Annotated in this window: 202 protein-coding genes and 4 pseudogenes (2 of these 206 cut by a window edge); 103 read left to right on the top strand and 103 right to left on the bottom strand. The window is 66.0% G+C overall.

Annotated elements, in window-relative coordinates; genetic code table 11:
• The 3 genes from H681_RS14965 to H681_RS14955 form a co-directional block, all read right to left on the bottom strand.
• On the bottom strand, nucleotides 1-176 hold the beginning of the coding sequence (locus H681_RS14965) for an AMP-binding protein (protein ID WP_015477718.1). Its footprint begins 1291 nt before the window's first position; only the first 176 of its 1467 coding nucleotides appear in the window; it begins with the start codon at nucleotides 174-176; the stop codon falls past the left edge of the window.
• Nucleotides 166-849, bottom strand: coding sequence for a thermostable hemolysin (locus tag H681_RS14960; RefSeq protein ID WP_015477717.1), 684 nt, complete (start codon nucleotides 847-849; stop codon nucleotides 166-168). The genes H681_RS14965 and H681_RS14960 overlap by 11 nt, the downstream gene beginning before the upstream one ends.
• A 78-nt stretch (nucleotides 850-927) precedes the next feature.
• Nucleotides 928-1833: a LysR family transcriptional regulator gene (locus H681_RS14955; protein WP_015477716.1), complete on the bottom strand. Its 906-nt coding sequence runs from the start codon at nucleotides 1831-1833 to the stop codon at nucleotides 928-930.
• A gap of 101 nt (nucleotides 1834-1934) precedes the next feature.
• On the opposite strand from H681_RS14955, the gene H681_RS14950 reads away from it, so the two are divergent.
• From H681_RS14950 to ycaC, 3 genes are all read left to right on the top strand, one after another.
• Nucleotides 1935-2801 (top strand): pirin family protein, encoded by an 867-nt coding sequence (locus H681_RS14950; RefSeq protein ID WP_015477715.1) that lies wholly within the window; start codon nucleotides 1935-1937, stop codon nucleotides 2799-2801.
• Nucleotides 2802-2904: 103 nt separating this feature from the next.
• Nucleotides 2905-3591 carry a hydrolase gene (locus H681_RS14945; protein WP_015477714.1) on the top strand — a complete coding sequence of 229 codons (687 nt, stop codon included), beginning with the start codon at nucleotides 2905-2907 and terminating at the stop codon, nucleotides 3589-3591.
• Between the two features lie 58 nt (nucleotides 3592-3649).
• Complete coding sequence (gene ycaC, locus H681_RS14940; protein ID WP_015477713.1) at nucleotides 3650-4276, top strand: isochorismate family cysteine hydrolase YcaC; 627 nt, start codon at nucleotides 3650-3652, stop codon at nucleotides 4274-4276.
• 119 nt (nucleotides 4277-4395) lie between these two features.
• Here the strand turns inward: ycaC and H681_RS14935 are convergent, their stop codons facing one another.
• Nucleotides 4396-5943 (bottom strand): GGDEF domain-containing protein, encoded by a 1548-nt coding sequence (locus H681_RS14935; RefSeq protein ID WP_015477712.1) that lies wholly within the window; start codon nucleotides 5941-5943, stop codon nucleotides 4396-4398.
• 426 nt (nucleotides 5944-6369) lie between these two features.
• Here H681_RS14935 and H681_RS14930 point away from each other — a divergent pair, with 426 nt between their 5' ends.
• Nucleotides 6370-7008, top strand: coding sequence for a DUF2268 domain-containing putative Zn-dependent protease (locus H681_RS14930; RefSeq protein WP_157883332.1), 639 nt, complete (start codon nucleotides 6370-6372; stop codon nucleotides 7006-7008).
• A gap of 381 nt (nucleotides 7009-7389) precedes the next feature.
• Nucleotides 7390-7785 (top strand): DUF4280 domain-containing protein, encoded by a 396-nt coding sequence (locus tag H681_RS14925; protein WP_015477710.1) that lies wholly within the window; start codon nucleotides 7390-7392, stop codon nucleotides 7783-7785.
• A gap of 36 nt (nucleotides 7786-7821) precedes the next feature.
• On the opposite strand, the gene H681_RS14920 is transcribed toward H681_RS14925, so the two are convergent.
• The 11 genes from H681_RS14920 to tssB form a co-directional block, all read right to left on the bottom strand.
• On the bottom strand, nucleotides 7822-8724 hold the full coding sequence (locus H681_RS14920) for a hypothetical protein (RefSeq protein ID WP_015477709.1): 903 nt from the start codon (nucleotides 8722-8724) through the stop codon (nucleotides 7822-7824).
• A 63-nt stretch (nucleotides 8725-8787) separates the two neighbouring features.
• Complete coding sequence (locus H681_RS14915) at nucleotides 8788-9327, bottom strand: toxin-antitoxin system YwqK family antitoxin (protein ID WP_015477708.1); 540 nt, start codon at nucleotides 9325-9327, stop codon at nucleotides 8788-8790.
• Between the two features lie 10 nt (nucleotides 9328-9337).
• Nucleotides 9338-11344 (bottom strand): type VI secretion system Vgr family protein, encoded by a 2007-nt coding sequence (gene tssI / locus H681_RS14910; RefSeq protein WP_015477707.1) that lies wholly within the window; start codon nucleotides 11342-11344, stop codon nucleotides 9338-9340.
• A gap of 86 nt (nucleotides 11345-11430) precedes the next feature.
• Nucleotides 11431-12066: a hypothetical protein gene (locus H681_RS26440; protein WP_157883331.1), complete on the bottom strand. Its 636-nt coding sequence runs from the start codon at nucleotides 12064-12066 to the stop codon at nucleotides 11431-11433.
• 24 nt (nucleotides 12067-12090) lie between these two features.
• The gene (tssH, locus tag H681_RS14905; RefSeq protein WP_015477706.1) at nucleotides 12091-14640 is read right to left on the bottom strand and encodes a type VI secretion system ATPase TssH; all 2550 of its coding nucleotides are present in this window, start codon (nucleotides 14638-14640) and stop codon (nucleotides 12091-12093) included.
• Nucleotides 14640-15653: a type VI secretion system baseplate subunit TssG gene (tssG, locus tag H681_RS14900; RefSeq protein ID WP_015477705.1), complete on the bottom strand. Its 1014-nt coding sequence runs from the start codon at nucleotides 15651-15653 to the stop codon at nucleotides 14640-14642. The genes tssH and tssG overlap by 1 nt, the downstream gene beginning before the upstream one ends.
• Complete coding sequence (gene tssF, locus H681_RS14895) at nucleotides 15617-17443, bottom strand: type VI secretion system baseplate subunit TssF (RefSeq protein WP_015477704.1); 1827 nt, start codon at nucleotides 17441-17443, stop codon at nucleotides 15617-15619. Before tssF ends, tssG begins: the two co-directional genes overlap by 37 nt.
• Nucleotides 17427-17855: a type VI secretion system baseplate subunit TssE gene (gene tssE / locus H681_RS14890; RefSeq protein WP_015477703.1), complete on the bottom strand. Its 429-nt coding sequence runs from the start codon at nucleotides 17853-17855 to the stop codon at nucleotides 17427-17429. Before tssE ends, tssF begins: the two co-directional genes overlap by 17 nt.
• A 12-nt stretch (nucleotides 17856-17867) precedes the next feature.
• Nucleotides 17868-18365 carry an Hcp family type VI secretion system effector gene (locus tag H681_RS14885; protein ID WP_015477702.1) on the bottom strand — a complete coding sequence of 166 codons (498 nt, stop codon included), beginning with the start codon at nucleotides 18363-18365 and terminating at the stop codon, nucleotides 17868-17870.
• Between the two features lie 73 nt (nucleotides 18366-18438).
• Nucleotides 18439-19926: a type VI secretion system contractile sheath large subunit gene (gene tssC, locus H681_RS14880; RefSeq protein WP_015477701.1), complete on the bottom strand. Its 1488-nt coding sequence runs from the start codon at nucleotides 19924-19926 to the stop codon at nucleotides 18439-18441.
• Nucleotides 19927-19950: 24 nt separating this feature from the next.
• On the bottom strand, nucleotides 19951-20523 hold the full coding sequence (tssB, locus tag H681_RS14875) for a type VI secretion system contractile sheath small subunit (protein WP_015477700.1): 573 nt from the start codon (nucleotides 20521-20523) through the stop codon (nucleotides 19951-19953).
• 227 nt (nucleotides 20524-20750) lie between these two features.
• On the opposite strand from tssB, the gene H681_RS14870 reads away from it, so the two are divergent.
• The 14 genes and pseudogenes from H681_RS14870 to H681_RS26575 all read left to right on the top strand — a co-directional run bounded on the left by H681_RS14870 (nucleotide 20751) and on the right by H681_RS26575 (nucleotide 38292).
• The gene (locus tag H681_RS14870) at nucleotides 20751-21206 is read left to right on the top strand and encodes a type VI secretion protein (RefSeq protein WP_041712046.1); all 456 of its coding nucleotides are present in this window, start codon (nucleotides 20751-20753) and stop codon (nucleotides 21204-21206) included.
• 56 nt (nucleotides 21207-21262) lie between these two features.
• Nucleotides 21263-22591, top strand: coding sequence for a type VI secretion system baseplate subunit TssK (gene tssK, locus H681_RS14865; protein WP_041712044.1), 1329 nt, complete (start codon nucleotides 21263-21265; stop codon nucleotides 22589-22591).
• A gap of 12 nt (nucleotides 22592-22603) precedes the next feature.
• On the top strand, nucleotides 22604-23374 hold the full coding sequence (locus tag H681_RS14860) for a DotU family type IV/VI secretion system protein (RefSeq protein ID WP_015477697.1): 771 nt from the start codon (nucleotides 22604-22606) through the stop codon (nucleotides 23372-23374).
• Nucleotides 23371-27195 (top strand): type VI secretion protein IcmF/TssM N-terminal domain-containing protein, encoded by a 3825-nt coding sequence (locus H681_RS14855; protein ID WP_015477696.1) that lies wholly within the window; start codon nucleotides 23371-23373, stop codon nucleotides 27193-27195. The genes H681_RS14860 and H681_RS14855 overlap by 4 nt, the downstream gene beginning before the upstream one ends.
• Entirely contained in the window at nucleotides 27192-28250 is a 1059-nt protein-coding gene (tssA, locus tag H681_RS14850) for a type VI secretion system protein TssA (RefSeq protein WP_015477695.1), read from the top strand. Before H681_RS14855 ends, tssA begins: the two co-directional genes overlap by 4 nt.
• 221 nt (nucleotides 28251-28471) lie before the next feature.
• Nucleotides 28472-28978, top strand: a complete 507-nt coding sequence (locus H681_RS14845; protein ID WP_015477694.1) for a GNAT family N-acetyltransferase — start codon at nucleotides 28472-28474, stop codon at nucleotides 28976-28978.
• Nucleotides 28979-29066: 88 nt separating this feature from the next.
• A pseudogene (locus tag H681_RS27245) lies at nucleotides 29067-29330 on the top strand (transposase); the annotation flags it as partial.
• Nucleotides 29326-29587: pseudogene (locus H681_RS27240) on the top strand (transposase); the annotation flags it as partial. The pseudogenes H681_RS27245 and H681_RS27240, both read left to right, overlap by 5 nt.
• Nucleotides 29588-30277: 690 nt before the next feature.
• Entirely contained in the window at nucleotides 30278-31522 is a 1245-nt protein-coding gene (locus tag H681_RS14835; RefSeq protein WP_041712040.1) for a TolC family protein, read from the top strand.
• The gene (locus tag H681_RS14830) at nucleotides 31519-32994 is read left to right on the top strand and encodes an efflux RND transporter periplasmic adaptor subunit (RefSeq protein WP_041712038.1); all 1476 of its coding nucleotides are present in this window, start codon (nucleotides 31519-31521) and stop codon (nucleotides 32992-32994) included. Before H681_RS14835 ends, H681_RS14830 begins: the two co-directional genes overlap by 4 nt.
• A complete protein-coding gene (locus H681_RS14825) occupies nucleotides 32991-36143 on the top strand; it encodes an efflux RND transporter permease subunit (RefSeq protein ID WP_015477691.1) in 3153 nt (1050 codons plus the stop codon). The genes H681_RS14830 and H681_RS14825 overlap by 4 nt, the downstream gene beginning before the upstream one ends.
• Complete coding sequence (locus H681_RS14820; RefSeq protein WP_015477690.1) at nucleotides 36140-36487, top strand: copper-binding protein; 348 nt, start codon at nucleotides 36140-36142, stop codon at nucleotides 36485-36487. Before H681_RS14825 ends, H681_RS14820 begins: the two co-directional genes overlap by 4 nt.
• Before the next feature lie 143 nt (nucleotides 36488-36630).
• A complete protein-coding gene (locus H681_RS14815; RefSeq protein ID WP_015477689.1) occupies nucleotides 36631-38001 on the top strand; it encodes an IS1182 family transposase in 1371 nt (456 codons plus the stop codon).
• Nucleotides 38002-38118: 117 nt separating this feature from the next.
• Complete coding sequence (locus H681_RS26575) at nucleotides 38119-38292, top strand: hypothetical protein (RefSeq protein WP_162140832.1); 174 nt, start codon at nucleotides 38119-38121, stop codon at nucleotides 38290-38292.
• Nucleotides 38293-38432: 140 nt separating this feature from the next.
• Here H681_RS26575 and H681_RS14810 read toward each other — a convergent pair whose 3' ends face one another.
• Together H681_RS14810 and H681_RS25925 are read right to left on the bottom strand one after the other, a co-directional pair.
• Entirely contained in the window at nucleotides 38433-39119 is a 687-nt protein-coding gene (locus tag H681_RS14810; RefSeq protein ID WP_041712036.1) for a nitroreductase, read from the bottom strand.
• Between the two features lie 117 nt (nucleotides 39120-39236).
• Nucleotides 39237-39998: an enoyl-CoA hydratase-related protein gene (locus H681_RS25925; protein ID WP_015477687.1), complete on the bottom strand. Its 762-nt coding sequence runs from the start codon at nucleotides 39996-39998 to the stop codon at nucleotides 39237-39239.
• A 190-nt stretch (nucleotides 39999-40188) separates the two neighbouring features.
• On the opposite strand from H681_RS25925, the gene H681_RS25920 reads away from it, so the two are divergent.
• Nucleotides 40189-41085: a LysR family transcriptional regulator gene (locus tag H681_RS25920; protein ID WP_015477686.1), complete on the top strand. Its 897-nt coding sequence runs from the start codon at nucleotides 40189-40191 to the stop codon at nucleotides 41083-41085.
• A 104-nt stretch (nucleotides 41086-41189) separates the two neighbouring features.
• Here H681_RS25920 and H681_RS14805 read toward each other — a convergent pair whose 3' ends face one another.
• The gene (locus tag H681_RS14805) at nucleotides 41190-42269 is read right to left on the bottom strand and encodes an AraC family transcriptional regulator (protein WP_015477685.1); all 1080 of its coding nucleotides are present in this window, start codon (nucleotides 42267-42269) and stop codon (nucleotides 41190-41192) included.
• Between the two features lie 233 nt (nucleotides 42270-42502).
• On the opposite strand from H681_RS14805, the gene H681_RS14800 reads away from it, so the two are divergent.
• The 13 genes and pseudogenes from H681_RS14800 to H681_RS14740 all read left to right on the top strand — a co-directional run bounded on the left by H681_RS14800 (nucleotide 42503) and on the right by H681_RS14740 (nucleotide 60345).
• Entirely contained in the window at nucleotides 42503-43789 is a 1287-nt protein-coding gene (locus H681_RS14800; protein ID WP_041712033.1) for an OmpP1/FadL family transporter, read from the top strand.
• A gap of 140 nt (nucleotides 43790-43929) precedes the next feature.
• Nucleotides 43930-44592, top strand: a complete 663-nt coding sequence (locus tag H681_RS14795; protein WP_015477683.1) for a DUF3313 domain-containing protein — start codon at nucleotides 43930-43932, stop codon at nucleotides 44590-44592.
• Between the two features lie 126 nt (nucleotides 44593-44718).
• A complete protein-coding gene (locus H681_RS14790; protein WP_015477682.1) occupies nucleotides 44719-46128 on the top strand; it encodes a DUF1254 domain-containing protein in 1410 nt (469 codons plus the stop codon).
• Between the two features lie 280 nt (nucleotides 46129-46408).
• On the top strand, nucleotides 46409-46873 hold the full coding sequence (locus H681_RS14785) for a glycine zipper 2TM domain-containing protein (protein WP_015477681.1): 465 nt from the start codon (nucleotides 46409-46411) through the stop codon (nucleotides 46871-46873).
• A 6-nt stretch (nucleotides 46874-46879) separates the two neighbouring features.
• Nucleotides 46880-47161: pseudogene (locus tag H681_RS14780) on the top strand (paraquat-inducible protein A); the annotation flags it as partial.
• The gene (locus H681_RS14775) at nucleotides 47142-48791 is read left to right on the top strand and encodes a PqiB family protein (RefSeq protein WP_041712031.1); all 1650 of its coding nucleotides are present in this window, start codon (nucleotides 47142-47144) and stop codon (nucleotides 48789-48791) included. The pseudogene H681_RS14780 and the gene H681_RS14775, both read left to right, overlap by 20 nt.
• A 29-nt stretch (nucleotides 48792-48820) precedes the next feature.
• Nucleotides 48821-49297 carry a PqiC family protein gene (locus H681_RS14770; protein WP_015477678.1) on the top strand — a complete coding sequence of 159 codons (477 nt, stop codon included), beginning with the start codon at nucleotides 48821-48823 and terminating at the stop codon, nucleotides 49295-49297.
• Between the two features lie 383 nt (nucleotides 49298-49680).
• Nucleotides 49681-52224, top strand: coding sequence for a LuxR C-terminal-related transcriptional regulator (locus H681_RS14765; RefSeq protein ID WP_236620481.1), 2544 nt, complete (start codon nucleotides 49681-49683; stop codon nucleotides 52222-52224).
• Between the two features lie 170 nt (nucleotides 52225-52394).
• Nucleotides 52395-53543, top strand: a complete 1149-nt coding sequence (locus H681_RS14760; RefSeq protein ID WP_041712027.1) for a thiolase C-terminal domain-containing protein — start codon at nucleotides 52395-52397, stop codon at nucleotides 53541-53543.
• A 45-nt stretch (nucleotides 53544-53588) separates the two neighbouring features.
• On the top strand, nucleotides 53589-55391 hold the full coding sequence (locus tag H681_RS14755) for a DUF1302 domain-containing protein (protein WP_015477675.1): 1803 nt from the start codon (nucleotides 53589-53591) through the stop codon (nucleotides 55389-55391).
• 23 nt (nucleotides 55392-55414) lie between these two features.
• Nucleotides 55415-56779, top strand: coding sequence for a DUF1329 domain-containing protein (locus H681_RS14750; RefSeq protein ID WP_015477674.1), 1365 nt, complete (start codon nucleotides 55415-55417; stop codon nucleotides 56777-56779).
• Nucleotides 56780-56841: 62 nt separating this feature from the next.
• A complete protein-coding gene (locus H681_RS14745) occupies nucleotides 56842-57918 on the top strand; it encodes a WD40/YVTN/BNR-like repeat-containing protein (protein ID WP_015477673.1) in 1077 nt (358 codons plus the stop codon).
• A gap of 24 nt (nucleotides 57919-57942) precedes the next feature.
• Nucleotides 57943-60345: an efflux RND transporter permease subunit gene (locus H681_RS14740; RefSeq protein ID WP_015477672.1), complete on the top strand. Its 2403-nt coding sequence runs from the start codon at nucleotides 57943-57945 to the stop codon at nucleotides 60343-60345.
• A 284-nt stretch (nucleotides 60346-60629) separates the two neighbouring features.
• Here the strand turns inward: H681_RS14740 and H681_RS14735 are convergent, their stop codons facing one another.
• The 5 genes from H681_RS14735 to H681_RS14715 form a co-directional block, all read right to left on the bottom strand.
• Nucleotides 60630-61892 (bottom strand): anaerobic sulfatase maturase, encoded by a 1263-nt coding sequence (locus H681_RS14735; RefSeq protein WP_015477671.1) that lies wholly within the window; start codon nucleotides 61890-61892, stop codon nucleotides 60630-60632.
• A gap of 55 nt (nucleotides 61893-61947) precedes the next feature.
• Nucleotides 61948-62781: an SDR family NAD(P)-dependent oxidoreductase gene (locus tag H681_RS14730; RefSeq protein WP_015477670.1), complete on the bottom strand. Its 834-nt coding sequence runs from the start codon at nucleotides 62779-62781 to the stop codon at nucleotides 61948-61950.
• 22 nt (nucleotides 62782-62803) lie between these two features.
• Nucleotides 62804-65167, bottom strand: coding sequence for an arylsulfatase (locus tag H681_RS14725; RefSeq protein ID WP_041712025.1), 2364 nt, complete (start codon nucleotides 65165-65167; stop codon nucleotides 62804-62806).
• Between the two features lie 75 nt (nucleotides 65168-65242).
• Nucleotides 65243-65719, bottom strand: a complete 477-nt coding sequence (locus tag H681_RS14720; RefSeq protein ID WP_015477668.1) for a 2,4'-dihydroxyacetophenone dioxygenase family protein — start codon at nucleotides 65717-65719, stop codon at nucleotides 65243-65245.
• A gap of 206 nt (nucleotides 65720-65925) precedes the next feature.
• Complete coding sequence (locus H681_RS14715) at nucleotides 65926-66774, bottom strand: nitroreductase family protein (RefSeq protein WP_015477667.1); 849 nt, start codon at nucleotides 66772-66774, stop codon at nucleotides 65926-65928.
• A gap of 135 nt (nucleotides 66775-66909) precedes the next feature.
• Here H681_RS14715 and H681_RS14710 point away from each other — a divergent pair, with 135 nt between their 5' ends.
• A complete protein-coding gene (locus tag H681_RS14710) occupies nucleotides 66910-67803 on the top strand; it encodes a LysR family transcriptional regulator (RefSeq protein WP_015477666.1) in 894 nt (297 codons plus the stop codon).
• 225 nt (nucleotides 67804-68028) lie between these two features.
• On the opposite strand, the gene H681_RS14705 is transcribed toward H681_RS14710, so the two are convergent.
• From H681_RS14705 to H681_RS26570, 3 genes are all read right to left on the bottom strand, one after another.
• Nucleotides 68029-69399, bottom strand: coding sequence for an IS1182 family transposase (locus tag H681_RS14705; RefSeq protein ID WP_015477665.1), 1371 nt, complete (start codon nucleotides 69397-69399; stop codon nucleotides 68029-68031).
• A 161-nt stretch (nucleotides 69400-69560) separates the two neighbouring features.
• Nucleotides 69561-69980 (bottom strand): group II truncated hemoglobin, encoded by a 420-nt coding sequence (locus H681_RS14700; protein ID WP_015477664.1) that lies wholly within the window; start codon nucleotides 69978-69980, stop codon nucleotides 69561-69563.
• An 83-nt stretch (nucleotides 69981-70063) separates the two neighbouring features.
• Nucleotides 70064-70318, bottom strand: a complete 255-nt coding sequence (locus tag H681_RS26570; RefSeq protein ID WP_162140823.1) for a hypothetical protein — start codon at nucleotides 70316-70318, stop codon at nucleotides 70064-70066.
• A gap of 585 nt (nucleotides 70319-70903) precedes the next feature.
• Here H681_RS26570 and H681_RS14695 point away from each other — a divergent pair.
• Together H681_RS14695 and H681_RS14690 are read left to right on the top strand one after the other, a co-directional pair.
• The gene (locus H681_RS14695) at nucleotides 70904-71971 is read left to right on the top strand and encodes an MBL fold metallo-hydrolase (protein ID WP_015477663.1); all 1068 of its coding nucleotides are present in this window, start codon (nucleotides 70904-70906) and stop codon (nucleotides 71969-71971) included.
• 247 nt (nucleotides 71972-72218) lie between these two features.
• Complete coding sequence (locus H681_RS14690; protein WP_015477662.1) at nucleotides 72219-73049, top strand: oxidoreductase; 831 nt, start codon at nucleotides 72219-72221, stop codon at nucleotides 73047-73049.
• Between the two features lie 30 nt (nucleotides 73050-73079).
• Here H681_RS14690 and H681_RS14685 read toward each other — a convergent pair whose 3' ends face one another.
• Entirely contained in the window at nucleotides 73080-73976 is an 897-nt protein-coding gene (locus tag H681_RS14685; RefSeq protein WP_015477661.1) for a LysR family transcriptional regulator, read from the bottom strand.
• A gap of 130 nt (nucleotides 73977-74106) precedes the next feature.
• Nucleotides 74107-74968, bottom strand: a pseudogene (locus tag H681_RS14680) (winged helix-turn-helix domain-containing protein); the annotation flags it as partial.
• A gap of 442 nt (nucleotides 74969-75410) precedes the next feature.
• Between H681_RS14680 and dctP the strand changes: the two are divergent.
• The 3 genes from dctP to dctM all read left to right on the top strand — a co-directional run bounded on the left by dctP (nucleotide 75411) and on the right by dctM (nucleotide 78405).
• Entirely contained in the window at nucleotides 75411-76406 is a 996-nt protein-coding gene (dctP, locus tag H681_RS14675; RefSeq protein ID WP_015477658.1) for a C4-dicarboxylate TRAP substrate-binding protein DctP, read from the top strand.
• A gap of 71 nt (nucleotides 76407-76477) precedes the next feature.
• A complete protein-coding gene (locus H681_RS14670) occupies nucleotides 76478-77125 on the top strand; it encodes a TRAP transporter small permease (RefSeq protein WP_015477657.1) in 648 nt (215 codons plus the stop codon).
• Nucleotides 77122-78405, top strand: a complete 1284-nt coding sequence (dctM, locus tag H681_RS14665) for a C4-dicarboxylate TRAP transporter large permease protein DctM (RefSeq protein WP_015477656.1) — start codon at nucleotides 77122-77124, stop codon at nucleotides 78403-78405. The genes H681_RS14670 and dctM overlap by 4 nt, the downstream gene beginning before the upstream one ends.
• Before the next feature lie 49 nt (nucleotides 78406-78454).
• Here the strand turns inward: dctM and H681_RS14660 are convergent, their stop codons facing one another.
• The 8 genes from H681_RS14660 to H681_RS14625 form a co-directional block, all read right to left on the bottom strand.
• The gene (locus tag H681_RS14660) at nucleotides 78455-78868 is read right to left on the bottom strand and encodes a DUF1850 domain-containing protein (RefSeq protein WP_015477655.1); all 414 of its coding nucleotides are present in this window, start codon (nucleotides 78866-78868) and stop codon (nucleotides 78455-78457) included.
• Nucleotides 78865-80892, bottom strand: coding sequence for a TRAP transporter permease (locus H681_RS14655; protein ID WP_015477654.1), 2028 nt, complete (start codon nucleotides 80890-80892; stop codon nucleotides 78865-78867). The genes H681_RS14660 and H681_RS14655 overlap by 4 nt, the downstream gene beginning before the upstream one ends.
• A 51-nt stretch (nucleotides 80893-80943) precedes the next feature.
• Nucleotides 80944-81897, bottom strand: a complete 954-nt coding sequence (locus tag H681_RS14650; protein WP_015477653.1) for a TAXI family TRAP transporter solute-binding subunit — start codon at nucleotides 81895-81897, stop codon at nucleotides 80944-80946.
• A 302-nt stretch (nucleotides 81898-82199) separates the two neighbouring features.
• On the bottom strand, nucleotides 82200-82706 hold the full coding sequence (locus H681_RS14645; RefSeq protein WP_015477652.1) for a hypothetical protein: 507 nt from the start codon (nucleotides 82704-82706) through the stop codon (nucleotides 82200-82202).
• A gap of 159 nt (nucleotides 82707-82865) precedes the next feature.
• Complete coding sequence (locus H681_RS14640; RefSeq protein ID WP_015477651.1) at nucleotides 82866-83555, bottom strand: GNAT family N-acetyltransferase; 690 nt, start codon at nucleotides 83553-83555, stop codon at nucleotides 82866-82868.
• A 230-nt stretch (nucleotides 83556-83785) separates the two neighbouring features.
• The gene (locus H681_RS14635) at nucleotides 83786-84544 is read right to left on the bottom strand and encodes a class I SAM-dependent methyltransferase (RefSeq protein ID WP_041712023.1); all 759 of its coding nucleotides are present in this window, start codon (nucleotides 84542-84544) and stop codon (nucleotides 83786-83788) included.
• Complete coding sequence (locus H681_RS14630) at nucleotides 84537-85028, bottom strand: MarR family winged helix-turn-helix transcriptional regulator (RefSeq protein WP_015477649.1); 492 nt, start codon at nucleotides 85026-85028, stop codon at nucleotides 84537-84539. The genes H681_RS14635 and H681_RS14630 overlap by 8 nt, the downstream gene beginning before the upstream one ends.
• A 183-nt stretch (nucleotides 85029-85211) precedes the next feature.
• Nucleotides 85212-86246, bottom strand: a complete 1035-nt coding sequence (locus H681_RS14625; protein ID WP_041712021.1) for a helix-turn-helix domain-containing protein — start codon at nucleotides 86244-86246, stop codon at nucleotides 85212-85214.
• A 272-nt stretch (nucleotides 86247-86518) separates the two neighbouring features.
• Here H681_RS14625 and H681_RS14620 point away from each other — a divergent pair, with 272 nt between their 5' ends.
• Nucleotides 86519-87445 carry a LysR family transcriptional regulator gene (locus tag H681_RS14620; protein WP_015477647.1) on the top strand — a complete coding sequence of 309 codons (927 nt, stop codon included), beginning with the start codon at nucleotides 86519-86521 and terminating at the stop codon, nucleotides 87443-87445.
• Between the two features lie 70 nt (nucleotides 87446-87515).
• Here H681_RS14620 and H681_RS14615 read toward each other — a convergent pair whose 3' ends face one another.
• The gene (locus H681_RS14615; protein WP_157883330.1) at nucleotides 87516-88448 is read right to left on the bottom strand and encodes a LysR family transcriptional regulator; all 933 of its coding nucleotides are present in this window, start codon (nucleotides 88446-88448) and stop codon (nucleotides 87516-87518) included.
• Between the two features lie 93 nt (nucleotides 88449-88541).
• Here H681_RS14615 and H681_RS14610 point away from each other — a divergent pair, with 93 nt between their 5' ends.
• From H681_RS14610 to H681_RS14590, 5 genes are all read left to right on the top strand, one after another.
• Nucleotides 88542-89384, top strand: a complete 843-nt coding sequence (locus H681_RS14610; protein ID WP_015477645.1) for an AraC family transcriptional regulator ligand-binding domain-containing protein — start codon at nucleotides 88542-88544, stop codon at nucleotides 89382-89384.
• 84 nt (nucleotides 89385-89468) lie between these two features.
• Entirely contained in the window at nucleotides 89469-91298 is a 1830-nt protein-coding gene (locus H681_RS14605) for a DUF1302 domain-containing protein (RefSeq protein ID WP_080636228.1), read from the top strand.
• 11 nt (nucleotides 91299-91309) lie between these two features.
• Nucleotides 91310-92647 (top strand): DUF1329 domain-containing protein, encoded by a 1338-nt coding sequence (locus H681_RS14600; protein WP_015477643.1) that lies wholly within the window; start codon nucleotides 91310-91312, stop codon nucleotides 92645-92647.
• A 259-nt stretch (nucleotides 92648-92906) separates the two neighbouring features.
• On the top strand, nucleotides 92907-94250 hold the full coding sequence (locus H681_RS14595) for a DUF1254 domain-containing protein (protein ID WP_015477642.1): 1344 nt from the start codon (nucleotides 92907-92909) through the stop codon (nucleotides 94248-94250).
• Between the two features lie 3 nt (nucleotides 94251-94253).
• Entirely contained in the window at nucleotides 94254-95660 is a 1407-nt protein-coding gene (locus tag H681_RS14590) for a DUF1254 domain-containing protein (RefSeq protein ID WP_015477641.1), read from the top strand.
• Nucleotides 95661-96010: 350 nt separating this feature from the next.
• Here H681_RS14590 and phnX read toward each other — a convergent pair whose 3' ends face one another.
• From phnX to phnD, 7 genes are all read right to left on the bottom strand, one after another.
• Entirely contained in the window at nucleotides 96011-96838 is an 828-nt protein-coding gene (phnX, locus tag H681_RS14585; RefSeq protein WP_015477640.1) for a phosphonoacetaldehyde hydrolase, read from the bottom strand.
• Nucleotides 96839-96931: 93 nt separating this feature from the next.
• Entirely contained in the window at nucleotides 96932-97792 is an 861-nt protein-coding gene (locus H681_RS14580) for a LysR substrate-binding domain-containing protein (protein ID WP_015477639.1), read from the bottom strand.
• A 56-nt stretch (nucleotides 97793-97848) separates the two neighbouring features.
• Complete coding sequence (locus H681_RS14575; protein WP_015477638.1) at nucleotides 97849-99144, bottom strand: MFS transporter; 1296 nt, start codon at nucleotides 99142-99144, stop codon at nucleotides 97849-97851.
• A gap of 111 nt (nucleotides 99145-99255) precedes the next feature.
• Nucleotides 99256-100344, bottom strand: coding sequence for an iron-containing alcohol dehydrogenase PsrA (gene psrA, locus H681_RS14570; RefSeq protein WP_041712625.1), 1089 nt, complete (start codon nucleotides 100342-100344; stop codon nucleotides 99256-99258).
• A 216-nt stretch (nucleotides 100345-100560) separates the two neighbouring features.
• Nucleotides 100561-101379: a phosphonate ABC transporter, permease protein PhnE gene (gene phnE / locus H681_RS14565; protein ID WP_015477636.1), complete on the bottom strand. Its 819-nt coding sequence runs from the start codon at nucleotides 101377-101379 to the stop codon at nucleotides 100561-100563.
• Complete coding sequence (gene phnC / locus H681_RS14560) at nucleotides 101376-102176, bottom strand: phosphonate ABC transporter ATP-binding protein (protein ID WP_015477635.1); 801 nt, start codon at nucleotides 102174-102176, stop codon at nucleotides 101376-101378. The genes phnE and phnC overlap by 4 nt, the downstream gene beginning before the upstream one ends.
• A complete protein-coding gene (gene phnD, locus H681_RS14555) occupies nucleotides 102173-103045 on the bottom strand; it encodes a phosphonate ABC transporter substrate-binding protein (protein ID WP_015477634.1) in 873 nt (290 codons plus the stop codon). Before phnD ends, phnC begins: the two co-directional genes overlap by 4 nt.
• A 111-nt stretch (nucleotides 103046-103156) precedes the next feature.
• Between phnD and H681_RS14550 the strand changes: the two genes are divergently transcribed.
• The 3 genes from H681_RS14550 to H681_RS14540 all read left to right on the top strand — a co-directional run bounded on the left by H681_RS14550 (nucleotide 103157) and on the right by H681_RS14540 (nucleotide 106196).
• Entirely contained in the window at nucleotides 103157-104014 is an 858-nt protein-coding gene (locus H681_RS14550; protein WP_015477633.1) for a LysR substrate-binding domain-containing protein, read from the top strand.
• 86 nt (nucleotides 104015-104100) lie between these two features.
• Nucleotides 104101-105228 (top strand): MFS transporter, encoded by a 1128-nt coding sequence (locus tag H681_RS14545; protein WP_015477632.1) that lies wholly within the window; start codon nucleotides 104101-104103, stop codon nucleotides 105226-105228.
• Between the two features lie 74 nt (nucleotides 105229-105302).
• Complete coding sequence (locus H681_RS14540) at nucleotides 105303-106196, top strand: sterol desaturase family protein (protein WP_015477631.1); 894 nt, start codon at nucleotides 105303-105305, stop codon at nucleotides 106194-106196.
• A gap of 122 nt (nucleotides 106197-106318) precedes the next feature.
• On the opposite strand, the gene H681_RS14535 is transcribed toward H681_RS14540, so the two are convergent.
• From H681_RS14535 to H681_RS26905, 6 genes are all read right to left on the bottom strand, one after another.
• A complete protein-coding gene (locus H681_RS14535; protein WP_015477630.1) occupies nucleotides 106319-107002 on the bottom strand; it encodes a helix-turn-helix domain-containing protein in 684 nt (227 codons plus the stop codon).
• On the bottom strand, nucleotides 106989-107549 hold the full coding sequence (locus H681_RS14530; protein ID WP_015477629.1) for a GNAT family N-acetyltransferase: 561 nt from the start codon (nucleotides 107547-107549) through the stop codon (nucleotides 106989-106991). The genes H681_RS14535 and H681_RS14530 overlap by 14 nt, the downstream gene beginning before the upstream one ends.
• Before the next feature lie 296 nt (nucleotides 107550-107845).
• Nucleotides 107846-109234: an MFS transporter gene (locus H681_RS14525; protein WP_236620480.1), complete on the bottom strand. Its 1389-nt coding sequence runs from the start codon at nucleotides 109232-109234 to the stop codon at nucleotides 107846-107848.
• 168 nt (nucleotides 109235-109402) lie between these two features.
• Complete coding sequence (locus H681_RS14520; RefSeq protein ID WP_236620544.1) at nucleotides 109403-110203, bottom strand: NAD-dependent epimerase/dehydratase family protein; 801 nt, start codon at nucleotides 110201-110203, stop codon at nucleotides 109403-109405.
• Between the two features lie 270 nt (nucleotides 110204-110473).
• Nucleotides 110474-111352 (bottom strand): LysR substrate-binding domain-containing protein, encoded by an 879-nt coding sequence (locus H681_RS14515; protein ID WP_015477625.1) that lies wholly within the window; start codon nucleotides 111350-111352, stop codon nucleotides 110474-110476.
• 243 nt (nucleotides 111353-111595) lie between these two features.
• Nucleotides 111596-111871 carry a hypothetical protein gene (locus H681_RS26905; RefSeq protein WP_236620568.1) on the bottom strand — a complete coding sequence of 92 codons (276 nt, stop codon included), beginning with the start codon at nucleotides 111869-111871 and terminating at the stop codon, nucleotides 111596-111598.
• Between H681_RS26905 and H681_RS14510 the strand changes: the two genes are divergently transcribed.
• From H681_RS14510 to H681_RS14475, 8 genes are all read left to right on the top strand, one after another.
• Nucleotides 111755-112717: an aromatic ring-hydroxylating oxygenase subunit alpha gene (locus H681_RS14510; RefSeq protein WP_015477624.1), complete on the top strand. Its 963-nt coding sequence runs from the start codon at nucleotides 111755-111757 to the stop codon at nucleotides 112715-112717. The genes H681_RS26905 and H681_RS14510 overlap by 117 nt on opposite strands.
• A gap of 3 nt (nucleotides 112718-112720) precedes the next feature.
• Entirely contained in the window at nucleotides 112721-113125 is a 405-nt protein-coding gene (gene gloA, locus H681_RS14505; protein WP_015477623.1) for a lactoylglutathione lyase, read from the top strand.
• A complete protein-coding gene (locus H681_RS14500; protein WP_015477622.1) occupies nucleotides 113125-113469 on the top strand; it encodes a Rieske (2Fe-2S) protein in 345 nt (114 codons plus the stop codon). Before gloA ends, H681_RS14500 begins: the two co-directional genes overlap by 1 nt.
• Nucleotides 113470-113489: 20 nt before the next feature.
• Nucleotides 113490-114113: a hypothetical protein gene (locus H681_RS14495; RefSeq protein ID WP_015477621.1), complete on the top strand. Its 624-nt coding sequence runs from the start codon at nucleotides 113490-113492 to the stop codon at nucleotides 114111-114113.
• On the top strand, nucleotides 114110-115336 hold the full coding sequence (locus H681_RS14490) for a DUF1116 domain-containing protein (RefSeq protein ID WP_015477620.1): 1227 nt from the start codon (nucleotides 114110-114112) through the stop codon (nucleotides 115334-115336). Before H681_RS14495 ends, H681_RS14490 begins: the two co-directional genes overlap by 4 nt.
• A complete protein-coding gene (locus H681_RS14485; RefSeq protein ID WP_015477619.1) occupies nucleotides 115323-116624 on the top strand; it encodes an amidase in 1302 nt (433 codons plus the stop codon). The genes H681_RS14490 and H681_RS14485 overlap by 14 nt, the downstream gene beginning before the upstream one ends.
• 9 nt (nucleotides 116625-116633) lie before the next feature.
• Nucleotides 116634-117848, top strand: a complete 1215-nt coding sequence (locus H681_RS14480; protein WP_015477618.1) for an NAD(P)/FAD-dependent oxidoreductase — start codon at nucleotides 116634-116636, stop codon at nucleotides 117846-117848.
• A 315-nt stretch (nucleotides 117849-118163) separates the two neighbouring features.
• The gene (locus tag H681_RS14475) at nucleotides 118164-118685 is read left to right on the top strand and encodes a DinB family protein (protein ID WP_015477617.1); all 522 of its coding nucleotides are present in this window, start codon (nucleotides 118164-118166) and stop codon (nucleotides 118683-118685) included.
• Here the strand turns inward: H681_RS14475 and H681_RS14470 are convergent.
• Together H681_RS14470 and H681_RS14465 are read right to left on the bottom strand one after the other, a co-directional pair.
• On the bottom strand, nucleotides 118682-119593 hold the full coding sequence (locus tag H681_RS14470; RefSeq protein WP_015477616.1) for a LysR family transcriptional regulator: 912 nt from the start codon (nucleotides 119591-119593) through the stop codon (nucleotides 118682-118684). The genes H681_RS14475 and H681_RS14470 overlap by 4 nt on opposite strands.
• Before the next feature lie 211 nt (nucleotides 119594-119804).
• On the bottom strand, nucleotides 119805-120611 hold the full coding sequence (locus tag H681_RS14465) for an alpha/beta fold hydrolase (RefSeq protein WP_015477615.1): 807 nt from the start codon (nucleotides 120609-120611) through the stop codon (nucleotides 119805-119807).
• 118 nt (nucleotides 120612-120729) lie between these two features.
• On the opposite strand from H681_RS14465, the gene H681_RS14460 reads away from it, so the two are divergent.
• Both H681_RS14460 and H681_RS14455 read left to right on the top strand, forming a co-directional pair.
• On the top strand, nucleotides 120730-121680 hold the full coding sequence (locus tag H681_RS14460; RefSeq protein ID WP_015477614.1) for a GlxA family transcriptional regulator: 951 nt from the start codon (nucleotides 120730-120732) through the stop codon (nucleotides 121678-121680).
• A gap of 344 nt (nucleotides 121681-122024) precedes the next feature.
• A complete protein-coding gene (locus tag H681_RS14455) occupies nucleotides 122025-122729 on the top strand; it encodes an MgtC/SapB family protein (RefSeq protein WP_015477613.1) in 705 nt (234 codons plus the stop codon).
• A 127-nt stretch (nucleotides 122730-122856) separates the two neighbouring features.
• Here the strand turns inward: H681_RS14455 and ampC are convergent, their stop codons facing one another.
• Entirely contained in the window at nucleotides 122857-124002 is a 1146-nt protein-coding gene (ampC, locus tag H681_RS14450; protein ID WP_015477612.1) for a class C beta-lactamase, read from the bottom strand.
• A gap of 125 nt (nucleotides 124003-124127) precedes the next feature.
• Here ampC and H681_RS14445 point away from each other — a divergent pair, with 125 nt between their 5' ends.
• Both H681_RS14445 and H681_RS14440 read left to right on the top strand, forming a co-directional pair.
• Complete coding sequence (locus H681_RS14445; RefSeq protein ID WP_015477611.1) at nucleotides 124128-125165, top strand: RNA methyltransferase; 1038 nt, start codon at nucleotides 124128-124130, stop codon at nucleotides 125163-125165.
• A gap of 368 nt (nucleotides 125166-125533) precedes the next feature.
• Nucleotides 125534-125878 carry a cupin domain-containing protein gene (locus H681_RS14440; RefSeq protein ID WP_015477610.1) on the top strand — a complete coding sequence of 115 codons (345 nt, stop codon included), beginning with the start codon at nucleotides 125534-125536 and terminating at the stop codon, nucleotides 125876-125878.
• A 50-nt stretch (nucleotides 125879-125928) separates the two neighbouring features.
• Here the strand turns inward: H681_RS14440 and H681_RS14435 are convergent, their stop codons facing one another.
• The 4 genes from H681_RS14435 to H681_RS14420 form a co-directional block, all read right to left on the bottom strand.
• Nucleotides 125929-126621, bottom strand: a complete 693-nt coding sequence (locus H681_RS14435) for an MgtC/SapB family protein (RefSeq protein ID WP_015477609.1) — start codon at nucleotides 126619-126621, stop codon at nucleotides 125929-125931.
• A gap of 241 nt (nucleotides 126622-126862) precedes the next feature.
• Nucleotides 126863-128287, bottom strand: coding sequence for an efflux transporter outer membrane subunit (locus H681_RS14430; RefSeq protein ID WP_015477608.1), 1425 nt, complete (start codon nucleotides 128285-128287; stop codon nucleotides 126863-126865).
• 5 nt (nucleotides 128288-128292) lie between these two features.
• On the bottom strand, nucleotides 128293-131424 hold the full coding sequence (locus tag H681_RS14425) for an efflux RND transporter permease subunit (protein ID WP_015477607.1): 3132 nt from the start codon (nucleotides 131422-131424) through the stop codon (nucleotides 128293-128295).
• 27 nt (nucleotides 131425-131451) lie between these two features.
• Complete coding sequence (locus H681_RS14420) at nucleotides 131452-132600, bottom strand: MexC family multidrug efflux RND transporter periplasmic adaptor subunit (RefSeq protein WP_041712013.1); 1149 nt, start codon at nucleotides 132598-132600, stop codon at nucleotides 131452-131454.
• A 188-nt stretch (nucleotides 132601-132788) separates the two neighbouring features.
• Here H681_RS14420 and H681_RS14415 point away from each other — a divergent pair, with 188 nt between their 5' ends.
• The gene (locus H681_RS14415) at nucleotides 132789-133355 is read left to right on the top strand and encodes a TetR/AcrR family transcriptional regulator (RefSeq protein WP_041712012.1); all 567 of its coding nucleotides are present in this window, start codon (nucleotides 132789-132791) and stop codon (nucleotides 133353-133355) included.
• Between the two features lie 183 nt (nucleotides 133356-133538).
• Nucleotides 133539-134984 (top strand): SulP family inorganic anion transporter, encoded by a 1446-nt coding sequence (locus tag H681_RS14410; RefSeq protein ID WP_015477604.1) that lies wholly within the window; start codon nucleotides 133539-133541, stop codon nucleotides 134982-134984.
• A 1-nt stretch (nucleotide 134985) separates the two neighbouring features.
• Here H681_RS14410 and H681_RS14405 read toward each other — a convergent pair whose 3' ends face one another.
• From H681_RS14405 to H681_RS14385, 4 genes are all read right to left on the bottom strand, one after another.
• A complete protein-coding gene (locus H681_RS14405; RefSeq protein WP_015477603.1) occupies nucleotides 134986-135204 on the bottom strand; it encodes a hypothetical protein in 219 nt (72 codons plus the stop codon).
• Between the two features lie 393 nt (nucleotides 135205-135597).
• The gene (locus tag H681_RS14395; protein ID WP_015477601.1) at nucleotides 135598-136791 is read right to left on the bottom strand and encodes an MFS transporter; all 1194 of its coding nucleotides are present in this window, start codon (nucleotides 136789-136791) and stop codon (nucleotides 135598-135600) included.
• Between the two features lie 106 nt (nucleotides 136792-136897).
• The gene (locus tag H681_RS14390) at nucleotides 136898-137113 is read right to left on the bottom strand and encodes a tautomerase family protein (protein ID WP_015477600.1); all 216 of its coding nucleotides are present in this window, start codon (nucleotides 137111-137113) and stop codon (nucleotides 136898-136900) included.
• A gap of 17 nt (nucleotides 137114-137130) precedes the next feature.
• Nucleotides 137131-137865: an SDR family NAD(P)-dependent oxidoreductase gene (locus H681_RS14385; RefSeq protein ID WP_015477599.1), complete on the bottom strand. Its 735-nt coding sequence runs from the start codon at nucleotides 137863-137865 to the stop codon at nucleotides 137131-137133.
• A 132-nt stretch (nucleotides 137866-137997) separates the two neighbouring features.
• On the opposite strand from H681_RS14385, the gene H681_RS14380 reads away from it, so the two are divergent.
• Nucleotides 137998-138909, top strand: coding sequence for a LysR family transcriptional regulator (locus H681_RS14380; RefSeq protein WP_015477598.1), 912 nt, complete (start codon nucleotides 137998-138000; stop codon nucleotides 138907-138909).
• Nucleotides 138910-138950: 41 nt separating this feature from the next.
• Here the strand turns inward: H681_RS14380 and H681_RS14375 are convergent, their stop codons facing one another.
• From H681_RS14375 to ccoN, 6 genes are all read right to left on the bottom strand, one after another.
• Nucleotides 138951-139391 carry a nuclear transport factor 2 family protein gene (locus H681_RS14375; RefSeq protein WP_015477597.1) on the bottom strand — a complete coding sequence of 147 codons (441 nt, stop codon included), beginning with the start codon at nucleotides 139389-139391 and terminating at the stop codon, nucleotides 138951-138953.
• A gap of 139 nt (nucleotides 139392-139530) precedes the next feature.
• Nucleotides 139531-140034: a GNAT family N-acetyltransferase gene (locus H681_RS14370; RefSeq protein ID WP_015477596.1), complete on the bottom strand. Its 504-nt coding sequence runs from the start codon at nucleotides 140032-140034 to the stop codon at nucleotides 139531-139533.
• Nucleotides 140035-140131: 97 nt separating this feature from the next.
• Complete coding sequence (locus H681_RS14365) at nucleotides 140132-140992, bottom strand: LysR family transcriptional regulator (protein WP_015477595.1); 861 nt, start codon at nucleotides 140990-140992, stop codon at nucleotides 140132-140134.
• A gap of 47 nt (nucleotides 140993-141039) precedes the next feature.
• Entirely contained in the window at nucleotides 141040-142179 is a 1140-nt protein-coding gene (locus H681_RS14360; protein WP_015477594.1) for an HPP family protein, read from the bottom strand.
• 111 nt (nucleotides 142180-142290) lie between these two features.
• Nucleotides 142291-142500, bottom strand: coding sequence for a hypothetical protein (locus H681_RS14355; protein WP_015477593.1), 210 nt, complete (start codon nucleotides 142498-142500; stop codon nucleotides 142291-142293).
• Between the two features lie 11 nt (nucleotides 142501-142511).
• On the bottom strand, nucleotides 142512-143957 hold the full coding sequence (gene ccoN / locus H681_RS14350) for a cytochrome-c oxidase, cbb3-type subunit I (protein ID WP_015477592.1): 1446 nt from the start codon (nucleotides 143955-143957) through the stop codon (nucleotides 142512-142514).
• Nucleotides 143958-144330: 373 nt separating this feature from the next.
• On the opposite strand from ccoN, the gene H681_RS14345 reads away from it, so the two are divergent.
• Together H681_RS14345 and H681_RS14340 are read left to right on the top strand one after the other, a co-directional pair.
• Nucleotides 144331-144723, top strand: coding sequence for a DUF6306 domain-containing protein (locus H681_RS14345; protein ID WP_015477591.1), 393 nt, complete (start codon nucleotides 144331-144333; stop codon nucleotides 144721-144723).
• Between the two features lie 47 nt (nucleotides 144724-144770).
• Complete coding sequence (locus H681_RS14340; RefSeq protein ID WP_015477590.1) at nucleotides 144771-145193, top strand: hypothetical protein; 423 nt, start codon at nucleotides 144771-144773, stop codon at nucleotides 145191-145193.
• Here H681_RS14340 and H681_RS14335 read toward each other — a convergent pair.
• Nucleotides 145185-146093, bottom strand: coding sequence for a LysR substrate-binding domain-containing protein (locus H681_RS14335; protein ID WP_041712006.1), 909 nt, complete (start codon nucleotides 146091-146093; stop codon nucleotides 145185-145187). The genes H681_RS14340 and H681_RS14335 overlap by 9 nt on opposite strands.
• Nucleotides 146094-146221: 128 nt before the next feature.
• On the opposite strand from H681_RS14335, the gene H681_RS14330 reads away from it, so the two are divergent.
• Complete coding sequence (locus H681_RS14330) at nucleotides 146222-147172, top strand: DMT family transporter (protein ID WP_015477588.1); 951 nt, start codon at nucleotides 146222-146224, stop codon at nucleotides 147170-147172.
• Nucleotide 147173: 1 nt separating this feature from the next.
• Here H681_RS14330 and H681_RS14325 read toward each other — a convergent pair whose 3' ends face one another.
• The 7 genes from H681_RS14325 to H681_RS14295 all read right to left on the bottom strand — a co-directional run bounded on the left by H681_RS14325 (nucleotide 147174) and on the right by H681_RS14295 (nucleotide 158446).
• A complete protein-coding gene (locus H681_RS14325) occupies nucleotides 147174-148004 on the bottom strand; it encodes a peptidylprolyl isomerase (protein WP_015477587.1) in 831 nt (276 codons plus the stop codon).
• A 12-nt stretch (nucleotides 148005-148016) separates the two neighbouring features.
• Nucleotides 148017-148700, bottom strand: coding sequence for a respiratory nitrate reductase subunit gamma (gene narI, locus H681_RS14320; RefSeq protein ID WP_015477586.1), 684 nt, complete (start codon nucleotides 148698-148700; stop codon nucleotides 148017-148019).
• A 13-nt stretch (nucleotides 148701-148713) separates the two neighbouring features.
• Nucleotides 148714-149472 carry a nitrate reductase molybdenum cofactor assembly chaperone gene (gene narJ, locus H681_RS14315; protein WP_015477585.1) on the bottom strand — a complete coding sequence of 253 codons (759 nt, stop codon included), beginning with the start codon at nucleotides 149470-149472 and terminating at the stop codon, nucleotides 148714-148716.
• Nucleotides 149465-151021: a nitrate reductase subunit beta gene (gene narH / locus H681_RS14310; RefSeq protein ID WP_015477584.1), complete on the bottom strand. Its 1557-nt coding sequence runs from the start codon at nucleotides 151019-151021 to the stop codon at nucleotides 149465-149467. The genes narJ and narH overlap by 8 nt, the downstream gene beginning before the upstream one ends.
• Nucleotides 151018-154782, bottom strand: a complete 3765-nt coding sequence (locus H681_RS14305; protein ID WP_015477583.1) for a nitrate reductase subunit alpha — start codon at nucleotides 154780-154782, stop codon at nucleotides 151018-151020. The genes narH and H681_RS14305 overlap by 4 nt, the downstream gene beginning before the upstream one ends.
• Before the next feature lie 33 nt (nucleotides 154783-154815).
• Nucleotides 154816-157464, bottom strand: coding sequence for a nitrate/nitrite transporter (locus H681_RS14300; RefSeq protein ID WP_015477582.1), 2649 nt, complete (start codon nucleotides 157462-157464; stop codon nucleotides 154816-154818).
• Nucleotides 157465-157753: 289 nt separating this feature from the next.
• Complete coding sequence (locus H681_RS14295; protein ID WP_015477581.1) at nucleotides 157754-158446, bottom strand: MOSC domain-containing protein; 693 nt, start codon at nucleotides 158444-158446, stop codon at nucleotides 157754-157756.
• Nucleotides 158447-158567: 121 nt separating this feature from the next.
• Here H681_RS14295 and H681_RS14290 point away from each other — a divergent pair, with 121 nt between their 5' ends.
• The gene (locus tag H681_RS14290) at nucleotides 158568-158828 is read left to right on the top strand and encodes a cytoplasmic protein (RefSeq protein ID WP_236620479.1); all 261 of its coding nucleotides are present in this window, start codon (nucleotides 158568-158570) and stop codon (nucleotides 158826-158828) included.
• 194 nt (nucleotides 158829-159022) lie between these two features.
• On the opposite strand, the gene H681_RS14285 is transcribed toward H681_RS14290, so the two are convergent.
• Nucleotides 159023-160006: an aldo/keto reductase gene (locus H681_RS14285; RefSeq protein WP_015477579.1), complete on the bottom strand. Its 984-nt coding sequence runs from the start codon at nucleotides 160004-160006 to the stop codon at nucleotides 159023-159025.
• 243 nt (nucleotides 160007-160249) lie between these two features.
• Here H681_RS14285 and H681_RS14280 point away from each other — a divergent pair, with 243 nt between their 5' ends.
• Genes H681_RS14280 through H681_RS14270 form a run of 3 tightly spaced genes read left to right on the top strand, consistent with a single transcriptional unit; the run spans nucleotide 160250 to nucleotide 162664 of the window.
• On the top strand, nucleotides 160250-160582 hold the full coding sequence (locus H681_RS14280) for a carboxymuconolactone decarboxylase family protein (RefSeq protein ID WP_015477578.1): 333 nt from the start codon (nucleotides 160250-160252) through the stop codon (nucleotides 160580-160582).
• Between the two features lie 10 nt (nucleotides 160583-160592).
• Nucleotides 160593-161600, top strand: a complete 1008-nt coding sequence (locus H681_RS14275; protein ID WP_015477577.1) for an aldo/keto reductase — start codon at nucleotides 160593-160595, stop codon at nucleotides 161598-161600.
• 20 nt (nucleotides 161601-161620) lie between these two features.
• The gene (locus tag H681_RS14270) at nucleotides 161621-162664 is read left to right on the top strand and encodes an NAD(P)-dependent alcohol dehydrogenase (RefSeq protein WP_015477576.1); all 1044 of its coding nucleotides are present in this window, start codon (nucleotides 161621-161623) and stop codon (nucleotides 162662-162664) included.
• Between the two features lie 33 nt (nucleotides 162665-162697).
• Here H681_RS14270 and H681_RS14265 read toward each other — a convergent pair whose 3' ends face one another.
• Nucleotides 162698-163591, bottom strand: coding sequence for a LysR family transcriptional regulator (locus H681_RS14265; RefSeq protein WP_015477575.1), 894 nt, complete (start codon nucleotides 163589-163591; stop codon nucleotides 162698-162700).
• 267 nt (nucleotides 163592-163858) lie between these two features.
• The gene (locus tag H681_RS26430) at nucleotides 163859-164005 is read right to left on the bottom strand and encodes a hypothetical protein (protein WP_157883329.1); all 147 of its coding nucleotides are present in this window, start codon (nucleotides 164003-164005) and stop codon (nucleotides 163859-163861) included.
• A 118-nt stretch (nucleotides 164006-164123) separates the two neighbouring features.
• Between H681_RS26430 and H681_RS14260 the strand changes: the two genes are divergently transcribed.
• Genes H681_RS14260 through H681_RS14250 form a run of 3 tightly spaced genes read left to right on the top strand, consistent with a single transcriptional unit; the run spans nucleotide 164124 to nucleotide 168235 of the window.
• A complete protein-coding gene (locus H681_RS14260; RefSeq protein ID WP_015477574.1) occupies nucleotides 164124-165626 on the top strand; it encodes an OmpA family protein in 1503 nt (500 codons plus the stop codon).
• Between the two features lie 12 nt (nucleotides 165627-165638).
• Nucleotides 165639-167402, top strand: coding sequence for a hypothetical protein (locus H681_RS14255; protein WP_015477573.1), 1764 nt, complete (start codon nucleotides 165639-165641; stop codon nucleotides 167400-167402).
• Entirely contained in the window at nucleotides 167402-168235 is an 834-nt protein-coding gene (locus H681_RS14250) for a hypothetical protein (RefSeq protein ID WP_015477572.1), read from the top strand. Before H681_RS14255 ends, H681_RS14250 begins: the two co-directional genes overlap by 1 nt.
• A gap of 91 nt (nucleotides 168236-168326) precedes the next feature.
• Here the strand turns inward: H681_RS14250 and H681_RS14245 are convergent, their stop codons facing one another.
• The 3 genes from H681_RS14245 to H681_RS14235 form a co-directional block, all read right to left on the bottom strand.
• Nucleotides 168327-169187, bottom strand: a complete 861-nt coding sequence (locus H681_RS14245; protein ID WP_015477571.1) for a hypothetical protein — start codon at nucleotides 169185-169187, stop codon at nucleotides 168327-168329.
• Nucleotides 169188-169556: 369 nt separating this feature from the next.
• Nucleotides 169557-170798 carry an EAL domain-containing response regulator gene (locus H681_RS14240; protein WP_015477570.1) on the bottom strand — a complete coding sequence of 414 codons (1242 nt, stop codon included), beginning with the start codon at nucleotides 170796-170798 and terminating at the stop codon, nucleotides 169557-169559.
• Nucleotides 170799-170987: 189 nt separating this feature from the next.
• Nucleotides 170988-172001 (bottom strand): ABC transporter substrate-binding protein, encoded by a 1014-nt coding sequence (locus H681_RS14235; RefSeq protein ID WP_015477569.1) that lies wholly within the window; start codon nucleotides 171999-172001, stop codon nucleotides 170988-170990.
• A gap of 268 nt (nucleotides 172002-172269) precedes the next feature.
• Here H681_RS14235 and H681_RS14230 point away from each other — a divergent pair, with 268 nt between their 5' ends.
• From H681_RS14230 to H681_RS14210, 5 genes are all read left to right on the top strand, one after another.
• On the top strand, nucleotides 172270-173721 hold the full coding sequence (locus H681_RS14230) for an amino acid permease (protein WP_015477568.1): 1452 nt from the start codon (nucleotides 172270-172272) through the stop codon (nucleotides 173719-173721).
• A 233-nt stretch (nucleotides 173722-173954) separates the two neighbouring features.
• Complete coding sequence (gene otsB, locus H681_RS14225; protein ID WP_015477567.1) at nucleotides 173955-174731, top strand: trehalose-phosphatase; 777 nt, start codon at nucleotides 173955-173957, stop codon at nucleotides 174729-174731.
• Entirely contained in the window at nucleotides 174728-176527 is a 1800-nt protein-coding gene (locus H681_RS14220) for a glycoside hydrolase family 15 protein (protein ID WP_015477566.1), read from the top strand. The genes otsB and H681_RS14220 overlap by 4 nt, the downstream gene beginning before the upstream one ends.
• The gene (gene otsA / locus H681_RS14215; RefSeq protein ID WP_015477565.1) at nucleotides 176509-177921 is read left to right on the top strand and encodes an alpha,alpha-trehalose-phosphate synthase (UDP-forming); all 1413 of its coding nucleotides are present in this window, start codon (nucleotides 176509-176511) and stop codon (nucleotides 177919-177921) included. The genes H681_RS14220 and otsA overlap by 19 nt, the downstream gene beginning before the upstream one ends.
• 537 nt (nucleotides 177922-178458) lie before the next feature.
• Entirely contained in the window at nucleotides 178459-178668 is a 210-nt protein-coding gene (locus H681_RS14210) for a cold-shock protein (RefSeq protein ID WP_015477564.1), read from the top strand.
• Between the two features lie 84 nt (nucleotides 178669-178752).
• Here H681_RS14210 and H681_RS14205 read toward each other — a convergent pair whose 3' ends face one another.
• Together H681_RS14205 and H681_RS14200 are read right to left on the bottom strand one after the other, a co-directional pair.
• Nucleotides 178753-179064, bottom strand: coding sequence for a cupin domain-containing protein (locus H681_RS14205; RefSeq protein WP_015477563.1), 312 nt, complete (start codon nucleotides 179062-179064; stop codon nucleotides 178753-178755).
• Between the two features lie 167 nt (nucleotides 179065-179231).
• A complete protein-coding gene (locus H681_RS14200) occupies nucleotides 179232-180092 on the bottom strand; it encodes a LysR substrate-binding domain-containing protein (RefSeq protein ID WP_015477562.1) in 861 nt (286 codons plus the stop codon).
• A gap of 133 nt (nucleotides 180093-180225) precedes the next feature.
• On the opposite strand from H681_RS14200, the gene H681_RS14195 reads away from it, so the two are divergent.
• The 4 genes from H681_RS14195 to H681_RS14180 are packed head-to-tail and all read left to right on the top strand — an operon-like array spanning nucleotide 180226 to nucleotide 184394.
• Nucleotides 180226-181278, top strand: coding sequence for an agmatine deiminase family protein (locus tag H681_RS14195; RefSeq protein WP_015477561.1), 1053 nt, complete (start codon nucleotides 180226-180228; stop codon nucleotides 181276-181278).
• Nucleotides 181278-182180 (top strand): N-carbamoylputrescine amidase, encoded by a 903-nt coding sequence (aguB, locus tag H681_RS14190; RefSeq protein ID WP_015477560.1) that lies wholly within the window; start codon nucleotides 181278-181280, stop codon nucleotides 182178-182180. Before H681_RS14195 ends, aguB begins: the two co-directional genes overlap by 1 nt.
• Nucleotides 182181-182182: 2 nt before the next feature.
• The gene (locus H681_RS14185) at nucleotides 182183-183280 is read left to right on the top strand and encodes an extracellular solute-binding protein (protein ID WP_015477559.1); all 1098 of its coding nucleotides are present in this window, start codon (nucleotides 182183-182185) and stop codon (nucleotides 183278-183280) included.
• Between the two features lie 10 nt (nucleotides 183281-183290).
• Complete coding sequence (locus H681_RS14180; RefSeq protein ID WP_015477558.1) at nucleotides 183291-184394, top strand: agmatine deiminase family protein; 1104 nt, start codon at nucleotides 183291-183293, stop codon at nucleotides 184392-184394.
• Nucleotides 184395-184580: 186 nt separating this feature from the next.
• Here the strand turns inward: H681_RS14180 and H681_RS14175 are convergent, their stop codons facing one another.
• The gene (locus H681_RS14175; RefSeq protein ID WP_015477557.1) at nucleotides 184581-186104 is read right to left on the bottom strand and encodes a sensor domain-containing diguanylate cyclase; all 1524 of its coding nucleotides are present in this window, start codon (nucleotides 186102-186104) and stop codon (nucleotides 184581-184583) included.
• Between the two features lie 384 nt (nucleotides 186105-186488).
• On the opposite strand from H681_RS14175, the gene H681_RS14170 reads away from it, so the two are divergent.
• Complete coding sequence (locus H681_RS14170; RefSeq protein WP_015477556.1) at nucleotides 186489-187118, top strand: FMN-binding negative transcriptional regulator; 630 nt, start codon at nucleotides 186489-186491, stop codon at nucleotides 187116-187118.
• A gap of 105 nt (nucleotides 187119-187223) precedes the next feature.
• Here the strand turns inward: H681_RS14170 and H681_RS14165 are convergent, their stop codons facing one another.
• From H681_RS14165 to H681_RS14155, 3 genes are all read right to left on the bottom strand, one after another.
• Complete coding sequence (locus H681_RS14165; RefSeq protein WP_015477555.1) at nucleotides 187224-187625, bottom strand: hypothetical protein; 402 nt, start codon at nucleotides 187623-187625, stop codon at nucleotides 187224-187226.
• Nucleotides 187626-187754: 129 nt separating this feature from the next.
• Nucleotides 187755-189758, bottom strand: a complete 2004-nt coding sequence (locus tag H681_RS14160) for a peptidase U32 family protein (protein ID WP_015477554.1) — start codon at nucleotides 189756-189758, stop codon at nucleotides 187755-187757.
• 371 nt (nucleotides 189759-190129) lie between these two features.
• Complete coding sequence (locus tag H681_RS14155) at nucleotides 190130-190888, bottom strand: SDR family NAD(P)-dependent oxidoreductase (protein ID WP_015477553.1); 759 nt, start codon at nucleotides 190886-190888, stop codon at nucleotides 190130-190132.
• 116 nt (nucleotides 190889-191004) lie between these two features.
• Here H681_RS14155 and H681_RS14150 point away from each other — a divergent pair, with 116 nt between their 5' ends.
• Nucleotides 191005-191928, top strand: coding sequence for a LysR substrate-binding domain-containing protein (locus H681_RS14150; protein WP_015477552.1), 924 nt, complete (start codon nucleotides 191005-191007; stop codon nucleotides 191926-191928).
• Here the strand turns inward: H681_RS14150 and H681_RS14145 are convergent.
• Nucleotides 191925-192566 carry an HD domain-containing protein gene (locus tag H681_RS14145; protein ID WP_015477551.1) on the bottom strand — a complete coding sequence of 214 codons (642 nt, stop codon included), beginning with the start codon at nucleotides 192564-192566 and terminating at the stop codon, nucleotides 191925-191927. The genes H681_RS14150 and H681_RS14145 overlap by 4 nt on opposite strands.
• Before the next feature lie 261 nt (nucleotides 192567-192827).
• On the opposite strand from H681_RS14145, the gene H681_RS14140 reads away from it, so the two are divergent.
• The 3 genes from H681_RS14140 to H681_RS14130 all read left to right on the top strand — a co-directional run bounded on the left by H681_RS14140 (nucleotide 192828) and on the right by H681_RS14130 (nucleotide 196831).
• Nucleotides 192828-193328, top strand: coding sequence for a VOC family protein (locus H681_RS14140; protein WP_015477550.1), 501 nt, complete (start codon nucleotides 192828-192830; stop codon nucleotides 193326-193328).
• A 243-nt stretch (nucleotides 193329-193571) separates the two neighbouring features.
• Nucleotides 193572-196427 carry a C1 family peptidase gene (locus H681_RS14135; protein WP_015477549.1) on the top strand — a complete coding sequence of 952 codons (2856 nt, stop codon included), beginning with the start codon at nucleotides 193572-193574 and terminating at the stop codon, nucleotides 196425-196427.
• Nucleotides 196428-196441: 14 nt separating this feature from the next.
• A complete protein-coding gene (locus H681_RS14130; RefSeq protein WP_015477548.1) occupies nucleotides 196442-196831 on the top strand; it encodes a VOC family protein in 390 nt (129 codons plus the stop codon).
• Between the two features lie 69 nt (nucleotides 196832-196900).
• On the opposite strand, the gene H681_RS14125 is transcribed toward H681_RS14130, so the two are convergent.
• The 8 genes from H681_RS14125 to H681_RS14090 all read right to left on the bottom strand — a co-directional run bounded on the left by H681_RS14125 (nucleotide 196901) and on the right by H681_RS14090 (nucleotide 203777).
• Nucleotides 196901-197569 (bottom strand): TIGR04211 family SH3 domain-containing protein, encoded by a 669-nt coding sequence (locus H681_RS14125; RefSeq protein WP_015477547.1) that lies wholly within the window; start codon nucleotides 197567-197569, stop codon nucleotides 196901-196903.
• Between the two features lie 246 nt (nucleotides 197570-197815).
• The gene (locus tag H681_RS14120) at nucleotides 197816-198328 is read right to left on the bottom strand and encodes a thioredoxin family protein (protein ID WP_015477546.1); all 513 of its coding nucleotides are present in this window, start codon (nucleotides 198326-198328) and stop codon (nucleotides 197816-197818) included.
• 74 nt (nucleotides 198329-198402) lie between these two features.
• Nucleotides 198403-199065 (bottom strand): glutathione S-transferase family protein, encoded by a 663-nt coding sequence (locus H681_RS14115; RefSeq protein WP_015477545.1) that lies wholly within the window; start codon nucleotides 199063-199065, stop codon nucleotides 198403-198405.
• A gap of 136 nt (nucleotides 199066-199201) precedes the next feature.
• Nucleotides 199202-199555: a VOC family protein gene (locus tag H681_RS14110; protein WP_015477544.1), complete on the bottom strand. Its 354-nt coding sequence runs from the start codon at nucleotides 199553-199555 to the stop codon at nucleotides 199202-199204.
• 121 nt (nucleotides 199556-199676) lie between these two features.
• Nucleotides 199677-201239 carry an FAD-binding oxidoreductase gene (locus H681_RS14105; RefSeq protein WP_015477543.1) on the bottom strand — a complete coding sequence of 521 codons (1563 nt, stop codon included), beginning with the start codon at nucleotides 201237-201239 and terminating at the stop codon, nucleotides 199677-199679.
• A 13-nt stretch (nucleotides 201240-201252) separates the two neighbouring features.
• The gene (locus H681_RS14100; protein ID WP_015477542.1) at nucleotides 201253-201918 is read right to left on the bottom strand and encodes a hypothetical protein; all 666 of its coding nucleotides are present in this window, start codon (nucleotides 201916-201918) and stop codon (nucleotides 201253-201255) included.
• A 10-nt stretch (nucleotides 201919-201928) separates the two neighbouring features.
• Entirely contained in the window at nucleotides 201929-202264 is a 336-nt protein-coding gene (locus H681_RS14095; protein ID WP_015477541.1) for a c-type cytochrome, read from the bottom strand.
• 37 nt (nucleotides 202265-202301) lie between these two features.
• Nucleotides 202302-203777: an aldehyde dehydrogenase family protein gene (locus tag H681_RS14090; RefSeq protein ID WP_015477540.1), complete on the bottom strand. Its 1476-nt coding sequence runs from the start codon at nucleotides 203775-203777 to the stop codon at nucleotides 202302-202304.
• A 421-nt stretch (nucleotides 203778-204198) separates the two neighbouring features.
• Between H681_RS14090 and H681_RS14085 the strand changes: the two genes are divergently transcribed.
• Nucleotides 204199-206079 carry a sigma-54-dependent Fis family transcriptional regulator gene (locus H681_RS14085; protein ID WP_041712003.1) on the top strand — a complete coding sequence of 627 codons (1881 nt, stop codon included), beginning with the start codon at nucleotides 204199-204201 and terminating at the stop codon, nucleotides 206077-206079.
• A gap of 46 nt (nucleotides 206080-206125) precedes the next feature.
• Here the strand turns inward: H681_RS14085 and H681_RS14080 are convergent, their stop codons facing one another.
• Nucleotides 206126-207022 carry a SphA family protein gene (locus H681_RS14080; protein ID WP_041712001.1) on the bottom strand — a complete coding sequence of 299 codons (897 nt, stop codon included), beginning with the start codon at nucleotides 207020-207022 and terminating at the stop codon, nucleotides 206126-206128.
• 284 nt (nucleotides 207023-207306) lie between these two features.
• On the opposite strand from H681_RS14080, the gene tatA reads away from it, so the two are divergent.
• The gene (gene tatA, locus H681_RS14075; RefSeq protein ID WP_015477537.1) at nucleotides 207307-207522 is read left to right on the top strand and encodes a twin-arginine translocase TatA/TatE family subunit; all 216 of its coding nucleotides are present in this window, start codon (nucleotides 207307-207309) and stop codon (nucleotides 207520-207522) included.
• 353 nt (nucleotides 207523-207875) lie between these two features.
• On the opposite strand, the gene H681_RS14065 is transcribed toward tatA, so the two are convergent.
• Nucleotides 207876-208343 (bottom strand): YbaK/EbsC family protein, encoded by a 468-nt coding sequence (locus tag H681_RS14065; RefSeq protein WP_015477536.1) that lies wholly within the window; start codon nucleotides 208341-208343, stop codon nucleotides 207876-207878.
• Between the two features lie 399 nt (nucleotides 208344-208742).
• Between H681_RS14065 and H681_RS14060 the strand changes: the two genes are divergently transcribed.
• Together H681_RS14060 and H681_RS14055 are read left to right on the top strand one after the other, a co-directional pair.
• Complete coding sequence (locus H681_RS14060; protein WP_015477535.1) at nucleotides 208743-209168, top strand: YciI family protein; 426 nt, start codon at nucleotides 208743-208745, stop codon at nucleotides 209166-209168.
• Between the two features lie 17 nt (nucleotides 209169-209185).
• The gene (locus H681_RS14055) at nucleotides 209186-209602 is read left to right on the top strand and encodes a VOC family protein (protein ID WP_015477534.1); all 417 of its coding nucleotides are present in this window, start codon (nucleotides 209186-209188) and stop codon (nucleotides 209600-209602) included.
• A 138-nt stretch (nucleotides 209603-209740) separates the two neighbouring features.
• Here the strand turns inward: H681_RS14055 and H681_RS14050 are convergent, their stop codons facing one another.
• On the bottom strand, nucleotides 209741-210781 hold the full coding sequence (locus H681_RS14050; RefSeq protein WP_015477533.1) for an AraC family transcriptional regulator: 1041 nt from the start codon (nucleotides 210779-210781) through the stop codon (nucleotides 209741-209743).
• 107 nt (nucleotides 210782-210888) lie between these two features.
• Here H681_RS14050 and H681_RS14045 point away from each other — a divergent pair, with 107 nt between their 5' ends.
• Entirely contained in the window at nucleotides 210889-212637 is a 1749-nt protein-coding gene (locus tag H681_RS14045) for an amidohydrolase (RefSeq protein ID WP_015477532.1), read from the top strand.
• On the top strand, nucleotides 212634-213557 hold the full coding sequence (locus H681_RS14040) for a CobW family GTP-binding protein (RefSeq protein WP_015477531.1): 924 nt from the start codon (nucleotides 212634-212636) through the stop codon (nucleotides 213555-213557). The genes H681_RS14045 and H681_RS14040 overlap by 4 nt, the downstream gene beginning before the upstream one ends.
• A gap of 147 nt (nucleotides 213558-213704) precedes the next feature.
• On the opposite strand, the gene ppnP is transcribed toward H681_RS14040, so the two are convergent.
• Nucleotides 213705-213986 carry a pyrimidine/purine nucleoside phosphorylase gene (gene ppnP / locus H681_RS14035; protein ID WP_015477530.1) on the bottom strand — a complete coding sequence of 94 codons (282 nt, stop codon included), beginning with the start codon at nucleotides 213984-213986 and terminating at the stop codon, nucleotides 213705-213707.
• A gap of 108 nt (nucleotides 213987-214094) precedes the next feature.
• Entirely contained in the window at nucleotides 214095-214646 is a 552-nt protein-coding gene (locus tag H681_RS14030; RefSeq protein WP_015477529.1) for an exonuclease domain-containing protein, read from the bottom strand.
• A gap of 103 nt (nucleotides 214647-214749) precedes the next feature.
• Here H681_RS14030 and H681_RS14025 point away from each other — a divergent pair, with 103 nt between their 5' ends.
• Complete coding sequence (locus H681_RS14025; RefSeq protein ID WP_015477528.1) at nucleotides 214750-215628, top strand: NAD(P)-dependent oxidoreductase; 879 nt, start codon at nucleotides 214750-214752, stop codon at nucleotides 215626-215628.
• A gap of 43 nt (nucleotides 215629-215671) precedes the next feature.
• Here H681_RS14025 and H681_RS14020 read toward each other — a convergent pair whose 3' ends face one another.
• Nucleotides 215672-216013 carry a DMT family protein gene (locus H681_RS14020; RefSeq protein ID WP_015477527.1) on the bottom strand — a complete coding sequence of 114 codons (342 nt, stop codon included), beginning with the start codon at nucleotides 216011-216013 and terminating at the stop codon, nucleotides 215672-215674.
• Nucleotides 216014-216188: 175 nt separating this feature from the next.
• Here H681_RS14020 and H681_RS14015 point away from each other — a divergent pair, with 175 nt between their 5' ends.
• Both H681_RS14015 and H681_RS14010 read left to right on the top strand, forming a co-directional pair.
• Nucleotides 216189-216443, top strand: a complete 255-nt coding sequence (locus tag H681_RS14015; protein WP_015477526.1) for a YkgJ family cysteine cluster protein — start codon at nucleotides 216189-216191, stop codon at nucleotides 216441-216443.
• Between the two features lie 112 nt (nucleotides 216444-216555).
• Nucleotides 216556-217161: an START domain-containing protein gene (locus H681_RS14010; RefSeq protein WP_086009563.1), complete on the top strand. Its 606-nt coding sequence runs from the start codon at nucleotides 216556-216558 to the stop codon at nucleotides 217159-217161.
• 155 nt (nucleotides 217162-217316) lie between these two features.
• On the opposite strand, the gene gltA is transcribed toward H681_RS14010, so the two are convergent.
• Nucleotides 217317-218600 carry a citrate synthase gene (gltA, locus tag H681_RS14005; RefSeq protein WP_015477524.1) on the bottom strand — a complete coding sequence of 428 codons (1284 nt, stop codon included), beginning with the start codon at nucleotides 218598-218600 and terminating at the stop codon, nucleotides 217317-217319.
• A gap of 354 nt (nucleotides 218601-218954) precedes the next feature.
• Here gltA and sdhC point away from each other — a divergent pair, with 354 nt between their 5' ends.
• The 7 genes from sdhC to lpdA all read left to right on the top strand — a co-directional run.
• Nucleotides 218955-219341 carry a succinate dehydrogenase, cytochrome b556 subunit gene (gene sdhC / locus H681_RS14000; RefSeq protein ID WP_162140831.1) on the top strand — a complete coding sequence of 129 codons (387 nt, stop codon included), beginning with the start codon at nucleotides 218955-218957 and terminating at the stop codon, nucleotides 219339-219341.
• Nucleotides 219335-219703, top strand: coding sequence for a succinate dehydrogenase, hydrophobic membrane anchor protein (gene sdhD, locus H681_RS13995; RefSeq protein WP_015477522.1), 369 nt, complete (start codon nucleotides 219335-219337; stop codon nucleotides 219701-219703). Before sdhC ends, sdhD begins: the two co-directional genes overlap by 7 nt.
• Nucleotides 219704-219706: 3 nt before the next feature.
• Nucleotides 219707-221479, top strand: a complete 1773-nt coding sequence (gene sdhA / locus H681_RS13990; RefSeq protein ID WP_015477521.1) for a succinate dehydrogenase flavoprotein subunit — start codon at nucleotides 219707-219709, stop codon at nucleotides 221477-221479.
• 11 nt (nucleotides 221480-221490) lie between these two features.
• Nucleotides 221491-222198: a succinate dehydrogenase iron-sulfur subunit gene (locus H681_RS13985; RefSeq protein ID WP_015477520.1), complete on the top strand. Its 708-nt coding sequence runs from the start codon at nucleotides 221491-221493 to the stop codon at nucleotides 222196-222198.
• 250 nt (nucleotides 222199-222448) lie between these two features.
• Nucleotides 222449-225280, top strand: a complete 2832-nt coding sequence (locus H681_RS13980; protein WP_015477519.1) for a 2-oxoglutarate dehydrogenase E1 component — start codon at nucleotides 222449-222451, stop codon at nucleotides 225278-225280.
• 42 nt (nucleotides 225281-225322) lie between these two features.
• The gene (gene odhB / locus H681_RS13975) at nucleotides 225323-226552 is read left to right on the top strand and encodes a 2-oxoglutarate dehydrogenase complex dihydrolipoyllysine-residue succinyltransferase (RefSeq protein WP_015477518.1); all 1230 of its coding nucleotides are present in this window, start codon (nucleotides 225323-225325) and stop codon (nucleotides 226550-226552) included.
• An 81-nt stretch (nucleotides 226553-226633) separates the two neighbouring features.
• A protein-coding gene (gene lpdA, locus H681_RS13970) for a dihydrolipoyl dehydrogenase (protein ID WP_015477517.1) crosses the window boundary here: on the top strand, nucleotides 226634-227691 show its 5' portion. Its footprint extends 379 nt past the window's final position; 1058 of the gene's 1437 nt are visible here — the first part of the coding sequence; the start codon lies at nucleotides 226634-226636; the stop codon falls past the right edge of the window.

Here is a 227691-nt window from a genome sequence, read left to right as displayed (position 1 = left end):
GCCAGGGCGAGGGCGCCGGCCGGCTGTGCGGCGAGGTGCGCGGTGCGCTGCTCCACGGCTTCCAGCAACTGCGCATAGCTGTAGCGCTGCGTCGCGCCGCGCAGCGCCAGGCGTTCGCCCTGGTCGCGGGCGAGGTGGCGCAGGTGATGCCGGAAGTCTTCCAGTTCAGGCCGCATGCTCGTGTCTCGCGCAGTAGGGCAGCGCCGGGAAGCCCAGGCGCTGGTACGTCCCGCTGTTCTCCAGTTGTTCATGGCCGTAGCGGATGCTGCCGGCGAACACCTGCGGATGCTGTTCGTAGTAGCTGCCCCAGTCGGCCAGGTCGCCGTTCAGGCGCTGCGGGTCCGCCTGCGCCAGTACCGTCGGTTCCAGTCCCAGGCGGTGGAAGCTGTTGATCAGCGTCGCCGCGCCGGTGAAGGCGACCCAGCGCAACCCGCGCGCGGCCAGCAGCCAGGTCACCGCGGCGATGATCAGGCGCGCGCTGCCGGCGTTGCGGGCGGCCAGGTTGCCCACTTCCACCAGCTCGTGGCGTGGCACGTTGTAACCGGCGATGCGCGACACCGGGCCTTCCAGCGGCTCATCCAGGTAGCGTTCGAGGAACAGCGACTCCTGCGCCGCCAGGCGCATGCCGACGACCGCCACCAGCGCGCCGTGGCGGTCGCGCAGGCTGAGCAGTTCGGGCAGGTACTGGTGCACGTCGGCATGGTGGACGCGGTCGAAGCGCTCATGCACGAACGCTTCGACCTCGTGCCGCTGCGGGTCGTCACCGTCGACCAGGCGCAGACTCGCAAGGTGCGTGTCGCGCGGGCCGAAACGGAACGGGAACAGCGACTCCCATTCGGATCGGGTCATGGCTTCCCCCCTCTGGAGCTCATTCATGGGGGAGAGTATTCGCGGCGAATCTGAATGCAGTCTGAAGATGCGCGCGGTCTACGCCATGTCGCTGTGCTCGAACGCGTTCGCGAGGAAGTCCAGCAGCGCCCGCACCGATGGCAGCAGCCCGCGCCGCGAGGGGAACACGGCATGGACTATCCCGGTGCGCGGCGCCCAGTCGGGCAGCAGGTTGACCAGGCCGCCGTCGTTGAGGTCGTCGCTTACCACCACCGCCGGCAGGTGCGCCGCGCCGACGCCGGCCAGCGCGGCCTGGCGCAGCGCCAGCAGGTCGTCGGTGACCAGCCGGGGATGATGGCGCACCTGGGCGCTGGCGCCCTTGGGACCGTCCAGCTGCCAGTGGTATTCGCGTTGCACCGAGCCCCAGTGCAGGGTCGGCAGCGCCGCCACGTCGGCGGGGATCGGCCGCGCCGTCAGCCGCTCGCGCAATGCCGGCGCGCCCACCACGCACTGGCGGCTCTCGCCCAGCACCTTCATGACCAGGTCGCTGCTCTCCAGCGGCGGGAAGCGTACCCGCAGGGCGATGTCGACGCCTTCCTGGATCATGTCCACCTGGCGGTTGGTGGCTTCGACATGCAGCGCCACCAGCGGGTGCTCGACCATGAAGCGCGCCAGCATCGGCCCGACCCAGAAGTTCAGCAGGGCGGTGGGGCAGCTCAGCCGTACCACGCCCTGCGGCTCGGAGCGGTGACGCTCGATCACCTCGGCCGCGCCTTCGGCTTCCACCAGCATCGCCAGGCAGTGGCGGTAGTACTCCTGGCCGATCTCGGTCACCGAGAAGTGCCGGGTGGAACGTTGGATCAGGCGTACGCCCAGGCGCTCTTCCAATGAGGCGATGCGCCGGCTGAGCTTCGACTTGGGCTGGTCCAGGGCGCGCCCGGCGGGTGCGAATCCGCCGTGCTCGACGACCTGGGCGAAGTAATAGAGATCGTTGAGGTCTTCCATTTCAGTGTTCTCCAGATGGAACTCTGAGGTGAATTATCGCTGTCTACCGGCAATATTGTTGCAGTTCTATCGTGTCTCCCATGCACTACAGGAGGCACCCCATGAAACAGATTCTCGGTATCTACAGCGCACCCCGCCCGCATTGGGTCGGCGATGGCTTCCCGGTCCGCTCGCTGTTCTCCTACGACAACCTGGGCGAACACCTTAGCCCCTTCCTGCTGCTGGACCATGCCGGTCCCCATGACTTCACCCCCAGCAGCAGCCCGCGCGGCGTCGGCCAGCACCCGCACCGCGGTTTCGAGACGGTGACCATTGTCTACCAGGGCGAACTGGAGCACCGCGACTCCAGTGGCGGCGGCGGGCGCATCGGCCCCGGCGACGTGCAGTGGATGACGGCCGGTGACGGCATTCTCCACGAGGAGTTCCACTCGCCGGACTTCAGCCGCACGGGCGGCACGCTGCACATGGCGCAGTTGTGGGTGAACCTTCCGGCGAGCGACAAGCGCACCGCGCCGGCCTACCAGACGCTGCTGGCGGCGGACATCCCGCAGATCGAACTGCCCGATGGCGCCGGCACCCTGCGGGTGATCGCCGGGCGCTATGGCAACGCGGCGGGGCCGGCCCATACCTTCAGTCCGCTGGATGTCTGGGACATGCGCCTGAATCCGGGCCGACCGCTGGACCTGCGGGTCACGCCGGGACGCAACACCGCCCTGGTCGTCCTGCGCGGCAGTGTGCGCCTGGGTGGCGCTGAAAGCCTGCGTGAAGGGCAACTGGCGCTGTTCGACCGGCGCGGCGACAGCCTGCTGCTGGAAGCCGACAGCGACGCCCTGGTCCTGCTGCTCAGCGGCGAGGCCCTGAACGAGCCGATCGTCGGCTACGGGCCCTTCGTGATGAACAGCGACAGCGAGATCCGCGAGGCCATCGACGACTTCCGCGAAGGTCGCTTCGGTCAACTGAGTCACTGAGTGTCATATCCCAGACTTGGCGGGCGCCTAGTCTGGGTCATCTTCCGCGCCGCAATGCGCGGGCCACAGCGGGCCGGAAGGGCCCCTTCGAGGAGAAACCAACATGAGCAACTTCTCTCAGATCGCCAATTTCAACGGTCAGCGTCCGGTGATCGATCCCGACGACACCGCCATGCTGCTCATCGACCACCAGAGCGGTCTGTTCCAGACGGTCAAGGACATGCCGATGACCGAGTTGCGCAACAACGCCATCACCCTGGCGAAGATCGCCACCCTGGCGAAGATCCCGGTCATCACCACCGCCTCGGTGCCGCAGGGCCCTAATGGCCCGCTGATCCCGGAGATCCACGAAGCCGCGCCGCACGCCCAGTACGTGGCGCGCAAGGGCGAGATCAACGCCTGGGACAACCCCGAGTTCGTCGCCGCGGTCGAGAAGACCGGCAAGAAGACCCTGGTCATCGCCGGCACCATCACCAGCGTGTGCATGGCATTCCCGGCCATCGCCGCGGTCAATGCCGGTTATCGGGTTTTCGCCGTGATCGACGCGTCCGGCACCTACTCCAAGGCGGCCCAGGAAATCACCCTGGCCCGCGTGGTGCAGGCCGGCGTGGTGCCGATGGACACCGCCGCGGTGGCTTCCGAGATCCAGCGTACCTGGAATCGTCCCGATGCAGCCCAATGGGCCGAAGCCTATAGCCTAATCTTCCCTCACTACCAACTGCTGATCGAAAGCTACGCGAAGGCGCAGCAGGTAGTGACCGAGCACGAAGTGCTGGACTCGCAGCGCTGAGTCCAACCCCTGGCCCGGCGCTTACGCCGGGCTTCCCACCTGTAAACGAGGAGTCGCCATGAGCAAGCCCTACGTCCGTCTCGACAAGTCCCAGGCCGCCGTACTGCTGGTCGATCACCAGGCCGGTCTGCTCTCGCTGGTTCGTGATATCGAACCGGACAAGTTCAAGAACAACGTCCTGGCCCTGGCCGACCTGGCCAAGTACTTCAAGCTCCCGACCGTCCTTACCACCAGCTTCGAAACCGGCCCCAACGGCCCGCTGGTGCCGGAACTCAAGGAAATGTTCCCCGATGCGCCCTATATCGCCCGCCCCGGCAACATCAATGCCTGGGACAACGAAGACTTCGTCAAGGCGGTCAAGGCCACCGGCAAGAAGCAACTGATCATCGCCGGCGTGGTCACCGAAGTGTGCGTGGCCTTCCCGGCGCTCTCGGCACTGGAAGAAGGCTTCGATGTGTTCGTCGTGGCGGACGCTTCGGGCACCTTCAACGAAGTTACCCGCGACGCCGCCTGGCGCCGCATGGAAGCCGCTGGCGCGCAGATGATGACCTGGTTCGGCGTGGCCTGTGAGCTGCACCGCGACTGGCGCAACGACATCGAAGGGCTGGCCGCGCTGTTCTCCAATCACATCCCGGACTACCGCAACCTGATCACCGCCTACAGTACGCTGACCGCGAACAAGTAAGGCGGCCCTTCCGGGCGCCGCACGTGCAAGTGCGGCGCCCGGTTCCGGCGCTCCGGCCGGCTGTGTAGAGCCGGCCGGAGCGCCGGAGCTTATTACCCCGCACTCATGGCGCTTGCGGCTCAGTCGGCGACGACCCGGTTGCGGCCCATCTGCTTGGCGCGATACAGGCGCTCGTCGGCGGTCTTCAGCACGGCATCCGGCTCGCCGTCACCCTGGGCGACGCCAATGGAGAGGGTCAGGTGCCCGATCTGCGGCACCTCGGCGGCTTCGACGGCCCCGCGAATGCGCTCGGCGATGCCGCCCGCGGTTTCCAGCGGGGTGTCCGGCAGCAGCAGGATGAACTCCTCGCCGCCCGATCGACAGGCCAGGTCCTCGCTGCGCGAATACTGCTGGAGGACCGCCGCGACCTGCTTCAGCGCCTCATCCCCCGCGTCGTGGCCGTAGGTGTCGTTGACCCGCTTGAAGTGATCGATATCCAGCGCCAGCACCGAATACTGGCGCTGGGTCTGTTGCAGCAGCGCCAGTGCCGTGTCCAGCGCCCGCCGGTTGGCCAGGCCGGTCAGCGGGTCGCTTTGCGCTTCATGGCTGAGCCGGCCCAGCTTCTGCTGCAGCAGCTGCACGCTGGTCAGCAGCGCCTGGCGTATGGCGGAGGCCTCCGCATACCAGGCATTCACCTGGCGCAACTGCCCGGTAGTCTCCGGGGCCGACAGGTGATTCGCGCTCTTGGCCAGTTCCCGCAGTGGCCGGCTGATCAGCGCCACCCCCAGCCAGATGATCACCAGGCCCACCAGGCTCGCCGGGATGATGTCGAGGAGCATGGCGATCATCAGTTGGTGCAGCGGCGCGAGCGTGCGTTCCCGCGGCTGCTGTGCCACTACCGCCCAGTTGGCGTCGGGCACCGGCGCATAGCCGGCGAGCATCGGGACGCCCCGGTAGTTGATGATCGACGCGGTGCCGCTTTCGCCGCGCAGCGCGGCATCCACCGTGGCGCTCTTGCCCAGCACCTTGCCGAGCCGGGAGTGCTCGGGATGATAGAGCAGGCGCCGGTTGCTGTCGGTGACGAAGGCGTAGGTGCCGTCGTGGTGGAAGTGGCTGCTGATGATGGAGTGCAGCACGCTTGGCTTGAGGATGTACACCGAACCGCCCACCACGCCGAGGAACTCCCCCGAGGGGCCGATGATCGGCTGGGAGATGAATACCACCAGGTTTCCCGCCACCGATATGTAGGCCTGGCTGACCAGCGGCCGGCGCTCCTTCAGCGCCTGCAGGATGCCCACCGAGCGCAGCGTGGTGCCGACGATCTGCAGCGCGTCCGGGTAGGCCTGCAGCACCCGGCCGTCGGCGTCGACGATGGCGATGGAGTTGAAGTACGAGTCCTGCGCCTGCAGTCGCACGGCCTCGGCCCGGATGACAGCCGGGTCGTCCATGTTCCGGGACAGGATCTCGGTGCTGTAGCGCAGATGACGGTGCGCCGACTGGAAGAACTCGCCGATGCCGGAGGCGACTTTCGCGGCGTAGGCATTGTTGGCCTCCAGCGCCGAATGGATCAGCGCCTCGCGTTGCACCCGGTAGGCGACGAGCAGGCTGTTGCACAGCGTGGCCAGGGTCGTCAGCAGCACGAAGACCAGGATCAGGCCGCGCAAGGTGATGGAGCGGCGCCTGATCATGCCGCTCGCCACTCCGGCAGAGCGCTGATGAGTCTGGGGAAATCGGTGACGGGTGTCTCTGTCGCGCTGTTCGCGGGTTGGGTCATGGAAATGCTCGGATCCGGTCGGGTCGGGAGGCGCCGCCATGCGGGGACGCCTTGCAGAGCATAGGCAAGTGTTGGCGGATGGTCATGAGGGATGTTTCAGAGAACGTGGCGAGTGAGGGGGATGTGCTTGTTCATGCTTGCCGGATTTTGGCTCGGAGCGATCATTGAGTCTTCTCAACCTGAAGTCACTAGTCGAGAGCAAGGTCCAAATGTTCTGTGACGGATGCTCGCGAAAAGGGTTTACGCCTCCTGGCTCGGGGGCAAAACTGTCGCTTCGAGAATCATGGAGGAGATGAAAGTGTCCAGGTGGAAAATACACTGGCTTGAGGCGGAAGGGCCTTTGGAAGACATCAAGGGGGATGTCACTGCTGCCGTCGGAATCGCGCAGGAAGTCCTGGGCAGGCACGCAGGACACCAGCCGCTGGACATTCTGGTGCAGCAACGAGCTGGGGAAGTGATTCCGGAAATCGGAGTCCTGGGAGTCGCCCAGCGTAAGTCACTGTTCAGCTTGTCCGTCGACACACTTAATCCGAATTTCGCCAGCTCTCTGGTTGACGGCACATTGAGCCGCCATGTCGCCCATGAGGCCCATCACTGCTATCGAATGGCTGGTCCCGGTTATGGGCGTACCTTGGGAGAGGCGCTGGTCAGCGAGGGGCTTGCCGGCCAATTCGTGAGCAGGACATTCGCCAGCGCCCCGGAACTCTGGGAATGCGCGATATCGCTCACTGAGCTGCTGCGCTACCTTCCGCGCCCAGAAGAACTGCATTCGACCAACTACGATCACGCGTCGTGGTTCTTCGGTACGAGCCCCCAACGGCCTCGATGGCTGGGATACAGCCTTGGTTACCAGATCGTCGCCCACTGGATCGAGAAGGTGTGCCCGTCCGAGCCACATCGATGGATACAGGTATCGGCGAATGAGGTGCTTGAGAGCGGACTGGCTGCGCTCTACCAGATGGATCTTCAAGGAGTCTGAGGTTCCCAGTGGGGATGATTTGGGGGATGGCCTTACCTGGGCAAAGCCTCATCGTTAGTCCGCATATGGCCGGATGTGCGAGCGGCAGTCTTGACCTTATCGGTCACGGGGATTTCTGAACGGTGTGTTGCAGCCTGAACCAGGTGATCGGAGACAGGAAATGGCTTGCCAGCGACTGTCTCTGTCGTCGCGAGCGTGACTCTCGGTGGTGTAGTGTGGGCGTATGTACTACTGGTGGGGGCTGGGGCTGGGGCTGGGGCTGAGTGGCGAAAGCCCCGGCTGATGGGCGTGTGGGCTGCCTGCGCAGCCAGGTGCTGTTCGGAGCGCGTGGCATGGCGTCGGGGCGCGGACATCGGACTTTCGTCGCGTGAGGTGATTTTCATGGGCTGTCCCCAGGTTTGTAGCGGTGCAACCCTGCAGTGCAGCTTCGGCGTGGCGCCGTCGATGCTCAACGTGTTGCCGGTCAACCGTACGTTGTCGAGCGGCATGCCGGCGGCCAATCTGCAGGATCACATTCCCCTGGTGAACATCCTGCCCTTCGGCATGTGCAGCAGTCTCGCCAACCCGACGGTGGCGGCGGCCACGGCGGCGGCACTTGGCGTGCTGACGCCCATGCCCTGCATACCGGCCACGGCGTCGCCCTGGATACCTGGCGGCCCGCCCACGATGCTGCTGGGGGGCATGCCGGCGCTGGACTCGAACGGTACCTTGATGTGCAACTGGGGCGGGGTGATCAAGGTGCTGATGCCGGGGCAGGTGCAGATGCTGATTCCCTGACCTGATCGAGGACATGTGTTGCGATAATCGGCTTGCTTAAAGGCCGTCATCGTCGGGAAGTGGGGTTGCTACGGCCAGGCCGAAGCGCAGGAATTCCCTGATCAGATCCACCGCCGCCAGAAAGTCATCGGCATCGGCGTGGATCTGTGCTCGCTGCAACATGCTCAGCGCGGCAGCCTTTGCTGTCGGGTTGACGGGCATGGAAGCCTCCATGCGGGTCTTGTACTTGAGGTAGCGCACCTTGGCGTATTGCTGCCAGAGCGCAGCGTCCTCCTCCCAAGGAGGCGGTACCTGCTCGAGGTTGCGGTAGAACAGGACCGGTGTCTTCAGTCGTTTCTGCTCACGATAGACCGCACGTAGTTCAGACGTCGTGACCGGAACGGCCGTGCCTCCGCCACGCATCATGTCGTTGCTCTTATAGGCTTCCTTGTGAACGATCTGGCGCATGCGATCGCCTTGCAGACTGTCCAGCACGAAGTGAATCTTCGCCCGCGTACCGAGGGCCTGGGCCAGGTTCAGGACACCGAACTTGCAGGAGCGGCGAATTCTTTGCAGGGCCAGCAGGTCGTAGTCTCGCGCAGTGGGGATGCTGGATTCCTTTGTTCGTTGCTGCGAAGTCAGAGTGGTGGGTTTGGTGGAGGAGGGATGGTCAAAGAATGCATTGACGTAACGGGTGGCGCGCTCTCGTGGCAACGTCCCCGCTATCCCGGCAATGGTCTGCAAGACCCCAGGTCTCTCGTCGAAAGGTAGAAAGGTGGTGTTGTTGTACTGGTCGATCGTGACCCATACATCGTCAAAGACGGCTTTCAGCGCAGCCTTACCGGTGCTGGAGGCATCATAGAGAATCTCTGCTGCATTTTTGTACTTCTTCCGGTCTTCGCGATCGCCGTAGATAACGTCGCCATCGATGAATGAGAAATTGTCGATGAACTTGGGCATACCGACCTCCGGTGTACATTGTGTCGTCCAACGGTGTTGTTACGTACCCGAGGGCTACTGTGCCTATCCTTCGGGCACTCCGCGCTCGAACCACCAGCGCAGCCGCGAGATTGGCTTGCCGTTGTCGTCCAGCGGCCGGCCGTCTTCGGCGAACGCGCGCGGCTGCTCCAGTGGTGCGCCCTTGAGGTAGCGGGTTTCCTGGGCCAACTGGCCATTGCCGTGGAAGCGGCGGAAGGGGCCGTCCTGTACGCCTTCACGGTAAAAGGCCTGTTCGGCGAGAGTGCCGTCGGCCAGGTAGCTGCAGGCTTCGCCATGCATCAGCCCGTCGCGGTAGTTGACCTTGCGCTGTAGCCAGCCTTCGGCGACGAAGAAGCGCGCCTCGCCGTGCAGCCGCCCACGGACATAGGGCAGCTGCGCGCTGATGCGGCCGTTGGGGTGGTAGAGCGTGCCGGTGCCGTGCAGTTCGCCGTCGCGATAGTCGAGGCTGGCCTGGGGGCGGCCGTGCTCGCTGATGCGCAATGGACCTTCCAGTTCGCCGTCCTGCAGGCGGCCCTGCAGGGTGCTGTCGCCGCGCTTGAGGTCCAGGGTTCCGCTGTTGGCCATGTCGTGGTCCTCAGTTGACCTTCACCAGGCCGCCCTTGAGGGTCAGCATGCCGCCGCCGTCCACCGTCTGCTCGGCACTGGCCTTGTTGGTGAGGCTGACGCCGGCGTCGTTGGTCAGGGAGGTGCCGGCCTTGTTGGTCAGGGAGGTGCCCGCCTGGTTGGTGAGTGACGTTCCGGCCTTGCTGGTCAGCGAGGTGCCGGCCTGGGCGGCAAGATCGGCGTCGGTCTTGAGCGTCAGGCTGCCGCCGCTCTGCAGGGTGAGGGTGCCGCTGACCTTGATGGTGAGGTTGCCATCCACCGTCAGCTCGAAGTTGCCGCTGACCTGGTGGCTGTAGTTGCCGCCGGTGCTGTGGGTCTGGTCGGCGCCGACCTTCACCGTGCGGGTGTCCTTCACGTCCAGCGTGTCGCTGCCGGTCTGGATGGTCACGCTGCGCTTGCCCTTTTCCAGGGTGACGGTCTCGTCGCCTTCCTTCACCGTGCGGGTGCGGGCGTTCTGCACCGTGAGCGTCTCGTCGTGGCCGATGGTGGCGGCGCTGTCGTTGAGCACGTTCACCTTCATGTCCTTCTGCGCCTGCAGGAAGACTTCCTCGGCGTCCTTCTTGTCCTCGAAGCGCAGTTCATTGAAGCCGCCGCCACCTTTCGAGGAATTGGTCTTGATACCCGACTGCGTCTGGTTGTCCGGCAGCGCATAGGGCAAGGCGTTGTCGCCGTTGTAGACGCAGCCGGTGACCAGCGGACGGTCCGGGTCGCCGTCGATGAAGGTGACGATCACCTCCTGGCCGATGCGCGGGATGAACTGCATGCCGAAGCCCTTGCCGCTCCACGGCAGCACCACGCGCACCCAGCAGGACGAGGCCTCGTCGTTCTTGCCCTGCAGGTCCCAGGGGAACTGGATCTTGATGCGGCCGTACTGGTCGGTCCAGATTTCCTCGCCGGCCTTGCCCACCACCTTGGCCGTCTGGGCGTGCATGCGCGGCTTGGGCGTGGTGCGGGGAGGGCGGTAGGCAGTGGCCTTGGGGATGGCCTCGAAGCGGTTGCAGTAGTGCTCGTGGTCGGCCTCGTGGGTCACCGAGATGAGCACCCAGTCGATGTTCAGTGATTCGTCGTCATGCCCGGTGAGGGTGAACCAGTGCCCCGGCACCAGCCAGCGGCAGTCGCTCTCGCCGATCAGGCGCTTCTCCTGGCTGCGCAGGCCGTCCACGCGCAGCTTGGTCAGCGCATCGCCGCGGGCCTTGGCGGTGTAGCCGCCGGGGTGCTCGTACTGCGTGCGTGGCCCGGCTTCTGCCTGGGCTTGCGAGTAGAGCGAAGTGGTGGGCGTGGTGAACTCGTAGTCGGTGGCGCTGTAGGTCCCGGCCACCGCCTGCAGGCAGTACTGCGCGGAGCGAATGCCATGCAGTTCGCGCACGCCGATCTCCTGGCCCAGGTGCGGCACCTTCGGCCCGTTGGGGATAGGCGGGAAGGCATCGTTGCTGTCCGCCAGCACCAGGGTGTGCTTGCCCTCTTCGTGGGTGAAGAACCAGAAGATGCCTTCCTCCTCCAGCAGCCGCGAGACGAAGGCGAAATCACTTTCGCCGTACTGCACGCAATACTCGCGGGGCTCGTAGCTGCCCGTCAGCGACAGCTTGAAGTCGGTGAAGCCGTGGGACTTGAAGATCGTGGTGACGATGTCGCTGGTGGCGAGGTTCTGGAAGACACGGTTGTTGCTGGCCAGGGTCAGCCACCAGAGCCAGGGGCGCAGGACCAGTTGATAGCGGTCGGAGGTGGCGTCGGCGGGGAGTTGGTGGATTTCGGCGACCAGGGCGTCGAGGGGGCGTTGGTTGGCATCGTTGTGCAGGGTGGTGGTGAGGTGGCTGGCTATGGCGCCGGGCAGCGCCAGTGGATTGCTGCTGAAGCCAAGCAGGTTCAACTGGGTGAGATCGTTCAGCGCCTCCTGCCCGGTAATACGCTGCGGGTAGAGATCCGCCAGCGCCGGGGCGTTCAGGAAGAAGCTGGTGGTGGTATCGGTGGGACGGGGCATCGAAGTCCTTGGCTAATCATGTCGTTGCTGGATTATCGAGCTCCAGATGTGCGTGTTTTTGCTGAGCCTATCTGCGCGGAACACGCTCAGACCTCTCCCGGAGCAGGTTTTGAAAGTCCCTCGATAGCATTTTCCAGAATTTTTTCCAGTTCGCCCTGGCCGTATGATTCACAGCTTTTTATGCAGCTTTTAACAAGTTTCTGTTCGCGGATTAAATTGTACTGATTAATGACGGCAACTGTCCCGCCAGCAGTGTTGAGGTAATTGGTGAACTTGATGGCTGCCAATGCGGTTGCACAAGCAGCGGGATGCCTGAATTGCAGGGCTGCTCGAGTGAGTGTCCCCAGGTAATTCATGGCCATATATTTGATCGCTACGGCTGAAGCCATTCCGCCTAGTTGATAGACGATTTGGGATTTTATTTCATTATCCATTCGATTTATCGTTGTTTGGCCGAGATATGGAACCTTGGAGACATACCATCCGAACCCGGAGTAAGTCAGGGCGTTTTGGCCTCCGAGGGCATATCCTATACCTGCGCAGAACATGTTTTTGAAGCCGGGATATATGTTTTTATTTATCTCTTGGAGGTGTTGTATGGTTATTATTTTTGGCGCGAGAAATCCATTTTTGAAGCTTGCCCAGTAGTCTGGGGTGAACCAGAAATAACGTTTTACGTTTGAGTTTATGCTTTGAATGGACCAGCCCTTGTTGTCGCACATTTAACGTATCCTTATGCTTTTCAGTTATCCCAGCACCCACTCCGCCAACTTCCCCGTCACCTCCGCCATCAACACATTTTCAATATCCCGCGCCCCCGCCGAACTGCACTTGGCGAGCACCGCCTTGACGATCGCCGGGTCGAAGTCGAATTGCTTGCCGGTAGCCGCCTTGTAGCGCTCGCGCAGCTTCTCCAGCTTCGCGACGACGATCCCTTCCAGCGTCGCTTCCTCCAGCGGCCGGTAGGGCACCACCGTCATGCGCGCCAGGAAGGCGGCGCGGAAGGCTTGCAGCAGCACCTTGCGCAGGCGTTCGTCGAAGGTGGGCGTAGCGGTCTGTTCCGAAGGGGTGTCCAGCAGCAGTTCGGCGCCGACGTTGCTGGTGGCGAGGATCACGGTGTTCTTGAAGTCCACCACCAGGCCGGTGCCGTCCTCCATCACGCCCTTGTCGAAGACGTTGTAGAAGGCTTCCAGCACGTCGGGGTGGGCCTTCTCGATTTCGTCCAGCAGGACCACCGAGTAGGGCCGGCGGCGCACGGCCTCGGTGAGCACGCCGCCGCTGCCGTAGCCGACGTAGCCGGGCGGGGCGCCCTTGAGCTGGCTGACGGTGTGGGCTTCCTGGTACTCGGAAAGGTTGATGCTGATGAGGTTGCGCTCGCCGCCGTAGAGGGCGTCGGCCAGGGCGTAGGCGGTTTCGGTCTTGCCCACGCCGGTGGGGCCGAGCAGGAGGAACACGCCCACCGGCTTGGCCGGGTCGGTGAGGCCGGCGCGGTAGGCCTGGATGCGCTGGGCGATGGTGCCCAGCGCCGCTTCCTGGCCCATCACCCGCTGGCTCATGCGTTGCGCCAGGGTGCGGATGGCGTGGGCCTCGTCGGCGAGCATCTTGCCCACCGGGATGCCGGTCCAGCCGGCGATCACCGCGGCCACGGTCTTCGAGTCGACCTGTTCGGGCACCAGCGGGTCGTCCTCGCGGATGGCGTCGAGGCCGGCTTCCAGGCGCGCCAGTTCGGCGGCCAGATGATCGATGCGGCCGTCGAGTTCCTCGTCGGGCTTGGCGGCGTCGGCGCTTTCGCTCAGGGTCAGTAGTTCGCGGCGCGATTGCAGCAGCTCGCGCACCGCCTCGCGTTCCTCGCCCCAGCGTTTTTCCAGGGCGCGGATGGCGGCGAGGTTGTCCACCGATTCCTGTTCCAGGCTGGTGATGCGCGTGCTGTGGTCCAGGCCGGTGGCCTGTTCGCGACGCAGGCGTTGCAGCTCTTCTTCCACCGCCAGTTCGCGGTGGCGCAGGTTTTCCAGTGCCGGCGGGACATCGTGCTGGGCCAGGGCGACGCGGGCACAGGCGGTGTCCAGCACGCTGATGGCCTTGTCCGGCAACTGGCGGCCGGAGATGTAGCGGTGCGAGAGCTTCACCGCGTCGTGGATGGCCACGTCCAGCACCTGCACGCCGTGGTGCTGTTCGAGCTTGGCGGCCACACCGCGCAGCATGTCGACGGCGGTGGCCTCGTCCGGTTCCTCGACCTGCACCAGCTGGAAGCGCCGGGCCAGCGCCGGGTCCTTCTCGAAGTACTTCTTGTATTCCAGCCAGGTGGTGGCGGCGAGGGTGCGCAGCTCGCCACGGGCCAGGGCCGGCTTGAGCAGGTTGGCGGCATCGCTGCCGCCTTCCGCGCCGCCGGCGCCGATCAGGGTGTGGGCCTCGTCGATGAACAGGATGATCGGCTGCTCGCTGCTGCGCACTGCGTCGATCACGCCTTTCAGGCGCTGCTCGAACTCGCCCTTGACCCCGGCGCCGGCCTGCAGCAGGCCGAGGTCGAGTACGCGCAGAATCACGCCTTGCAGCGGAGGTGGCACTTCCCCGGCGGCGATGCGCAGGGCCAGGCCTTCCACTACGGCGGTCTTGCCGACGCCGGGCGCACCGACGAGGATCGGGTTGTTCTGCCGGCGGCGCAGGAGGATGTCCACGCACTGGCGGATCTCGCCGTCGCGCCCGACGATGGGGTCGATGCGCCCGGCGTGGGCGTCGGCGGTGAGGTCCTGGGTGTATTGGTCGAGCACGCTGTCCTGGGCCGCCGCGTTGGCGGGTTTCGTCTTGTCCGGAGTGCGTGCGCTGGGTGGCTGTTCGCGGGAGCCTTCGGTCCATTCCAGGAGTTTTTCCCGCAGCGTTTCGTGGGGAATGCGCAGCAGCGACGAGGCGCTGTTGAGCAGCAGGGCGCGGCGTTCCTCGCGGTCGAGCAGGGCGAGCAGCAGCAGCCCGGAGCGGATCGTCGGCTGGCCGAGCACGCTGGTCTGCACCACCGCGTCTTCCAGCAGGCCGATGGTTTGCGTGGAGAGTGCCGGGGTGCGCGTGCTGCCGATGCGGAACAGCTCCAGCGCGGTGTTGATCTCGCCCACCAATTGGTCGCGCTCGAGGCCGAAGCGCGGCAGCAGCCGGGCGAGGTCGCCGCCGTCGATGTCCAGCAGTTCCAGCAGCAGGTGCTCGATCTCGACGTAGTGATGGGTGCGTTGCAGGCAGCGCTGCGCGGCGCGCTCCAGGGCGCGGCGGGATTCGGGATTGAGGCGGCCGATCAGGCTGGCGAGGTCCATCAGGGCATCTCCGCGTGGCGCAGGGTCAGGTCGATGGGCTGCACGGCGCCGCCGCTGCGGCGCAGGCCGGTGTTCCAGTTCAGCCGTGGGGCATTGCCGCGACCGAGGGCGAGCGGCCCGCTGGCGCGCACCAGCAGGCGCAGCCGGCAGTCGAGGTCGGGGCCGAAGTACAGCGCGCACAGATGTGCCAGCAATGGATAGGCGGCACCATCGGGGAGGAAGTGCCGGGCGGTGGTTTCGTCCAGCGGGCCGAGGCGCAGGTGGAAGCCGGCGTGCTCGTCCCAGACGCGGGTACCGGCGATGGCGTCGCGGCCCAGCCCGAGGTTGGCGCCGCCGCGCTTCAGCATGCTGCGCCTGGCCGGGGGGATCTCGCGCCAGGCGCCGGCATAGGCTTCGCACTGGGCGGGAATGCCGAACTGTTCGCGGAGTATGACGGCGAAGCCGACCAGTGAGCGGCGATTGCCGGCGAAGTGCGCACTGCGGGCGAGGACGCTGGCGTCGGGTAGCGGGCCGCGCTCGTGCAGGGCCGCAGGCAGCAGGCCGACCAGGGCGCGCAGCGGCTGTCGCAGGGGAGCCTCTGCCGGTGCCTGGAAACCCACGGCCAGCCGGTGCTTGCGCAACACCCGGTAGAGCAGGCTGAGCAGGCGGTGCTGGAACAGGTCGAGGAACTCGCCAGGCGCATGATCCTTCTGCCGTGCGCGCTGCTGCAGCCACTCCTGGTAAGCGTAGGGCAGGGCGCCGTCGGCCCCGCCCAGGCCGAAGATGGAGGTGCTCAGCAGCGGCCGGCCGTCCTCGTCTTCCAGTGCATCGATCTGGCTGGGGGCGAAGACCGGCGTCAGCGGCCCGCGCAGGCGCAGCGCTTCGGCATCCGGACGGCTACCGTGGCCCAGGGGCGTTGCCTGGGGTTGTTCGTGCTCCAGCAGGAGCAGGGCCTGCAGCCACTCGAAACGATGCGGCTCGGCGCGCAGGCGCCGGCTCAGAGAGTGATGGGCTGGCCGGCCTGGGGTTGCCATCGGCAAATCTCCTGGTCCGATTGCACCAGCACCGTGCGCACGAAGCGGTTGGCGTTGGCGTACAGCGAGAAGAACTGTGCGAGCACGGCGCTGAACAGCACCGCGCTGGCGCCGACGAAGGCCTGGCGCTCCAGGTGCACGCGTACTTCCAGGCCGTTGCGCCAGCCGCGCCAGGCGTCGCTGCCGACATGGTCGACCACGCGCTCGCAATCCAGCGCCACCAGTCCCTCGATCTGGCGCGAGGCGAGTTTGTCTTCGCTGAAATCGTGCAGCGCGAGGATTTCCCGCAGGGCGTCAAGGGCCTGCGGACCCTCCACCAGGGATAGGTGGTTGAGCGTCAGTTGCGAGACCAGTTGCCAGCGCGAGGGGCCGTCCAGGGCTGGCTGGGATTGCCGGCTCGGTGCCCGCAGCAAGGTGGCGCGGGCCACCGGGCCGGGCCGTTCGAAGGACAGTTCGGTGCCCGCCGGCAGGTATTCGGCCAGGCTGCGGTTGGTGCACAGCAGTTCGGCGCTGAGGCTGTACTGCGGAGTCTCTTCCAGCGGTTGCAGGCCGGCGTCGACCAGGCTCAGCAACAGGTCGCTGCCGCGCCGGTTGGGTGTCATGCCCTCGACTCGCCGTGCGTGCCAGTAGAGGCCGAATGCGCCGGGGCGGTGCTGGGTGCCGTGGTAGGGCGCGACCTCGACCACGCCCTGCGGGGTGCTGGCGCGCAGCGAGCGGATGCTGTGGATTTCCACCGAGTTCTCGCGGTGGGCGTCGGCGACCAGCCGGTATTCGCTGCGCGTACCGTCCGGCCGCAGCGGCTCGGAGGTGCGCGGGAACAGGTTGATCGCCGGCACGCAGCCCAGCGCCAGGTCGCTGGCCTGCAGGGTCAGGCGGGCGGGGGCGGGGCGATCGAAGAGGATGTAGAGATACAGCTGCTCGCCGCTGGCGCGCAGGCCGTGCAGCGGCACGTCGAAGAAGGCGAACTTGTCGGGGAAGGCGAAGTACTCGGCGAGCAGGCGCAAGCCGGGGTGGACGCGGTCGTCCTCGGGCAGCAGGGCCTGTTCGGCGGCGAAGCCGACCCGTTGCGGCAGGCTGGCAAGGCGTTGCGGTTCGGCGCCCTCGGCCTTGGCGATGAGGCCGCAGGCATGGGCGCCGAGCAGGTCGTAGAGGGCGGCCTTGGCGACGGCGTTGGCGGTCAGGTGGATGCGCAGGCTGTCGATGCCCAGTGCCGCCCAGCCGTCCTTGTCGAGGCAGCGCAGGTCGAGACGCAGGGCGGAGCGGATGCCGGCGACGCCGGTGGCGGCCTGGGCTTCTTCGGCTCCCAGCAGCACGGCCTCGGCGATGCGCAGCGGCCACAGCGTGACTTCGTCGGCGGTGCGCCAGTGCAGGGTCTGGCCGCGCAGCTCGTCGGGCAGTTCGATGCGCTCCTGGCCCGGCACGCTGACGAACAGTGGCGTGCCGCGTGGCAGGCGGTAGCCGGCGCTCAGGTTGCCCTTGGCCGGGTCCGGCTCGAAACGCACCACGGCGCAGGAGGGCAGGGGCCGCAGGGCGAGGGGGTAGAGCTGTTCCAGCAGGGCGTCGCTGAACTGCGCGTAATCGTCGTCCAGGCGCCGTTGCAGGCGCGCGGCGAGCAGCGCGAAGCCTTCCAGCAGGCGCTCGACGTGCGGGTCGCCACACTCGCCGGGGCCCAGTTCCAGGCGTCGCGCCACCTTGGGATAGCGCGCGGCGAATCCAGCGCCGGCGTGGCGCAGCCAGGTCAGTTCGCTCTGGTAGTAATCCAGCAGTTCGGCGTCAATCGAGTCGCTCATGGCGTACTTCCAGTGTTCCGCCAACGGGGATGAGTTCGAACAGCAGCGGTGCGCGGCTGGTGTCCTGGCGCAGGTTGCCGAGCAGGCGCACGCGCAGGCGCTGCGGCTGGAGCGGGTCGGCGTCGACCACCACTTCGCTCAGCCCCAGGCGTGGTTCGAAGCGGGTCACCGCGCGACGGATTTCCCGTGCCAGGTGCAGGCGGTCGGCTTCGCGGCGGGCTTGCAGGGCGGTCCAGTCGGCGATGCCGTAGGCGAGGATACCGACGCCATTGCCGGCCGGGCTGCGGCTGTTGAGCAGGCGCGACAGTTCCTGCGCGACCGAGGCCGCCAATGCGCGGCTGTCGAAGGTCGGGTCCGCCCCTCCGGAGTCGGCGAGGCGGTCCAGCAGCGGAGGCCGACCGATGCTTTGCAAGGTCCGGCGCCCTTAGCTGGCCAGCTTGTTGGCGGCCATGTCCCAGGTCGAGGCGGCGGTGCCTTCCTTGCTGCCGTCGTCCTTCTGCGCGGTGAGCTCCCATTTGATCTTGGTGAAGTTCAGCGACAGGGTTTCCACCGGCTTGCCGCCGGCGCCGCCGCTGACGCTGACGTTGGACAGCACCACGTTGTTCAGGGTGTAGGTGATGAAGGGCATGACCTTGCCGTCGCCTTCGGCGGCGTTGCGCCCGATGGTGAGGATGGCGGTGGGGATGGCTTTGCCGGAGCAGCAGTATTCGTTGAGCGTCGGGGTGGAGGTGTCGACGAACTTGGTCAGGGTGAACTCGCCGATATGCGGCTTGCCGGAGGTGCGCTCGGAGTTGCTGACATCGTTAGTCACCTGCATGGCGACGTTGTGGCTGTAGGACATGATTTCGATCTTGTCTTCGAAGCCGGCCAGCAGGCTGTCGCCCTTGATGTCGTCGCCCAGGTCGAGAAGTATCGCATCCATGTTGGAAAACTCCGCTGCATGAAAGAAGTTGGATCAGGTGAAGGGGGCCGCCCGCGCGGGCGACCCCTCTGGGTCAGGCGGCGACCGGCGGCGGCAGGCTGGCTACCAGGCGGATCGAGGCGGTCAGTTCTTCCAGCTGGAAGTGCGGCCGCAGGAACACCGTGGCGCGGTAGACCCCGGGCTTGCCGGCGACCTCGCTGACGTCCACGCGGGCTTCGCGCAGCGGGTACTGCGCCTTGATCTCCTGCGGGGCGTTGTCGTTGATCAGCACGTAGTCGGCGATCCAGTTGTTGAGGTAGGTCTGCACGTTGTCGCGGGTCATGAAGCTGCCCACCTTGTCGCGCATGATCACCTTCAGGTAGTGGGCGAAGCGCGAGGCCGCCAGCACGTACGGCAGCATCGCCGAGAGCCGCGCGTTGGCGTTGGCCTCGTTGGTGTTGTACTGGCGCGGCTTGTTGGTGGACTGGCCACCGAAGAACACCGCGAGGTCGGTGTTCTTCTTGTGGCACAGGGCGATGAAGCCCAGGTCGTTGAGCTCCTTCTCGCGGCGGTCGGTGATCGCCACCTCGGTCGGGCACTTGAGCGACAGGTCGCCGGCCTGGGTGCGGAAGGTATGTGCCGGCAGGCCTTCGACGGCGCCGCCACCTTCGCTGCCGCGGATCGCCGCGCACCAGCCGTACTTGCTGAAGGCATCGGTGATGCGCTGGGCCAGGACCCAGGCGGCGTTGCCCCAGAGGTATTTGGCGTGGTCGCTGCCGTCCACGTCCTCGATGAAGTTCATGCCTTCCACCGGCAGGGTTTCCGGGCCGTAGGGCAGGCGCACCAGGAAGCGCGGCAGCGCCAGGGAGACGTAGCGCGAATCCTCGCTCTCGCGGAACGAGCGCCACTTGATCAGCTCCAGGCTCTCGAAGACCTTGCTCAGGTCGCGCGGCACCGCCAGTTCGGTGAAGCTGCCCATGTCGAACAGGCGCGGGCTGGCGGCGGCGATGAAGGGCGCATGGGCGGCGGCGGCGACGTTGGAGAGTTTCTCCAGCAGGGCGATGTCCTGCGGGTGACGGCCGAAGGAGTAGTCGCCCAGCAGCAGGCTGAACGGGTGGCCGCCGAAGGTGCCGTATTCCTCTTCGTAGATCTTCTTGAACAGCGCGCTCTGGTCGAACTCGACGGCCTTCTCCAGGTCGTTCTGCAGGTCCTGCTGACTGACGTTGAGCAGGCGCAGTTTCAGCCGCGCGCCGGTCTCGCTGTTCTGCACCAACTGGTGCAGGCCGCGCCAGGAGGATTCGAGTTGCTGCACCTCGGGATGGTGCAGGATCTGGTTGAGCTGGGCGCTGATCAGCTCGTCGATGCGGCCGATGCGCTCGTTGATCATGGCCACGGTGTCCTTGCTGACGCTCATGCCTTCGTCGAGGACCTGGGTGGCGAACTCCGCGAGCATGTCGCGGGCATATTCCTGCTGGCTGTCGTCGTGGGCCATGCGGCCTTCGGCGATGATGTGGTCGAGCAGGTCGAGGGTCTGGGTGCTGCCTTCGGCGCCTTGCGCCGCAGCCGAACTGGGTTTGGCCATTGCTGTGCTCTCCTGGCGGCGGAATCAGGCTTGTGGTTCGGTGGGTGCTTCGCCGTCGTCGTCGGCGGCCTGGGCAGCGTCGTCGGCGGCGCCGGCCTCGGCACTCACCGGGTGGGTCGCGCGGATTTCCTGCAGACCCTCGGTGTTGCTCACCACGTCCTGCAGCAACTGGTCCAGCTCATCGTTGCCGTCGAGCTTGGTGAGCAGGTCGCGCAGGCGCTGGCGGGCCTCGAACAGCCGTCGCAGGGGGACCACTTGGTTGACGATGCTCACCGGGTCGAAGTCGTCGATATGCTTGAAGTTCAGCTCGACGTTGAGCTTGCTGCCGTCGTTGGCCAGGGTGTTATCCACCTGCAGCGCCACGCGCGGGCCGATGGAGGACAGCACGGCATTGAAGTTGTCGCGGTCGATTTCGGTGAAGCGGCGTTCGCTGAGCTTGGGCAGGGGAGTGTCGGGCTTGCCCGAGAGGTCGGAGAGGATGCCGAGCACCAGGGGCAGTTCCTTCTTCTCGATGGCGTTGCCGATTTCGACGTCGTAGGTGATCTGGACCCTGGGTGGGCGCACCCGGTCCAGCTTGTGCTGTGTGCTTTCTGCCATGCTGGCGAACTCCGCTGCGTAGGAGGCGGGCACGCCGCAGCGGTGTCGCTGTCGTCGCGCTCCTTGGCAGGATCACACGCGACAGGAAGGGGCATGCTACTCAGGCCTGTCCTTGGCGATCCCATCTGGGCTCGTTTGTCCACGAGCTACCCCAAGCACGCTAGATCAGGTTGATAAAAACGCAAATGCGAAAATAATCTCTGACAGACATTTCACAAGGATGTTTCATGAAGTCGACGAAAGCCTGTCTCTGTGCTGTGCTCCTGGCAGTCATCAGCGGTTGTTCATTGTTCGGCCCGAAGGTCGATGTCGACCGTCTGACCCTGGATGTCGCGAGCAAGGCCAATGGCGATTCGCCCATCGCCGTGGACTTCGTCGCGGTACAGGATGCGGATCTGCTCAAGCTGCTCTCGGCAATGAGCGCCAAACAGTGGTTCAGCGATCGCGAACAGTATCGCCGCGACTACCAGAAGCAGCTCTCCGTGTGGAGTCTGGAGCTGGTGCCAGGGCAGTTCATGGAGGCCAGGGATTTCCCCCTGGCCGGCAAGCCGGCGGCTGGACTTTTGGTCTTTGCTGGCTATAACACTCCCGGCGCTCATCGCATGCGTCTGGAGCAGCAGCCCAACGTTTGGCTGCGTTTCGACAGCAGGGAAATGCGCCTGCTGAGTGCCGACGAGCACTGAGCCGCCGTCCCCCGGGGCGGGCTCATGACAATCCAGGATGTCGAAGGGGGAGTGGTGTGAGAGTTCTGCCTGACGCAGTTTGTTGGCACGAAGGGATGCAACTGCTTCCCCAGCACTTCCAGTTGCAGGGGTTGCGCGCCGAAGTGTTGTCCGCGCGCCTGGCCCATGCGGCCAATCCCTGGTTCTGGGGGCTCGAACACCTGGAGCTGGACCCTTCCGCACTGAGTGGCGGCGTGGTGCGCATCCTGGCGCTGGAGGCGATCCTTCCCGATGGCTTGCCGGTCAGCCTGGGGCAGGGCGATACGCTGGTCTTCGATGCCACCGCGGCCGTCGCCGGTTCCGTCGATGCCGGCATCACTCTCTACCTGGCTCTCAGTCCGCTGGCTCGTGGCGGCCAGGTGTTGCCGCTGAAGGGGCGCCTGCAGTCTGCCAGCGGGCCGGCGGTGCCGGACCTGGCCAGTGGCGAGAATCCCGAACCCATCGTGGTCTGGCGCCCGGCGCCGCGCCTGGTGACCGAGGCGCAACGCGCCGATTCGGTGTGCCTGCCGCTGTTGCGCATCGGCAAGGATGCCGGCGGTTTCGTCTGCCTGCCTTATGTCGCGCCGACACCGCGGATCGCGCCGGCTTCACCGCTGGGCCAGGCGCTGGTGGGGCTGTGCGCCCGTGCGCGGGAGAAGTGCGTGTTCCTTGCCGGCCGCCTGCGCCAGGCGCAGCAGGCGGAGAACACCGAGGACAGCCAGGAAATCCGCCGCCAGCTGGCTGCGCTCTGGTCACGGCTACCGGAGCTTGAGGCGGCGCTCTACAGCGGCGCGGCGAGCCCGGCGCACCTGCACGGGCTGTTGTGCGGCATGACCGGCAGTTGGAGCGTGCTGGACCCGCTGGGCGGCGTGCCGGCTTTCCCGACCTTCGACTTCAACGAACTGCTGCGTACTTTCACTCCAGTGATCGAGTGGCTGGAAGTGACCCTCGGGCGGGTGCGCGCAGGCTACCGCAGCCTGGCCTTCGAGCGTTCGGGGCATGACTTCGCCCTGGCCCTGCCGGACCTGAGCTCGCCGGTCCAGCGCCTGGTCATCGGCTTGCGCATGCCGCCGGGCTGCGGTGAGGAGCAGGCGCACGAGTGGTTATCGCGCTGCATCGTCGCTTCCGAAGCGAGCCTGGCGATACTGGGCCGGCAACGCATGTCGGGGCTCGAACATCTGCCCATGAGCCGCGCTGAGCAGATCGCCTACAGCGTGGGCGAGGACACCCACCTGTTCGTCGTGCAGGCCGAGGGCGACTGGTTCGATCCTGCACAGCGCCTGTGCCTGCGGGCGTCCGCCCTGGGAACTGGCAACGGCCCCTGGCAGGTGGTGCTGTTCATCGTGGACGGCGCCGGCGGCGCCTGAGGCAAAACGAAAATGCCCGAAGGGAATCAGGCGATCTATCCTCCATCGTTCGGCGAAGCCCCGTTGAGCCACGCGTTCCAGGTCGCCTGGCTGGACTGGCGGCAGCGTTGGGACAGCCTGCGGGACTCGGTCGGCGAGCAGGACGCGCTCATCGAACGGGTTTCCGAGGAGGCCCAGGCGGTCGTGCGCCGCCTGTGGCGCAGCGCCTTCGGCAGTGTCGGCGAGGCCGCCGGCGAGCAGGTCAAGGGCATGGTCTACGCCTTCGTTGCACTGCTCGACGAGAACCTGCTGTTCGATCCCTGGAACGGTCAGGCGGCCTGGCAGGAGCGGCCGCTCGAGTCCCGCCTGTACGGCACGCGCAATGCCGGGGAGCGCGTTCCCCAGGCCATCCACCGGTTGCTGGAAACGCGCGCGCCGGGTACGCGCGATCTCGCCAATGTCTACCTGCAATGCCTGTTGCTGGGGTTCCACGGACGGCTGCGCGGCCCGAAGGGCGAAGCCCTGCATGAGAAGTGGCGGCATGCGCTGTTCGCCCATGCCTGGCAGCGCGACGCCGAAGCACCGGCGCTGCTGGAGACCCTGGCGCGCCCGGCAAGCGCCGCGGCCCTGCGCCTGCCGTTGCGCCGCACCTTGCCCGATGGTTTGCGGCTGACGCTGATGGTGGCGGCCGGCACCCTGCTGCTCATCGTCCTCGGTCACTGGCTGTGGAGCGACGTGCGCGGCGAACTGACGCCGCTGCTGGACCTCGCCTGCTCGGTTACCGCCACGGAGCGGATGGGGTGAGCAGCTGGCTGATACTGGCGCTGTTCCTGCTGCTGGTGGCGGCGCTGGCGGCGGGAGTCTTTCTCTGGATTCGCAGCAAGGGTGGCGAGGCGGTTCGCGCCTTCTACCTGACGGTACGGCAGATGGAGCAGGACCAGGACGTCGCCGATCGCTACGATGTGCCCTGGTTCCTCCTGCTGGGCGATCCCTTGCTGGGCGAACGCCTCGCCGCCGACTGGAGCCTGACTCCGGCCGGCCGGCCGGCGTGGTTCGGTCGTTGGTGGGCCGATCAGGACGGCGCCGTGCTGGCGGTGCCGCAGGCGTTGTTCCTGCCGGAAGAGGGTACGCCCTCGTCGCTGCAACCCTGGCGACGGCTGCTCGGCCTGCTGTTGCGGATGCGTCCGCGCCGCCCCCTGGACGGGGTGATCTGGACCGTGTCGGCGGAGCGCCTGCTGGACCCGGCCAGCCTGGCCCAGGAAAGTGTCCTGCTGCGTCGCCGCTTCAATGACCTGTTGCAACGGCTGGGATTGAGCCTGCCGGTCTACGTGGTGGTGACCGGGCTGGAGGAGCTCGACGGTTTCACCGAGCTGCGTGCCGCACTGCCCGCTGACGTTCGCGAGCGGCCACTGGGCTGGGCTTCGCCCTTGCTGGCGGACGCGGCCTGGCAGGGCGAGCATCTGGAGCGCGGCTTCGACCAGGTGCTGCAAGCGCTGCAGGCGGCGATTCTCGAGGCAGGGGTGCTCAAGGGGCAGTTGAGCGAGGAGTTGTATCGCTTCCCACAGACGCTGGAGAGCTTGCGCGATGGGCTGCGCCAACGCCTGGAGCCGGTCTTCCAGGGCAATGCGCTGGGCGAGGCGCCGCGCCTGCGGGGCCTGTACTTCAGCGGCGCGTTCCGGGTGGTGGCCAGTGACGATGAGTGGGCGCTCTCCGCTCGGGAAGGGGCTCCCGCACAATTGCTGTTCACCCAGCAGCTCTGGCAATCGCGTCTGCTGGCCGAGCGCGGGCTGGCCCAGGCGGTGCCACGGCTGCTGCGCCTGCGCCAGCGTTCGCAGCGCCTGCTGGGCACCGTCGCCGGCGTCGTCGGAGTCTGCTGGCTGCTGGGGATGTTGTGGGTCTGGCACGAGGATTCGCGTGAAGCACAAGCCCTCGGCCAGCGTATCCAGGCCATGCAGCATGGGTCGGGTGAGGGTTCGGCGAGCGCCACGGCGCCGGTCGATGCCGCGCGGCTGCGCCTGCAAGCGTACTGGGCACTGCTGCAGGGGGCGCCGCGCTGGCATTACCGGTCGCTGGTGTACCCGAGCTCCTGGTTCTCCGGTTTCGACAGCCAGATGGACGAACTGCTCAGGGATCTGACCCGGCGCGAGGTGCTGACGCCTCTGCAGCAAACCCAGGCCGCGGACCTGGTTCGGCTGCGCGTCATCCGCAGCAGCGAACGTCGCGCCAACGTGCAGAGCGACAGCCCGGAGCAATGGCCCAACTTCGTCGCCGCGCGCGAGCTGGCCAGCGGCGTTCTGGCGTTCGAGCAGCGCAATCGCTGGTACAACGAACTGCGTACCGGCACCTCGAAGAATCCCCTGGAAAGCCTCGCCAGGCTGGGTGAGCAGACCTATGGCCTGACGCTCGAACCAGGAACGTTGCGCAACGCCCGCTACTTGCAGTCGGTACTCGGGAAGGGCATTCCCGAGGCACCCGCGCCGGTCGACCCCGGCCCCCGGGATGGCCCGCTGGCGCGCAATTTCGACGACCTGATGGGGCTCTGGCTCGACCAGTTCTTCCTCTCCGACAACTTCGTGCGCCCGGCCGGCTTCCTGCGTCTGCACCTGAACGAGCTCAAGGCGCGGCAAGGCAACAGCCTGGAGGAGCTGGAGGAAACCGCCGCGCAGATCGATGCCCTGCGCAACATGGTGGCATTGACCAACGCCGCCTGGAGTCATGGCAATGCCCAGGAGATTGTCCCCGGTTATCGGGCGCTGCTGGACGACGTGCGCCAGTCCTACCTGCTCGGGCCTGCGGCGGAAGCGACGGTGACCAGCCAGGCGAGCAAGCTGCAGCGCACCTTCCACGACCAGTGGATCGCCGCCGCCGGTTCCCGCGATAACCTGCTGCAACTTCAACCCGGCGGAACCCTGGCGCTACAGGAGCATGTGGTGGCGCTGGGCAGCGCCATCGAGTCGCTGATGCGCCAGGATTTCGCCGGTACCGCCCTGCGTCAGCAGGAGCAGGAAATCGATCCGCGCCGCCTCGGCAACCTGGACGCCCACGCCCTGAATGCCGCGCTTGCGTACTACGACAGCTATCGCAAGTACAGCGAACAGGAGCAGGCGCGGATACCGGCCGAGTACCGCGACGCCCTCGCCGGAAGCGCCGCCGCCGCCACGGCCAGCGCCATGTGGAGCAGCCTGAGCCAATCCGTGCCATCGAGCGGGGCTGCTGCGCAAATCACCTTCGACGTCCCGCTGGAGCCGGCGCAGCAGGTGCGCCAGGCACTGGAATCCTTGCAGCGCAACGATCTGGCCAATGCGCTGGATATCCACCTGACCCGTGGCGCGCTGGCCGACGTCGACACCGTACTGAAGTCGATCGACGCATTGCCGTTGTTCCGCGTGCGTTCGGAGCTGTCCGGTTGGGACGGCTCGCGCAATTTCGGCCTGCAGCTCTATCGTTCCACCGACACCCAGGACCTCAAGCGCAGCCTGGCCCAGCAGTTCGAAAGCATGCTCACCCTGAGCGAGGAACATGCGCCCGCGCTGACCTGGCTCAGGGACCGGGGCAACCTCGGCTTCGCCGATCAGGACAAGGTGCGGCGCTTCGCCAACCTCAGCGATGAGCTGAGCAAGTACAAGGCGCAGAACCCGACGAGCTCGCCCATGCTGCTGGATCAGCTGGTCACCCGCGACTTCGTGGAAATGGACGCGGCAAGTTGCGCCAATATCCTGCGTACCTCGGCGCTGGTCCCTGGGCAGGGCGACGTGGCGCGGTTCACCCGTGGTCTTCACAGTCAGGCGCAGCAGCGTTGCCTGGAGTTGCAGCAGAAGGGGGCTGCCGCGGCCTGGTCCGCCATTGCCGACTACTTCAACCAGTACCTGGCCAACCGCTTCCCCTTCGCCTACAGCCTGCAAGCCGAAGATGCGGATCCGGCACGGGTGCAGCACCTGGTGGAACTGCTCGACCAGAACCTCGCGCGGGCCCAGGAGGGCCTGAAACTCAGCCAGTCGGTGGACCGCACGGCGGCGACGGATTTCCTCCAGCGCCTGCAACTGGCCAGGGCCTGGATGGGCCCGCTGTTCCAGCGTGACAAGGGCGGAGCGCGGGGTGTCGATCTCGACGTGCGTTGGCGCACCGACCGCGAAGCCGAGCGTGGCGCCGACCAGGTCATCGCCTGGACGCTCTATGCCGCCGACCGATCGCTGAGCTTCCCCGGCGGCGATGGCCAGCGCCTGCACTGGAATGTCGGCGAGCCGGTGAAGGTGCTGCTGCGCTGGGCCAAGGACAGCCCGCAGCGGCCGGACATCGACCCGCAGCAGGCGAGCATGGCGGTGGCCGACCTGGAAGTGGGCTGGGAGTACAGTGGTCCCTGGGCCCTGATCCGTATGCTGCGCTCGCACCTGATCCTGCAACGCCAGCCCAGCGCCGACTACACCGACTTCCCGTTGGCGCTGCGGGTGCCGATCCGCTCTCCCAACAGCCACGAGCCCGAGGCGCGGATGTTCCTGCGAGTCTCCCTGATGACCCCGGACGCCAAGCAGCCACTCTCGATCCAGCCGCTTCCGGTGCGCGCGCCGCGCACGCCCTTCAGCGGTGTCGGCATTGCGACCTTTGCCGGCACCCAGGAGTTGCCATGATTTCCGACCAGGCGCTACAGGCGCTGTTGCGCCCCTTGCCGGGTGACGCGCCGTGCGGCGAATCGCTGCGCTATGACCCGCGGATGGACCGCTTGCGCGAGCTGCGCCGCGAGGACGATATGCAGCTACCGACCGGCGTCTGGCAGGCCGAGCCCAAGCGTGCCGATTGGGTGGCGCTGGCAGCGCTGGCCGAAGAGCTGCTGGTGGAGCACAGCAAGGACCTGACCATTGCCGCCTACCTGGGCGAGGCCTGGATCATCATGGACGGACCGTCCGGGCTTGCCGCCGCGCTCGGCTTGCTGGCCGATCTCTGCGATGCCTACCCCGAGCAATTGCATCCGCGGGCCGCCGACAGCGATCAGGAGTGGCGCGCTGCACCGGTGGCGTGGCTGGTCCGTCGCTACAACGAACTGCTGCTCACCCGGGTGCCGCTCTGCGCCGACTGGCCGCAGACTACCCTGCATGCCTGGCAGGAGTTGCAACGGCGGCAAGTCCAGAGAGGCGACAACAAGGCTGACAAGGCTGCTGCGGAAAGCGCCCGGCAGGAACAGAAGCGACTGGATGAAGCCGTCCGCAGCGGTGCGGTGGGCGGTTGGTCCGCCACGCTGACGGCGCTGGGGCTGGCCGTCGAACACCTCAAGCGGCTGGACGCCTGGTGCGATCGCCAGCTCGGCGATGCCGCGCCAAGCCTGCACCTGCTCACCGAGTCCATCGATACCTTCGTCAATGTCATTCAGGGATGCAAGATCATGGCACCGCAAGAATTTGCACCCGCCGCGTCATCGGACAACCACGCGGAGCCGGCTTCCATCGCTGCGGTGGCGCCGGCCGCGCTGCCGGCCGGCGGTCCTCCGCAGAGTCGTGAGGAGGCCTACCGGCAGCTCACCGCCATTGCCGAGTACCTGGCGCGCACCGAACCCCATAGCCCTGTGCCGTACATCATTCGCCGTGCCGTGGAGTGGGGCGCCATGCCCTTGAGCGCGCTGATGGACGAACTCGTCCATGCCGACCCCGAGGCTCGTCGGGTCTGGGTCATGCTGGGAGTGTTGCGCTGACGTCGGTTTCGAACGGGACGGGAGCTCCGGGCAACCCTGAGTAGCGAACCCCTTGAGCCGGGGCATGCGCCTGGCGTCAGGAACGCAGGGATCAGCCAGGACGCGAGATGCCGCCTATGGCCTGTAGCTGTTCTGCGCGGACGAATCCGGTGTAGTCGAGATTGAGCAGCAACTGGCATGCTTGCTGGATGGTTACCAGAGCGCACGCGAGGAATCTACCGATGGAGCAGACTTACACCACTTATTACTTGGAAATGACCTCAGCAGACGAGTTGAAGGCAAAGTCACAACCGCATGACCTTCAAATTATCGAATGTGAAGTGCCTCAGGCCGCATTCAACCGGTTTCTCTATGAGCTGGTTGGCACGCCCTGGGAGTGGGGCGATCTCGATGCCTGGAGCGATTCCGATTGGCAGGCACTCGTTGAGCAGGACTGCCACCGTACCTGGGTCGCCTATCACCGTGGTGCGATCGCCGGCTATTACGAGCTGTATCGCCCCGACGGTTGCAACAGCGAAATCCGTTACTTCGGGCTGGCATCTCAGTTTCTAGGGTGCGGCTTCGGCGGAGCACTCTTGAGTCATGCCATTCGATCCGCATGGGAATGGCAGGGTACGGAAAGGGTGTGGGTACATACATGCACATTCGACCATCCTGCTGCGCTTGGAAATTATCAGGCGCGCGGGTTCCGCATTTTCAAACAGGAGGAAACGGAGCTAAGGCGATGATTGCTTCTGGCCGATTTTGTTGAAAAAGTAGCTGCCACCCGATGCCGCCGGCAAAATCGCCCGCTCAGCGGGCGTGGGGGCAGGTAGCATGATGGGACAGTTACCGGGAGGGCAGGCGCGCCTGTTCTGCTCGTTCAATCTGGAAGAGCACGTCCCACCCCAACACCTCCTGCGCAGCATCGACCAGTGCCTGGACCTCAGTGACCTGCGCGCCCACCTGGCGGATTTCTACAGCCCCATCGGGCGCCCCTCGATCGATCCGGAATTGATGGCACGCATGCTGGTCGTCGGCTACCGCTATGGCATCCGTTCCGAGCGTCGATTGTGCGAAGAGGTGCACCTGAACCTCTCGGAAGATCGTCCGCAGCATCCATGAAGCGGCCCGCGACGTAGCGCAGCATCGCCAAGACACCGGAATATCTCGTCTTTCGCTGCGAGCGCAAGAAGGTGGAGATGCTCTTCGCCCACTTCAAACGGATCATGAAACTCGACCGCTTGCGGCTGCGCGGCCTGACAGGCGCGACTGACGAATTCACCTTGGCCGCGACCGTACAGAACCTTCGCCGCATGGCCAAGCTTTTGCCTCAAGGGCCACCGCTCACGGGATAGGTACGCCTGCGGCGAGCAGAAACCCTCGAATTAACCATCACACCTGAGCCCGGACGCTCAGTTAATCGCCGAAAGGCAACTTGAAGTGACTTGCAGCCACTTCGAATGCTGGCGCACCCGGGCGGCTGGCTGCCGCAGAACCGCCTTTTTCAAAAGAATCGGCCAATAGCGGACCTCGGAGATTCAGACTACAGACTGATACGCACCGCTTGGGATTCAGTTGCCGCCTCAGAAAGGTGTGAATACACTGCCCAGCATGATCCGTCGCCTTCGATTGCTCATGGTTTTGCTTCTAAGCCTTACGCTTCCTCTCACTGGGATGGCGGGAATCGCGGCGCCCACTGAACCTTGCCCGATGCAGAGTGTGGGTATGGGCCAAATGGCAGGCATGGATCAGGACTGCTGCCAGGACTTGGGCAATATGACCCAGCATGGCAAGAAGGACTGTAAGAGCGGGCAAGAGTGCAAGACCAGCAGCCTGTTGCAGATTAGCGTTCTGAAGTCGCCTCATCCCGTAGCTACTCCCCCGCGCCCATCGCCATACACCGATGTAGTACTTAGCCAGGCACCTGCAGACCTCTGGCGACCTCCCTGCGTCTGATTCCTCTCTCGACCTGAACCCTGCCCGCAGCTCCAACGGCTGCCGGGTGGCTTGCGCTCACGCGCTGGTTTTCCAGAGGAATCCTCATCGTGACTCACGTCCGACTAAATCCCGGCTGGCTGCTGCTCGCGCTGTTGCCGGGTCTGTCGGCGCAGGCATCGTCTCTGTCACTGGACGACGCCCTGTTGCTGGCTGAACGCAACGCCCCTTCATTACTCGCACAGAGCGAGAAAGTCTCCGCAGCCAAAAGTGCCGCCATTCCCGCCGGGGAGTTGCCCGACCCCAAGCTCAACCTGGGATTGCAGAATGTCCCCATTGAGGGTGATGAGCGCTGGAGCACTCAGCGCGACAACATGTCCATGCAGGTGGTCGGTCTGATGCAGGAGATGCCCAACGGCGACAAGCGCAAAGCGCGCATAGAGTCCGCGCTGGCCGCCGTTGCTCGCGCTGATGCCGAAGCGGAAGTAGAGCGGCTGAAAGTCCGCAGCGCCTCGGCCCAGGCCTGGATCGCGGCCTATACGTTGCAACGCAAGTTGGCGATGTTCGACGACTTCTATCGCGAGAATCGCCTCCTTGATACCACCGTCCGCGCACGTCTGGCCGGGGGTAGCGCAAGCACAGTCGATGCGGTAGCCCCACGTCAGGAGGCAGCCCTGCTCGACGAGCAGAAGGACGATCTGCTGCGCCAATCCGCCCAGGCGCGCGCAGCGCTCAAGCGCTGGATTGGCCAGGACGCGCCGCAAGAACTGAGTGGTGACTTCCCGCATTGGTCCATCGACGCCTCCCACTCGTTGCAGCACCTGCATCAGCACCCGGAGCTCGCTGCCTACGAGCCAATGACCCGAGAAGCTGAAGCCCTGGTGCGCGAGGCCGTAGCGGAGAAGAAGCCGGATTGGAGCTGGGAGGTTGACTATCAGCGGCGAGGCCGCGAATTCGGCGACATGATGACGCTGCAGGTGAGCTTCGACCTGCCGTTGTTCACCGGTACCCGCCAAGATCCGAAGATCGCCGCACGGCGCGCCCAGGTTCGCCAATTGGAAGCCGAGCGCGATGCACTGGCTCGCGAGCACGAACAGACGCTGGAGGATGATCTAGCCGAATACCTGCGCTTGCAACGCGCCGTCGAGCGCAGCGCTGCCACCCTGGTGCCGCTGGCTGAGGAGAAGGTGCACCTTGCCAGCGCCGGCTACCGCGCCGGTAAGGCCGGGCTCGATGGCGTCGTCAGCGCCCGCGGGCAACTGGTCGAGGCCAGGCTCAAACAGATCGACCTGCAAGGCGCCCTGGCACAGGTCGCTGCGCGTCTCTACTTCACCTACGAGGAGGGGCGCATATGAGCCGTTTCCCCTGGAACACTTCAGCGCTATTGATCCTCACCCTGGCGGTGGGGGGTGCTGGCGGTTATTGGTTGGCCCGTCAGAACCAGGCGCAGTCACCTGCAGTTTCGGTCACCCCGGAGAGCAAACCGCTCTACTGGTACGACCCGATGGTTCCGCAGCAGCACTTCGATGCGCCGGGCAAGTCGCCATTCATGGACATGCAGCTGGTGCCCAAGTACGCCGAGGCTGCCCCTGCCGCCGACAGCGCGCCAGCGGTGCGCATCGAGCCTGGCATCCAGCAGAACCTCGGCGTGCGCCTGGCCAGCGTCACCCGCGGCAAGCTTGACCGCACGCTGCAAGTCACCGGCGTACTGGCCTTCAACGACCGCGACGTGGCTGTGCTACAAGCTCGCGCTGGCGGTTTCGTCGAGCGTACCTATTCCCGCGCGCCCGGCGATGTGGTGGCCGCCGGGGCCCCGATTGTCGATGTGCTGGTGCCGGAATGGGCGGCGGCGCAGGAAGAGTTCCTCGCCTTGCGTCATGCTGGCGAACCGGCATTGCTGGCGGCGGCGCGCCAGCGGTTGCTGCTGGCAGGCATGCCGACCGGACTCGTGCAGCAGGTAGAACGCAGCGGCAAGGTCCAGGCCGTGACCACTCTGAACGCCCCGATTGCCGGGGTGATCCGTGAGCTGGAGGTGCGCCCCGGGATGACCCTGGCGGCCGGTGCGCCCCTGGCCAGGATCAATGGCCTGGGGCACGTCTGGCTGGAGGCTGCTGTACCGGAGGTGCAGGCTGCGGGCCTCAAGGTCGGCCAGTCGGTCGATGCCCGCCTGCCGGCCTTTCCCGATCGCCCGGTGAGCGGCACCCTGACCAGCATCCTGCCGGAGAACGACCAGCAGAGCCGCACCTTGCGCCTGCGCATCGAGCTACCCAACCCGGACGGGCAACTGCGCCCCGGCATGACCGCGCAGGTCAGCCTCGGCCTGGCTGGGCAGAGCGCCGTGCTGCAGATCCCTGGTGAAGCGGTGATCCGCACCGGCAAGCGCAACCTGGTGATGCTGGCGGAAGACCAGGGGCGGTTCCGTCCGGTGGAAGTCCGTCTCGGCCAAGAGAACGATGGGCTGGTAGCCGTGCTGCAAGGTCTGGACGAAGGCCAGCGAGTGGTCGCCTCAGGACAATTCCTCATCGATTCGGAAGCCAGCCTGAAAGGCATCGAGGCGCGCACGGTGGATGAATCGAAGGCGCAGATGACGATGCCCCCTGTGCATGAGGCGGATGGCCGCATCGTGGACATCACCGCACAGGGCATGACCATCAGCCACGGCCCATTCAATACGCTGGGCATGCCCGGCATGACCATGACCTTCGCCCTTGCTCGTCCTGAGCTGGCAGCCGGCCTGAACCCCGGCGATCGCATCCGCTTCGGCGTCAGCCAGGGAGATGCAGGGCTGGTAATCGAACAGGTGCGCAAGCAGGAGCAACGGCCATGATCGCGAAGCTCATACGCTGGTCGGTAGCCAATCGTTTCCTGGTACTGCTGGCCACCCTGTTCATTGTCGCTTGGGGCGTCTGGTCGCTGCGCAGCACGCCTGTCGATGCACTGCCGGACCTCTCCGACGTGCAGGTGATCATCCGCACCAGCTACCCGGGGCAGGCGCCGCAGATCGTCGAGAATCAGGTCACCTACCCGCTGGCCACCACCATGCTGTCGGTGCCCGGCGCCAAGACCGTGCGCGGGTTTTCCTCCTTCGGCGACAGCTTCGTCTACGTGCTGTTCGAGGACGGCACGGACCTCTACTGGGCGCGATCGCGGGTGCTGGAGTACCTGAACCAGGTGCAGTCGCGCCTGCCGCCCACGGCGAAGACGGCGCTCGGCCCGGATGCCACCGGTGTCGGCTGGATCTACCAGTACGCCCTGGTCGACCGCACGGGCCGGCATGACCTGGCCCAATTGCGAGCTCTGCAGGACTGGTTCCTCAAGTTCGAGCTCAAGACGGTGCCGGATGTCGCCGAGGTTGCCACGGTCGGCGGCATGGTTCGGCAGTACCAGGTGTTGCTCGACCCGGTGCGCCTCGCCAGCCTCGGCATTACTCAAGGCCAGGTGATCGAGGCCATCGGCAAGGCAAACCAGGAGACCGGCGGCGGCGTGCTCGAGCTCGGCGAGGCGGAGTTCATGGTGCGTGCCTCGGGTTACCTCGAGACTCTTTCCGACTTCCGCGCTATCCCCTTGCGCCTGGCCGCCAACGGCAGCCCAGTAACCCTGGGTGATGTCGCCACAGTCCAGCTCGGCCCGGAGATGCGCCGGGGCATCGGCGAACTGGACGGCGAAGGCGAAGCGGTTGGCGGAGTGATCGTCCTGCGCAGCGGCAAGAACGCCCGCGAAGCCATCGCACGGGTGAAGGACAAGCTGGAGTCGCTGAAGAAGAGCCTGCCCGAGGGGGTGGAGATCGTCACCACCTACGACCGCAGTCAGCTTATCGACCGTGCCTTGTCCAATCTCAGCCGCAAGCTGATCGAGGAGTTCATTGTCGTCGCGCTGGTCTGCGCGGCCTTCCTCTGGCACTTGCGCTCGTCGCTGGTAGCGATTGTTTCGCTGCCCGTGGGCGTGCTCATCGCGCTGATCGTCATGCGCCAGCAGGGGATCAATGCCAACATCATGTCCCTGGGCGGCATCGCCATCGCCATCGGCGCGATGGTCGACGCGGCAGTCGTGATGATCGAGAACGCACACAAGCGCATCGAGGCTTGGCACGTGCGCCACCCCGGTACGCCGCTGGTGGGCGAACAGCACTGGAGGGTGATGACCGAGGCCGCCGTGGAGGTCGGACCGGCACTGTTCTTCAGCCTGCTGATCATCACCCTGTCGTTCATCCCGGTGTTCACCCTGCAGGCGCAGGAAGGCCGGCTATTCGGCCCACTCGCATTCACCAAGACCTACGCCATGGCCGGCGCCGCCGGACTTTCCGTAACCTTGGTGCCGGTGCTGATGGGGTACTGGATTCGGGGGCGCTTGCCCTCGGAACAGCGCAACCCGCTCAACCGCTGGCTGATCCGCCTTTACCAGCCTGCGCTGGATGCGGTGCTGCGCCATCCCCGGACGACACTCGCAGCCGCGGCAATGGTCTTCCTCACCGGCCTGTGGCCGCTTTCCCATCTGGGGGGCGAGTTCCTGCCGCCGCTGGACGAGGGCGACCTGCTGTACATGCCCTCCGCGCTGCCCGGCCTGTCTGCGCAGAAAGCCTCGGAGCTGCTGCAGAGCACCGACCGGCTGATCAAAAGCGTGCCGGAAGTGGCCAGCGTGTTCGGCAAGGCCGGTCGCGCCGAGTCGGCCACCGACCCGGCGCCGCTGGAGATGTTCGAAACCACCATCCGCTTCAAGCCAAAGGAGCAATGGCGGCCAGGCATGACCAGCGAAAAACTTGTGGAGGAACTGGACCACGTGGTGAAGGTGCCGGGCCTGACCAACATCTGGATTCCGCCGATTCGCAACCGCATCGATATGCTCGCCACCGGCATCAAGAGCCCCATCGGGGTCAAGGTCGCCGGCACCGACCTGACCGAGATCGACCGCGCCACCCGGGCAGTGGAGCGGGTGGCTAGGGGAATTCCCGGTGTGAGTTCGGCTCTGGCCGAACGCCTCACCGGCGGGCGCTACATCGACGTCGACATCGACCGCCAGGCGGCGGCCCGCTACGGCATGAACATCGCCGACGTGCAGGCCATCGTCAGCAGCGCCATAGGTGGCGAAAACGTTGGCGAAACGGTCGAAGGTCTCGCCCGCTACCCGATCAACGTGCGCTACCCGCGCGAGTGGCGCGACTCCGTTGATGCGCTGCAGCAATTGCCGATATACACCTCCCAGGGTGGGCAGATCACCCTCGGCAGTGTGGCGCGGGTGCGCATCAGCGAAGGTCCACCGATGCTCAAAAGCGAGAACGCTCGCCTTTCCGGTTGGGTCTATGTCGATGTGCGCGGCCGTGACCTAGCGTCGGTGGTGGCGGACCTGCGCCAAGCGGTGGAGCGCGATGTGAAGCTCGCGCCGGGTATGAGCCTGAGCTACTCCGGCCAGTTCGAATATCTGGAGCGCGCCAACGCCCGGCTCAAGCTGGTGGTGCCGGCGACGCTTGCGATCATCTTCGTGCTGTTGTACCTGACTTTCAGGCGTTTCGATGAGGCTGTGCTGATCATGGCCACACTACCGTTCGCCCTGACTGGGGGGGTGTGGCTGTTGTACCTGATGGGCTTCAACCTGTCGGTAGCCACCGGGGTCGGCTTCATTGCCCTGGCGGGGGTTGCAGCGGAGTTCGGCGTGATCATGCTGGTCTACCTGAAGAATGCCTGGGCCGAACGCCCGGATACCGGTGGGCCTGATGAACTGCTCGCGGCCATCCGCGAAGGCGCGGTTCAGCGTGTACGTCCAAAGGCTATGACGGTTGCCGTGATCGTTGCCGGGCTGCTGCCGATCCTGTGGGGCAGCGGCACGGGCAGCGAAGTGATGAGCCGCATCGCCGTACCCATGGTCGGCGGCATGATCACCGCCCCTCTGCTCTCGCTTTTCGTCATCCCTGCGGCTTACTGGCTGATGCGCCGTCGTCATTCCAGTGAGGCCGCTCATTCCCACAAAGGAGTTACCGCATGAGCACCCCACTCATTACCGCTGGCGCACTGATGTTCGCCCTGTCTTTTTCCGCGATCGCCGAAGATATGCCCGGCATGAAGATGGATGGAATGAACATGGAGAGTAGCCAGGCGGCTGCACCTGCCAGCGCGGAAGGCACTATCAAGGCCATCGACGTCGAGCGACATACCGTTACGCTCGCTCACGGCCCCGTCGCAGCACTGAAATGGCCGCCAATGACGATGGGCTTCAAGGTGACCGAAGAGCAACTGAAAGGGCTGCAGATCGGCGATAAGGTGGATTTCGAGTTCCTCTATGAAGGGGGAGCCTCGAAAATTGTGAGTATTCGGAAGAAGCAACTCTGAAATGAGGCCCAGTCGAGCAGGTATGCCGGCTGGGCTGCCCTAAGGGGCCAAACGTCCGCTTTCGACCGATTCTGTTGAAAAAGTAGCTGCCACCCGATGCCGCCGGCAGAATCGCACACTCAGCTAGCGTGGGGGCAGGCAGCATGATGGGACAGTTACCGGGAGGGCAGGCGCGCCTGTTCTATTCGTTCAATCTGGAAGAGCACGTCCCGCCCCAACACCTCCTGCGCAGCATCGACCAGTGCCTGGATCTCAGTGACCTGCGCGCCCACCTGGCGGATTTCTACAGCCCCATCGGGCGCCCCTCGATCGATCCCGAATTGATGGTGCGCATGCTGGTCGTCGGCTACTGCTATGGCATCCGTTCCGAGCGGCGATTGTGCGAAGAGGTGCACCTAAACCTGGGCTATCGCTGGTTCTGCCGGCTGGGCCTGGAGGATGAGGTTCCCAATCACTCGACCTTCTCGAAGAATCGCCACGGCCGTTTCCGTGACAGCGATCTGTTCCGCTGGTTGTTCAATGAGGTGCTGCGGCGCTGCATGGCGGCCGGCCTGGTCAAGGGTGAAGGGTTCGCCGTCGACGCCAGCATCATCAAGGCGGATGCCAGCCGGCAACGTGGGGTGGCGGGAGATGAGGTCGACTGGCGCGATCCGGCGCTCAGCACTCGCGCCGTGCGCGAATACCTCGAAGCCCTCAATGAGGAGGCGCTGGCAGAAGCCCTTCCCAAGAAGATTTCGCTCACCGATCCGCAGGCCCGTTGGACCGCAGCGCCCGGTGGCCCGGCCTTCTTTGCCTACTCCACCAACTACCTGATCGACACCGCGCACGGCGTGATCCTGGATGTGGAAGCCACCCCGGCGCATCGGCCTGCCGAAGTCGAGTCGACCAGGACGATGGTGGATCGTGTCGAAGCGCAGTTCGACCTCACGCCGGAGCGCCTCATCGGCGATACCGCGTATGGCACGGCTCCGATGCTGGCCTGGATGGTCGAAGAGAAGAACATCGAGCCGCACGTGCCGGTGTGGGACAAGACCGAGCGCAAGGACGACAGCCTTTCCAGCAATGACTTTCACTGGCATCAGGAGGCCAATGAATACCGCTGCCCAGCCGGCAAACCGCTACGCAGTGAATGGCGGGCCTTCACTCAGCAAAGATCGCGGGTGACCAAGGCCAACACCATCATCTACCGCTCCAGCCAAGCCGACTGCACCACCTGCCCACTGAAAGCGAAGTGCTGTCCCAATACGCCGATCCGCAAGATCGTCCGCAGCATCCATGAAGCGGCTCGCGACGTGGCGCGACGCATCGCCAAGACACCGGAATATCTCGTCTCTCGCTGCGAACGAAAGAAGGTGGAGATGCTCTTCGCTCACCTCAAACGGATCATGAGACTCGACCGTCTACGACTGCGTGGCCTGACCGGTGCCACTGATGAATTCACCTTGGCGGCGACCGTGCAGAACCTGCGACGCATGGCCAAGCTCATGCCTCACGGGCCACCGCTCACGGGATAGGTCCGCCTGCTGCGAGCAGAAACCCTCGAATTAACCTTCAAACCTGAGCCGGGACGCTCAGTAAAACGCCGAAAGACAACTTGAAGTGGCTTGCAGCCACTTCGAAAGCAGGTGCACTTGGCTGAGTGGCTGCCGCAGAACTGCCTTTTTCAACAGAATCGACCCTTTGCTGCCGTTCAATTTGATCTTCAGGCAACAGAACGCAGCAAAGAGTGCGCGCAGACGATTGCCTCTTTTTCCCATGAACGGGTTGTCAACTTCGAATGGCAGCCGATACGGGAAATCTGCTGAAAGGTACGAGCTCCCCGCCAGTTGATCGTTGCGCCCACTTCACGAGCGAAGCGAGGGGCCCGACGACCGTTCGCAGACAGTTTAATTAGTTCTTGCTGATTCCACTGGCTCTGGATGGAAACAGTAATCTCGGCACTTTTTTAGATCATTCCTTTCCATTGAACGGCAGTAGCGATGTCAGCTCTGGTGGTGCGGAAACTGTTTGCGGGATGAGAGGGTTCGGCATAGCCAAGCGAGATGCCACATACAACCAGGCGGTCAGACGACAATCCGAAGTAGTCGCGCACCCGCTGCGGCCGTACTGCGAGCGCTGCTTGCGGAATCGTAGCGACTCCCAGGCTCGCTGCTGCAAGCAGGAAGTTAGCGACATACGCTCCACAGTCCACCGCGCCGTAGACGCCGAGCGCCTGATCGGTGGTAATCATGGCGACATGCGGGGCGCCAAAGAACCGGAAGTTTTCCATGATCTGTCGTCCTGACGCAGCTCGGTCACCATGCTCAATGCCGAGGCTCTCATAAAGCGCCTGGGCACACTCCCGTCGGCGGGATTGGTATACCCCACGATATTCGCTTGGCCACGGGAAGTCGGGGGTGGGCTCACCTTCCTGCTGTGGCGCTTGCATGACGTCTCGAAACTGCTCGGTCGCTTCCCCTTGGGTTATATGAACCTGCCATGGTTGAGAGTTGCACCAGGATGCCGTGCGTTGTGCCATCGCCACGATGCGTTGGAGCGTGGCCTGAGGGACGGGTTCGGTAGCGAAGGCGCGGCAGCTGAATCGCTGCGACAACAGTTGATTCAGTGCGGTTGCATTGTTATCTGGGGGCATCTTGGAACCTGTTTCTCTTGAATTTGGCTTTGCCGGGGCACGGTACCAAGGAGCGGTAAGACCGCCCCTGCTGCTGTGCTGTCGTTTCTGTCGTGGTTAGCTGTCGTCACGCAGGCTTCAACTGGACGTCCAGAGCGGTGCTCGTTTTTCGAAGAAGGCGCGAATACCTTCTTCAACATCATTTGTTCCTTTGATTGTGTTCATTGCATTGCCGGTGGCTTGCCATCCCGCATCGTCACCTGATGCCAGTAATTCATTCATGGCTGCCAGGGAAGCTTGTACGGACAAGGGGGCGTTTTTCGCGATCCGTTCAGCCAGGACTACGGCCTGCTCCAATACTTCGCCGGGTTTCGCCAACTGATTGATCAGCCCCAGCATATGGGCACGATCAGCCGGCATTGGCTCGCCGCCCAGTACGAGTTCGCGCGCAATGTTGGGTGGAAGCGCGTGTAATGCGCGGAATAGCGCTCCGCACGTTGGAAGCACTCCACGCTGGACTTCCGGCAACCCGAAGCGAGCATTGGTTGCCGCCACAACGATGTCGCACGCAAGCACAATCTCCAATCCGCCGCCTAATGCCACGCCTTCGACCGCTGCGAGCAAAGGCTTGCGACGGCGGCGACGAATGATCCCGTATTCCCCGCCACGTTCCGTGACATAGTCGCCTCGCGAAGAGAGGTCACTGCCAGCACTGAAACATGCGACTCCACCGGTCAGCACTCCCACGTAAAGATCCTCGTCATCGTCGAGCAGGTTAAGAGCCGCATCTAAAGCGTCGGCGAGTGGCCGGTTCACTGCATTGCGTTTTTGTTCACGTCTCAATGTCATGATCAGGACATGGCCTTGTCTTTGAATTTCGACGTCATCAGTTGGGCTCATCAGCTGAGAATCCCTAAGTTTTTGGTTGCAGGCCGAGCCTTCGGCGTTATGCCACGAGAAACCAACCGGCACCCAGCGGATAGGTGGGCGGTTGAATCGGAAGGTCTTTGGGGCAATTTTCAGTCGATTCTATTGATTCACTATTCGGATCTATATAGCGTTTAATGGATTAGACAAATGCGAGCTATGCATGAGTAAGGCAAGCTTTTCAGAGGCTGAGGCATTTCTTGCCGTTGCAGAATGCGGTGGTTTCGGTGCTGCAGGCCGCGAATTGGGTGTGACGCAATCCACTATTAGCCGGCGCGTCGCGGCCTTGGAGGCGCGCATCGGTCGCACCCTAGTTGAAAGGACGACGCGACGGGTCACCCTTACAGAAGCAGGACACACATATGCCAATGAGCTGCGCGAAGTGCTGCTGCGACTGCAGCACGCAGAGGCACGCGCGCAGAATCAAGCTGCGGAGCCGGAAGGTGTGCTCCACATTACGATGCCGACCGCATTCGGGCGCCTCTGCGTCCTGCCATGTGTAGCCACGCTTGCGCAGCGATATCCGCGACTTCGATTTGAACTGGATCTATCGGATCGCTATGTCGATTTGCTTGAAGGGTCGTTCGATGCTGCCGTCAGACTGGATTCTGGCCAGCAGACCGGGATAGAAACCGAGCCCGTCTGGAGTTTTGGCCTCCGACTATGCGCGTCGCCGGACTACATTAGTGAACACGGATTGCCTCTTAGTCCGGCCGACCTTCCTTCGCACTCATACCTTGCGTTGCGCACTTATGCGCCACGTCTGAAGTGGAGCGCTTTTTGGCACGGTCGGAAGGTCGAGCTCGATCTCTTGCCAAGGATTACCGCGAGCGACTCGACTGCACTGCGCACCCTCGTCTTGAGCGGAACGGGGATTGCGGTACTTCCCACTTATCTGGTTTCAAGCGATCTCGATGCGGGCAGGATCATTGATGTTCTACCTGGTCTTGGCTTGCCACGGCGGGATATGGTTGTGGCTTATCCGCGTCATCGTGCCGACCTCAGCAAGCTACGTGTGTTTACCGACGCAATGAGACGGATGTCGATGACCAATGAGTAAGAACTCATCCTTGCTCAGATGGCTGCTTCTGGCCGGTTGTTGCCTCTGATAAGCGGTGGCCACCAAAACAAAGACGATCTCTGCGGGCGCCCGTCTGACACCGATCAGCCTGGTGTTATCAAGGGGGCTGCTGAGTTTGATATCGGGGACGAGGTGTTCCTCCATAGTTGTGGAGATATCCCGGTCCATAGCTTGAAGGCCCTTGAGAAAGCGTTGGGATCCTGGTACTGGAGCGACTGCGCAACCGTGGATACTGGCAGGTTGGTGTGAGCGAGCAATTGCATCGCCAAACTCCGCCTGGTCTCGGTAATGAGTTGTTGGACATGGGTCCCTTCGGCATCTAGACGTCGATGCAGGGTTCGGATGTGCAGCCCTACACGCTCAGCGATCTGCTCGGCCCGGGCCTCGCCGGCCAGCAGTAGGGAATGCAGTTGATGCCTGATCAGCTCCGACGTCGTCAGGCCGGCGGTGGCTGCCACAATGGCGCCCCGCAGTTGCTGATGCCGACGTGGGTTGGCCGTTTTGAGCTTCTGGCGCAGTTGCTGATTGAGGATGACCAGACCAGAGACGTTCGCATTGAACTGCACCGGGCAGCGGAACATACGGGAATAGGCCGAAAAATCCTCGGGCTTGCGGTAGGCCAGTTGCGCGCGGACGGGCGTCCAGCCGGGGCCGAGGAGCTCCCGCAGGGCGCGGACGCCGACCATCATCGCCGTATCGATGAGCGGCCTCGGAGTGACGAGATCGTGGCGGTGGATCACATAGCCGAGCAGGCTGAGTTGCCCAGTCAATGGAAAGAACAGCGGCGCGGCGCCGCGGTCATGCAGCTTTGAATGCGCGACCAGATCGTGCAGAGCCTCTTCCGCCGTGGCGGCACAGCGCATGAGCTGTCCCACCGGCCCCAGGTCGTCGAGGCTGGAGCGTCGGCCCACCAGTATCCCAAGATGGGGGCACTCCGTCTGCCGGATGGCCGTGCAGAACAGTTGGGTGGTCAGGTTGTAGTCGAGTCGCTGTTCTCGGTCGTTGACAAACCTATCCAGGTCGATGTCGGCCGACTCGAAGACGCCAACAGGGTTTCCGCCCAGAGCGCTGATGACGTAAGGAAGGCTTTTCACCGGGCCTGTCCGCACCTCGCCGGAATTGCTGAATATCAGTGGGGAAGGGGCCAACGCACGCTCAGCCATGGGTGACCGTTACCTGCCGTAGTTTGTTTTTGTGATGAAGGTAAACCTTAGACCAGAAAATTCTCCAGAGCTGTCCGAAATTGCAAGGTGCCTTGTAGGAGGAAACCCTAGAGTGAGGTGGCAACTTGTCACCCGCAGGCCTATACCACCTGTACTCCGGGCAGGACTGCCCACGACTCCGTAGATTCGTACGTGTGGCGACCGAGGATGCCAACCTTGTCAGGGATTACGAGATGAACTCACGCGTTTACATGGCTGTGTCGGTCGCTCTGCTGGCAGTGCCTGAGCAGTTGCTGGCGGGTGGGCTGATGCTTTACGAGATCGGCACGGACAACGTTGGGTTGGCGAACGCGGGTGCCGCTGCCCGCGCCCAGGGCCCGTCCACCCTGGCCAGCAACGTGGCCGGCATGGCCTGGCTGTCCGGTACGCAGATCACGGCGGGTGCCCAGGTGCTGCATGGCAACCTGGACTTTGAAACGGACGACGGCACCAATATCGCGGGCGGAAACAGCGGCAACGCGATGGACTGGGCGCCGGGCGGGAGCCTGTTTGTCACTCGGGAGCTCGGCAATGGCTGGTCTGTGGGATTCGCCAGCTATGGCGATTTCGGTCTAAACCTCAACTACGACAACGACTGGAGCGGCCGCTACTTCCTGCAGAACGGTGAGCTGACCGGCATGACGCTGATGCCGGCACTGGCTTATCGCCTCGATGAGCAGTGGGCGTTCGGCATCGGCCTGCGCGCGTTCTACGCGACGCTCGACAGTCAGATGGCGGTGGACAACGCGCCTTTCGAAAGGCTCCAGCGCCCCGACGGCCAAATGAAATACCGGGACCATGACTGGGGGTACGGCGCCAATCTGGGCGTGATCTACGAACCCCGTTCGGGAACCCGACTGGGCCTGAGTTATACCAGCGAGATCGATGTCGAATTCGAAGATGGCCTGGATCTCCAGGGCGTTGGCCCGCTGACGACACAGTTGCTGCGCGATCGCGGGGTTCTCGACGCCAGCACCCGCATCGACATGAATGTGCCGCAGACTTTGACCTTCAGCCTCTACCACCAGCTCGATGAGCAGTGGGCGCTCCTGGCCAGCGTCAACTGGCAGGACTGGTCCCGGTTTGGCGAGGTGGGGGTCGACCTGGATAGCGACACTCCCCGCTCCGCGACGCTCGAAGCGGATTACAAGGACACCTGGCATCTCTCGGTGGGCACTCAGTACCGCTTCGATCCACGCTGGCTGTGGAGTGCCGGCGTCGCCTACGACAGCTCGTCGGTGGATGACGACAAGCGTTCGCTCACCGTGCCGATGGCGGAGAACTGGCGCCTGGGCACGGGCCTGACCTATGCCGTGGACAAGCAGACCGATGTAAACCTGAGCTATGAGCTGGTCTGGCTCGGGGACATGTCGGTCAGTCAGGAAAAGTCACTGCCGCTGAACGACCCCAAGCGCGTATCCGGAGAGTTCGATAACGCCTGGATCCAGGCATTGAGCGCAAGCGCTACCTGGAAGTTCTGATCTTCCGGCCGTGCAAGGGCCCGGTTGTCCGGCAGGGCCTGTACCCAACACCCGGCGGCCGCTGAGCCCGCCGCAACCTACTGACTGAAGCATTCATATTCAGGGATGTCCCGGACCCTGGCGTCCAACAAGGAGATTGTATGAAGAAGGCCAAGGCACTGTTCGCATGCGGCGCGGCTGCCGTTGTACTGCTCACGGCTGGCTGCACCAGCAAAACGGTCGATCAGGCGCAATATTCAGGGTTCCTGCCCAGTTACGACGGCCTGGAATCCGTCGATACCGCGAGCGGCCAGAAGGCCCTGCGCTGGGTGGACCCCGCATTCAATGTTGCCAACTACGACAAGCTGATCTTCCAGCCGCTGCGCTTCTATCCCACGCCACAAACGACGGACCGCATCGGGCAGCAGACCTACGACGATCTGCTGGAGTACGCCAATGCCCGCCTGGGCGAGGCCCTGTCGCAGCGGTTCCAGTTGGTCGGTTTCTCCAGCGGGCCTCGGACACTCGAATTCCGCGGTGCGATTACCGGTGTCAGCGCCAGTAACGAGGGACTCAAGCCCTACGAAGTCATCCCGGTGGCGCTGGTGGTGGCCGGTGCGATGGCGGCAACGGGCGAGCGTGACCAGAACACCGAGCTGTTCCTGGAAGGGGAGTTGATCGACACCAGTACCGGAAAGCCCGTGCTCCGGGTCGTACGCAAGGGCTTCGGGAAGACGCTGAGCAATGACAAGCAGGCCGTTGATTTTGCCGACCTCAAGCCGGTCATCGATGAGCTCACCACCGACGTCATGAAGTTCCGCTAGCTCGGCGAGGGCGCGCGTCGTGTGCGAAGCAGTGGCGCTGCCCAGTTTGCATCGAGAGTCGATATCCAATCCGCGCCGGAGTCCGGGCGCACAAGAAAAGTCATCTCATAGCCAAGGAGAATGCACATGAGAGTTGCCTCAACCACCCTGCTGGCAGCTGCCATCGGCCTGGGGTCACTGGGTCAGGCGTCGGCCGCCGAAACGGATGAGCTTCTGCAGATTGCCAAGGATGCCTACGTCTACGGTTATTCGCTGATGACCACCGAGGTCACGCGTGTGCAGCGGACCAACGTGGACAAAGTGAGCAACACCCATGCGCCCATGGGACAGTTCGCCAACATCCAGCGTTATCCGCCGGCCGATTTTCGCGGTGTGTCTGCGCCCAACGCCGACACGCTCTATTCGATGGCCTGGGTGGACCTGAGCGAGCCGCAGGTGTTCAGTCAGCCGGACATGGGCAAGCGCTACTACCTGATGCCGATGTACGACCTGTGGATGACCATCTTCCATTCACCGGGCGCGCGCACCACCGGTGGCGCCGCGGCCAATTACCTGCTGACCGGGCCGGGTTGGGAGGGCAAGGTGCCCGAGGGCATGACCCAGATAAAATCGGCCACACGCAAGATGCTGATCCTGGGGCGGACTTATGCCGATGGCACCGACAAGGACTACGCAGCGGTCAATGTCCTGCAGACGAAATTGAAGATCACCCCGCTGTCGGCCTGGGGCAAGCCTTATACGCCCAAGACACCGGCCGTCGACCCAAATCCGGGCTTCAGCATGACTGCCAAGCCGCAGGATGTGATTCTCGGTATGAGCACAGAGGTCTACTTCAACAAGCTCGCAGACCTGATGTGCGAGGACGCGCCGCCTGCGGCCGGAGATGCTCCGATCCTGGCGCGCATGGCCAAGCTGGGGATCGCTCCTTGCAAGCCGTTCAAGCTCAGTGCCTTGCCGTCGGAGCTACAGGCGAAACTCGCCGACCTGCCGAAGGTCGCCCTGCAGGAAATCGGCGAGGGGCAGCCGACCCTGGGCAGCAAGGTCAATGGCTGGACCTTCACCAAGGGTCTCGGCGTCTACGACACCCACTACATGAAACGCGCCGTGGTGGCCGCCTTCGGATGGCCGGCGAACGTGGAGCAGGATGCCGTCTACCCCTACACCACGATCGACAGCGCCGGCCAGAAGCTCAACGGCGCCAACCGTTATACCCTGACCTTCGCCAAGGGGAAGACGCCGCCGGCGAATGGTTTCTGGTCCATCACCATGTATGAAATCGATCAAGGCTGGTGGTTCGTGCCAAACCCGCTGGACAAGTTCACCGTCAGCCCGCGCAACGACCTGAAGTACAACGCCGATGGTTCCCTGACCCTGTACTTCCAACACGAGTCGCCCGGCAAGGACAAGGAAGCCAACTGGCTGCCGGCCCCGAAGGGGGACTTCCTGCCGATGCTGCGGATGTACTGGCCGAAAGTGCAGAACCCCTCGATTCTGGACGGTAGCTGGACCCCTCCGCAGATCGTGCGTGCCGAGTAAGTCCCTGGAGCCTTGGCCCTGGCAGCTTGCCTGTCGAGGTCAAGGCCGCGCGGGAGTGGTACGAGCTGAGAGTCGGGCCGACGCTGATGTGACCGCGAGGACAGCGTGCCGAGCGTTATCGCCCACCCCAAGACGCTGGCCTCCAGGTAATGGCGCGGCGGGACTTCCGAGGGCGTCCCGCTACACCCGCCGAAACCAGCGACCTTTCGCTGTTGCGTAGTGCCACCGGCCGTCGCCTGCCGATGGCCCATGAGAACCCCAGGCTTTCAAGGAGATTGTGATGAAGCACATCCAGTACGGATTCTTTGCCTGGCTCCTCGCCAGTGCGCTGAGTGGCTGCGCCTCCGTGGATACGGGCGGCGCCAATGGCGGTCCCGGGGAAGTGGAAATCCGCACCGGGGTGGTGGAGCAGCTCACCGAAACCCAGGTTCAGACCAACCATGACACCGGTGTGGGCGCGATCCTCGGTGGTATCGGCGGCGCGGCCCTGGGCAGCCTGGTCGGAGGGGGCACCGGGCGTGACGTGGCGATGATCGCCGGAGCGTCGGCCGGTGGTGTGGGTGGCAACTATGCCGAGCGGCGTCATTACGACAAGCCGCAAGAGGCCCAGCAGGTGATCGTGCGGATGAAGAGCGGCGTGCTGGTCTCGGTGACGCAGCCGGTGAACGCGGAGCTCCGCCAGGGCGAACGGGTGTACATCGAAGGACAGGGTGCGGGTGCGCGGGTGGTGCCGCAGAACGAGTGAGTCACCCTGCTGGTGACGGCCCAGCGCCGCAGCGCCTGGGCGCGTCGGCAGCGCTCGCAGCTGTACCGGATGGTTGAGCTGATCGGCTACTGGTCGATGCTCGATGTGCTGGTGGTCGCGCTGGTGGCGGCCCTGGTGCAGTTGCGCGAACTGGGCACCATCGAGCCGCGGGCGGGCATCCTGTTTTTCGGCCTGGTGGTGGTGCTCACCATGCTGTCCGCCATGAGTTTCGATCCACGACTGATCTGGGACAACGGAGGTCCTGTCGATGCAACAGCCGTTTCCTGAGCTCGGCCCCCCTGGGGCGGGGCAGGTCGTCACCCGGCGCTGGAGCATTTCCCTGGTCTGGATCGTCCCCATGATCGCCCTGCTGGTCGGTGCGTCGCTGGTGGTGCGCAACTGGATGGGGCAGGGCCCGACCATCGAAATTTCCTTCCGGACCGGCGAAGGCCTGGTCGCCCACAAGACCCAGGTGAAATACCGCAGCGTCATGATCGGCGAGGTCGAGGCGGTGGCGTTGGCCAAGGACAGGAACAGCGTCACCGCGACCATAAGGCTCAACAAGGAAGCGGAAGCCTTCGCGACCCGCGATGCCAGGTTCTGGGTCGTGCGTCCGCGGATCGGTGCGGGCGGTGTCAGCGGGGTCGATACCTTGTTGTCCGGCAGCTTCATCGGCGCCGACTCCGGCCAGTCGAGCGTACCGGCGAAGCGCTTCGTGGGACTGGAGACGCCGCCGCCTCTCACTTACGGCGCCAAGGGGACGAGCTTCATCCTGCATGCCGACGATCTCGGCTCGCTGGACATCGGTTCACCGATCTATTACCGCAAGATCCCGGTCGGACAGGTCGTCTCCTATGCGCTGCGTGCCGATGGCGAGGGGGTGGATGTCGGTATTTTCATCGAGGCGCCCAACGATGGCTACGTCACCCGCAACACCCGGTTCTGGAATGCCAGCGGGCTGGACGTGAACGTCGATGCCAATGGCCTGAAGGTCAATACCGAGTCCCTGTCGGCCCTGCTGGTAGGCGGCCTGGCCTTCGGTGTGCTGCAGGGGGCGGAGAGCAGCAAGGGCGTGGCAGTGGCGACCCAGAGCCAGGAGTTCGACCTGTATGCCGATCGCGACAGTGCGCTCGCTCCGCCGTCGGGCAAGGCGCAGTACCTGCGTTTTCGCTTCGACCAGTCGATGCGCGGGTTGGCGGTTGGCGCACCAGTCGAGTTCATGGGGATGGCGTTCGGCAAGGTCACGTCCGTGCAGTTGGACTATGACGAGAAGAAGCAGAGTTTCCCGGTCATGGTCGATGCTGTGATCTACCCGCAACGATTGGGGCCGGCCTACCAGAAGACACTCAGGGCCCTCGACCACTCCCCGGAGGATGACGCCGGCACCAGCCGTCTGGTCGCCCGCTTCGTCGAGCACGGGCTGCGCGCCCAGGCTCGCAACGGCAACCTCCTGACCGGTCAGCTCTATATCTCCCTGGACTTCTATCCCGATGCCACGCCGGCCGTCGTCGATACCACTGCGCGCCCGATCCGTATTCCGACCATTGCGGGCAGTCTCGACAAGCTCCAGGAGCAGTTGCAGGAAATCGTGGAGCGCATTCGCAAGCTGCCGCTGGAGAGGATTGCCAACAATCTCGACGGCAACCTCCGGGAGCTGCAAGGCAGCCTGAAGCAGTTCAACCGCCAGACCCTGCCCGGGGTGAACAGCACGCTGGACGAGGTGCGCAAGACACTGGCCACGGCCAACTCGGCGCTGGCGGCAGACTCGCCACAACGGCAGCAACTCAGCGATACGCTGGATGAGCTGGACCGCACGTCGCGTTCGTTGCGCGATCTGTCCGACTACCTTGGGCGACACCCCGAGTCGCTCATCCGTGGTCGCTCCAGGAGTGCGGATGTGGAAAACCTGCTGCCCTGAGATGGCGCTGGGTTAAGGAGAAGGTTCAGATGCCCAGGTTGCCCTTGCGGTTGTTGGCAGGCTTGTTCCCCCTGCTGTGGGGATGCAGCAGTGCGCCGATTCATTACCACACCCTGGTTCCCGTCAAACCAGTCGCCTCCCCCGGCAGCCAGGTACGGGTCGAACGTGTGTCGATGCCGCCCCGGGTTGACCGCTTGCAGCTCGTCATCCGGCAGGGAAGCAGTGGGCTGGCGATCCTCGACACCGAATGGCGGGGAGCCAACCTGACGGATGAATTCAGCAGCGCACTGGAGGACCAGCTGGGCTCGCCCGCGGGCGGTCACGCCATTTCGTCGTTGCAAATCGATGTCCAGCGCTTCGATTCGGTACCGGGGCAATACGCGTTACTGGACGCCCGCTGGCAACTGCAACTACCCGGTGCGGCCAAGCCGCTGTCCTGCCACAGCCGTCTGCAGCCCCCTCGAACAACAGTGTGGAGGGGCTGGTGGCGTATCAGGCCAACCTGAGCCAACTGGTCGCATTGGTGGCGAGTGCCAATGCAGAGGGGGTAAGTGCCCGCCCCTGAGCCGATCGGACACGCCTGTCGCAAGCCCCCACCTGCAACCTGAAACCCCGCCCTGTCGATAAGCCTGCAGCGTCTTCCCCGGCTGCGGGTGGCTCGTGGCTTGCGCTGGCGGTCGGCGGGAGGGGCTGCTTTTCTTCGCTGGCGGATGGGTGGCTCTTCGAACGATACTTCGAGGTGCGATGTAACCCTTCCCCCTGCCTGAGGCGCAGCACAGTGGAAAGAATGGAGCCCGAACTGGTACTCAAGACGACTCCGCCGAGGAGCCAGAAAACGGCTTATCGACGCGAGCGCCTGAGCCTTGAAATGGAGGAGATGGCCTCCCGAGTGGCCATTTCCGTCCATGCGCCAGCCGGCTTCGGCAAGACCTGGCTGCTGGCCCAATGGCGCCGGGAACTGCTCTCGAGGGGCGCCGTGGTCGCCTGGCTGACCCTGGATGCGCGCGACGACGACGTACGCTTCGTCCAGGGACTGGCTGCGGCGATGCTGGTGGCCAGCGGACGGCAGGCTTTCGCCAGCTCCGCCAGCCAGGCCATGAGCCGACGCGATGCGCTGGGCTGCCTGACCGAATGGCTGGCGGAAGTGGCTGACCTGGGATGCGAAGTCACCCTCATGCTCGATGAGGTCGATGCGCTGCCCGATGAGGTCATTCGCAATGCGCTGACCTACCTGCTGCACAACGCGCCCGCGAACCTGCGTGTCCTGATGGCCTCGCGCCGCCGCCCCAATCTTCAGGCGGCCGAGATGCAGGCGCGGGGAGCGTTTCTGGCGCTGAACCTGGAGGCCTTGCGCTTTCGCGTCGATGAAACCGTGGCGGTGCTCGGCAGCCGCTTCGGCGACGGCCTCGACATCGACCTCAAGGTCATCCTGCATGAACTCACCGAAGGGTGGCCCCTGGGCGTGCAACTCGCCATCGCGGCCATCGAAAGAAGTACCAGTCCGCCCCACGCCGTTCAGGAGCTGAAGGCCTGCACAGGTGATATCCAGCGGTATTTCGTCGATAGCCTGGTGGCGCGCCTGGCGCCGGAGCAGGTGGATTTCCTCATCAACATCGCCGTCCCGGAAACCCTGCACCCCGACTTGTGCATCGCCCTGACCGACAACCCGCGTGCGGGAGAGCTGCTGGCTGAGCTATGCGCCAGCACGCCGATCTTCGTCGAAGGGCAGGGCAGTGACTGGGTGCGTGTCCATCCGCTGGCCCGAGAATTTCTCCAGCAGCGCGTGGCGATGCTGTCGCCGGAGCGTCGACAGGAACTTCATCATCGGGCCGCCTCGTGGCTGGAGGCTAACGGCCTGTTCGAGGAAGCCGCGCGCCATTACCTCTGTGCCGAGCGGTCCGCGCAGGCCTACGACATGATCGAGCCATGTCTGTACGAAATCATGTTGCGCGGTCAGTTCAACCGCGTCATCGAGTGGGTCGCGGAGCTTCCCCCGGAGGAAGTGGAGACGCGTCCGCGCCTGTGCCTGGCGGCAGCCTGGGCGCTGGCCATGAGCGATCGCTCGGCGCAGGCCGGGCACCTGGTTGCCAGGCTCCAGAGCGACCCGTCAATAGGCGAAGCCGACAGTTGCGAGGCGGCGGCCATCGCCTCCGCGGCGGCCTACTTCGCCGACCGTCCGGACGAGTCGCAAGCCATCATCGGTCCCTGGGCTGAGCGCCCGCCGGCGGGCTCGGTCAAGGTCCAGGCCATCGTGGCGAACCAGCAGGCCCGCCTGGCGTTGTTCCGTGGCCAGCCGGAAGTGGCCCGGCGCATCTGCCAGCGTGCGCCGCAATACGACTGGACGGTGGGGCTGGATGCCATTCGCGGCTTTGCCGAGTGGCTGGTGGCCACGACCTACGTCTGGGAAGGGCGCCTGGTGCCGGCCGAGAACGCCTTGCGTGGCACCTTGCTGCACGCCGAGCGGGACATCGGTCGGCGCAGCTCGGTGGCCATCCTGCTGGCCTGCAGCCTGGCGACGGTGTTGCTGGAGCGGGACGAGCCCGACGAGGCGGCCACTGTGCTGGCCAATCGGATGGACAGGGTCGAATGCCTGGCCACTCCCGATGCCATCGTTGCCGGTTTCGTCACGGCGGCGCGGCTGGCAACCCTGCAAGGTCAGCCCCATCGCTGCCAGGATCTGCTCGAAGCCCTGCATGCGCTCGGCGAGGAGCGGGAGATACCACGCTTCTGCATGGTCTCGCTCGGCGAGCAGATCCGCTTGCACGCGGTACAGGGGCGAGCCGATACCTGCCAGCTGCTCTGGCGGCGGCTGGAGGAGGCGATTCCACCCTGTTTCCATGATCCGGACAGCCTCCTCGGACCGGAGCTGCGCCTGTGCGCCGGCATTGCGCGGGCCTACACGCTGCTGGCGCAGGGGAACTGGGAGGGGGTGTTGAGCGTAACGGCCGATATCCATGAGTTGGCCGGCCGGATGCGCTGCGGACGCGAGCGGGTCCAGGCGCTGCTGCTCAAGGCACTGGCGCTGCGCGAGATGGGACTCGATGGCGAAGCGAGCCTGCTGGAGGCCAGGAGCCTGGCGCAAGAGTTCGGTATGCGCCGCGTACTGCTGGACACCCATCCGCTGTTGGCCCGCTGGCTGCGGATGCTGGAGAGCGGCGAGCCGTCCCGGACAGCGCTGCCGGCGGAGGCCGTCCCGCGTCCGGTGGCGGTAGCGAAAGTCGCGCCGAGCGGGCTGTTGACACCCAAGGAACAGGAGGTGCTGGAGCTGCTGGCCCGCAACCTCTCCAACAAGCAGATCGCGCTGGCGCTGCACGTTGGGGAAGAGACCGTGAAGTGGCACCTGAAGAATCTGTTCGGCAAGTTTCAGGCGGGAACGCGCCGACATGTCGTGGATCGCGCCTACATGTTGGGGATCCTGGAGGCAGACCGCTAGCTTCCCCCCGACGCTGGCGGCATCGACCTGATTCGCCCGCGATCCCCCCTTCCTCCGACTGTAAAACCGTGCCGTCCCCCCAGGCGATGGGGGGGTGCGCTCGCCTTCAGGCCAATACCGTCTCCCCAATGATTGAGTGCCCGGGACTGTCCGGGGCTGGGAGAACGGGTATGGCGGAACGCGTGCTGATCGCTGGGGTAGGGGTAACACCCTTTGCTCCGTTGAGCGTTCGACGTCCTTTGCATGGGCTGGCGGGGCAGGCGGTACGGGCCGCGCTGGAGGATGCACGTATCGACAACGACCTGATCGACCAGGTCTTCGTCTCCAGCGCGAACACCCGGGTCGGTATCAGCGAGCAGGTGCTGCTGCAGATCGGCCTGTCCGGTATCCCGACCTTCTGCATACGCGATGGCGGGGTATCGCCCAGCACGGCGGTGCATCTGGCGCGCAACAGCATCCTGGGCGGTGACGCCGAGGCGGTCCTGGTCCTGGGGTTCGAGGACATGCACGACGGTATCTCCAACCGGATGCTCTTCGGCCTCGACGCGTTTCCCGACGATGACTGGAGCGACCTGCTGCGCCGTGATGACCCGCTGGCGATGGTCGCCCGGCGCGATCATCCCGCCGCCTTGTATGCCGCGCAGGTGCAATGGCTGCAGGCCCGGATGGGCGTCACCGAGCGCTGCTTCGAGCGTGTGCTGGAGCAGGCCAGGACCCGCGCCAGGCTCGTTCCCGGCGGCCTGCCCGACGCACCTGCGCGGGAGGGTTGGCTACCGCCCTACCTGTGCCCGCCAGCCTCCGGCGCCGCCGCGATCCTGCTGTGTTCGGAGAGCTTCGCGGATCGTTACGGCATGCGCCGCGGGGTGGCCATCCTGGCCAGTACCCGCAGCAACGACCTGCTCTGTGAGCTGGCGGCGGGCAATGTCCTGGACGTGCTGGGCCGGGCGGCGACGCGTCGCGCCGCCGCCCAGGCCTACGCCCAGGCGGGCATCGGCGTCGAGGAGCTCGACGTGGTCGAGCTGCATGACCAGAGCGTCGGCGATTTCCTGGTCTTCGCCTCGGCCATCGGCCTGTGCGAGGAGACGCAGATGAGTGATTTCGCGTTCAGGCAGAGGAGCAAACCGATGGTTTGTCCTTCGGGAGGGCTGCTGGGCGGCGGCCTGGTGCCTGGAGTCAGCGCCCTGGCGCAACTGGCGGAACTGGTTCGCCAACTGCGTGGGGAAGCGGGGGGGCGGCAGGTTCCCGGCTCACGGATAGGGCTTCAGCACAGCGCCGCTGTCGGGCGTTCGGTCTCGATCACGATTCTCCAGAGGGATTGAGGGCATCGCCGGGACGGCATTCAACACAACACAGTGAGTAACTCGATGAAGAACAAGAACAATAAGATCTGCCATTGCGTGCAACCGAGCGTCTGGGCTTCGGCGCTGATGCTCGGTCTGGGAAGCTTGCCGGCCCAGGCGCTCGAGCTGGATACCGGCGTCGAGGACCTGCAGGTGCGCTTCGACAACACGGTCAAGCTCAATTACGCGCAGCGCGTGGAGAGCGCCAACTCCAAGCTGGCCAACGCCTGGAACAACAACGACGGTGACCGCAACTTCTCAGCGGGCAGCGCGGTGTCTCAGCGCATCGACGTGCTGCACGAGCTCGACGTGGTCTACCGCAAGCAGTTCGGCTTCCGGGTCAGCGGCAACAGCTGGTACGACCATGCCTACGACAAGGTCGGCAGCGCCAACCCATCGACCAACCAGTTTCAGGACGGCGTGGCCGACTCGCGGAAGTTGAGCGGCTACGCGGAGCGCTATTACAACGGGCCATCGTCGGAATTCCTCGATGCGTTCGTCTTCGGCAGCACCGAGATCGGCGATGAGTCGATGCTCAGCATGAAGGTGGGCAGCCACACCCAGTACTGGGGGGAAAGCATCCTGGCGTTCGCTCATGGCAACAGCTACGGCCAGTCCGGCCTGGACATCGCCAAGGCCCTGGCGGTGCCGGGCACCGAGGCCAAGGAGCTGTTCATCCCGCGCAACCAGATCTCGATGAACTTCACCCTCAATCCGGAGCTGTCCTTCGGCGCCCAGTATTTCCTCGACTGGGACGCCTCGCGTCTGCCCGAGTCGGGCACCTACCTGGGCTTCAACGATGCCATCCAGCACGGCAGTGACGACCTGTCGCTGATCGCCCAGCCCAACCCCATCTTCGGGCTGGTGCCCGGTGCGCCGCAGTTTCTGCGCCTGACGGGCGGGCATACCTTCACGCCGGACAAGCATGGCGATTTCGGCCTGATGCTCAGGTGGACCCCGGAATGGCTCGACGGCTCCCTCGGCCTGTATTACCGCAAGACCTCCGACATCCTGCCGAACATTGCCCTGCAGCCTTCGGCGGTCGGCATGCCGCAACTGATGTCCGGTGTCGTCGGCAGCTACAACCAGTTCTACGTCGACGATATCGACATCTACGGGATCAGCCTGTCCAAGAACATCGCCGGCGTCAGCGTGGGCGTTGATCTGAACTACCGCGAGAACATGCCGCTGGCCAGCGTTCCGGCCAACGTCAATCCGCTCGCGCCCGCGGGGACGCCTGGCTTCGTCAGCAGCTTCGACGGCAACGACGGCGTGGCGCGCGGCAAGACCGTGCATGCGGTGGTCAACGGCCTGACCACCTTCGCCGACACCCCGGTGTGGGATGGCGCCTCGCTGCTGGTCGAACTGGCCTACAGCCGCTGGCTGGACGTGACCGACAACCAGCAGCTGTTCAAGGGCGAGGACTGGTACCGCGGCGTCGACAAGGTGACCCGCGACAACTACGTCATGGGCGTCAACTTCACGCCGACCTGGTACCAGGTCTTCCCCGGCGTCGATGTCCAGTTGCCGCTGACCTACAACGTCGGCCTGGACGGCCAGTCCGCCGTGCAACTGGGCGGCAACGAAGACTCGGGCAGCTACTCCGTCGGCGTAGGTGTCGATCTGCGCAACCAGTACCGCTTCGACCTGAAGTACGTGGACAACTTCGGGCCGTTCGATACCTGCGAGTCCCCGGTGGATGGCGCCACGCCCGGCGCCAACGGCCAGTACAACTGCGCGCTGGGACAAACCACCGCGTTCGCGGGAACCCCGGCCCAGCTCAAGGACCGCGGCATGGTCACCTTCACCTTCAAGACAACCTTCTGAGCAACCCACGTAGGAGATTACACATGGCTCTCATCAAGTCGTTGATGGCCAGCGCCCTGGCCTGCGCCATGGTCTCGGCCGCACAGGCGGCCGTTTCGCCGGAACAGGCAGCCCAGCTGGGCCAGACGCTCACTCCCGTTGGCGCCGAGAAGGCTGGCAATGCGGACGGCAATATCCCGGCCTACAACGGCGGCCTGACCACGCCGCCGAGCGGCTACCAGGCTGGCAGTTCCATGCGTACCGACCCGTTCGCCGACGAGAAGCCGCGCCTGGTGATCGACGGCAAGAACGCCGCCGACCAGGCGGACAAGCTCACCGCCACCTCGCGGGAGCTGCTCAAGCGTTTCCCGTCGTTCCGCCTGGATGTCTACCCCACCCATCGGACGGTCGCGCTGCCGCAGCGCCTGCTGGACAACACGCGCAAGAACGCTGAGGCGGCGCGTACGACCAACGCGGGGCTGGCACTGGAGAACGTGCTGCCGGGCGTGCCGTTCCCGATCCCCAAGGATGGTTACGAGGCGATGTGGAACCACCTGTTGCGGTACCAGGGGTACGCGATCAACTCCAAGTACGATTCCTGGAATGTCGATGCTTCCGGCAACGCCTCGCTGGCCACCACGGGAGACGCGTACCTCGAGTACCCTCTGTTCGATCCCGAGCGCAATGACGTCCAGGCGCGGCCCGAGGACCTGTACTTCAAGACCAAGCTCTACTACCAGGGGCCGGCCCGCCGCGCTGGCGAGGCCATTCTCATCAACGACGCGGTCGATCCGTTGAGCAAGCCGCGCCACGCCTGGCAGTACCTGCCCGGCCAGCGCCGGGTGAAGCTGGCCCCCGATATCGCCTATGACACGCCCAACCCCGGCTCCGCGGGCAGCTCGACCTACGATGATGCCTGGGTCTTCAACGGCGCCATGGACCGCTTCGACTTCAAGCTGGTCGGCAAGAAGGAAATGTACGTTCCGTACAACACCTACAAGCTGAACTACCACGAGAAAGCGGCCGACATCACCACGCCTAACCACGTCAATCCCGACCTGGTGCGCTGGGAGCTGCACCGTGTCTGGGTGGTCGAGGCGACGCTCAAGCCCGGCAAGCGGCACATCTACAGCAAGCGCACTTTCTACCTCGACGAGGACAGCTGGATCGCTCTCGCCTCCGATGAGTTCGATGCGCGTGGCCAGCTCTATCGCGGCGCGTTCGCCCACATGGCCTACAGCTATGACGCGCAGGCGCCGAACTCGGACAATCACATGTTCTACGACTTCGTTTCCGGCAGCTACAACATCACCGGCATCTACGGTCCGCATGGCGGCGTGAAGTACATCAAGCCGCTCTCGAAAGCCCAGTGGGTGCCCGACGCGTTGGCCGGCGCCGGTATCCGTTGACGACAGGAAAAACGCCGCCGGTTCCGCAAGGGCACCCGGCGGCTTTCGAGCGAGATCGACTCATGAGCATTTTCAAGTGGACCCTGCTGGCCGCGCTGGCAGCGGCGGTCGTCGCGCCTTTCTGTCGTCCGGTCGTGGCGCAGGAATTCGTCGATGTGCTGGATACCCCCTCGCAGGTCAGCCCCCTGGCCGAGCACAGCCTGCTGGTCGGGCTGGCGAGTGCCGGCCAGCGCCTGGTGGCGGTTGGGCAGCGGGGGCACATTCTTTATTCCGACGATGCGGGTAAGCACTGGCAGCAGGCGCGCGTCCCGGTCAGTTCCGACCTGGTCGCGGTGCATTTCCCCTCGGTCCGTCACGGTTGGGCCGTGGGCCACGACGGTGTCGTGCTGCACAGCGCCGATGGCGGCGAGACCTGGGAGCGTCAGTTCGATGGCCGCCAGGTCGGGCCGCGCATGCTCGAGCACTACCAGGCGCTGGTGCAAAAGGCGCCAGGCGACGAGCGCTTGATGGCGCTGGTGGACGAAGCCCGGCGCATGACGGACGAGGGCGCGGACAAGCCGTTCCTCGATGTGTGGTTCGAGAACGAGCAGGTCGGCTACATAGTCGGGGCCTTCAATCTGCTCTTCCGCACCGAGGATGGCGGACGTACCTGGACGCCCTGGATGGAGCACGCGGACAACCCCAGCGCGCTCAATCTGTATGCCATCCGGCCGGCCGGCGGCGAGTTGTACATCGCTGGGGAGCAGGGGCTGCTGCTGAAGCTCGACCGCGCCAGCGGCCGCTTCGAGCCCCGCCCGACGACCTATGCCGGCAGCTTCTTCGGCATCCTCGGCAAGCCGGGCGTGGCGCTGGTCTTCGGCCTGCGCGGCAACGTCTTCCGCAGCGTCGACGGTGGCGAAAGCTGGAGCCAGGTCGAGACCGGCCTGCCGCTGAGCATCACCGCGGGTACCCAGCTTGCCGACGGCCGTCTCGCGCTACTCAGCCAGGCCGGGCACCTGCTCATCAGCAGCGACGATGGCGCCAGCTTCCAGTTGCAAGCACAGCCCTCCCTGGCGCCGGTCGCCGCCGCCGTGGGAGCGGGGCCGGGCGCCCTGGCGCTGGTCGGCACGCGTGGCGCGCGCCAGTTGCTCGTCCAATGACTGCGAAACCGGAGAGACACCGACATGGGTAATTACGAGCACGACGGCCGCCCGGTGGTGCGCGACCTGGAGGGCTTCGAGACGAGCTCCGGCAGCCTGCTGGAGCGCATCGTTTTCAACAACCGCCTGCTGGTCGTACTGACTTGCGCGCTCATCACGCTGGTGCTGGGCTATGCGGCGGCAACTCGCCTGAGCCTGACCGCCAGCTTCGAGAAGATGCTGCCGCAGAGCCAGCCCTTCATCCGCAACTACCTGGAGAATCGCGATTCGCTGCGCGGCCTGGGCAACGCCGTGCGGGTGGTGGTGGAGAACACCAGCGCGGACATCTTCGACCCCGGCTACCTGCAGGTGCTCAAGGAGGTCAACGACGAGCTGTTCGTGACTTCCGGCGTCGATCGGGCCTGGATGAAGTCGCTGTGGACCCCGGCGGTGCGCTGGACGGAGGTGACCGAGCAGGGCTTCCAGGGCGGCCCGGTGATGCCGGACTCCTACGATGGCTCGCCGGCGAGCGTCGAGCAGCTGCGCCTGAACACCGCCCGTTCCGGTATCGTCGGCAGCCTGGTGGGCAACAACTTCCGCTCCAGCATGATCTTCGTGCCGCTGCTGGAGAAGGACCCCGTCACCGGCCAGGCCATCGACTACCATGCCTTCTCCAAGGTGCTGGAGGACAAGCTCAGGGCCCGCTACGAAGCCCGGGACGGCGGGACGATCAAGATCCACGTCATCGGGTTCGCCAAGCTGATCGGCGACCTGCTCGACGGCCTGCTGCAGGTCATGGCGTACTTCGCCGCCGCGGCGCTGATCGCCACGCTCATCATCTATGCCTATACCCGTTGCGTGCGCAGCACCGCGATGGTGATCTGCTGCTCGCTGATCGCGGTGGTCTGGCAACTGGGGCTGATCGCGCTGCTGGGCTATGCACTGGACCCGTTCTCGATTCTGGTGCCGTTCCTGGTGTTCGCCATCGGCGTGTCCCACGGCGCGCAGAAGATGAACGGGATCATGCAGGACGTGGGGCGTGGCACCCATCAGCTGGTAGCCGCGCGCTACACCTTCCGCCGCCTGTTCCTCGCCGGGCTCACCGCGCTGCTGGCCGATGCGGTGGGCTTCGCGGTGTTGATGGTGATCGACATCCCGGTCATCCAGGACCTTGCGATCACCGCCAGCGTCGGCGTGGCGGTGCTGATCTTCACCAACCTGCTGTTGCTGCCGGTGCTGCTGTCCTACCTGGGCGTCAGCCAGCGCGCCGCTGCCCGTAGCCTGCGGCATGAGCGGGAGGAGGAGGGGGGGCATGGCCTGGGGGCATTCTGGACGGGGCTCGACCGTTTCACCGAGCGACGCTGGGCGACTGGTGCCCTGCTCGTGGCCGGCACGCTCGCCGTGGTCGGCTTCGCCGTCAGCCTGCATCTCAAGATCGGCGATCTCGACCCGGGCGCGCCCGAGTTGCGCGCGGACTCGCGCTACAACCTCGACAATGCCTACATCACGTCCAACTATTCGCTGTCCAGCGACCTGTTCGCGGTGATGCTGAAGACGCCCAAGGAAGGCTGCCTGAAATACCAGAGCCTGATCGAGGCGGACCGGCTGGGCTGGCTCCTGCAGCAGCAGACGGGCGTGCAGACCAGCGTTTCGCTGGTGGACGCGGTGCGCCAGGTCACCGCGGGTTCGTACGAGGGCAACCCCAAGTGGCTGACCATCGCGCGTAACCAGAACGTGCTGAACTACGGCGCCCAGCAAGCCTCGGTGAACAATCCGGAGCTGTTCAACACCGATTGCTCGATGATGCCGGTGGTGGCCTACCTGTCGGATCACAAGGCCGAGACCCTGGCCCATATGGTCGAGGTGGCCGAGGGCTTCGTGCGCGAGCACAGCACCGAGCAGCGCCAGTTCCTGCTGGTCGCCGGCAGCGCCGGCATCGAGGCCGCCACCAACATCGTGGTGCGCGAGGCCAATCGGACCATGCTGCTCTACGTCTATGCCGCCGTGATCCTGCTGTGCTTCGTGACCTTCCGCAGCTGGCGCGCGGTGCTGGTCGCGGTGCTGCCGCTGATGCTCACCTCGATACTCTGCGAGGCGCTGATGGTCTGGCTGGGCATGGGGGTGAAGGTCGCCACGCTGCCGGTGATCGCGCTCGGCGTCGGCATCGGCGTCGACTATGCCCTCTACCTGCTCAGCGTGCAGCTCGCCCAGCAACGGGCCGGCGCGTCGCTGGCGGTCGCCTACCGCAATGCGGTGGCCTTCACCGGCAAGGTCGTCGCCCTGGTCGGGGTCACCCTGGCCGCGGGTGTCGTGACCTGGGTGTGGTCGCCCATCAAGTTTCAGGCGGACATGGGCATCCTGCTGACCTTCATGTTCATCTGGAACATGGTCGGTGCGCTGGTGCTGATCCCGGCGCTGTCGCATTTCCTGCTGCGCAAGGCGCCCTGAGCCGGAGCCGGCAATGGACCGCCCCTCTGCCCTAGTGAGGCAGAGGGGCGGTCTTGCATTTTCGGTCAGTCATCCTGCCGAGCCGCGATGGTCACGGTGCCTGATTCGAGGCGCGTTCGGAGCGTCGGGCGGGGGCGGAGGGGACACCACGAACACCAGGGGAGGGGTGCAACACCGGGGTTGCCAGATGTTGCGTATAAGCGCTGCTTCCAGGTTGGCGCGCAGGAACCCCCAGCCGAGACCCTGCCGGGCTCAGGCGATCGCCGAGGGCATTCGAACCGGGGTTACAGCTTGATCAGCAACGGGCCGTTGAACGCCTGCATGATCAGATCGGCAGGCTGGCCATGGGCGAGCAGCTTGGCCATGGCGTTCATGTAGGGCGTGATGTGGCGGAAATAGGTCTTGTAGCCCGCACACAGGTAATTGAGTCCCGGCTTGCCGTCCGGCGTCTCGATGAAGCGGTTCTTCGGGCACTCGCCGTGGCACGCGAACAGGTAGTCGCAGCCCTGGCAGTAGCTGGGTAGCGACTCTTCCTTGGCGGCGCCGAAGGCTTTCTGCGCGGGCGAGTCGAGAAGGGCGGCCGGGTCCTGTTCGAGGATGTTGCCGAGGCGGTACTCCGGGTACATGTAGTGGTCGCAGGAGTACAGGTTGCCATCGTGCTCGACGATCGCGGCCTTGCCGCAGCGCGGGGCGAACAGACAGACGCTGGCGGGCAGTTGGCACCACGCGGCCAGGGCCCACTCGAAGTTCATCACATGGACGCTGCCGACGTCACGGCGCACCCATTCATCGAAGATCGTGGCGAGGAAATTCCCGTAGGCCTGCGCTTCGACGCTCTGCTCGGTCACGCCGGCCGCTTGAGGCGCCTGCAGATCCCGCAGGCGCAGCTCCGGCGGCGTCGCGAAGTGTTGGCCACGCGCCGCGTCGGATTGCGTCGGCAAGCGCTCGACCACGGGATTGAACTGGATATGGCGCACGCCGGCGTCCTTGAGGAAGTGATAGACCTCCAAAGGATGCCGGGCGGTTTCGCGGGCTACCGTCACCAGCACGTTATAGGACACGGAGTGTTTCTGCAGCAGGCCGAGGCCGCGCATGACCTGATCGAAACTGGAGCGGCCACGCTTGTCCGGGCGGTGCAGGTCGTGCAACGCCTTGGGCCCGTCCAGGCTGATGCCGACGGTGAAGTTTTCCTGCGCGAGGAAGGCGCACCAGGTGTCGTCGAGCAGGGTCCCGTTGGTCTGCAGGGTGTTGCGGATCACCTTGCCGGCGGCGAACTCGCGCTGATAGGCGCGGGCCCGTTGAAAGAATTCCAGCCCCAGCAGGGTGGGTTCGCCGCCCTGCCAGGTGAACTCCACTTCCGGACTGCCCTGGGCCTCGATGTAGCGCCGCACATAGGTCCGCAGTACCTCGTCGGACATGCGGAAGCGGCTGTCGCGCGGATGGAGCTGCTCCTTTTCCAGGTAGAAGCAGTAGTCACAGTCGAGGTTGCAGATCGGCCCGACGGGCTTGGCCATCAGGTGCAGACCTTGGGGGACGGTATCGGGCATGGGGCATCATTCCGGGCGGCGGACATGGCGCCTGGCGTCCATGCCGGGGATGGAGTCAGAGATAGCCGATCTTGCGCGCATCGTTGAGCACGATGCGCCGCAGCAGTCCGACGGACAGGCGCCGGAGCTGGAAGATCAATTGGGCGAACGGGCCGACCAGCAGCAGGTCATTGCCTTTCAGAACGGCCTGCACCATGCCTTCCGCCACCCGCTCCGGGCTGCAGCCCTTGCGCCGGTAGTAGTCCTGCAGGCGGTCGATCTGCTCCGGCGCCACCGAGGCGGCGATATTCTTTCGATTGGCCACGATCGGCGTATTGATCACCCCTGGGCACACCGTCGTCACGCCGACCCGGGTGTCGCTCAGCTCCATCTTGAGGACTTCGCTGAGGCCGTAGACCGCGTGCTTGGAGGCGGCGTAGGCCGCCATGCTGGGGGAGGGGAACAGCGCGGCGGCCGAGGCCACGTTGAGCACCCGGCGCGGGCCGCCCGCTTCGATCATGCGCGGAATGAAGGCGTGGCAGCCGTGCACCACGCCCATCAGGTTGATGTCCAGCACCCTGCGCCAGTGGGGCAGGTCGCTGTCGAGGAAGCGACCGAGATAGCCGACGCCGGCATTGTTGATCAGCACATCCAGGGCGCCCTGGGCGGTATGGATGCGCGTGGCCAGCTCGGCCACGGCATTGGCATCCGTGACGTCCACCTTGTAGGTGAAGCATTCGCCCCCCGCGCCCACGACTTCCTGCCGCAGGGACTCCAGGCCGGCCGAGTCGATGTCGCAGAGGAGCAAGGTGGCTTTCCGGCGCGCAAAGGCCAGGGCGGCCGCTCGCCCGATGCCTGATGCGGCACCGGTGATCAGGACTTTCTTGTGCGTGAGATCGGTAATCGGCATGGCGCTCTCCGTGGCCGGGATATCAGGGGGTATAGGTCACTTGCAGGTCGCGCACCTGGCCGTCGAAGGCAAATGGCGCTCGCTCGAAATAGTCCAGGGACACCGGCGAGCCGAGATCCTCGGCGACGTCGAAGGTCTCGCTGGCGGTGAAGGTCAGCGGCGGCGTGAACGGCGTGGTGCCGGTGGCCACTTCCTCACCGTTGACCAGCAGGGCCAGGTTCGCCGGTGCTCCCGGCTTGGCACTGGTCATCCGGGTGCGTACTTCGATTTCCGCCGGACCGGGAGCCACCGGGTGCTCCGAGCGCAGCTTCACGCGGGCGATGGCCATGTCGTTGTACTCGTAGACCACATGCCCCTGGTCGAAATACAGGCTGACGCCACCACCGATGCCGCCCAGGGCGAAGACCACGCCACTGGCGTTGTCCTTCAGCTCGACGCTGGCCCGGACGCTACTGTTGCGGCTGCGCAGATTGGGCGCGGTGAACTCCGGCAGGCGCTTGGTCCGGGAGCTGAATCGCCATTCCTTGCGGCCATCGCCTGCCAGCACCGAGGGATTGAGGAAGGGGTACAGCCCCGCGCCGATGGGGTAAACGTGATTGGCCTTGGCCTGTACATCGAATTCCGCTTTCAGCTCGGCGAGCTTCTCGGGGTACTGGTCGGCCAGGTCGGTCGCCTGGGAGTAGTCCTTGCTCAGGTCGTACAGGGCCCAGTGATCGGACTCCGGATACCAGCCCATGAACTGGGCGAAGCCTTGCACCCAGGGTTTGCGCGGGCCGAATACCGAGGCCATCCAGCCGTCCTTGTACAGGCCCCGGCTGCCCAGGACTTCGAAATACTGCGGCGGTTTGCGCGAGGGCGTGCGGGCGTCGGTGAAGGTGTAGCGCATGCTGATGCCGTCCAGCGGGTCCTGGGCGACGCCATTGACCACCTTCGGCGGCGCGATGTCCAGGATGTCATAGACGGTCGGCGCAATGTCGTTGACGTGATGGAACTGGTTGCGCACCTGCCCATCCGCCTTGATCCGCTTGGGCCAGGAAATGGCCAGCGGGGTGCGGGTGCCGCCGAAGTAGCCGGCGACCAGCTTGGTCCCGGGGAAGGGGCCGGAGCCCGCCCAGGCCCAGGCGGCGTTGTACATGCTCTCCAGCTTGGCGCCACCCAGTGCCGGGAGGCCGCCGTACTGGGCGTCGAGCACCTTCAACTGCTGCTCCTTGGGCACCGGAATGCCGTTCTGCGCGAGCAGTTCGTTGATCGTGCCCTCCATGCCTTCGGCGGAGGCGCCGTTGTCGCCGAACACGTAGAAGACCAGGGTGTTGTCGCGTTTTCCCTGCCGCTCCAGTTCGTCGAGGACCTTGCCCGCCTGGGTATCGGCGTGCTCCATGAAGCCGGCGTAGACCTCCATGAGCCTGGCCTGGTAGCGCTTCTGTTCGGGGCTGAGGCTCTCCCAGGCGGGAAGCTCCGCCGGCCGTGGCGTCATTCTGGCGTTCTGCGGGATGAAGCCCAGGGCCTTCTGGCGGGCGAAGGTGTCTTCCCGGTACTTGTCCCAGCCCGCGTCGAATTTGCCTTTGTACTTGTCGGCCCATTCGGCGTTCACCTGGTGCGGGCCATGCACGGCGCCGGGAACCCAGTAGAGGAAGAAGGGTTTTCCAGGGGCGTAGGTCTGCTGGTCCTGCAGCCAGTTCACCGCTTGCTCGGCGAGGTCTTCGCTGAGGTGGTAGCGCGGGTTGCGGGGCGGTTCGATGGGTGTGGTGTTGCGGTACAGGCGAGGCTCGTACTGCGAGGTTTCACCGGCCAGGAAGCCGTAGAAGTATTCGAACCCGTAACCGGTGGGCCAGGTATCGAAGGGGCCTGCCGCAGTGGTGTCGCGGGTCGGCGTGTTGTGCCATTTACCGAAGGCCGCCGTGCTGTAGCCATACTGCTTGAGCACTTCGGCCAGGGTGGCCGAGCTCTTGGGGATTTCCCCGGTGTAGCCGTCCCAGTCGGTGGCCAGTTCGGCGATGACGCCATTGCCGACGCGATGGTGATTGCGCCCGGTGAGCAGGGCTGCACGGGTCGCCGAGCTGATCGCTGTGGTGTGGAACGCGTTGTAGCGGATGCCGCTGTCGGCGATGCGGGTGAGCGTTGGTGTATGGATGGCTCCGCCCACCGTATCGGCCTGCGCGAAGCCGGCGTCGTCGAGCATGATCACCAGGATATTGGGCGCGTCCTCGGGCAGGTGCGACGCCGCCGGGCGCTTCTGGTGCCTGGACTCCTGCAGGGTGGGTTTGGCATCGCTGGCGGATGGCACCGGGGGGAACGGCAGGCTTTCCTGGGCCATGGCAATCGAGCTGCCGAGCAGCGCACCCAGTGTCAGGGCCACTTCTCGGGTAGGGGACGGTTTGGGGGACATGGGCGCACGCTTGTTTTTGTTATGGATTGAACCCGCCATCCCTTGCATGGCGGATGGCGGGGGGAGGGGCTGGGATCAGGCCGCGAAGCTGGTGATGTCCTTGGCCTCGATACCGTTGGCCTCGCAGAAGGCCAGGTAGCGCTCCACACCGGTCTTCCAGTTCTCGATGGCGAAGAGGGTGTCGTTCTCGTCGAAATACAGCAGGTCGCCCTGGGTGATGTTCAGGGTGATGATTTCGTCGCCGTATTCCGCCAGGGCGATCGGGGTGTGGCTGGTCCCGGCCGTTTCGAACACCACGCCGCCTTCCCTGGAAACCCAGTCATGCTCGAGGTACTTCCAGGCGCCCTTGATGGTGTAGACGATCACCGTCCCGGAGTGGTGATGCTTGGGCAGCTCGGTACCGGCCGGCGCCTTGAGCAGCGTGATGGTCTCTCCGCGCACCGGGTCGCACTTGATGTACTTCAGGAACACATCGTTGCTGTACGGGGCGAAGGGAATCCACGGCAGGTCTTCGTCATTGATGGCTGCGGTGTCGATATTTTCATAGTGCATGGCTTACTCCTTGTCGTGCGGCTGACGCAGTGGCTAGGGGGTAAGCCGATTTTGAGTAGACGCCGCCAATGCCACCCCCCCATTGACCGGGGGGGCAGAATCCTCTGCTTCGATCACTGAGGGCGGGGGACACGAGCCCAATCCTTCCATTTCGGCTAATAGGAATGTCAACGAGGGCAGCTACCGACCCATGGCGGACGTTGGCGCTAGCTCAGCTTGAAACCTTTCTCCTCGACCATCGCCCGAAGGTTCTCGCGTCCACCCATGTAATCCATGCTGGTAGTCGAAGCAAGAACAGCCCCTTGCCAGGTCTTTTCGCTCATATCCCTCGATTGGCGGAATTGCAGGCAGGCAGCCTCGTAGCCTTCCAGGTATTGCTTGTAGCGCTCCTGGTCGTAGCGGTTGTGGTGCAAAACCACAGGCTGAGCCGGCCGTGGGCGGATGCCTCCAGGGTGAGATGGGTCGGGATGTCCTACCGCCATCCCAAAGGCAACGAAACTGAAGGGCGGCAGACTGATCAATTCAGCTACCTCCTTCGCCGCATTACGCATCACACCCAGGAACACGATGCCCAGTCCCATCGATTCCGCTGCCAACGAAGCATTTTGCGCGGCCAAAGTGACGTCGACGGACGCCATCAGGAATGAGTCGAGGTAGTTCAAAACAATTGGGTCGCCACCCTGTTCAAGGGTAATGGCGGCAGAGCGAGACGCATCGGCCACCCAGAGCAGAAGGGCGGATGAATCCTCTATCCACGGGATGCGATCTGTCGGGACTGTGCGAGCGATGGTCTGCCCCAGTTGATGCTTCAGTTCCGGATCGGTTACCGCCACTAGGCTCCATTGGTTCAAGGCCGAGGAGGTGGAAGCAGATTGGGCTGCCGCGACCATGGTTTCCAGCGCCCCGTCGGGTAAGGCTTTGGGCAGAAAGGTACGCACGGAGCAGTGGCTGAGCATCGCCTCAACCTGCGAGTTCCAGTGGATATTGGCAGGCTTTTGCTGTGAGCCGTAGCGCTGCTCGAGCAGCGCGGCCTTGGTGTCCTCGTATACGATCATTGGATGATTCCCCGACTCTGAGTCAATGTGGATTAGCCTCAGGATATCGGTGCTTGGGACGGAGATAATGTCGTGAAATCTGCCATCTTTATCCATTTGGATGGACAATAGAGCTGCAGTTGCTACCATCGGCCTATGGATCATCTCGCCGCCATTCGCGCTTTTCAGAGGATTGTGGAAACTCGATCCTTTACCAAGGCTGCCGCACATCTGGGCACGCCTCGCTCTACGTTGAGCAAGGCACTGCGTGACCTGGAAGAGCACTTGGGCACCAAGCTTCTGCAGCGCACTACAAGGTCTGTTGCGCTGACGATGGAAGGCGCCGAGTACTACCGTCGGGTCAACCGGCTCGTGAGCCGTCTCGACGAGACAGAGGCGGCGCTGCGGGACATGGGGGCGGCTGCAAAGGGGCGTCTGCGCATAGACGTTCACTCTTCGCTTGCGAATTTCGTACTGATTCCCGCCTTGAGCGAATTCAAGGCGCGCTATCCAGGCATACAGCTGGCGTTGGGAATCAACGACCGGCCGGTGAACCTCATCGAGGAAGGTGTGGATTGTGTGATTCGTGCCGGGGAACTGGCCGACTCCTCGCTGATCGCCAAGACGATCTACAAGGATCGCCTGGTGACTTGCGCAAGTCCCGACTACTTGGCACGCGCCGGAATACCTACTTCCCCGGCAGATCTCGAAGAGCATCATCAATTGGTTGGTTACTTCAGTGCCGCGACAGGTGAGGTCTGGCCGCTGCGCTTTCGTGCCCGCTCGGAAGAGAGTCGGATTTCACGCTTCGATATTGCAGCCAACGACAGCGCGGGACTGGTTGGAATGTTGGTGGCCGGGCTAGGTGTAGGTCAGACCCATGCTTCAGTTGTTGCGCAGTTTCTTACATCGGGAGCCCTGGTACCGGTGCTGGAAGAGCAAACCAGCGCAACCATCCCCATTTCGCTGATCTTCCCGCCGACGAAGCGCTTGAATGCACGGGTACGTGTGTTCGTCGACTGGATAGTGGAGCGCCTGTCACAAGGCTAAGTGATGGGGTTGGAAGCGGGAGCTAATGCTCACTCCTGGGCATTCGTGAGCGTCCGCTTCTGGCCGATTCTGTTGAAAAAGGCAGTTCTGCGGCAGCCACTCAGCCAAGTGCACCTGCTTTCGAAGTGGCTGCAAGCCACTTCAAGTTGTCTTTCGGCGTTTTACTGAGCGTCCCGGCTCAGGTTTGAAGGTTAATTCGAGGGTTTCTGCTCGCAGCAGGCGGACCTATCCCGTGAGCGGTGGCCCGTGAGGCATGAGCTTGGCCATGCGTCGCAGGTTCTGCACGGTCGCCGCCAAGGTGAATTCATCAGTGGCACCGGTCAGGCCACGCAGTCGTAGACGGTCGAGTCTCATGATCCGTTTGAGATGAGCGAAGAGCATCTCCACCTTCTTTCGTTCGCAGCGAGAGACGAGATATTCCGGTGTCTTGGCGATGCGTCGCGCCACGTCGCGAGCCGCTTCATGGATGCTGCGGACGATCTTGCGGATCGGCGTATTGGGACAGCACTTCGCTTTCAGTGGGCAGGTGGTGCAGTCGGCTTGGCTGGAGCGGTAGATGATGGTGTTGGCCTTGGTCACCCGCGATCTTTGCTGAGTGAAGGCCCGCCATTCACTGCGTAGCGGTTTGCCGGCTGGGCAGCGGTATTCATTGGCCTCCTGATGCCAGTGAAAGTCATTGCTGGAAAGGCTGTCGTCCTTGCGCTCGGTCTTGTCCCACACCGGCACGTGCGGCTCGATGTTCTTCTCTTCGACCATCCAGGCCAGCATCGGAGCCGTGCCATACGCGGTATCGCCGATGAGGCGCTCCGGCGTGAGGTCGAACTGCGCTTCGACACGATCCACCATCGTCCTGGTCGACTCGACTTCGGCAGGCCGATGCGCCGGGGTGGCTTCCACATCCAGGATCACGCCGTGCGCGGTGTCGATCAGGTAGTTGGTGGAGTAGGCAAAGAAGGCCGGGCCACCGGGCGCTGCGGTCCAACGGGCCTGCGGATCGGTGAACGAAATCTTCTTGGGAAGGGCTTCTGCCAGCGCCTCCTCATTGAGGGCTTCGAGGTATTCGCGCACGGCGCGAGTGCTGAGCGCCGGATCGCGCCAGTCGACCTCATCTCCCGCCACCCCACGTTGCCGGCTGGCATCCGCCTTGATGATGCTGGCGTCGACGGCGAACCCTTCACCCTTGACCAGGCCGGCCGCCATGCAGCGCCGCAGCACCTCATTGAACAACCAGCGGAACAGATCGCTGTCACGGAAACGGCCGTGGCGATTCTTCGAGAAGGTCGAGTGATTGGGAACCTCATCCTCCAGGCCCAGCCGGCAGAACCAGCGATAGCCCAGGTTTAGGTGCACCTCTTCGCACAATCGCCGCTCGGAACGGATGCCATAGCAGTAGCCGACGACCAGCATGCGCACCATCAATTCGGGATCGACCGAGGGGCGCCCGATGGGGCTGTAGAAATCCGCCAGGTGGGCGCGCAGGTCACTGAGATCCAGGCACTGGTCGATGCTGCGCAGGAGGTGTTGGGGCGGGACGTGCTCTTCCAGATTGAACGAATAGAACAGGCGCGCCTGCCCTCCCGGTAACTGTCCCATCATGCTGCCTGCCCCCACGCTAGCTGAGTGTGCGATTCTGCCGGCGGCATCGGGTGGCAGCTACTTTTTCAACAGAATCGGCCGATTGCTGCCGGTCGCGGCGGGCAGATATCGGCCAGAAGGAACCTTGGATGGGTAAAGGCCGGGCAGGCGGCGGAGGTGGTTCAGCCGTGCCGAGCACGGCTCGCCTGCACCACCCGGTGCGCCGGCACGCGCAGTTGCGTCAGCAGGTATTCGGCAAACTCCAGCGAGAAGGGTTGCAGGGCAATGGCGCGCTCCATGCAGCCCAGCCAGGCGGCGCCGAGGGCTTCGTCGATCGGCCATTGGGCGTGGAAGGACGGGATGGAGATGGAACCGTATTTTTCACTGAACAACCTTGGGCCGCCCAGCCAGCCGCTGAGGAAGCAGGCCAGTTTGTCGCGAGACTGTTCCAGGTTTTCCGGGTGTATGCGGCGCAGGTCGGCGGCATCCGGCAGTTCGTCCATCAGCCGGTAGAAGTCGTCGACCAGGTGGCGCAGGCCGTCGATGCCGCCAGCGGCCTGGAAGGAGGCATCGCCTGTGCCGAAGGGGAGGGTGTTGCTCACGGACGGGGCTCGCTGAGGTTCGGGAACCACATCATACTCGGCGCGCCGGCGGATGATCAGTTGGTATGCTGAACAAGCGCCACTCAGTTACAAGAACTGCAGTCGTTGGAGTCGCTTCCATCGTACAGATAGGGGGCCAGGTCTTCCCTGGCTTCTTTCTCTAGCAAACCGACACTAACGTCGATTCCTGCCGCGCGAAGTATCGCAATGCCTGCACCCGCATTGCGCGGGTCAGGATCCAGCAAAGCAACGACAACCTGTCCGATAGGCAGATGGAGTTTCAGTTGCTTGACCGGAACAACGGCAGCCGCGATTTCTGGGTAGATCGCGGCTGTCACGACCGGCCTCGGAAGCGCTGGCTCAAGTTGATCGCATATCCAGCGCAAGGGACAGGCCGGCAAACCCATCAGTGAGCGGGGCGAGGCACGGAACAAGCGCATAGCCAGCCCACGCGCTCGAGTCGAGCACGTCACCCGGCACCCGGGGGCCAGGGGTTGTACTCATCACTGCCTGGATAAGCTCTGATGTGTTTTTTAGAGGTGCCCTTTAGGACAATTGCTGAAGGGGGCTGTCTTGTGCGAACGAGTGATTCGGCCGGAGCCCGCCACGGAGCAGGTTTCGATTATCCAGGGCGAACCATGCTCACGGGTAGCCATCGACCCCATTGGTTGCAGTCGATGGTTGATTTTTACCTGGACGGTGGATATCTCGCCCGCGTCGCCTCGGTGCTGAATCTGGACGAGGTGGCGCACCCGCGCCTGCGGGTGCGCAGCGTATTCAGCCGTGAACAGGGTATCCTGCGGGCCAACCCGGCGCCGCGCTTTTCCGCCCCGCCGGCCGCGGTGAACATACCGAGGCCGTGCTGTGCGAGTGGGCGGCGGACCGGCCAGTCCAGTGCTGGACCTGAACGATAAGGAGAACGGATGAGCGGTGCAAATGAACCCCTGGTGTATCCCTGCGGTGAGCCGCCCGCACCCGGCAGTGCGCGCGAAGTAGCGCCGGGTGTGTTCTGGCTGCGCATGCCGCTGCCATTGGCGCTGGACCATATCAACCTCTGGCTGGTTCGCGATGGTAGCGGCTGGGCGGCATTCGACAGCGGCATGCACGAGGCTGAAACCGAGGCCGCCTGGCGCCAGTTGGTGGGGGCGGGCGGCGTCCTCGAGGGTGTGCCGCCCGGGCGGCTGTTCGTCACCCACATGCACCCCGACCACGTGGGCATGGCCGGTTGGCTGCAGCGCGAGTTCGGCAGCGATCTCTGGATGACCCAGACGGAATACCTCAATTGCCGGATGCTGGCTGCCGACACTGGCCGCGAAGCGCCGGAGGAGGGCGTCAGTTTCTATCGCGCGGCCGGTTGGGAACATGAGGCGCTCGAGCGCTACCGGGAGCGCTTTGGCGGTTTCGGCCGGATGATCTCGCCGATGCCGCAGAGCTACCGGCGTGTGCAGGATGGCGAGTGGATACGGATCGGTGGGCAGGACTGGCAGGTGCTGGTAGGCACCGGGCATTCGCCCGAGCACGCCTGTTTCTACAACCCGGAACAGGGCCTGCTGATTTCCGGTGACCAGGTGCTGCCGCGTATTTCGTCGAACGTCTCGGTGTTTCCCACCGAGCCTCTGGCCGATCCCCTGGGGGACTGGCTGCAGTCGCTGGAGCGTTTCCAGCGGCTGGTGCCGGACGATGTCCTGGTGCTGCCGGCCCACGGCGAACCTTTCCGTGGCCTGCATGCGCGCCTGCAGCGCATGGCCGACAGCCAACTGCGTGCACTCTCGCGTCTCGAAGGGCGTTTGCAGCAGGGACCCAAACGTGCCGTCGACCTGTTCGGCGCGCTGTTCGCCCGCGCCATCGGGCCGGACCTGCTGTCGCTGGCCACCGGCGAATGCCTGGCCAATCTCAACTATCTGCTGCGACGTGGCCGGGCGGTGGTGGAGGCCGACTCCGATGGCGTGCACTGGTATCGGGCTCCGGCCCCGGCTCCGACGATGGCCTGACGCATTCGCCAGGGCGTGGATTCGCCAGCAGGGAACGGTGCGAGCCTGCGAAGCGATCCTCGCGAAGGCCTCTTTTGCGCTTGCGCTTGCGCCTGCGCGGAGCCCGGCAGCGAGGTGATTGCTGAATTTTTCTCATCTACCCATGAGATTTTATTGGGATTATCACAGTAGTCGTTCCGCCATAGAGTGACCTCAACCCAACGAGAAGACCTCGGCGCAGTGCCGGGTCGGGGCGAGGAGAACTCAAATGCGTACTTGGCTGATTACTGGCGCGTCCCGTGGTTTCGGTGCTCTGATCGCGGAAAAGGCCCTGCAGGTCGGTGATGCGGTCATTGCCACCGCTCGCAAGCCCGCCGATGTCACTGCCCGTCTTGGCGAGCATCCCAACCTGCTGGCGGTGCGTCTGGATGTGACTCGCGAGGAAGAGGCCCACCAGGCCGTCGCCGAAGGCATCAAGCGCTTCGGCCGTATCGATGTCCTGGTCAACAACGCCGGCTTCGGCCTGCTGGGGGCGGTGGAAGAAACCAGTGCCGCCGAAACCGCGCGCCTGTTCGCCACCAATGTTTTCGGCGTGCTCAACGTCACCCGCGCCGTGCTGCCGCATATGCGCCAGCAGCGCTCCGGGCACATCCTCAACATCTCGTCGATTGGCGGTTACCAGGCCTACATGGGCTGGGGCGTCTACGGCTCCACCAAGTTCGCGGTGGAAGGCATCACCGAGGCGCTGCATCAGGAACTGGCGCCGCTGGGCATCCACGCCACGGTGGTCGAGCCGGGTTTCTTCCGCACCGATTTCCTCGACGAGCAGTCCCTGGTGAAAACCGCCCTGGAGCTGCCGGATTATGACGAGACCGTCGGCAAGGTGCGGCGCATGGCCCAGGACTACAACCACGCGCAACCGGGCAATCCGGCAAAGCTGGCGGATGCGCTGCTGGCCCTGGTGGGCGCGCCGAACCCTCCGCAACGCTTGCCGCTGGGCAGCGACACCGTGGCGCGCATCGAAGCGAAGAACCAACTGGTGGCCGAGGAACTGGCGCAGTGGAAGGCGGTGGCGCTGTCCACCGATTTTCGCGACTGATCCTCGGACTGGCGATGGTCCCGGCCACCGCTAGACTTCGCGCCGATCGCGGGTGAAGTCGACGAAGGCCTTGAGCGCCGCCGGTAGCTGGCGGCGGCTCGGGTAATAGAGATAGAGCCCCGGATAGTAGGGGCACCAATCGTCCAGTACGCGTTGCAGCCGTCCATCCTCCAGGGCGGGACGAACCAGGTCCTCGAACACGTAGGCGAGCCCGCAGCCTCTCACCGCCGCTTCGGCGATAAGGCCCATGTCGTCGAGTGCCAGCGGACCGTCCACTTCGGTTTCCAGCTTGATCCCTCCGCGTTCGAACTCCCAGCGGTAGTACAGGCCGCTGGGGAAGCGCAGGCGAATGCATGGAAGGTCGCGCAGGTCCTGGGGATGCTGCGGCTTCGGGTGGGTTTCGAAGAACTCCGGCGCCGCCACCACCGCCGAGCGCAGATGCGGGCCGATGGGCACGGCGACCATGTCCGCTTCCAGGGTCTCGCCGAAGCGCAAGCCCGCATCGAAGCCGCTGGACACTACATTCACCAGCGCATTGTCGGCCACCACCTCGACGCGGATGTCCGGGTAGGCCGCCAGGAAGCGCCCGAGCAGCGGCAGCAGGACCATCTGCACCGCCGGCCGGCCTGCATTGATGCGCAGGGTGCCCGCAGGCTTGCCGCGAAAGCTGTTGAGGTCATCCAGCGCGTCGTCGATATCGCGGAATGCCGGCTGGATGCGCTCGCGCAGTCGCTCGCCGGCTTCGGTTAGCGCGACGCTGCGAGTGGTGCGGTTGAACAGGCGCAGATCGAGACGCTCTTCCAGGCCCCGCAGCGCATGGCTGAGCGCCGAGGCTGAGAGCCCCAGCTGTACCGCCGCGCGGCTGAGGCTGAGGTGTTCGGCGATGCAGAGGAACAGGCGCAGGTCGTCGCTGCTGATTTTCTTCATCGGAGGCTCGCTGCGGGATTGGCCGATGCAGTGGTAGCCGAGCGGGGAAGGGGGCGTCAAGCGGGAGGGCGAGCGGGCATGGCGCGGGTCTTGTCATTCCGGCAAGCCGGCGAGTCGCAGCCCTCGGCAAGCCGGTCAGGTGGGCGAGCGCATGCCCACTTCGCGTCAGGGCGACGGCGTCGTCCTGGCCGAGCTCCACCGCCTTGCGGGTGCCGTTATGCAGCTTCGCGGTTCCGCGCAAGCAATAGTCGTAGGCAGCCCAGGCTGCCGGTGGGCTTGCGCCTGGCCCGCTCTATCTCCGCGCGTTCGAGCCGCGGTGCGATGGCGCCCACGACACTTTCGGCAACCTGGTCCTGGAGTTCGAAAATATCGTCGAGCAGGCCTTCGAAGCGTTCTGCCCAGATATGGGCGCCGCTGCTGGCATCGATAAACTGACCGGTGATGCGCACCCTGTTTCCGGCCTTGCGTACGCTGCCTTCCAGTACATAACGCACGTCAAGCTCCCGGCTGATATCGATTGGCCGGTCCTTGAAGGTGAAGCTGGAGTTGCGGGCGATGACGAACAACCAGCGGATCCGCGACAGGGCGGCGATGATGTCCTCGACAATGCCGTCGGCGAAGTAGTCCTGCCCGGGGTCGCCGCTGAGGTTCTGGAAGGGGAGGACCGTGAAGGACGGCTTGTCCGGCAGGGCGAGGCTTTGCCCGGGCGCTTGCCCGCCGGGCGCCGGTGCGGGTTCCTCCAGGCCGGAGCCGTGCACAGGTACTTCCCGAGTCTCGCCCACGAAACGATATCCATTGCGGGCGACCGTACGCGGCAGGCGTTGTTCCTCGCCTGAACCACCGATGGCCTTGCGAACCGCATTGATATGGCTGGCGACCGTTGACTCGGAGACGATCCGTCCGCCCCATGCCGCTTGCAGCAACTCGTCCTTGCCGACCACCCGATCGCGGTCGCTGACTCGTTGCAGCAGCAGATCGAAGACCCGTGGCCCTGTCCATCGCCTCTGTGTCGGCCAATGAGCGGCCGCTCAGCAAGGTCTCCGTGGTTTTCGATCAGCCCTTGCCGAACGTGCCTGGCAAGAGCATGCGAGGCGTGATCGTCGACTATGCGCCGGGCGCGGCGTCACCTTCCCATCGGCATCCGAAGTCAGCCTTCATCTACGCAACGGTCCTGGAGGGGAAGTGCGCAGCAGCGTCAATGGCTCGCCAGAGTGGACCTGCAAGGTCGGGGAATACTGGTATGAGGCGCACGACGGTATCTCCGTCGCGCGCCAGGGAGCATCCGGCGAGCGTCGCAGCTTCGAGCCGAAGAGATAGAAGATTCACAATCCAATCCCCCAATTCGCAGTTGCCACCTAGACTTCGTCTTGTTGCCTCGCTCGGGCCAAGCCTTGCTTGTCTGAGTTTGACCAAGAACAACAAGAGGATTTACCCATGTTCAACGCTGTCCTGAAAGCGCTCGCCTGTGCTCTCGCGCTGGGAGCTGCCGGCCTGGCCCATGCCGCCGATCCCATCGTGATCAAGTTCTCGCACGTAGTGGCCGAACATACCCCCAAGGGACAAGGCGCACTGCTGTTCAAGAAACTCGTCGAAGAGCGCCTGCCCGGAAAGGTAAAGGTCGAGGTCTACCCCAACTCCTCGCTCTTCGGCGATGGCAAGGAAATGGAAGCTCTGCTGCTCGGTGACGTACAACTGATCGCCCCGTCCCTGGCCAAGTTCGAGCAGTACACCAAGCAACTGCAATTGTTCGATTTGCCGTTCCTGTTCAACGACATCCAGGCGGTGGACCGCTTCCAGCACAGCCCGGAAGGCCAGTCCCTGCTCAAGTCAATGGAGAGCAAGAACATCACCGGCCTGGGTTACTGGCACAACGGTATGAAACAGCTATCGGCGAACAAGCCCCTGCGCGAGCCCAAGGATGCCCGTGGCTTGAAATTCCGCGTGCAAGCCTCCGCCGTGCTTGAGGAACAGTTCAAGGCCGTACGCGCCAACCCGCGCAAGATGAGCTTCGCGGAGGTTTACCAGGGCCTGCAGACCGGCGTGGTCAATGGTGCCGAGAACCCTTGGTCGAACATCTATTCGCAAAAAATGCACGAGGTGCAGAAGTACATCACCGAGTCCAATCATGGCGTGCTCGACTACATGCTGATCACCAACACCAAGTTCTGGAATGGGTTGCCGCCTGACGTACGGACCGAACTGGAGAAAATCATCCAGGAAGTGACCAACGAGGTGAACAAGCAGGCCGAGGCCCTGAACCAGGGTGACAAGCAGCGCATCATCGAAGCCAAGACCAGCGAGATCATCGAGCTGACCCCCGAGCAGCGCAATGAGTGGCGTGAAGCCATGAAGCCGGTGTGGAAGAAGTTCGAAGCCGAGATCGGCCCCGACCTGATCAAGGCTGCCGAAGCCGCCAACCAGGCCCAGTAAGACGCTCGTTCGAGGGGGAGGTTTTCGCCCCCTCGACCCCACGACGTTTCTGCCATCGGGAGATGCCATCCATGAACGCCTTGTGGCGCGTCTGGGACCACTTCGAGGAAGGCTTCATCGCCTTCCTCCTGGCGGCCATGACGCTGGTGACCTTCGTCTACGTTGTCCTCAACAACCTCTACACCCTGTTCTACAACCTGGCCGATCGCTGGGAGGCCGCTAGCGACACGCTGTTTGCCATTGGCGATGCGATCCTTGCGATGGCTCAGGCCATGACCTGGAGCAACGCCCTGACCAAGGCGCTGTTTGCCTGGCTGATCTTCTTCGGCCTGGCCTATGGCGTGCGTACCGCCGGACACATCGGCGTCGACGCGCTGGTCAAGCTGGCTCCGCGTCACATCCAGCGGATCATCGGGGTGGTCGCCTGTCTTTGTAGCCTGGGCTACGCCGGCCTCATAGCGGTGGCGAGCTTCGAATGGATGCAGACCCTCTTCACTGCCGCCATCGGTGCCGAAGACCTCGGTCACTTCGGTGTGCAGCAGTGGCATATCGGCCTGATCCTGCCGCTGGGCTTCAGCCTGATGTTCATCCGCTTCGTCGAGATCCTCTGGCGCATCCTCAAGGGCCGGCAGACCGGCCTGGGCCTCGCGGATGAAGCTGCCGAGGTGCTGAAACTCACCGAGCAGGATGACGGTCCGCACAAGGAGGAGGGGAAATGACAGTCCTGTTCCTTTTCTTCCTGCTGTTCCTGCTGATGTTCATCGGTGTACCTATCGCCATCTCCCTTGGTCTGGCCGGTTCGATGACCATCATCCTGTTCAGCCCGGACTCGGTGCGTTCCCTGGCGATCAAGCTGTTCGAGACCTCCGAGCACTACACCTTGCTGGCGATCCCGTTCTTCCTGCTGGCGGGTGCTTTCATGACAACCGGCGGCGTGGCGCGGCGCCTGATCGACTTTGCCAACGCCTGCGTCGGCCACATCCGTGGTGGACTGGCGATCGCCGCCGTGCTGGCCTGCATGCTCTTCGCCGCGCTGTCCGGCTCCAGCCCGGCCACGGTTGCCGCCGTCGGCTCCATTGCCATCGCCGGCATGGTGCGCTCCGGTTACCCGCAGGCATTCGGCGCAGGGATCGTCTGCAACGCCGGCACCCTGGGCATCCTGATCCCGCCGTCCATCGTGATGGTCGTCTACGCGGCCGCAACTGAAACCTCGGTGGGCAAACTGTTCATGGCGGGTGTAGTGCCAGGGATCATGCTGGGCATGGTGTTGATGGTGGCGATCTACGTGATCGCGGTGAAAAAGAACCTGCCCTCTCTGCCCCGGGCCACCTTCGGCGAATGGCTTACCGCCGGGCGCAAGGCCATCTGGGGTTTGCTGCTGATGCTGATCATTCTCGGGGGCATCTACTCAGGCATGTTCACCCCCACCGAGGCCGCCGCGGTGGCGGCGGTGTACTCGGCCTTCATCGCCCTGTTCGTCTACCGGGACATGAAGTTCAGCGAAGTGCCCAAGGTGCTGCTGGAGTCCGGCAAGCTGTCGATCATGCTGATGTTCATCATCGCCAACGCCATGCTCTTCGCCCATGTGCTGACCACCGAACAGCTGCCACAACAGATCACCGCCTGGGTGATCGACGCCGGCCTGACCCCTGTGACCTTCCTGCTGGTGGTGAATATTGTGCTGCTGATCGCCGGGGCCTTCATGGAGCCCTCGGCGATCATCCTGATCCTGGCGCCGATCCTCTTCCCCATCGCCACGAAACTGGGCATCGATCCCATCCATCTCGGCATCATCATGGTGGTCAACCTGGAGATCGGGCTGGTGACCCCGCCAGTGGGGCTTAACCTGTTCGTCACCTCCGCGGTGACCGGCATGCCGCTGACGTCGACTATCCGTGCGGCCATGCCCTGGCTGATGATCCTGCTGGCCTTCCTCATCCTGGTTACCTACGTGCCCTGGATATCCCTCGTCCTGCCCAATTGGCTGGGCATGAATTGATTTCCCGTGCCGGGCTTCGTGTCCACTCCCGGCGGGTGGCAGTCTTTTGCTATGACCGAGGAGTGGTGCGTTCACCGGCGCCCGGATCGCACGCCCAGAAATCCACGGCCGGGGTCGCCGTCGTCGGAGGCCCCAGCCAGTGTGCCAGCGCCTGGCAGCCGTGTTCGGTGCACAACTGGTAGTCGCCGGCCTCGGGCGTGCGCCCGGCGTGCAGCGGTTGCAGTGGCGGCAACTGGCGCCGGTAGTGCCAGGCACCGTCGTGCAATACGGCGTCATCGGGTATCTCCATGCCGGCGCCGGTGCCGCGTACCCGCGCCTCGCCCAGTACCAGCCCGGCGGGCGTCACCTGGTAATCCTCCTCCCAGCGGATCTTCTCGATGCTGTGCTGCCAGGCGAGGGTGAAGTGCTGCAGCGGCAGGCTGGCCCAGACGACTCCGGCCAGCCCCAGGCACAACCCGGTCATGCCGGCTGCCCGGATGCCGCGCGATGGCGCCACAGGTGCCAGCCGACCAGTGCCGCGCCGAGAACGAAGCCCGCCTCGTCGCTGATCGGCACGGCGAGGATCAACAGCAGCCCGGCGGCGAACGCCAGAGCGCGTTCCCACCAGGGCATGGGCCCGCTGAAGTGACCGGTGGAGGCCATGCCCCAGAGCGCCACCGCGAAGATCGCCTTGACCAGCATGTAGAGGGTGGCAAGCCAGTTGTCGCCCTGCATCATCAGCGCCGGGTCATACACCGCCATGAAGGGCACGACGAAACCGGCCAGGGCGATGCGTACCGCCCAGAAGCTGATCTTCAGGCCTTTCTCCTGGGCGATGGGCGCGGCGGCGAAGCAGGCCAGGGCCACCGGCGGGGTGAGGTCGGCGAGGATGCCGAAATAGAACACGAACATGTGCGAGACGATCAGCGGCACGCCCAGCTCCAGCAGGGCTGGCGCTGCGATGGAGCTGGTGATGATGTAGTTGGGGATGGTCGGGATGCCCATGCCCAGCACCAGGCAGGTGAGCATGGTCAGCACCAGCGAGAGGAACAGGTTGTCGCGACCCAGGTCGAGGATGTAGCCGGCGAAGGTGGTGGCGATGCCGGTCAGCGAGATGACGCCGATGATCACCCCGACCAGGGTGCAGGCGATGCCCACCGGCACCGCGTGGCGCGCGCCCTCGGCCAGGGCCATGACGCAGGCGCGCAGGGTGGCGCGGCCGCCCCGGATGAAGAAGCAGGCCAGCGCCAGGGCGGCGATGACCAGCAGGATCACGCCGATGCCCAGGCGGAAAAAGCCTGAGCAGAGCACCCCCAGCGCCACCCAGAAGGCGACGCGCAGCCAGGTGTTGCTGGCGCGCAGGATGATTGCCGAGCCGAGAATCACGATTGCCGTCAGGGCCAGGCCGACCATGCCCGAGTACAACGGGGTGCGCCCGGAGAACAGCAGGGCGATCAGCACCAGTAGCGGGATCAGCAGGAACCAGCGCTGGCGCAGCGCGCCCCAGGCGCTGGGGCATTGCTCGCGCGGCAGGCCGTGCAACTGGCTGCGCCGCGCCTCCAGGTGGACCATCCAGTACACCGAACCGAAGTAGAGCAGCGCCGGGATCAGCGCCGCCTTGGCCACCTCGGCGTAGGGCACGTTGATGGTCTCGGCCATGATGAAGGCCACAGCGCCCATCACCGGCGGCATGATCTGGCTGCCCATGCTGGAGGTGGCCTCGACACCCCCGGCGAAGGCCGGCGAATAGCCGAAGCGCTTCATCAGCGGGATGGTGAACTGCCCGGTGGTGACCACATTGGCCACCCCGGAGCCGGTGATGGTGCCCATCAGCGCCGAGGAGAACACCGAAACCTTGGCCGGACCGCCGCTGCGGTGGCCGAACAGGCCCATGGCGAAGTCGGTGAACAGGCGGATCATCCCGGCCTGTTCGAGGAAGGCGCCGAACAGGATGAACAGGTAGATGTAGGTGGCCGAGACGTAGGTAGGCGTGCCGTACAGCCCCTCGGTGCCGAACGACAGCTGGTTGACCAACTGGTCGACGCCGTAGCCCCGATGCGCCAGGTCGCCCGGCAGGTACTGGCCGAACAGCCCATAGGCGAGGAACAGGGCGCAGATGATCGGCAGGGCGATTCCCATGACGCGCCGCGCGGCCTCGAACACCAGCACGATCAGCACCAGGCCGATGAGCATGTCGCCGTGGGTGAGTTCGCCGGAGCGCTGGATCAGGTCGGCCTCGAAGATCCACTGGTAGGCCGCCGTGGCCATGCCCGCCAGGCCCAGCAGCCAGGCCAGTGGCTGCCAGGGACGCTCGTAGCCGCGGGCGGGGTAGCACAGGTACACCACCAGCAGCAGGAAGCCCACGTGTATGGAACGCTGGACCTGGGTGGAAATCAGCGGGAAGGCCGCGGTGGCGACCTGGAAGATCGAGAAGGCCAGGGCGACGGCGAACAGGCTGGCGGGCCAGCGCTCTGTGTCGGCGTGCAGGCCGTGCGCGGTATCTGTCATGCGAGGGTCTCCTGCGGTGGCCGGCCCCGGGGCGCGGGGCCGGCCCATGACTCAGGGAAGCAGACCTTTTTCCTTGTAGAAGCGCTCGGCGCCGGGGTGCAGGGGGATGGGCAGGTTCTTCGTCGCCTTGTCCAGGCTGATGTCCTTGGCCGCCGCATGGGCGGTAATCAGACGCGGCAGGTTGTCGAACAGCTGCTTGGTCATCTGGTAGGCCAACTCGTCGCTGACGCCCTCGCGGGTCACCAGGATGTTGACGATGGCGGCGGTGGGCACGTCGGCATCCTGGCCGTCATAGGTCCCGGCCGGGATGGTCGCGGGCAGGTAGGCGTTGTTGCCGATCTTCGCCACCACCTCGGCGGGGATCGCCACGAAGCTCACCGGCATGGTCGAGGCCAGGTCGCGGATCGATGCCTGGCCCAGGCCCGAGGACTGCAGGGTGGCGTCGAGCTGGCGGTTCTTGATCAGCTCCACCGATTCGGCGAAGGGCAGGTACTCGATCTTGCCCATGTCCTCATAACTCAGCCCGGCGGCCTTGAAGATGGCGCGGGCGTTCAGCTCGGTGCCGGACTTGGGCGCGCCGACGGAGATGCGCTTGCCCTTGAGGTCCGCCAGGGACTTGATCCCCGATTCCTTGCTCGCGACGATCTGGATGTAGTTGGGGTAGGTGCCGGCGATGGCGCGCAGCTTCTTCAGCGGCGCCTTGAAGCCGGCATCAGCCTCACCCTTCCAGGCGTCGGACACCGAATCGCCGAGGGCGAAGGCCAGTTCGCCACGGTCGGCTTGCAGCAGGTTGAGGTTTTCCACCGAGGCCTTGGTGGCTTGTACCGAAGTCTTGCTGCCCTCGATGCCGTGACTGTAGATCTGCGACAGGCCAACGCCCACCGGGTAGTACACCCCGCTGGTGCCGCCAGTGAGAATGTTGATGAAGGTGGGGGCAGCCTGGGCAGTGGCGCAGACGGCAAGGAAGGCGGCGCCGGCCAGCGCCAGGCGGGTACGTCGGATCATGGCTCGGTCTCCAGGTTCTTGTTCTTGTGCCTGAAAGGTTAACCCTAGATCGCCTGGGCCGGACCTGCCCGTTTTTTAGTCGAGAACCTAAGAGGTCGCGACGGCGTTGAAGCTCAGGTTCTGTTCAGCGCAGCCTCGTTGAGGATCTACCGTGCCAGGGCGGGCGCGCAGCTCCAGCGTGGGCTCGATGACACGCACGACAGAGCGGTTCCGCGCAGTCCCTGGAAGCGCTGGCGTATCACGAAAGGCAGGGGCGGCTTCCGCTGCAGGGCCCTCGAGTATCATGCCGAGGCCCCTGCAATTCATGCTGCCGGTGCCTTGCCAAAGAGCGCGGCATACATCCCGTCCAGGGTCGAAAAGGACGAGAACTCACCGCGCCGGATTTCACGGATGTTTGGACGCTCGCCCTTTTGACCGGCCTGGTTGGCCTTGGTGTGCCTGGCCACCGTTGCAGTCTCCAGGCTGGGGAGGGGCTTTCCAGGTTCGCCGCCGAAGTACAGGAATGGCCCCAAGGCGAGGGTCTGTTCGTCGAAATAGATCCACACCACGCATCCCGATGGCTTGTCGCCGAGGCGAACATGCAGCTTCTGCCTGGCGGTGCTGGAGCCAATGAACGACGCTTTGAGCTGTACGTGGCGAATTACGCCGTGTGCCTCGAGGATGAGGTCATAGCCGGCGTTGTCGACCTCGGGCTTGGCTACTTCCAGATCACACCGATCCAGGCGCCAGGACTCTTTCAGTAGCTCGCCGACGAAGAGGTGTTCTACCAGCTTTTCGCGGTAGGAAGAGTGTTCGGAGTGCTTGCTCATCGTTATCCGGGGCAGAAGTCCATTCGAGCGGCCAGTCTAGCCTTTGGCCGGGATCGAATCAGAGGTGAATCGGCCCGCTGCTCCTTGACGCCCGACGTGGACTTCTGTGCCGGACGCGGACGCTCAACGCAGGAAAAGGAAATCCGTCCCCTGTGGTCGTCAGTGAATCGTAGGGAAACGCTCTTCCACCACTGCCTGAGCCTGGCGGGCCATCTGGTCGAGCAGGCGATCGCGTTTGTTCTCGGCCTCGCGCATGGCCTTCCTGCCGTGCTGCTGCACCAGGTAGGCGTGGATCTGCCGCACTTCCTTGGACTGGTAGATCGGGGCCAGGTCCTGCACCGCGACCATGCCGTCCGAGCGGTGATCGCGGGTGTTCAGCAGCACGTGCGGTCCCTGCGCCGCCAGTACCTGAAATCCCATCGACTCGAAGATCGCGACCTTGCCTGCCGCGCAGGCCAGCTCGGCGTGGGGCCGGCTCTCGACCATTTGCTGCAACAGAGCCCGGGCAATACCGCGACGGCGGTGGCTGGCCTTGACGGCCACATAGGCCAGCGTGCAGGCCTCGCTATCGTCCTGGCTCGGCAGGTACAGGGCAAATCCCAGCACCTGGGAGGGCTCTTCATCATCAAGGGCCAGGATCAACCGCGCGTGACTGTCCCGGGAGCCGTTCATGGCCTGCAGATAGAGGTGCACCTCGTAGCCAATCACATACTGGTACAACTGGTAGAGCGGATTGCTGGGCGTCAGCGACACCGGGCTGATATCGCTGAAGTAGTCCACCACCATTTGTAGGACCTGACTCTTCAGGGATTCGGGCGGCGGTGTATCCAGGTTGACAAGGGTGAACATCTGAAGCTGGCTCCGGGCGTGCCCGATCCGGGGAATCGGCGCTGGCGCGATTGTAACCCCGGCGAGCGTCGAGTGTTCCCGTCGCGCTCGCGGGGAAGGGCCCAGCCGATCGCATCATCATTCCCCGACTCTCGCCAGTCGTTGTTGCTAAAGCAATGTGTGCCGGTTAGCCACGGCCAGGGTTTCGCGGCGGGACAGTCCGACGGTGAGCGGTAACGGCTGGTGAGGGCTCATAGGCGTCCGATCCTCATGTTGATGGGCCAACTGACGGGGTGCCGGGTGGCGGGGTCTCCCCAGCGTTCGGCCAACTCGGCGGCGAACCGCCGCAGCAGGTCTTCGCGTCCGGCTTCCCTGGCGCTGCGCACTGCCGACCAGGTAGAGACGTAGCCGAGGAACTCCTCCAGGTTCCACTCCAGGCGGATGGCTATTTCCGGGCCTTTGAGTTCGTCGAAGGGGAAGTCGATGGTCGCGTAGCCGCTGTCCACCAGCGCGCGTTCGGCAGGCCAGTAAGGGCCGATCTCCTGCCAGTAGAATGGCTCGAAGCGAGCGCCCAGCGCGCCTTCCAGGCGCAGTACGGCATAACTGATCAGCGCGAGGATCGCATGGGGTTTCGCCACCCGGCGCACTTCGGCGTAGAACCTGGGCAGGTCGAACCAGTGCGCGGCCTGCGCGGCGGTGATCAGGCTGGCGCTGCGGCTGAGCAGGGGAAGGTCTTCCGCCTGGGCGCAGCCGTAGCTGATGTTTTCCCGTGGCGCCGTGTGGGTGATCTGATCCAGGCTGGGATCGAACCCGACCACCGCGCTGAAGTGTTCGGCCAGTTGGCGGGTCAGTTGGCCGCTGCCGCAGCCGACGTCGACCGCGAGCAGCCGGTCGGGAGCCAGCGAGGCCAGATAGGCCGCGAGTTCCGCCGGGTATTCGGGGCGGAAGCGCGCGTAGGCCTGTCCGCCCTGGTCGAACCAGTTCCTCAATTTCATGTCCGGACTATTCATGGCTTGGGACTCCCGCGTCGAGGCCGTGTATGACGTTGCTCAGGCGCTGCGAGAAGCCCTGCCTTTCGAGGGCTTTCGCTGTGTCTTCAAGTACGCGGCGCAATGGGTGGCCGATCTCGTTTTCGAGCTGCTCGATGGCTTCGAAGGTCGCGGCCCAGTGCGAGTTGAGTGTGCTCACCAAGCGCTTTCCGGCGGGCGTCAGCTGGATGACGCTCTTGCGGCCATCGTCGCCACGCTGTCGGGAAATGACGCCGTCAGCTTCCATCTGGCCGACGGTCTGGCTGATGGCGCCCTGGGTCAGGTGGGTGCGGGCGGTGATTTCGGTGACCGTTTGCGCGCCCGACCGGATGGCGCGCAGCACCGGGGTATAGCGCGCTCGATAGTTCAGGCCCATCTGCTGGTAACGCTCTTCGGCGCCGAGCTCCACCAGCTCTGACACATAGCGCAGCAGCTCGCCCAGCCCGGGTTCGTTCTTTCTGTTCATCGTGCGTCTCCAACCGCTGGTAGTAAATTACATTAGCGCTAATGTAATTTGCAAGCCGACCCGTGTACGGCGTGGCGCCATTGCGGGAATCGGCGAGTGCCCGGTCCGACGGCCGTTCGCCTCAGGTCGAGCCGAGTGGGTGAAGAGGGGATCGAGCGTCCGCGCCAGGCCGGGATGGCTGCCTCAGCGCGGCAGGGCGTTGCGCCAGGCGCCAGGGCTGGTGCCATACCAGCGGGTGAACGCCCGGGAGAAACTCTGCAGGTCGCCATAGCCGAGCTGGTCGGTTATCTCCGCCAATGACAGCGCAGGGTTTTCCAGCAGGTCCATCGCCCTGTAGCGGCGCTGTTCGTCGAGCAGTTCGCTGTAGCGCCAGCCATGTCCCAGCAGCCGCCGCGCGGCGGTGCGCTCGGTCAGATGGTGCGTTTCGCAGAAGGACTGGAAGCTGGCGCCCTGCGGCATGGACCACGCGATGTAGTCGGCGGCCTCGTCCAGCAGGGTTCTCTGCGTCTGCCCGCGCGCTTGTTCCACTATCCCGACCAGGGTTGCTTCCAGCTCCGGGTTGGGGGGCGACAAGGGGCGGCGGTAGACCTCCGGCCGCAGCCGTATGACGACGTCGGTGTCATGCGCGCGCCAGTGCACCGGTGTGCGCAACGCCTGCGTGTACGGCGCGGGGTCCGAAGGCCCGCTGCCGGGGAGATCGATGCCCAGCAGCGGGTCCTGGAGGATGCCGCTGGCCAACAGTTTGCGCCTCAGCAGGCTGCAGACGCCGACCACCGTGTACTCGCGACTCTGCCGGCCGGACAGCAGGGCTCCGCGCTCGGACAGCACCAGCGCGATGCTGTCGCCCTGCGCGCGCAACTCGGCACGCAGCGAGCCGTTGAAGTAAGGGAAGTACTCGGCGAAATAAGTGCAGGCCGACTCCAGGGTCGGCGCGACATCGAACAGATAGGTCAGCCCGTTGGTCAGGGTGGAGACGAAGCGCTTGCCGGCGAACAGTCCGATGGCGGCGTCGCCGCTGGCCGCTTCGGCCAGGTCCCAGAATCGCCGCGAGAGGAAGAGCGGCACACGCACCAGCGGCATGCGCAGCTCCAGCAAGGTCCGGCGAAAACAGGCCTCCAGTTCCTCTCCAGCGACACCGCGGGACAGCAACTCTTCCATCGCCGGCAGCAGCGTCGGTGCATAGAAGGCGTTGGACACGGAGGAAGCGAGAGGACTCATTTCGAACGGAAGCTCCGCAGGGCAGGCGGGATGACCTTACGCATTCCGTCCGGCACCGACAAGCCGCGCCGGGCGACCGCTTCCGGTTCCGAGGTTGCCGTTCGCCAGGTCGCGTCAGGCCGGCGCCCGCCGTTGTCCGGGACGTCCTGGCACGAGGCCTCTTGTCGGCCGGCGGCACGGATGATCGGAAATTGTCCTTTCCGGCTGGGGCGGCGACGCGCGTCGTTCCCTAGCATCGGCGACCCGTTTCAGCGTATGCCGCGGTACCCGCCATGCTCGACCTCCGCCAACTGGACCTCAACCTGCTGCTGGCCTTCGACGCCATCTATCACCAGCGCAGCATCACCCGCGCCGCCGAGGTCATGGGCCTGACCCAGCCGGCGATGAGCAACGCCCTGCGTCGCCTGCGCCAGCTCTGCGACGACCCGCTGTTCGTCAAGACCCACCTGGGCGTGGCGCCGACGCTGGTGGCACACCGGCTTTCCGGCTCGATCCGCGAGGCCCTGGAGAGTCTGCGTGAAGCCCTCGGCCATACGCCCGCCGCCCACGGCCAACCGGCTGCGCGGGTCCTGCGCGTCAGTTGTCCGGAGGCCTTCCAGCCGACGCTGCTGGAGGCGTTGCTGGAAAACCCGGACGCCGACTGGCAGCCGCGTTTCTACCAGAGCCGCCGGCGTGACGCGCTGCAGGAGCTCACCAGTGGCAAACTCGACCTGCTGATCGACATCGACCAGCCGCTGTCCCGCCAGAGCGGCCTGCGCAAGGTGCCATTGCTGGGCGACCATTACGTGTTCGCCCACGGCGAGGCGCTCGCGCAGCCGCCGCGTACGTGGGAGGAGTACCTGAGGGTGCCGCAGATCCAGCTGTCCCAGCGCCGCGACGGGCTGGCGCCGATCGATCTGGAGCTGGGCCTGCGCGGACAGCGCCGGAACATCGCCCTGACGTTGCAGAGCGCCCTGGCGGCGCGCCTGGTCGCCGACCGGCGCCCGTACGGACTGACCCTGCCCAGCCGCGTCGCCGGGCTCCTCGGGTTGCGCCAGAGCCCGCTGCCGCTGGAGCTGTCGGTACGTATCGAGCTGTGCCTGTATGTGGAGGACCGCTACCGCTTCGAGCAGGCGATGGAGCGAGCGATCCGCCAGGTGCAACGGGCATTTGCCGGCGGCCGGGCTTTGTCACCGCAGCACGTGGGGGCACAGGGGTAGCGGTCAATCGCGGCTGCCGTTGGTACGGGGGGGCGCGGCCGTTCTGCCGTTCGCTGCGCACCGGCGATCGTCAGCCGGTGCTGTCCAGGCCGCGCGGCAGGCGTTCGTCCGCCGCCAGGATCGTCTCGATCATCGCCTGTGCCGCCGGTGACAGCCCGTAGTCGGCGCGGCTGACGATGCCGTAATGCAGGCGCAGTTCGGGGCGGTCCTGGGGAACATCGGCGATGCTCAGCAAGGCTACCTCGCCGCGCTGCACGGGCGCGTGCAGCGCCTCCACCGCCGCCAGGCCCACCGCGTCGGAACGCGCGACGATGTGCAGGATGGCGGCGAACTGTGCGCACTCGATGTTCATGTGGAAGTCGCGCTCGCCGATCACCTCGGCCAGCACCTTGCGCAGCGGCGGCGGGATGCGCGTGCCCACGCGCGGGTAGTCGAGCAGGTCGGCCAGCTTCAGTGTCCGTCGCGCCGCCAGCGGGTGGCCGTGGCGGCAGAAGAAGCGACCGGGGCGGAGCTCCATCCAGCGCACCCGGTAATCCGGGTCACCGGCGAAATTGCGGGCGTCGCCGATGAAGAACTCCACCTGTTCTTCCTTGAGCAACTGGGTCATCTGCTCCCAGTCGCCCATCAGGAAGCCGACGTCGATGGCCGGGTGTGCGCGGATGAAATCGGCCATCGCCTCGGGCACCAGCAGTTGTGCGGGGTAGGGGCCGCAGCCGAAGCGCAGCTCGCCGGCGTTGAGGCCGTTGAACTGTTCCAGTTCGTTGCGCAGCGAGTGGGTGCCGGCGAGTAGCCGGCGGGCGTGCTGCAACACCAGCTCGCCCTGGCCGGTGAGACGGAACTCGCGGCTCTGGCGGTCCACCAGCTCGCAGTCCAGGTCGCGTTCCAGCGACTGGATGCTGCGACTCAGCGCCGACTGGCTGAGGCCGATGGCGTCGGCGGCGCGCTGGAAGTTCTGGTGGTCGGCGAGGGCGATCAGGTGGCGGAGCTGTCTGAGTTCCATCATGCATCCAATGCATAGAAATGTTGAGTTAAATGAATTTGATGGATAGCAGAAGGAGCTGGTCTAGTAAACCCGTTTGCCGGAGGGAAATCCGCCATGTCGCCGCTGCTTTTCGCATCCAGTGCCTTTGCCAGCACCATCCTGCTGCATGCCGCTCGCCTCGGGCTGAGCGCCGCCGAGCTGCGCCTGCGGGCCGGCATCGCCGAGGCGCAGCTGGAGGACCATCGCGCCTGCATTCCCGCCGAGCAGGTGGAGCGGCTGTGGCGCGAGTGTGAGCGCGCCAGCGGCAATCCGCGCTTTGGTTGCGAGCTGGTCAATGGCATGGCGACCCACTGCCTGCAAGGGCTCAATATCCTGCTGGATTCGGCACCGGACCTGGGTGCCAGCCTCGCGGCCTTCTGCGAGCACCTGCCGAGCGTGACCAACTGCGTGGAGGCGCGCTTGCTCGACGAGGGGGCGGTGACGCGCCTGGGCCTGCGGCTGATGCGTGACGACCTGCACCACTTCGGCCTCGACGCCGCCGTGCTGACGCTGATCCGCAACATCGCCCGGCGCATTGCCCAGCCGGCGGCGACCTTCATCGAAGCGGGCATCGCGCCACACCAGCACTGCGGCGAGACGCTGGCTGGCTGGGGCGTGCCCTGGCGTGTCGCGCCATCGCCGTTCCTGCTGCTGCCCACGGCGTTGCTGGCCACGCCGCTGCCGGGCGCCAACGAGTTCCTCTACCACAGCCTGCGCCAGCAATGGCGTGGCGCGCGGGATGCCGGGGAGGGCGATGGCCTGAGCCTGGCGCGCATCTGGCTGCGCGCCTCCGACCAGCCCATCGAGCGCATCGCCGAGCGCATCGGCTATCGCCAGAGCGGCAACTTCATTCGCGCCTTCCGCAAACGCTTCGGCGTCACGCCCAAGCAGTTCCGCCTGGGCCAATGCCAGGCATGATCGAAATTTGTCGTTCCCGGCTTGTGCTCGCCGCGCGCGCTGCCGTCAAGGTTGGCCCGCGGTACAACCCATCCGGAGCCCATAATGACAAGAATCCATCCGGCCCTCGCCCCCCGTGTGTCCAGGGGGCGACGCCAGCACTGCACTGCCCGACCGCTTCTGCTCGCCCTGGCGGTCGCTGGCGCCTTGCCGGCGCACGCCACCACCTTCGAGTTGAACGACGACTGGAGCCTGTCGACCAAGACCACCTTGAGCCTGGGCGCCAGTTGGTCGGCGCAGGACCCCGACCGCCATCTGATGACCCACGCCAACGCGATGCAGGCCCAGCACATCGGCAACGCCGACGGCACCAGCATCAGCGCCGACGACAACCGCCTGAACTTCAAGAAGGGCGACCCCATCTCGCAGATGTTCAAGGGCCTCACCGACTTCAGCCTGGACGGCCAGGGGCAGGGTGCCTTCGTCCGCTTCAAGTACTGGTACGACCACGCCTACGAGACTGGCGACGGCCGCTTCAAGGACTTCGATGACGACGGCTGGCCGACCCTGGCGCGCTTCCACGGTTTCGATACGCTCGACGCCTACGTGTGGAAGGACTTCGACGTCGACGAACATCCGCTGAACCTGAAGCTCGGCAAGCAGGTGCTGTCCTGGGGCGAGGCGATCCTGATCCAGAACGGCATCAACGTGATCAACCCGCTGGACTACAGCGCCTTCAACAAGCCCGGCGTGGACATCAAGGAAGGCCAACTGCCGGTGGAGATGCTCTCGTTCAACCTCGGCCTGACCGACAAGGTCAACCTCGAAGGCTTCTACCAGTACAACTGGCGCCCCAGCGTGCTGGACGGCTGCGGCACCTTCTTCGCCTCCAGCGACGCCATTCAGCCCGGCTGCGGCCCGCTGTACCTGAGCCAGGTGCAGACCGACGCGCAGATGCAGGCCAGCGGCCTGTACGTGGCCCACGGCGCCGACCAGGACCCCTCCGACCAGGGCCAGTGGGGCGTCGCCCTGCGCACGCTGATCAGCTCGCTGAATGACGCCGAGGCAGCCTTCTACTACGTGAACTATCACGCGCGCCTGCCGTACCTGGCGCTCACCGCGCGGGATGTCAGCAAACCCGGCAGCTTCCCGCTCGGTCGCGTACAGGGGCCGGTTTATGCGGCGGCGTTCCCGGAGAACATCAACCTCTACGGCCTGAGCATCAACGGTGCGCTGCCCGGCTGGGGCACCTCGCTGGCGGCGGAGCTGAGCTACCGGCCGAACATGCCGGTGGCGCTCAACGGACCGGACATGAACGTGGCGATGATCAGCGGTCCTGGCGGCAGTTCGTCGATCACCGATGTGCCGGCCAACGCCTCCACCACCGGCCAGACCCTGGACGGCTGGGAGCGCAAGCCGGTGTGGCAGATGACTGCCTCGGCCACCCAGATCATCGACCATGTGCTCGGCGCCACGCGCCTGACCTTGCTGGGCGAGGCCGGCGTGGTGCACGTGGGCGATGTCGGCGACGAGCGCCTGGGGCGCAACTCCGCCTTCGGCCGCAGCGCGCCGCTCAATGGTTCGAAATGCAACACCGTGGCCAGCGGCGTGACCAACCGCTACTGCACCGACGACGGCTTCACCACGCCCTGGTCCTGGGGCTATCGCCTGCGCGCCGGCCTGGAATACAGCGACGTGCTGCCGGGGGTGAACATGCTGCCCAGCCTGAACTTCCGCCACGACGTGGAGGGCTACTCCTACGATCCGGGCGGGCCGTTCCAGGAAGGGCAGATGGCCGCCGGCCTGTCGCTGGCCTTCAACTACCTGAACGATTACAGCCTGGAGTTCGGATACAACAGCTTCTTCGGCTCCAACACGTACAGCACGCTCGACGACCGCGACTTCTACAGCGTCAGCGCCAAGGTCGACTTCTGAGGAACCGCCCCATGCAACTTGCGAAAATCTCCGCCCTGGCACTGGCCTTGGGCCTGGCGTTCTGCGCCCACGCCGACACCGTGGCCGATCTCGGCAACCGCCTGACCCCGGTCGGCGCCGAGAAGGCCGGCAACGCCGACGGCAGCATCCCCGCCTGGGACGGCGGCCTGAAACCCGACGCCGGGCAGGTCGACGCCAAGGGTGGCTATGCCGATCCCTACGCCGCCGAAAAGCCGCTGTTCACCATCACCCCGGCCAACGCCGGGCAGTACAGCCAGTGGCTCAGCCCCGGCGAGCAGGCGATGCTCAAGCGTTATCCGAACACCTACAAGATCAATGTCTACCCCAGCCACCGCAGCGCGCGGCTGCCCGAGGAGATCAATGCCGCGACCCGCGACAATGCCAGCAAGGCCAAGCTCGCCGACGGCGGCAACGGCGTGCTGAACTACCAGCGTGGCGTGCCCTTCCCGCTGCCGAAGGAGGGTGTCGAGGCGATCTGGAACCATATCACCCGCTACCGCGGCGGCAGTATCGAGCGCACCTTCAGCTCGGCCAACGTGAAGGAGAACGGCGTCTACAGCCTGGTCCGCTCGCAGACCGACATGAACTACGCCGAGACCGTCGACGACCTGCCGCAGGGCGCCAACCTGCTGTACCTGTTCAAGACCCGCGTGCTGGCGCCGGCGCGGCTGTCCGGCGAGGCGGTGCTGACCCACGAGCCGATGGACCAGGTGGCCGAGCCGCGCGCGGCCTGGCAGTACATCCCCGGCCAGCGCCGGGTGCGCCGCGCCCCGCTGGTCGCCTACGACAACAGCGCGCGCTACAGCGACGGCATGATCACCGCCGACAGCCTCGACGGCTTCAACGGTGCGCCGGACCGCTACGACTGGAAGCTGGTGGGCAAGCAGGAGCTGTTCGTGCCCTACAACAGCTTCCGCCTGTACGACCGCTCGGTGAAGTACGCCGACATCCTCACGACCGGCCATATCAACCCCGACCTCGCACGCTTCGAGAAGCACCGCGTGTGGGTCGTGGAAGCGACCCTCAAGCCCGGCGCGCGCCACGTCTACAGCAAGCGCCGCTACTACCTCGACGAGGACAGCTGGAACATCCTCCTCGGCGAGCTGTACGACAGCCGTGGCGAGCTGTGGCGCAACTACCAGTCCCACGCCATGCCGTACTACGACAAGCAATTCACCTTCGAAGCCCTGGCCGCGGCCTATGACCTGATCAGCGGGCGCTACTTCGTCAACGGCCTGATGAACGAGGAGAGCACCGGCCTGAAGACCGGGCAGCACGCGAAGATCAGCGACTACACGCCATCCGACCTGCGTCGTTGGGCCAAGTAGATCTCTGCTCCTTCCCCGGCCGGACGTGGCCGGGGCTCCTGCGCCATCCCCCGCGTCATGGGGATGGCATTTTTTACAAGGCATGCCAGCCGGCATGCGCTCAACGCCGGACTGGGTGGTCCTCCGGCGCCGTGATCGTTTTTTGTCCGCTGGCGCTAACCCCCGGTGCCGCCGCGTAGCGCACTCTGGCCGGACATCGGGTTCCGGCGTTCGCCTGGCCGGCCCATGCCATTCCAACAAGAACAACGAGGAACACCCCATGCGCCACTGGCTGCCTGCATTCGCCCTGCTTCCCCTGTTCGCCGGCCACGCCTGGGCGGCTGCGCCGAGTCCGCAGCAGGCCCGCGAGCTGGCCGAACAGGCCTACCTGTTCGCCTACGCCACCGCCGAACACGGCAAGACCCTGCAGGCCATCGCCGCCAAGCTGCCGGTCAACCACCTGTACAACCGCACCACGCTGCTCGGCCCGGAAGACCGCACCGTGGTCTCGCCGAACAACGACACGCTCTATTCCTACGCCTTGCTCGACCTGCGCGAGCACCCGGTGGTCCTCGACGTGCCGGCGGTGCCCCGGCGTTACTACAGCTTCCAGCTGATCGACATGCGCACCGACAATCTCGACTACATCGGCACCCGCGCCACCGGCCGCGCCGCCGGCAGTTTCCTGATCGCCGGCCCCGACTGGGACGGCAAGCAGCCCGAGGGCTTCCAGGGCAAGGTGATCCGCTCGCCCAGCCGCATCCTGTTCCTGCTCGGCCGCACCGCCGTGGATGGCGAAGCCGACCTGGCCGCCGCCAAGGCGGTGATGGAGGGCTACACGCTGCGCAGCACCCAGCCGACCCTGCTGCCGCACAAGATGGACGTGCCGCCCTACCAGCCGACCAAGCAGGGGCCGGCGCAGAACGTCTTCGTCGATTTCAACGCGCTGTCCACCTGGCACGCCTGGAACCCGCAGGAGCGGGAGCGCCTGGCGCGGTTCGCGCAGATCGGCGTGGGCACCGGCAAACCCTTCGACCCCGCGCAACTGCCGGCGGATATCGCCCAGGCCGTGGCCGAGGGGGCGGAGGAGGGCCGCAACAAGGTACTCGCCGCCACCGAAGGTTTCTCCAAACCGAGCAATGGCTGGCAGACATTCCCGACCAATGTCGGCCATTACGGCAGCGATGACCTGACCCGCGCGGCGGTGGCCTGGAAGTACCTCTACGCCAACGACGCGGTAGAGGCCATGTACCCGGTCACCCGTGTCGATGCCGGCGGCCAGGTGCTGGATGGCGGACGGGCATACCGCCTGCGCTTCGCCCCCGGCCAACTGCCGCCGGTGGACGCCTTCTGGTCGGTGACCCTGTACGACGGCAAGACCCAGATGCTCGCGGCCAACCCGCTCAACCGCTACACGCTCAACAGCGAAGGCGGGCTGAAGAAGGACGCCGATGGCGGCCTGACCCTGACCATCCAGCACGCCCAGCCAACCCATACCGACAACTGGCTGCCGGCGCCCCGGGGGCCGTTCAACCTGATCCTGCGCATGTACCTGCCGCAGGCCAGCGCGCTCAAGGGCGACTACCAGCCGCCGGCCGTACAGCCGGTCGCCAGCCAGGAGTAAGCCATGAATCCACTTCTGACCCGCCGCCGTTTCCTCGGCGCCAGCGGTGCGCTTGGCTTCGGCCTGGGCTGTGTGCCGAACTGGCTTCTGGCCGCTCCCGCCGAACTGGAAAGCGATCCTGCCGTGTTCCGGGACATCGTTCGCCAAGCCTGGATCTACGCCTACCCGATGTTGATGCATTACCAGACGATGCAGAAGCAGGCACTCGATCCACAGGGGCCGGAGTACGTCGGCGGCTTCGGCGTGTTCCGCCACTACAGCGAGCTGTTCACCCCGAAGAACCGCGACGTGGTGACGCCCAACAACGACACCCCATACTCCTGGGCCTGGCTCGACCTGCGCGCCGAGCCCTGGGTGCTCAGCGTGCCGGCGGTGGCCGACGACCGCTACTACGTGCACCAGCTGGTTGACCAGTACACCTTCAACTTCGGCTATGTCGGCGTGCTCGCCACTGGCCGCGAGGCCGGCGACTACCTGGTTGCCGGGCCCGACTGGAAGGGCGAGGCGCCGGCCGGTATCCGCCAGGTGCTGCGCAGCGGAACGCAGATCGCCATGATCCTGGGCCGCACCGGTCTGCGCAGCGCCGCCGACCTGCCGGCGGTGCGCGAGCTCCAGCAGCAATACCGGCTGCGCCCCCTGCATGCGTTCAGCGGCACTCCGGCGCCCGCTGCCGCCCCCGTCGTCAACTGGCTGCCCTGGGAAATGCCGCGTGACCTGGGCGCCGGCTTCATCCCGCACCTCAACCGGATTCTCGCCTTCTGTCCGACGGACCCGAGCGAGGTTGAGCTGCGCCAGCGTTTCGCCCGTGTCGGCATCGGCGCAGGCCTGGCGTTCGACCCGGCGGCGCTCGGCCCGGCGCAACGCCAGGCGCTGGCCGCCGGCATCCAGCAGGGCGTGGCCGAGCTGAAGGCCAAGGGCGCCACGCTGCGCTCCTCCGCCGGCCTGTTCGGCACGCGCGCTGCCATGCACAACGACTACCTGAGCCGAGCGGCCGCGGCGGCCAGCGGCATTTATGGCAACAGCGTGGAGGAGGCCATCTACCTGGGCAGCCGCTTCGACAGTGCGAAGCAGCCGCTGCAGGGTGGCCGGCGCTACCGGCTGCGCTTCGCTCCGGGGCAACTGCCGCCGGCCAGGGAGTTCTGGTCGCTGACCCTCTACGACCTGCCGGATCGCCAACTGGTGGACAACCCCATCCAGCGCTATTGCCTGAGCAGCCGCGATCCGCTGGTGCGCGATGCCGATGGCGGCGTGACGCTCTACATCCAGGCCGACGCGCCTGGCAAGGTGGAGCAGGCGAACTGGCTGCCTTCGACGCGGCAGGGGCCGTTCAACCTGATCCTGCGGATCTACGGACCGCAGCGGCAGGTGGTGAGCGGGGAGTGGACGATGCCGGGGATCGAGCGGGTCTGACTGCCGCCGGCAAGGGAATCGGGCTGTGCCAGGCACAACCCGGTCCCCGTGCCGGCATTGGCGTTTCGACCCTCAATCGGCAAGGTTCAGCGCCAAGTACAGGATGTCGCAGTTGCGCAGCCGTCCTGCCGGCACTTCAGCGAGCGGCGCCCGACGGGCGCGCCGGCGATCGTCCCGCCAGTTGGAAAGCAAGCGACTGCCAGGGGCGAAACCCATCGACTGGATGTAGCCGTTCAGTCCCCATCCACGGCTGAAAGACCTGCACGGCGTGATTTCGACGCTGTCGCTCGACTGTCTCCTACGGTGGCACAAAAAAGGCCCGCGTGTACGGGCCCTTCTCGTGGGAAGAACTAGCAGCCCTGCGGCATCTCGCCCCGCGCCAGGCGCGCGTTGATGTCTTCGATCACCGCCGGCAGCTCGGCGATGGTGTCGATCAGGTAGTGCGGGCGCGAGCCTTCGAACATCTGGCCGATACGGCGGCGTTCCTGCTCCAGCTTCTCCGCTGGCAGCGCCTTGTATTGCTCATAGGTCAGCCCCAGGGCATTGCCCGAGCAGGTCAGCGCCACGGTCCACATGCCGGCGCTGCGGCCTTCGAGGATGCCCGGCCAGGTATCGTCGACCTTCACGCAGGCCGCCACGTCGTTGATGCCCAGGGCGATCACGTTGGCCAGCGCCTGGGCCGGATGCGGGCGGCCGTTGGGCACTTCATCGGTAGCGACCACATGGTCGGCGACGTAGCCGTTGGTCTTCGCCAGGGCCACGACCTTCTCCATCACCACCGCCGGATAGCCGGAGCAGGAGCCGATCTTCAGCCCTTGCTTGCGCAGTGCGGCGATGGCGTCCAGCGCGCCGGGAATCAGCGCCGAGTGCTCGGCGATCTTCTCGATCTGCAGCGGCATGAAGCGCTCGTAGATGGCGGTGACGTCGTCGTCGCTCGGCACGCGGCCGAACTTGGCCTTGTAGCGCTCGCCGATGGCGGGAATGTCGCACAGGGTGCGGATGTGGTCCCACTTGCCCATGCCCATCGGGCCACGGGCCTCTTCCAGGCTGACCTGGATGCCGAACTTGGCGAAGGCTTCGACGAAGATCTGCGTCGGCGCGAAGGAGCCGAAGTCGACCACGGTGCCGGCCCAGTCGAGGATGGCGGCTTGCAGTTGCTTGGGTTGCTGGTAGTGCATGGTGATGCTCCTGTGAGGGGATTCTTGAGAATGAGCGCGGCCCGCCCGGCGTCGTGGCAGGCTCGCGATGTCAGGGGTTGTTCGAGTTGACGATCAGGCCGTGGAGTCGAACAGCTCGGCGATGATCGGCCGCTTGCGGCGGATGCCCAGGCAGCACAGGTAGTAGCTGATGTGGAACGGGTCCTCGGCGAAGGCGATGGAGCGCGTGCCCGGCCGGTCGGCGTACTCCACCGCCGAGACGAAGCCCACGCCGATGCCGTGTACCACCGCATGTACGATCGCCTCGCGGCTGTTCAGCTGCATCGCGCAGTCCAGTTCCACGCCGTGCTGGCGACAGCCTTCCTCCACCAGCTGACGGGTACGCGAGGCCGGCTCGCGCAGTACCACACGCTCCTTGGCGATCTCCTGCACGCTGACCGATTCCTGCCGTGCCCAGGGGTGGTCGTCGCGTACCACCGCGAGGATCGGGCAGGTGCGGTAGAGCTGCGTGCTCAGGCGCTGGTCGAACTCCGAGAGGGCGAGGATCGCCACGTCGATGTCGAAGTTGTACAGCCGCTCCAGGGTGCCGGCCTCGCTGGTGAAGGAGGTCTCCAGCTCGATCTCCGGGTACCGCTGCATCAGCGAGTAGGTCAGGCTCATGGCGATCGGCGGCGACACCGCGCCGAGGCGCAGCATGCCCTGTTTGCGCTGTTGGAAGCTCTGCAGCAGTTGCAAGGCTTCGTCCTCCTGGCCGAACAGGCCCTGGGTGATCGCGTAGAGCTGCTGCCCGGCCGGGCTCAGCTCGATGAAGCGGCCGCGACGATGGAACAGCTCGACTGAGAAGCGCTTCTCCAGGCCGCTGACCTGCTCGCTGATGGTCGGCTGGCCGACGCTCAGCAGCGCCGCCGCCTGGGTGAAGCTGCCGGTGCGGGCCACGGCATGAAAGGAGCGCAACCACTTGTGGTACTGGTACATGGCTTCTCTTTTTATAGGAGGCGTCTGGCTCCGGGGCTTGCCACATGGCCGTGCCCTCAGCGCCGGACGAACAGGGCGACCACCGCGCTGCACACGCAGGCCGTGGTGACCACGATGAAGATCAGTGAAGTATTGCCGGTCGTGTCCAGCATACGACCGATCAGGGGTTCGGCCAGGCCCGCGAAGAGGTAGGAGGAGAAGTTCATGATCCCGGTGGCGGTGCCGGCGCGGCGCGCGCCGACCAGGTCCGGGCAGAGCGCCCAGAAGCTCGACGCCGGGCCGTAGACGAAGAAGCCGCAGAAGAACAGCGCGAGCAGACCGACCCCGCTGTGCGCCGGCAGGCTCCACATCCACAGGCTGGTGAGGGCGCCCAGCACCATGTAGAGCATGATCGCGCGGTAGCGCTTGCTGCCGAACAGGCGGTCGGACACCCAGCCGTTGCTCAGCGCACCCACGGCCATGCCGACGGGCAGGGCGATGGTGATCCACTTCGGGTCGATGAAGCTCTGGCCCTTCTGCCAGTCGGCGCCGAGGAAGTGCACCGGCACCCAGACGATCAGCCCGTAGCGCGCGGCGTTCTGGAAGCCCAGCGACAGCGCCGCCACCAGCAGGCGCGGGTTCTTCAGCACGGCGAGGTAGCGTTGCGTCGATGTTTCTTCCTCGCCGTGGGCGGCTTCGCTGGCGCGGTCCTCGGCGTTCGCCACGCCGGTGTCGGCCAGCGGTTCGAAGCCCATGTCCTGCGGGCGCTCGCGGGCCACCAGGAAGAACACGATGCCACCAGCGAGCATCAGCAGCACCGGCAGGCGGAAGATCCAGCGCCACTCCAGGTGCAGCACGTCGATCACCACTACCGAGGTGACGTAGGACAGCACCGAGGCGCAACCGGCGGCGAACACATAGAAGCCGTAGACCTTCCCGCGCTCGGCGGCGCTCCACCAGTTCGACAGCAGGCGGCTGCCCGGCGCCCAGCCCAGGGCCTGGAAATAGCCGTTGATGCCCCACGGCAGGATCAGGCTGCCGAAGCCGCCGGCGAAGCTGGTGACCCAATTGGCTGCGCAGGATAGCGCCGCGCCCAGGCTCATGATGCGTCGCCCGCCGAATTTGTCGGCGAGGTTGCCGTTGATGGCCTGGCCGATGGCATACATCCACAGCATGGCGCTGGAGGCCCAGCCGAGGGTCTCCTTGCTCAGGCCGAACTCGGCCTGGATGCCGGGGATGGCAAAGCCGAAGGTCTGGCGCCCGGTGTAGAAGAACAGGTAGCAGAACATCGCGGCCAGCAGCATGCGCCACTGAGCAAGGCGGAATGGTGTGACGGCGGGGATGGGGCCAGACAGGGTTTGTGCACGGTTCATGGTGGTTTTCCTTCTTGTTCGCTCGCGCCGGCTAAAAGCTCGGCGTGTCGGCACTCTTTTTTGGTGCAACAGGAAAAGGCGGCCGCCGGGGCCGCCCAATGAGGGGCGGCGTCAGGCGGCTTGCGAGCCGATGAAGTTGCGTCCTCGGGCACCCTGCATGGCGAAGTTGATCATCGCTTCGGCTTCGGCGGCAGTCACGCCGTAGTCGCCGAACTCGGTCTTGACCCCGAGGCGATGGAGGAATTCACGCAGGCGCTTCTGCGCGCCGGCAAGGTCGTGGCCGAACACCCGCTGCAGGGTGCGGTCGCGGTCGGCGTCGCGGCCCCAGGCCAGGCCCAGCACCAGTGGCAGGGTGAAGGAGCAGGCGATGCCGTGGGGCAGGCCGTGGCGCAGGGTCATCTCATAGGAGATGGAGTGGGCCAGCGCGGTCTTGGTGTTGGAGAAGGCCATGCCGGCCTTCAGCGCGGCCAGGGCCATGCGCGAGCGCAGTTCGCGGTTGGAGAGGTCCTGTTGCAGGCGCGGCAGGCAGTCGAGGATGTCCTCGATGGCGGAGATGGCGAAGGTGTCGGAGATCGGGTTGGCGTTGTGGTTCCAGATCGATTCCAGCGCGTGGGACAGCGCGTCCAGCCCGGTGGAAACCGTCACCCCGGCGGGCACGCTGAGCATCAGGTCCGGGTCGATCAGCGCGACCTTGGGCCAGGTGCAGTCCAGGTGCAGGGAATACTTCTTCTGCCGCTGGGCGTCCCAGATGGTCGCCCAGGGCGTGACTTCGCTGCCGGTGCCGGCGGTGGTCGGCGCGGCGATCAGCGTCTTGCTGCGCGCCGGGGCGAAGGGCTTGCCGGCGGCCAGTAGGTCGAGCAGCTCGTCGAAGTGCCCGGAAGCGGTGCCGACGATCAGCGCCTTGGCGGTGTCGATGGCGCTGCCTCCGCCAAGGGCGAAGACGGTGCTGCAGTCCGCTGCTTCGCGCCAGAAGCGCTCGTGCACATCGCGCAGCCAGGCCACGTCGGGGTTGGGCTGCACGTCGTCGATGACGTAGGCGAGGCGCTCGCCGAGCAGGCTGCGGACACGGTCGATCAGCCCCAGTTGCGCGGCTTCGGGAAAGGTCACCAGGGCGACCTTGCCTTCGCACAGGTCGGCGATGCGGTCCAGGCTGCCGCCGCCGAAAACGGTGGCGACCGGATTGTGGAATCGGGCAGGCATGGGCAGTTCCTTGTTGTTGTTTGAACGTGCGGCCATGCTCGGGGCCTCGTCGGTTTCGTTCCAATCGATTGATCGCAGGTGGGCATCGGCCAGACCGATAACGGCGGGTGCGGGCATCTTGGGCAAACTCCAGGCGTGCGCCTGCCAAGCGTGTGCCCGGCAGGCACACGCGGCAGGAGGTTGGGGCGGAAGGGGGAGAGGTTGGGGCCCAGGCGGTCAGTGCCGTCCGTTACCCTGGATGGCGTGGCGCAGGCGGTTGGAGAGCAGGTCGGCAAGCACCACCATGACGGTGATGACGACGATGCAGGTGGCGGTCTCCTGGTACTTGAACAGCTTCAGGCTGCTGACCAGTTCGAAGCCCAGGCCGCCAGCACCGACCATGCCGAGCACGGTGGCCGAGCGCAGGTTGACCTCGAAGCGGTAGAGCACCACGGCGATCCAGGCGGTGATCACCTGCGGCAGCACGCCGAAGACGATCACCTGCAACGGCCGCGCACCGGTGGCCTGCAGCGCCTCGATCGGGCCCTGGTCGATTTCCTCGATGCTCTCGGCGAAGAACTTGCCGAGCATGCCCACGCCGTGCAGCGCCAGGGCCAGCACGCCGGGGAAGGGCCCAAGGCCCACGGCGGAGACGAACACCAGGGCGAGGATCAGTTCGTTGATGCTGCGGATCACGTTGAGCAGCTGGCGCGTGGCGAGGTACAGCCAGCGGTTGCCGTGCAGGTTGCGCGCGGCGAGAAAGCCCAGCGGCACGGCCAGCACGATGCCCAGCAGGGTGCCCCAGAGGGCGATCTGCAGGGTCTCCAGCGCCGGGCGCCAGAGGCTGGGGAGGATGCTCAGGTCCGGCGGCAGCGAGCGGCTCAGGAAGTCGCCGATCTGCGGCAGGCCGTTGGCCAGTTCGCTCCAGCTCAGTTGGGCGCCCTCGGCGCTCCAGTGCAACAGGTAGAGCACCGCCAGCACGGCGGCGCCGGTGGTCAGCCAGCCGCGCTTGGTGTGCGGCATCTCGACCATCCAGTGGTGGCTGCGCAGGTTCATGCTCCGGCTCCTGTTTCGCTGGCGTAGACCGCGCGGGCGGCCGCCTGGTAGACGGTTGCCTCGCTGCACGGGCGTTGCTGGTAGATGCGCTGCAGGGCCGCGTCGTCCAGTTGTTCGCGGCTGCCGTCGAACACCAGGCGGCCGTTGGCGAGGCCGACGATGCGGTCGCCGAACTCCCGCGCCAGGTCTACCTGGTGCAGGTTGCACACCACGGTGATGCCCAGCTTGCGGGTGGCCTCGCGCAGGTAGTGCATGACCAGATGCGCGGTCTTCGGGTCGAGGCTGGCCACCGGTTCGTCGGCGAGGATCACCTGCGGCCGCTGGGCCAGCGCACGGGCGATGCCCACGCGCTGCATCTGTCCGCCGGAGAGGGAGTCGGTGCGCGCTTCCGCCTTGTGTTCCAGCTCCACCCGGCGCAGGCATTCGCGGGCCAGGGCGACGTCATCGCGGCTGAACAGCTGCAGCACCGAGGCGAGGGTGCCGACGCAGCCCAGGCGCCCGGTGAGCACGTTCTTCAGCACCGACAGGCGCGGCACCACGTTGTGGTGCTGGAAGATCATCGCCACCCGCCGCCGCAGCTCGCGGGTATCGCGCGCCTGCATGGCGTCGACGCCGGCCACCTGCAATTCGCCGCCGTCGGCCTGGGCCAGGCGGTTCATGCAGCGCAGCAGGGTGGACTTGCCGGCGCCGGACTGACCGAGGATCACCACGAACTCGCCGGCCTCGATGCGCAGGTCGATCCCGCGCAGAACCGGGTTGTCGCCGTAGCCCTTGGTTAGTTGGGCGACGCGGATCATTTCAGGCTCCGCAGGTCGAGGTCGAGCACCTTGGCGGTGTCGCGCACGACGTTGTAGGCGGCGTCGTTGGTGGGCTGGAAGCCATTCAGCTGGCCCTGGTCGCCCCACGGCACGTCCTTGATCGAGGCGAACGCGGCAACCAGTTTCTGCTGCAGTTCCGGGTCGAGGTTCTTGCGCCAGACCATGGGCGATTCGGGGATGTCGTCGGACTTCCACACCACCTGGATGTCGTCCTGCTTGACCTGCCCCGAGCTGATCGCGCCGGCAAGAATGCGGTCGGCCACGGCGGCGGCGTCCACCTTGCGGTTCGCCACGGCGAGGATGCTGGCGTCGTGGGAGCCGGAGAAGATCACCCGCGAGAACAGCGCCTTTGGGTCATGGCCGGACTGCTCCAGGCCGGCCTTGGGGAACAGGTGGCCGGAGGCGGAACTGGGGTCGACGAAGGCGAAGGTGTGGCCCTTGAGGTCGTCCAGGCTGCGGATGCCGCTGTCCTGACGGGCGATGATCAGGCTGTGGTAGGCGCTGGTGCCGGTCTTCCTGGTCACCGCCACGGCGAAGGCGTCGGCGCCGGCGACCTGATGCGCCAGCACGTAGGAGAACGGGCCGAGATAGGCGACGTCGAGCTTGCCGGCGCGCAGCGCTTCGATCACGCCGTTGTAGTCGGTGGCCACGAAGGGCTTCACCGGCATCCCCAGGCGTTCCTGCAACTGGTCGAGGACCAGCTGGCTGCTCTTGATCATGGCCTGGGAATCCTCGGAGGGAATCAGGCCGACGGTGAGGGCGTCCTGCGCCTGGGCAGTGGAAGCCAAGGCGGAGGCGAAGGCGAGCGGCAGCACGGCGAAGCGGAACAGTCTGGTCAGCGAAGTCATGGCGTTACCCGGAGGTTGTGTTCGGTAGCGCCAAAGCTAGGGCTGTCATGTGACAGTCACGCCATCAAATCAATATGGGTTCGAGCACAAATCCATTGATAGGAGCTATGGATGTCCACCGCCCGCCTGCGCACCTTCCTCGCCGTGGCCCGCCACGCCAGCTTCAGCGCCGGAGCCAGGGCCATCGGCCTCAGCCAGCCGACCGCGACCACGCAGATCCAGGGCCTGGAGCGCGAGTTCAACGTCGAGCTGTTCCACCGCCGTGGCCGGCGCATCGAGTTGACCGCGGTGGGCCGCGCGCTGCTGCCGATCGCCCAGCAGATGTCGATGCTCGAATCGGAGGCGACCAACCTGCTGCGCGATTCCGGCCAGCTCAACCGCGGGCAGCTGAAGGTCGGCGCGGTGGGGCCGTTCCATGTGATCGAGATGGTCGACCTGTACCGCCGCGATTACCCGCAGATCGACGTGTCGATCCGCATCGGCAACTCCGCCTTGGTGCTCGCCGACCTGGAAAACTATGTCACCGACGTCGGTGTGCTCGCCGGGCTGCATGACGATCCGGCGTTCGTCGCGCAGTTGTATGCGCGCCATCCGGTGATCCTCTTCGCCCACATCGACCACCCGTTCGCGCGTAACGAGGAGGTACCCCTGCAAGCCTTGCAGGGCCAGCCGCTGCTGCGTCGAGAGCAGGGCTCGACCACCCGCGTGGCGCTGGAGCGCACGCTGGACAAGGCCGACGTGACGCCGCGCATCGCCATGGAGATAGGCAGCCGCGAAGCCCTGCGAGAGGCGGCGATCCGCGGCATCGGCATTGGCGTGGTGTCCGAGGCGGAGTACATCGCCGACCCGCGGCTGAAGGCCATCCGCATCAGTGGCGACCCGGTGTGTACCGAGACCTACCTGTACTACCTCGCCGAGCGCCGCAGCAGCCAGGTGATCGCCTCCTTCCTGCGCTCTCTCGCGCAATAGCACAGCGGCCGGCGTCGGCGTAAGGCTTGTCCTGCGGGGCGGGGCGCGGGTTATCCTGCGGCCCCCGTCGTTGTCACGAGGCTGTCATGTCGTCCGCTTCCGCGCCTGCCCTGCAGCGAGCCGACCGAGATTCGCGCAACTCCGCCCAGGTGCTCAGCCTGTGCCTGCCCAGCGACGTGCTGCTGTACCTGCTGCTGCCGATGTACGCCGCCGATTTCGGCGTAACCCTGGTGGAAGCGGGCATCCTGCTGGCGGCCAACCGGCTGGTGCGTATCGTCGGCTACGGCTGGGTGGTGCGCTTCTACGGCCGCCACGGCGACCGCGCCGCGTGCAGCCTTGCGGCCTTCGCGGCAGCGGCCTGTGCGCTGGGCAACGCGACCCTGTCCGGCTTCGCCGTGCTGCTGGTCCTGAGGCTGGTCTGGGGCCTGTGCTTCGCCACGTTCAACCTCAGCACCCAGACCCTCGCCACCGCTGAAGCACAGGGCGCCGCACGTCGCGCCGGGCGCTCGCGGGCGACCCTCTCCATCGGGCCGATGCTGTTCCTCCCGCTGGGCGCGTTGATGGCCCAGGCGCTGGGCCCGCGCAGCATCTTCTTCGTCCTCTGCGTCAGCGCCCTGTGCGGCCTCTGGCGCGCCCGCGCGCTGCCCGACAGGGGGCACGACATCCCTGCCAATAGCGGCCGCCGCCTGCGTCTGCCGGACAGCATCGCCACCTGGTCCTTCATCGAAGGCGTGACCCTCGACGGCCTGTTCGTCTTCGGCCTGTCGCTCTACGCGCAGACTCACCTGGGCGGCACCGGCGTGCTGGTGGCGGGCGTGCTGATGGCGGTGCGCTATCTCAGCGAGATGCTCTTCAGCCCCTTCGGCGGGCGCCTGGCCGATCGCTTCGGCGCGCTGCGCATGCTGGTCGTGCTGTCACTGGCCACCTCGCTGGCGCTGCTGATGTTCGGCAGCTACTGGCTGTTCGTCGGCGCCTTCTTCGTGCTGGTGCTGCGCGCGTTGCAACTGCCGCTGGTGGTGACGCTGGTGGCGCAGCGCAACCCGCAGGCGCGTATCCAGGCGCTGGCGGGCAACGCGGTGTGGCGCGACATCGGGGCGGGGCTCGGGCCGATCCTGGCGGGCGTGCTGCTGCCGCAGGTGCCGGCACTCTGGGCCTACGCCGGCGCGGCACTGGTACTGGCGCTCAGCGCACTGGGGTGTGCCTGGCGGCGTTGAATGCGCGGATTGTTCAAGCGCGACTGACGGCGCTGCGACGAAACTGGCGGCTCTTCCTGCACTGGAGCTGCACCATGCGACACCTCTACGCCCCCGCGTTCTTCTTCGGCTTCATCGGCCTGGCGCTGTACCTGGTCGGTGCGGACGTATCGCTGATCTGCCTGCCGGCGCTGTTGCCCCTGGCGGTCCTGCTGGCCTTCCTGGCCGAACGGCTCTGGCCCTATCGAGCGGGCTGGAACGAGAACCACGGAGATGGCGCCCGCGACCTGCTCCACGCGCTGGTCAACGAGACGTTGAATGCTCTGGGGATTGCGACGATTCCGCTGGTGGCCTTGTGGCTGCCGCATTTCGAACTGTGGCCAACGGATTGGCCGCTGGGGCTGCAACTGCTGGTGGCGCTGCTGATCGCTGATCTCGGCGTGACGCTGGTGCATTACGCCAGCCACCGTTCGCCGCTGTTGTGGCGCTTGCATGCGGTGCACCACGGCGTCACCCGCATGTATGGCTTCAACGGGCTGATGAAGCATCCGCTGCACCAGATGCTCGAAGCCCTCGGCGGCACGCTGCCGCTGCTGTTGCTGGGTATTCCGCTGGAAGTTGCGGCGCTGCTGGCGTTCGCCATCGCCATCCAGTTGCTGCTGCAGCACAGCAATGTGGACATGCGCATCGGCGCACTGCGCCACCTGTTCGCCTGGGCGCCGCTGCATCGCCTGCACCACCTGAAATACGGCACGGCGGGGGATGTGAACTTCGCGCTGTTCTTCAGCTTCTGGGATCGCCTGCTGGGCACGGCGCTGCACCTGCCGGACTACGCGCTGGCGGAAGATGACCTGGGCATCGGCGACCGCCCCGACTACCCGGTGGCGTACTTCGATCAGTTGGCCGAGCCGTTCCGTCGTGTCGAGGTGGCTTATCCGCCAGCGCCGTTGCCGGTAGCGCTGCGGCGTGCGGGAATCGGTACGCGCTGACAGGAAGGTTCGCGAGCAAGCTCGCTCCTGCAGGTCAGCTCCGTCGTGACCGCTGGCGTAAGAGCGGACCTTGTCCGCGAAACTCATCGCCCCGGCAGACGTGGATCGACAGAGGTGTCGTGTTAATCGAGCAGGCGCAGCTTCAACTGGCGTAGCGTCAGGTCGGCACGGATGCCGAACTGACTGCGCACGCTGCGGGAGAAGTGCGCGGAATCGGCGAAGCCCGCCGCGATGGCGGCACTGGTCAGGCTGTCGCCCGTCATGGCCAGCCACAGCGCCTGACGCAGCCGTTGCCAGAGCACCAGCCGGCGCACCGACAGGCCCAGCGTGCCGCTGAACAGCCGTTCCAGCTGGCTCAGCGAGAGCGAGGCTTCCTCGGCGAGCGCCTGGGCGGGCAGCGCGCCGTCGCCCAGCGCGCGGATGCGTTGCAGGGCTTTCTCCAGGCGCGGGTCGAGCTGCCGGCGCGGCAGTTCGCGCAGAGCTGATGCGAGCCCTTGCAGGTCGGGCCCGATCAGCCGGCAGAGTCGTTCAAGATCGGCCAGTTCGAAGGCCAGCGGCTCGGCGAACAGGGTGACGGCGCTCTGGTCCCTGTCGAGGATCGCGTGGCGCTGGTTGGAGGCGATCACCAGCAGCGCAGCCCGCTGCGGCTGCTCGTCGATCAGCGCCGTGACCTCGCCCTCGCGGGCCATCAGCAACTGGTGCGCGTAGTGGGCGTGGGCGCGCGCGTGGCCGGTGGTGCCGGCGACGAGGCAGAAGTCCGCGCCGAGCCACAGTTCGCCCTGCCAGGCCTGCTCAGTCGTCTGCATGGCGCGCCAGCCACTCTTCCCGGGTAAGCTCCCAGGTTTCCCGTGGCAGCACGCCGCTGACGAAGTGACCTTGGTCGCGGCCCACCAGACGCATGCCCTCGCGTTCTGAGATACGCCGCGAACCTTCGTTGGGGGCGGCCTTGGGCACCTGCATCAGCGGCCGGCCCAGGGTCTGGAACCAGAAGCGGTTGATCGCCTCGCAGGCCTCGCTCATGTAGCCGCGGCCCTGCCAGGCGGGCGCCAGCCAGAAGCCGCGGTGACCGCCCGGCTGATCGAACAGCGAGATGCTGCCGATGGCATCCTCCGGCTCGCCGGCGAGGCGGATCATCCAGTGCCATTCCTCGCCACGGGTCATGGCCGGCAGCACCACGTCGCGCACATAGACCAGCGCACCGTCGGTCGGGTAGGGCCAGGGCACGCGGCGATCCAGGTAGCGCACCACTTCCCAGTGCGGGAACAGACGCTGGATGGCCTCGGCGTCGGCCAGTCGTATTGGCGTAAGCAGCAAACGCGCGGTATGCAGGGTGGGCGGGCCTGGGCATTCCATGACGGGTTCCTCGGTGCGTCGTGGACAGTCTGCCGTTTCCCGGCGGCTGCTGGCCAGCGTTGGCAAACCTGTGGCCTGGTAGAGATGCTTTCTCCTGGCGCAGCTGGAACGTCGGATGGGCGAGTGGCCGGCGTTTCCCACGTGCGCTCCCGGCGAATGGCCCCTCGATCCGGGCCTTGAACACTTCGCTGGTAGCCCCGAGCTGTAACGCGCCGAAGGGCGTACGAAATAAACGCCGGCGGCGGCGCGGAACGTGGGCAATCGCCAGGGCTCGGCCTGGCGATTGCGTTCATCGATCAGATGCCGCTGGCCTCCGACAGCGACCGGCCCTTGGTTTCTGGCGCCAGCATGAACGAGATGATGAAGCCCACGGCGGTCATGCCCGCCATGATCAGCATGGTTGCGCCGTCACCGTAGTGCTCGAGAGACAGCGGCAGCAGGAAGGTACCCAGGGCGGCTCCGATACGGCTGACGGCGGTGATGACGCCCATCGCGGTAGCGCGGATATCGGTGGGGAAGAGCTCGTTCGGATAGGACCATTCGAGGATGTTCGGTCCGCCGGACGCGACCGCGTACAGGCAGAACCAGAAGATGATCAGCGCGACCGGCGCATTGGGCGCGATTCCCAGGGCCAGGAACGGCAGGATCATCAGGGCGAAGGACCACAGCAGCAGGGGGCGGCGTCCGACCGTCTCGGAGAGTCGCAGCGCCGGCAGGCAGCCGAGCAGGAACAGCAGGCTGATCAGTGCATAGCCGATGTTGCTCAGGTTGCCTTCGTTCAGGCCGAACGCCGACAGCATGACGGGGCCGAAGGTATAGATCGCGAAGACCGGGGTGACGGCGCAGAGGTAGAACATGCCGCAGAAGAAGGTGCGCTTGAGGTATTCGCCTTGAAGCAGCGCCGAGTAGCCGAGGCGCTGGGGACGGATCGACTCGGCCTCGCGAATGGACGAGAGGTCCGCATCCTGGCCATAGATCTTCCGCACCACCGCCTCGGCTTCCTCGATGCGTCCCTTCGAAATCAGCCAGCGCGGCGATTCGGGGGTACCGATACGCATGAGCAGGATGATCAGGCCCGGTACGCCGGAGCTGGCGAGCATCCAGCGCCAGGAGTCTTCGCCGAGGAACTCGACCATCGCGAAGCCCAGGAATGTCGCGACCGTCGCACCGAGGAACCAAGCCACCACCAGGGAGCCGAGCATCGCTGCCCGCCGCTTGGTCGGGAGCCATTCCGCGAGCAGGGAGGTCGCGATGGGGTAGTCCGCGCCGATGGCGACACCAATCAGGAAGCGCAGCAGGATGATCTGCCAGACGCTGTCGACGAAGGCGCAGAGAACGGAACCGACCACCAGCACGATGAGATCGATGGTGTACATGAGCTGGCGGCCGATGACGTCGGTCATGCGCCCGAATATCAGCCCGCCGAAGAAGATGCCGATGAGCGCCGCGGCGCCCGCCAGACTCAGATCCGTACCCGACAGCCCGAGTGCGGGGGTCATGCCGATCAGCGCAACACCAATGATGCTCAGCAACCAGCCATCGAGGAAGGGGCCGCCGGCGGACTGCAACAGCAGGCGCCAGTGGAAGAACGTCATCGGGCTGTCGTCAATAATCGAAGAACCATGACTGACGTTGCTTGAACGATTCACGAGCGTTGCCGTATCGGATCCAGTGATCACAGTCATTACATATACCCCGTTCTAATTGTTTTCTTTCGTGGGTGCGTCGAGGGGCTTCGAGTCGGACAGGACCCTCGACCAGGGTTCGTTTCATGCACGCAAGTTCAGCTAAGGATGTGCATCCTCCGTCGCGAAATGGAAAGCAGGCCGGCTCGCCGGAGCCGGCGTGATGGCTCAGGAGCCGATGATTTCCCGCCAGTTGCTCCGGGGGACGAAGTCGAATGCCTGGCGGGCCTTGTCGCCGGAGAAGATCGAGGCGTAGGGATCGCATTCGTAGCGTTCCCGGTCGCGGATTTCCGGGAGCTTGCCGAATACCCGCTCTACCCATTGGAGGGTCGGTTCCGCGCGGCAGCTGTCCTGCGCGGTGACGAAGAAGTTGCCGCTGTCGATATGGGTGGCGCGCAATGCGGCCTCGAAGGCGCGGGCACAGTCCTCGGGGGTGATGTAGTAGAACAGCCAACGGGACGCCTGGTCGTCCGCACGGGTGACCGTGGGGGCGATGTTCTCGGGTATCAGCACCATCATCGGGCGAAGGCAGACCACCTGGATGTCGCCACGGCGAACGAAGCTGGCCGCCATGTTCTCCATCAGTTGCTTGCTGACGCTGTAGGCCTGGATGGGAGAGTGGGGGTGTTCTTCATCCACCGGCAGATACTCCGGGATGAAGGACGGATGGGCCTCCGAAAGGCCGCAGGCGGAAATACTGGAACAAAGAACGACCCGCTGGATGCCCAGTTCATTGGCGGCCTGAAGTACGTTCCAGGTTCCTTGGACATTTACATGGATATAGTCTTCAGGTTTTGCCTGGTGATCGAAATCGATTGCGGCAAGATGAATGACCGCATCGGCGCCAGCGAACTCTTTGCGCAATGTATCGAGGTCCAGAACATTCGCCTGAGCAAAGTCCACATTCTGCCGGGGAGGGCGAAGATCGAGAACTTTTACCGAGAAATTCTTGTGGAGTTGTTCGACCACATAGTGTCCAAGTCGTCCGCTGCCGCCGGTAACTACGACTCTATGGGGTTGTGGGCGGGAAGTTTCACGCACTGCATATCTCCTGCTCAGATGTTATTGGATTTATGAGGCTGGAGATTATTCGAATCAAAGCCAGTTGCGCGAAGTATAAATACTTGGCCACCTGTGAGAATTTTTCATCGGCCTGGATGAGCCGCATTCATGGGCCGACGGGGCACACCGCGCTGCGGTTCGGCCCTGCTCGGGTGCGGCGTCAGGCCTGGGTGGCGCTCACGCCGCCTGGGCCTTGAGCCAGTCGATGAAGATGCGCGCCTGGGGATTGGTGAGGACATCGGGTCGGTACAGGAGGTAGTAGGAGTAGTGCGGCAGCGCGATGGGGAAGGGCGCGACCAGGATGCCCTCGCTCAGCTCCCGCTCCAGCAGGGACAGGCACGTCAGGATGAGGCCCTGGCCATCGATGGCGGCGTGAAGCCTGACGTTGGTGTCGTCGATGCTCACGCGCTTGAACGGTTTCAGGCGAGGCTCCCCCGCCAGTTCGAGCCATCGATCCCAGTTGTTGGGCGTCTCTTCGTCCAGCAGCACCTGCCCCGACAGGGCCGTCACGTCCGGCGGATTCCCCAGTCTTTTCAAGGTCGCGGGGCTGCAGACGGGCGTGAGGTCCCCGTTCACCAGGCGGTACGCTTCCAGCCCCGGGAAGGGGCCGCTGGCCCAGGCGATGGCGATGTCATAAGCGTCGAGACTGGTGGGCGAGAACTGGATGGTGTGATGCAGGCTGAGCTCGATCTCCGGGTGCTGCTGCCAGAACGAGGAGACCCTCGGCATCAGCCATTTCTGGGCGAAATAGGGGCGCAGCGCGATGGTGAGCGGGCGGCCATTGCCCAGTTCGCGCACCTTCTGGGTGACCTCCAGGAGGTGCGCGAAGGACCGGCTGCACTCCGGGAGCAGGTAGCTGCCCGCATCCGTGAGCAGCAGACGATTGTTTTCCCTTCGAAACAGCCGGACTCCGAGGTTTTCCTCGAGCAGTTTGATCTGGTGGCTGATCGCCGAGGGTGTGACGTTCAGCTCGAGCGAGGCCTGGGTGAAGCTGAGGTGTCGGGCGGCAACTTCGAAGGTTTTCAGGGTATTCAGCGGGGGGAGTCGATGGGTCATGGTTCTTGTTCTGTATGCAGCAAGGCTTATATCTACGGGCGCCATTAGCGCTGGTCGAGTGTTGGGCAAAACGCCTGTCGCGTCAATCGTTCCGGGATCATGAAGAAAATTTGTCGTCCCCTTTTATTTTTTCTCATCCGCCGTTGAATTCTTATCGTTTGTTCCGCCGACAGTGCATTTCTAGGATACGAATCGAGTAGTTGAAACTCGCCCTCAGCCTGACCAGGAAGGAATAATTATATGTCAGTCGTTGAAGAAGTTATCCGTATTCGTGAATTGTCGTGCGCCGATGAACCTGGAAAAGTTCTGCCAGGACTTTCCCAGGATGCTTATACCAGTGAAGAGTTTTATCGCACCGAACAAGATAAAGTCTTCGCCAGGAACTGGGTATTCGTCGGTTTCGTGCATGAGTTTGCCGAGCCGGGCACTTGCGCGCCGATCGAGGTGGCCGGGCAGCCGCTGCTCATCGTCTCGAACGACAATGGCGAAGTCGGTGTATTCCACAACGTCTGCCGCCATCGCGGGCTGAAACTCGTGAGCGATCGCTGCAACGTCCAGGGCTCGATCAGCTGTCCTTACCACGCCTGGTCCTACTCGCTCGATGGCGAGCTCGAGGCGGCGCCTCACTTCGGTGGTTTCCGCAAGCAGGAGGTTCCGGGCTTCTCCCGTGCCGATCACGGCCTCAAGCGCGTGCGCCACGCCCAGTGGAACGACTGGATCTTCGTCAACCTGTCCGGCGATGCCGAGGCGTTCGAAGACTATTCGCGCTCCTTCGCCGAGCAGATCAAGCTGCTCGACGTGAAGCTCCTCAAGCCGATCGGCAAGATCGACCTGGGGGAGGTGAAGTGCAACTGGAAGTTCCTGATGGAGAACTTCATCGAGCCGTACCATGTCCCGATCGTCCACGACGAAACCGCCTCGGGTCAGCCGCTGAAGGACCACTACACCATCGTCGACGGGCGCTGCCTGGGCTCCGCGATCGACGTGGAAGCGGAGAAGGAAACCACCGCGAAGTCCAGCAGCCTGGACATGAGCGCCCGCTACCTGACGCTGTTCCCCAACTTCGTGCTGGGCATCTACCTGCCCGACCAGGCCGGCGTGCACCTGAACATCCCGGTATCCGCCGACCGCACCCGCCAGTTCCGCGTGCTCTACAGCGTGGGCGAGCAGCATTACAACGCCTCCGACAAGGAGAACCTCTGCAACCTCTGGTACAGCGTGCACAAGGAAGACCACGCGATTGCCGAGCTGCTGCAGGAAGGCCGTCGTTCCCCCGTGATGAGCGACGGCGGCGTGATGTCGCCGCACTGGGAAGACAGCGCCAATCAGTTCCAGAACCTCGTTCTCGACGCGATGAAGGACTGATCGATGCCGGTGCGCCTGATGCACACGATGCTGCGGGTCATGGACCTGCAGCGTTCGCTGGATTTCTACGTGGGCCGGTTGGGGATGCGTCTGCTGCGCAGTACGGATTACCCCAACGGCCGCTTCACCAACACCTTCGTCGGCTTCGAGGACGAGGAACGCGGGACGGTCCTGGAGCTGACGCACAACTGGGATCGCACGGAACCCTACGAGCACGGCACGGCCTGGGGACACCTGGCCTTCGGTGTGAGTTCGCTCCGCGAGTGCGTGGAGCGCTTGCGGGCCGCCGGCGTACCGGTGGTCCGTGAGCCGGGGCCGATGTCGGGTGGCACCCGGGAGATCGCTTTCGTGCTCGATCCGGATGGCTATCGGGTCGAGTTGCTTGAGTCAGTGGTGGAGGACGCCTGATGAACGCGCGCGAAGAGGACTGGGCAGTCGCATGCCGGGTTGACGAGATCGAGGATCAGCAAGCCAGGCGGGTTCGGGTCGGCGACGAAGCGATCGCCGTATTCAACCTTGGCGGCCGCTTCCATGCGTTGGCGGACCGCTGTCCGCACGGGGATGCCTCGCTGGCGGAGGGGTGGGTCGAGAACGGCGAGGTCGAATGCCCGCTGCACCAGGCGCGCTTCGATATCGCCACCGGTGAGGTCCTCTGCGCGCCGGCCAAATCCTGTGCCCGGCGTTATCCGGTCAAGGTTGAAAACGACGTGGTGTTGATCGGTGTGTTCGAGAACACCCTGCAACTGGCATAACAAGAATGAGGAGTCTACGCATGCCTGTCATCCAGAAAGGTATTGTCAGCTGGTCGGGAGAGAACCCCGGCATCTATCTGAAAAGCGCTTCCGACCCGCAGGGCGATTGGCAGGTCCTGGCCCTGTATTTCCGCGTCATCGCATCCGATTACGGTCGTGGCCGCGGTATTCTCCTGCTCGGTGAGCCGGGCGCCGCAGCGGGCTATCCCGCCGCGCCGAACCTGTGCATCGGCGACAACCTCGAACTGATGGACTACCTGCTGACCCGCTTCGTCCCCCGCTTCGGCGCCTTCCGCGAGCGCAAGGCGCTGGCGTACGTCACCCTGCTGCAGGCGACCGAAAGCCATACCGACGAGCGGGATCCGACCCAGTGGGTGGAGCACATCGCCGCCGGCGATGTCAGCCTGTCCCTGGCCTGGAAAGGCCTGCAGCGTCCGCTGGCGGCGGATGTGGGGCCGGACATTTCCGCGACCGGGGAACACCGGATGTACAGCCTCTTCCAGGGCGCCGAGCAGGGCGAGGTCCGGCTCAACGGCGAGCGGCTGGAGGGGGTGGTGGTCGAGCGCGATTTCCTCGATGGAAAGCTCAACTCCGCGTTCCTCGCCTTCGCCGAGACCTGGGTTGAAGAGGGGCATGAGGCATGAACCTGGCCCTGCGTCGACACCCGGCGGACTCGATGGCTGTCGATGCCATGACCGGCTGCCGGCCGCGCTGGACGGCCATCGCTACCGCCAGGGATGTGCTGGGCGTGGCAGGGCGTTTCCTGCTTCACGCCGGCCCGCCGGTCCCCGATCGGAGCCGGCTCGCGCTGCCGCTCAGGAACTCCCTGCTGATGGCCATCCTGTTCGAGGGTTGGGCGACCGATCGGCAGGGGGCCGAGGATCTGCTGATGTCCGAAGCGGTGCGGCTGTATCCCGCCCAGGATCACGGCTGCGCGATCCCGCTGGCCGACGTGCTCTCGCCGAGCATGCAGGTGCTGGTGATCGAGGATGGCGACTGTCCATCGCGAAGGAGCTTCAGCACTCTCAACGGTGGCGATGGTCCGGTCATGCGGATCGGGCAGTACGGGGAGAACGTTCTGCAGCGGCTGCGCTGGATCAACCAGCACCTCGCGCCCCGGTTGCAAACGGTCATCGCGCGTCAACCGATGGACGTGCTCCCGGTGGCCGATGCGGCGCTGGCGGCGGGCGACGACTGCCACGGGCGGACGCAGCAGGGCAGCCAACTGGTGGCGAAGGCTCTGTTGGAGCAGGCCTCTCCCGGGGACTTCGACGATGACATCCGGCGCTTCCTCGAACAGTCCGCGGCGTTCTTCCTGAATCTCTGGATGGCGGCGGTGAAATGTTGCCTTCTCGCCGCCGAGGATGTTCCGGGCAGCAGCGTGGTGACCGCCGCCGGTGGCAATGGCGAGCAGTTCGGTATCCAGGTTTCGGCCATGCCCGGGCGCTGGTTCGCGGTGGCGGCGCAAGCGCCACGGGTGCCCGGCGCCGACGAGCAGACGCGGCAACGGGCCCTGGGCGCGATTGGCGACAGCGCCATCGTCGACGCCTTCGGCAGTGGCGCAATGGCCCGCGATCTGGCGCCGCTCACCGCGGAGCGCCTGGACAGGGTTTGCGCGGAACATGGGCAAACGTTCCCGGCCCAGCTGTTGCAGCATCGCCATCCCCAACTGCTTGCGTCGCAGGCATTCCGCACGGGCCTGGATGCCCGCCAGGCCTGTCGCCTGGGCGCGGGACCGGTCATCAGCCTGGGCGTGCTGGACAGGCAAGGACTGCTGGGGCGCCTGGACGGGGGCTTCTTCTTCAGTCCGCTACAACCCCTGCAAGCCGCGCTCGACGCGCTGGAGGCTGCCGATGCGCCCGCATGAACTCGGTTTGGTTGAGGCGGCGGAGGCCATCGCCATGCGGACGCTGAGTGCGGTCGAGCTGGCGACCGATTGCCTGGCGGTGATCGCGGCGCGTGAGCCCCAGGTCGGCGCCTGGGTCCACATCGACCCGGAGCAGGTGCTGCGCGAGGCCCGTCGGCTGGATAACCAACGGGAGCGTGGTCCGCTGCATGGCGTGCCGGTCGCCATCAAGGACATCATCGATACCGGCGACATGCCCACCTGCAGCGGCTCGCCGATCTATACCGGGCGCCGCCCCGGCATGGATGCGGCGGCGGTGGCCCTTCTGCGCCGGTCGGGGGCGTTGGTGATGGGGAAGACCGTCACCACCGAATTTGCCTACTTCCAGGCGGGCAAGACGCGCAATCCGCATAACCTCGAACATACTCCGGGTGGCTCCTCCAGCGGTTCCGCCGCGGCGGTGGCCAGCCACATGGTGCCGGCGGCGCTGGGTTCCCAGACGGCGGGGTCGTTGATTCGTCCCGCGTCCTACTGCGGCGTGGTGGGATACAAACCCACCTACGGGGATTTCCCCACCACGGGGGTCAAGGGGCTTGCGCATTCGCTGGACACCCTCGGCACGCTTTCGCGCTGCGTCGCCGATGCGCGTCTGCTGCGCTCCGTGCTGACCGCCGATACCGTCTTCCCCTTCAGCAGCAGCGAGCGCTGGATTCCCTCCATCGGGCTCTGCCGTACGCCGGATTGGCTGCAGGCCTCGCCGGAAACGCGGCACGGGCTGGAACAACTGCTCCTTTCGCTGGGAGCCTGTGGCGCGCGGGTCGGCGATGCCCAGTTGCCGCCGGGGTTCTCCGACTTCGCCGACCTGCAACGGAAGGTGATGGCGTACGAAACCGCCCGCAGCCTAGCGCCTGAGCACGATGGCTACCGGGAGCAGCTCAGCGAGCCGCTTCGCGCCCTGATCGACCACGGCCAGAGCCTGTCCACCGAGGAGTACAGCGAGGCGCGCTGCTGTGCCGAACAGGGCATGCTGGCGACCACGCCGTTGTTCGAGGAATGGGATGTCCTGCTGGCGCCGAGCGCGCCAGGCACCGCGCCGCTGGCGAGCGATGGAACGGGCGATCCACTGTTCAGCCGCATGTGGATGTTGCTGGGTGTTCCGACTCTTTCGCTGCCGGCGCTGACCGGGCAGAACGGGCTTCCGATCGGCATCCAGCTGGTGGGTTCGCGGTATGGCGACGATCGTCTGCTGCGCGCGGCGCAGTGGGTGGAAAGAGTGTTGTCCGACCGTCCCAGGTTTTCGCTTCTCTAGGAGTACGTCATGCATGCGGATTATTTGATCATCGGTGCGGGCCAGGCCGGACGTCGTGCCGCCGAGTCGCTTCGTTCCCTGGCTCCGGCCGCGCAGGTCTGTATCGTCGGCGACGAAGCGGAGCTGCCCTACGATCGGCCGATCCTGTCCAAGGACGCCCTGTTCAACGTCGAGGATGAAGCCCGGGCGTTCATCCAGGACAGGGATTTCTACGAGCACCAGCACATCGAGCTGCGCCTCGGGCACCGGGTTCGGAATGTCGATCCGGCGGCGCGGCAGGTTGAGCTGGCCAACGGGGAGCGCATCTCCTACCAGAAACTGCTGCTGACCACGGGGTCGCGCGCCCGCCCTTACCCCGGGCCGGTTGAGGAGGGCGTGGAACTGCTGTACCTGCGCACCCTCGAACAGGCTCGCCAACTCCGTAGCCGACTGGCCGCGGGTAAGCGACTGGTGATTCTCGGTGGCGGCTTCATCGGCCTGGAGGTGGCCGCGTCCGCTCGCAAGCTGGGGTGCGAGGTCACCGTACTGGAGCCGGCTTCGTCCTTGCTGCAGCGCGTGATGCCGGCGGCGATCGGTGAGTACCTGCTGGCGCTGCATCGCAACGCCGGCGTGAACGTATGCCTCGATACGCTCCCGAGCGCGATCCGCCGTGGCGCCCACGGGTTGATCATCGAGTCCAGCCGCGGTGAATGCGTGGCCGATGAGATCCTGGTGGGCATCGGTGCGCTGCCGAACGTGGAACTGGCGACCGCCATCGGCTTGCGGGTCGAGAACGGCATCGTGGTCGATGAGCGATGCCGTACCAGCGATCCGCACATCTTTGCCGCCGGCGACGTGACCAGCCATTTCAACCCGCTGCTCGGGCGTCATGTGCGGGTCGAGTCCTGGCAGGTGGCCGAGCATCAACCTCAGGTCGCGGCGGCGAACATGCTGGGCAGCGAAGAGTGCTACGCCCAGACGCCGTGGCTCTGGTCCGATCAGTACCAATGCAACCTGCAGACCCTCGGCTTCTTCAGCGGGACGGGCCCGGTGCTGCTGCGCGGCAAGGTGGAGGACGATGCCTTCAGTGTCATCGAGCTGGATGCCGAAGGGCGCCTGCGCGCGGTGGCGACCGTCAACCAGGGGCGCGACATGGCGGCCTTCAAACGTCTGGCGGCTTCGGGCAAACCGCTCGATGCGGCCGTCCTGGCCGACAGCGCGACGAACCTGCGCAGCCTTCTGTAACCCCGCGCGCCCTCGAACCACGGTGCCCCTGTCGCTGACGGGGGCGCCTCCGCATGTGCCAGACGTTCCCCGTCCCGTCATGGAGCTCCCGGACGACGCGGAAGGTGTTGCAGCGGGTCGCGGGGGGCTTTGCGACCATCGGGGCGGGCCGCTCTGTCGCGCGGTGTGGCGTATCCGCTCGGAGAGGAGATGTCGCTCCCAGGCATGTCGCGTCGGCGAGCGTGCCGGGGGATGGTCTATATCCAATAGGTTCTTCCGGGCGCGCCCCGGAAGGAGCCATTGGGACTCCCACCCACCCCGCCAGGAGGATTACCCGTGATCAACCTTGCCACGGCCAGGCTGCTGGCCCACTACAAGCGTTGGGCCGACCAGGCGCTCTTCGCCAGCCTGGCCACGCTGGCGCCCGAGGAACTCGACCGACAGCGCGCCGGCCCGATGAAGAGCATGATCGCCACGCTCAATCACATCCACGTGGTGGACCGCATCTGGCAGGCCCACCTGCAGCACCGCGAGCACGGATTCACCTCGCGCCAGGCGCTGCCCTACCCGGAACTTGGCGACCTGTGGCGGGCGCAGCAGGAGGTGAACGACTGGTTCATCGACTGGAGCGCCGGGCAGACGGAAGCCACGCTGGAGACGCCCATCGATTTCGCCTTCGTTTCCGGCGACCGCGGCACCCTGAGCGCCGGCGCCATGCTGCTGCACGTGGTCAACCACGGGACCTACCACCGTGGCTGGCTGGTGCAGATGTACTTCGAGATCCCCGCCATGCCGCCCATGACCGACCTGTCGGTGTACCTCACCGAGGCCAATCCGGCGCCGGTCGCCAACTGCTAGGCCTCCGGCCTGGCCATGTGCTCGACGATCTTGCTGCGCAGCCAGCGCTCGGCGGGGTCGTTGTCGGTGACTTCACCCCAGACCATCGACAGCTCCGAGGTGACGATGGGGAAGGGCGGGTCATCGGCGCGCAACTGGCTGCCCTCGACCAGCGCCGCCGCCGCGTAGTCCGGGACGCAGGCGAGCAACTCGGTGCCCGGCAGGATCGAGCGCAGGCCGCTGAACTGCGGCACCGCCAGCATCACCCGGCGGGTGCGGCCGACACGGGCGAGATCGTTGTCGATGTTGCCGCACAGGTCGCCGGAGAACGACACCAGCGCGTGGGGGCGCTCACTGAAATCGTCCAGGCTGAGAGGGCCGGGGCGGTCGTCGCCGCGCAATACCTTGACCGTCATGTCGCGCAGCCCGCGGCGCTTGGCATTCGCCGGCAGCTCGGTGGTGTAGCTGACGCCGACGGAGATTTCGCCCGAGGCCAGCATCGCCGACATCAGCAGGAAGTTGACCCGGCGCACCACCACGACCACGTCCGGCGCTTCCTCGCGGATCTGCTTGAGCAGCGCCGGGAACAGGCCGAACTCGGCGTCGTCGGACAGGCCGATGCGGAAGGTGTCGCGGTTGGTCGCCGGGTCGAACTCCCGGGCGCGGCTGACGGCGCTGGAGATGGTGTCCATCGCCGGCTGCAGTTCGCGCAGGATCGCCAGGGCGCGCAGGGTGGGCTCGTAGCCCTTGCCGTTGCGCACCAGCAGCGGGTCGTCGAAGAGGTCGCGCAGGCGCGCCAGCGCGGCGCTGACGGCCGGCTGGCCGAGGAAGAGCTTCTCCGCGGCGCGCGTCAGGTTCCTCTCGAACATCAGCGTCTCGAAGATCACCAGCAGGTTCATGTCGACGCGGCGCAGCTCGTTACGGTTCATGCCGGCTCCTCGTGGGCTTCTGCTCGGACAGGCGATTCAGGCAGCAAGTATCGTGCAGGATGGGAGATTTTCCTGTCTGGTCGCGGAGGATTTTGCCGGGGGAGGGAGCCGAGGCGCCGCCCGTGACGCCTGCCACTAGTATGTGCCTCGGCCCGGTGTGCACGGCGGAAGTTGGACGGGCCGTGGGGACTGGTCGCTGGATGGAGCGATCCTAGCCTGCCATCGCGTTGCCGAAGCGCCGGAGGAAATCGTCCACCGCCGCCAGCACCGTCGCCTGCTGCTGGCGGTGCGGGACGTGGCCGCAGTCGGGCAGCAGCTTCAGCACCGTGGGCACGCCCGGCACCGAGGTGAAGCGTTCGGGGTGCGCCGCCGAGCCGTATTCGTCCTGCTCGCCGTGCAGGCTGAGGATCGGGCAGCGCACCTGGGCCAGTTCGGCGTCGAGGTTCCAGTCGCTGAACTCCTCCGACAGCCAGGTATCGACCCAGGCACGCAGCACCCAGAAGGCCTTGTCGCCGTGGTACTTCTGCAGGCGCTCCAGTTGGCCTTCGCGGGCAAATTCCTGTTCGGCGGCGCGGATGCCGTCGCGGGTCCGGTGCTCGACGAAGGCCTGGGCCGATTCGGTGACCAGCGCCGCGCAGGCCCGCGGATGCCGCGCCACGCAGGCCACCGCCATCGCGCCGCCGACGCTGTGGCCGAACACCACGCAGCGTTCGAAGCCGAAGTGCTGTTGCAGCCGCGGGAAGTGCTCCTGCGCTTCGTCGTCGATGAAGCCCAGGGGCAGGGCGCCGGGGTAGGGTTCGGAACGGCCGAAACCGAGACGGTCGTAGGCGATCACCGGGCGGCTGGTAGTACGTGCGAGGTGCTCGGGAAAGTCCCGCCACAACGCCACGCAGCCCAGGGAATCATGCAGCAGCAGGATGGGCTCGCCGCGCGTTTCGGCGGGCGTCCAGTCCTGGGCGAAGAGCTGGCCCTTCTCGGTGCTGATCCAGTGTTCGCGGGTGCTGACGGGCAACGGCATGAGGCTCTCCTGTGGGACGGGGCTGACTCGCTTGTCGTTCGGCCATAGTATTCCGGCACGCTGTTCAGAGCGATGTTCAGACGGGCGCATGCATAGTCCGATCGGGCCAGGAGGGGAAATGAAACAGGTGGCGGTTCTGGCCTACGAAGGGTGCTGGGCGATGGGGTTGTTCTCGGCGACGGACTTCTTCCGCATCGCCTCGCTGCTGGAACGGCACGTCGGCGTGGAGCGCTCCTTCGCCGTCCGCGTGGTGTCCGTCGAGGGGGCTCCGGTGCTTGCCGCCGGTGGCCACCTCGTCACGCCGGATGGCGGTTTGCGGGATGTCGCGGAGGCATCGCTGATCGTCCTGCCGGCCATCGAGGGACCGCGTCTGGCCGGCTTCGAGCCGGATGCGCGGGTGCTGGCCTGGCTCGGCGAGCGGATCGACGCCGGCGCCCGCGTCCTGGCGCTGACCACCGGCGCCGCCTGGCTGGCCGCCAGCGGCCGGCTGGACGGCGGCCTGCTGGCCACCCACTGGGCCTTCGTGCGGCAACTGGGCAAGCAGTACCCGGCGTGCCGCTTCGTGGCCCGCGAATCCTTCCTCCAGGAGGGCGGGCGGTACAGTACCGGCTCGCTCAACGGCTGTTTCGATGCGTTGCTGGACATCCTTGCCCAGGAGCGCGGCGACCGCTTCGCGCAGCTCTGCGCCACCCACTTGCTGGTGGCCGACCCGCATCGGCTCGGACCGATCCTGCCGGGTCACCGCAACCATTGCGACGAAACCGTGCTGCGGGTGCAGGACTGGATCGAAAGTCACCATGCGCAGCCCCTGACCATTGCACGCATGGCGCACCAGGCCGGTGTCAGCGAGCGGACCTTCAAGCGTCGCTTCAGTGAGGCGACGCGGCTGCCGCCCAACCTCTACCTGCAGCAGGTACGCATCGACAAGGCGAAGAAGCTGCTGCTGGCGACCCCGTTGGCGGTGCGCGAGATCGCCGCCGAGGTGGGCTACGAGAACGTCAGCTTCTTCGTCCGCCTGTTCAAGGCCCGCACCGGGACCACACCGGCGCGCTGGCGGGCGGGTTCCTAAGGAAGCCTTAAGGTTGCCGGGGGATAATGGCGACTCGCGGCCGGAGTCGTCCCGGGCAGTGCTCACACCGGGTCCGGTCGCTTTTTTTCAACTTGCACGGGAGTCCTGCCTTGGACACTTGCCTTGGTCGATTGCGACAGGCCTGAACAGCGAGCCGTCCGGCGGAACCCTGCCGCTGTCTCGCTGCGTTGCGGACAGTGGCGACACGCATCCCCACGGGATGACGTCTCTCCATTCCCCTCCGGGGCTCCTGCGGCCCTTCGATCTCTTGCAATCCATCACCCGATAGCGCGCCGGCCTCGCCCGGCGCATGGACCGGCCGCGCGCCGGATACGAGGTGGAACATGGATTGGAAAATCTTCCTGCTGCGGGTGGCCGCGGCACTTGCCCTGGGCGCCCTGATCGGCGCCGAACGCCAATTGCGCCAGCGCCTCACCGGCCTGCGCACCAATGCCCTGGTCAGCACCGGCGCCTGCCTGTTCGTGCTGATGACCCAGGCCATGCCGGGCCTCTCGGCGGACGCCCCGCGCATCGCCGCCTACGTGGTTTCCGGCATCGGTTTCCTCGGCGGCGGCGTGATCATGCGCGACGGCCTCAACGTACGCGGCCTGAATACCGCGGCCACCCTCTGGTGCACCGCCGCCATCGGCGTGCTGTGCAGCATGGGCCTGCTGCTGGAGGCGGCGCTGGGCAGCGTGGTGGTGCTGTGCGCCAATATCCTGCTGCGCGACATCGCTTCGCGCCTGAACCACCAGGACATGCTGCCGGCCAGCGAGGCGGAGCAGCGCTACGGGGTGGCCATCGTCTGCCGCGCCGAGGACGAGATCCAGGTGCGCAGCCTGATGCTGCACAGCCTGGACGGTGGCGAACTGCGCCTGCAGTCGCTGCACAGCGAGGACCAGCCGAACCCGGCGAAACTGGAAGTACGTGCCGAACTGCTCGGCGGCCACGGCGCCGCCGGCCAGCTGGAGCGCATGGTCAGCCGCATCAGCCTGGAGAAAGGCGTCAGCTCGGTGCGCTGGCAGTTGTTCGAGCTGGCAAGCGACTGAGAATCACCGAGCCGGCATTGTGGCGGGGCTCTTCGCAGGAGCGAGCCTGCTCGCGAACAGATTTGCCGACGGCATCGGTGTCGGGTGGTTCGCGAGCAAGCTCGCTCCTGCAGGGGGGCGTACCGACTCACTCCAACCATGAAAGAATGTCCCAGGCCAGCTTCACCCGCGCCTCGTTGGGATAGTTGCGGTTGGCGAGCAGCACGATGCCGCGCTGTTTCGCCGGCACGAACGCCACGTAGGCGCCGAAGCCTGCGGTGGCGCCGGTCTTGTTCACCCAGACCTTCTGCTGCGGCGGCAACGGTGGGGTGAGGGCGGTGACCACCTGGTTGCCCTGGATCATCTGGCTGCCGTTGTACTGCTGCAGCTCGGCCAGCTTCGGCGGGTAGGCGTACTGCTCCCAGATCAGGTCCTGGGTCATCGGGCCGACCTTGTAGTAGCCGGTGCGGGTGGCGTCGAGCGCGGCCTGCAGCTTCTCCCCCGGCTTGACCCGGCCCAGCTGGATCTCGACGAAGTGCAGCAGGTCGCGGCTGCTGCTGCGTACGCCGTAGGCCACGTCGGCCAGCACGTCGGGGTTGAGCCGCACCGGCGCGTCGTTCTTGTCGTAGCCCTGGGCGTAGTAGCCCTGGCGGGTCACCGGCACCTCGATATGGGTGTTGGAGAGGCCCAGCGGGGCGAACACGTTGCGCTGCATCGCCGTCTTGAACGGCACGTCGAGTGCCCGCTCGGTGGCGAAGCCGACCAGGGCGATGCTCGGGTTGGCGTAGGTGCGCTGGGTGCCGGCGAGGTACTGCGGCTGCCAGTCGTTGTAGTACTCGGTGAGCTGCGCGGACGTTTGCACCGCCTCGGGAATCTGCAACGGGAAGCCGCCGGCGGTATGGGTGGCGAGGTTGATCAGGCTGACCTTGTCCAGCGCGCTGCCGCGCAGCTCCGGCATATAGCGGGTGGGGCTCGCCTTCAGCGACAGCTTGCCGGCGGCCTGGGCGAAGGCGGCGAGGGTCACGGTGAAGGTCTTGCTGATCGAGCCGACCTCGAACAGGGTATCGCTGGTGACCGGCTGGCGGCTTTCCTTCGACGCCAGGCCGAAGTTGTAGAAGCGCTGCTCGCCGTTGTCGGTGACGCCGATCGCCAGCCCCGCGATAGCGTGTTCGCGCATCACTGCCTCGGCGGCCCTCTGCACCTTGGCATCGAAGTCCGGCGCCACGGCGTTGGCCGGGGGAATGCAGGCGAGGGTGAGCGAGCAGCTGAGTGCGAGCGGGCCGGTCAGGCGCATGGCGAACATCCTGTTGCGATGGGCAAGGGCTGACCCTAGCACCGCCGCGCCCGGCGCTCCAGTGGCGGGCGCGGCGACAGCCCGCGCTACGCCGCCAACCCCGCCGGTGGTAGCATGCGCGCCCCATGCACTTCACCGACCTCGACCAACGTCTCGCCACCCTCGGAGCGCTGCCCCTGCACCGCGCCCGGATGCTGCGCGCCTGGCTGCAGGGCAGGGCGCTGGACAGCGGCACGCGGCGCCAGGCCAGCGCAGACTTCCTGCCGCTCTCCGTGCGCAACGGCGTGGCGGGCATCGACGCCGAACTTGCGCAGCTGGCGCGCCTGCATTCCCGGCACCCCGGCGCGGACGGCTCCGAGCGCCTGCTGGTGCAACTGCACGACGGGCAGATGGTGGAAAGCGTGCTGCTGCCGCGCGGCGGCGTGTGCGTGTCCACCCAGGTCGGCTGCGCGGTGGGCTGCCTGTTCTGCATGACTGGCAAGAGTGGCCTGCTGCGCCAGGTGAGCGCGATGGAAATCCTGGCCCAGGTGGTGCTGGCCCGCCGCGTGCGAGCGGTGAAGCGCGTGGTGTTCATGGGCATGGGCGAGCCGGCGCACAACCTCGACAGCGTGCTCGAAGCCATCGACCGCCTCGGCACCGACGGCGGCATCGGCCACAAGAACCTGGTGTTCTCCACCGTCGGTGATCCGCGTGTGTTCGAGCGCCTGCCGCAACAGAAGATCAAGCCGGCGCTGGCGCTCTCGCTGCACACCAGCAACGCCGAGCTGCGCGAACGGCTGCTGCCGCGCGCGCCGAAGCTCAGCCCGGAGGAACTGGTGGAGCTGGGCGAAACCTATGCCCGCCAGGTCGGCTATCCGGTCCAGTACCAGTGGACGCTGCTCAAGGGCATCAACGACAGCCAGGACGAGCTCGACGGCATCCTGCGCCTGCTCAAGGGCAAGTTCGGCATCCTCAACCTGATCCCCTTCAACAGCCTCGAAGGCGACCAGTACCAGCGCCCGGACGGCGAGCGCATCGATGAGATCGTCCGTTACCTGCACAGCCGGGGCGTGCTGACCAAGGTGCGCAACAGTGCCGGGCAGGACGTCGACGGCGGCTGCGGCCAACTGCGTGCCCGTGCCACCGGGCTGATCGCCTCGTCGCGCCGGCGGATGCCCTCGTAGTAGCGGACTCTGTCCGCGATGCTTTTTGGTTGGGAGATTCTGCATCGCTTCGGCGTGTGCTGATGTATTGGGTTTCGCCCCTTGGGCGAGTCCCTTTCGTCAAACGTCGGATAGCCGCCCTCACAAAAGGAAGCAAAAGGTCTTGCCCCATCATCCGGCCCCGGTTTTGCCCGGGGTGATTCGCTTCGCTCCCCCTTCGAGCCAGCCTTCGGCTGATCCGAGCCTGGAACTGTCCGGTAGGTAGCGGACCTTGTCCGCGAAGCTCCGACAAGCCGGCCACGGACAACCGCAGGTCGGCCCCAGGCAACTCTCGGGCGTTACGCCGACCTATGGTGACGGGCCCTTCACTGGATCGACCCGGAGCTGAGATGTCCGACTTCATTACCGTGCTGCGCGAAACCTGTCCGACCCCGGTGCTGGACGCCACCCAATGGAAACGCATCGGCGGCGACCCGCACACCGTCAACCTCAATGCCTACACCTCGAAAGACGGCAGCAAGATCATGGGCACCTGGATCTGCACCCCTGGCAAGTTCGAGGTGAACTACGGGAAGTGGGAGTACTGCCATTTCCTCGATGGCTACTGCGTCATTACCCCCGAGGGCGAGCAGCCGATCCACCTGCGTGCCGGCGATGTGTTCGTCATCGAGCCGGGCATGAAGGGCACCTGGGAAGTGGTGGAAACGGTGCGCAAGTACTTCGTCTTCGCCTGATTGCCCGCCATGAAGAGGGAGCCGACCAGCTCCCTCTTCATGGCGGGGTTTCACTGTGGTTCTTCGCTGATCGACCAGCATGCCGCCGAGACATACGGGGCCAGCGCCAGTTCGCCCACCAGGGTTTCCAGCAGGCTGTCCTTGCTGCTGGGGGCGAGCACCAGGGCCGTCACTTCCACCTCGCCGCCGGTCTTGCGCGCATGGCTTTCCAGGCGCTGCAGGGCCAGGCCGTTGACGCTCAGGCGATTGAGCAGGGTGGAGCGCACCAGAGCTTCCTGATGCGCTTCGGTCACCGTCTCGATCAGGTAGTAGCGTTCGCTGCTCGGCTCGATGGGCGCGTAGCGCTGGATCCAGCGGGTCACCGGCGGTAGCGTCAGGTTGCACAGGACGATCAGCAGGGTGGCGGACAGCGCGGCGAGGAAGAAGCCGCTGCCGGCCAGCACGCCTACCGCGCCGGTGCACCAGATCGTGGCGGCGGTGCTCAGGCCGCGAACGCTCAGACCGTCGCGCATGATCACGCCGGCGCCGAGGAAACCGATGCCGGTGACCACCTGGGCGGACATGCGCACCACCTGGTCCTCCGCGCCCATGAGGAAGGGCAGGGTGGCGAAGGTGGCCGCGCCGAGGGCGACCAGGCCGTGGGTGGCGACGCCGGTGAAACGCTGCCGCCATTGCCGCTCCATGCCGATCAGCGCGCCGAAACAGAGGGCTGCGAACAGGTCCAGGATGATCTCGAAGTGCATTACGTTACGCTCCGCGCCGGCCGTGCGCCGACGCCAGTGGGAAGGGTCGATTCGCCCCGAAGAGGATGAAAGTCGGGCCAGTCTATCGGGCTATCGGGTGAAGCGGGGTGATATGGGGCAGAGCGCCCTGTCGGGGGCAACGTTACTGCCCCGGATCACCCCGTAGGAGCTGACTCTGTCCGCGAAATCCATCGCGAGAGGAGTCCGCCCTGCGGGGGCCGCACCGCCGGCGGGGGCGTGATCAGCGCCGCGCCATCGCATCCCCGCTCCAGCCTCCGCCCAGGGCGCGGAACAGGTCGACGAGGGCGATCTGCTGCTGGGTGCTGGTTTCGATGTAGGCCGACTCGTTGATGAAGTTGCTGCGCTGTGCGTCGAGGTAGCGCAGGTGGCTGTCCACGCCGCCTTCGTAGCGCGCCTTGGCCAGCTTCAGCGTCTCGTTGGTGGTGTTGGCCAGCGCGCGGCGGGCGCTTTCCTCGCGGCGCAGGGTGTCGGTCGCCGCCAGGGCGTCGGCCACTTCGCGGAATGCCGTCTGGATAGTGCCTTCGTAGGCGGCCACGGCGGAGTCCTTGCGCACCTTGGCCAGGTCGAGGTTGGCGCGGTTGCGGCCGGCATCGAAGATCGGCAGCGACAGTGTCGGCACGAAGCTCCAGGAACGCGAGCCGCCGTCGAACAGTCCGGACATTTCCGCACTGGAGGTGCCGAAGCTGCCGGTCAGGCTGATGCGCGGGAAGAACGCCGCGCGGGCCGCGCCGATGTCGGCGTTGCGCGCCTTGAGCTGGTGCTCGGCGGCGAGGATGTCCGGGCGCCGCTCGATCAGTTCGGACGGCGTGCCGGGAGCGATGTCCTGGACCAGCATCGGCTTGTTCTGCGGCAACTGCGGGATGCGTTTCGCCGCGTCCGGGGTGCCGAGCAGCAGCACCAGGGCGTTGAGCGCCTGCTGCTTCTGCCGCGCGTTGCTTTCCAGTTCGGCGCGGGACTGTTCCACCAGTCCCAGGGCTTCCTGGTAGTCCAGCGCGGTGGCGGCGCCGGCCGTGCGCCGCTGGCCGATCAGGCCCAGCGAGTCTTCGCGGCTGGCCAGGGTCTGCTCGGTGAGCTGCAGGCGACGCTGGGCGCCGTCGTAGCTCAGGTAGGCCTGGCTGACTTCGGCGACCAGGGCGATCTGCGCACTGCGCGCGGCTTCCTCGGTGGCGAGGTATTGCTCCAGGGCGGCGTCGGTCAGGCTCTTCACCCGGCCGAACAGGTCCACTTCGTACTCGGGCAGCGACAGGCCGACCTGGTAGCTGCTGCTCACGCCGGAATGGCCGTCGCTGGAGAGATCCCCCGGCAGCCGCTGGCGGTTGCCGTTGGCTGTCGCGCCGAGGCCCGGCACTCGCTCGGAGCGCTGGATGCGGTATTGCGCGCGGGCCTGTTCGATATCGAGCAGGGTCTGGCGCAGCGAGCGGTTGTTGTCCAGGGCGATGTTCACCAGGTCGCGCAGTTCGCTGTCGACGATGAAGGTCTGCCAGTCCAGGTTGCTCGCGGCCCGGCCCGACTGCGCGGCGGGGCCACTCCAGTTCGAGGCCACGGGCGCTTCTGGACGTTCGTAGGTCGGCGCCAGGGAGCAGCCGGCCAGGAACAGGGCCGGGACCAGCAGCAGGGCTGACGCGGCAAAGGCTGGTTTGCGCATGGCGGTCACTCCGTGGCCTCGAGGGATGGATGGGCGGGCCTGGGTTGGCGGCGCAGCAGCGACAGCAGCCAGACGAAGCAGACGGGCACGAAGATCACCCCCAGCAGCGTGGCGCTGAGCATCCCGCCGATCACCCCGGTGCCGATGGCGCGCTGGCTGGCGGCGCCGGCGCCGCTGGCGATGGTCAGCGGCACCACGCCGAGGATGAAGGCCATCGAGGTCATGATGATCGGGCGGAAGCGCAGGCGAGCGGCCTCGATGGCGGCCTCGCGCAGGCTGTAGCCCTTCTCCCAGAGTTCCTTGGCGAACTCGACGATGAGGATCGCGTTCTTCGCCGCAAGACCGATGATAGTGATCAGGCCGACCTTGAAGTACACGTCGTTGGGCAGGCCGACGGCCGTCACCGCGAGCACCGCGCCGAGGGCGCCGATGGGCACGATGAGCATCACCGACAGCGGGATCGCCCAGCTCTCGTAGAGCGCCACCAGCAGCAGGAACACCACCAGGATGGCGAGGGCGAACAGTTGCGTCGCCTGGCCGCTGGCGACCCTCTCCTGGTAGGACAGGCCGGTCCATTCGTAGCTGATGCCCGCCGGCAGTTCGGCGGCCAGGCGCTGCATTTCGGCCATCGCCTCGCCGGTGCTGACGCCGGGCGCGGCGTCGCCGGCGATGCGGATCGACGGGTAGCCGTTGTAGCGCACCAGTTGCACCGGGCCTTCTTCCCAGCGGGTGCTGACGAAGGCGGACAGCGGCACCAGCTCGCCGCCGGCGTTGGGTACGTAGAGCTTGAGCACGGCTTCCGGGGTCATCCGCTCGCCCTGTTCGGCCTGCACCACCACGCGTTGCTGGCGGCCGGCGTTGGCGAAGTCGTTGATCACCGACGAACCGAAGGCGGCGGACAGCGCACTGCTGATCGACTCGAAGCTCACGCCGAGGGTGCGTGCCTTGTCGCGGTCGATTTCCAGGCGCAGCTGCGGCGCTTCGGCGAGGCCTTCCATCATCGCGTAGAGGATCTTCGGGTTGCCGTTGGCTTCGCCCAGCAACTGGTCGCGGGCCGCCAGCAGGGCGTCGCGGCCGAGGCCGGCGCGGTCCTGCAGGCGCAGGGCGAAACCGCCGGAGTTGCCCAGGCCGTCGATCGGCGGCGGAGTGACCGCCATGATCGCGCCGTCGCTGATCCCGGCGAAGCGTTCGTTGGTGTGCGTGGCCTCCGCGTCGGCGGACTGCTCGGCGCTGCGCACGGACCAGTCCTTCAGGGTCGGGAAGGACAGCGCGGCGTTCTCGCCCATGCCGGAGAAGCTGAAGCCCATCACCAGGAACACCGAATCGACCGCCTCGCGGGACATCAGGTAGCGCTCCAGCTCCTGGCCGGTGAGGTCGGTGCGCGCGCGGGTGGCGCCCGGCGGCAGTTGGATGTCGACGATCATGTAGCCCTGGTCTTCCACCGGCACGAAGGACTCCGGCAGGCGCACGTAGGTGTAGCCGAGCACGGCGATGATGCCGGCGTAGACCAGCATGTAGCGCCCGGCACGCTTGACCAGTGCGCTGTTGAGCAGGGTGTAGCGCGCGGTCAGGCGCGCGAAGCCGCGGTTGAAGGCGCCGAAGAAGCCGCGCTTCTCGTGGTGACCCTCGGGGATCGGCTTGAGCAGGGTGGCGCACAGCGCCGGAGTGAAGGTCAGGGCGAGGAAGCCGGAGAACAGGATCGACACCGCCAGCGACAGGGAGAACTGCTGGTAGATCACGCCCACCGAGCCGGCCATGAACGCCAGCGGCAGGAACACCGCCGACAGTACCAGGGTGATGCCGACGATGGCGCCGGACACCTGGCCCATCGCCTTGACCGTGGCGGCGGCGGGGGAGAGCCCTTCCTCGGCCATGATCCGCTCGACGTTCTCCACCACCACGATGGCGTCGTCCACCAGGATGCCGATGGCCAGCACCATGCCGAACATGGTCATCATGTTCACCGAGAAGCCCAGCAGGTACATCATCGTCAGCGTACCGAGCAGGCACACCGGCACCACGATGGCCGGGATCAGGGTGTAGCGCACGTTCTGCAGGAACAGGAACATCACCAGGAACACCAGCACCATCGCTTCGAGCAGAGTGTGGATGACCTTCTCGATGGCCACGTCGACGAAGCGCGAGGTGTCGTAGGGCACCGAGTACTCGATGTCGTCGGGGAAGTTCACCGACAGCTCGGCCAGGCGCTCCTTCACCAGGGCGGCGGTCTGCAGCGCGTTGGCGCCGGGGGAGAGCTGGATGGCGCCGGCCACCGCCGGCTTGCCGTTCAGGCGCGCGGTGAAGTTGTAGCTTTCGCTGCCCACTTCCAGGCGTGCGACATCGGCCAGCTTCACGGTGGAGCCGTCGGGATTGGCGCGCAGCACGACGCGGCCGAACTCCGCCGGATCATCGAGGGTGCCTTTCACCGCCAGGGTCGCGGTCAGTTCCTGCTGGGTGCTGCCCGGCGAGCTGCCGAAGCTGCCGGCCGGCACCTGCACGTTTTGCCCGCGGATGGCGTTGCCCACATCATCGATGGAGAGGCCATAGCCCACCAGCTTCTGCGGGTCGATCCAGACGCGCATGGCCGCTTCGGAGGAGAAGAACTGCAGCTTGCCGACGCCGGAGACGCGGCGCAGCTCGTTGTTGATGTTGCGCGCGGCGTAGTCGCCCAGGGCGGTGGTATCGCTGCGCTGGGCGCCTTCCTTGTAGTTGAGCGCGTAGATCAGCAGGAAGCCGGCGCTGGTCTGCTCGACCTCCAGCCCCTGGGTGAGCACGGCCTGGGGCATGCGCGCCTCGGCTTTCTTCAGGCGGTTCTGCACGTCCACCTGGGCCAGCTCCGGGTTGGTGCCGGGCTGGAAGGTGACCACCACCTCGGCCATGCCGTTGGAGTTGCTGGTGGACTCGAAGTAGAGCAGGCCCTTGGCGCCGTTGAGCTCCTCCTCGATCACGCTGGTGACCGAGTCCACCAGCACCTGCGCCGAGGCGCCGGGGTAGGTGGCGGTCACGCTGATCTGCGGCGGCGCCACGTTGGGGTACTGCGCCACCGGCAGCAACGGAATGACCAGCAGGCCGGCCAGGGAGATGAACAGCGCCACCACCCACGCGAAGTTGGGGCGCATGATGAAGAACTTGGACATGAAAGATTCCTCGCGGCGAGCCCGGCCTTACTGGCGTGCCGCCTGTTGTTCCTGCGCGGAACGCGGTTCGACCTTGCTGCCCGGCTGCAGGCCGGTGAGGCCGCCGACGATCACCTGGTCGCCGCTGGCCAGGCCCTGGCTGATCTGCCAGCGCGAGCCCTGCATGGCACCGGTCACCACCGACCGGGTTTCGACGCGGCTGTCGGCGCCGATCACCAGCACGTGGGCGCTGCCGTCGGTGGCGCGCTGCACGGCGCGCTGGGGCACCAGGATGGCCTTGTCGTCGCTGCCCTGCGGTGCGGTGACCCGCACGTACATGCCCGGCAGCAGCACACCGTCGGGGTTGGCGAAGCTGCCGCGCAGCGACACCTGGCCGGTGCCACGGTCCACCGAGACATCGGTGAACAGCAGCTCACCCTGGCGCTGGTAGTTGGTGCCGTCGACACGGATGCTCAGCGCCTGGCTCTGGCCGGCGGAGAGGTTGCCGCCCTTGAGCGCCTCGCGCAGGCGCAGCGCGTCGGCCACCGGCTGGGTGAAGTCGGCGTAGATCGGGTCGAGCTGCTGGATGCGCGCCATCAGCGTCGCCTCGCCCTGGCCGACCAGCGCGCCCTCGGTGACCAGCGCCCGGCCGATACGCCCGGAAATCGGCGCCTTGACCGAGGCGTAGCCCAGGTTCAGCCGCGCGGTTTCCACGTCCGCCTGGGCCGAGCGTACCGCCGCCTGGGCGCTGCGCATGTCCGCCGTGGCGGTGTCGAAGTCCTGCTGGCTGACCGCTTCGATCTTCACCAGCGGCTCATAGCGCCTGACCCGCGCCTGCGCCTCGTAGAGCGAAGCCTGGGCACGCGCCAGTTCGCCTTCGGCGCGGGACACGGCAGCCTTCAGCGGCGCCGGGTCGATCTGGAACAGCAACTCGCCGGCCTTCACGTCGGCGCCTTCCTCGAAGCGCTTCTGCAGCACGATGCCGGCGACCCGCGCGCGGACCTCGGCCACCCGCATGGGCTCGATGCGACCGGGCAATTCCGAGGTCAACACCAGCGGCTCGGTGACCACCGCCACCACATCCACCGGGCGGGCGACCTCGGCGACCGCTTCCGGCTCGCCCGAAGGCCCGCAACCGGCCAGCGCCATCGCTGCCATCCAAGCGCTGATCATCCCTACCGCACGCAACCTGCCCATGATTCACCCGGGTCTGCTCTAACTGGAAAGGTGCGTATGATCCTTTTAAAAACAAAATGAGTCAATATTGACTCATATGCTTCTAGTGTGTATAAAATGTGACATATCCTTTCAAAAGGAGAGGCTTTTTCTGCACAATGAGACTCTCCAACATCGAAGCAACCCGACACCCGGTTCCGAGGCTACGAATGACACTCACTGCCCACGATGAACGTCTTCTCAATGCGCTGGCCGTCGCTATCGTCGATCGCCCACGGGCGACACTGAAGGAGCTGGCGGCATCGGCAGGGGTGAGCAAGGCCACGTTGCACCGCTTCTGCGGCACCCGTGACAATCTGCTGGAGATGCTGGACAACTATGGCCACTCGGTGATCCGACAGATCCTCGAGGCTGCCGAACTGCAGCAGGCGCAACCGCTGGACGCACTGCGCCGGCTGATCGGCGAACACCTCAAGCATCGCGAGATGCTGGCCTTCCTACTCTTCCAGTACCGCGCCGAAAGCCTCGACATCGAAACCACCACCGAACGCTGGCGCTACTACACCGCCGCCGTGGACGCCTTCTTCCTGCGCGGCCAGCAGATCGGCGTGTTCCGCATCGACATCACCGCCGCGGTGTTCACCGAGCTCTTCCTCTCGATGGTCTACGGCATGGTCGACGCCGTGCGCTATGGCCGGGCGGCCAGCTCCAGCTCGGCCAGCGTGCTGGAGCAATTGTTCCTGCACGGGGCGCTGGTGCAGGGGCAGGCCGGATAGGGCGGTGGCCCGGTTTCACTCGCTTCGCCATGAGCGCGGATCGAAGCCCGCGGTATCGTCGAGGTCGGCTCCTCGGCTCCGGAGAACTGACCGGTACGCCGCGCGGGTGTAGCGAGTGGCCGTGCGCGATGCATTTCCGTACCATTGCCGACCTTTTTCGCAACACCCGTCCCGAGTCGAACCATGAAACCCGCCCGCCTGCGTGCCGATGTCCTGGCAGGACTGACCACGTCCTTCGCCCTGGTGCCCGAGTGCATCGCCTTTGCCCTGGTCGCCCACCTCAATCCGCTGATGGGGCTGTATGGCGCCTTTATCCTCTGCACCCTGACCGCGTTGTTCGGCGGACGGCCCGGCATGGTGTCCGGCGCGGCCGGTTCGATGGCGGTGGTGATCGTCGCCCTGGTGGTGCAGCACGGGGTGCAGTACCTGCTGGCCACTGTGCTGCTGGGCGGGCTGGTGATGATCGGCTTCGGCCTGCTGCGCCTGGGCAAGCTGGTGCGGATGGTGCCGCACCCGGTGATGCTGGGGTTCGTGAATGGCCTGGCGATCGTCATCGCGCTGGCGCAGATGGAGCATTTCAAGGACGGCGAACACTGGCTGAGCGGCAACCCGCTGTACCTGATGCTGGGGCTGGTGGCGCTGACCATGACGGTGGTGTATGGACTGCCGCGCCTGACCCGCGCGGTGCCGCCGGCGCTGGTGGCGATCCTGGGCGTCGGCCTGCTGGTCTACCTGCTGAACCTGCCGACCCGCACGTTGGGCGATATGGCGCACATCGCCGGCGGCCTGCCGCCGTTCGCTCTGCCGGACATCCCGTGGAACCTGGAAACCCTGCGGATCATCGCGCCCTATGCCTTCCTCATGGCGATGGTCGGGCTGCTGGAAACCCTGCTGACCCTCAACCTCACCGACGAGATCACCGAGAGCCGCGGCTTTCCCGACCGCGAGTGCGTGGCGCTGGGCGGAGCCAATATCGTTTCCGGGCTGTTCGGCGGCATGGGCGGTTGCGCCATGATCGGCCAGACGGTGATCAACCTGAGCTCGGGCGGCCGTGGCCGGCTGTCGGGCGTGGTGGCCGGGGTGATGATCCTGTTCTTCGTGCTGTTCCTATCGCCGCTGATCGAGCGCATCCCGCTGGCGGCGCTGGTGGGCGTGATGTTCGTGGTATCGCAGCAGACCTTCGCCTGGGCTTCGCTGCGGGTGCTGCACAAGGTGCCGCTGAGCGACGTGCTGGTGATCATCGCGGTGACCGCGATCACCGTGGCCACCGATCTGGCGACCGCGGTGTTCTGCGGCATCATCCTCGCCGCCCTGGACTTTGCCTGGAAACACGCCCGCGAGCTGTACGCCGACGTGCATGACGAGGCCGATGGCAGCCGGCTCTACCGCGTGCACGGCACGCTGTTCTTCGCTTCCAGCACGCCGTTCCTCAACCAGTTCGACCCGGCCAATGACCCGCAGCAGGTCACCCTGGACTGCGCGCACCTGAGCTTCGTCGATTACTCGGCCATCGCCGCGCTGAAGACGCTGCGCGAGCGGTATGCCAGGGCGGGCAAGCACCTGCGCGTGGTGCACCTGTCGGAGCGCTGCCGGCAGTTGCTCAAGCGCGCCGGTATCCAGCACGCCTGAGTCAGGGCCTGGGGGTGGCATCCGGGGTGCTGAGGGCCTGCCAGACGAGTTCGAGGGCGTCGGCATCCCTGAGCAACTGGCGCCTGGCACAGCGGATGCGCCGCGCCTGGTCTTCGCTGCAGGCGCGGGCCAGCAGCTCCTGGAGCAGTTCGGCGGCAACCTCGTTGTTGTAGGCCGTCGTGCGGACGGCGCGTAGATGGCGTTGTTCCTGCTGGCGCATGTCGTGCTCCCCCGGCCGGACCCGGTCTCATTCCTCGGAATTTCACCTTGATGCCGATGATGCCTTCGTGGCTGCGTCCTTCGCCATCGAACGCTTTCTGGATCCCGAGCGAGCGGGTCAGGCTGGTCCGCTCGGCGAGCCGGCAGTCGACGTCCAGGTTCAGTTCGCCCCAGGTACTGTCCTGGTCGGCGCTGAACGGGACGGCGCGTCGGCGGAGGAAAACTCGGTCTTCGTCCGGCCCTTGAACTCATGCCACGCGCTCGGGCGATGACCCTTGTCGTCCTCGGCGCGGGTTGCGGCTCAGCAGCTCAGCGTCGAGCCTCCACAGGCTGATGGCGCCGGGCAGGATGCCGAGCAGCCGCGTCACTCCCCGGAGCCGCGCAAGGTCGTTCGTCAGTCGTGCGGCCGGGGCGAGGGCCGAGAGGCGCCGGCGACGTAGAAGAAGGCGCCGACGACGATGCAGCCGGCGAGCATCACGAACACCCAGTGCGGCGCCCACAGGCTCAGGGCGAAGCCGACCAGCACCGGGCCGGCGCCGCCGCCGAGGTTCGACAGGTTCTGCGTGCCGTAGTACACGCCGCGCAGATGGGGCGGGGCGATGCGGTCGATGAACATGTACTCGGCGGGGATCACGATGATCTCGCCGAGGGTGAACACGACCATTGCCAGGCCCCAGTGCGCGAGATGCCGGGATAGGCCGAAGCCGACGATGCCCAGCACGAACAGGCCCAGGCCGACGATCAGCCAGCGCTGCAGGTGCGCATTGTCGATGCGTTTGCCCAGCAGGTACTGCAGGCAGATCACCGTCACCGCATTGACCCCGAGGATGGTCTGGATCACCTGGTAGGCGTATTCCGCCGTGCCGGTGGCGACCAGGTACTGCGACAGGTAGGCGGAGAACTGGCCGAATACCACGGCGGTGAAGGCCCCGCCGACGGTGAAGTACATCAGCCGGCGATCCCGCGACAGCACGCCCATCACCGCCAGGAAGGAGGGCGGCGCCACCCCGGCGGCCGGGCGCATGTCACGGTCGCCATAGCGCAGGAAGGCCAGCAGAAAGAAGCTGCCCAGGGCCGCGGACACCATGAAGGGCAGCTTCTGGCTCCATTGCGCCAGCCCGGCGCCGATGAAGGGACCGATGGCGTAGGCGAGGTTGATCAGGGTGTAGCGGATGGAGAAGGCGCGGCTCTGCTCGCCCGCCGCCAGCAGCCGGCCGAAGGCGGTCTTCACCACCACGTCGGTCACCGAGTAGGCGAAGTTGAAGCCGAGCAGGAAGAAAAAGAACAGCCAGAGGTTGTCCGTCAGGCACATGCCGATGAAGGCGGCGACGAAGCAGGCGCTGAAGCCGAGGATCAGGCGGTAGCCGGGCATCCGGTCGATCAGGTAGCCGCCGTAGAGGCTGATCAGCGAACCGCCGACCAGCGCCCCGCCCAGCAGCAGGCCGATGCGGCTGACGGCCAGGTCGAAGTTCGTCGAGAGGTAGATCACCAGGTAAGGCAGGGTAATGGCGCGCGCCAGGGTCAGCAGGAGCGTGGAGCAGAGCAGCAGGTTGACCTGCAGCGGGTAACGCTTGAGCGCGGCGAGCATTCCATGCCTCGGTACGGACGTTGGGGGATGCCGCGATGCTAGCAGCACCCCGAAGGTGCGGCGCAATCGCCGGAGGCCCTGGCGGCCCCCCGGCGTGCCCGCAGCTTCAGTCGCCGGGCTGCTTCGCCCGCGCGCGCAGCGCCTTGACGGTTTCGCCGCCCACGCCCCAGCTGTCGGTGGGGATTTCCTGGATCACCACGAAGGTGCTCGCCGGCGGTTTTCTCAGTACCCGCTCCAGCAGTTCGGTCACGCCTTCGATCAACTGGCGGCGTTCCTCGGCGGTCACCCCTTCGTCGGTGACCTGGATGTTCACGTAGGGCATTGCGGTTCTCCTGTGGTTTACCAGGTGCCGGTGGTGGATCCACCGTCGACATTCAGAATGGCACCGGTGACGAAGGTCGAGTCGGTCAGGTAGAGCACGGCGTCGACGATGTCCCGCGGCGTGCCTATCTTGCCGGTGGGCGCCAGGCTGCTGAGGAAGGCGCTGGTTTCGGCGTCCTCGGCGTGCATCGGGGTCTGGATGATCCCCGGCGCCACGGCGTTGACCTGCACCTGGGAGCCCGCCAGCTCCAGCGCCAGGCCGCGCACCGCGCTGTTCAGGCCGCCCTTGATCAGCACCGGCAGCAGCGCCGGCACCTTGGCGTTGGGCTGCAGGGCGATGGCGGCGGTGAGGGCGACGATGTGCCCCGAGCCGTTGGCGGCCATGTGCCGGGCGGCGGCCTGGGCGGGGTAGAAGAAGCCCTTGAGGTTGGTGTCGACGATGGCGTTGACCTCATCCTCGCTGTACTCGGTCACCGGCTTGGGAATGAAGATGCCGGCGTTGTTGATCAGGATGTCCACCTGGCCGAAGGCTTCGGTGGCCTGGGCGAACAGGCGTCTGGCGGTTTCCGGTTGGGCGATGTCGCCCTCCACCAGCAGGAAGTTGGCCGGGTTGCCCAGCTTCTGCGCGGCCTCCTGCAGGCGGGCCAGGCTGCGGGCGTTGCCCACCACGTTGTAGCCGCGCGCTAGGTAGGCCTCGGCAATGGCGAAACCCAGGCCGCTGGAGGCGCCGGTGACGATGACGGTCTTGCGCATGATTGAGTCTCCTCAAGTGAGGCGGGGCGGGATGCCCGCGTCTTGGGGGCCAATCTAGGCTGCAAGCGCTGCTTGAAAAATGAGGTTCATGGCATTTGAATTGATACCTCATGTAATGAATCGGGCTGCGCCATGACTCGCCATTTCGACGACCTGCAACTGGGCAGCATCGAGCTGTTCTGCCTCGCCGCGGAAACCGGCAGCTTCACCGCCGCGGCCAACGAGGCCGGCATCACTCCGGCGGCGGTGAGCCGTTCGGTGGCGCGCCTGGAGGAACGCCTCGGCGTGCGCCTGTTCGTCCGCACCACGCGGCAGATGCGCCTGACCGAAGGCGGGCGCAACTACTTCGAACAGTGCCGCCAGGCCCTGGGCCAACTGGTGGATGCCGAGCGCGAGGTCACCGGCGGCCAGAGCGTGCCGTCCGGCCGGCTACGCATCAGCGTGCCGACGCCCTACGCGCATTTCCGTCTGCTGCCGCTGCTGCCGGCGTTCCGCCGGCGCTACCCGCAGGTGACGGTGGACATCCACGTCAGCAACCGTAACATCGACTTCGCCGACGAAGGCTATGACCTGGCGGTGCGCGGCCGCGAGCCGGCGGATTCGAGTCTCGTCGCGCGGCGCCTGGAGGATGCCGAACTGGTGGTGGTGGGCACCCCGGACTACCTGCGGCGCGCCGGCACGCCACGGACACTGGACGATCTCGACGGCCATGAGTGCATCCAGTACGAACTGCCCAGCACCGGGCGCCGGGTGCCCTGGTCGTTCCGGGTCAATGGCCGGGTCGTGGAGGTGGAAACCTCGGGCAGTTGCACGGTGCTGGAAGACCACCTGGCCACCGCGACCCTGGCGAAGCACGGCGGCGGGTTGATGCAGGCCTATCGCTTCACCGTGCAGGCGGAACTGGCTGCCGGCGAGCTGGTGGAGGTGCTGGGCGACTACGGCGGCACCACGCGCCCATTCCTACTGATCTACCCCCATGCGCGGCACGTGCCTTCGCGGGTGCGGGCGTTCATCGAGTTCATGCTGGAGCAGCGGGGGCGCTAGCCGTGGGGCCCGCCGGTTGGACTGGCCGGCGGGCCGTGCCGTCATCCGTGCGCGTGGGCCTTCTGGGCGGAGAGGTAGGCGCCCAGGCGCCGGCCCATCTCCTCGCCGAGGGCCTGCAGGCCGCTCATGGGGCGGATCATCACCTCGAACTCGACGATCTTGCCGGTTTCGTCGAAGCGGATCATGTCGATGCCCTTGAGCTCGCGGCCGTTGACCTGGGCGCTGAACTCCAGGACCACGCTCAGGCCATCGCCGGTGGCCAGTTGGCGGTGGTAGACGAAGTCGCCGAACACTTGCAGCACGGTGCCGAGGATGGTCGCCGCCACCGGGGCGCCGGGGTAGGGCGTGTGGGCCATCGGCGAGCGGAACACGATGTTCGGCGACAGCAGCTCCGGCAGCCCGGAGAAGTCCTTGCCGGCGATCATCTGGTGCCAGCGTTCCAGGGATGCGGCGGCCTGCGGGTTCAGGTTGAGGGTGGGCATGGGGTACCTCCTGATCGTTCTTGTCATTTGAACAGGACGATACGTCCGTGCGCGGAACCCGCTCAATGATCGGAAATGACAGAAGACTGATCCTGCCGAACAACCGCCCGCCGCCGCGCAGCGGATCGTCAGCCGCTTCTCAGTGCGTCCAGGGATTGATGAAAAAGCTCGCCAGCTGCGGATCGTCGCCCGGATCGACGTGCCGGACCGACCGCGGCAGGGCGCCCAGCACGGCTTTCCAGAACGCTGCCGCCAGCTCGTCGCCGGTGTAGTAGCGCACCAGCCAGGGACCGGGATTGTCCAGCAGCACGCGGGTGGCGACGGTGCGGCCGACACCCTGGCGCCGGTACTTCTTTAGCACGAACAGGTCGGCCAGCTCCAGCGCGTCGATGCCCGGCAGTTCGCTGCCTTCGATCAGCAGGAAGCCGGCGATGAAACCGTCGACGAGGATCAGGTTGGCGCTCCATTCCGGTTCGCTCCAGTAGCGCGCCAGGTGTTCCTCGTGGAGGTAGAAGCGGCCGTCCACTTCCACGTCCTCCTGCTCCCAGTCCGAGGACTCGTAGGCGTAGAACTGGTAGAGGTTGCGGATCAGCTCGATGTGTTCCGGGCCGGTCGCTACCAGCTCGATGGGGTGGTCGGTCATGGCGGTGCTCGTGGCGGTGCGCGGGGCGCACGGCAGAGGGGGATCAGGTAATTTTCGCGCAATGCGCCAGTATTGCCAGCGCCATGCGGGATGCTCGTCAGATCATCGGATCCCAGCGCTGCGACCAGTCGGTGTCCTGCGCCACCACCTCGCGCAGCAGGGTGAAGGCCTGCTGCAGCGCCTGCGAGTCGCGGTCGCGGGAATACACCAGGTAGGTCGGGTAGCTGAACTCCGGCGCGCGCGGTACACGGCGCAACACCTTGCGGTCCAGGTAGCTCTGCACCACCCGCGTGCGGAAGTAGCCCGAGCCGCCGTTCTCCAGGATGTACTGCAGCGCCAGCGGGCCGAGGTTGAAGGATACCGGCGCCTTGGACAGCTCCGGCAGGGCGCTGTCGTGCTGCTGGCGGAAGCCTTCGCCCCAGTCGATGTAGACGTAGGGCTCGGGGTTCTGCGCGCGCACCAGGATCAGCTTTTCCTCCAGCAACTGTTCCACCTGCATCCCCGGCCAGTAGGTCGGATGGTAGACCAGCGCCGCGTCCAGCACGCCCAGCTCCAGCTGGCGCAGCAGGCTCTGGCCGTCGCCGATGTCGGCGCGCACGGCGTGGTCGCCGATGACCTGGCGGATGCGGCTGACCCAGCGCAGCATCAGCGGGTTGCACAGGCTCACCTCGCCGCCGATGTGCAGCACGTTGTGGTAGCCCTGTGGCAGCGGCAGGTCGCGCTGGGCGGCTTCCCAGGTCTGCAGGATCTGGTTGGCATAGGTGACGAAGGACTCGCCGTCCGGGGTGAGGCGCGCCCCGGCGCGGTTGCGTACGAAGAGGGTGCAGTTGAGGTGGCTCTCCAGCTTCTGCACCCGCGCGGTGACGGCGGTCTGGGTGATGTGCATGCGTTCGGCGGCGGCGACGAAGCTGCCGTGGCGAACGATTTCCAGGAAGGTGCGGGTCAGGTCGATGTCCATGAGCGGAGTCTGCGCGAATCAGGCGGCCAGTGTAGCGGAAACCGGGGTCAACCCAGGTGACTGAGCAGGTCGCGCTGCAGGGCGGCGATCAGGTCGGTCTGGGTGATCACCCCGACCAGCTCGCCACGCTCCAGTACCGGCAGGCAGTGCAGGCCTCGGTCTGAGAGCAGCGGGATCAGTTCCACCGCATGGGCGTCGGCGTCGACATGCAGTACCGGGCGGCTCATCACTTCGCCGAGCACGCGGTCGCGGCGCAGGCCGACGCTGCCGAGCAGGCCCTTCAGCCAGCCGCCCTTGCGTTTCGGCGCGAGCAGGTCGATCAGGCTGACGATGCCCACCAGCCGGCGTTCTTCGTCGAGGATCGGCAGCGCCTTCAGGTGGTGCTTCACCAGCAGGCGCAGGGCGTGGCTGATCGGGGTGTCCGGCGCGGCGCAGACCAGGTCGCGGGACATGATCTGGTGCGCGCGGGTGTCGCCCATGCTGCGGCGCAGGGCGTGGCGCTCGGTACTGCGGACGATGAGCTCGAGGTCGTCGCGGGTGATGTCGACGAAGGCGCCCAGTTCGTCCAGCGCCAGATCGAGGTCGGCGGCCTGGATGCCGACGCGCTCGCCGGGGGTTGGGTCCTGGGTCTGGTGATCGTCCTTGATGACCGTGCGCCGGCGCGGATAGGGCATGCGCGTGAGGTTGTTGAAGATCACCGCCAGCAGCACCAGGCCGAGGCCGCCGCTGATCGCCGGCAGTGGCGCCATCCACGCCGGCTCGCCAGGCAGCGGCGCGGCGAAGACCATGCAGAACGCCACTGCGCCGCCGGGCGGATGCAGGCAGCGCAGCGGGTACATCAGCACCAGGCTCAGGCCCAGCGCCAGGGCCGCGCTGGGCATCCCGACCGGTAGCCAGAGACCGATCAGCAGGGCCACCAGCGAGGCGCACAGGTAGCTGCCGATCACCGACCAGGGCTGGGCGAGGGCGCCGGAGGAGACAGCGAACAGCAGGATCGCCGAGGCGGCCCAGGGGCCGGCGAAGTGCAGGGCCACCGAGGAGCCGAACAGCACGCCGCAGGTGACGGCGATCAGCAGGAAACCCAGGCTGGCGCCGCAGGAAGCGCGCAACCATTCGCGGGGACGGGTGTGGGGAATATCGGGAAGGTACGTGGCGGCACGCTGCCGCCAGCCGGGCAGGGAGAGCATCTGGCTGGTCCAGGAACGTCAGGGCGGAAAAAAGGCCGGGCTCTTGCGGCAAGAGCCCTGCAAGGGTGCCGCAGGCGGCACTTGGGGAGGCCCCATCCGTGGGGCGGGAAATCAGGCGCGCATTCGGTAGGGCGGCGGCGCTTCCGGCAGCGGCTGGACGACCCGTTCGCAGCGCCGGCCGGTGGCTGCTGTCATGCGCCGGGCGGCTTCCGGGTCGTCGGCGAAGGGTAGCAACGCGGCCTGCTCGAAGCTGTCGCCGCGACAGGCGCGCCAGCAGGCCACGGCGCAGGCCAGCAGACCGAAGAACATCAGCAGGGTCATGCTCTGGCTCCTCAGGCCGTGGCCGCCGTGCCGTGGCTCACCGGCTCGCCCGCACGTACGGTGAGCCAGGTGTTCCAGGCCATCAGCAGCATGCCGCTGGCGAAGGTGGCGCCGCCGAGCAGGCGCACGATGTAGCCCGGATGGCTGGCGGCCAGCGCTTCGACGAAGGAGTAGGTGAGGGTGCCGTCTTCGTTGACCGCGCGCCACATCAGGCCCTGGGTGATGCCGTTGACCCACATGGAGGCGATGTACAGGACGGTGCCGATGGTGGCCATCCAGAAGTGCGCGTTGATCAGGCCGACGCTGTGCATCTGCTCGCGGCCATAGAGTTTCGGGATCATGTGGTAGAGCGCGCCGATGGAGATCATCGCTACCCAGCCCAGGGCGCCGGCATGTACGTGGCCGATGGTCCAGTCGGTGTAGTGCGACAGCGAGTTGACGGTCTTGATCGCCATCATCGGACCTTCGAAGGTGGACATGCCGTAGAAGGCCAGGGACACCACCAGGAAGCGCAGGATCGGGTCGGTGCGCAGCTTATGCCAGGCGCCGGAGAGGGTCATCATGCCGTTGATCATGCCGCCCCAGCTCGGAGCCAGCAGGATCAGGGACATCACCATGCCCAGCGACTGGGCCCAGTCCGGCAGCGCGGTGTAGTGCAGGTGGTGCGGGCCGGCCCAGATGTACAGGGTGATGATCGCCCAGAAATGCACGATGGACAGGCGATAGGAGTAGATCGGCCGTTCGGCCTGCTTGGGCACGTAGTAGTACATCATGCCGAGGAAGCCTACCGAGAGGATGAAGCCCACCACGCTGTGGCCGTACCACCACTGGATCATCGCGTCGGTGGCGCCCGAGTAGATCGGGTAGGACTTGAGCAGGGTCACCGGCACCGACAGGTGGTTGACCACGTGAACCATCCCGGTCACCACGATGAAGGCGCCGTAGAACCAGTTGCCCACATAGATGTGGCGCACCTTGCGGCGGGCGATGGTGCCGAAGAACAGGTAGGCGTACACCAGCCAGAGCACCGTGACCCAGAGGGCGATGGGCCACTCCATCTCGGCGTATTCCTTGGAGGTGGTGATGCCCAGCGGGTAGCTGACCACCATCGCCACCAGGCTCGCCTGCCAGCCCCAGAACAGCAGGTTGGCCAGGCCGTCGGAGATGATCCGCACGCGGCAGGTGCGCTGCACCACGTAGAAGGAGGTGGCGAACAGCGCGCTGCCGCCGAAGGCGAAGATCACCAGGTTGGTGTGGATCGGCCGGATGCGCCCGAAACTGGTCCAGGGCATGTCCAGGCTCAGTTGCGGCCACACCAGCTGGGCGGCGATGAACACGCCCATGAACATCCCGAGGATGCCCCAGCCCAGGGTGGTCAGAGTGAAACGGCGAACAATGTCGTAGTTGTAGACGCTGCTGTCGGGGGTGTTCTGATCGAGGGGTATCGCGCTGTCCATCTTGATTCCGTCGTACTCCGGTTGACTGACGGCTCCCTGTCCGCCGCAGGGGTACGGTCGGACGGACGAACGTCGTGGGAGGCAATTCGTCGCAGGGGAGCCGAACTAGTCTGAACAGACGGGATGGATGCAACAAACGAATAATAATGCAGCATAAGTGCAGTAATTTTGATGTTAATGCGAGCGACTGCCACGCAAGCGCTCTGGCGCGCCTTGCTCAGGATCAAGGATGGCGTACGCAACGGTGGAAATGACGACGTGGCGCGTGGGAGGGATCCATTCAAAAAAGTGCAGCATCAGTGCAATTCAATTCATTTAAATCCGAGCCGGCAGGCGGTCTAGCATGGGGCTTCGCGATCATGAGGAGCCGTCCATGTCCACTCTTCCCGCCGACCTTGTCGACTGGCTGCAGACCCTGATGCGTGCCGAGCGCGCCGGTGCGCGGGTCATGCTCGACAGCCTGCGGCAAACCGACGAACCCGCCGTGCGCCGGCGCCTGGAACTCCTGCACCAGGGCGAGGCCGACAGTTGCCGGCACCTGCGCGCCTGCCTGGAGCGTCTGGGGGTGCAGCCGGACACCGGCATCGGCGACTTCCACGCCAGCGCTATGGCCATCGAGGACCTGGAACTGCGCTTCGATTTCATCGGGCGTGGCCAGCGCTGGGTCGCCCGCCAGATTCGCCAGCGCCTGCCGGAAATCGAGGCGCCCTGGCTGCGCGAGGAGCTGCAGGCGGTGCTGCGCCTGCATGAGGACGGTGAAGCCTGAACCTTGGGTGAGTATCCTGGGCCCCGTTGACCACGGAGCGCTGCCACATGGATGGGATGACCCGGATTCGCTTTGCCGAGATAGACCTGCGCGTTCCCGCCGAGCCCGGCCTCTATGAAATCCATAGCCTGGATGGCCAGGCGCTGAAGGTCGGCATCGGCAAGAACCTGCGCAAGCGCCTGACCCAGCACTATCGTTCCCGCCAGAGCCGCCTGGTGCTGAAGGCGGGCGGGGACTGGAGCAATCCACGGGATGTCGAGAGCAAGCAGTCGATCCTCGCCAAACACCTGTTCTTCGCCGAAGTGGACGGCTATGACCTGAAGAGCGAGGCGGGGCGGCGGGCCTTCCTCGAGGAGCGCTGCTACATCCTGTTCCGCACCACCGCCACTCGGGAGGAAGCGCGCGAGTTGGAGAAGCGCAAGGAGGCGAGCGGCGGGTTCCGCTTCGTCGGCCTGACCGATTCAGCCTGATCTTTCGCCCACCGAGGCCAGCAGCCAGTCATGGAACAACTGCGCCGAGGGCGACAGCTGGCGGTGCCGCAACGACACCAGGTATTCGCCGCGCTCGGTCACCAGCGCATGGTCGGTCACCCGCTGCATCTCGCCCTTGGCCACTGCCTCGTCGGCCATGAAGCTCCACGCCAGGCCAATGCCCATGCCCTGCTGCACGGCGCGGTAGGCGAGGGTGAGCTGGTTGAACACCGGGTCGCTTTCCGCCGGCTGGTAGTCCCTGCCGAAATGCGCGAACCAGTCGTGCCAGTCCAGGCAGCTCCAGGCCGAGGCATCCAGTTGCACCAGGGGCGCGGCGGCCAGTTGCTCGAGGGTCGTGATCGCCGAGACGTCCAGGTCCGGGCGCGCCACCGGGTAGACGACTTCCGGCAGCACGAACTGGCTGTTCAGCGTGGTCCAGTCGCCGGCGCCGTAGAGGATGCCGAGGTCGAAGTCCACCAGGCTGGCTTCGTCGATCTCGTTGATCGCATGCACGTGCACGGCGATGCCGGGGTGCGTCTTGTTGAACTCGATCAGCTTGGGGAACAGCCAGAACTGTGCCAGCGCGTGGGTTGCCAGCACCGATACGGCGTTGCTCTGGTGCACGTTGCGGATGCGCCGCACGCTGTGCTGCAGGCGATCGAGCAGCATGTCCACGGTGCCCAGCAGCTCGGCGCCGGCGGCGGTCAGGGTGACACCGCGCGGCTTGCGCTCGAACAGCGGCACCTTGAGGTTGTCTTCCAGCGCGCGCATCTGCTTGCTCACCGCGCTCTGGGTGAGGAACAGCTCGGTGGCGGCCAGGGTAAAGCTGCCGCAGCGGCCCACGGCCTCGAAGGTGACCAGGGTTTCCAGGGGCGGCAGGGTGCGCAGGTAACGGCTGATGACGGTTCTCCGGTTGACAGATGCTCAGCCATTCCCGTGGGGAATGGCTCGGTGCGGATTTATCCTTGGTCAGACGCTAGCACAGTCGCTACCGTGGCGGCATTTCCGACTGATCGAGGTAACGGGTAATGAAACGCGGGGTGGTCTACGCAGGCATGGCAGGCGCAATCTGGGGCGGGGTGATCCTGGCACCGTCGCTCGTGCCGGAGTTCAACCCGCTGCTGATCAGCTCCGTGCGCTTCGCTCTGTACGGCGCCATTTCGCTGCTGATCGCCCTGCCGGTGGCCCTGGGCTTGCTGCGTCGGGTCAGTCGCGAGGACCTGTCGATGCTGGTGCGCCTGTCCCTGGCCGGCAACCTGCTGTATTTCGCGCTGCTCTCGGCGGCGGTGCAGTTCGCCGGGGTGGCGGCGGCCTCGCTGATCAACGGCATCATGCCGCTGGCGATCAGCTACCGCAGCCGTTCCGAACAGGACTCGCTGCCGCTGTCGCGGATGAAATTCCCGCTGGCGCTGGTGGCCCTGGGCATTCTCTGCATCAACCTCGACCCCGCGGCGCTGATGGCCGCCGGCAGTACGCCGGGCGAGCGCATCCTCGGCATCGTCTGCGGTTTCTGCGCGGTGGTCTGCTGGTCCTGGTACGCCACGGCCAACGCGCGCTACCTGAAGGCCAGCCATTTCACCAGCCACGAGTGGTCGACCCTGACCGGCGTGGTCACCGGTGTCATGGCTATCGTGCTGGCGGGCGTGGGCGTGCTGGTCGCGCCGCAGGCGGTGCCCACCGGCATTTCCTCGGAGCGCTGGATGGCGTTCCTCTGGGTGTCGCTGTTCCTCGCCGTGTTCGGCTCGTGGGTGGCCAATGGCCTGTGGAACGCCGCGACGCGCCGCCTGCCGATGAGCCTGGGCGGCCAGTTGATCGTCTTCGAAACGCTGTTCGCCTGTGCCTATGCCTACATCAACGAGCAGCGGCTGCCCGGCCCGGTGGAGGCGCTGGCGATTGTCCTGCTGACTGTCGGCGTGCTCTGGGCCATCGGCCTGCACCGCGCGCCCGCCGAGGTCGAGGGGCGCGCGGCGCAGTCCTGATTCACGGCCCGAGATCGTTGCGCCGGTTGCCGGAGCCTTCGATGGGGTCGTCGTCCAGGCGGATGCCCTCGACGCCGATTTCCGCCTCCAGCGCCAGCAGGTACTGGCGCAGGGCGTGGCGGGTGGATTCCTCGCGCAGGCTGTGGTGCACCCGGTTGGCGACCTGGTCGTAGGGCAGGGGCTTGCGCTCCTGGCGTTCGTCGACGCTCACCAGGTGCCAGCCGTAGCGCGACGCCAGCGGCCGCTCGTGCAGGCCGACGGGCAAGCGCTGCAGCGCCTGGTCCAGCTCGGCCACGGTCTGGCCGGAGGTCAGCCAGCCCAGCTCGCCGCCGTCGTCCTTCGACGGGCAGGCCGAATGCCGCTGGGCCAGATCGGTGAAGCGTTCCGGGTGTTCGCCCAGCTCCTTCAGCAGCTTTTCGCCCAGGCGGTAGTGCGCATCGCGAGCCTTGGCGTCTTCCGGCGCGGCGGGCAGGAGGATGTGCCGCACGCGCAGCCGGGTGGGCTCGGAGAAGCGTTCGCGGTGGGTGTCGAAGTAGCGGCGGCAAGCGCTTTCGTCGGGCTCCGGGACGTTCAGTTCGCGCTCCAGCAGGGCGGCCACGGCCTGATCGTTTTCCTCCTCATGGCCGGCCGCCAGCCCGAGCATGGCGGCCCGCTGCGCCAGCAGCTCGCGCACTACCAGGGCGCGGGCGGCCTTGAGCTGGGCCTCGGCCAGCGACGGCGAAGGGTGGAAGGGCGTTTCCCTGGCGATGTCGGCCTCGCTGAGTTGCGTGTCGCCGACGCGGATCACCGGCGCCGGGGCGTTGGGCAGGTTCTCGACTGCGATCATGTCCATGTCTGTCGTTCCTTAGCTGCGCCGGCGGACGATCTGGTAATTGCGCCCGAAGTAGCCCAGCGGAATGCTCCACACGTGCACCAGGCGGGTGAAGGGGAACAGCAGGATGATGGTCAGGCCGAGGAAGATGTGCAGCTTGAAGATCAGCGGCGCGTCCATCACGAAGCCGGCTGCGTCGCCACGGAAGAACACGATGGCCTGGGCCCAGTTGGCCAGCAGCAGCATCATGCCGCCGTCCAGGTGGTGCAGCGAGGCGAAGATGGTGATCAGCCCCAGGCACGCCTGCAGCAGGAGCAGGGCGATGATCAGGTTGTCCATCACGCTGGAGGAGGCGCGTACCCGCGGGTTGGTCAGCCGCCGCCAGAGCAGCATGGCGCCGCCGATCACGCAGAGCACGCCGGCCACGCCGCCGAAGAGGATGGCCATGATCTGCTTGTGCCCGGCGGAGAGGAACGGCGCGTAGACCCAGTGCGGCGTCAGCAGGCCGACCAGGTGGCCGAAGAAGATCGCCAGGATGCCGATGTGGAACAGGTTGCTCGCCAGGCGCATGTTCTTCGACGAGAGCATCTGGCTGGAACCGGTCTTCCAGGTGTACTGGCCGTGGTCGTAGCGCATCAGGCTGCCGAGCAGGAACACCGAGCCGGCGAGGTAGGGGTAGATGCCGTAGATGAAGTGGAACAGGTAGTCCTCGAACATGATGAGCCTCCGTTTACTGGGTGCCGGACGGCATGACCTGGATGACCTGTGGCAGCGTCTCGTACTTGCGCTCGGCCAGGCGCCGCCCCTCGGCGGACTGCAGGCTGCAGTCCTGGTCGGTTTCGGCGTTGAAGCGCACCACTTCTTCTTCCCACACCGCGTCCAGCGCCTGGGGCGTGTTGTCGGGCTTTTCATCCGCGACGGCGGGGCGCTGCTCGTCGATGGCGTCGGTGGCGCCGATCAGCGCGAGCAGGGCGCGGGGCACCAGCGCGTAGCGGGTGTCGCGTTCCTCCAGGCGCGCGGCGAGCAGGGCGAGGATGTGCCGGATGTCGCCCAGCCACTGGCCGATCTCCTCGTGGCTGCGGGTCGACAGGTATTCCAGGAACAGCGGCAGGTAGTCGGGCAACTCGCGGGCGTCGAGCTGGAAGCCGGCGGCCTCGTACTCGGCCAGCAGGTTGACCATGGCCTGGCCGCGATCGCGGGATTCGCCGTGCACGTGCTCGAACAGCAGCAGCGAGGTGGCGCGGCCACGGTCGAAGAGTTCGACGTAGGCTTCCTCCAGATCGAGCAGTTCCCCGGCAGCCAGCTCGCGGCACCACTGGGCGAGCTGCGCGCGCAAGGGCGTGGGCAGGCGGTCTTCGGCATCGAGGATGTCGATGGCCTCGGCGCAGGCCACCTGCAGTTCGGCGCTGGGGTAGTCGAGCAGCCGCGCCAGCACGCGCAGGCTCAGCAGGCCCACGGGTGGGCCTTCGTAGGGACGGTACTCACCCATGACGGCTGTCCTCCACCGGGTCGAAGGTCTGCACCGGCTTGACCAGCGTGGTGGTGTTCTTGCGTCCGCCGAACAGGCTGACCTGGCTGTTGCCGCCATTGCAGCCGTCGCCGAAGCTGAAGCCGCAGCCGCTGCGTTCGGCATAGGCTTCGGGGATGTGCTCGCGGTGGCCGGTGGGGATGACGAAGCGGTCCTCGTAGTTGGCGATCGCCAGGTAGCGGTACATTTCCTCGACCTGGTTCCGGGTCAGCCCGACCTCGTCGAGCACGGCGGTATTGTCCGTCTTGTCGACGTGCTTGGCGCGCATGTACACGCGCATCGCCATCAGCCGCTTGAGCGCCAGCACGACCGGCGCTTCTTCCCCGGCGGTGAGCATGTTGGCCAGGTAGCGCACCGGGATGCGCAGCGATTCGATCTTCGGCAGCACGCCGTCGAACTCCATATGGCCCGCTTCGGCGGCGGACTGGATGGGGGAGAGCGGCGGCACGTACCAGACCATCGGCAGGGTGCGGTATTCCGGGTGCAGCGGCAGGGCCAGCTGCCAGTCGATGGCCAGCTTGTAGACCGGCGAGGCTTGCGCTGCGGCGATCACGTTGTCGGGGATGCCGTCCTTGCGCGCCTGGGCGATGACTTCCGGGTCGTGCGGGTCGAGGAAGATCTCGCACTGGCGGTGGTAGAGGTCGCGGTCGTCCTTGGAGGCGGCCACTTCCTCGATGCGGTCGGCGTCGTAGAGCAGCACGCCGAGGTAGCGGATGCGCCCCACGCAGGTTTCCGAGCAGACGGTGGGCTGGCCGCTCTCGATGCGCGGGTAGCAGAAGATGCACTTCTCCGACTTACCGCTTTTCCAGTTGTAGTAGATCTTCTTGTACGGGCAGCCGGAGATGCACATGCGCCAGCCGCGGCATTTGTCCTGGTCGATCAGGACGATGCCGTCTTCCTCGCGCTTGTAGATCGCGCCGCTGGGGCAGGAGGCCACGCACGCCGGGTTCAGGCAGTGCTCGCACAGGCGCGGCAGGTACATCATGAAGGTGTTTTCGAACTGCCCGTAGATGTCCGCCTGGACCTGGTCGAAGTTGATGTCCTTGCGCCGCTTGGCGAACTCGGTACCCAGCAGTTCTTCCCAGTTCGGGCCCCATTCCACCTTGTCCATGCGCTGCCCGGAAATCAGCGAGCGCGGCCGCGCCACGGGCTGGTGCTCGCTCTGCTTGGCAGTGTGCAGGTGCTGGTAGTCGAAGGTGAAGGGCTCGTAGTAGTCGTCGATCTCCGGCAGGTCCGGGTTGGCGAAGATGTTCGCCAGCACCCGCCACTTGCCGCCGATGCGTGGGTTGATGGAGCCGTCGGCGTTGCGCACCCAGCCGCCGTTCCACTTCTTCTGGTTCTCCCACTCCTTGGGATAGCCGATGCCCGGCTTGGTCTCGACGTTGTTGTACCAGGCGTACTCGATGCCTTCGCGGCTGGTCCAGACGTTCTTGCAGGTGACCGAGCAGGTGTGGCAACCGATGCACTTGTCGAGGTTCAGGACCATGCCGACCTGGGAACGAATCTTCATTTCACGGCCTCCTGCTGATAGTCGTTGCCTTCGCCGTCGAGCCAGTCGATGCGGTGCATCTTGCGCACGATGACGAACTCGTCGCGGTTGGAGCCCACGGTGCCGTAGTAGTTGAAGCCGTAGGAGAGCTGCGCGTAGCCGCCGATCATGTGGGTCGGCTTGGGGCAGACCCGCGTGACCGAGTTGTGGATGCCGCCACGGGTGCCGGTCATTTCCGAGCCGGGGATGTTCAGGATGCGTTCCTGGGCGTGGTACATCATCGCCATGCCCGGCCGCACCCGCTGGCTCACCACCGCGCGGGCGGCGATGGCGCCGTTGGCGTTGTACAGCTCGATCCAGTCGTTGTCGGAGACGCCGATGGAGCGCGCGTCGTCCTCGGACATCCAGACGATGGGCCCGCCGCGGGAGAGGGTCTGCATCAGCAGGTTGTCGCTGTAGGTGGAGTGGATGCCCCACTTCTGGTGCGGGGTGATCCAGTTGAGGGCGATCTCCGGGTTGCCGTTGCTCTTGGGCGCGGCGACGCTGGCGGCGGCCTTGGTGTCGATGGGCGGCCGGTAGACCATCAGGCTTTCGCCGAAGGCGCGCATCCAGGGGTGGTCCTGGTAGAACTGCTGGCGGCCGGTGACGGTGCGCCAGGGGATCAGTTCATGCACGTTGGTGTAGCAGGCGTTGTAGCTGACGTGTTCGTCTTCCAGGCCCGACCAGGTGGGGCTGGAGATGATCTTGCGCGGCTGTGCGACCAGGTCGCGAAAACGGATCTTTTCCTCTTCCTTGGGCTTGGCCAGGTGCGTATGGTCGCGCCCGGTGATCTTCGACAGCGCCGCCCAGGCCTTCACCGCTACCTGGCCGTTGGTTTCCGGCGCCAGGGCGAGGATCATCTCCGCCGCGTCGATGGCCGAGGCGATCTTCGGTCGGCCTTCGGCGGAGCCTTCCAGCTTGCGGTAGTTGAGCTTGCCGAGCAGGTCGACCTCGGTCTCGGTCTTCCAGGCGATGCCCTTGCCGCCGTTGCCGATGCTGTCCAGCAGCGGGCCGACCGAGCTGAAGCGCTCATAGGTTTCCGGGTAGTTGCGCTTGACCTCGATGAGCGACGGCATGGTCTTGCCGGGGATCGGCTCGCACTCGCCTTTCTTCCAGTCCAGCACCTGCGGCTGGGCCAGTTCGCCGGGACTGTCGTGCTGCAGGGGCAGGGTGACCAGGTCGGTTTCCTCGCCCAGGTGACCGACGCACAGACGCGAGAACGCCTGGGCGATGCCGTCGTAGATCTGCCAGTCGCTGCGGGCTTCCCACGCCGGGTCGGTGGCGGCGGTGAGCGGGTGGATGAAGGGGTGCATGTCGGACGTGTTGAGGTCGTCCTTCTCGTACCAGGTGGCGGTGGGCAGCACCACATCGGAGTAGAGGCAGGTGGTGGACATGCGGAAGTCCAGGGTGGTCAGCAGGTCGAGCTTGCCTTCGATGGGCTCGTCCTTCCATTCCACTTCCTCGGGCTTCTGATGACCCGAATCGCCCAGGTCCTTGCCGAGCAGTCCGTTCCTGGTGCCCAGCAGGTACTTGAGCATGTACTCGTGGCCCTTGCCGGAGGAGCCGAGCAGGTTGGAGCGCCAGACGAACAGGTTGCGCGGGTGGTTCTGCGGGTTGTCCGGGTCTTCGCTGGCGAAGCGCAGCTGGCCGCTTTTCAATTGTTCGACGGTGTAGTCCACCGTGCTCTTGCCGGCGGCCTGGGCGGCGGCGGCCAGGCGCAGCGGGTTGATGCCCAGCTGCGGCGCGGAGGGCAGCCAGCCCATGCGCTCGGCGCGCACGTTGAAGTCCACCAGGCTGCCGCTGAAGTCCTGCGGGCGCGCCAGCGGGGAGAGCAGTTCCTTCACCTCCAGCTTCTCGTAGCGCCACTGGCTGGAGTGGTTGTAGAAGAACGAGGTGCCGTTCATGTGACGCGGCGGACGGTGCCAGTCGAGGGCGAAGGCCAGCGGCGTCCAGCCGGTCTGCGGGCGCAGCTTCTCCTGGCCGACGTAGTGTGACCAGCCGCCGCCGCTCTTGCCGATGCAACCGCAGAGGATGAGCATGTTGATCAGCCCGCGGTAGTTCATGTCCATGTGGTACCAGTGGTTCATCCCGGCACCGACGATGATCATGGAGCGGCCGTGGGTCTTGTCGGCGTTCTGCGCGAACTCGCGGGCGATGCGGATCATCTGCGCCGCCGGCACCCCGGTGATCGCCTCCTGCCAGGCCGGGGTGTAGGGCTTCATCTGCCCGTAGTCGCTGGCGCCATCGTCCGCGCCGGAGCCGCCGACGGTAGCGGCCAGGCCCCGGTCGATGCCGTAGTTGGCGGCGGTGAGGTCGAACACGGTGACCGCCAGCACCTCGCGGCCATCGGCCAGTTTCAGGCGCTTGGCCGGCACGTGGTGGTAGATGACGTCGCGCACTTTCACGTTGGGGAAGTGCTGGCGCTCGATGCCGCCGAAGTAGGGGAAGGCCACCCGCGCCACTTCGTCATGCTGGCCAAGCTGCGACAGGCGCAGGCTGACGTCCTGGCCGTCGGCGTCCACCGGTTCCAGGTTCCAGTGTCCGGTTTCACCCCAGCGGAAGCCGATGGAGCCGCGCGGCACCACCAGGCGGTCGCCGCTCTCGTCCCAGGCCACGGTCTTCCATTCGGGGTTGTTGGCCTGCGCGAGGTTGCCGTCGAAGTCGCTGGCGCGCAGCTGCTTGCCCGGCACCAGGCTGCCGTCCTCGCGCTGTTCCAGCTCCACCAGGATCGGCATGTCGGTGTAGCGGCGGATGTAGTCGGTGAAGTAGGCGCTGGGCTGCTCCAGGTGGAATTCCTTGAAGATCACATGGCCCATGGCGATGGCCAGCGCGGAGTCGGTGCCCTGCTTGGCGCTCATCCACTCGTCGCAGAGCTTGGAGATTTCCGCGTAGTCCGGGGTGATGGCGATGGTCTTGGTGCCCTTGTAGCGCACCTCGGTGAAGAAGTGCGCGTCGGGGGTACGGGTCTGCGGGACGTTGGAACCCCAGGCGATGATGTAGCCGGAGTTGTACCAGTCGGCGGACTCGGGCACGTCGGTCTGCTCGCCCCAGACTTGCGGCGAGGCGGGTGGCAGGTCGCAGTACCAGTCGTAGAAGCTCAGGCAGACGCCGCCGATCAGCGACAGGTAACGGGTGCCCGAGGCGTAGGAGACCATCGACATCGCCGGGATCGGCGAGAAGCCGGCGACGCGGTCCGGGCCGTAGGTCTTCACGGTGTAGACGTTGGCGGCGGCGACCAGGGTCTGCATCTCGTCCCAGTCGGCGCGGACGAACCCGCCACGGCCACGGATGGACTTGTACTGCTTCGCCTTCTGCGGGTCCTCGACGATGCTCGCCCAGGCCAGCACCGGGTCCTTGTGGGTCGCCAGCGCCTCGCGCCGGAGCTGCACCAGCGCCTTGCGCACCATCGGGTACTTCAGCCGGTTGGCGCTGTACAGGTACCAGGAATAGCTGGCGCCGCGCGGGCAGCCGCGCGGTTCGTGGTTGGGCAGGTCGGGGCGGGTGCGCGGGTAGTCGGTCTGCTGGGTTTCCCAGGTCACCAGGCCGTTCTTCACGTAGATCTTCCAGCTGCAGGAGCCGGTGCAGTTCACCCCGTGGGTCGAGCGGGCGATCTTGTCGAACTGCCAGCGCTGGCGATAGCCATCCTCCCAGTCGCGGCTCTCATCGCGGGTTTCGCCGTGGCCGCCGGCGAACTCCGGGGGACGCTTGACCAGGTAGCGCAGGCGGTCGATGAAGAAGCTCATGTTTCTCCTCCTTGGCAGAGTGCGTCGTCAGCGTTAGCAGCGCACTTCGGCATTGCGACGGGTGTAGAAGAACCAGGTCAGCGCGATACACAGCACGTAGAACACGATGAACCCGTAGAGCGCCCATTCCGGGCCTCCGGTGAGGTCGAACGAACTGCCGAACGATTTCGGGATGAAGAAGCCGCCGTAGGCCGCTACCGCCGAGATGAAGCCCACTGCCGCGGCGGACTCCTTCTCGCTCTGCAGGCCCTGTTGCTCGGCGGGTAGGCTGGGGAACAGGCGCGGCGTCATGATCCGGAAGATCGCCGGGATCATCTGCGTGGTGCTGGCATTGCCCACGCCGGAGAAGAAGAACAGCAGCAGGAACATCGCCAGGAAGCCCCAGAAGGCGCCCGGTTGGTCCTTGCCTTCGATGAAGAACAGCACGCCGCCGACGCACACGGCCATGGCGACGAACACCCAGAGGCTGATCCGCCCGCCGCCGAAGCGATCCGCCAGGCCGCCGGTGAAGGCGCGAGCGAGGGCACCGATCAGCGGCCCGAGGAAGGCGAACTTGAGCACGTCGACGCCGGGGAACAGGTGCCCGGCCAGCAGCGGGAAACCGGCGGAGAAGCCGATGAAGCTGCCGAAGGTGCCGGTGTAGAGCACGCTCATCAGCCAGGTGTGCTTGCGTTTGAAGATCGCCATCTGGTCGGCGAAGGACGACTTGGCGCTGGCGATGTCGTTCATCCCGAACCAGGCGGCGAGCGTGGCGACGATGATGAAGGGCACCCAGATGAAGCCGGCGTTCTGCAGCCACAGCGGGGTGCCGGTGCTGGTGGTCTGCGGTTCGCCGCCCAGGCTGCCGAACACCGCCATCGTGATGCTCAGCGGCACCAGGAACTGCATGACGCTCACGCCCAGGTTACCCAGCCCGGCGTTCAGGCCCATCGCGGAGCCCTTGGCCTGTTTGGGGAAGAAGAACGAGATGTTCGCCATGCTCGAGGAGAAGTTGCCGCCGCCCAGGCCGCAGAGCAGGGCGAGGATCAACATCACCAGGTAGGGCGTGTTGGGGTTCTGCACGGCGAAGCCGATCCACAGCGCCGGCACCAGCAGGGAGGCGGTGGACAGCGCCGTCCAGCGCCGCCCGCCGAAGATCGGCACCATGAAGCTGTAGAAGATGCGCAGGGTGGCGCCGGACAGGCCGGGCAGGGCGGCCAGCCAGAACAGCTGGTTGGCGCTGTAGTTGAAGCCGGCCAGCGGCAGCTTGGCCACCACCACCGACCAGACCATCCAGATGGCGAAGGCCAGCAGCAGGTTGGGGATGGAGATCCACAGGTTGCGCGTGGCGATGCGCTTGCCGGTATCCGCCCAGAACGCCGGGTCCTCCGGGTGCCAGTCGCGCAGCACGAAGCTGCTGGGGGTGGAGAGTTCCGGCAGGTCGCGGGTTTCGCTGTGCTCGGCCCATTCCACGCGTTCGGCCATGCGGATCGCGTAGTGCATCCACAGCAGGGCGCCGGCGGCGATCAGGAACAGCAGCATGAAGCAGCTCTGCCAGATGCCGACCACGTCGTTGAGCATACCGAAGGTCAGCGGCAGCAGGAAGCCGCCCAGGCCGCCGATCATCCCCACCAGGCCGCCGACCACGCCGACGTGCTGCGGGTAGTAGGTCGGGATGTGCTTGAACACCGCCGCCTTGCCCAGGGACATGAAGAAGCCCAGGACGATGATGACCAGGGCGAAGCCGACCAGGCCGAAGTGCATCGAGAACTCGATGTCGCCGCGTACCCCGGTGACGGTGTAGCGGGTCGGCGGGTAGCTGAGCAGGAAGGTGCACAGCACCGAAATGCCCAGGGTCCAGTACATCACCCTACGGGCGCCGTAGCGGTCCGACAGCCAGCCGCCGAGGATGCGGAACAGCGAGGCGGGCACGGTGTACAGCGCGGCGACGAAGCCGGCGGCGGCCAGCCCCAGGCCGTACACCTCCATCAGGTAGTGCGGCAGCCAAAGCGCAAGGGCGACGAAGGCGCCGAAGACGAAGAAGTAGTAGAGCGAGAAGCGCCACACGCGCAGTTCGGTCAGCGGCGCCAGTTGCTCGGACAGCGGGATGGCCTTGGCCTGGCGCGTTGCGGCCTGGGGATCGGTCTTGGCGAAGAGGATGAAGCCGATGCCCATCGCGCCGAGCACCAGCGCGTACACCAGGGCGGCGCCGCGCCAGCCCAGGGCCAGCATCAGCAGCGGAGCGGCGAGGTTGGTCAGGCCGGCGCCGACGTTGCCGGCGCCGAAGATGCCCAGCGCGGTGCCCTGGCGGCCCTGCTCGAACCAGGTGGCGGTGTAGGCGGTGCCGACGATGAAGCCGCCACCCGCCAGCCCCACGCCCAGTGCCGCGACGAGCAGCATCGGGAAGCTGTTGGCGAAGGTCAGCAGGTAGACGCAGACGGCTGACACCAGCATCAGCAGGCCGAACACCCAGCGCCCGCCGTAGCGGTCGGTCCACAGGCCGAGGAAGATGCGCGAGATCGAGCCGGTCAGCACCGGCGTCGCCATCAACAGGCCGAGCTGGGTATCGGTAAGGCCGAACTCGTTCTTGATCTGCAGGCCGAGGATGGAAAACAGCGTCCATACGGCGAAGCACAGCGTGAAGGCGAGGGTCGACAAGCCGAGGGCGCGATAGCGATCACTGGCAGAAATGGAGTTAGCCATACTGGACACAATCCCTTGACGGCACCGTCGGCAACGGTTTCTTTTTCCAGCCGTAGCGATGCCCGGACAGGCCAGTGGATACCTGTGCTCGCAAGCGTTGCCATAGGCCGATTCACGGTCGGTCTTGCTGGATCTCTAGTTATCTTTGCACCCGAAGGTGTTGTAGAGCCTCAGCCTAGACGCAGATCAAAGGGATTTCCAAAACTCGCCGGGATATTGCGTTGAATGTGCAGAACTTTGCGGTTCGCTATGTATTTGAGTAGATAGCGATGGCCGTCCAGGTGCTATCTCAGGGCTGGCCCTGCAGACGCGGCCCCCAATCCTCCACCTGGCCTTGCTCCAGGCGCCGGCTCAGGGTGCGCCGCCAGTTCGGCGCCAGCGGCAATTCCAGGCATTCGCGCAGGATGTCCATGTCTACGCGCTTGTCGAACAGCACGGCGGAGAGCCGTTGCAGTGGCCAGTCCGCATGCTGCCGCTCGACCCGCTCCAGCGTCGCGCCGGCGGCGATCACGCCTTCCTCCAGTACTCGGTAGTACCAGCCGGTGCGCCCCGACTCCTGCACCCGCAGCGCCATCTGCGCCACCGCGAAGCGGTCGTTGAGTTTCCAGCACGGCATCCGCCCCTGGGACACCTCCAGCAATGCCGTGCCGGCGCGGATGCGATCGCCCAGGCAGACATCCGCCTCGGTCCAGCCGGTGCTGCTGAAGTTCTCGCCGAAGGCGCCCGGCTGCATCAGAAGCGGGTGTTCGCCCAGCTCGGCGATCCAGTCCGCGTAGTGTTCGCGGGGATAGTGGTGGATGGCTTTCTCGACGCCGCCGTGCACGCGCAGGTCGCCTTGCTCGTCGCTTTCCAGGCCCAGGGTGGTGATCGTCAGCGATCCCTGACGCGGCGCCTTGGCGATGGCGCTGCGCGATCCGGCGCGGGTAAAGGGCACGGCGCGTCCAGTGAGGAGGGCGTCGAGGGAAATGCAGGTCGGGCTCATGGGGACCTCTCAGGGGTGGTGTCGATCAAAAACTACCTGGACAAAATCATTCAGATCGGTAGCCTCTGTCAAGGTGTCGATTCGATACAAAGTGTCGTTGCGCCCCGCCAGCGAGTCCCGCATGCCCAACCGAGAGTTCCCGATGCAGAAGTACCGTCTCACCATCCAGCGCCACGGCCAGTTGCTCGGCCATTTCGACTCCGACCTGCCCTGGGCGCGCGACGCCGTGCGTGCCATCGCGGATGCGCTTGGCGGGCAGGGCTTCGTCCTTGAGTTGCAGGTGGCCGACGGCGAGCGGCGCCTGCTGGAAAGCTCGCCAGCCGGCATCAAGCTGCTGGCCAGCGAGCCGCTGTATCGCCCGATGGCGCTGGAGAACCTGTAGGAGAGAGCTTGCTCGCGAACCTCCGACGCGCCGGCCCTGCCGGCGAATCGCGAACGGGATCCGGGGACTTTTGTAGGAGCAACGGTCTTTCACTCGGCAGCGGTTCGCGAGCAAGCTCGCTCCTACAGATGGCGGCGTCGGTCCGCTCCTGCGGGGAAATCCCTGCACGCAGGAGCACGTTCTGTCCGCGCTGATCAGCGATCCACCCGCTGCTGCAGGTGCGCCGGGTAGCGCTCGCCGGCGATTTCGATCCGCCGTAGCGCCTCTTCGATGGCGGAGAGGTCAGTGGCGTCCAACACCAGCGAGGCTGCACCGAGGTTTTCTTCCAGGCGATGCAGCTTGGTCGTGCCGGGGATCGGTACGATCCACGGCTGTTGCGCCAGCAGCCAGGCGATGGCGATCTGCGCGCGGCTCGCGTCCTTGCCCTCGGCGATGCGGCCGAGCACGTCCACCAGGCCGGCGTTGGCCGTGCGGTTCTCCTCGGAGAAGCGCGGCACGATGTTGCGGAAATCGTTGGCCGAGAACTGGGTGCGAGCGTCGATGGCGCCGGTGAGGAAGCCCTTGCCCAGCGGGCTGAAGGGCACGAAGCCGATGCCCAGTTCGGCCAGTAGCGGGAGGATTTCCTTCTCCGGCTCGCGCCACCACAGCGAGTACTCGCTTTGCAGCGCCGCCACCGGCTGCACCGCATGGGCGCGACGGATGGATTGCGGGCCGGCTTCGGAGAGGCCGAAGTGCTTCACCTTGCCTTCGCGGATCAGTTCGGCGACGGTGCCGGCGACGTCCTCGATGGGCACGTTCGGGTCGATCCGGTGCTGGTAGAAGAGGTCGATGCGATCGGTCTTCAGGCGCTTGAGCGAGGCTTCGGCGACGGCGCGGATGCTCTCCGGGCGGCTGTCCAGGCCGAGGCGGGTGTCGCCTGCGCTGAAGCCGAACTTGGTGGCGATTGCCACCTCGTCGCGTATCGGTGCCAGGGCTTCGCCCAGCAGTTCCTCGTTGGCGAAGGGGCCGTAGGCTTCGGCGGTGTCGAAGAAAGTCACGCCGCTGTCGAAGGCGGCGCGTATCAGGCGGATGCCATCGTCGCGGTCCACCGCCGGGCCGTAGCCGTAGCTCAGGCCCATGCAGCCAAGGCCCAGTGTCGATACCTGCAGGCCGTTGCGGCCCAGTGTGCGCTTGTCCATCGGAGTTTCTCCTGGAGCGGGAACGGACGGGATTGCCCGGCGAATCGTCTGGAATGGACTTTACTCAAAGACTTTCGCTGCGATTAGACGGGCAGAGCCGCATTCGCCTATGAGCGTGATTCATGGATCTGGCAGGGCCATTCATGAGTGTTCCTCATAGGTCCAAGCGTGTTGCGCCCCTTAATCGACACACCGCCCAGGCCTAGCATGGTCGGCAACTTCAGCAGCCCAGCGGAGAACACCATGAGCGAGCAGCCTTCCACCGCTCACAAGGCTTTTGCCGACATCGCCCCGGTGCTGGCCGACTACACCGACCGGGTGCTGTTCGGCGACGTCTGGGAGCGCCCCGGCCTGTCGCCGCGCGACCGCAGCCTGGTCACCGTGGCCAGCCTGATGTCGCGCTACCAGGCCAACGAACTGCAGTTCCATCTGGGCAAGGCGCTGGACAACGGCGTCACCCGCGAGGAACTGATCGAGCTGATCACCCACCTGGCTTTCTATTCCGGCTGGCCCACGGCTTCCACCGCGCTGGGCGTTACCCGCCGGGTGTTCGCCGAACGCGATGCCACCGAGTGAGGAAAATTCCATGGAATACCGTTACCTGGGCCGCAGCGCCCTGAAAGTCTCGCCCTTGTGCCTGGGCGCCATGATGTTCGGCGGCGAGACCGACGAGCCGACCTCGCGCCGCATCATCGACAAGGCCTTCGAGCAGGGTGTCAATTTCATCGACACCGCCGACGTCTACCACAAGGGCCGTTCCGAGGAGATCGTGGGGCGCGCGGTAGCCGCCCGGCGCGATGACTGGGTGATCGCCAGCAAGTTCGGCAACGCCCTGGGCGATGGTCCGAATAACCGTGGCCAGTCGCGCAAATGGATCTACCAGGCTGTGGACGACAGTCTGCGCCGCCTGGGAACCGACTACCTGGACATCCTCTACTTCCACCGCACCGACGTCGATGCGCCGCTGGAGGAGGGCCTGCGCGCCGTGGGCGAGTTGATCCGCCAGGGCAAGGTGCGCTACTACGGGCTGTCCAACTTCCGTGGCTGGCGCATCGCCGAGGTGGTGCGGCTGGCCGACCGGTTGGGCATCGACCGGCCGATCTGCAGCGAGCCGCTGTACAACCTGGTGGACCGCACCGCCGAAGTCGAGCAACTGCCCGCCGCCGGCCACTTCGGCATCGGCGTGGTGCCCTACAGCCCGCTGGCCCGTGGCGTGCTCACCGGCAAGTACCGGCCCGGCGCCGAGCCGCCGGCGGACTCCCGTGCCGGCCGTGGCGACAAGCGCATCCAGCAGACCGAATGGCGCCCCGAATCCCTGCGGATCGCCCAGTGCATCGCCGAACACGCCGCCGCCCGTGGCACCACGCCGGCCGCTTTCGCCCTGGCCTGGGTGCTGAACAATCCCCTGGTCAGCTCGCTCATTGCCGGCCCGCGCACCGAGGCGCACTGGGACGGCTACCTGCCGGCGTTGGAGATCGAGCTGACTGCCGAGGATGAAACCTTCGTCGACAGCCTGGTGCCGCCCGGTCATGCCTCCACGCCCGGCTACAGCGATCCCGCCTATCCCGTCGAAGGCCGCCCGGCCCGCCGTTGAAACCTCGAGGAGCAATGCCGATGAAGACCCTTGGATACGCCGCGCAGAACCCGCAGGACCCGCTGGCGCCGTTCACCTTCGAACGCCGCGCGCTGCGCGACAACGACGTGGCGATGGACGTCCTCTACTGTGGCGTTTGCCACTCCGACCTGCACCAGGCCCGCAACGACTGGGGCTTCAGCCGCTACCCGATGGTGCCGGGCCACGAGATCGTCGGCCGGGTCACCGCCGTGGGGCCGAAAGTGACCCGCTACCAGGTCGGCGACGCCGTGGCGGTGGGCTGCATGGTGGATTCCTGCCAGCGCTGCGACCAGTGCCGCAAGGGCGAGGAACAGTTGTGCCGCGAGGGCAACACCCAGACCTACAACGGTGTGGACCGCATCACCCGCGAAGCGACCCAGGGCGGTTATTCCCAGCAACTGGTGGTGCGCGAGGAGTTCGTCCTCCGTGTACCGGCGGCCCTGGACCTGAGCCGCGCCGCGCCGTTGCTGTGCGCCGGTATCACCACCTATTCGCCGCTGCGCACCTGGAACGTCGGGCCGGGCAGCCGCGTCGGCGTGGTCGGCCTCGGCGGGCTGGGGCACATGGCGGTGAAGCTGGCGGTCGGCCTGGGCGCCACCGTCACCGTGCTCAGCCGCAGCGCCGACAAGCGCGCCGATGCTCTGGAACTGGGTGCCGATGCGCTGCTGGTGTCGTCCGACGCCCAGGCGATGAAGGCGGCGGCCAACAGCTTCGACCTGATCGTCGATACCGTGCCGGTGAAGCATGATCTGAAGCCCTACATGCCGCTGCTGGACGTGGACGGCACCCTGGTGATGGTCGGGCAGGTCGGGCCCATCGACGAGATCAGCAGCATCCCGCTGCTGCTGGGGCGCCGGCGCATCGCCGGATCGCCCATCGGCGGCATCGCCGAAACCCAGGAACTGCTCGATTTCTGCGGCAAGAAGAACATCCTGCCGGAGTGCGAGATGATCCGCATGGACGCGATCAACCACGCCTTCGAGCGCATGGAGCGCTCCGACGTGCGCTACCGCTTCGTCATCGACATGTCGACCCTGGGCTGAGGCAGTGCGCCGGGCGCGTCCTGCGCCCGGTGTTCAGTCCTGATGGCGCAGGGCGTCCACCAGCACCGTGAAGGCGCGGGATTTCTGCCGACGGCTGGGGTAGTAGAGGTGGTAGCCGGGGAAGCTCGGGCACCAGTCTTCCAGCACCTGCTCCAGGCGGCCTGCGGCGACGTGCTCGGTGACCATGTCCTGCGGCAGGTAGGCCAGGCCGAAGCCGTCCAGCGCAGCGCGCAGGATGTGCGGGCTGCTGTTGAACGTCAGTTGGCCTTCCACTCGCGCCTTCACTTCGTGACCGTCCTTGGCGAACTCCCAGGCCATCAGCCCGCCGTAGGTCGGCAGGCGCAGGTTGAGGCAGTCATGGCTGGCCAGCGCCTGGACGTCTGCCGGGCGGCCCTTGCGGGCGAGGTAGGCGGGACTGGCGGCCACCGCCATGCGCAGGTCCGGGGCGATGCGCACGGCGATCATGTCCTTGGCCACCTGGTCGCCCAGGCGTACGCCGGCGTCGAAGCGCTCGGCGGCGATGTCGGTCAGGCCGTAATCGACGCTGACCTCGACCTTGATGTCCGGGTAGTCCGGCAGCACTTTCGAGAGCTTCGGCCAGAGCACGGTGCTGGCCGCGTGTTCGGCGGCGGTGATACGCAGGGTGCCCACGGGTTTGTCGCGAAAATCGCTGAGCGCCGCCAGTTCCGCCTCGATCTCCTCGAAGCGCGGCGCCAGGGTGTGCAGCAGCCGCTCGCCGGCCTCGGTGGGCGAGACGCTGCGGGTGGTGCGGCTGAGCAGGCGCAGGCCGAGGCGGGTTTCCAGGGCGCGGATGGTGTGGCTCAGCGCCGACTGGGAGACCCCCAGCTGCGCCGCCGCCTTGGTGAAGCTGCCTTCGCGGGCCACCGTGACGAAGGCGATCAGGTCGTTGAAGTTTTCCCGTGGCATGTCGGCTCCGCTGTGGTCGTCGCGACGAGGACCGCGCAGGCGGAGTGTATCCGAGTCGGAGGAGCGGCACCGTCGTCGCGAGGCTCCGGCGGATGCCGGACGCGAAGGGGTAGATGGCCAGTGGCGGCACGATGACGTCAAAATGCCATCGAAAGCACTTTAATATCATTCAGAATGTGATAGATTCCTCGCCCACAAAGTGAGTCAGATCGAAGCGCCATGACGGCCGCTCGCCACCCGTTCAAGGAGGATACCGGTGCAATATCTTCACGCCCGCTGTTTGCTGTCGGCGTCCATTCCCGCGTCGGCGCGTCCTGGCCAACGGCCCGAAACCTCCTTTTCCGCTGCGGCGCCTGCCTGCCGTAATGCCTCGTCGCTGCCCGCCTGTTGTTCCGCGCGGGGCACGAGGTCCATCGCGAATTTCCCGTCGAGCAGCCAGCCGCTCCGCGCGGCCTGACGCCTGCCATCCGCGACGCGTCCTGCCGGCGCTCGCCCTCGTTCATCCGCCGACCCACGACCTTAAGGGGTAGTCATGTTCAGCAATGCCATTCTGCGGCCGACCGCGCTCGCCGTAGCCATTTCGCTCGGCCTGAGCGGCTGCGCCAGCATCGACAAAGGCCTTGGAAGTTCCAATGGCGCTACCGCCTGCGTCCTCGGCGGGATCGCCGGCGCACTTATCGGCGGCGGGGTGGCGGCGGCCACCGGCAAGAACATCGGCGCCGGAGTGGCAGTGGGGGCGGTCGTGGGCTGCGGCGCAACCTACCTGTACCAGCAACGGGTCAAGCGCCTGCAGGCCATCGCCAAGGAAGAGGGGATCGACATCCAGGTCACCGAGCTGCAGGCCGCCGCGCCGGCCGGGCAGGCGGCACAGCCCGGCGCCGCACCGGCGGTGGTCGGTATCGAGGCGCAGGTGCAGGACAGCTCGATGTTCGATGTCGGTTCGGCACGGGTCACCGTGGACGGCCAGCGTCAGTTGCGCAAGATCGCCCAGGCACTGGCCGAAGGGCGCAACGATCCGAAGAACGCCGGCAAGAAGATCCTCGTCGTCGGCCATACCGACGCCACCGGTTCGGCCGAGTTCAACCAGCGCCTGTCCGAGCAGCGCGCTCGCGCGGTGGGCGGCATCCTCGCCGAGGTCGGCATTCCGGCCAGCGACATCTACTACCAGGGCGCCGGCGCGTCCCGTCCTCTGGCGGACAACGCCAGCGAGTCCGGCCGGGCGAAGAACCGCCGCGTCGAGATGACCGAAGTGGACAGCCAGCAACTGCTGGTGGAGCGCGTGCGCGCCGAACGCAACAATCCCAAGTACCTGGCCCACGGCACGGCCCGTCCGGCTGCCGCCAAGCCGGCGGACAAACCGGCCCGCGCGCCGGCCAGGCCCGCGCCGCTGCCGGTGCCCCAGGTGCAGCCGGAGGAAACCGTCGAGGCGGCCCCGTCGAGCGGTATCAGCCTGCCGGGCAAGGGCGGTATCGACTTCGGCGGCAGTCCGGTGCTCAGCACCACCTCGACCCTGGCGCAGGGCATTCAGCCGAAGGCCTCGACCTTCAGCCTGATTGCCCCGGCCTACGCGGCGGTGCCCGCCAGCTCCTGCATCGGCGACATGCCGCGCAGCGAGGGTGAGGTGAAGAACCTGGCCAGCGGCGCGCCACTGGGCGAACCGGAGACCACCGACTACCTGCCGGGCATGAATGGCCGGCCCTGGGGCAAGGTGGTGAACGGCCACGTGGCGCTGGTCGGCCCGGTGTCGATCCTGCGCGAGAACGCGCTGGTGGTGGCGCAGCCGGAGATGCAGTTCATCGCCAACTACAAGGCCGGCGGCAAGAAACAGTCGGCGAAATTCCCGGGCGTGGCCAACGCCTACGAAGGCGAGGACAAGGTGCTCTACCGGGTGTTCGCGGCGGACCCGGCGACGTCGCCGGTCACCTGCATGGACATCGTCTTCGACAAGCGTTCGGGTGCCGCCAGCGGCGGGGAGATCTACTACCCGAAGCAAGGCCAGGCCTACGTCGCCAACTTCCAACCCATCCGAAAATAACGAGAGCTGACCATGTTCGATACGATTCGAGCGTTCTTCCTCGCCTACTGGTACGTCGTGGTACCGGTGGTGACCCTGTGCTTCCTGGCCATTCCGGTAATCGTGTACTGGAACGAGGTGCGCTACTGGCTGATGAACGTGCGCATGCGTCTGCCGATGGTGGGGCGCATCCGCAGCTGGGTCCGTCATCCGGGCACTCCGGAGGACTCCGGTTTCCTCAGCTCCGAGCGCGAGCTGTGCTCCTTCTATGCCAAGTACTACGACGACCACAAGGTGGACAAGGCCTTCTTCAAGAAGTGCGAGAACTACCTGGCCAAGGCCAACGAGGATGGGCGCCGCGAGAAGAGCCTGGGCATCTGGGCGCTGATCATCGTGCTGATGCTGATCGAGGCCACCGCGTTCGGTTACGCCCTGGCGCCGTTCGCCCTGACCCTGGCCACGCCCAAGACCGCCATGATCGGCGCCTTCGCCATCGGCCTGGTGATCTCCATCATCTGCCTGCTGCTCTCGGAGTTCGCCGGTCGCGAGCTGTACAAGAACTCGGTGGTCGGCCACATCATGTCCTTCGAGGACCTGCGTGGCACCGGCGACATGGGCGACATGGTGCGCAAGAACCTGATCACCATCGACAACACCACCGATGACGACGCCCGTCCCGAGTTCCAGCAGATGCTCAACCGCGTGCGCGCACCCAAGGACGGCGCGATGCCGGCCAAGCGCTACCGCGTGGTGTCGGCCTACACCGTGTTCATCGTGGTGCTGGCCTGCGCTGCCTTCTGGGTGCGTACCGAAACCCTGAACGCCCAGGAGGCCGAGCTGATCGCCAACCCGCCGGCGGTGAGCCAGTCCGCCGACGACTTCCCCACCGGGGGCGACGACGACTTCCCGCTGACCGACGACATGGCCAGTCTGAGCCAGCAGTCCGCCGGCAAGAGCGCCCAGGACCAGATCGACGCGCTGCACCGCGCCTCGCTGGTGACCTTCGCCGTACTCAGCGTGCTATTCGTGTTCATCCAGACCGCCTCGACCTTCCTGGCCTACATCTTCGGCTTCGCCGGCACCCATTCGCGCAAGGCCTGGGAAATGACCCACGATTTCGCCAACGCCGATGAGTTCGAGCGTCACCACCTGAGCAAGGCGCGCTCCATCGCGGTGGACGCACAAAGCTCGCTCGGCACCCTGCAGGGCCTGCAATCCCGCGTGTTCCGCGTCAGCGGTACGACCAAGACCGACACCGGCAAGAACCTCCAGCAGCGCACCTTCGAGAACTACCTCGTGTACGCCGCCAACGAGGCGACCGGCAAGCAGACCGACGAGATGATGCGCAACTTCATCCAGAAGGGCATCGACCGCGTCCAGGCGCTGATCGACGAAGGCGACCTCAACGCCGCGGCGAAGGCTTTCAACGACATCGGCCCCGCCGTGGCGAGCATCAACACCAGCAACCAGGACCTGCTGCCGCTCAAGCAGAAGTTCGAATCGCTGCGTCCGATGTTCCAGGCCGTGCTCGCTCCGCGTCTCGAGCCGGTGGCCGCCGCCGTCCAGGTGGTTGTGGCCGAGCCCGTGGCTGTCGCTCCGGTCGTGGCTGCCGAGGTTGTCGCGCCGGTTGCCGCCGCACCCGCCGCACCAGTAGAGGCGCCGGCCTTCGACAAGAATGCCTGGGGCGATCTGACCGACCTGGAAGAAGAAGACCTGCCTCAGGTTGCCGCCAAATACGCGGTGGACGTCGCGCAGTTGCGCCGCGCGCGCAAGCTGCAACAGCTGGAGAAGGTGTGATGAAACTGCGAGGCCTGCTCCTGGCGCTGGCCCTCGTGCCCGCCGCCGTGATGGCGGCGGAGCGCAATGACGTGCCCAGTTGCTACGCCGCCGCCAAGGTCGAGGAATTCCGCACGCCCGCATCCGGGCGGATGCTCACCGTGGTGGTGGACCAGACCACGCCGCTGACCCCGGACCTGCAACGCACGGCCTGGGGCCATATCAAGCGCTTCATGCAGCCGGGCGACAAGCTGCGCCTGTACAGCTTCAGCGCCTACCTGGACGGGCACTACACCCAGCTGCGCTTCGCCGGCGAGCTGGAGCGTCCGCTGCAGGCCTCGGTGATCGAGGACGTGCCGATGATGTCCACGCGCAAGCTGGACAACTGCCTCAAGGGGCAGTCGCAGATCATGTTCAAGCGCTTCGGCCAGGCCTTCGCCAAGGCGATGGGCACCTCCAGCAGCGACATTCCCCGCAGCGAGATCCTCTTCTCGCTCAAGGAAATCGGCCAGGACATGCAGAAGGCGGACGGGGTGGACGACAATGTCGTCTTCCTCCTCTCCGACATGCTGGAGTACAGCGACTTCGGCAGCTTCTACGTGGCCAACGGCATCCGCACCATCGACCCGACGGTGGAACTGGCCAAGGTGCAGAAGCAGAACCTGATGGCCGACTTCGCCGGCGCGCGGGTCTACGTGCACGGCGCGGCCTTCGTCCCGACCACGGCGAAGAATGGCTACCGCAGCGGCAAGATGATCCAGAACCTGCAAGGCTTCTGGAGCGCCTACTTCGCGAAGTCCAACGCCGAGCTGCGCGGCTTCGGCAACCCCGAGCTGACCTCCGCCCTGGAGTGATCGGCCCGTTCCAGCCCCGCTGCGCCGTTCGGCGCCGGGGCCGGATCCATCCACGACGCCGGGTTTTGCCCCGGCGTTGCGTTATTCGCGGTCAGCGGCTGGGTTGCAACGTCAGCACGCGATTACGGCCACCTTCGGCCAGCAGGTAACCGCCCTTGCCGTCGGGAACGATGGTCTGCGGCGCCTTGAGGAACGACAGCACGGTCTGCGGCTCGCCCTTGCCATCCCACAGCAGCAGGCGTGCGCGGTGGGTGGAGTCTTCGCTGATCCAGATGCCCCGTGCGTCGCACATGACGAAGGTGGGCTTGTTCAGGCCGCCGAGGATTTCCGGGTCGTGGCCGTCGTCACGGAGCTCGCGGATCGCGCCACGGTTCTTCTGGGTGTAGAGCAGGCGGCCATCGGTGCAGCGGGTGATCGACTCGGCTTCGTCGAGGCGCTCGCGCACCACGCTCAGGGCGCCGTCGCTCCAGCGGTAGCGCAGCAGCCGGCCGCTGTCGTGGCGGTCCTCGATGGCATAGAGGGCGTCGCCATCATCCCACAGCCCCTGTATCGAGTTGCCCTGGAACAGTGTGCTGAGCTTGCCGTCCTTGAGCATCTGCACCGGCCTGTCGTCCGTTTCCTGGCTGAACACCCAGCCGCCACGGGCGGCGATCAGCCCGTCCGGCTTGGACAGGCCGTCGATCACCACCTTGCGTTCACCGCTCGGGGTGATGCGCAGGATGTTGCCCTGGTCGTCCTTCAGTTCCTGGCTGACCAACAGGCCGCCGTCGGCCAGCGGGACGATGGAGGCGGCTTTCTTCACCTCGCGTTGCAGTACCTGGACGTTCCAGCCAGCGGCGGCCTGGACCGGGTAGAAGTCCTGCCAGATGAAGAAGCCGACGGCCGCGGCGACGGTGAGGGCGGCGGCGGAGAGGGCGATGCGCAAGGGCGAGCGGCGAGGAGAGTCGGTCATGAGGGGGCGAGTCGTTATTGTTGGAAGGAGGCGGGCATTCCCGGCCAGCCGGTACGGCCGTGCATGGTAGCGGCTGTCGAGGGCCGGGGGATAGCGGAGCCTCCACAGGTGGGAAAACCCTTCCAACGCCGGATCAGGCGAGCGTGGGGCTCCCTCCCGGCACGATGGAGGTCGGGTAGGGGACATCCAGGCATTTCCTCGACACATTGCAAGCAGTTGGCGGAGGTTCGTGCGCAACGCCTGTGCGGGAGGAGAGGGAGGGCAAACTGATGGCAATAACCTACAATTTGTAGGTCCTTTGCTGAGGACACCCAGACGGCTGTTGCGGACAGGAGGTCAGCAACAGCCGTCTTTCTATTCTGGCGGGGCTCAATCGGCCAAGTGCACCAGCGAACCAGGCAGAGGCCGGATCGGGCCCGCTTTCGGCTGGTGCGTCGGCGTGCCGCGCAGCAGCCCGGACAACCCATCGGCCGCGGCGGGCTTGCCGAACAGGTAACCCTGGGCCGCCTCGCATCCCAGGCTCTGCAACTGGCGATGCTGGCTGGGGTTCTCCACGCCTTCGGCCACGACCCGCAGGCCCAGTTCGCGGCCCAGCGCCAGGGCGTTGGTCAGCACGATCAGGCGGCGCGGATCGCCCGTATTGAGGTTGGCGAGGAAGCTGCGGTCGAGCTTCAGCTCGGTGAACGGCAGCTCCACCAGGCGTTGCAGGTTGGAGTGCTTGCAGCCGAAATCGTCGATGGCCAGGCCGCAGCCCAGCAGGCGCAGGCGCAGCACGTTCTCCAGGCTGGACGGCAGTGCGTGCAACGGCGACGACTCGGTCAGCTCGAAGGTGACGTTCCGTGGATTGATCTCCATGCGCCGCAGTTCGCACTCGACGCTGACGGCGAAATCGGTCCGGGCGATCTGCTCGGGTTCCAGGTTGAAGGACAGTTCCAGGTCGGTCCGGCCGTGGGCCCGCAGGGCGTCATGGGCCTGTGCCATCTGCTGGAACAGCAGCGCATCGAGCATTCCATCACGGCGCAGGGCTGGCAGAAATTCGTCCGGCAGCAGTACCTGCCCGTCCTCGCGGTGCCAGCGGGCGAGCACTTCGAAACCATAGATCTGCGCGGTGGCCACCATGACCTTGGGTTGCAGGGCCACGCGCAACTCGCCGCGCTCCAGCACCCGACCGATGTCGGCGCCATCGAGGGCGCCCAGGTGGCGAGGCGATACGCTCCGCTCCAACGCGTGAGGTTCGAAATCCATCAGCAGGGCGCGCAGGCGCTCCAGGGTGGCCGGCTCGTTGCCCAGCCAGAACACCTTCATGCCCTGCAGCCGCAGCAGGTGCGCCAGCGTCGACCAGGTGCCCGGCGCCATCTCGCCGCTGACCACCACGCCGTGGGCGAGCTGCTCGCGCGCCACGGTCTGGAGGAACTCCAGGCGCGGCACCGGATCGATGCGCACATCGCAGATCAGCAGATGCACGCCGCCGACGCTGCGCAGCCGGTCCAGAACCAGGGCGTGGCCGGACACCTCCGCGAGGACGCTGTAGCCGAGGTGGTGGAGGGCGGTCACCGCCGCCGAACGGTGAGGACCGGACGCCTGCAGGATCAGCGCGGAAAGGGGAGGCATGGAAGACTCGGATGGGCGTTTGGGGCCTCGGCATTCTGAGAATTGGCGCTCGCTTGGTGAATCGTCCAATTCCGCTTTTGCTATCAGAGAAATCCTATTTGGAGGCTCCCGACGGCCCATCGCTCAGCCTTTGCCCCACCTGCGGCACCCGGCCAGGCGCCATGCCGGCCAGGTCGGGGCGGCCACGGTTCACAGGGCGGCCTTGACCCTGGCGCGTGGCTCGGCTGGCAACCAGCCCTGCCACACCTGCGGGTTGGCCTTGAGGAAATCGCGCGCGGCCTCGCGCGGTTCCTGGCGCGTCTCGCTCATCCTGGCCAGGGCCGCGTTGAGCAGGTCGATGGGGATGTCGACCTTCTCGAACAGCGCCACCAGTTCCGGGTATTGCCGGTGGAAGGGCGCGGAAACCCCTACCGACAGCTTGGCCGGCAGCGAACGGCTGCCCCGCGGATGGGGATTGTCGGGGTCGGAGAGGGTCTTCCAGGCCTCGGCGTCGAACGGCGGCTCCTCCAGGCGCAGCAGCTTGTAGCGGCCCATCAGCGGGGTCGGGGACCAGTAGTAGAACAGCACCGGCTTGCCCCGGCGGATAGACGAGGCGATCTCGGCGTCCATTGCGGCGCCCGAGCCGCTGCGGAAGTTCACGTAGCTGCCTTCCAGCCCGTAGGCCTTGAGCTTCTGCGAGTTGACGATCTCCGACGTCCAGCCGGTGGGGCTGTTGAGGAAGCGACCCTTGTCCGGCGACTCGGGGTCGCGAAACACCTCGCGGTAGCGCGGCAGGTCGCTCACCGAGCGCAGTTCCGGGGCCTGCGGGGCGATGCCGCGCGCCGGGTCGCCGTGGACCACGTAGTCCGGCACCCACCAGCCCTCGTCGGCGTGCTTCACCAGGTTGCCCAGGCCGAACACCCGGCCTGCGGCTTCGGCCTTGATCCAGGCCGGGCTGCGGCCGGTCCATTCCTCGCCGATGACCTGGATGTCGTTGCGTGCCAGCGCGGCCTCCAGGCTCACGGTACTGCCCGGCAGGGTATCGGTGGGGTAGCCGTAGCCCTGTTCCACCAGCAGGCGCAGCATCTCGGTGATCAGGCTGCCGCTTTCCCAGGTCAGCTCGCCAAAGTGGATCGGTTTGCGTTCCTCGGCGGCCTGGACGCCTTGCCCCAGCAGGCCCAGAGCGAGCAGCGCGGTGCCCAGCCAGCGTGTGATCGTGTGCATGTGCGGATCCTTGTCGTGCCCGGAAGTCGGTGGTCAGCTTTGTATAGTAGAAGGTCCTCTCCGGCACGGCCGGCGAGCGGTTGGCTATGGGGAGCCGATCGCCGTGCGCCACGGCATTCGGGGGTGGCGTCAATACCTCTGGCGCAGCCTCGAAATAGTTCTAGGCTTGCGCAGGCCTCCATCTGCTTCAGATCAGTCCTGTCTCCTTGCCCGAGGACTAGAACGGAATCACCGACCCGACAGGGCCAGCTTCGGAAGGAGTCGAATCATGAAGCATCTATCCCACGTGGAGGGCGGCACGGGCGACGGCAAGGTCGGCCTGTTCGGCCTCACCTCACTGATCGTCGGCAGCGCCATCGGCTCGGGCATCTTCGCCTTGCCCGCCACGCTCACGGGCGGCGCCGGCGCCCTCGGTATCCTCTGCGGCTGGGCCATCGTCGCCTTCGGGATGCTGTCGCTGGTCTCGGTCTATCGCAACCTCACCCTGCGCCAGCCGAACATCGACGACGGCATCTACGGCTGGTCCAAGGCCGGTTTCGGGCATATTGCCGGGTTCATTGGCGCGTACGGCCACGGCGCCGGCGACGCCATCGGCAACGCCTCCTACCTGGTGGTGATCTTCAGTGCCCTGGGCGCCTTCGGGGTGTTCTCCTACTTCGGCGATGGCACCACCTGGCCGGCGATCTTCGCCGCCTCCGCGCTGCTGTGGGTCATCAACGCGCTGGTGCTGCGTGGGGTGAAAACCAGCACCACGGTGAACAACGTCGCCACCGTCGCCAAGGTGGTGCCCATCGTGCTGTTCATCGGCCTGGCGCTCTACCACTTCGACAGCCGCGTGTTCATGACCGACTTCCGTGGCCAGAGCCACGGCGCTTCGATCTTCGCGCAGAGCAAGACCGTGCTGCTGGCCGCCATGTGGACGCTGATCGGCCTGGAGTCCGGGACCATCTACGCCACCCGCGCGCGCAAGCTCTCCGATGTGGCCAAGGCATCCACCCTCGGTGCGATCATCGTCTCGCTGCTGCTGGTGGGCACCTCGGTGCTGGCGCTGGGTATCCTGCCCGCCGCGCAGATCACCCAACTGCACCAACCGTCGATGGCCGGGTTGATGGCCGCGATGGTCGGTCCCTGGGGCGGCATGCTGATCAACATCTGCCTGATCGTCTCGGTGGTCGGCGCGCTGATCGCCTGGGTCGCCCTGAGTGCCGAGGAAGTCATGCTGTCCGGTCGCGGCAAGAGCGCCACCCAGTGGCTCGGCCGGCTCAACACCGCCGGTGCGCCGCGCAACGCCATGTGGCTCACCACGGGGATCGCCCAGGCGATGATGCTGGTCGCCGGTTTCAGCCATGCCGGTTATCTCGCGCTGTTGTCGTTCTCCACCTCGCTGGCGCTGATCCCATATCTGCTGTCGTCGATGTATTCCTTCAAATGCGCCTGCACCGGGCGTGGCTACGAGGGTGACAAGGTGCACGGCCGTTACTGGGAAATGGCCCTGTCGGCCTTCGCCGTGTGCTTCGTGCTGTTCATGCTCTATGGCGCTGGCCTGAAGTATGTGCTGCTGGCCTCCGTGGTCTGGGCCGTCGGCCTGCCGCTGTTCATCCTCGGCAAACGCGAGCAGCGGGAGAAACTCAGCGCCGTGGAATGGATCGTCTGCCTCGTCGTGATCGGCATGGCCCTGGCCGGCCTGCTCGGTCTGTGGACGGGCCACCTGGTGCTCTGAGGTTTCGTTCCATCCCCCGGCCCGGGCGGGCCGGGGCCTTCCGGCCGCCTTCGGGGCGGCCTTCTGCCATGCACCGTCCGGGCCATTTCCGGTCGACCCCCGTGGCCTCGCATGTTACGGTCCATTGACTCCTTCAACCGTCCGTTGCGGCTTCGCAGGCGCAACGGCACGAGCTGCAAACGGAGAAATGGCTTATGTCACGTCCCCCGCAACGAGGACCTGTCGACACGGCCATGACCCCGCATAGCGAGGTCTCAGCCACTGCGCTGCTGCAACTCTGGCTCGGCCAGCACACGCAGACCGCAGTGTTCCTGGATGTCGACGGAACCCTTCTGGACATCGCCGAAGCCCCCGACGCGGTATACGTCCCGCCCGGGCTGGTCGATGCGCTCAGCGAGCTGCATCGACGCCTCGACGGTGCCCTGGCCCTGATCAGCGGCCGCCCGGTCGAAGAGCTCGACCGGCTGCTCCATCCCCTGCGCCTGCCCGCCAGCGGCGGTCACGGCGCCCACTGGCGCGAAACCGGCGACAGTCCGCTGCGCCGCACCACCAAGGACTTGCCCGCCTGCGTGCGCGTGCAGCTCAATGCGCTCGCCTGCGCCCATGCCGGCGTACTGGCCGAAGACAAGGGCAGCAGCTTCGCCCTGCATTACCGCACCGCGCCCGACAGCGCGCCTGCGCTGCGCGTGGCCTTGCAGGCGCTGCTCAGCGCGCCGGAAGGCGCGGGCCTGCGCTTGCTGGGTGGCAAGCAGGTCTACGAAATCATCGCCGAGGGCGTGGACAAGGCCGGCGCGATCCAGCGCCTGATGACCACACCGGCGTTCGACGGGCGCCGCCCGCTGTTCGTCGGCGACGACCTCACCGACCAACCCGCCCTGGCCCTGATGCCCGGCCTGCAAGGGCTGGGACTCTCGGTCGGGCGCACGCTGCCGGGGGCGAGTGCCGTCTTCGCCGACGCGGCGGCGGTCCGTACCGCACTCATCCTGGCGGCAGGAGGAAACCCTCGATGACTGAACGGCACGACGGAGCACTGGAACTGGGCCTGATCGGCAACTGCCGCGTGGCCGCCCTGGTCAACCCACTGGGACGGCTGGTGTGGTGGTGCTACCCCAACTTCGATGGCGACCCGGCGTTCTCCCGGCTGCTGGCCGGCGACGAGGAAAAGGGCTTCGCCGACGTGCTGCTCGACGGCCAGGTCAGCCACGTATCCGAGTACCAGCGCAACACCGCGATCATCACTACGATCCTGCGCGACGACAGCGGCGGGGCCGTGCGCATCACCGACTTCGCCCCGCGCTTCCTGCAATACGGCCGGGTATTTCGCCCGGCCCAGCTGTGCCGGCTGATCGAGCCGCTGGAAGGGCTGCCCAGGATCACCCTGCGCGTGCGCCCGACCCACGGCTACGGCAAGCCGCGCCGCAGCGTGGCGGGCTCCAGCCACATCCGCTACCTGGACGGTGACGAGCCGATCCGCCTGACCACCGATGCGCCGCTGTCCTACCTGCTCAATGAAACCCGCTTCGCCCTGCGCCATCCGGTGAGCATGGTGATCGGCATGGACGAGCCGCTGGACAACGCACCCGGCGAGGTCGTGCGGGAATTTCTCAAGCGCACCCAGGGCCACTGGCACGACTGGGTGCGGGGCCTGGCGATCTCCTTCGAATGGCAGCAGGTGGTGATCCGCTCGGCCATCACCCTCAAGCTGTGCAACTTCGAGGAAACCGGCGCGATCATCGCCGCCGCCACCACCTCCATCCCCGAGGCGCCCGGTTCCCAGCGCAACTGGGACTACCGCTACTGCTGGCTGCGCGATGCCTACTTCGTCATTCTCGCCCTCAACCGCCTGGGCACCACCCGCACGATGGAGGGCTACATCGACTTCATCACCACCGTGGCCAGCGGCGATGCCGAACTCAAGCCGCTGTACGGCATCATCCCCGACATGGATCTCACCGAACGCAACGAGCCGGACCTCGCCGGCTTCCTCGACCACGCGCCGGTGCGCGTCGGCAACCAGGCGGTGGAGCAGAACCAGCACGACGTGTTCGGCTCCGTGGTGCTCGCGGTGCTGCAGAGTTTCGTCGACGATCGCCTGCCCAGCCCCAGCAGCGACGGCATGCTGCAACTGCTCGAGTCCCTCGCCGCCAAGGCCGCGCACGCCGCCTTCGAAGCCGACGCCGGAATCTGGGAATACCGGGGCCGGCAGCGCATCCACACCCATTCCGCGCTGCTCTGCTGGGTCGCCTGCGACCGCGTGGGACGGCTGTGCGGGCGGCTCGGCCGGAGCGAGGCGGCGCGTGACTGGATGGCCCGGGCGGCAAACCTGCGCGAGCGCATCCTTCGCGAGGCCTGGAGCGAACGCAAACAATGCTTCACCGGCAGCTTCGGCCTCGACGACCTCGACGCCAGCGTGCTGCTGATGCATGAACTGGGCATCATCGAAGCCGACGACCCGCGCTTCGTCGCCACCGTCGAATGCATCGGCCGCGAACTCAACGTCAACGGCCACCTGCTGCGCTACGCCGCGCCGGACGATTTCGGCGTGCCGGAAACCGCCTTCCTGGTGGTCAAGTTCTGGTACCTCGACGCGCTTGCCGCCATCGGCCGCCGCGACGAAGCCCGCGCGCTGTTCGAAGAGCTGATCACCGCGCGCAACCGCTACGGCCTGCTCTCCGAGGACCTGCACCCGCACACCGGAGAACTCTGGGGCAACATCCCGCAGACCTACTCGATGGCCGGGTTGATCAACTCGGCCATGCGTCTGTCCATTGGCTGGGAGGAGGGTCTATGCCGCGCCTCGTGGTGATCTCCAACCGGGTCATGGTGCCTGACGAATTCAACCCGGCCGCGCCCGGCGGCCTCGCCGTCGCGGTGGAGGCCGCCATGCGCCAGCGCGAAGGCATCTGGTTCGGCTGGAGCGGGCAGGTGGCCGAGGAACCGGGCCCGCTCGCCACCCTGGAACGCGGCAACCTCACCTACATCCTCACCGACCTGCATCCGCAGGACTTCGACGAGTACTACAACGGCTTCGCCAACCGCGTGCTCTGGCCGATCCTGCACTACCGGGTCGACCTCGCCGAGTTCAGCGAGGCCGACTTCGGCGGCTACCGGCGCGTCAACGAATTTTTCGCCGAGCGCCTGAGCCCGCTGCTGGAGCCGGACGACGTGCTCTGGGTGCACGACTACCACCTCATCCCGCTCGCCCTGGCCCTGCGCGCCCGCGGGCACGCCAACCGCATCGGCTTCTTCCTGCACATCCCCATGCCGCCGGCGGACCTGCTCACCGCGATGCCGCACCACGCCGAACTGATCCGCGCCCTCACCGAATACAACCTGATCGGCTTCCAGACCGAAAACGACGCCAGCAATTTCGCCCGCTACCTCACCCGCGTGGTCGGCGCCGCCACCCCGGATGGCCGTCGCTACCACCTGGAAGACCAGCACTTTCGCGTCGGCGTGTTCCCCGTGGGCGTGGATGCCGACGGCTTCCGTGCGCTCGCCGAGAACGCCTCGCGGACCCCGGCCGCCGACGACCTGCGCGAAAGCCTCGGCGGCCGCGCGCTGATGGTCGGTGTGGACCGCCTCGACTACTCCAAGGGGATCGTCAACCGCCTGGACGGCTACGAACGCTTCCTGGAGCGCTACCCGGAATGGCACAACCGCGTGACGTGCCTGCAGATCTCCCCCGGCAGCCGCCAGGACATCCCCGAATACGCCGACATCGACGCCGCGGTCAGCGCCCGGGTCGGGCACATCAACGGCCGCTTCGGCGCCGTGTCCTGGGTACCGCTGCGCTACGTCGGGCGCAATCACCACCGCGAGGACATCGCGATGGTCATGCGCCACGCCCGTATCGGCCTGGTGACGCCGCTGCGCGATGGCATGAACCTGGTGGCCAAGGAGTTCGTCGCCGCGCAGGACCCGGACGATCCCGGCGTACTCATCCTCTCGCAGTTCGCCGGCGCCGCCGCCGAGCTGGGTGGTGCGCTGATCATCAACCCTCACGACCGCGACGCCCTGGCCGACGCCATCAACACCGCCCTGCGCATGCCGCTGGGCGAGCGCCGGGCGCGTCATCGCGACATGTACGCGGTGCTCCAGGCCAACGACATCCGCTTCTGGGGGCCGAGCTTCATCGACGCGCTGACAAGACCGGGGAGGGCGCTGAACTGGTTGTCGAACCATTACCTCAGCCATTGAGGCTGTTTGCGGGTGCGAGGGGGCGCCCAATGCCTGCTCGCGAAGCACACGCTGCGCTTGTGCCGGTGTGTGCCGGAACGCCGATCGCGGATGAATCCGCTACTACGAAAGCTGCACTTTGACGTAGGAGCTTGTCCGCGATGCTCCTGCTCTTCGCAGGGCGGATAGCGTTGCGTGCAATTTGCCGTACCGGCTACGTTCCGCGGGGTTGGAGCTGGCTTTCGAGGCCTCAACGGAACAATCGGAAATCCACCCGCCCGACAGGCTGAAACGCTTCAAGAATGGGGCTTTGCGCCTGTCCAGAGTTCACTTCTAACCTTCGACCGCCCGTCAAATACCCCCGTCTACGATAAAAAAAACTACCAATTCCCCACACCCCATGTATTCTGCTCGCGCTGCCTGCCCGGTAAAGCGCCGCGACTTGATGTTCTGTCTACACGATGTTCCATCTCCTCGGCACCTCTTCACTACGCATTCAGCTCATGGTCGGTCGGTATTCGACTGGCCTTTAGCAATCAATATTCTGGAGACAACATCATGTCCGATCGTCAAAACGGCACCGTCAAGTGGTTCAACGCTGAGAAGGGCTTCGGCTTCATCACCCCGGAAAGCGGCCCGGACGTATTCGTTCACTTCCGTCAGATCGAAGGTAACGGCTACAAGTCCCTCGACGAAGGCCAGAAGGTCAGCTTCATCGTGACCGCCGGTCAGAAGGGCCCGCAGGCCGAGCAAGTTCGCGCCGTCTAATCGACGCCACTTGTAGAAAAAGCCCCGCATTCGCGGGGCTTTTTCATTCTCGCTGTCAAAATGCCGTCCGATGCCGCGCCGCTGTCAGACACTATCCTCGGTCTCGATCACCAGAATGCGCGCCTCGCCTTGAGGGTGAGCTACGTGCTCGGTGCCGATCGACGCATAGAAGATATCCCCGGTTTCCAGCATGACCTTATGCTCGCCGGCGGTATCGCGATAGTGCATTTCCACCCGTCCGTCGAGCACCGCGAACACTTCCTCACCGTCGTTGATGTGCCATTTGTATGGCTGGTCGGTCCAGTGCAGGCGGGTGGTGATTCCGTTCATCTTGGTGATATCGAGCGCGCCCCAGGGGAGATTCGCGGTGAAGTGCTTGCTGCGGATGATTTTCAAGATGTCCTGGCTCCGTCGGGTGTTTGCCCATGCGGGGTGGATGGTCTGCCAGCCGGTACAGCAGCGTTGGCCTCGCGCGGACGATAATGCGGGTTTGTGCGCCGTGCCAGATTATCCGGTGGTTATGTCTGATTCCGCCTGTCAGCTTCCGACAGCGTCGGAGGGCCTCAGGCCAACCCTAAAGCCCCCTCCAGCCATTCGCAGAACCTCATCGCCTGTGCATCCCGCTCGCTCTGCTGATGCACCAGCAGCGACCAATTCGGCCCGCGCACGGTCTGTTCGCACAGCGGCGTCAGCAGGCCGTTGTCCCTGGCATCGCCAGCCAGCAACCGGCTCACCAGCGCGATGCCCAGACCCTGGCTGGCTGCATCGAGCAGCAGGCCGGGGTCGGAGAAGTTCAGGCCTTCGCTGTGCTGGCCGATGTCGGCGCCGCCTTGTACGTGCCAGTGCGCCCAGTCCATTTCCCGTTCGCCGTGCAGGGTAGTGCGCGTCGCTGCCGGCTGATCCAGCAGGCGCGGGTGGCAGGCCGGGTAGAGGCGATCTTCCAGCAATACACGGAAGCGGCATTCGGCCTGGGCGGTGAGGTCGTCGCGCACGGCGATGTCAATGGTCTGGCTGGCCATGTCCGGGGTTTCGTCGGTGGTCAGCAGCCAGAGGTCGATCTGCGGGTGGCGCGCGTGGAAGTCGCCCAGGCGCGGCACCAGCCAGTGACGGGCGAAGGCCGGGGTGGTGTTGACCACCAGTTGGTTGGGCTTGCGGTACTGGTCCAGGCGGCGGATGCCCACGGCCAGTTGTTGCAGCAGCGACTGGGTGGTGCTGAGCAGGTCGAAGCCGGCGTCGGTGAGGGCGACCTTGCGGCCATTGCGGTGGAACAACGGCTGCTCGATGAAGCTTTCCAGGCTGCGGATCTGTTGGCTGATGGCGGACTGGGTGAGGTGCAGTTCCTCCGCCGCCTTGTGGAAGCTGCCCAGCCGGGCGGCGGCTTCGAAGCCGCGCAGGGTGTTCAGGGGAGGCCAGTGCTTGAGCATGATCGATAAGTTCTGCTGATCAGGTTTACGCAAAATCTATCGTTTGTTGTCGCGGTTTCACAGGCCTAGGATGGTTTCAGGCGCCGCTTAATCCTTTTCTTCCGATAAAAAATCCTAACCAAAGGCTTTGTGTATGCATCTCAACGAACTGCAGAACGGCTGGCGCATGCCCGCAGAATGGGTACCTCATGCAGCGACCTGGATGGCGTTTCCGCATAACCGTCCGCTCTGGGAAGGCGGCTGGCGCGTGACCCTGGAGCAGGTGCAGGAAGACTTCGCCCGGGTGGCCAACGCCATCGCCCGCTTCGAGCCGGTGAAGCTGGTGGTCGATCCGTCCGCCATGGCCCGCGCTGCTGAGCTGTGCGGGCCGAACGTCGAGCTGGTCGCGCTGCCCATCGATGACAGCTGGTGCCGAGACTCCGGGCCGACCTTCGTCTGCCATCCGCAACACGGCGTGGCCGGGGTGAGCTGGCGCTTCAACGCCTGGGGCGGCAAGTCGGCGCATACCCTCGACGAGGGACTGGGCCGGCGCATCCTCAATCAGTTGGGTCTGGACTGCTTCGGCACGCCGCTGGCCAACGAGGGCGGGGCGATCCACGTGGACGGCGAGGGCACGCTGATCACCACCGAGTCGGTGTTGCTCAACTCCAATCGCAATCCCGGCGTGAGCAAGCGCGAGATGGAGGACATCTTCGCCCGGCTGCTGGGCGTGAGCAAAACCATCTGGCTGCCGGGCGATCCGCAGTACGTCACCGGCGACGTGACCGACGGCCATGTCGATGGCGTGTGCGCCTTCGCCCGGCCCGGCGTGCTGCTGGTGGACGCGACCCGCGATACGTCCAGCGCCTACGCCGAGGTCGCCCGCGAGAACCGCCGCGTGTTGGAGCTGGCCACCGATGCCAAGGGCCGCTCCTTCGAACTGATCGAACTGTTCGAAGCCAGCGCGGCGGTGGACCCTGAGGCGGAAGTCTTCTGCGCGTCCTACACCAACTTCTACCTGGCCAACGGCGCGGTGATCATGCCGGCCTATGGCATCGCCGCCGACGACGAGGCCGCCGCCACCCTGGCCCGTGCCTTCCCCGGTCGCGAGGTGGTGCCGGTGCGCATCAACCACCTGGCCCACGGCGGCGGCGGGGTGCACTGCATCACCCAGCAGCAGCCGGCCTGGCCGCTGGAGGGCGTGTGATGAGCAAGCTGACCGTTGCGGTGCTGCAGTTCGCCTGCAGCTGGGACCTGCCGCGCAATCTCGACGAAGCCGAGCGCCGCGTGCGCGAGGCGGCCGCTGCCGGGGCGCGACTGATCCTCCTGCCCGAGTTGTTCGCCACGCCGTATTTCTGCATCGAACAGGATCACGCCCACCTGGCGCTAGCGCAGCCCTATGACGACAGCCCGCTGCTGCGGCGCTTCGCCCGATTGGCGGCGGAGCTGGAGGTGGTGCTGCCGATCAGTTGGTTCGAGCGCGCCGGCAACGCCTACTTCAACTCGCTGACCGTCGCCGACGCCGACGGCCGCCTGCTCGGGGTGTACCGCAAGACGCACATTCCCAACGCCATCGGCTACCAGGAGAAGGAGTACTTCAGCCCCGGCGATACCGGCTTCCGCGTCTGGGATACCGCCGTCGGCCGCCTCGGTGTGGGTATCTGCTGGGACCAGTGGTTCCCCGAGACGGCGCGCTGCCTGGCGCTGCAAGGGGCGGAAATCCTGCTGTTCCCCACCGCCATCGGCTCCGAGCCGGGCGCGGCGCAACTGGATTCCCGCGATCACTGGCAGACCGCCCAGCGCGGCCACGCCGCCGCCAACCTGCTGCCGGTGCTGGCGGCCAACCGCATCGGCGAGGAAATGGCGCCCAGCGATGACGCCCTGCGCATGCGCTTCTACGGCTCGTCCTTCATCACCGACCACAAGGGCGCGCTGCTGGCCGAGGCCGGGCGCAACGAGGCCGCCGTGCTGGTCCGCGAGCTGGACCTCGACCTGGCCCGCGAGGAGCGCCTGACCTGGGGCGTCTACCGCGATCGCCGTCCGGAAATGTACGGCCCGCTGCTCGGCCTCGATGGCCGCCACCTGCACCCGCGCTGGCAAGGAGTCTGACCATGCACAAGCACCTGCTGATCGTCGCGCTGGGGTTGTCCCTGGCGTGCGCCCTGCAACCGGCCACGGCCGAAGAGAAGGTCCTGCGCCTGTTCAACTGGGCGGATTACTTCGCCCCCGATACCCTGGCAAATTTCACTGAAGAGACCGGGATCCGCGTCATCTACGACGTGATGGACAGCAGCGAGACGCTGGAGGCCAAGATGATGGCCGGGCACAGCGGCTACGACCTGATCTTCCCCGGCGACACCGTCGCCGAACGACTGATGCGCGCCGGCGCCTTGCAGAAGCTCGACGAGAGCAAGCTGGAGCACTTGGGCGAGATCGAGCCGGGTCTGCAGAGCCTGCAGACCAAGTACCCATACTCGCGCCATGCCGTGGTGCCCTACACCTGGGGCAGCATCGGCCTGACCTACAACCAGGCGAAGATCGAGCAGCGCATGCCCGGCGCGCCGGTGAACAGCCTGGACATGCTGTTCAAGCCGGAGCTGGCCAAGCGCTTCGCCGATTGCGGCATCTCGATGATCGACTCGCCGGACGAAGTGCTGGCCGTGGTGCTGAATTACCTGGGCCGTGACCCGCGCAGCGGCAAACCGCAGGACCTGGCCGACGCGCTGGCGACGCTGAATGGCATCCGTCCGTACATCCGCAAGTTCCAGTCGCAGCCGGTGACCCAGCTGGTGAACGGTGACCTGTGCCTGTCGCTGGGCTACAGCGGCGACGTGATCCAGTCCCAGCGCGCCGCCGACGAGGCGAAGAAGCCCGAGCGCTTCGAGTACCGCGTACCGCGCGAAGGCACCTCGGTGTGGATGGATACCATGGCCATTCCTGCCGACGCGCCGCACCCGGAGTATGCCTATGCGCTGATCAACTACCTGATGCGCCCCGAGGTGATGGCGGCGATCAGCACCGCCACCGGCTACCCGACCTCCAACGCCAAGGCGCGGCCGATGGTCGAGGCGAGCATGCGCAACAACCCGGACATCTATCTTGATGAGAAGGCCTACGCGCGGCTGTTCCCCGGCAAGGACATCCCCCAGCGCGACATGCGCGCGCGGATGCGCACCTGGACCAGCTTCAAGACCGGCACCGGTGGCTGAGGAGGCAAGAATGATGACACGCAGGAACCTGCTCGGCGCCGGCATGACGCTGGCGACGGGACTCGGGCTCGGCCTGGGCCGCGTCAGCCTGGCGGCGGAGCGCTGGTACATGCCCGATGAGCACCGCAAGCAGGAACGGGTGTTCGTCGCCTATGCGGCGAGCACCGAGGTCTGGGAAGACATGGCCCCGGACGTCAACGCCACGGTGGCACGGCTGGCCCGCGCCATCGCCGAGTTCCAGCCGGTGACAGTGCTCTGCCGGCCGGAGCAACAGGCCGAGGCCAAGCGCGCGTGCGGCGGGCAGAACATCGACTTCCTGCCGCTGCCGGTGGATGACATCTGGGTGCGTGACTACGGCGGCTGCTTCCTGGTCAACGATGCGCCGGGCGGCCTGGCGCTGGCTGACTTCAACTTCAACGGCTGGGGCGGCAAGCAGCACGCGGAGCGCGACCGCGAGGTGGCGGCGACGCTGGCCGAGGAGCTGGAGGCGAAAGCCATCATCAGCGAGCTATGCGGCGAGGGCGGCGGCATCGAGGTGGATGGCCACGGCACGGCGATTCTCACCGAGAGCTGCTGGGTCAACGACAACCGCAATCCGGGCTGGACGCGGCCGCGCATCGAGGCGGAGCTCAAGCGCGTGCTGGGCCTGCGCAAGGTGATCTGGCTGCCGGGCATTCGTGGCAAGGACATCACCGACGCCCACGTGGATTTCTACGCGCGCTTCGTCGAGCCGGGCGTGGTGGTGGTCAACCTGGACAATGATCCGCAGTCCTACGACTACGCGGTGACCCGCCGCCACCTGGAGATACTCAAGGGTGCCACTGACGCCGATGGCCGTCGGTTGCAGTTGCACAGCCTGCCGCCGCCGCTGAAGCCCGCGCCGAGCGCTTACAACCGCGACAACCCGGATTTCGCCGCCGGCTACATCAACTACCTGCCGGTGAACGGCGGGGTGATCGCGCCACGCTTCGGCGATCCGTCTGCCGATGCGCACTGCCATGCGTTGTTGGGCGAGTTGTATCCGGATCGCGAGATCGTGCAGCTGAACATCGACCCGATTGCCGCCGGGGGCGGTGGCATTCACTGCGTGACGTTGCAGATGCCGGCGGTGTAGTCCCGATTTGTGCTGGCGGGCTCTTCGCAGGATGGGTATCGCTTCGCGCCATGCCATCCTGCGGTCGTGCAGCCCTGCGCGATCAGGGGACGGCGCACGCCGCCTCGACCCGCGCCGGCAGGATGATGCCTGCGGCGCTGGCGAGGGCGAAGTCGCGTTCGCCATGCAGTCGGCCGGGATCGAAGGTCATGCTGGTGTTCCGCCGAGATCGGGGGCGCTGTCCAGGCGGTTGCGGCCGGCGGCCTTGGCGCGGTACAGGGCCTGGTCGGCGGCGCCGATCAGCGCGGCGGCGGAGGCGTCCGAGCCTGGGGGCAGGGTGGCGATGCCGATGCTGGCGGTCACCCGGCCGAAGGGGCTGCCGACGTGGGGCAGGTTGCTCTGCCAGAGGTGCTGCAGGATCTGTTCGGCCACCGCGCGTGCGCCGGCGCCGTCGGTGTTGGGCAGGATCACCGCGAGCTCTTCGCCACCGTAGCGCGCCGTCAGGTCGCCGGGGCGCCGCACGTTGTCGGCCAGCAGCCGGCCGATGCAACGCAGGCAGTCGTCGCCGGCTGGGTGGCCGTAGGTGTCGTTGAAGCGCTTGAAGTAGTCGATGTCGATCAGCAGCAGGCCCAGCGGAGTTCGTTCGCGGTGCGCGCGGCGCAGTTCGGCGGCGAGGTGGTCGTCGAAGCTGCGGCGATTCCGCAAGGCGGTGAGCGGGTCGCGCGAGGCGAGTACTTCGAGCTGGCGGTTGGCCCTGAGTAGCTCTTCGCGGGCCGCCACCAGCAGGGCTTCGGCGCCGATCCGGCGTTTGATCGCGAGGATCATCAGGCAGCCGATGATGACGATCACCATCAGCAGGCCCAGGGCGATGCTCACGGTGCGCAGGGCGTCGGTGTACCAGGCGGCCAGGACTTCGTCCTTGCCCAGGGCAACCGAGGTCACCAGCGGGTAGCGCTCGTTCTTGCGGAAGGCGTAGAGGCGCTCGATGCCGTCCAGCGACGAGGTGAAGGTGGCGGTGCCGACGGTGGTGATGTCCCGGTACTGGGTGAAGATCGGCGAGCGCGACAGTACGCGGCCCATGTCGCCCGGGCGGAACGGATAGCGCACCAGTACCTGGCCGTTGCTGGTGGCGACGCCGATGGCGCCGTGGCGGCCGATGTCGATCTTGCCGAACAGCTGGAGGAAGTTTTCCACGCCAAGGGTGGCGGAGATGACGCCGGCGAAGCGGCCGTCGGGATGGTTGTAGCGGCGGCTGACGGTGATCACCCACTGGCCGTTGTAGAGGCTGCGGATGGGCTCGCCGATGTAGGCGTCGGTCGACGGGGTGTCGCGATGGTGGATGAAGAAGGTGCGGTCGGCGCTGCTGGCGCCGGACGGGATGTCGCCGCTGGAGGACATCAGCCAGGTACCGCTGGCGTCGTAGACGACGATGCCGTCGAGCTGATTGAACAGGGGCTGCTGGCGCTGCACCAGGTGGCGCAGGCGTTCCAGCTGCGCGGGCTCGCTGCCGTCGTTTTCCAGGCGTTCGGCCAGGCCCAGGAGCAGCATGGAGCTCTGGGTGACGATACCTTCGACGTAGGTGTCCAGCGCCTGGGTCAGATTGAGGTTGTGGGTGTAGGCCTTGGCGAGGATGCGCTCGCGGGCGGCCCACAGCTCCCAGGCGGTGGCCACCGCCAGGGTCAGGCTGATGATTGACAGGAGGAGGATGGCAAGGCGGATGTCGCGCTTCACATAGGCCTCGTGGAAGGATTCTCGTCGCGTGGCGGGCGCATGGCCCGGACGGTCTGCCGGGGTCAGGGGGATGGCTGGGGCCTGTCCGGCGTTACGCGGGCAGGGCCGCCCAGTTTGGCGCGGCGCAGGGACAGGTCGCAACGGGGTGTGCGTGGAGCCGGGCATGGGGATGTGGGGGCGGGGAACTGCTATGCATCGTGTCTGCCGTCCTGGGCGAACGCTGGCCAGTGGCTAGAGTAGGGGGCGGCTCAAGCGGCGTCCACTGTGGAGTGGAACGTGGGGAGCACGGCGGAAAATGGTTCTTTCAAGGTCGCTGGCAATGGATCTTTATGGGGTGCCAATGTGCCGGCATGATGAGGTCTTCAAGACGCTATCGAGGATTCCATGTACATCCCACCGCATTTCCAGGAACACCGCCCGGATGAACTGCATCGGCTGATCCGCGAGCATCCGCTGGGCATTCTGGTGACCGGTCATGCCGGCGTGCTGGACGCCAATCACCTTCCCTTCGAGCTGGAGCTGGCCGGTGACAAGCCGCTGCTGCGCGCCCACGTCGCCCGCGCCAACCCGGTGTGGCGGGAGGCCGACGGCGAAGAGGTGCTGGTGATCTTCCGCGGCGAGCACGCCTATATCTCGCCCAACTGGTACCCGAGCAAGCATGAGGAGCACCGCCAGGTGCCGACCTGGAACTACCAGGTGGTGCACGTGCGCGGCCGCCTGCGGGTGATGGACGAGGAGCGCTTCGTGCGTGGCGTGGTCGGGCGCCTGACCCGCACCCATGAGGCGGGCGAGGCGCGGCCGTGGAAGATGAGCGATTCCACGCCGGAGTTCATCGGCGGGATGCTGGCGAGCATCGTCGGCATCGAGGTGGAGATCGGCGAGATCGTCGGCAAGTCCAAGCTCAGCCAGAACAAGGAGGACCGCGATCGGCTGGGGGCCGCGGCGGAGCTGGAGATACGCGGTAGCCACGAGCTGGCCGGGGCGATGGTCAAGTCCAGGGACGCGCAGGACTGACCTGTAGGAGCGAGCTTGCTCGCGAACCTTCCCTTGCTCATTTGAACCGCCGGGAAGTCAGTTCGCGAGCAAGCTCGCTCCTACAAAAAGCGGTGGGGTGCTGGGCTAGAGGCTGCCGAGCAGGTCGTGAGCATCCAGCAGGCGCCAGGCGATTTCCGGGTTCTTCTCCATACCCCGGCGGATCGCGGCGGGAATGGCCTGGCGGGTCTTGCGGCAGAGGCCGGGCTGCTCGTCGAAGTCGAACTCGATGCCGCGCATGGTGCGCACTTCGTTGAAGCCGGGGGCGATGTGCAGGCGGATGCCGAGCTGCTCGAAGAGCTTGTGCTGCATACGCTCCAGGTCCGCCAGGTCCTTGAGGTTTTCCAGGCGCTCCAGCAGGCGCTGTTCCTCATGCCGGGTCAGCAGCAGGATGCGCAGGTCGGCGTTGGGGGTTTGCAGCAGGCGTTCCCGGTCGCAGTTGCAGGCGCCGGGCGGGCATTGCTGGCGGAGCGGAGGAGTGCTGGGCATGTCCCGATCATAGCGGGGGATCGGGGCTTGTTGTAGGAGCGAGCTTGCTCGCGAACGAATTTCCTGGCGGCTCAGGTGCCGGGGCGGTTCGCGAGCAAGCTCGCTCCTACAGATACAGTCGGATCAGGCTCAGTGCGCCGGCTTGCGAATGGTCTTGAGCAGGTCTTCCGGGCTGATCTGCCCGACGATGTTGCTCACGCCGTCGCTGCCCGGCTGCGGCAGGCCGAGGATGTGGCCCTTGATCTTGCCGATCACGTGCATCTCGCACGGCTTGCAGTCGAACTTCAGGGTCAGCACCTCGTCGCCGTGGATCAGCTGCATCGGCTGCACCTTGGTGCGTACGCCGGTGACGCCCTTGGCCTGTTTCGGGCACAGGTTGAAGGAGAAGCGCAGGCAGTGCTTGGTGATCATAACCGGCACTTCGCCCGTCTCTTCATGCGCCTCGTAGGCGGCGTCGATCAGTTGCACGCCGTGGCGGTGGTAGAACGCGCGGGCCTTCTCGTTGTAGACGTTGTACAGGAAGGACAGGTGTGACTCCGGGTACACCGGCGGCGGGCTGGTTTCGGCCTTGCGGCCACCGCGCGGGTGGGCCTGCACGCGGGCTTCGGTCAGCGCTTCGATGGCCTCGCGGCGCAGCGATTTCAGCTGGGAGTTGGGGATGAAGAACGCCTGCGGGGCGTCCAGCTCGATCCGGTCGGCGTGGTACTGGGTGGTGCCCAGTTGGCCGAGCAGGTCGTGCAACTGGTCCAGCGCCTGTTCCGGCTTGTTGGCGGCGCCGAACGGGCCGTCCAGGGCGACGCTGGCGCTAACGCCTTCCTCGCTGGTGACGGTCAGTTCCAGGCGCTCTTCACGCAGCTTGGCGACCCACGACAGGCCGACGCGGCGTTCGGCGGAGGTCTTCTGCAGCGCCTGCTGCCAGTTGTGGTCGAGGTTGCGCGACAGCGGATGGTTCGGGCGCAGGCGGTAGAGGCCTTCCGGCATCTCGTTGGGCTCGACGCGGTAGCGGTAGCGTTTCTCGCCGTCTTCCTCGAACTCACCCTTGGGTTCTGCGATGTTGGCGCGGAAGCCGACCACCTCGCGCTTCACCAGCACGTTGAGGCCGTCGCCGTTGGACAGCGGGTCCTTGGTCACCACCAGCAGGTCGCGCTTGCCGACCTTTTCCACGGTGCCCACCGGCAGGCCGGTGAAGGTCGGCGAGTCGAAGGCGCCGATGTCGATCTTGCGCTCGCTGACGAAGTAGTCGGTGCTGCCGCGGTGGAAGGTCTTGTCCGGGTCCGGCACGAAGAAGTGGTCGGTGCGGCCGCTGGAGGCGCGGGCCAGGTCCGGGCGCTCGGCGAGGATGCCGTCCAGGCGCTGGCGGTAATAGGCGGTGATGTTCTTCACGTAGCCCATGTCCTTGTAGCGCCCTTCTATCTTGAAGGAGCGCACGCCGGCGTCCACCAGGGCGCTGAGGTTGGCGCTCTGGTTGTTGTCCTTCATCGACAGCAGATGCTTCTCGAAGGCCACCACGCGACCCTGGTCATCCTTCAGGGTGTAGGGCAGGCGGCAGGCCTGGGAACAGTCGCCGCGGTTGGCGCTGCGGCCGGTCTGGGCGTGGGAGATGTTGCACTGGCCGGAGAAGGCCACGCACAGCGCGCCGTGGATGAAGAACTCGATGGCGGCATCGGTTTCATCCGCGATGGCGCGGATTTCCTGCAAGTTCAGCTCACGGGCCAATACCAGCTGGGAGAAGCCGGCCTGATCGAGGAACTTTGCCCGCTCCAGGGTGCGGATGTCGGTCTGGGTGCTGGCGTGCAGCTCGATCGGCGGGATGTCCAGCTCCATGATGCCCAGGTCCTGCACGATCAGCGCATCGACGCCGGCGTCGTAGAGCTGGTGGATCAGCGCGCGCGCCGGTTCCAGCTCATTGTCGTGGAGGATGGTGTTGATCGTGGTGAACACCCGCGCGTGATAGCGGTGGGCGAACTCCACCAACTGGGCGATATCGCTCACCTCGTTGCAGGCATTGTGCCGCGCGCCGAAGCTTGGGCCGCCGATGTAGACGGCGTCGGCGCCATGCAGGATGGCCTCGCGGGCGATGGCCACATCGCGGGCGGGGCTGAGCAGTTCCAGATGGTGTTTGGGCAGGGACATGGTTTCTTCTTTATCAGGTGTGCTTATCAGGCGTGGCACGGGCAATCGCGCATTGTACCGGCCAAACGCCTCACCGGCATCCGTGGCGTGCCGGGCGGCGCGACCCCTGGTCGCCGTGGCGTCGGTTTCATTGTAGGAGCGAGCTTGCTCGCGAACGCCGTGCACCCAATGGTTCCGGGGTGTCGTCCGGTTCCTCGCCATAGGCCAGCCGGGGTTGCTGCGGCGAGTCCTGCGGCGGCAGCTCGGCGAAGCCGATGTCGGCGACCCTTGCGCATCACCAGTGCGGCGTCTTCCGGCGGACGCGCCAGGCGCCAGCCCGGCCGATGCTGGCGATCGCTTGGCTCCCGCGCGGGGCGGGAGCCAAGGTGGGCTCAGAGGAACATGCCGCCCGAGGCTTCGATGCGCTGGCCGTTGATCCAGCGGCTGCCGTCGGCGAACAGCATGGCGATGGCGCCGCCGATGTCGTCCGGCAGGCCGACCCGGCCCAGGGCGGTGTTGCTGGCGATCTGCCGGTTGATCTCGGCATTGTCGCGCACCAGGCCGCCGCCGAAGTCGGTTTCGATGGCGCCGGGGGCGATGATGTTCACGCCGATGCCGCGCGCGCCCAGTTCCTTGGCCTGGTAGCGGGTCAGCACTTCCATCGCGCCTTTCATGGCGGCGTAGGCGCCGTAGCCGGGCAGGGCGAAGCGGGTCAGGCCGGTGGAAACGTTGAGGATGCGTCCGCCGTCGGCGATCAGCGGCAGCAGTGCCTGGGTGAGGAAGAACGGACCTTTGAACTGGATGTTCAGCAACTGATCGAACTGCGCCTCGGTGGTTTCGGCAAAGGCGGCGTGAATGCCGATGCCGGCGTTGTTCAGCAGGAAGTCGAACCGGTCGCGGCCGAAGTGGCTGCGCAGGCCGTCGCCAATCTGCTGGGCGAAGGCGCCGAAGCTGGCGCTGTCAGCGACGTCCAGCGGCAGCATCAGGGCGCGGCCGCCGCGTTGCTGGATCTCGGCGGCCACGGCGCGGGCTTCGTCGGCCTGGCTGCGGTAGGTGCCGATGATGTCGATGCCGGCGGCGGCGAGGTGCAGGGCGGCGTTGCGGCCGAGGCCACGGCTGGCGCCGGTGATGAGAGCGATCTTGTGGGTCATGGCGAAGCTCCGGTCCGGGTGGGAATGAAGAGAGCTTATTGTTCGCAATGATCGTGATAAATCGGCTGGTTTCGGAAATACTGGTCGAGTTATCCGAACAATAGCGACCCACCGCCATGCTCCGTCCCGAACTCCTGCGCACTTTCGTCCGCGTCGCCGAACTGGCCAGCTTCACCCAGGCCGGCGAACAGCTCGGCCTGCCGCGTTCCACCGTGTCCGAGCACATCCAGGCGCTGGAGGAACTGCTCGGCACTCGCCTGCTGCAACGCACCACGCGCAAGGTCACGGTGACCCAGGATGGCCTGGTGCTCTACGAGCGCGGCAAGGACATGCTCGCCCAGCTGGACGGGTTGCAGGGCCTGTTCCGCCAGCAGGACGAGGCCTTGAGCGGGCGGCTGCGGGTGGACATGCCGACGGTGATGGCGCGCAAGCTGCTGATGCCGCGCCTGGGCGAGTTCCTCGCGCGGCATCCGGCGCTGGATCTGGAGGTGAGCTGTACCGACCGTCGCGTCGACCTGGTGCGCGAAGGTTTCGACTGCGTGGTGCGGGCCGGGGCGGTGGGCGATCCGTCGCTGGTGGCGCGCCTGTTGGGGCGGACGCCCCAGGTCACCTGCGCCAGCCCCGCATACCTGGCGGCTCATGGCGTACCGCGGAGCCTGGCGGACCTGGCCGGGCACCGGCTGATCCATTACGCCAGCGTGCTGGGTGCGCGGTCGGCGGGCTTCGAGTACCTGCAGAACGGCGAGACGCGCAGCCTGCCGATGGCCGGTGCGCTGTCGGTGAACAATGCCGAGGCCTACGAGAGCGCCTGCCTGGGCGGACTGGGACTGATCCAGGTGCCGCTGCACGGGGTGCGCGACGAGCTGGAGGCGGGGCGGCTGGTGCGGGTGCTGGAGGACGTGGCGTTGCCGTCGATGGACGTCTCGCTGCTCTACGCCCACCGCCACCTGCCGCAGCGGGTGCGGGTGTTCATGCGCTGGCTGACGCAACTGCTGGGCGAGCCCGGTGTATTGGGCCCGCCAGTCTCCGCACGGGGTTAGCTGTCCCAGGCGGAGCCGAGGATCACCTCGCAGAAGTTGCCGCGCACGAAGTCCGGGTCCTTCATCGCCAGCACGTCGGCCTTGACGTTGCCGAAGGTGGTTTGCGGCTTGCCTTTGATGCCGTCGTAGAAGGCCTGCAGGATATCCTGCTTGAACTGTCCGCCGCGCGGATGGGCGGCGACCACGGCCTCACGCTGGGCCGCGGGGAACTGGTCGTGGGCGATACCCAGCACGTCCATTTCCACGCCGGCGGTGACCAGGGCGATCTCCGCCTTCATGTGCCGCGGGATACCCGGCGTGGTGTGCAGGGCGATGGCGGTCCAGACCGTCTCGATGTCGTCTTGCGCGATGCCGTGGCTGCGCAGGAACTCGGCGGCGCAGTCGGCGCCGTCCACTTCGAAGCGTTCGCACCGGCTGCAGTAGCGCGGCATCAGGCCCATGTCATGGAACATGGCGCCGGCATAGAGCAGTTCGGCGTCATACGCCAGTCCCTTGCGCACACCGGTCAGCGCGCCCCAGTAGTAGACGCGCGAGGAGTGGTGGAAGAGCAGGGGCGTGGCGTTGTCGCGGACCATTTCGGTGATGGCGCGGGCGAGTGCGCTGTCGGGGACGTTCACGCCGTTCAGGTCGAGGCTCATGGTGGATCTCCGAAGGAGGTGGCTGGGGGACGGCGGGGCCCGCGCCGTGTTGTGTCCATTGGAAATCCGTGGCGCGCTGGCGGCAATCGGCGCCGGGGAGCGAATCCGGACAAGCCGCGTGCGTTTGCTGCCAGCACCCGCCGTTCGACCGATCGTCCGGAACCCGGCAAGGCAGCGCCTAGACTTGTCGATCTCGTCGTCGCCCGAGCGACCAACTCATACGCCGGCCACGTCGGCCGCGCGAGGATCAGGAGCATCGCCATGCCCAGCCTGCAACGCATCAACCCCTGCCTGTGGTTCGACAACCAGGCCGAGGAAGCCGTGGGGTTCTACACCGGCATCTTCCCCAACTCGCGGATCGGCAAGGTCGCCTACTACAGCGAGGCGGGCCGCGAGCACCACGGCAAGGAGCCCGGCTCGGTGCTGACCGTGGCCTTCGAGCTGGACGGCCAGAGCTTCCTGGCGCTCAACGGCGGCCCGGTGTTCAGCTTCAACGAGGCCGTCTCGCTGGTGGTCCATTGCGACAGCCAGGCGGAGATCGATCATTACTGGGACAGGCTGTCCGCCGGCGGGCCGGTGGAGGCGCAGATGTGCGGCTGGCTGAAGGACCGCTTCGGGCTGTCCTGGCAGATCGTCCCGCGCCACCTCGGCGACATGGTGGCCGACGCCGACCCGGTGCGCGCCACGCGCACCATGCAGGCAGTGTTCAGCATGAAGAAGCTCGACATGGCTGCGCTGGAACGCGCCCACGCGGGCAACTGACGCGTCCGTCCGGGCGACCTCGGTGGCAGTGAAGGCGCGGCTATAGTTCAAGGCGGGCTGCGCGTCGCCAGGCAGCCAGGGAGGCGCGCGCGGTCCTGCGGGAGCTCCTGGGGCGCAGGCCCCGGGGCAGGCTGTTCTCGCGGAAGGCGGTGGCCGTTGCTCGCGGTTGTCGGTCGCCGGGTTGTCTGCGCGCACACGCGGCGTTGCAGCCAATCCCCTCGACGGATAGCGGGAGACGGCATCATGAAAGCACTGCTGGTAAAAGGACATCAAGGGACCGCGGTAGGCGATCTGCGTCGCCGCCTGGCCAGGGTACTGGACGGCGATGCCGCGCAGTTTCCCGGACTGGCGAAGGGTGACGTGTTCGACGCCCAGACCGAAGCGGCGGTGCGCCATTGGCAGGCCGGCATCGGGGTGATCGCCGATGGCGTGGTCGGCGCCTGTTGCCTGAACCTGCTGGGGCTGTTGCCGCTCAAGGGGCTGGGTATCCAGCTGCCGCAGGTGCAGCAGCTGTTCCCGGCGACCAAGCCGTCCAACGTTCGTCGCTACCTGCCCTACGTTGCCGCCGCGCTGGAGAGCGCCGGCCTCACCGAGCGGCCGTTGCTGCTGGTCGCGCTGGGTACGATCCGCGCGGAAGCCGAAGGCTTCATGCCGATCTCCGAATTTCCTTCGCAGTTCAACACGCCTTCCGGGCGGCCGCCCTTCAGTGCCTACGACGGCCGCAAGGACCTGGGCAACGACCAGCCGGGGGATGGCGCGACCTTCCGTGGCCGTGGCTATGTGCAATTGACCGGGCGGGCGGACTACCGGAAGTACGGCGAGGCGATCGGCGTGGACCTCGTCGAACTGCCCGACCTCGCCAATGCGCCGGAAATCGCGGCGGCCCTGTTGGCGTTGTTCCTCGCCGACGGCGCGGCGAAGCTGCGCGCCGCGCTGCCTCCGGGGCTGGTCGGCAAACCGCGGGACTTCCTCGCCGCACGCAAGCGGGTGAATGGCGGTAGCCACGGGCTGGACCGCTTCTTCAGCGTGTTCGACCTCGCCGCCGAGGTACTCGCGCCAGCGGCCACCAAGGGCAAGGCCGTCGCCAGGCCCAGGCTCAACGCCAGCAAGGACCCGCTGGACCTGCGCGACCGTGCCTACCTGCCGCCAGCGGCCAGCCTGCCGGACAGGTTCCCCGGCGATCCCCAGGTGGCGCGCTACCTGGGCGACTATACCCAGGCCGGGCTGATCCTCGACCAGGGTCAGGAGGGCGCCTGCACCGGCTTCGGGCTGGCCTGCGTGATCAACTACCTGCGCTGGTGCAAGGCCGGCAATCCGGTGGACGGCTTCGACGCCGTCAGCCCGCGCATGCTCTATGACTTCGCCCGGCGCTATGACGAGTACGCCGGCGAGGACTACGAAGGCTCCAGTTGCCGGGGGGCGCTCAAGGGCTGGTTCCACCACGGCGTCTGCCTGGAGCGGGACTGGCCCTACACCGCGCAGGGCATCACCCAGCCACGGTTCGGCTATGCCGCCCGCGCCACCCGCAACACCCTGGGGGTCTACTACCGCATCGACGTGAAATCCATCACCGACCTGCAGGCGGCCATCCAGGAAGTCGGTGCGATCTATGTTTCCGCGTTCACCCATGACGGCTGGAACCAGTTGCCCGGCACGCCCAGGTCCGGCGCGGCGGCGAAGAAGAAGGGCGCCGCGCCCAGCCACGCAAACCTGCAGCGGATTCCCTACGCGGGGCGGCCGTCCCAGACTGGCGGCCATGCCTTTGCGCTGGTGGGGTTCAATAACGACGGCTTCATCCTGCAGAACTCCTGGGGTGCCGGCTGGGGCAGCGGCGGCTTCGCCGTGCTCGGCTACGCCGACTGGCTGGCCAATGGCATGGATGCCTGGGTCGCGGCGCTGGGGGTGCCCGGCGTGGTGCTCGGCCAGTTGGCCGCTGGCGGCCAGGCCGGCACGGCGGTGGCGGGGGCGAACAAGGCGCTCTGGTGGGACGAGGCCACCGCCTACGAGCACAGCGTGGTGCTCGGCAACGATGGGCGGGTGAGCCGCTACCTGACCCAGGACGAACTGACCCGCACCTTGCTGTTCCAGGCCTGCGCCTTGCCCGATCAATGGCTGCGCGCCCAGCCGGGGGCCACCAAGCGGCTGGTGATCTACTGCCACGGCGGCCTCAACAGCGAGGCCGCCGCCATCACCCGGGCCCGCGCTATGGGCCGGTTCTTCATCGGCAACGGCTGCTACCCGTTGTTCATGGTCTGGAAAACCGGCGTGCTGGAGTCCATCGGCAATCTCCTCGCCGAGCGTTTGCACAGCGAACCGGCGCGCGCCGGCGGGGTGCGCGAGGTGCTGACCGACGCCACCGATGCCTTGCTGGAAACCTCGGTTGGCCGTCCGCTGGCGCGGCCGATCTGGAGCGAGATGAAGGAAAACGCCGAGTTCTCCAGCCTGCCGACGCGCGGCGGCGATCTGCTGGTCAGCGCCCTGCAGAACCTCAAGCGCACCTGGGGCGAGCAACTGGAAATCCACCTGGTCGGCCATTCCGCCGGGGCGATCTTCCTCGGCTGGCTGGTCGACGTGATGGCCGCGCGCGGGGTGGACGACCGGATTGCCTCGATCCACCTCTACGCGCCGGCATGCACGGTGCAGTTCGCCAATCGCCACTACGCGCCCCACGGGCGGTTGATGAAGAACCTGTACCTGGACATCCTCTCCGACCGTGCCGAGCGTGACGACAACACCGCCGCGATCTATCGCAAGTCGCTGCTGTACCTGGTGTCCAATGCGCTGGAGGGCGACCTGCGCACGCCGATCCTGGGCCTGGCCAATGTGCTGGACGTGAATTACCGCCGCTGGGACGGCTCGTCCGCCACCGGCGAGGCGCTGAGCAACTGGCGGCAGGCGCTGCTCACGGCGGGGCTCGCGCAGGGCCGGCGGATCCAGTTGCTGGACGCGCCGAAGGTGGTCACCTGCCGCAATCCCCGGGTGGAGATTCCCGCCGCCCACGGCTGCTTCGACAACGCCGTGGACATCCTCACCCGCACGCTGACGCGCATCACCGGCGACGCATTGGCGACGCCGGTGGATGACCTGCGCGGCTATTGACGAGGACATCAGCGATGTTCAGCCACATCACTGTCGGCACCGCGGACCTGCCGCGGGCCATCGGGTTCTACCAGCGCCTGCTCGAGCCCCTGGGCATCGGCCTGCTGGCGCACCGCCATAACCCGGAGCGCGCGGTATTCACCCACCCGCAGAGCGACATCGCCTTCTGCGTCTATGTGCCCATCGACGGGCGACCGGCCAGCGCCGGCAATGGCAGCCTGGTGGCCTTCGAGGCGCGGACCCGTGCCCAGGTGGAGACCTTCCACCGGCGCGCGCTGGAGCAGGGCGGCGCCGACGAAGGCGGGCCGGGGCTGCGGCCGAACTATTCGCCCACTTACTACGGCGCCTATGTGCGCGACCTGGACGGCAACAAGCTGTGTTGCGTCTGCCACCTGGAGGAGTAGCGCGTCGGGGTACCCGGAGGAACCACCCGCGCGGGCGCGGGTGGGGGCTTCAGGGGTGGCGGGAGTGTGTCAGACCCACTGGTCGTTGCGCTTGCGGCGCACCCGCAGCAGGGTCGGCAGGATCAGGCCCGCCAGCAGCCCGGCGCCGGCGATGCTGCCGCCGTAGGTCATGTAGCGCATCAGCACCTGCTTGTTCTCGTCACCCAGCTGCGCCTGCACCGAGCGCAGGTCGGAGCGCGCCTGGTTCAGCTCGTTGTCCAGCGAGGTGCGCGCGGCCTGCAGCTCGTCGATCAGTTTCTTGCGCGCGTCCAGGGTTTCCTGCATGCCCTGCACGCGGGTCTTCCAGGTGTCGTTGATGCCGTCGAGCTGGCTGCTCAGTTCGGTCACCTTCTGCTCCAGCTGCGGCAGGCGCTCGGCCTGGCCGGGCTTGTCCTGCAGATCGCGGCTGGGGATCCATACGGTGTTGCCGCTTTCGCTGCGGACCTGACTGTAGTCGCCCTGGGTGCTCACCAGCTCGACCTTCTGCCCGGACACCAGGGTGCCGACGATGCGGTAGCCATCGGTCGGGCCGCTGCGTACATAGGTGGTCAGGCTGTCGTTCACCCAACGGGCGTTGCCGGGCGCCTCCTCGGCCAGCGCCGGCAGCGTGGCCGCCAGCAGGCCACCGAGCAGGCAGGCGCCCACGGCGCGGGTCTGGAGGGAGGAAACACGGGGAGCGAGCTGGCGGGATAGGGACATGGGTCATCTTCACATGGCGATAGGAACAAACCCGGCAAGCGGGAACGAAATCGCCGGCCCGGGAAATTGTTGTGAACAGGGCGGGAAATGACGCGATCCCGCGTCAACTGGCGAAGTGCCATGCAACCCGCCCAGGTGGGCCGACAGCTGACAGACAGCCGACAGGCGGGTTGAGTTCACTGGCAGGCGAAGCGGGGGATGGGCGGCTGTCCGCGACGGGGACAGCCGGAGGCCGGCAGCGCCGGATCAGGCGCGGTCCTGCGCCGCTTCGATGATATCCAGCAGGTCGGTCAGGGTGTCTTCCAGGTACTGCCCGGCGCGGTAGTCCGGCTTCAGCGCATCGCCGCCGGCGACCACCACCTGCGGGCGCTCGACGAAACGGCCGACCAGCTCGAAGTTCTCGTTCAGCACGGCCACCACCGGGATCGGGATGCGCTCCAGCGCCAGCCGCTCGCGCAGGTCGTCCTCGGCGCGGCCCTTGGTGATTACCGCCAGGTCGATGCGCGGCTGGGCGCGTTGCAGGAAGTCCATCACGGTGACGTTGATCTGGCAGTCCGGGCACCACATTTCCCCGGCCACCAGCAGGTGGTAGCGCCGCGAGACGGCGTGCAGGCGCTGGCGGGTGGCGGCGCTGACGGCGTCGGCCCCGGCCAGTTTGTCCTGCACCCTGCGCACGCCGGCGATTTCGTCCGGCAGACCGTGGGCGACGAAGGCATCGAAGCCTTCACCGATGGAGAACAGTTCCTCGTAGGAGGCCATGAGCGTTTCTCTTGCAACGGGGGAGGCCGGCATCCCAGCAGAATTGTCGGACGAGGGCAACCGCGCGCCGGCCGTCAATCCCTGTCCGGTGCGCCCAGCGGAAAGAGCGGACGGTAGGGGCGGGCCTCGTCGACGGCGCGGGCGAACGACGGGCGCGCCAGCAGCCGCGCGCGGTACGCCCGGAGCACCGGGTAGGCGTCGCCGATGCGGTGGGTCCAGTCGGCATAGAACAGCGCCGGCGCCGCCGCGCAGTCGGCGAGGGTGAAGTCGTCGCCGTTGGCCCAGGGGTCGCTGGCGGCCAGGTGGGCTTCCAGCCAGCCATAGGCGTGCTCCAGCCTTTGCGTGGCGACCGCCAGGCCATCCTCGCGCTTGCCGGCGTCACCGCTCAGGGCGCCGGAGACGGCATGCTGCACCGGGCTCATCACGTGAAGGTCGAAGAAGCGGTCGAGGAAGCGCACCTGCAGCGCCGCCATCGGCTCGTCGGGCAACCAGCGCAGCGCGCCGCCGTGGGCGAGTTGCAGGTACTCGATGATGATGCTCGACTCGGCGATGCTGCGCTCGCCGTCGAGCAGCACCGGGAATTTCGCCAGCGGCCACAGGCGCAGCCATTGCGCCGAGTAGTCGGGGGTGTCCGGCCCGATGCAGCGGAACTCGAAGGCTGTGCCGTTCTCGTACAGCGCGATCAGGACTTTCTGGGTGTACGAAGAAAAGGGATGGCCATAGAGCACGAGGGACATGGCGGGACCACCTGCGGTTGCACCGCGCGCCGTTGCGGGTGGTTTAACCCTAGTTGCCGGCAGGGGCCGGGGCAAGGTGGCGGCGGATGGCCGGAGGCTCCCCTGGTCGCCCGCCGTTGCCCATCCCCGGCGATCCTCAGCCGGTATGCTCCAGCACGTTGACCAGGGTGCCCAGCGGATCACGCAGGAAGAACCGCCGCACGCCCCAGGGTTCGATCGTCAGCGGATAGGCGATCTCGTGATGGCCTGCCTGCGCGCGGTCATGCACCTCGTCGAGGTTGTCCACTTCGATGGACAGGTCCGGCACCGGCGCACCCGAGCCGCCTTCGCTGGCCAGGCTCATCTGCGCCAGGGCGCTGCCACCGCTGGCGAGGGTGAGCAGCCAGCCGTGGTCCATGACGATCTCCAGGTCGAAGAGGTCGCGATAGAAGCGCGCCACCTCGGCGGGCCTGGCGGTGGCGAGGTTGGCGACGATGCGGCGGACGGTCATGGCGGCGCTCCGGCGGGACAAAGGCGCCAGCATAGCCCGGCAGTGGCCGCGGCGCCGGAGGGCACGGCGGCGGATGCGCGAGGGGAGGAATGCGCGGCCCCGGACGGGCCGCGCGGAGGCATCAGGCGTCGAGGTCGATGCCGGACTTGCCGGGGGCGAAGATGTTATTCGGGTCCAGCGCGCGCTTGATCGCGTGGTCCACGCGGCGCTTCACCGGGCCGTAGCTGTCGGCCACGCGGTCCATGAACGCGGTGTTGACCCGGTACACGGCGTAGCCGAGTTTCTCGAACTCATCCAGCAGCTCGGCGAAGCAGGCGTGGGCGGCCTCGGTCTGCGCCGGGTCGGTGCGGTCGTAGAGCACGTCGATCACGTGGTGCATGTCGCGCCAGCCGACGATGAACTCGCCGACGTAGTCCAGCCCGTGCTTGTTGAGGATCCGCTTGGCCAACTGCATCTGTTTGTCGGTCTCGCTGCCGCGCGCCTGGCTGACCGGGGCGAACCACATCGAGCCGCCGCCGCCGCGCCAGTTGTACAGACCGAACTCCTGCAGGTTGGGCACGCCCTTCATCAGCTTGGCGCGGTAGTCGAACGGCTGGGTGCCGCCGGCCTGCTCCTCGGTGATCAGGGTGCCCTTGCCGAGCGCGGCGATGGCCTGCCGGACGATCTTCCAGTTGACCTCGACCTGCTCCTCGGTGCCGTACAGCGCGGCGTACACGTTCCAGGCGCCCAGTCCCTTGTCCTTCATGATCTGCCGGACCACAGAGTCCGGCGTCGCACCCGGCTCGCGAGTGTAGTCGCTGCGCCGCACGTTGGCGCTGCCGGCTTCCCACAGCACATTGGCGATCACCAGGGCGTTGGGGATGATCTGGGCGATGCGCAGCGGCCGCAGCACCTCGACGATCTCGGCGATGTCGCTCTCGTTCTCGAAGCGGATGGCGAAGGGTTTGTACTTCGGCGGCTTGGGCATCAGCCAGAAGCCCATCTTGGTGCAGATGCCGAAGTTGGACTGGGTGAAGATGCCGTCCAGGCTCGGGCCGTAGCCCCATTTGAACACCTGCCAGCTGTTCTCGCCCTTGACCCCGCCCATGCCGGTGCGCAGCACATCGCCGTTGGCCAGTACCACCTCCATGCCGCACTGCATGAGGAAGTGCTCGCCGTAGGGGGTGTAGCCCACGCCCCGGTCGAGGGTGTTGCCCACGGGGCCGGCGATGGCCGAGGGCGCCGACATCGACAGCATCAGCGGCAGGTTGTTTTCCTCGATGTAGTCGTACAGCTGCTGGTAGGTGACGCCCGGCTCCACCAGCGCGGTGCACAGTTCCGGATCGACGTGGAGGATCTTGTTCATCTTCTTCAGGTCGAGGATCACCTGGCCGCGCTGGCCGGGGGCCGCCGAGCCGTAGCCGAAGTTGCGGCCGGTGGAGATGGTCCAGATCGGGATGCGGTGTTCGTTGCAGATCTTCACCACGCCCTGCACCTGCTCCACGCTGGTGGCGGTGAGCGCCGCCGAGGGCGCGTGCTCGGCGTCCGGCACCGGCATCATGATCTTCATGTACGGGACCAGCTGGTCATCCTTGAGCAGCACGTTGTCCTCGCCCAGCAGGGCGCGGAACTTGACGACCGCCTTGGTGAACTCGGTGTTTTTCACGCCACGCGGGAGCACGGCGTTCTGCTTGGTTTCGGTCATGGGACGGGCTCCTTCAGGCCTGGATCGAGAAAGACACGAAATGGCCGCTCAGCCCACTGGCGACGACGCCGGGGACGAGGCGGCCAGGGGCTGCGCCGGCAAGGGCGAAGCCGAGGGCGGCGGCCCATTGCTCTTCCTGCCCGGCGCGGCGGGGCGCGGCCTGCAGTTGCAACGGGGCACGGGCGCCATCGAAGCGCGACTCGCTCAAGGCGAAGCCGGCGCCGCACAGCGCCAGGGCATGCCCCAGTCGGCTGGCGCAGCCGTGGCTGGCATCGGCGCTGAGCAGACGGTGGCGCGACTGGCCGCCGTCCACGCTGTGCTGCCCGAGCCAGCGCACCCGCGCGCCGGCGCTGCGGGCGTGCTCCACGGCCAGCAGGGCGCTGGCGTCGTCGAGCAGGCCGAGCACTTCGCCGCCGGCGCGCAGTTGCGCATCGAGTACCGCGAGGAAGGCTCCGTCGGTGGATGCCTGCAGCACGCGCGGCGAGGCATCCGGCGCGGCGGCGAGGATGCCCTGGTAGAAGGCCGAGTCGCGGGTCGGACGCTCCAGCAATACCAGCGCCGGAGCGCCGCCACGTTGTGCCAGGCCGCCGGCGAAGGCGCCACCCGGCAGGCTCAGCGCCACGCCGGAGGCGGCGCCCAGGGCCATGCCCTTGAGCAGGGTTCGACGTTCGAGATTCATCGCGTGGCCCTCATTTGGTCGCTTGCGCGGGCGTGGCGGACTGCTGGATGTACTGCGCCACGTCCTTGAGTGCGTTGTCGTCGATGTAGGCGGCGGGGAAGGCCGGCATGGCGCGGAAACCGTGGCGCACCACGGCGCTGATGTATTCCACCGGCAACTGGCGGCCCTTGATCACCGGGCCGACGCCGGCCTCGTGGCAGTGTCCGCAGACCTTGGCGTAGACGTTGGCGCCGCCGTGCCACTGGCCGTCGCCGTCGGCCAGGGCCGGCAGGGCCGCGGCGGCGAGGACCAGCGCCAGGCCGGCGGGCAGGATGCGGCGAACGCCGCGGGAAAGGATGCAAGGCATGGGCTTCTCCGTTGTTGTGCTTGTTCGAAGTAGGCGGTCAGAAGGGATAGGGACGCGGGCCGTGCTGCACGCTCAGCCAGTGGTCGGTGGTGAACTCGTCGATCGCCCAGTCGCCGTTGAAGCGGCCGATGCCGGAGTTCTTCTCGCCGCCGAAGGGCGCATTGGGCGCGTCGTTCACCGGGATGTCGTTCACGTGGGTCATGCCGGCGTGAATCCGCCGGGCGAAGCGCACGGTGCGTTCCAGGTCGCCGCCGAACACCGCGCTGGACAGGCCGAACTCGCTGGCGTTGGCCAGCTCCAGCGCGTGCTCGGCATCACGTGCCGGCTGGATGCCGACCAGCGGACCGAAGATTTCCTCGCGGGCGATCTCCATGTCCGGGCGTACGTCGGCGAACACGTGGGGCGGCAGCACGCGGCCGGCCACGGCGCCCTCCACCAGCACCCGGGCGCCCTCGGCGCGGGCCGTGTCGATCTTGCCCAGCAGGCCGTCGAGCTGACGTTGGTTGATCACCGGGCCGATCACCGTGGCCGGGTCGCTCGGGTCGCCGCAGCGCAGCGCTTGCACGCGTTCGGCATAGCGCTCGCAGAACGCTTCGTAGAGGGGCTGCTCGACGATGATGCGGTTGATCGCCATGCAGATCTGCCCCTGGTGGAGGAACTTGCCCACCACGGCGGCGTGCACTGCGCGCTCCAGGTCGGCGTCGGCCAGCACCACGAACGGGCTGTTGCCGCCCAGCTCCAGGGCCACGTGCTTGAGGTGCGCGCCGCCGCTGGCGAGGCGCCCGATGGAGCGGCCCACCGGGGTCGAGCCGGTGAAGGAGATCAGCGCCGGCACCGGGTGCTCGACGAAGGCGTCGCCGATCTCGCTACCGGCGCCGACCACGACGCTCAGCACGCCGGCCGGCAACCCGGCTTCCTCGAACAGTCGCGCCAGCAGCAGGCCGCCGCTGACCGGGGTGTCGCTGGCCGGCTTGACCACCGCCGCGTTGCCCAGCGCCAGGGCCGGCGCCAGGGAGCGCTGGGTCAGGTGCAGGGGGAAGTTCCACGGGCTGATGATCCCCACCACGCCCAGCGGGCGGCGGTAGACGCGGCTTTCCTTGCCGGGGATGTCCGATTCGAGGATGCGCCCGTGGACCCGGCTGGGGAACGACGCCGCTTCCAGGGTGATGGCGCGGGCGGCGCCCCATTCGATCTCGGCCTTGATCCGGGTGCTACCGGATTCGCGGATGATCCAGCCGATGATTTCCTCGCGGCGCCGGTCGAACAGCTCGACCGCGCGCAGCAGCACCGCCGCACGCGCCGAGGGGGCTTGTGCGGCCCATTCGACCTGGGCGGCGCGGGCGGCCTGGCAGGCCTGGTCGAGGTCAGCGCGGGTGGCCAGCGGCAGGCTCAGCAGGCACTGGTCGGTGTAGGGATCGCGTACCTCCAGCTGGCGCGGCGAGGCGCCGTGGCGCCAGTGGCCGGCCAGCGGTTGCAGGTCCAGATCGGCATAGGGGGGCAGGGGGAAGCTCATGGAGTCCTCTCTCTTGTTGTTCAGTGGGGAAGCACGAAGCGGATCAGGCCGCAGGCATCGGACGGCTGGTCGGGCGCGTTGGCGGGTGGAGCGGGGAGGGGCAGTGGGTCATGGCACGGGCACCGTCTTGTTGTATGCGCTGGGCGCTTTGCAGAGGGCCTTAACAAGGGGCGTGCCAAAAGCGGATTTATTGATGAAAGTACTTTTAAATCAATTACTTGTTTCTGGTTCTGGATGGGTGTGGAGAGCCGGCGGAAATTCACTTCGTGGAATTTTATGAAGAGATTTCGCCGACTCGTCGAAATGCCTCGCCTGCGCGGTTCGTTGATCGAACGTCGGCGAACGGATAGTCGATGGTGGCAATTGACCGCTGGGGCCGGGCGGGCATACTGGACCGATTCCCTGCCTGTGCCTGCCCGAGATGACAGCCCCAAGACATAACGACAACGACCGCGCGACCCTCGAAGAGCGGTTCCTGGAAGATCTCCTGAAGAGTCGCAAACGACTGATCGTGGAGAGCACCACCGGCCTCGAGAACCGTGGCTGCCCGTCCGCCGGCGAGCTGGCCGAGACGGTGGCCTTCTCGCCCCAGGATGGCTCCATCTGGCTGTGCGGCCAGCGCATGGTGCTGATGCAGACCTCGACCCTCGGCACCCTGCGCCGCGAACTGGTGGAGAACCTGGGCACCCTCAAGGCCCGCGAGGTATTCACCCGCATCGGCTGGCAGGCGGGGGCGGCCGACGCCTCGCAGGTCAGCGAGCAGTGGCCGCAGGGCGACCCCAGCGCACTGTTCTCCGCCGGGCCGCGCCTGCACATGCTCGAAGGCATGCTCAACGTCGAGGCGCTGCGCTTCGAGATGGACAACAGCCTGGGCCACTTCGACGCCGAATTCCTCTGGCACAACTCGGTGGAAGCCGACGTGCACATCGCCCAGTACGGCATCGGCAACGACAGCGCCTGCTGGATGGCCATCGGCTATGCCAGCGGCTACGCCTCGTCGCTGCTCGGCCGCCTGGTGGTGTTCCGCGAGGTGGAATGCCGCGCCTGCGGGCAGTCGGTGTGCCGTATCGTCGGCAAGCCGGCGGAGCAGTGGGATGACGTGCAGCGCGACCTCGCCCACCTGGACGCCCGCGATTTCATCAGCCGCGCGCCCCATGCCTTCGCCAGCGAGATGGAGGTTGCCCGGATGGACGAACCGCCGCCGGGCGAGCGGGACGCGCGGAGCATGGTGGGGATTTCCTCGGCCTTCGTCGCCGCCAGCCACCTGCTGCGCTGTGTGGCACCGACCCAGGCCACGGTGCTGTTGACCGGTGAGTCCGGGGTGGGCAAGGAACTCTTCGCCGAGAACCTGCACCGCGCCAGCAGCCGGCAACGCATGCCGCTGATTTCGCTGAACTGCGCGACCCTGCCGGAGAACCTGGTGGAGGCCGAGCTGTTCGGCGTCGAGCGCGGCGCCTTCACCGGTGCCGAGCGCACCCGCGCCGGACGCTTCGAGCGCGCCGACGGCGGCACGCTGTTCCTCGACGAGATCGGTACCCTGAGCCTGGCGGCGCAGAGCAAGATCCTGCGAGCGTTGCAGGAAGGCGAAATCGAGCGGGTTGGCGGCAACGCGCCGATCCGCGTGGACGTGCGGGTGATCGCCGCGACCAACCTCGACTTGCGCGCCGAGGTGGCGGCCGGGCGTTTCCGCGAGGACCTGTTCTATCGCCTCAACGTCTTTCCGATCCACCTGCCGCCCCTGCGCGAGCGGCGCGAGGACATCCCGCTGCTGATGAACCATTTCCTGCGGCGCTTCAGCGAGCGGCACGGGCGGCGGCTCGCCGGCTTCACCACGCGCCTGCTCAACGCGCTGCTGACCCACGCCTTCCCCGGCAATATCCGCGAGTTGCAGAACCTCATCGAGCGGGGCGTGATCGCCTGCCCGGACGGCGCGGCGATGGACATCAGCCACCTGACCCTGGGTGGCGACCGCAGTATCGCGGCGCCCGTGGGCCTGACCCCGTCCGGGCGCCTTGGCAGCCTGCCGTTGCCCGGCGAGCAGCACGCCACCGCGCTGGCCGATGCGCAACTGCTGCAGGCCGCGTTCGAGAGTGAGCAGACCCGAGGCGCTTCCGGCGAGCCGGTGCTGGCCAGCCTGCAGGCCTTCATCGCCGGCCGCGAGGGCGCCCTGGGCACCAGCCTGGATGCCATCGAGAGCCTGCTGGTGAAGCTGGCGCTGGAACGCAGCCAGGGCAACATCACCGCCGCCGCGCAGATGCTCGGCATGAGCCGCGCCCAGGTCAGCTACCGGCTCAAGCGCTGAGGCCGGTGCGGCGACGGCGCCAGCGGGGCGCCGCCGCCGTGGGGGGTCAGAGCGGGAAGGTCCACTTCAGCCAGTAGGCCGCGCCCTCCGGGCGGTTGCGCACATCGCTTTCCTGTTGCCACTTGGCGCTCAGGTGCCAGCCGGAGGCCGCGCTGTACTGCACCGACGGACCGATGGCGAAGGCCCGGCCACGGGTGTCGTCGAGGCGATGGCCGTCCTGCTCGTCGTCGCTCACCTGGCGATAGAGGTAGCCGCCCACGCCAACCACCCAGCCGTTGCCCAGGCCCCAGCCGACGGCATAGTCGGCGTGCAGTTCCTGGCCCGACAGGTAGTCGGTGGCCTGGTTCTCGAAGTTGTAGTCGTACATCAGGCGCACGTCGGCGTTGAGTCCCTGCGGGTCGATGTAGCTCAGCGCGTAGATGGCCTGCAGGGTGGTGTAGTTGCGCCCGAGGTTGACCAGGTCGTGCTTGTCGTAGGAGCCGGTGGGCAGCACCAGGTCGACCCCGGTGGCGGCATGCAGCTTGTCGCTGTAGTGGTAGCCGAGGAACGGCCCCACGTGGATATCGCCCAGGCCGCTCTTGCTCTCGCGCTGACCCTCCACCTCTACCCGCATGCGGTTCAGCGGTACCACCGCATGGAAGCCCAGGTTGCCGCCGAGCATCTGCTGCTCGGTGACCCAGATGAAGCGCGGGACGATGGAGCTCACGTGCAGGTCGAAGTCCACCGGCAGCTCGTGGCCGTCGTTGCCGCGCAGGCTGTCGGCGCGGTAGTCGGCGGCGAACACCTGGCCGTAGAGGCCGGGGGGCGGCACCACGCCCATCAGGTAGTTCTCGATGCCCATAGGCCAGGACGATCCGCCCCCTTCGGTGGCCTGGGCGGTGGGGAGGGCACTGCTCAGCAGGAGAGCGCAGGACAGGCCGAGGGCCGGGTTGAGTCGATTCATGAAGGCACGCCTTTTTGTTGTTGTCGAGGCGCCTTACTCAAGCTTTGTGCCATCTTCCAGGTTTTATTTTTTATTCTTTAATATCAACAAGATAGAATTCTTTTTGTCGACTCATGCGGGAGCCCTTCGGGGCGGGCGCGGGGGATTTCGTTAAGAAATTCCATCGCCTGCGAAAAGTTCGCCGTTGGTGCGTGCGATCAGCGCCCGGAGTTCGTCGAATGGCGGCATCGGCAGGTGCGCAATCCCGTTAACCTTCGGCGACCCGATCAACCGAGGACTGCATCATGGGACTGTTCGACTGGAAACACTGGCTGGTGCTGCTGGCGGTGGTGGTGCTGGTATTCGGTACCCGCCGCCTGAAGGGTGCGGGGGCGGACCTGGGGGAGGCGATCAAGGGATTCCGTCGTTCGATCGCCGAGGAGGAGACTCCACAGGTGCCGGTTCAGTCCGTGCGACAGGCGGCTGCCGCGGAACTGGAGCCGGGGGCTTCGCGCCAGTAACAGGCGTTCAGGCGCGGGCGGTCCATACGTTGCGTTCGCGTAGGGGCAACTGTCTACTTCTGGACGACCTGTGCCAGCGCTTCCCCCTCTCCCTCAGGGAGAGGGGGCAGACCGTGCCGGCTGAGACCGGGATTTCCTCCTGCATCCATGCAGCCGTCGCGGCATCCATGCCGCTCAACCCCTGAAACTCCGATTCCACCCGGCCTCCTGAAGGGGCGCTCCGGTGCGTGCGGATATTTCTCTGGAAATCCTTCGCGCCGGACTCGGTTCCAACAGGAGAAAAGCCAGCGTATCGCGCCATGAGCTGTAGGAGCGAGCTTGCTCGCGAACCTGCCCACAGCCGCAACGGACGATCAGGCCAGTTCCTGACAGACATCCACCCAATCCGCCGCCACCAGCTCCGCCATGCGCTGCGGCCCGATCCGCACCGCGCTGTGCACCGCTCCGGCGGCCGGCAGCACCTCGTCGAAGGCCTGCAACGACACGTCGCAGTACACCGGTAGCGGCGTGGCCAGGCCGAAGGGGCAGACGCCACCGACCGGATGACCGGTCAGCTCCACCACTTCTTCGGCGCCGAGCATCTTGGCCTTGCCGCCCAGGGCTTCCTTGAGCTTGCGATTGTCCAGCCGCGCATCGCCGCGGGCGACCACCAACACGGTGCGCTCGCCGACGCGCAGGGACAGGGTCTTGGCGATTCGTCCCGGCTCCACGCCGTGGGCCTCGGCGGCCAGGGCGACGGTGGCGGTGCTGGTTTCCAGCTCGATGATGGCGATGTCGGGGGCCTTTTCGGCGAAGAACGCGCGAACCGATTCCAGGCTCATGGGGGCGGGCTTCCTGTGCAGGGAAAGCGTTCCAATCTAGGGAGCGACGCAGGGCCTGTCCAGTCGCGGGCTCGTGCCTGTCATCGGTTGGGCTGAACGCCTTGCTCGATGCACTGCCCATGAAAAGATGGCCTGGGTGGTTTCGGATGCGTTCCGAGAGCGCGAATCCGGAGGGCTGCAGCGCGTCGCGCGGCGCATGCTGCCCGTCGCGTGCCGCGGTTCTCGCCTTTTGTCGCACAACGCCTGGCTCCGGGTATTGCGACCTATGCTCAGGCATCCTGCGAGGTACCGCGAAAAAAATTCCGAGCCGTTGTCGATTTCGTTCCGCGGGCTTCGACTATTCGTCAGGAACCGGGAATGCCGGACCGCCACGATGACCCTTACAAGAGGAGAAAAACCATGCGTTTCATGGTGATAGTCAAGGCCACCGCCGAATCCGAAGCGGGCGTGATGCCCAAGGAAGAACTACTCGCGGCGATGGGAGCCTACAACGAGGAGCTGGCCAAGGCCGGCGTGATGCTCGCCGGTGAAGGGCTGCAGCCCAGCGTCAAGGGCGCGCGGATTCGTTTCGACGGAGCCTCGCGTACGGTCATCGACGGTCCCTTTGCCGAGACCAAGGAATTGATCGCCGGCTATTGGATCTTCCAGGTCGCTTCGCTGCAGGAGTGCATCGATTGGGTCAAGCGGTGCCCCAATCCCTTCGAAGGTCCGTCGGAGATCGAGATCCGGCAGATATTCGAGGCCGAGGACTTCGGCGCCGAATTTACCCCCGAGCTGCGCGAGCAGGAAGAACGCATCCGCGAGCAGATCGCTCGCAAACCCTGAAACCGGAGGAAACTGCCATGTTGATGAATGCCTATCTGACCTTCGACGGCAACTGCGAAGAAGCCTTCCGTTACTACGCCGAAGTGTTGCGCGGCGAGCTGCCGGCGCTGATGCGTTTCGCCGATGCGCCGGGTTGCGAGGACATGCCGGCGGACATGAAGAACCGCATCATCCACGTGCGCCTGGAGGTGGACGGCCACGTGCTGATGGGCTCGGACGCTTCGCCGCAATGCGGGACGTACGAAGGGGTGAAGGGCTGCTCGATCACGCTCAACGTCGACAGCAAGGCCGAGGCCCGGCGCATCTTCGAGGCCTTGGGCAAGGGTGGCAAGGTCACCATGCCGCTGGAGCAGACCTTCTGGGCCGTGCTGTTCGGCGCGCTGGAAGATCGCTTCGGGGTGCCGTGGCTGATCAACTGCGAGAAGGAGGCCTGATCGGGTTCGCAATGCCTCGGCCCCCTAGAAGCGAGCTTGCTCGCGAACCACCCGACTCCGGAGCCGCTGGAGAGCGTTCGCGAGCAAGCTGGCGCCTACGAAGGTTCCGCATCCTGGCAGGGGGCATCCCGGCAGGTGCTACTTCCCGGCATCGGCGCGAAAGCGCTCCGGCGTCGTCCCGGTAAATCGCTGGAACGCCCGGTGGAAGCTGGTGACGTGCTCGTAGCCCAGCAGAAAGGCGATCTCCTGCAAGGCCATGCGGCTCGCCAGCAGGTAACGCTGGGCCAGCGCCATCCGTACTTCCAGCACGATACCCTTGAAGGTCAGGCCATGCTCGCGCAGCCGCCGTTGCAGCGTATGGGGCGGCATGCGCAGCCAGGCGGCGGTCTGTTCCAGGTCCGGCAGCGGGATGCGGGCGTTCTGCAATAGATAGAAGCGCACGTCATCGGGCAGCGCCTGGCCGCGCTCGAAGCTGGCCAGGGTCGCCGCGCCCTGGGCCTGGCACAGGCGCGTCACCGTCGGGTTGGCGGTGGAGAAGGGCCGGTCGTGGTATTCCCGGGGAATCCACAGCTCCGCCTGCGGGGCGTTGAATCGGCACTGGCCGGGGAACAGTTCCGGATAGACCCGCGCATGGAGCGGCGGCGGGTAGGGCAGATGAACCTGCATGCCGGCGCAGTCTTCCAGTTCCGGCAGCCGTTGGCACAGCCAGCGCCAGGTGCTGCTCAGCCATTCCTCGCACAGCGCGTTGCGTTCCGCCTCGCTGAACGGCGGCAGTTGCAGGGTCAGGCGGATATGGCTGGCGTCTTCGTCGCGCTGGGTGTGGATCGGGTGCGGCATCAGGCTCGACGGCTGGCCGAGGGAGATGTCCCAGGAACGCCGCAGGTTCGCCGCGCTGATCAGCGCATAGCCAATCACGCCCAGGTCGTAGAGGTTGTAGCGCTGGCCCAGGCGCAAGAAGAAGTCGCTGGGGCCGAGGAGTCCGGCGGCCTGTTGCAGCAGGCGGTAGTAGCGGGCGAAGTTCATCTCGGCGGCCGCCGCTTCGCCCGCCGGTGGCAGGCCCAGGCCGCCCAGCAGGGGCGCCAGCGCCGGCAGGGCGGGGCGCGCCCGCCATTCATCGAGGAAGTGGCGGAACAGTTGGCGGGCGGCGTAATCGATGTCGAACGAGGCGGCGGTAAGCATGCTGAAGAACTGTCGTCTGCTGCTAGCGAGTTGTCATCTTATGCTAGTCGATGGGTGAAATCCGAGCCCTATACTGCCGCCACGGACAAGAACAGACAGGGCTTCCCATGACCGCTCCGGATCGCTTCCGCTCCTCCCATTCCCCCACCGACCGCTTCGCCGACCTGCTGCTGCACAACGCTCGCTTCTACACCCTCGACCCCGCCCAGCCCTGGGCCGAGGCGGTGGCCATCCGCGACGGCCGGCTGCTGGCGGTGGGGCGCCGGGAGACGATGGAGTACCTGGTCGGCCCGGACACCCTGGTGCACGACCTCGAAGGCGCCTTCTGCATGCCCGGCCTGCATGACATGCACACCCACCCGGATCTCGCCCTGGCGCCGCGCTATGCCGACGACCTAGATGTCGGCATCGAGGACCCGACCCCCGAGCAGTTGGCCAAGGCCATTCGCGACTATGCCGCCAGTCACCCTGGCGACGGCTGGATCTACGGCCAGTACTGGGTCCGCTACACCTTCCGCGAGGCCGGGCTGAATCCGGGCCGCGAGTGGCTGGATACGATCATGCCGGACCGCCCAGTGGCGCTGCTCGACCGCATGTGGGGCACCATGATGGTCAACTCCCGCGCGCTGGAACTGGCCGGCATCGACGCCGACACGCCCGATCCGCGCAACGGCTACCTGGAGCGCGACGAACTCACCGGCGAACCCAAGGGCCTGATGATCGACGGCGCCTATGCCCTGATCCACGCCGCCATGCCGCCGACCCCGGCCAAGGTGCTGCGCCAGTCCTACCGCGACGGCGTGCATTTCCAGAGCTCCCGTGGCGTCACGGCGGCCAAGTACCTGCACGTCTGCGAGAACCGCCTGGACGCCCTCAAGCACCTGGACGACACCGGCCAGCTCACGCTGCGCGTGGAGGCGGCGATCAGTTGGCAGGACGACATCTTCCCGGTGCGCCGTCGCTGGGAGCTGCTCGGCGGCGAACGCCACTACTACCGCAGCGCGCGGCTGTCGGCGAATGCGATGAAGTTTCATTTCGACGGCACCGTGGAGCCGCGCTCTTCCTTCCTGATCGCCCCGTGGCCGGGCGAGGACGCCTGGCGCGGCAAGCTCAACCTGACACCCGAGCACATCACCGACATGGTGGTGGACATGGATCGCCGTGGCATCCGCGTCATCGCCCACTGCACGGGTGACGGGGCGTCCGACGTGTTCCTCGACGCGGTGGCCGAAGCGCGCCGGCGCAACGGCTTCAGCGGCATTCGTCACCAGTGCGCGCACAGTACCATCCTGCATCCGGGCAACCTCAAGCGTTTCCGCGAACTGGAGGTGATCGCCGAGTTTTCCCCGGCGGCCTGGTACCCGACGCCCTTCGCCAGCGGCGCGCGCTCCGGCTATGGCACGGACCGCCTGAAACGTATCTACGACTTCAAGGGCGTGCTGGCCGCTGGCGGCATTGCGGTGTTCGGCACCGATTGGCCGGTGGCCTCCATCGATCCCTGGCTGGCGCTGGAAACCCTGGTTACCCGGCAGAACCCCTGGAACGACGATTCGGCCTGCTTCGGCGAGCCGATCAGCCTGGAGCAGGCGATTCGCGTGGCAACGCTCAATGGGGCTTGCGCGATGGGGCTGGAGCACCTGACCGGCAGCCTGGAGACAGGCAAGTCGGCGGATTTCATCGTGCTTGACCGCGACCTGTTCGCGCAGCCGGCACGCAACTACATCCACCGCACCGAGGTGCAACTGACCTTCGTCGAGGGGCGACCGGTCTACGATCGTCTCGGCCGGTTCAGCGACACTCCGCTGGCGGCGGTATGGCAGGGCGAGCCGCCGCGCATCGAAGGTGTCAACGCATGAATGCCGCGAGCATCCCGGTGACGGTGGTCGCCGGTTTCCTCGGCGCCGGCAAGACCACGCTGCTGCGCAACCTGCTGGAGCGCTGCGAGGGCAGGCGGCTGGCGGTGATCGTCAATGATTTCGGCGAGCTGAACATCGATGCCGGAATGATCGCCGAACAGTCCGAGGCGGTGTACAGCCTGGAGAATGGCTGTATCTGCTGCAGCGTGCAGGACGACCTGCTGGCGCAGCTGGAGCGCCTGGCGAATATGAGCCCGCCTCTGGAACAGGTGGTGATCGAGTGCAGCGGCGTGTCGGACCCGCAGCGCATCGTGCAGACCTTGGGTTATCCGAAACTGCGTCGGCGCCTGCATCTCGACGCGGTGCTCACCGTGGTCGACGCGGCCCGCCGCGAGCCGCTGGAAGGCGAGTACGCCCGCCTGGAGCGTATGCAGGCCGCCGCCGCCGACCTGTTGCTGCTGAACAAGTGCGACCTGCTGGATGCCGAGGAGCGGGCTGTCCAGCGTGAACGTTTCGGCCGGGGGGCGCGGGTGCTGGAAACCATCCAGGCGCGGATTCCCGATGAACTGCTGTTGGGTGAGCCGTCGCGCAAGCTGCGTCCGCACGGGCAGGAGGGCGTCGATCATGGCGATCTGTTCGAGAGCTGGAGTTGGCAGGGCGAGGCGAGCTTCGACGGAGCCCGGTTGAAGCGCTGGCTGGAGACGTTGCCGCACAGCGTGCTGCGGCTCAAGGGGCTGATCCGGGTGGCTGAACAGGACGCAGCCTTGTGGTTGCAGTATGTGGGCGGGCGCTATCAGTTGCGCACTGCTTCGATGGCCGAGGCGGCGCAGGGCTCGCGGCTGGTGTTCATCGCAGAGAAGGATGCGGGGTTGCGGGTTGATCTCGAAGCCGGGCTGCAAGGCTGCTTTGGTTCTTCGTAGGAGCGAGCTTGCTCGCGAAACGCCCCGGCGCCGGAGTTGCCTGTGAGGTGTTCGCGAGCAAGCTCGCTCCTACAGGCTCGTTGCCTGCCCCGGCGCCGGGCAATAAAAAACCGGCCACCAGGACCGGTTTTTCAGGGCGCGCCGAACTCAGCGGTATTCACAGAGGTAGGCGGTGTCCTGGGCAACCTTCAGCTGGAACTTGCTGTTGGCCGGCACGCTGAAGTTGCTGCCGGCGGCGAAGGTTTCCCAGCTGTCGCTGCCCGGCAGTTTGACGGTCAGCGCGCCGGCGACGACGTGCATCACCTCCAGCTGGCTGGTGCCGAATTCGTACTCGCCGGCGGCCATCACACCGATGGTGGCCGGGCCTGCGGTCATATCGAAGGCGATGGATTTGACGGTGCCGTCGAAGTACTCGTTGACCTTGAACATGGGCTTCTCCTGCTAGAGGGGTGAAAAAGGCTGGCCAGTATGCCCAAGGGCGCGGATGTCGTCACTAGAGGCGAAGCGGAGACCGGGCGGTCGACGGAAAACCGGGGTTCAACTGGCGACCGGCAGGGCGAGCGGCAGCAGGCGGGCGGTGTTGCGGGCATCCTCGAGGGCGCGGTGCTGTTGTCCCTGGAAGTGCAGGCCGGCCAGGTGCAGCGCGGCGTTCAGGCCGACCGGACGTTTCAGCTGGCGGGCTTCGGCGAAGCGCTGCTTGAGGTTGATGTGCGGCACGCGGGCGAGGTGGCTGTCCAGTTGCTGGCGGCGCCATTCGATCTCCAGTTGGTGACGGTCGTAGTCGCCCCAACTGGTCCAGCCGGCCAGGCGCGGGCTGTGCTGCGCGAGCCAGCGTTCGAACTGCGGCCAGACCTCGCGCAGGGGCGCCGCCGCATCGACGTTGGCCTGGCTGATGTGGGTGAGTTCGCGGCAGAAGCTGGTCAGCAGTGGCCGGCGCTGTGGCCGCACGAAGCGCTGGAAGTGGTCCAGCTCGCGGCCGTCGGCCTCGGCGACGAGGGTTGCGCCGATTTCGATGATTTCCATTTCCTCGACCGGCCAGCCGCCTTCCTCGGTGGTGGCTTCCAAGTCGATCACCAGCCAGTGGGGCATAGCGGATGCTCGCGGATGAAGTTCTCCGGAGTATGGAAGGGCTTTTCAGGACCGGCAAACCGCTGTGCTAGGCTCTGCGGCTTTCGACGGCGAGGGGTAGGGCATGGCAAAAGTCGCTTTCATCGGCCTGGGCGTGATGGGGTATCCCATCGCGGGCCACCTGCAGCGCGCAGGGCATGAGGTGTGCGTGTACAACCGCACGGCGGCGCGGTCCGCGCAATGGGTCGATCAGTTCGGCGGACGTTCGGCGGCAACCCCGTGCGAGGCGGCGCAATGGGCCGAGTTCGTGATGTGCTGCGTGGGCAACGATGACGATCTGTGCAGCGTGATGCTGGGCAAGGACGGCGCGCTGGCGGGCATGCAGCCGGGCGCGGTGCTGGTCGACCACACCACGGCGTCCGCGCAGGTCGCCCGCGAGCTGGCGGTGCTGGCGGCGGAGCGCGAGCTGGGCTTCCTCGACGCGCCGGTGTCCGGCGGTCAGGCTGGGGCGGAGGGCGGCTCGCTGACGGTGATGGTGGGCGGCGATCCACTGATCTTCGGCCGTGCCGAACCGGTGATTGCCGTCTACGCGCGGATGGTGCGGCTGATGGGGCCGGTGGGCAGCGGCCAGTTGACCAAGATGGTCAACCAGATCTGCGTTGGCGGCCTGCTGCAGGGCTTGTCGGAAGCGCTGCACTTCGCCCGGAGCGCCGGCCTCGATGGCATGGCGGCTATGGACGTGATCAGCAAGGGCGCGGCGCAGTCCTGGCAGTTGGAAAACCGCCACCAGAGCATGCTGGAAGGGCGCTTCGACTTCGGCTTCGCGGTGGACTGGATGCGCAAGGACCTGGGCATCGTGCTCGACGAGGCGCGCCGCAACGGCGCCCAGTTGCCGGTGACCGCACTGGTGGACCAGTTCTATGCCGAGGTGCAGGCCGACGGTGGCGGGCGCTGGGACACCTCCAGCCTGATCACCCGTCTAAAGGACGGTTCACCGTCCTGAGCGGGGAGGGTGCCGCCCCGTGGCTGGAGGCACCCGTGCGGCCTCAGGCGCGGAAGATGAAGTACACCGCGCCAAGCAGGCACAGCCCGGCCCACAGGTAGTCGAGTTTCAAGGGCTGCTGCATGAAGTACACGCTGAACGGAACGAACACCGCCAGGGTGATCACCTCCTGCATGATCTTCAGTTGCCCGACCGACAGCACGGTGTAGCCGATGCGGTTGGCGGGTACCTGTAACAGGTACTCGAACAGGGCGATCCCCCAGCTGACCAGCGCCGCGACGATCCACGGCTTGGTGTTGAGCGTCTTCAGATGGCCGTACCAGGCGAAGGTCATGAACAGGTTGGAAAGCACCAGGAGAAAGGCGGTTTGCAGCCAGGCCGGCATGGGGAGGAGCTCCATCGGAGGGGGTGCGAAGCCTAATGGAAGCGCGGCGGGACAGAAAGGGGCGCCAGTTGGCGGTTATGCCCACTGATCCGGCCGGCTTGGCGGCAAGCGCGGCGGGCTATATCCTCGGCGCCCGATTTCCACCCGCCTTCCCGTCCGAGCGAGAGTCCCACCAATGCAGTGCCGTATCGGCTGTGGCGCCTGCTGCATCGCGCCGTCGATTTCCTCGCCCATTCCCGGCATGCCTGATGGCAAGCCGGCCGGTGTACGCTGCGTGCAGCTGGACGAGCGCAACCTCTGCCGGCTGTTCGGGGATGCGCGGCGGCCGGCCGTCTGCGCCGCCTTCGAGGCCGATCCCGAGGCTTGCGGCCAGAGCAACGAGCAGGCGCTGCTCATCCTCACCGAATGGGAGCGGATCACCGCTGCCTGAGTGACTTGGAAGTCACGATTTCAGGGGCCATACTGACGTTCGTTCCGCTCAAGACCGCGGATTACGAAGGGCGCTCGCGCCCGACAAACCAAGAATAAAGTGAGGTAAGACGATGCGTGGTGTAGTGCGTATGACCTTGTTGGCCACCGCCGTGATGGGGCTGACCGGGACCGCGATGGCGGAAGACTGGCAGCTGGCGAAGGACGAGGATGGCATCAAGGTCTATCTGAGCAGTGTGCCGGGCTCCAAGTACAAGGCCTACCGTGGCGTCGTCGATATCAAGGCCGACGTGGCGACCATCAATGCCCTGCAGGAAGACGTCAAGGGTTCCTGCAAATGGATCCACGCCTGCGGCGAGATGCGCCTGCTCAAGAGCGAAGGCGTCGATTCCTGGACCTACTCGAAGATCGACATGCCCTGGCCGGTGACCGGTCGCGACGTGGTGATCCACGTCACCACCGAGAAGGCCGCCGATGGCAGCCTGATCCGTCATATGAAGGCCGAGCCGAGCTATATCCCGGAAGAGAAGGGCGAAATCCGCGTGCCGAAGCTGATCGGCGAATGGAAGCTGGTTCCCAAGGGCGCCGGCGTGACCGAAGTGACCTACCAGGTACAGACCGAGCCGGGTGGCAGCATTCCGTCCTGGCTGGCCAACAGCTTCGTGGTCGATGCGCCGATGAACACCCTGAAGGGCCTGCGCAGCGCTGCCGAGAAGTAACTGGCGCTGTTGTTCCGCTGTATGAAAAAGCCGCCTACGGGCGGCTTTTTCGTTCCTGTCGTAGCGCGTCGGTGAGGTTCTCCTACGGAATGGCGGAGCCCCGCGCAAATAAAAAGGGCCGCCCGAAGGCGGCCTTTTCTCGTGCGCCGTAGTGCTTAGCGGGCCTTGAGGGACACGAAGTCGCGCTGGGCGCTGCCGGTGTACAGCTGGCGCGGACGGCCGATCTTGTACGGACCGGAGAGCATTTCCTGCCAGTGCGAGATCCAGCCCACGGTGCGCGCAAGGGCGAAGATCACGGTGAACATGCTGGTCGGAATGCCGATGGCCTTCAGGATGATGCCGGAGTAGAAGTCCACGTTCGGGTAGAGGTTGCGCTCCACGAAGTAGGGGTCGTGGCGGGCGATTTCTTCCAGCTTCATGGCCAGTTCCAGTTGCGGGTCGTTGATGCCCAGCTCCTGGAGAACCTCGTCGCAGGTCTGCTTCATGACCTTGGCGCGCGGGTCGAAGTTCTTGTACACGCGGTGGCCGAAGCCCATCAGCTTGAACGGATCGTTCTTGTCCTTGGCCTTGGCCACGAACTTCTCGATGTTCGATACGTCACCGATTTCGTCCAGCATGCGCAGTACGGCTTCGTTCGCACCGCCGTGGGCCGGGCCCCACAGGGCGGCGATGCCCGAGGCGATACAGGCGAACGGGTTGGCGCCCGAGGAACCCGCCAGGCGCACGGTGGAGGTGGAAGCGTTCTGCTCGTGGTCGGCGTGCAGGATGAAGATGCGGTCCATCGCCTTGGCCAGCACGGGGCTGATCGGCTTGGTCTCGCAGGGGGTGTTGAACATCATATGCAGGAAGTTTTCTGCATAGTTCAGGTCGTTGCGCGGATACATCATCGGCTCGCCCTTGGAGTACTTGTACACCATGGCAGCGATGGTCGGCATCTTGGCGATCAGGCGATGCGCCGAGACTTCCCGGTGCTTCGGATTATTGATGTCCAGGGAGTCGTGATAGAAGGCGGAGAGGGCACCGATCACGCCGCACATCACGGCCATCGGGTGCGCATCACGGCGGAAGCCGTTGAAGAAGGTCTTCAGTTGCTCGTGAACCATCGTGTGGTTCTTGATGGTGCCGACGAACTTTTCCTTCTGCTCGGCAGTCGGAAGTTCACCATTGAGCAGCAGGTAGCAGGTTTCCAGGTAGTCGGACTTCTCGGCGAGCTGTTCGATCGGGTAACCGCGATGAAGCAGTACACCCTTGTCACCGTCGATGTAGGTGATCTTCGACTCGCAGGAGGCGGTGGACATGAAGCCGGGGTCGAACGTGAAATGACCCGTGGAGGTCAGGCCCCGCACGTCGACGACATCGGGACCCAGCGTGCCGGAGAGGACAGGCAGTTCGACGGGGGCAGCGCCCTCGATGATCAACTGCGCTTTTTTGTCAGCCATGATGGCCTCCTATTTATGCTTGAAATCATCTGTACGACCCCCCACGCAGGGCCCGCACCACTATAGAGAGATAAATCCGAATGTCAATTTGCACAATCGGACATGATCGGCTCCTCCAAGCCTCTGTTTTGCCGGAAAAATTTGCCTGTTTACGCCTTTTCGGGGGGTGCGGCAATTAGTCCTTAGGTGAAGGTCTTTCCGTTGTCATTAGGGGCCTAACTGTCTATACTCGGCGACCAGCCGCCAAGGGCCGTCCGGCCTCGCTTGATTGGTGGTTGTCACTCCCGAAGGTGATGGGTACCTGACAAGTGCACCTCCCGACAACTAGCCCTGATCCATAAAAGGGCTCTCAGTGTGAAAAAAGCCGTGAATAGCAAACGACCCGTAAACCTAGACCTAAGGACCATCCAACTCCCTATCACTGCTTACACGTCGATTCTCCACCGTATCTCTGGCGTCATTCTGTTCGTGGGCATCGCAGTGCTGCTGTTCGCACTGGATCGTTCCCTCGCTTCGGAAGAAAGCTTCGAGCAGGTGAAGGCGTGTCTGGCCAATCCGTTGGTCAAGCTTGTGATCTGGGGCCTGCTGTCTGCGCTGCTGTACCACCTGGTAGCCGGTATTCGTCACCTCATCATGGATGCAGGTATTGGCGAAACACTGGAAGGCGGTAAGCGTGGTTCGAAAATCGTCATCGCTGTCGCAGTGGTGCTGATCGTTCTGGCGGGGGTATGGGTATGGTAACTAACGTCACTAACTTGTCGCGTTCGGGTCTCTACGACTGGATGGTCCAGCGCGTCTCCGCGGTCGTTCTCGCGGCTTATGTCCTCTTCCTGCTGGGCTTCCTGATTGCGCACCCGGGTATTTCCTACACCGAGTGGCATGGTCTGTTCTCCCACAGCCTGATGAAGATCTTCAGCCTGTTGACGCTGGTTTCCCTGAGCGTGCACGCATGGGTCGGTATGTGGACTATCACGACCGACTACCTGACTCCGATGGCGCTGGGCAAGTCCGCGACCGTCGTGCGTTTCCTCGTCCAGGCGGTATGCGGCATGGCCATGTTCGCATTCTTCGTCTGGGGTGTGCAGATTCTCTGGGGTAACTGATCCATGGCTAGCATTCGCTCTCTTTCTTTCGACGCCATCATCGTTGGTGGCGGCGGCGCCGGCATGCGCGCTGCGCTGCAACTGGCCCAGGGCGGTCACAAGACTGCCGTGGTGACCAAGGTCTTCCCGACCCGTTCGCACACCGTATCCGCCCAGGGCGGCATCACCTGCGCCATCGCTTCGGCCGACCCGAACGACGATTGGCGCTGGCACATGTACGACACCGTCAAGGGCTCCGACTACATCGGTGACCAGGACGCGATCGAATACATGTGTTCCGTCGGCCCGGAAGCCGTGTTCGAACTGGAACACATGGGCCTGCCGTTCTCCCGTACCGAGCAGGGCCGCATCTACCAGCGTCCGTTCGGTGGTCAGTCCAAGGACTTCGGCAAGGGTGGCCAGGCTGCCCGTACCTGCGCCGCGGCCGACCGTACCGGTCACGCCCTGCTGCACACCCTCTATCAGGCCAACCTGAAGAACGGTACTTCCTTCCTTAATGAGTGGTACGCCGTTGACCTGGTGAAGAACCAGGATGGTCATGTGGTTGGCGTCATCGCCATCGACATCGAGACCGGCGACACCGTTTACATCCGCTCCAAGGCCGTGGTCCTGGCCACTGGCGGTGCCGGCCGTATCTACGCCTCCACCACCAACGCCCTGATCAACACCGGTGACGGCATCGGTATGGCCCTGCGCGCTGGCGTGCCGGTGCAGGACATCGAGATGTGGCAGTTCCACCCGACCGGCATCGCCGGCGCCGGTGTACTGGTTACCGAAGGTTGCCGCGGTGAAGGTGGCTACCTGATCAACGCTCACGGCGAGCGTTTCATGGAGCGTTACGCTCCGAACGCGAAAGACCTGGCTGGCCGCGACGTGGTTGCCCGCTCCATGGTTAAAGAAGTGATCGCCGGCAACGGCGTGGGCCCGAACAAGGACCACGTACTGCTGAAGCTCGACCACCTCGGTGAAGAAGTTCTGCACAGCCGCCTGCCCGGCATCTGCGAACTGTCCAAGACCTTCGCCCACGTCGATCCGGTCGTCGCTCCGATCCCGGTCATCCCGACCTGCCACTACATGATGGGCGGCGTCGCCACCAACATTCATGGCCAGGCCCTGACCACCGATGCCAACGGCAACGAGCAGATCATCGAAGGTCTGTTCGCCGTAGGCGAAGTAGCTTGCGTATCGGTACACGGCGCCAACCGCCTGGGCGGCAACTCGCTGCTCGACCTGGTTGTGTTCGGTCGTGCCACCGGTCTGCACCTGGAGAAGGCGCTCAAGGATGGTATCGAGCACCGCCAGGCTTCCGAATCCGACCTGGAATCCGCTTTCAAGCGCCTGAACGGCGTGAACGAGCGCACCAGCGGCGAAGAAGTCGCTCCGCTCAAGCGCGAGCTGCAATCCTGCATGCAGAACTACTTCGGTGTGTTCCGTACCGGCGAGTACATGCAGAAAGGTATCGCTCAGCTGGCTGATCTGCGTGAGCGTATCGCCACCGTCAAGATCAACGACAAGAGCCAGGCATTCAACACGGCGCGTATCGAAGCGCTGGAACTGCAGAACCTCCTCGAAGTGGCCGAAGCCACTGCGATTGCGGCAGAAGCCCGCAAAGAGTCCCGCGGCGCGCATGCCCGTGAAGACTTCGAGGAGCGCGATGACGAGAACTGGCTGTGCCACACCCTGTACTTCCCGGGTGAGAAGCGTGTAGCCAAGCGTGCCGTCAACTTCGCGCCGAAAACTGTTCCGGCATTCGAACCCAAGGTTCGTACTTACTAAGGGTGCCCGCCATGTTGCAAGTGAGTGTTTACCGCTACAACCCTGAGAAGGACGCTGCGCCCTACATGCAGGACTTCCAGGTCAATACCGACGGCAAGGACATCATGGTCCTGGACGTGCTGGCGCTGATCAAGGAACAGGACGAGGGTTTCTCCTACCGTCGCTCCTGCCGTGAAGGCGTGTGCGGTTCCGACGGTATGAACATCAACGGCAAGAACGGCCTGGCCTGCATCACCCCCCTGTCGGCCGCTGGCCTGAAGGGTGGCAAGCTGGTCCTGCGTCCGCTGCCGGGCCTGCCGGTCATCCGTGACCTGGTCGTCGATATGCGCATCTTCTATAGGCAGTACGAGAGCGTGAAGCCGTTCCTGCAGAACAAATATGCAGCCCCGGCCATCGAACGTCTGCAAAGCCCGGAAGAGCGCGAGAAGCTGGACGGTCTGTACGAGTGCATCCTGTGCGCCTGCTGCTCGACCTCCTGCCCGTCGTTCTGGTGGAATCCCGACAAGTTCCTGGGCCCCGCCGCGCTGCTGCAAGCCTATCGTTTCCTGGCCGACAGCCGTGACACCGAAACTCAGGCGCGCCTGGCGAGCCTGGATGACCCGTTCAGCGTCTTCCGCTGCCGCGGGATCATGAACTGCGTGAACGTCTGCCCGAAGGGTCTGAACCCCACCAAGGCAATCGGTCACATCCGTAACATGCTGCTGCAGAGCGGCACTTGATCCGAGGGCCTCGCGCCCAAAGATCATTGCAAGAGCGACACCTGTACCGCCGGAACATTGTCCGGCGGTACAGTCCCTAGGACCCAAGCCCACAAAGCGGGGGTCCTGTTTTGAAAACGTATATATGACCAGCAGGGGCATCCGGGCTGGTACCCGGACTATCTGCGGGGATCGGTGGCTTGAAGTCGCTGTGTATGACTTCGCGCCAGAGATTCCACAGGTGGAGTCCCCTTACCGAGGGTGACCAAGCATGCACGAAAGCGTAATGCAGCGGATGTGGAACAGTGCCCATCTATCCGGTGGAAACGCTGCCTACGTCGAAGAGCTCTACGAGCTCTACCTGCACGACCCGAACGCTGTGCCAGAAGAGTGGCGCACGTACTTCCAGAAGCTCCCCGCCGACGGCAATCCTGCCCCCGACGTCTCGCATTCCTCTATCCGTGATCATTTCGTACTCCTGGCCAAGAACCAGCGCCGCGCCGCGCCTGTTTCCGCTGGCAGCGTAAGCACCGAGCACGAGAAGAAGCAGGTCGAAGTCCTGCGTCTGATCCTGGCATACCGTCTGCGTGGACATCAGGCAGCGTCGCTCGATCCGCTGGGTCTCTGGGTGCGTACCGCTCCCTCCGACCTGTCGCTCGAACACTACGGGCTCACTGCTGCAGACCTCGACACCACCTTCCGTACCGGTGAGCTCTACATCGGCAAGGAAGAAGCCCCCCTGCGTGAAATCCTCGATGCGCTGAAGCAGACCTACTGCAGCACCATCGGCGCCGAGTTCATGCACATCGTCGACTCCGAGCAGCGCCACTGGTTCGCCCAGCGCCTGGAAAGCGTGCGCGGCCGTCCGACATATTCCGCCGACGCCCGCTCTCACCTGCTCGAGCGCCTGACCGCTGCCGAAGGCCTGGAAAAGTACCTGGGCACCAAGTACCCGGGCACCAAGCGCTTCGGCCTGGAAGGCGGCGAGAGCCTGATCCCGATGATCGACGAGATCATCCAGCGCTCCGGCTCCTACGGCGTCAAGGAAATCGTCATCGGCATGGCCCACCGTGGCCGTCTGAACGTCCTGGTCAACACCCTGGGCAAGAACCCGCGCGACCTCTTCGACGAGTTCGAAGGCAAGAAACTGGTCGAACTGGGCTCGGGTGACGTGAAGTACCACCAGGGCTTCTCCTCCAACGTCATGACCACCGGCGGCGAAGTCCACCTGGCCCTGGCGTTCAACCCCTCGCACCTGGAAATCGTTTCCCCGGTGGTCGAGGGCTCGGTACGCGCTCGCCAGGACCGTCGCAAAGACGGCAGCGGCGACAAGGTCGTGCCGATTTCCATCCACGGCGATGCCGCCTTCGCGGGGCAGGGCGTGGTCATGGAAACCTTCCAGATGTCGCAGACCCGTGCTTACAAGACGGGCGGCACCATCCACATCGTGATCAACAACCAGGTCGGCTTCACCACCAGCCGTCAGGACGATGCTCGTTCCACCGAGTACGCGACCGACGTGGCGAAGATGATCCAGGCGCCGATCTTCCACGTGAACGGCGATGATCCGGAAGCGGTACTGTTCGTGACCCAGCTGGCCGTCGACTACCGCATGCAGTTCAAGCGTGACGTGGTCATCGACCTGGTCTGCTACCGCCGTCGCGGCCACAACGAGGCCGACGAGCCGAGCGGCACCCAGCCGCTGATGTACCAGCAGATCGCCAAGCAGCGCACCACCCGTGACCTGTATGCCGATGCGCTGATCGCAGCCGGCGTGCAGACCACCGAGCAGGCCCAGGAGAAAGTCGACGAGTATCGCGACGCCCTGGACAACGGCCTGCACGTGGTAAGAAGCCTGGTCAAGGAGCCCAACAAGGAGCTCTTCGTCGACTGGCGTCCCTACGTGGGCCATGCCTGGACCGCGCGTCACGACACCCGCTTCGACCTGAAGACCCTGCAGGAACTCTCCACCAAGCTGCTGGAGACTCCGGACGGCTTCGTCATGCAGCGTCAGGTGCAGAAGATCTACGAAGACCGCGCCAAGATGGCGGCCGGCGGCATGCCCATCAACTGGGGCTTCGCCGAGAACCTGGCCTACGCCACCCTGCTGTTCGAGGGCCATCCGGTGCGCATGACCGGTCAGGACGTCGGCCGCGGCACCTTCTCGCACCGCCACGCGGCGCTGCACAACCAGAAGGACGACTCGGTCTACATCCCGCTGGCTCACCTGTTCGACGGCCAGCCGCGCGTCAGCCTGTACGACTCCTACCTCTCGGAAGAAGCCGTACTGGCGTTCGAATACGGCTATGCCACCACCATGCCGAATGCGCTGGTGACCTGGGAAGCCCAGTTCGGTGACTTCGCCAACGGTGCGCAGGTCGTGATCGACCAGTTCATCACCAGCGGCGAGACCAAGTGGCAGCGCCTGTGCGGCCTGACCATGCTGCTGCCGCACGGCTACGAAGGTCAGGGCCCGGAGCACTCCTCCGCGCGTCTGGAGCGTTACCTGCAGCTGTGCGCCGAGCAGAACATCCAGGTCTGCGTGCCGACCACTCCGGCCCAGGTCTACCACATGCTGCGCCGTCAGGTGATCCGTCCGCTGCGCAAGCCGCTGATCGTGATGACACCGAAGTCGCTGCTGCGTCACAAGCTGGCCATCTCGACCCTGGAAGATCTGGCCAACGGCTCGTTCCAGACCGTGATCAACGAGATCGACAACCTGGATCCGAAAAAGGTCGACCGCATCGTGCTGTGCAGCGGCAAGGTGTACTACGACCTGCTGGAGAAGCGCCGCGCCGAAGGTCGCGACAACATCGCGATCGTTCGTCTCGAGCAGCTCTATCCGTTCCCGGAAGACGATCTGGCCGAGGTGCTGTCGCAGTACAAGAACCTCAAGCACATCGTCTGGTGCCAGGAAGAGCCGATGAACCAGGGTGCCTGGTTCTGCTCGCAGCACCACATGCGTCGTGTCATCGCCGCGCACAAGAAAGGTCTCAACCTGGAATACGCGGGCCGCGAAGGCTCGGCAGCTCCGGCTTGCGGCTACGCTTCGATGCACGCCGAGCAGCAGGAAAAACTGCTGCAGGACGCCTTCACCGTTTAACGCCAACGCGCAGTTGATACCGAATTTAAGGAAACACACATAATGGCTATCGAAATCAAAGCCCCAACCTTCCCGGAATCGGTTGCCGACGGCACAGTCGCAACCTGGCACAAGAAGGTCGGTGAAGCCGTCAAGCGTGACGAGTTGATCGTCGACATCGAAACCGACAAGGTCGTGATCGAAGTACTGGCCGAGGCCGACGGCGTCCTGGCCGAGATCGTCAAGAACGAAGGCGACACCGTTCTTTCCAACGAACTGCTGGGCAAGCTGAGCGAAGGCGGTGCTGCCGCTGCCGCTCCGGCTGCTGCAGCAGCTCCGGCTGCCGCTCCGGCCGCCGCTGCTCCGGCCGCCGCCGCTGGCGACGACAACATCCTCTCGCCGGCCGCCCGCAAGCTGGCCGAAGAGAACGGCATCGACCCGAACAGCCTGGCCGGCACCGGCAAGGGCGGTCGCGTGACCAAGGAAGACGTCGTCGCTGCCGTCGAAGCCAAGAAGAACGCCCCGGCTGCCGCTCCGGCCGCCAAGGCCGCTGCTCCGGCTGCCGAGGCCCCGGTCTTCGCCGCTGGCGATCGCGTCGAGAAGCGCGTACCGATGACCCGCCTGCGCGCCAAGGTTGCCGAGCGCCTGGTCGAGGCCCAGTCCTCGATGGCCATGCTGACGACTTTCAACGAAGTCAACATGAAGCCGATCATGGACCTGCGCAACAAGTACAAGGACCTGTTCGAGAAGAAGCACAACGGCGTTCGCCTGGGCTTCATGTCCTTCTTCGTCAAGGCCGCCACCGAAGCACTGAAGCGCTTCCCGGGCGTCAACGCCTCGATCGACGGCAACGACATCGTCTACCACGGCTACCAGGACATCGGTGTGGCAGTGTCCAGCGACCGCGGTCTGGTCGTACCGGTTCTGCGTAACGCCGAGTTCATGAGCCTGGCCGAGATCGAGAACGGCATCGCCACCTTCGGCAAGAAAGCCAAAGACGGCAAGCTGTCCATCGAAGACATGACCGGTGGTACTTTCACCATTTCCAACGGTGGCGTATTCGGTTCCCTGTTGTCGACTCCGATCATCAATCCGCCGCAGACCGCCATCCTCGGCATGCACAAGATCCAGGAACGCCCGATGGCCGTTAACGGCCAGGTGGTGATCCTGCCGATGATGTACCTGGCGCTGTCCTACGATCACCGGATGATCGATGGCAAGGAAGCGGTAAGCTTCCTGGTCACCATGAAGGACCTGCTGGAAGATCCGGCTCGCCTTCTGCTGGACGTCTGATACGTCAATTCACACGACGGCCCCGTACTACACGACGGCCCCGAAAGGGGCCGTCCGCTTCACCGGAATAAGGATTGAGACATGAGCCAGAAATTCGACGTGGTTGTGATTGGTGCCGGCCCCGGCGGTTACGTAGCCGCCATCCGTGCCGCCCAACTCGGCCTGAAGACCGCCTGCATCGAGAAGTACATCGGTAAAGAGGGCAAGGTCGCTCTCGGCGGTACCTGCCTGAACGTAGGCTGCATTCCGTCCAAGGCGCTGCTGGACAGCTCCTACAAGTACCACGAAGCCAAAGAGGCCTTCGCGGTCCACGGTATCGAAGCCAAGGGCGTCACCATCGACGTTCCTGCGATGGTTGCCCGCAAGGCCAACATCGTGAAGAACCTGACCGGCGGCATCGCCACCCTGTTCAAGGCCAACGGTGTGACCTCCTTCGAAGGCCACGGCAAGGTCCTGGCCAACAAGCAGGTCGAAGTGACCGGCCTGGACGGCAAGACCCAGGTTCTGGAAGCCGACAACATCATCATCGCTTCGGGCTCCAAACCGGTCGAAATCCCGCCGGCTCCGCTGACCGACGACATCATCGTCGACTCCACCGGTGCCCTGGAATTCCAGAGCGTACCGAAGAAGCTCGGCGTGATCGGTGCCGGCGTCATCGGTCTGGAACTGGGTTCGGTCTGGGCTCGCCTGGGCGCTGAAGTCACCGTCCTGGAAGCCCTGGACAAGTTCCTCCCGGCTGCCGACGAGCAGATCGCCAAGGAAGCCCTGAAGGTCCTGACCAAGCAAGGCCTGAACATCCGCCTGGGCGCTCGCGTGACTGGCACCGAGATCAAGAAGAAGCAGGTCACCGTGACCTTCACCGACGCCAACGGCGAGCAGAAGGAGACCTTCGACAAGCTGATCGTGGCCGTGGGCCGTCGCCCGGTGACCACCGACCTGCTGGCCGCTGACTCCGGCGTGACCCTGGACGAGCGTGGCTTCATCTTCGTCGACGACCACTGCAAGACCAGCGTTCCGGGCGTCTACGCCATCGGTGACGTGGTTCGCGGCGCCATGCTGGCGCACAAGGCCTCGGAAGAGGGCGTGATGGTTGCCGAGCGCATCGCCGGCCACAAGGCCCAGATGAACTACGACCTGAT

Source organism: Pseudomonas sp. ATCC 13867, assembly GCF_000349845.1.
Taxonomy (GTDB): Bacteria; Pseudomonadota; Gammaproteobacteria; order Pseudomonadales; family Pseudomonadaceae; genus Pseudomonas.
Note: the sequence above shows the minus strand (reverse complement) of the source record. Positions and strands in the feature narration are given on the sequence as shown.

Bases quoted from the DNA above. Each gene is read 5' to 3' on its own strand.
- H681_RS14960 (WP_015477717.1), bottom strand. From the start codon at position 849: ATGACCCGATCCGAATGGGAGTCGCTGTTCCCGTTCCGTTTCGGCCCG.
- H681_RS14955 (WP_015477716.1), bottom strand. From the start codon at position 1,833: ATGGAAGACCTCAACGATCTCTATTACTTCGCCCAGGTCGTCGAGCAC.
- H681_RS14950 (WP_015477715.1), top strand. From the start codon at position 1,935: ATGAAACAGATTCTCGGTATCTACAGCGCACCCCGCCCGCATTGGGTC.
- H681_RS14945 (WP_015477714.1), top strand. From the start codon at position 2,905: ATGAGCAACTTCTCTCAGATCGCCAATTTCAACGGTCAGCGTCCGGTG.
- ycaC (WP_015477713.1), top strand. From the start codon at position 3,650: ATGAGCAAGCCCTACGTCCGTCTCGACAAGTCCCAGGCCGCCGTACTG.
- H681_RS14935 (WP_015477712.1), bottom strand. From the start codon at position 5,943: ATGATCAGGCGCCGCTCCATCACCTTGCGCGGCCTGATCCTGGTCTTC.
- H681_RS14925 (WP_015477710.1), top strand. From the start codon at position 7,390: ATGGGCTGTCCCCAGGTTTGTAGCGGTGCAACCCTGCAGTGCAGCTTC.
- H681_RS14920 (WP_015477709.1), bottom strand. From the start codon at position 8,724: ATGCCCAAGTTCATCGACAATTTCTCATTCATCGATGGCGACGTTATC.
- H681_RS14915 (WP_015477708.1), bottom strand. From the start codon at position 9,327: ATGGCCAACAGCGGAACCCTGGACCTCAAGCGCGGCGACAGCACCCTG.
- tssI (WP_015477707.1), bottom strand. From the start codon at position 11,344: ATGCCCCGTCCCACCGATACCACCACCAGCTTCTTCCTGAACGCCCCG.
- H681_RS26440 (WP_157883331.1), bottom strand. From the start codon at position 12,066: ATGTGCGACAACAAGGGCTGGTCCATTCAAAGCATAAACTCAAACGTA.
- tssH (WP_015477706.1), bottom strand. From the start codon at position 14,640: ATGGACCTCGCCAGCCTGATCGGCCGCCTCAATCCCGAATCCCGCCGC.
- tssG (WP_015477705.1), bottom strand. From the start codon at position 15,653: ATGGCAACCCCAGGCCGGCCAGCCCATCACTCTCTGAGCCGGCGCCTG.
- tssF (WP_015477704.1), bottom strand. From the start codon at position 17,443: ATGAGCGACTCGATTGACGCCGAACTGCTGGATTACTACCAGAGCGAA.
- H681_RS14885 (WP_015477702.1), bottom strand. From the start codon at position 18,365: ATGGATGCGATACTTCTCGACCTGGGCGACGACATCAAGGGCGACAGC.
- tssC (WP_015477701.1), bottom strand. From the start codon at position 19,926: ATGGCCAAACCCAGTTCGGCTGCGGCGCAAGGCGCCGAAGGCAGCACC.
- tssB (WP_015477700.1), bottom strand. From the start codon at position 20,523: ATGGCAGAAAGCACACAGCACAAGCTGGACCGGGTGCGCCCACCCAGG.
- H681_RS14870 (WP_041712046.1), top strand. From the start codon at position 20,751: ATGAAGTCGACGAAAGCCTGTCTCTGTGCTGTGCTCCTGGCAGTCATC.
- H681_RS14860 (WP_015477697.1), top strand. From the start codon at position 22,604: ATGCCCGAAGGGAATCAGGCGATCTATCCTCCATCGTTCGGCGAAGCC.
- tssA (WP_015477695.1), top strand. From the start codon at position 27,192: ATGATTTCCGACCAGGCGCTACAGGCGCTGTTGCGCCCCTTGCCGGGT.
- H681_RS14845 (WP_015477694.1), top strand. From the start codon at position 28,472: ATGGAGCAGACTTACACCACTTATTACTTGGAAATGACCTCAGCAGAC.
- H681_RS14830 (WP_041712038.1), top strand. From the start codon at position 31,519: ATGAGCCGTTTCCCCTGGAACACTTCAGCGCTATTGATCCTCACCCTG.
- H681_RS14825 (WP_015477691.1), top strand. From the start codon at position 32,991: ATGATCGCGAAGCTCATACGCTGGTCGGTAGCCAATCGTTTCCTGGTA.
- H681_RS14820 (WP_015477690.1), top strand. From the start codon at position 36,140: ATGAGCACCCCACTCATTACCGCTGGCGCACTGATGTTCGCCCTGTCT.
- H681_RS14815 (WP_015477689.1), top strand. From the start codon at position 36,631: ATGATGGGACAGTTACCGGGAGGGCAGGCGCGCCTGTTCTATTCGTTC.
- H681_RS14810 (WP_041712036.1), bottom strand. From the start codon at position 39,119: ATGCCCCCAGATAACAATGCAACCGCACTGAATCAACTGTTGTCGCAG.
- H681_RS25925 (WP_015477687.1), bottom strand. From the start codon at position 39,998: ATGAGCCCAACTGATGACGTCGAAATTCAAAGACAAGGCCATGTCCTG.
- H681_RS25920 (WP_015477686.1), top strand. From the start codon at position 40,189: ATGAGTAAGGCAAGCTTTTCAGAGGCTGAGGCATTTCTTGCCGTTGCA.
- H681_RS14805 (WP_015477685.1), bottom strand. From the start codon at position 42,269: ATGGCTGAGCGTGCGTTGGCCCCTTCCCCACTGATATTCAGCAATTCC.
- H681_RS14800 (WP_041712033.1), top strand. From the start codon at position 42,503: ATGAACTCACGCGTTTACATGGCTGTGTCGGTCGCTCTGCTGGCAGTG.
- H681_RS14795 (WP_015477683.1), top strand. From the start codon at position 43,930: ATGAAGAAGGCCAAGGCACTGTTCGCATGCGGCGCGGCTGCCGTTGTA.
- H681_RS14790 (WP_015477682.1), top strand. From the start codon at position 44,719: ATGAGAGTTGCCTCAACCACCCTGCTGGCAGCTGCCATCGGCCTGGGG.
- H681_RS14785 (WP_015477681.1), top strand. From the start codon at position 46,409: ATGAAGCACATCCAGTACGGATTCTTTGCCTGGCTCCTCGCCAGTGCG.
- H681_RS14775 (WP_041712031.1), top strand. From the start codon at position 47,142: ATGCAACAGCCGTTTCCTGAGCTCGGCCCCCCTGGGGCGGGGCAGGTC.
- H681_RS14770 (WP_015477678.1), top strand. From the start codon at position 48,821: ATGCCCAGGTTGCCCTTGCGGTTGTTGGCAGGCTTGTTCCCCCTGCTG.
- H681_RS14760 (WP_041712027.1), top strand. From the start codon at position 52,395: ATGGCGGAACGCGTGCTGATCGCTGGGGTAGGGGTAACACCCTTTGCT.
- H681_RS14755 (WP_015477675.1), top strand. From the start codon at position 53,589: ATGAAGAACAAGAACAATAAGATCTGCCATTGCGTGCAACCGAGCGTC.
- H681_RS14750 (WP_015477674.1), top strand. From the start codon at position 55,415: ATGGCTCTCATCAAGTCGTTGATGGCCAGCGCCCTGGCCTGCGCCATG.
- H681_RS14745 (WP_015477673.1), top strand. From the start codon at position 56,842: ATGAGCATTTTCAAGTGGACCCTGCTGGCCGCGCTGGCAGCGGCGGTC.
- H681_RS14740 (WP_015477672.1), top strand. From the start codon at position 57,943: ATGGGTAATTACGAGCACGACGGCCGCCCGGTGGTGCGCGACCTGGAG.
- H681_RS14735 (WP_015477671.1), bottom strand. From the start codon at position 61,892: ATGCCCGATACCGTCCCCCAAGGTCTGCACCTGATGGCCAAGCCCGTC.
- H681_RS14730 (WP_015477670.1), bottom strand. From the start codon at position 62,781: ATGCCGATTACCGATCTCACGCACAAGAAAGTCCTGATCACCGGTGCC.
- H681_RS14725 (WP_041712025.1), bottom strand. From the start codon at position 65,167: ATGTCCCCCAAACCGTCCCCTACCCGAGAAGTGGCCCTGACACTGGGT.
- H681_RS14720 (WP_015477668.1), bottom strand. From the start codon at position 65,719: ATGCACTATGAAAATATCGACACCGCAGCCATCAATGACGAAGACCTG.
- H681_RS14715 (WP_015477667.1), bottom strand. From the start codon at position 66,774: ATGATCGTATACGAGGACACCAAGGCCGCGCTGCTCGAGCAGCGCTAC.
- H681_RS14710 (WP_015477666.1), top strand. From the start codon at position 66,910: ATGGATCATCTCGCCGCCATTCGCGCTTTTCAGAGGATTGTGGAAACT.
- H681_RS14705 (WP_015477665.1), bottom strand. From the start codon at position 69,399: ATGATGGGACAGTTACCGGGAGGGCAGGCGCGCCTGTTCTATTCGTTC.
- H681_RS14695 (WP_015477663.1), top strand. From the start codon at position 70,904: ATGAGCGGTGCAAATGAACCCCTGGTGTATCCCTGCGGTGAGCCGCCC.
- H681_RS14690 (WP_015477662.1), top strand. From the start codon at position 72,219: ATGCGTACTTGGCTGATTACTGGCGCGTCCCGTGGTTTCGGTGCTCTG.
- H681_RS14685 (WP_015477661.1), bottom strand. From the start codon at position 73,976: ATGAAGAAAATCAGCAGCGACGACCTGCGCCTGTTCCTCTGCATCGCC.
- dctP (WP_015477658.1), top strand. From the start codon at position 75,411: ATGTTCAACGCTGTCCTGAAAGCGCTCGCCTGTGCTCTCGCGCTGGGA.
- H681_RS14670 (WP_015477657.1), top strand. From the start codon at position 76,478: ATGAACGCCTTGTGGCGCGTCTGGGACCACTTCGAGGAAGGCTTCATC.
- dctM (WP_015477656.1), top strand. From the start codon at position 77,122: ATGACAGTCCTGTTCCTTTTCTTCCTGCTGTTCCTGCTGATGTTCATC.
- H681_RS14660 (WP_015477655.1), bottom strand. From the start codon at position 78,868: ATGACCGGGTTGTGCCTGGGGCTGGCCGGAGTCGTCTGGGCCAGCCTG.
- H681_RS14655 (WP_015477654.1), bottom strand. From the start codon at position 80,892: ATGACAGATACCGCGCACGGCCTGCACGCCGACACAGAGCGCTGGCCC.
- H681_RS14650 (WP_015477653.1), bottom strand. From the start codon at position 81,897: ATGATCCGACGTACCCGCCTGGCGCTGGCCGGCGCCGCCTTCCTTGCC.
- H681_RS14645 (WP_015477652.1), bottom strand. From the start codon at position 82,706: ATGAGCAAGCACTCCGAACACTCTTCCTACCGCGAAAAGCTGGTAGAA.
- H681_RS14640 (WP_015477651.1), bottom strand. From the start codon at position 83,555: ATGTTCACCCTTGTCAACCTGGATACACCGCCGCCCGAATCCCTGAAG.
- H681_RS14635 (WP_041712023.1), bottom strand. From the start codon at position 84,544: ATGAATAGTCCGGACATGAAATTGAGGAACTGGTTCGACCAGGGCGGA.
- H681_RS14630 (WP_015477649.1), bottom strand. From the start codon at position 85,028: ATGAACAGAAAGAACGAACCCGGGCTGGGCGAGCTGCTGCGCTATGTG.
- H681_RS14625 (WP_041712021.1), bottom strand. From the start codon at position 86,246: ATGAGTCCTCTCGCTTCCTCCGTGTCCAACGCCTTCTATGCACCGACG.
- H681_RS14620 (WP_015477647.1), top strand. From the start codon at position 86,519: ATGCTCGACCTCCGCCAACTGGACCTCAACCTGCTGCTGGCCTTCGAC.
- H681_RS14615 (WP_157883330.1), bottom strand. From the start codon at position 88,448: ATGATGGAACTCAGACAGCTCCGCCACCTGATCGCCCTCGCCGACCAC.
- H681_RS14610 (WP_015477645.1), top strand. From the start codon at position 88,542: ATGTCGCCGCTGCTTTTCGCATCCAGTGCCTTTGCCAGCACCATCCTG.
- H681_RS14605 (WP_080636228.1), top strand. From the start codon at position 89,469: ATGACAAGAATCCATCCGGCCCTCGCCCCCCGTGTGTCCAGGGGGCGA.
- H681_RS14600 (WP_015477643.1), top strand. From the start codon at position 91,310: ATGCAACTTGCGAAAATCTCCGCCCTGGCACTGGCCTTGGGCCTGGCG.
- H681_RS14595 (WP_015477642.1), top strand. From the start codon at position 92,907: ATGCGCCACTGGCTGCCTGCATTCGCCCTGCTTCCCCTGTTCGCCGGC.
- H681_RS14590 (WP_015477641.1), top strand. From the start codon at position 94,254: ATGAATCCACTTCTGACCCGCCGCCGTTTCCTCGGCGCCAGCGGTGCG.
- phnX (WP_015477640.1), bottom strand. From the start codon at position 96,838: ATGCACTACCAGCAACCCAAGCAACTGCAAGCCGCCATCCTCGACTGG.
- H681_RS14580 (WP_015477639.1), bottom strand. From the start codon at position 97,792: ATGTACCAGTACCACAAGTGGTTGCGCTCCTTTCATGCCGTGGCCCGC.
- H681_RS14575 (WP_015477638.1), bottom strand. From the start codon at position 99,144: ATGAACCGTGCACAAACCCTGTCTGGCCCCATCCCCGCCGTCACACCA.
- psrA (WP_041712625.1), bottom strand. From the start codon at position 100,344: ATGCCTGCCCGATTCCACAATCCGGTCGCCACCGTTTTCGGCGGCGGC.
- phnE (WP_015477636.1), bottom strand. From the start codon at position 101,379: ATGAACCTGCGCAGCCACCACTGGATGGTCGAGATGCCGCACACCAAG.
- phnC (WP_015477635.1), bottom strand. From the start codon at position 102,176: ATGATCCGCGTCGCCCAACTAACCAAGGGCTACGGCGACAACCCGGTT.
- phnD (WP_015477634.1), bottom strand. From the start codon at position 103,045: ATGACTTCGCTGACCAGACTGTTCCGCTTCGCCGTGCTGCCGCTCGCC.
- H681_RS14550 (WP_015477633.1), top strand. From the start codon at position 103,157: ATGTCCACCGCCCGCCTGCGCACCTTCCTCGCCGTGGCCCGCCACGCC.
- H681_RS14545 (WP_015477632.1), top strand. From the start codon at position 104,101: ATGTCGTCCGCTTCCGCGCCTGCCCTGCAGCGAGCCGACCGAGATTCG.
- H681_RS14540 (WP_015477631.1), top strand. From the start codon at position 105,303: ATGCGACACCTCTACGCCCCCGCGTTCTTCTTCGGCTTCATCGGCCTG.
- H681_RS14535 (WP_015477630.1), bottom strand. From the start codon at position 107,002: ATGCAGACGACTGAGCAGGCCTGGCAGGGCGAACTGTGGCTCGGCGCG.
- H681_RS14530 (WP_015477629.1), bottom strand. From the start codon at position 107,549: ATGGAATGCCCAGGCCCGCCCACCCTGCATACCGCGCGTTTGCTGCTT.
- H681_RS14525 (WP_236620480.1), bottom strand. From the start codon at position 109,234: ATGACTGTGATCACTGGATCCGATACGGCAACGCTCGTGAATCGTTCA.
- H681_RS14515 (WP_015477625.1), bottom strand. From the start codon at position 111,352: ATGACCCATCGACTCCCCCCGCTGAATACCCTGAAAACCTTCGAAGTT.
- H681_RS26905 (WP_236620568.1), bottom strand. From the start codon at position 111,871: ATGGCGGCAGACGTTGTGGAATACACCGACTTCGCCATTGTCGTTCGA.
- gloA (WP_015477623.1), top strand. From the start codon at position 112,721: ATGCCGGTGCGCCTGATGCACACGATGCTGCGGGTCATGGACCTGCAG.
- H681_RS14500 (WP_015477622.1), top strand. From the start codon at position 113,125: ATGAACGCGCGCGAAGAGGACTGGGCAGTCGCATGCCGGGTTGACGAG.
- H681_RS14495 (WP_015477621.1), top strand. From the start codon at position 113,490: ATGCCTGTCATCCAGAAAGGTATTGTCAGCTGGTCGGGAGAGAACCCC.
- H681_RS14490 (WP_015477620.1), top strand. From the start codon at position 114,110: ATGAACCTGGCCCTGCGTCGACACCCGGCGGACTCGATGGCTGTCGAT.
- H681_RS14485 (WP_015477619.1), top strand. From the start codon at position 115,323: ATGCGCCCGCATGAACTCGGTTTGGTTGAGGCGGCGGAGGCCATCGCC.
- H681_RS14480 (WP_015477618.1), top strand. From the start codon at position 116,634: ATGCATGCGGATTATTTGATCATCGGTGCGGGCCAGGCCGGACGTCGT.
- H681_RS14470 (WP_015477616.1), bottom strand. From the start codon at position 119,593: ATGAACCGTAACGAGCTGCGCCGCGTCGACATGAACCTGCTGGTGATC.
- H681_RS14465 (WP_015477615.1), bottom strand. From the start codon at position 120,611: ATGCCGTTGCCCGTCAGCACCCGCGAACACTGGATCAGCACCGAGAAG.
- H681_RS14460 (WP_015477614.1), top strand. From the start codon at position 120,730: ATGAAACAGGTGGCGGTTCTGGCCTACGAAGGGTGCTGGGCGATGGGG.
- H681_RS14455 (WP_015477613.1), top strand. From the start codon at position 122,025: ATGGATTGGAAAATCTTCCTGCTGCGGGTGGCCGCGGCACTTGCCCTG.
- ampC (WP_015477612.1), bottom strand. From the start codon at position 124,002: ATGCGCCTGACCGGCCCGCTCGCACTCAGCTGCTCGCTCACCCTCGCC.
- H681_RS14445 (WP_015477611.1), top strand. From the start codon at position 124,128: ATGCACTTCACCGACCTCGACCAACGTCTCGCCACCCTCGGAGCGCTG.
- H681_RS14440 (WP_015477610.1), top strand. From the start codon at position 125,534: ATGTCCGACTTCATTACCGTGCTGCGCGAAACCTGTCCGACCCCGGTG.
- H681_RS14435 (WP_015477609.1), bottom strand. From the start codon at position 126,621: ATGCACTTCGAGATCATCCTGGACCTGTTCGCAGCCCTCTGTTTCGGC.
- H681_RS14430 (WP_015477608.1), bottom strand. From the start codon at position 128,287: ATGCGCAAACCAGCCTTTGCCGCGTCAGCCCTGCTGCTGGTCCCGGCC.
- H681_RS14425 (WP_015477607.1), bottom strand. From the start codon at position 131,424: ATGTCCAAGTTCTTCATCATGCGCCCCAACTTCGCGTGGGTGGTGGCG.
- H681_RS14420 (WP_041712013.1), bottom strand. From the start codon at position 132,600: ATGGGCAGGTTGCGTGCGGTAGGGATGATCAGCGCTTGGATGGCAGCG.
- H681_RS14415 (WP_041712012.1), top strand. From the start codon at position 132,789: ATGACACTCACTGCCCACGATGAACGTCTTCTCAATGCGCTGGCCGTC.
- H681_RS14410 (WP_015477604.1), top strand. From the start codon at position 133,539: ATGAAACCCGCCCGCCTGCGTGCCGATGTCCTGGCAGGACTGACCACG.
- H681_RS14405 (WP_015477603.1), bottom strand. From the start codon at position 135,204: ATGCGCCAGCAGGAACAACGCCATCTACGCGCCGTCCGCACGACGGCC.
- H681_RS14395 (WP_015477601.1), bottom strand. From the start codon at position 136,791: ATGCTCGCCGCGCTCAAGCGTTACCCGCTGCAGGTCAACCTGCTGCTC.
- H681_RS14390 (WP_015477600.1), bottom strand. From the start codon at position 137,113: ATGCCCTACGTGAACATCCAGGTCACCGACGAAGGGGTGACCGCCGAG.
- H681_RS14385 (WP_015477599.1), bottom strand. From the start codon at position 137,865: ATGCGCAAGACCGTCATCGTCACCGGCGCCTCCAGCGGCCTGGGTTTC.
- H681_RS14380 (WP_015477598.1), top strand. From the start codon at position 137,998: ATGACTCGCCATTTCGACGACCTGCAACTGGGCAGCATCGAGCTGTTC.
- H681_RS14375 (WP_015477597.1), bottom strand. From the start codon at position 139,391: ATGCCCACCCTCAACCTGAACCCGCAGGCCGCCGCATCCCTGGAACGC.
- H681_RS14370 (WP_015477596.1), bottom strand. From the start codon at position 140,034: ATGACCGACCACCCCATCGAGCTGGTAGCGACCGGCCCGGAACACATC.
- H681_RS14365 (WP_015477595.1), bottom strand. From the start codon at position 140,992: ATGGACATCGACCTGACCCGCACCTTCCTGGAAATCGTTCGCCACGGC.
- H681_RS14360 (WP_015477594.1), bottom strand. From the start codon at position 142,179: ATGCTCTCCCTGCCCGGCTGGCGGCAGCGTGCCGCCACGTACCTTCCC.
- H681_RS14355 (WP_015477593.1), bottom strand. From the start codon at position 142,500: ATGACCCTGCTGATGTTCTTCGGTCTGCTGGCCTGCGCCGTGGCCTGC.
- ccoN (WP_015477592.1), bottom strand. From the start codon at position 143,957: ATGGACAGCGCGATACCCCTCGATCAGAACACCCCCGACAGCAGCGTC.
- H681_RS14345 (WP_015477591.1), top strand. From the start codon at position 144,331: ATGTCCACTCTTCCCGCCGACCTTGTCGACTGGCTGCAGACCCTGATG.
- H681_RS14340 (WP_015477590.1), top strand. From the start codon at position 144,771: ATGGATGGGATGACCCGGATTCGCTTTGCCGAGATAGACCTGCGCGTT.
- H681_RS14330 (WP_015477588.1), top strand. From the start codon at position 146,222: ATGAAACGCGGGGTGGTCTACGCAGGCATGGCAGGCGCAATCTGGGGC.
- H681_RS14325 (WP_015477587.1), bottom strand. From the start codon at position 148,004: ATGGACATGATCGCAGTCGAGAACCTGCCCAACGCCCCGGCGCCGGTG.
- narI (WP_015477586.1), bottom strand. From the start codon at position 148,700: ATGTTCGAGGACTACCTGTTCCACTTCATCTACGGCATCTACCCCTAC.
- narJ (WP_015477585.1), bottom strand. From the start codon at position 149,472: ATGGGTGAGTACCGTCCCTACGAAGGCCCACCCGTGGGCCTGCTGAGC.
- narH (WP_015477584.1), bottom strand. From the start codon at position 151,021: ATGAAGATTCGTTCCCAGGTCGGCATGGTCCTGAACCTCGACAAGTGC.
- H681_RS14305 (WP_015477583.1), bottom strand. From the start codon at position 154,782: ATGAGCTTCTTCATCGACCGCCTGCGCTACCTGGTCAAGCGTCCCCCG.
- H681_RS14300 (WP_015477582.1), bottom strand. From the start codon at position 157,464: ATGGCTAACTCCATTTCTGCCAGTGATCGCTATCGCGCCCTCGGCTTG.
- H681_RS14295 (WP_015477581.1), bottom strand. From the start codon at position 158,446: ATGAGCCCGACCTGCATTTCCCTCGACGCCCTCCTCACTGGACGCGCC.
- H681_RS14290 (WP_236620479.1), top strand. From the start codon at position 158,568: ATGCCCAACCGAGAGTTCCCGATGCAGAAGTACCGTCTCACCATCCAG.
- H681_RS14285 (WP_015477579.1), bottom strand. From the start codon at position 160,006: ATGGACAAGCGCACACTGGGCCGCAACGGCCTGCAGGTATCGACACTG.
- H681_RS14280 (WP_015477578.1), top strand. From the start codon at position 160,250: ATGAGCGAGCAGCCTTCCACCGCTCACAAGGCTTTTGCCGACATCGCC.
- H681_RS14275 (WP_015477577.1), top strand. From the start codon at position 160,593: ATGGAATACCGTTACCTGGGCCGCAGCGCCCTGAAAGTCTCGCCCTTG.
- H681_RS14270 (WP_015477576.1), top strand. From the start codon at position 161,621: ATGAAGACCCTTGGATACGCCGCGCAGAACCCGCAGGACCCGCTGGCG.
- H681_RS14265 (WP_015477575.1), bottom strand. From the start codon at position 163,591: ATGCCACGGGAAAACTTCAACGACCTGATCGCCTTCGTCACGGTGGCC.
- H681_RS26430 (WP_157883329.1), bottom strand. From the start codon at position 164,005: ATGGACCTCGTGCCCCGCGCGGAACAACAGGCGGGCAGCGACGAGGCA.
- H681_RS14260 (WP_015477574.1), top strand. From the start codon at position 164,124: ATGTTCAGCAATGCCATTCTGCGGCCGACCGCGCTCGCCGTAGCCATT.
- H681_RS14255 (WP_015477573.1), top strand. From the start codon at position 165,639: ATGTTCGATACGATTCGAGCGTTCTTCCTCGCCTACTGGTACGTCGTG.
- H681_RS14250 (WP_015477572.1), top strand. From the start codon at position 167,402: ATGAAACTGCGAGGCCTGCTCCTGGCGCTGGCCCTCGTGCCCGCCGCC.
- H681_RS14245 (WP_015477571.1), bottom strand. From the start codon at position 169,187: ATGACCGACTCTCCTCGCCGCTCGCCCTTGCGCATCGCCCTCTCCGCC.
- H681_RS14240 (WP_015477570.1), bottom strand. From the start codon at position 170,798: ATGCCTCCCCTTTCCGCGCTGATCCTGCAGGCGTCCGGTCCTCACCGT.
- H681_RS14235 (WP_015477569.1), bottom strand. From the start codon at position 172,001: ATGCACACGATCACACGCTGGCTGGGCACCGCGCTGCTCGCTCTGGGC.
- H681_RS14230 (WP_015477568.1), top strand. From the start codon at position 172,270: ATGAAGCATCTATCCCACGTGGAGGGCGGCACGGGCGACGGCAAGGTC.
- otsB (WP_015477567.1), top strand. From the start codon at position 173,955: ATGACCCCGCATAGCGAGGTCTCAGCCACTGCGCTGCTGCAACTCTGG.
- H681_RS14220 (WP_015477566.1), top strand. From the start codon at position 174,728: ATGACTGAACGGCACGACGGAGCACTGGAACTGGGCCTGATCGGCAAC.
- otsA (WP_015477565.1), top strand. From the start codon at position 176,509: ATGCCGCGCCTCGTGGTGATCTCCAACCGGGTCATGGTGCCTGACGAA.
- H681_RS14210 (WP_015477564.1), top strand. From the start codon at position 178,459: ATGTCCGATCGTCAAAACGGCACCGTCAAGTGGTTCAACGCTGAGAAG.
- H681_RS14200 (WP_015477562.1), bottom strand. From the start codon at position 180,092: ATGCTCAAGCACTGGCCTCCCCTGAACACCCTGCGCGGCTTCGAAGCC.
- H681_RS14195 (WP_015477561.1), top strand. From the start codon at position 180,226: ATGCATCTCAACGAACTGCAGAACGGCTGGCGCATGCCCGCAGAATGG.
- aguB (WP_015477560.1), top strand. From the start codon at position 181,278: ATGAGCAAGCTGACCGTTGCGGTGCTGCAGTTCGCCTGCAGCTGGGAC.
- H681_RS14185 (WP_015477559.1), top strand. From the start codon at position 182,183: ATGCACAAGCACCTGCTGATCGTCGCGCTGGGGTTGTCCCTGGCGTGC.
- H681_RS14180 (WP_015477558.1), top strand. From the start codon at position 183,291: ATGATGACACGCAGGAACCTGCTCGGCGCCGGCATGACGCTGGCGACG.
- H681_RS14170 (WP_015477556.1), top strand. From the start codon at position 186,489: ATGTACATCCCACCGCATTTCCAGGAACACCGCCCGGATGAACTGCAT.
- H681_RS14165 (WP_015477555.1), bottom strand. From the start codon at position 187,625: ATGCCCAGCACTCCTCCGCTCCGCCAGCAATGCCCGCCCGGCGCCTGC.
- H681_RS14160 (WP_015477554.1), bottom strand. From the start codon at position 189,758: ATGTCCCTGCCCAAACACCATCTGGAACTGCTCAGCCCCGCCCGCGAT.
- H681_RS14155 (WP_015477553.1), bottom strand. From the start codon at position 190,888: ATGACCCACAAGATCGCTCTCATCACCGGCGCCAGCCGTGGCCTCGGC.
- H681_RS14150 (WP_015477552.1), top strand. From the start codon at position 191,005: ATGCTCCGTCCCGAACTCCTGCGCACTTTCGTCCGCGTCGCCGAACTG.
- H681_RS14145 (WP_015477551.1), bottom strand. From the start codon at position 192,566: ATGAGCCTCGACCTGAACGGCGTGAACGTCCCCGACAGCGCACTCGCC.
- H681_RS14140 (WP_015477550.1), top strand. From the start codon at position 192,828: ATGCCCAGCCTGCAACGCATCAACCCCTGCCTGTGGTTCGACAACCAG.
- H681_RS14135 (WP_015477549.1), top strand. From the start codon at position 193,572: ATGAAAGCACTGCTGGTAAAAGGACATCAAGGGACCGCGGTAGGCGAT.
- H681_RS14130 (WP_015477548.1), top strand. From the start codon at position 196,442: ATGTTCAGCCACATCACTGTCGGCACCGCGGACCTGCCGCGGGCCATC.
- H681_RS14125 (WP_015477547.1), bottom strand. From the start codon at position 197,569: ATGTCCCTATCCCGCCAGCTCGCTCCCCGTGTTTCCTCCCTCCAGACC.
- H681_RS14120 (WP_015477546.1), bottom strand. From the start codon at position 198,328: ATGGCCTCCTACGAGGAACTGTTCTCCATCGGTGAAGGCTTCGATGCC.
- H681_RS14115 (WP_015477545.1), bottom strand. From the start codon at position 199,065: ATGTCCCTCGTGCTCTATGGCCATCCCTTTTCTTCGTACACCCAGAAA.
- H681_RS14110 (WP_015477544.1), bottom strand. From the start codon at position 199,555: ATGACCGTCCGCCGCATCGTCGCCAACCTCGCCACCGCCAGGCCCGCC.
- H681_RS14105 (WP_015477543.1), bottom strand. From the start codon at position 201,239: ATGACCGAAACCAAGCAGAACGCCGTGCTCCCGCGTGGCGTGAAAAAC.
- H681_RS14100 (WP_015477542.1), bottom strand. From the start codon at position 201,918: ATGAATCTCGAACGTCGAACCCTGCTCAAGGGCATGGCCCTGGGCGCC.
- H681_RS14095 (WP_015477541.1), bottom strand. From the start codon at position 202,264: ATGCCTTGCATCCTTTCCCGCGGCGTTCGCCGCATCCTGCCCGCCGGC.
- H681_RS14090 (WP_015477540.1), bottom strand. From the start codon at position 203,777: ATGAGCTTCCCCCTGCCCCCCTATGCCGATCTGGACCTGCAACCGCTG.
- H681_RS14085 (WP_041712003.1), top strand. From the start codon at position 204,199: ATGACAGCCCCAAGACATAACGACAACGACCGCGCGACCCTCGAAGAG.
- H681_RS14080 (WP_041712001.1), bottom strand. From the start codon at position 207,022: ATGAATCGACTCAACCCGGCCCTCGGCCTGTCCTGCGCTCTCCTGCTG.
- tatA (WP_015477537.1), top strand. From the start codon at position 207,307: ATGGGACTGTTCGACTGGAAACACTGGCTGGTGCTGCTGGCGGTGGTG.
- H681_RS14065 (WP_015477536.1), bottom strand. From the start codon at position 208,343: ATGAGCCTGGAATCGGTTCGCGCGTTCTTCGCCGAAAAGGCCCCCGAC.
- H681_RS14060 (WP_015477535.1), top strand. From the start codon at position 208,743: ATGCGTTTCATGGTGATAGTCAAGGCCACCGCCGAATCCGAAGCGGGC.
- H681_RS14055 (WP_015477534.1), top strand. From the start codon at position 209,186: ATGTTGATGAATGCCTATCTGACCTTCGACGGCAACTGCGAAGAAGCC.
- H681_RS14050 (WP_015477533.1), bottom strand. From the start codon at position 210,781: ATGCTTACCGCCGCCTCGTTCGACATCGATTACGCCGCCCGCCAACTG.
- H681_RS14045 (WP_015477532.1), top strand. From the start codon at position 210,889: ATGACCGCTCCGGATCGCTTCCGCTCCTCCCATTCCCCCACCGACCGC.
- H681_RS14040 (WP_015477531.1), top strand. From the start codon at position 212,634: ATGAATGCCGCGAGCATCCCGGTGACGGTGGTCGCCGGTTTCCTCGGC.
- ppnP (WP_015477530.1), bottom strand. From the start codon at position 213,986: ATGTTCAAGGTCAACGAGTACTTCGACGGCACCGTCAAATCCATCGCC.
- H681_RS14030 (WP_015477529.1), bottom strand. From the start codon at position 214,646: ATGCCCCACTGGCTGGTGATCGACTTGGAAGCCACCACCGAGGAAGGC.
- H681_RS14025 (WP_015477528.1), top strand. From the start codon at position 214,750: ATGGCAAAAGTCGCTTTCATCGGCCTGGGCGTGATGGGGTATCCCATC.
- H681_RS14020 (WP_015477527.1), bottom strand. From the start codon at position 216,013: ATGCCGGCCTGGCTGCAAACCGCCTTTCTCCTGGTGCTTTCCAACCTG.
- H681_RS14015 (WP_015477526.1), top strand. From the start codon at position 216,189: ATGCAGTGCCGTATCGGCTGTGGCGCCTGCTGCATCGCGCCGTCGATT.
- H681_RS14010 (WP_086009563.1), top strand. From the start codon at position 216,556: ATGCGTGGTGTAGTGCGTATGACCTTGTTGGCCACCGCCGTGATGGGG.
- gltA (WP_015477524.1), bottom strand. From the start codon at position 218,600: ATGGCTGACAAAAAAGCGCAGTTGATCATCGAGGGCGCTGCCCCCGTC.
- sdhD (WP_015477522.1), top strand. From the start codon at position 219,335: ATGGTAACTAACGTCACTAACTTGTCGCGTTCGGGTCTCTACGACTGG.
- sdhA (WP_015477521.1), top strand. From the start codon at position 219,707: ATGGCTAGCATTCGCTCTCTTTCTTTCGACGCCATCATCGTTGGTGGC.
- H681_RS13985 (WP_015477520.1), top strand. From the start codon at position 221,491: ATGTTGCAAGTGAGTGTTTACCGCTACAACCCTGAGAAGGACGCTGCG.
- H681_RS13980 (WP_015477519.1), top strand. From the start codon at position 222,449: ATGCACGAAAGCGTAATGCAGCGGATGTGGAACAGTGCCCATCTATCC.
- odhB (WP_015477518.1), top strand. From the start codon at position 225,323: ATGGCTATCGAAATCAAAGCCCCAACCTTCCCGGAATCGGTTGCCGAC.